The sequence below is a fragment of the Idiomarina seosinensis genome, assembly GCF_003987275.1.
GTDB classification, from domain to species: domain Bacteria; phylum Pseudomonadota; class Gammaproteobacteria; order Enterobacterales; family Alteromonadaceae; genus Idiomarina; species Idiomarina seosinensis.
This window is the reverse complement of sequence record NZ_PIQF01000001.1, coordinates 173015-403700: the sequence shown is the minus strand read 5'-3', so window position 1 is coordinate 403700 and position 230686 is coordinate 173015. Positions and strand designations below refer to the sequence as shown.

Genomic DNA, 230686 nt, shown 5'->3' with positions numbered 1-230686 from the left:
GGTAAACCTTTGTTGGCTCGCTGCGTTCGTCTCTGGCAACTCATGCTGCAACAGTTCCACCGCCGCAGCGCGATCATTGCAGACCAAAATCATGTCGCAACCGGCTGTTAACGCAGCATCAGCACGAGCTTGCATATTGCCAACCACTGTCGCACCATGCATGGATAAGTCGTCACTAAAAATCATTCCATCAAAGCCGAGTTGCTGACGCAACACCGTTTGCAACCAATAGCGTGAAAAACCCGCTGGCTGTTCATCCACCTGCGAATAAATAACGTGTGCAGGCATTACCGCGTCGAGTTTTTTCGCAAAGGCTCTGAACGGTGGTAAATCGCTGGCAAAAATCGACTGTTTATCACGTTCGTCCACCGGGATAGCGACATGCGAGTCTGCCTGCACCGAACCATGCCCTGGAAAATGCTTGCCTGTTGCTGCCATGCCCGCCTCGTGCATACCAGCAATAAACTCAGAAGCCAAAGTCACCACGTCGCTGGCATTATCCGCAAATGCTCTGTCACCGATAACGTCACTCACATCGTTAATATCCAACACCGGCGCAAAACTAATATCAAGACCCGCTGCTTTTACCTCTGCTGCCATTAACCACCCCATATCCCGGGCTAACGTCAATTGTTGCGCGGTATCATCCAGGTAAGCAAAGTCAGCCATTGCAGGGATTAAGGTAAAGCCCTGAAGAAACCTCTGAACTCGTCCGCCTTCATGATCTACCGCTATTAACAGCGGCTTTTTCGCCGCCTCGCGGCTTTGCTGGCAAAGCTCCGATAGCTGAGTCAGTGATTGAAAATTACGGGTGAAAAGAATCAATCCGTTAACATCAGGATGACCAAGAAGCGTTTTGTCTTCTTCGGTTAATTCTGTTCCAGCAATATCGATCATAACCTGGGCCATGGTGTTCCTCTTTTAAGTAATTATTTTCAGCGCTGTCAGTGTGCCAGAGCTAATATTTTTAGCTATCCCTCTGTTGATTTTTTTTCGACTGGTTTACTCTTACCTAAGCACACAAAAAAATAACATTTAGGTAGATTATGAACAGTCAAAAAACGCTTTTAGTTCTTGCTTGCTCCGCCGCACTCAGCGCTTGCGGCGGTTCTTCTGATTCCGGCAGCAACAATAACAACGGCAGTAACTTTGCCAGTTGTTCCGTAGCGGACCAGAATCAGCGCTTTTTCAACTATATGAAAACCGACTATTTTTGGGCTGACCAGCTTCAGGATGAGCTCGATCCTGAAGCATTTGAGGACGTCTACGCAGTACTTGAGGAATTGCGCGTTGCGGAAGACACCTACAGCTATATTTTGACTGAAGAAGAATACGAGTCGCTATTTGTCAGTGCTGAATATGTCGGCTTTGGCTTTTCTCAGCAGCAAGTCAATTCCGACCAAATTAAGCTGCGTTTTGTTTATCAGGATTCTCCAGCCTGGGATGCTGGGATGCGGCGCGGCGATAGCCTGATTGCTATTGATGGTGTAAGCGTCGCTGAGCTTTTAGCTAATGGTGAATATAGTGGTGTTTTTGGCGAATCCGAACCAGGCGTAACCCGCGAAATTAGGTGGCGCAAGCCGAGTGGCGAAGAGTTTACCGAGTTGCTCAGTAAAGCAGTTGTCGAAACTAACACAGTAATGGGTACCCAGGTTTGGACGATTAACCAGCAGCCAGTTGGCTACTTTACCCTCGACAGTTTTATCAATCGCACCGGCAGCGATCTGAACCAGGCGTTTAATCAGTTCAAGCAACAAGATGTACAGCAACTGGTTATTGATGTTCGCTACAACAGTGGCGGCTTAATTCGCTACGCGAATCAGACAGCCACGCAAACAGCCGGCACCAATGTTCAGGGAAAGACTTTCGTCGAGTACCGATTTAATCAACAGAATCAGGATCAGAATCAGACATTGGAGTTTAATTTGGTTGATGGTGTACAACAGCTTGATTTAGATAGCGTGGTTATCCTGACTACCGGTGCCAGTTGCTCTTCTTCAGAACTGATAATTAATTCATTGAAGCCACATATTGACGTAACCGTTATTGGTAATAGAACCTGCGGTAAGCCAGTCGGTCAGATGCCCAATGACTTGTGCGATAAAGTGACTTTTGCGATCAATTTCGAAACCGTTAACTCAGAAGGTGAAGGGCGCTATTTTGACGGTTTAGCCCCGACTTGCCAGGTCGAAGATGAAATTGTGGCTGACTGGGGTAGTTTTCAGGATCCTATCACCGCCGCCGCTCGTGATTACATTGAGACAGGCAGTTGCCCGGCAGTTAGTGCGGAGAACCTGCAACAGGCGGCACAACTTTCACAACAAGATAAAGTCGAGCCGCCGGTTTTTTATAACTTAAAACAAAAACGCGCTTCACTGCAGTAACACTACTGACAGTAAAGCGCGGCGCCGTCGTTTGCGACTAATTAATTAGTCGCGAACTGCGGCTTTTCTTAAGTCGCCTTTGGTCGTGTAAAACTGATTTTTTTCCAAAATACCAGCAGCGAAACTATCAACACCGATAGCGGTTAAGCGTAAACGCTCGGTTTCAGCAAGCTTTTCGGCCGTCTCGTTATCAATCAGACCTTTTTCTAAAGCGACATCAGCCAGCTCTTGACCATTTAGGTTTGAAGACAGTTCACCACGTTTTTGTGCCTTTCTCAGTGTTTTGTAGACGTCTTTCATTTTCAACATCGACAAGAACGCTTTTTCCATGTGTCCTGTCGCATCGCTTTCGTCATCTTTCCAATAGCACAGGAACGTGTGGCGATCTCGCGTGACTCCCGGTTTCATCATATCCGTGCTGATGTCCTGCAATAGCTGATCCGATGGCTCATTAAAGTGATTACCCAGAGGGAATACTAAGGCGCGCATGCTCCAGGCAACAAACCGGTTGGGGAAGTTACGGAAAAAGCCATCAAAAGCACTGCCGATTTCATGCAAGTGATGTTGCACCGCATAATGAACATACGGTAAGTCGGCGGCCTGACGGCCTTCTTCTTCAAAACGCTTAAGCACTGCAGAAGCCATATAAAGGTGGCTCAAGACATCGCCTAAACGGGCCGAAATCATCTCTTTACGCTTTAGATCACCGCCCAACATCAGCATTGATACATCAGAAGTCATTGCCAGGCCCCGACTCATACGCGTCAGATGCTGATAACAACGCGCGGTTTCACCGCTAACCGGGGTTTCATTAAAACGAGAGCCAGTGAGAGCCATCCATAGACTGCTAAATACATTACCAACCGCAAAGCTGACGTGTTTTACCAACAATGAGTCGAAGTCTCTCATACCCTGTTCTTCATCGGGGTTAGCCGCCGCTTTCATTTCTTCCAGAACATATGGATGACAGCGTGTTGCACCTTGTCCGAAAATCATTAGATTGCGGGTTAAGATATTAGCGCCTTCAACAGTAATCGAGACAGGCGTCGCCATATAACTGTGGCCCAAGTAGTTATGCGGACCTAATTGAATGCCTTTGCCCGCATGAATATCCATCGCATGTTCCATCACCTGCCGACCCATTTCGGTCATGTGATATTTCGTCATGGCAGTAACTACTGACGGACTTTTGCCCTGGCATAACGCACTGATGGTTAAGCGACGCATGGATTCGAGGGTATAGTTAGTTCCGCCAATTTTACCCATTGAAGCCTGAACGCCTTCAAAAACACCTATCGGCAGTCCAAACTGCTGGCGTACGTACGCATAGGCCCCAGTCATCCGTTGAGTGACATGTCCCGATGCAGCAGCCAATGCAGGTAAAGAAATACCACGCCCTGCCGACAGGCACTCAACCAGCATCCGCCAGCCTTTACCAGCATAGTCGATGCCGCCAATAATCCAGTCAAGTGGAATAAACACATCTTTGCCAAAAGTAGTCCCGTTTAAAAACGCCTGGTTTAACGGGAAATGGCGGTCACCGGACTCAACCCCTTTATGGGAGGTAGGAATAAGTGCACAAGTGATACCCAGCTCACGTTTATCACCTAATAACGAATCAGGATCATATAATTTAAACGCTAGCCCCAGTACTGTCGCTGACGGGGCCAGGGTAATATAGCGCTTAGACCAGTTCAGTCGAATACCGACAACTTGTTCTCCGTTATGTTCACCCTTACAAATAATCCCTTCATCAGGAATGGCGCCCGCATCAGAGCCCGCTTCCGGGCCGGTCAGAGCAAAACAAGGAATATCTGTGCCATCGGCTAAGCGGGGTAACCAATATTCTTGTTGCTCTTTGGTGCCGTAGTGGGTTAATAGTTCACCTGGACCTAGTGAATTAGGGACCATGACGGTTACTGCAGCGCTGATAGAGCGGCTTGCAATGCGCGATACAATGTAAGAGTTTGCTGCTGGAGAAAAATCCAGACCGCCAAACTCCTTACCAATGATCATGGCAAAGAAGTGTTCTTTGCGCAAAAAGTCCCATACCGGTTTAGGCAGGTCCCGATCTTGCTGCACAATTTTGAAATCATCCAGCATGTCCAGTAACTGTGCCAACTGATTGTCGACAAAGGCTTGCTCGTCTTTAGTCAACGTTGGTTCTGGCATATCCAGCAGCTTCTGCCAATCAGGACGACCACTAAATAATTCGCCATCCCACCAGACATCACCAGCCTCCATTGCCTCACGTTCAGTGTCTGACAGCGGCGGTAAAATGCGCTTAAAAAGAGCAAACACTGGCTTTGTAACCAGACTGCGGCGAATATCGCCAACAGCCAATACAACAACCAGTAGTACAATCAATAAAATGATAATTTCCATGGTTTTCTCCAACGACCACTACCAATACAAAGTGTAGACAACTGACAGGTTATTGCTTAACCAACAGCGCCACTATCCAATCCACCAGCTATAAAATTAATCAGATGTTCAATCACTGTTTGAATATCTGCGTTTTCATCAAACTCAGCTTGCGCAATTTCGATTAACGCCTGTCCTGATACTTGCGCAAACACGGTAGCACCTAACACAAAGTGTAGGCGCCAAAACATATCTTGTTCGGTCAAACGCGGATTTGCGCGGTGCAATAAAGACAGCAAATGTTGTAGCACATCGCCGAACGCGCTTTGGGTATACCTGCGCAGGTGTCCCTGTGTTTCTGAGTAGGCAAACCCCAACAGTCTAAGAAAGTGCTCGGTGCCACGTTTGTGAACCTGGGTCAAACTTAATAGCGGCGCCTTAAAGCTGGCAAAGACACATAAACTGGTTATTGTCGGCTTATCATCAAGTTGTTTTAGTTGGGCTTCTAAAGCTGGCATGAAAACATTCATGTAGCGTGCAACAACTGCCTGGATTAGCGCTTTCTTCGAGCCAAAATGATAGTTAACAGAGGCAAGGTTCACCCCGGCTTCCTGAGTGATTTGGCGGAGCGACGTTTGCTCGAAGCCTTCTCGGGCAAATAGGGTTTCCGCCGCATTAAGAATCTTATTCTGTGTAGTAATTTTACTTTTTCGGGAATGAGTCGCCGTTTCTGACATAGTAATAAACACATATTTAAAACATGCGTTTAATTTAATTCAGTTCGATTCAGCGATCAAGTGTTCGCTGAAACTATTTATTCAGCTTTCGGTTATCCCAGCCATACATCTAAAAATAGCATCACCACAAGCCCCAGCATTAAACCAATACTAGCGCGTGAATGATGCCCTTCCCGGTGTGTCTCGGGAATAATCTCGTGACTGATAACATAGATCATTGCACCGGCAGAAATTAACAATCCCCACGGCAAAAACCATTCGGCAATGCCGACAAACCAACCGCCAACGACACCACCCAGCGGCTCAACCGCGCCAGTCAGCGCAGCCACCATAAAAGAATGCCAGCGGCTATAACCAATAGCTAACAGAGCGAGCCCAACGGCCAAACCCTCAGGTACGTTTTGCAAGCCAATACCGGAAGCGATTGCGACAGTAGCATCATAATCGCCGCCAGCTGCTGTGATACCAACCGCTAAGCCTTCGGGAATATTGTGTATGGTTATTGCAATAATAAACAGCCACAAGCGGCTGATGCGCTCCGCAGCAGGCCCCTCAACACCCTTTACAAAGTGTTCGTGCGGAACCGCACGGTCAATGCCCGCAATCAGCAAAGTACCTAACAAGATTCCGGCAACTGCAATTGCGGGTGGGATAATCCCCTCACCAAACTGAGTTTCTGCAATATCCAGCGCAGGGACAATTAACGAAAAGAAAGCAGCGGCCAGCATTACACCTGCAGCAAACCCAAGCAAAGCATTGGTATTACGGTCGCTGGGACGCCAGCCAATCAATACCGGCGCAGCTCCGACAGCAGTCATACCACCGCTCATTGCGCTCACCGTTAATGCCATCAACCAGCCTTCCATAGTTATCCTCTGGGTTAGTACTAAGTGTTAACGCCGGTACAAACGCGGTCGATTAATGTTGCCAATAGTGCCTATGGAATAAAATCAATACCGTCATAATTTCCAGACGTCCGGCCAACATGGCAAAAATCAGTAAGAACTTGGCACCGTCCGGTAATGACGAAAAGTTTCCGCTGGGGCCTATAATGTCGCCCAAACCAGGGCCAACGTTACTGACTGCTGATGCCGCTCCTGATATTGCAGTGATGAAGTCAAGCTCAAACAGCGACAGGCCAAGTGCGATTGCCGCTACTAATAGAAAATAGGTAAAGCAAAACGCAACCATCGAGCCCAACAGCGAGTCATTAACTCGACGACCCTGGTATGTTTGTACTTGCACCAGGTTGGGATGGATCAGCTGGCTAAACTGACGTCTTAATAAAAGCTGAGATAACTGGAAACGGAATATTTTCATACCGCCTGAGGTTGAGCCCGTACAGCCACCAACAAACATTAAATAGAAGAAAATCATCAATGACCAACTGCCCCACTGGCCATAGTCTTCTGTGGCATAGCCTGTTGTGGTAACAATCGAAACCACGTTAAAAGCCGAATGCAGCAGCGCATCGCCAAATTCACGCCCTTTTAAGGTTTGTACCAACGCAATTAAGGCAATCATCAGCAGCAAAAACGTTAAAAACGCGCGCACCTGTGTATCTTGCCATATAGAGCCTACGTCCCCTTTAAGGGCCCTTATATAAAGTACAAAAGGTAGTGCCCCTGCTACCATAAAGACGGTACCAACAACCACTAAAAAGCTACTATCAGAAAAATGCCCAAATGATGCATCGTAATTAGAAAAGCCTGCTGTACCAATAGTTGTCATACCGTGCACAACAGCATCAAAACCGTCCATACCACCGAGAAAATATAGCAACATCACCAGCGCGGTTAGCAGTAAATACACTTTACCGATAGCGACTACCATTAAACTCGAGCGGGGTAAGAATTTACCCGACATATCTGACGACTCGGCCTGGAACAAACGCATGCCACCAACTTGCAAGAATGGCAGGATGGCCATCGCCATAACGATGATACCGATACCCCCTAACCACTGCAGCATTCCACGCCACAATAAAACCGACCTTGGTAGCTCATCAAGACCGACAATAACCGTTGCACCTGTTGTCGTTATAGCGGACATAGCCTCGAACCAAGCATTAGCGAAGCTCAGATGCGGCTGTGCAAAAATAAATGGTAAGGTGACAAACAAGCTGGCACTTAGCCAGCATAGTGTGGTTAATAAAAAAACTTGCCGTGCTCTAAGTTTAGCTCCCCCGGCATTTTGCGAAAATAATGCCAAGCCAACGACCAACCCCACCATCGATAACGTAAGGTAGGTCCATTGATCTTTTTCGCCATTGACGACTGCCAAAACAAATGGTGCCAACAACGCAACCGATAGCAGAGCAATTAACGCCCCTATAGCTTTCGACAACAGCTTAGCGGCTTGTCTTGGCTGCAGTCTGTTATCGGCAATTGAGGAGGACTGTTGCATATTAATGGCTAAACCGAGGTGTCTAAAACCGGCAAGCTTTTGACCAGGTCATCAACTGCTTTCATTTGCTCTAGGTAAGGCTCCAGCGCGGCCAGCGGCAGTGCACACGGGCCATCGCATTTGGCTTCATTTGGATTCGGGTGTGCCTCAATGAATAAGCCGGCAATACCCAATGCCATGCCTGAACGAGCCAACTGCGCTGCCTGAGCTCTGCGCCCATCGGCAGAGTCAATTCGTCCACCGGGTCGCTGCAATGCGTGGGTGGCATCAAAAATGACCGGAGCCATAGATTTCATATCATCCATACCCAGCATATCAACGACCAGATTGTTATAACCAAAACACGAGCCACGTTCACACAGCATAATGCCCTCGTTACCGGCTTCCTTAAATTTAGTAATAATATGCTGCATCTCTTGTGGCGCCAAAAACTGAGGCTTTTTAACATTAATTAGGGCACCGCTTTTGGCCATTGCCACAACCAAATCAGTTTGTCGCGCAAGAAACGCAGGTAATTGAAGAATATCAGCAACTTCTGCTACCGGCTGAGCTTGATAAGCCTCATGCACATCGGTAATCACCGGCACCTTAAACTGCTCTTTTATTTCTTCAAAAATACGCAGCCCCTGCTCCATTCCCGGCCCGCGGAAAGAATGGATAGACGAGCGATTAGCTTTGTCAAAGGAAGCCTTAAATACATACGGAATACCCAGTCTGTCGGTTACTTCGACATAATGCTCAGCAATCCGGAGCGCCAAATCTCTTGATTCCAACACATTCATTCCGCCAAACAATACGAACGGTTGTTGATTGGCAATGTTAATATTGCCTAACTGCAAAGATTTAATCATAGCTATGTCCTGTTTCCCGCTTTTAACTACCGACAACCCGTAAAATTTGACCCGCTAAGTAAGCCATATAAGTACCTAAAGCGTAGCCCATAACAGCCAGCAATACACCCACTGGCGCTAACGACGGATGAAACGCAGAGGCAACTACTGGCGCGGACGCGGCCCCGCCAACGTTGGCCTGACTGCCGACCGCCATATAAAATACCGGTGCTTTTAACAGTTTTGCGACCAAGAGCATCAGACCCGCATGAATCAACATCCAGATGGCACCAATCAAAAAGTATTTGGGGGAATCAACAATTGCGGTAATGTCCATATGTAAGCCGATACTTGCAACCAGGATATAGACGAATACAGAACCTATTTTAGACGCGCCTGCCGCTTCCAGCGTGCGCGCCCGGGTAAATGACAAGCCAATACCACCGGCGGTAGCAAGTACGATAATCCAGAAAAACAGGCTGTCCAGGCTAAATCGACTGAGGTATGGTAAATGGGTTCCAATTGCCGGAGCTATCCAGTCAGCCAGCAGATGAGCCAGCCCGGCAACACCAAAGCCGACCGCTAAAATGAGTATTAAGTCACGCAGCGTAGGATTACGTACGTGTTCAGCCTGATAGGCTTCCACCTTAGCTTTAATGGCATCGATAGCCGATGTGTCCGCGCCAGTTCGCGCATCAATCCGCTTCGAGTTGGCAGCCATATAAAGTAGCACTGCCATCCATAAATTAGCGACGATAATATCAACCGTCACCATGGCTGAGAAAATATCACCACCAACTTCATAAACTTCCTTCATGGCAGCCTGGTTAGCGCCACCACCGATCCAGCTTCCTGCGACGGTAGTCATGCCACGCCACACCGCATCGGGACCAGCACCACCCAGCATTTCGGGGAAAATAGTCGCTACTAGCAACAACGCAATAGGTCCACCGATGACAATACCCAGCGTACCGGTTAAGAACAAAATCAATGCTTTTGAACCCAGTCCAATGACTGCTTTAAGGTCGAGGCTTAGGGTTAGCAACACCATACATGCCGGCAATAGGTAATCCATCGTAATATCACTGATGGCTGCCGTATTGCCGTTAACAATATTAAAGGTGTTTAGCAGTGACGGTAGGAAGTAGCACAACAGTAACGCGGGAACGAACTTATAAAACTTTTGCAGTGCTGGGTGCTGACTCGATTGAGTATAAAAAACCAACCCTAAAATAGCCAATAACAGTCCGGTGATAACACCATCATTAGTAATTAAAGCGGTTGTTTCAGCAGCAGCGGGGGCGGCAGCTAGCATCTAGTTTCTCCTTAACAATATGCTGTCAGCGGAAAGTTATCGAATCCTCTATACGCTAGTGGAATAGGTGCTGAGGACCGGCGTAACTCTCTAATTGTAATTTTAATAATTCCGCGCTGGGGTCATCCGGGCATTGGTCAACAAAATACTGATAATCATCGACGGCCACATGCTGGCAGTCGAGTTCTTCAAACAAATAACCCCGGTCTCTTATTTCATAAGGATCATCCGGCTGCAAGGTCAATAGCATTTGCACGCATTGCAATGCCTTTTCGTAACGAGCTTCAGCCATAAGACAATGCTTAAGCTCAGTCAGATAGGCTTCGACCAAGTTTTTTTGTGGTGTGGGTTCAGCCCAATCCCAGCAAAACTCCGCGTCGCCTTCCATCACATCTTCAAAGCGTTCCATGACTTCCTGATAACGAACGAATTCACCACTCTGTGGATCGACGAAATAAGTCTTTTGCTCGTCCACCAGCTTTAATAACGGGTAACCTGGAAAGTCCACAACCTGCAAGTCTAGGTTATGGTGTTGAGCACACTCTTGCAGTAGTACAGCCATTACTAAGGGCACCCCGGTGCGGTAGGCCGCCACTTGATCGATCGCGATACGCTGTGCCTTAATCCAACTTTCCGGCGCGTCACTATAGCCCAGCTGACGATAAAAAAACTGACTGATTTGTGCCACTTTCTGCGGCAACTCCAGGTTCTCGCTAAAGCCACCAAACTGTTCTACTTGCTGACGAAAGTCGGCCAGACTTTCGCCCTCTGCTAAGTTCAACCTGCGACTAATTTCCCAGAGGATTTCAACCGTTGGCACCAGCTCCTCTTCACACTGCTGGAGAAATGAATACTGCATAGTCACCTTAAACTTAACCGAATAATAATGGTTGCTTACCGAACGCAACATGGAATAGAGCTGCCAGCCATAAGCACGCGATCACAAAACCGCCCCAGCTTATTAGCTTTGTCTTGCCCTTTATCGCAAACATAGCGAAGAAAATATAACCAATTACACCCAACACTTTTTCAGTGACCCAAGGATCACTAATTGGAGCACGTTGAGTCATTACCAGCATTGCGATGGCACTTGCCAGTAACAGCGTGTCATTAACATGCGGTACAATCTTCACCCAACGCTTATGCAATAAGCCGGAATCTAGCTGCTTCCAGATAAACCGTAAAATGAACAGGCTAACCGAAATAACAACAAATAAAACGTGTAAATGTTTAAACGCAGCGTACACAAAATTCCCCTTAATTAGATGATGTTAGAGTATCAATTCTCGCCATTATGGTATCGAGAAAATCAGGCGAGTAATAGCGCCCTTTTTCATCCTCTAAGCGTGTTTTTATTTCCGAGCCCGACAGTTGTTGCTGGCGAAAGTCTGATAATTGCTCAACCAATAACAACACTTGTGAGCTCAAGGCGATTGCGTTGCCCTGCTTACCCTCCGGTAGACCCATACCATCCCAACGTTCGAGGCGTTCTATTAATGCGCGATGTGCCATTTGAGTAGCAACATGCTGGCCATGAGCTAAAGCGCGCAGAGAACGTGCCACCCGCTGCTGGCAGGTTGTTTCATTAGCGGCGACAGCATCTGTCGCACATTCTAATAACGGCCCCGCTGGCTCATATAAAAACCAGGCCAGAGCAATATTTTTAGCCTCTGGCTCAGTAACAACGTATTGCCCCACCTGGTATGCCAGAGCAGCTTGTTGCGGTAAATCATCGGCACTGAATACCGTTTCCCGAAGTTCCATCAACTGATCGCCGAGGCGTGCCAGAAACTGATCAGAATCTTCCAGGCAAACAACATTGTCCTGAGCTAACTGAACATTTTCCGAGAATAGCTGCAGCACATGATGGTCATCGTCACTCAGCTTTCGCGAAATACCACCAATAAAGAGTACAGAGCCGTAGGGTCGACAATGGCTACGGCAATATAACAAGACAAAGTCATCACCGTAGTAACTACCATGATTGGCAATCACTTGATCAAGTTCGGATAATGCTGTTGCCGGCAGTACTGAACGCAATGTTTGTCCTACTGCGACCGAAGAGTCCTCACCATAAGCGGCAACCACCTGATACGAACGTCCTTCATTGTCGGCTGTAGCATATAAAGTCTGTCGGGCGCCGCCGATGACCCAACTTAATTGTTGCACCAAACCGTCAACAAAACTGTTCATCGGTTGTAGTGCATACAAATTAGAGGATGCGGCAATGATTTTTTCCAAACCATGCCGGCTTTGATCAATCGACATAATATCGCGATACGAGCGCAGCGAGGACATCACCGCGGTAAACAGCTTTTGCGCCGTCAGCTCGGTCTTTGATTTGTAGTCGTTAATGTCATAGTTGACAATTACAGTGCGTTCTGGCGCCTGTCCAGGTTGGCCGGTACGCAAAATAATACGGGTATAATGGTTTTGCGCCTGCTCACGAATATAGCTCGCAACTTTAAGGCCGGCATCGTCGGTTTCCATAACCACATCCAGCAACAAAATGGCGGCATCTGGATGTTGATCAATTAATTGTTCGGCTTCCTTTCCGGAAAACGCGCTATGGAACTCTAAGCCACGCCCCAAGAAGTTAAAGTCACTTAAGGCAAGCTTGGTTACTGCGTGAACTTCAGGCTCGTCATCGACAATAAGGATCTTCCAATTCTCTGTTGGAATTGTCGGTGTCTGTTGTCCTGGTTCATCAGCGAACATAAACTGATTGCTCATAGTATTTCCCCTTTAGCTTGCCTTCTGCCCACCAGTGACTCTGTCTACACTACCATAATCGGCCCAACGGTTAATATTTTTATAACCGTTATCCCGCAGTAGCTCAACAACCGAGTCCGCCTGCTGCCATCCCTGTTCCAGCAGCAACCAACCATTAGCAACCAGATGGTCAGCAGCTCGTTCAATAATCCATTCAATATCGGCCAATCCCTTATTTGCTGCTACTAGAGCGGAACGTGGTTCAAAACGCACATCCCCCTCTTCCAGATGGCTGTCGTTGGCATCGATATAGGGTGGGTTTGACACAATCAAATCAAATCCTGATAAATCTTTTATACTATCAAACCAATAACTTTTACGTGTTTCAATCGGCAACTGTAACTGAGCCGAGTTGTGCGCGGCTAAATCTACCGCGGCTTGCTGGCGATCAACCGCAACCATTTGCCATTGCGGCTTTTCTGACTTTAATGCCAGTGCGATAGCTCCAGTGCCGGTCCCCAAATCTAACACTTTGGCATCCGCTGGCAGCTCCAACGACAGTGCTGCTGCAACCAATGTTTCGGTATCAGGTCGCGGAATCAAGGTACTGTCATTGACCGTCAGCGGCAACGACCAAAACTCTCGCTGGCCGGTTAAATGCGCCACTGGTTTGCCTTGTGTTCGCTGTTCTGCCAGCCATTGAAACTGTTGCCACTGTTGGTCAGACAATAATTTGTCTGGCCAAGTCATTAAATAACTGCGCGGCTTACTTAATACATAGCACAACAAAGCCCTGCTATCGACAGCAGGGCTTTCACTGGTGGACAACTTTTGTTGACACCAGAGCAGTGCTTGATCAATCGATGGAAGTTTCAATTATTGTTCCTGAGCCAACGCAGCCAGCTGATCTGCTTGATGCTCAGTAATAATTGGTTCAAGAATAAGATTCAAGCTACCGGTTAATACTTCGTCTAACCGATACAAGGTTAAATTAATACGGTGATCAGTAACTCGGCTCTGCGGGTAGTTATAGGTGCGGATTCGTTCTGACCGGTCACCGCTGCCGACGAGATTACGTCGTGTGCTTGCTTCTTCCTGAGCACGCTTTTCATCTTCCATTTTTTGCAACCGCGATTGTAAGACAGACATCGCTTTCGCTCGGTTTTTATGCTGCGAGCGCTCTTCCTGACATTCCACCACGACTCCGGTCGGTAAGTGAGTTAGTCGAATGGCTGAGTCGGTACGGTTAACGTGCTGCCCACCGGCACCAGAAGCCCGGTAAGTGTCAACACGTAAATCCGCCGGGTTAATTTCAATGGCTTCGGCTTCAGGGATTTCGGGTAGCACAGCTACCGTACAGGCAGAGGTGTGGATACGACCTTGCGATTCAGTTTCGGGGACTCGCTGGACTCGGTGGCCGCCCGACTCAAACTTCATTTTGCCGTAAACCCCGTCACCGCTCATATGTGCGATCACTTCTTTATAACCACCATGCTCCCCATCGCTGGCACTGACGGTGCTGACTTTCCAGCCCTGCTGCTCTGCGTAACGACTGTACATTCTAAATAAGTCACCAGCAAAAATAGCCGCCTCGTCGCCACCGGCTCCGGCACGAATCTCGAGATAACAGGCACGGTCATCATTGGGATCCTTTGGTAACAACAGTACTTGTAAATGCTGCTCCAAATGTTCTACCCGAACTTCACCCTCGCGCAACTCTTCGGCTGCCATCTCACGCATTTCCGGATCGTCATCGTTGGCCATATCACGCGCTGCTTCCAGGTCTTCTTGCGCTTGTTTATAACGTTCAAAGCCATCAACCACTTCTTCCAGTTGCGAATATTCTTTCGATAACGCCCGAAAGCGGTTCTGATCACTAATGACTCCGGCATCACCAAGTAATGCCTGAACTTCCTGATAGCGTTCTAATAGCCCTTCAAGTTTTCGTTCAATGGATGGGTTCATTAATTTCGTCTAATCCTTTTGCGTTTTGTCGGACGACGCTGGCCATAATTGTTCGAGTAATGCCAATGCCGCTTGATCATTTTGTTCACCGGCCGTTTTTAATATTTGCGTCGGCTGGTGCGTTAGTTGTTGAGTTAACCGGTGGCTAAGCAGCTGCAATACCTGTTCTGGCGACTTGCCCTGCTGTAACATCAACTGTGCTTTTTGCAATTGTTGTTCGGCAATTTTTTGAGAATGTTGCCGATAGCGGCGAATCAGTTCGACGCTATTAAGCGACTTCAACCAGTCGCCAAATTCTTCACTTTGTTGATGAATAATCAACTGCGCCTGCCGCGCCGCCTGCTCTCTATTTTTAATATTTTCGCTAATAATATTCTGTAAGTCATCGACCGTATATAAGTACGCGTCGTCTAATTCATTCACTTGTTCTTCGATATCGCGGGGAACAGCCAGATCAATCAATAACATCGGTTTGTGACGACGTTTTTTTAAAGCCCGCTCAATGCTTCCTTTGCCGACAATAGGTAAAGTGCTGGCAGTTGAACTGACTAAAATATCGGCATTTGGCAACAGCTCACCCAACTCGGCTAGGCTGTGCGCTTTACCACCGATCTTTTCAGCCAGCTCGCTGGCTCTCTGCAACGTACGATTAGCTACCGTAATATCGCTAACACCCTGTTGCCGCAAATGCTGTGCCACTAACTCTGAAGTATCTCCGGCACCAATCAACAGAACGCGGGATTTTTCGAGATTAGCAAAAATGTGCTTCGCCATACTAACTGCTGCATAGGCCACAGAGACCGCATTTTGACCTACCTCGGTCTCGTTGCGCACGGTTTTTGCGACTCGAAAAGTTTGCTGAAACAAGCGCTCTAACACGCCACCAACGGCTGCATGACGCTTCGCGTGTTGATAAGCCTGCTTTACCTGCCCAAGGATCTGTGGCTCGCCCAGCACCAGCGAATCGAGGCCACTGGCAACCGACATCAAATGACTGATAGCTTGTTGGTCCTGATACTGGTAATGATGATGAATTAACGCATCAGCCTGCAATCCGTGAAAACCAGCTAACCAACCTAACAGTAAGTCGGTGGATACCGTTCCCTGACAGTACAATTCGGTGCGGTTACAGGTTGATACAATGACCGCTTCATCGACCCCCTGCAGTTGCCGGATCGCCTGCAACGCGGTATCGAGCTGCTCATTAGAAAAAGCAACTTGTTCGCGCAAATCAACTGGGGCTGTTTTATGGTTTATACCAAGGGCTGAAATGGTCATCCGCTGTAGAAGCTCGTTATCCCAACGTGTGTGCATTCGTGCGCAGATTGTACGTTAAAGCCCAAATTATTGAAAGTCATCACGCTTTCTGTTCCACTAATAAGCTGTCACTTTTTAACGGAAGTACTCTCCTTGTTTGCTAAATCGCGTGCATTTTTGGCTACATTGCGTTGCGCTCTGCTTATTGCCGTCGCGGCAAGCGTATCGGGGTGTTCAATCCCAATGCCTGATACGCAGCGGCACGATAAAACAGTAAGCCAGTCGCTTATTAACGCACATCAGCAACAGTTAGATTCAATTAATCGATGGCAACTATCGGCCCGAATGGCGATTATTCAAAAACACAATAACGAACGAGATGGGCTTTATGTTAACTGGCAATGGCAGCCACTTGACAGTCCGCAGCAACGACTGCGTTTTTCGCACCCGCTAAAAGGTCAGATTGCTGAGCTGACCATCGATCATCAGCAGGCAAGCTTGAACTACGATGGTCAGCGCTACAATGACCGTTCTGCAGAGCGCTTACTAAAACGTTTACTTAACGTCGACGTTCCGGTTACTGCGCTCAGCCAGTGGGCATTAGGTAAAACCACAGCAAGACTCAAACAGTTAAACTATCTTGCCGATGGAAAACTGGCCGCGGCCACGGTGGAAGCTGCAGCTGGTGAGCTTTGGAAAATTGATTGGTACTATCAACAACAACTACTGCCGAGTCAGGTGCATCTGGAATCGAATCAGATCAAATTAAAAATGCAGATTAATGAATGGCAGACATCGTTTCAACCAATGGGCCAGCAATGACGCAGATGTTAGAGCTCCCGGCGCCGGCAAAGTTAAACCTATTCCTACATATTGTAGGGCGTCGGGACGACGGCTATCACAATTTACAGACCGTGTTTCAATTTCTGGATTACGGTGACCAACTAAGCTTTAAACCACGCGATGACGAGCAACTGATACTGGTTGATAAAGACAGTGGCATTGCCAACGCAGACAACCTGGTGATGAAAGCCGCCAAGTTACTTTATCAACAGGCCAAAAAGCGTTGCGCTCACTTACCCGGCGCAGATATCACCCTAACCAAGCGCCTGCCTCAGGGAGCTGGACTTGGCGGTGGTTCATCCGATGCAGCCACCGCGTTAGTCGGTTTAAATTACTTGTGGAACCAGCCTTTGACTCAGTCAGAATTAGAGCACCTCGGATTACAACTCGGTGCCGACGTGCCTATTTTTGTACATGGTCATAGTGCCTTTGCTGAGGGAGTCGGCGAACGTTTTACGGACATAACCATCGACACGCCTTATTATCTGGTGGTCAAACCTAAAGTTAGTATTTCTACGGCTGCGCTATTTCGGCATCCGGCTTTACAAAGAGACTGCCCGCTGCTCAACACAGACAGTTGGCAACAAGCAGATACCTGCAACGTATTTGAGCCGGTGGTCTGCGATCTTTACCCCGAAGTTGCCAAATTGCGTGACCGGTTGCTACAATACGCTCCGACTCGGCTCACTGGCAGCGGCGCGTGTTTATTTGCACGCTTCGATTCACTCGATGCTGCAGCGCAAGTGCAACGACAGTTTAGCGAACTGCAAAGTTTTGTTGCGCAAGGCCAGAACCGTTCACCGCTTATTCGGACATTAACCCAATATTAGTCGAGGTTTGTTGTGCCTGACATGAAACTGTTTGCTGGTAACGCCACACCAGAACTTGCCCAAAAAATTGCTGACCGGCTTTACATTAAGCTAGGTGAAGCATCCGTCGGACGCTTTAGTGACGGTGAAATCAGTGTCTCTATTAATGAAAACGTCCGTGGCTCGGACGTTTTTTTATTGCAGTCTACTTGTGCTCCAACCAACGATAACTTGATGGAGTTGATCGTTATGGTCGATGCCCTACGTCGTGCTTCGGCCGGTCGTATCACAGCTGTGATGCCGTACTTTGGATACGCCAGACAGGATCGGCGAGTACGTTCCGCGCGGGTACCTATTACCGCTAAAGTAGTGGCTGACTTTTTATCCAGCGTTGGCGTCGATAGAGTATTGACCGTTGATCTACACGCAGAGCAAATCCAGGGCTTTTTCGACGTCCCTGTCGATAACGTCTTTGGTACCCCTGTATTACTTGAGCACATGCGCCAGCAACAATTCAGTAATCCAGCGGTAGTATCACCGGATATAGGTGGGGTTGTACGCGCCCGGGCTTTCGCTAAATTAATGGATGATACTGACTTAGCTATCATCGATAAGCGCCGCCCCTCTGCTAACGTATCGCAAGTCATGCATATTATCGGCGACGTGAAAGATCGCGACTGTATTATTGTCGACGACATGATTGATACCGGTGGCACTCTTTGTAAAGCAGCTGAAGCTTTAAAAGCGCATGGTGCTAAGCGCGTTTTTGCGTATGCCACTCACCCGGTTTTCTCGGGCAACGCGGTCAAAAACATACTTGAATCGCAAATTGACGAAGTCATTGTCACCGACAGTATTCCGTTATCGGAAGAGATGAAGGCTACCGGCAAAGTCACGCAGCTAACGCTGTCAGGCATGCTATCGGAGGCTCTTCGCCGGGTTAGTAACGAAGAATCCATTTCGGCGATGTTTGATTACTAAATAAATTGCAATTAACTACCTCTGGTGGTAGTATTGCGCGCCCTTAGAAACCGGCCCTGCGTCGGTTTCTAAGGTTCTGGGTTCGTACTTGGTCGCGAGTGCGGACAAACTAAAACAAATTAACATTGAGAGCCCTAAATTATGGCTAAATTAGATTTTACGATTAAAGCAAGTGTCCGTGGCGACAAGGGGAAAGGTGCGAGCCGCCGCCTACGTCATGCGGATAAAGTACCAGCCATCCTATATGGCGGTAAAGGTGACCCAGTTGCATTAGAACTGGATCATAACAAAGTAAACAACATGGCCGACTACGAAGCCTTTTATTCGCACATTCTGACGCTTGATATCGATGGCAAGAAAGAACAGGCCATCCTGAAAGACATGCAGCGTCACCCGTTCAAGCCTAAGCTAACTCACCTTGATTTCCAACGGGTTGAAAAAGGCCACAAGTTACACACTAACTTGCCATTGCACTTCTTGAACGAGAAAACAGCGAAAGGCGTTAAAGACGAAGGCGGCGTTGTTGTTCACCACGTGAACGACGTTGAAATTCTGGTATTACCTAAAGACTTACCAGAATACCTGGAAGTAGATATCGCAGAACTTAGCATCGGCGACACCATTCACTTGACCGACCTTAACTTGCCTAACGGCGTTGAACTGGTTGAGCTGAGCAAAGGTGAAGATCACGACCAGGCAGTTGTTTCAATCACCGCTCCTCGTGTAGAAAAAGAAGTTGAAGAAGAAGACACAGTAGCTGCGGATGAAGTTCCTGCAGAGAAGAGCAAAGACGACGCTAACGAAGAGTAAGCAATAGTCTTGCTATGGAAACAAGCATCAAGCTATTAGTGGGCCTGGGTAATCCAGGTCCCGAATACGAAAAAACCCGCCATAACGCGGGTTTTTGGTTAGTTGAGGACTTTTGTCGTCGACATGGTGTTAGCCTCTCCCCCGATAGTAAATCGAAAGCTTTGATTGGTCGCTACCAGAGCGGTGCTCAGGATGTGCGAATAGTACTCCCCCAAGGTTTTATGAATCGCAGTGGGTTTTCCGTTGCCAGCATTGCCAACTTTTACAAGATTCCTGCCGAACAGATACTGGTTGCGTACGACGAACTCGATCTGCCTCCAGGGTCAGCAAAATTTAAAAAAGGCGGCGGTGCCGGTGGTCATAACGGCATTAAAGACATTATTGCGCAGACCGGCCAACAGGACTTTTTACGCTTAAGGATTGGCATTGGGCATCCGGGTCACAAGTCAAAAGTAACCGGTTTTGTACTGGGCAAGGCGCCACCGGCAGAACAACAACTGATCGACGATTGCATCGACGAAGCAAGTCGCAGTATTGATACATTAATGGTCGAAGGCTGGGGGCCAGCGCTGCTGCGCTTACACAGCTATCGACCACAACAAAAGGGTTAACCGAACATGGGATTTCGCTGTGGTATTGTCGGCCTACCAAACGTAGGTAAATCGACGCTATTCAACGCATTAACCAAAGCGGGTATCGAAGCCGCAAACTTCCCGTTTTGTACTATAGAGCCAAATACCGGTGTAGTACCTGTGCCAGACACACGTCTGGATAAGCTATCGGCGATAGTTAACCCCCAACGTGTACTACCAACCACGATGGAGTTCGTTGATATCGCCGGACTGGTCAAAGGTGCTTCACAAGGTGAAGGTCTTGGTAATCAGTTTTTAGCAAACATTCGGGAAACCGACGCGATTGGTCACGTTGTTCGTTGTTTCGAGGATGACAATATTGTGCATGTTAGTGGCGGTATTAACCCGGCTGACGACATCGACACGATTAATACCGAATTAGCACTTGCTGACTTAGACTCGGTTGAAAAGTCATTAACTCGTCTGGCGAAAAAAGCAAAAGGTGGCGATGCCGTTGCCAAAGCCGAAATTGCCGTACTGGAAAAACTAAAGCCAGCACTGGATAACGGCGATATGGCACGCTCAGTTGATTTAAGCAAAGACGACCTGACCACCATCCGTTCTTATAATTTACTGACCTTGAAGCCAACGATGTACATTGCCAATGTTAATGAAGATGGCTTTGAGAATAACCCACATTTGGATACTGTTCGCGAGATTGCCAGCAAAGAAAACGCGATTGTAGTGCCCGTCTGTGCGGCTATCGAATCAGAAATTGCCGAACTTGACGATGCCGACAAAGAAGAATTCTTGTCAGAAATCGGCCAGGAAGAACCCGGCCTGAATCGGGTAATTCGTGCCGGTTATGACCTGCTTAACCTGCAAACCTATTTTACCGCTGGACCTAAAGAAGTACGCGCCTGGACGGTTAAGATTGGTTCAACCGCACCGCAGGCAGCCGGACGTATTCATACCGACTTTGAGAAAGGCTTTATTCGGGCTGAAATTGTTGGCTATGGTGACTTTATTGAGTTTAACGGCGAACAAGGTGCCAAAGATGCCGGTAAATGGCGCTTGGAAGGCAAAGAATACATCGTTAAAGACGGCGATGTTATCCACTTCCGCTTTAACGTTTAAGCACTTACCGCATTAAGTAAACAAAAAGGGTCGAATTAATCGACCCTTTTTTAATGGTTATTCTTCGGTAATGTCCCCATACATTGGGGCCAGCCTGGCAAGTAGCCGGTTTTGCGCAGCAACCGGGACGTCATGTTTCTCCATCGCAATAATTAGATGCTCGACCAATGCGTTAAAATCAGCATGCGTAATGCCCATTCCCTGGTGCGCGGCCTGCATTGTTTCCCCCTGATAGTCGCACGGTCCGCCAACAACATCGCACACTTGTTCAGTAATTAGTTCGTGTACCTGTACAATATCGACGCCATCGAAATGATGTACGATACGCTCGTCACCGCCAACCCGATAAAGCATTTCTTCGACAATAGCCGAGATTCCCTGCTTTTCACCAAGCTGCTGGTATAAGTCGTTGGCATGGGCAAGCGGCATTAATAAAAGGCTTGCCAATAGTATTAGTCGTTTCATACGTTCTCCCTTTAAAATGAGGCCTGCAACGACAAATACCAGCCGTGCTGGTCATCGAGTCCGGCAATCGATCCCAAATCAGTATAAGCACCCACTACTGATAACCGTTTAGATGGAAAGTAGCCCACAAACAGGTCACGCCAGTCTTGCTCAACCGCAAAATTTAAATTGTCGGGCTTTTGCCGATACTCAACACCTACCGCCCAGTAACGATTAATGAAAGCCGCCACAGACGCCTCAGCAAGCCATTCTGCAGAATCGCTTTTATCGCCACCAAAACCCAGCAGCCCTAATTGATTAGCTCTTGTTCTTCGGGCCGTAAGGTTAGCTACCCAAGTGCGATGAAAAGGCCCATTGAGCCAGGCTTTAGCGGCACTAATATACCAGTCTGTACCATTATCGTCGGTGGCGCCAACCGCCGACGGCAGTGCGAACGTCTGATTATTTTTATGCTGCAAGCCAACACTGATTTGCGGCAACTCACCATAAATCAGATCGCCGAATAGGCGCGCTTTAACACCCCAAATATTCTGCTCTAATTCACCGCCTATGGTCGATAAATCGAAGATCTGCTTAGCATAAGAAACTTCCAGTCTGTTATTCCAGGAAAGACTGGCCCCCTGCACACTCAAGCGAAAATCATCAACCTGAACTTCAGTTAAGTTAACGGTCGCCCCCCACTCTCCAGTATCGGCATAGCTACTAAGCGTTGCCCACGGAACAATACCACCACCGCCGGCGCCTTCAATGGTTGAGGCTCCGCCGGTAGCCAGTAATTTAGAGCCCTGTGCGGCCGCTACAGCCGGCAATAACAAGCTGGCCACTAAGGCATATTGTAAGCCTCGTTTAAGCATCAGACTCTCCTTGCAGTTTCTGATTAAATTGTTCAAACGGTATTGGCTTGCTGAAGTAAAAGCCTTGCAATACATCGCAATGTTGCTGTTTCAGCCAATTCCAGCTTTGTTCATCTTCAACCCCTTCCGCTACCACGCTCAAGCTTAGTTCGTGGGCCAGTTGAATGGTTGAACGAACAATCGATTGATCCACCGGGCTGGTGGCTAATAACTGTACAAACGCACGATCTATTTTAAGTTCCGTTACCGGTAACTGTCGCATTTGCGCTAACGACGAATAACCGGTTCCATAATCATCAATCGAAACGCCATAGCCACGATTTCTGAACCAGTTCAATCGTTCTATCGCGGTTTCAGGATCTTCTACCAGAACACTTTCAGTTACTTCCAGTACCAAATGTTGGCTAAGCTGCGGATATTGCTGTTCCAGTTCTTCAATCAAACTAATCACTTCGTTACTTAACAAATCCACTGCCGATAAGTTAACACTTAACGTAAAATCCTTCGGTAATGGCTGCAATTGTTCTAACACTTTAACGCTTTGCTCACACACCCAACGAGTTAAACTTTTGATCAGGCCGGACTGCTCTGCCAATGGTATAAATTCATCGGGACCGACAAAGCCCAGCTGCTGATTGTGCCAACGAAGTAACGCTTCTGCACCTTGGATTCGGCCTGTGGCACAATCAATTTTGGGTTGTAATAAGACCGTTAGCTCGTCTTTTTCAACAGCGGTCTGTAACAATTCCAAGATAGTAAGTTTGCGCAAATGTTGTTCATCAAGGCCTGCGCTATAAAAATAAATAAATTTTTGCTCGCGTTTTGCCTGTTGCACACTCACCTGAACTCGCCTTAACAGCGTATCAAATTCTTGTCCATCATTGGGATAACAAACAGCGCCGCAATTAAAGCTCACCGGATAGTCACTCTCACCGACTTTTACCGGCGGCGCCAGACAAGCTTCCAACTCATCGATCAAGCTATCTTCAGGGCCTTCAATGCACTTATCCAACACAATAGCGAACTCATCGCCGCCTACCCGTGCTACCTGACTGCCTTCAGAAAGAGTCAGTAAGCGGCTTCCAATTTGCTTCAACACCTGGTCACCAATGACCTGCCCTAAAGTGTCATTTAGTACCCTGAACTGATAGATATTAACCAGTAGCAGCGTCCATACACCGTCCCTTTTTAATTCATCTGACATTTTTTTTGCAAAAAAACGTCGGTTCGGTAGTCCGGTTAACTGATCATGAGTTGCCTGGAAGGATATTCGCTGTTCGCGTTCGGCAATCGCGTCACGCATCGAATCAAAGGTGGTGACTAGCTGACCGAATTCATCGCCTCGTTGTTGCAATTCCAGCTTACTATAATCACCACGCTGTAATTGTCTGGCAGCTTCAGTTAAGCGGTATAGAGGCTGCGATACGCTACGCGCGACCCACAATGCAATAAGTGCCGCAATAATTAATGCCGCCAACGCGATAAACACCATTTGTGTGCGAAGTTGATCGAAATCAGCCATTGCAGCCGCCAGCGATGCTGACAACAACACATGCACTTTTTGCTCTTCAGCGGTTTCCAGTAACGCTTCCTGACCGACAAAGTTTTGTTGCTGCAACCAACCGTTAAGCGCAACTTCAGACGACTTTAGGTGCTGTTGTAAGCTGGTTTTCTGAGCACTGTTAAGACTAGAGGCGAGCACTTGCTTGGTATCCTCTAACCATAAACTGATATCAGCATTGGCGAGACTCTGTAATTCCTGAGCCAACGCGGAATCGACACGGAACCCCAAGGTGGCCCGGGCAATTAACTGCGGCGCATTAACTGGCACCGTAATTAGCTGAAAAAGCTCACCTTCGACCACCGCTAACTGTTGCTCAGTCGAAGCTTGTGTGGTTTCGATAATATTTTGCGGTAATGGGTGAGTTGCTGCGATTTCGTTCCCTTCCGGACTCCGCAGCACCATTAATTCAGTATCTATACGCTCGCCATGATTAACCAATGCAGAGACTATAGTTTCTCGGTCACCGGTTGCGACAGCACGCTTAAAACCAAAATCGTCAGTCAACACTTGAGCCGCTTGCAACAATAATTGACTGCGACTCGCCAGTAGCTCGCGAAAAACCCTGTCACTAACACTTAATTCTTGTTCTACCGACCGCTCTACCTGCTGCTGAACAGCTACTCCTACGGCACTAAGCGATACACTTAATGCGCCAGCGACGAGCAATAATAGGATAACCAGCAATCGCGTGCGAAAGCTTCGGATCATAAGTTACCCGTACGGTTAAAGCGTTGTTCGAGACGAGACTTAGGCTCGTCGTCTGCCTTTTCGGGCATAACGTCTAGCGCTACTTTTACGGTTTGCTGCTGACTAAGATCGATCTCAACTTGTTTCGCTACCGATAAATTCTCGCCCTGCAAAGGGTGCCAGACAGTGATAGAGAATTGCGGCGGGACACTATCCGAAAGTTCTAACAGTAGTTGCCCCTGGTCGTTACTGGCAGTTGCTGTTTGACCATCGGTCACTAATAAATGAGCGATCATCTGATCGTGAATATTACAGCCCAGAGTCACCACACCAGGCTTATTAAAAAACACACTCGGTCGCTCTTTGTCAGAATACAATTTTAGCTCAAATGGTTTAGGTTCTGAAAAAGAGTATACGTGGTGCCGAATGTTATCACTGTTGGGGAAAACCGCTTCACTGCCCACTCTTAAAGTGGTTAAGAAAGGCACAAACTGGCGATCAACCTGATCTATCGTTACGACTTGCGGTGTTTTATCTACGCTATTTGCCAGATACCGATCGTCAACAATAACAGCGGCATTGGCTAAGCGGTCGCCACGTTTATCGACAATTTCAAGCTGTAGTTTGTTAGCCCAGCTAAGCTGCGGCAACAGCAGTAAAAAAATGACCAGTACCGACTTCAGTTTAATGATCAACGTCAGCTCCTTTTTTAAGTCTAGATTACCGATTATCAACAAAACCGCAAGCACCAACTGAGTGATCTTAGGCGTTATCAAATCGTAATGTGTTATACATAACCTAGGTAACGAGATTAACCAGCAGGAGGTTCAGTTTATGAGTCAGGAATATCGCACTGAACAAGACAGTATGGGCGAAGTAAAAGTCCCCGGAGATGCTTTATACGCCGCCCAGACCCAGCGCGCGGTCGATAATTTTTCAATTAGTGGGCTGACGATGCCAGCAACAATGATAAAAGCCATCGCCCGCATCAAGGCAGCTGCCGCGTCTGCCAATCAACAAGTTGGCAATCTCGATAGTAAAAAGGCAAAAGCCATTCGCGCGGCAGCCCAACAAATTATCGACGGGCAACACAATGAGCACTTCCCGGTTGATATATTTCAAACGGGGTCAGGTACCAGCTCAAACATGAACGTTAACGAAGTTATTGCCAACTTATGCCAACAACAAGGCGTTGACGTTCATCCTAATGATGACGTTAATCAAAGCCAATCTAGTAATGACGTTATACCGACTGCAATTCAGGTGGCAAGTGTACTTGCGGTTGAATCAAACCTGCAACCGGCGCTTAAGCACTTAATTGATGTGATTAGAACTAAAGCAATCGATTTGCGCGATGTGGTTAAAACCGGCCGCACCCACTTGATGGATGCTATGCCGATGACCTTAGCACAGGAGCTGGACGCATGGGCTGGACAACTTGATCAAACTGCAGAGCAATTACCGCAACTACTGGAGCACAGCCGCGTGTTGCCGCAAGGTGGTACTGCGATAGGAACAGGAATTAATGCCCCTAAACCGTTTGCCGGAGAATTTGCTAAGGCTTTATCAGAGCTAACTGGCAGTCACTTCAAAGCATCAGCAAACCCGTTTACCGGCATTGCCGGACAAGAAGTCAATTTACAACTACACAGTCAGTTAAATACGCTCGCGACCACCTTACTTAAAATAAGTAATGACTTGCGTTGGATGAACAGCGGCCCGCTTGCCGGGTTAGGTGAAATACAACTAACAGCCCTGCAACCGGGCAGTAGTATCATGCCGGGTAAAGTGAATCCGGTCATTCCAGAAGCTGTCGCTATGGTCGCCGCACAAGTTAACGGCAATCACACCACCATTACTACCGCGGCACAACAAGGTAATTTTCAGCTTAACGTAATGCTGCCGGTTATTGCCTATAACCTGCTCCAGTCGATCGATATTCTGGGGAATAGCTGTCATTCACTGGCGGACAAGGCAATTAAAGATTTTGAAGTTAATCAACAACGATTAGACGAGGCGTTGGCTAAAAATCCAATTTTGGTTACCGCACTTAACCCTGTTATTGGATATAGCAAGGCTGCCGAAATCGCTAAACAGGCCTATAAAGATGGTCGGGCTATTATTGATGTAGCTGACGAAATGACCGACTTGGGCCGCGATAAGTTAGAACGTTTGCTGGACCCGAAAAAGCTTACCGAAGGTGGAATTAATCAAGGAGACTAACATGAAGCACGTGGTGATTACCGGCGCCAATCGGGGCATAGGCTTCGAATTTGCACGGCAGTACAGCGAGGCTGGATATAAAGTCAGTGCCGTATGCCGCAACAATTCAAAGCAATTAACCGAGCTCGACGTTGATATTATCGAAGGCATTGACGTGACTAAGGCGTCTGATCTGTTGCGTATGCAAGAAACCATTGGTGATAAAGATATCGATATCTTAATCAATAATGCCGGGTTGCTTCACAACGACGAGCTGGGCGACATCGATGGCGGCAGTCTGCGCGCGCAATATGAGGTTAATGCCATTGCGCCGCTGCGAGTCACCGAAGTACTACTGGATAACTTAACAGAAGGCAGTAAAGTTGCCTTAATTACCAGTCGCATGGGTTCAATCGCTGACAATGGCTCGGGCAGCCGCTACGGCTACCGGATGTCGAAAGCCGCTCTCAACGCAGCGGGTAAGTCGCTAGCGCTTGACTTAAAAGATCAGGGTATTGCGGTAGTGCTATTACACCCAGGCTACGTACAAACCGACATGGTTGGAAATCGTGGTGATATTACCGCAGAAGAAGCAGCGCAGCGTTTAATTCAACGAATCGAGGAGTTAACGCTGAAAACAACCGGGCATTTTTATCACAGCAAAGGCGATGAATTACCTTGGTAGCCCTTTTTCGGCCAGTTAACGGTGGATAATTCATCGTTTTTATGGTTTTTTGAGCAGTTGATGCGAAAACCTTGTTTTTTTCGCAAAAAGAGGTTGACGGTAAGCGGAGCGATTTGCATAATACGCGCCGCACTCACAGAGAGATGCACAGAAAACTTTAAGTAAAGAAAAGATGGCTACGTAGCTCAGCTGGTTAGAGCACAGCACTCATAATGCTGGGGTCGCAAGTTCGAATCTCGCCGTAGCCACCAACTTTTCGAAGAGTAATCATTGTGCGGACGTGGTGGAATTGGTAGACACGCTGGATTTAGGTTCCAGTGCCTCACGGCGTGAGAGTTCAAGTCTCTCCGTCCGCACCAATCTCTCTTGAATAGCTAATCAATTGGGGCATAGCCAAGCGGTAAGGCAGCGGGTTTTGATCCCGCGATTCCCAGGTTCGATCCCTGGTGCCCCAGCCATTAGTTATTTAACCTTAGATACTTGTATCTTGTTGGTTCGTGAGTCTGTCCAAAGTTGGATGGGGCATAGCCAAGCGGTAAGGCAGCGGGTTTTGATCCCGCGATTCCCAGGTTCGATCCCTGGTGCCCCAGCCACACTTCCTTATTTGCGGTGGTGGCGGAATTGGTAGACGCGCTAGCTTCAGGTGCTAGTGTCCGAAAGGACGTGAGGGTTCAAGTCCCTCCCTCCGCACCACAGCACTCGTAAGTACCCCTAACTATCTGTATCAGCGCTGCATTGCCGACCCTAACAGCAATGATTTCAGTGCCGTTCGCTCAATAATTGAAAAACCACCTCGCAACAGCCAGTTAATTGGTTTTGACGAACTCCGAAAGCTGACATTGACCAGATCCATCGCTCTCATCATCCGTGCATTTTGTTGTTGCCGCTGCTGTTGATAGCGCTTTACATCCTGACCACAGTCTAACCAGCTTCGTACATCCGCAAAGCCCAGGTTAACACCCTGCCCCGCTAACGGATGAATGGTATGAGCGGCATCACCCATCAAGATCAGCGAATGACCTTTATGATATTCGAGCGCGTGCTTGCGCTGTAACGGAAAACTGGCATAGCGCTGCAGTTGAAAGTCACCAATCGTATCTCCGAACGTCTTGGTAAGTTCGGAGATTAACGTGTCTGCGTCACTACTTATTGAATTAATTTCGGCAGCCGACCGGTAGTCAATTAAACAGGCAGTGTTTGAAGTTAACGGTAACAATGCATAAGGACCCTTGGGACGGAATACTTCCCAGGTTTCAGCCTCAAATGGCTGCTCTAAGGTAACATTAGCCAGTAAACAACGTTGCCCGTAGTCCCAGCCGCGGTAACCGATAGCCGCCGCACGGGCAACTGCCGAATTAGCCCCGTCAGCACCAATCAATACGTCGTAATTAAGTTGCTCACCATCGTCCAAGGTCAGTCGTTGGTTTGGCAAATCAAAGTCCGTAACCTGTGCCGGAGCTTTAAACTCAATAGCGGCGTGCCGCTGGCAACACTTCCACAATGCCGCTTGCAGGTTGTTATTCTCAACCATCACGCCAAGCTGCTCGGCGCCAGCGTCGGCAGCGGTAAAACTCAGTTGGGTACCCGCTATCGTTGTCACCGACAGGCGTTGGTAAGGCAGCTGTTTGTGATTGAGATCATCACCAATACCTAACGACAACAGCCACTGCCAGTGGTTGTCATTAACCGATGAAATGCGTAAATCCCATTCATCAGATGTCTGTGCCTCAGGCTGCGCATCAATTAGGGTGACTCGTTCGCCGTGAGTTGCAAGAGCCAACGCAGCCGACGCACCGACCATGCCGCCACCGTTAATGACATAATGTTTCATCTACCACCTAATTCAAATTCTTTATCGTCATTGTATAACTACTATAAATACCACATTTATGAGCAGATTTCCGGTATCATAAGCACTCATTCACGGTTCAGGACGATGTTTTTAATGGTTGAGCAAACACCGGCCCCAACTGCGGTCGAAACATCCAATAAAGCGGTCATCCTTGCTTCATTGCTGTTGCTCTCTGCGGAAGCATCGTTTGCCGGGGTCAGTGCGTTAGTGAAGCACCTATCTGCGACCCAAAATTTTGAACAGTTGGTGTTTTTCCGTAACGTTTTCGCTTTTTTAGTGTTACTTCCCTGGCTTTGGCGAAAAGGCCCCGGAGCGTTAAAAACGAGTCGTTGGAAACTGCATTTGGTGCGTGGCATCGCTGGTATCACAGCCATGTACCTATTTTTCTACGCTATCTCAACGATACCCTTAGCACAGGCAACTCTGGTGTTGCTGCTGTCGCCGTTCTTAATTCCAGTGATAGGTTGGCTTTGGTTAAAAGACTATGTCTCACGACAAACCTGGCTGGCTATTCTGCTCGGCTTTATCGGCGTATTCATTTTTCTTGATCCACTCGGCAGTTCCATATCGCCGGTGGTGGGTGTTGCCTTTATTGCCGCAGCACTTGCAGCGTTTACTAAAACCGTGATTCGAAAAATGTCGGCCACTGAGTCTACTAGTAAAATAGTATTTTACTTTTCTGGCTTTGCCACTATTGCCTCCGCCATTCCGCTTATTTGGTTATGGCAGTCTATTCCGGCGGAAAACTGGCTTGGTTTAGGCCTTATGGGGCTACTTGCGGTTTACGGCCAACTGGCAATGACCAAAGCCTTTTCCATAGCGCCAGCCGCAAAAATAGGGGTATTTACCTACAGCTCGGTTATTTTCGCGGCGGTCCTTGGCTATTGGTTCTTTGACGAAGCCGTATACTGGCACATGCTATGGGGCACATTAGTCATCATTATTGCCGGTTATTTTGCAATTCGGACACGGCGCAAAAGTTAACCAATCGGCTGTTGGCTTTTACCCCTTATACGCGGTAAAATACGCGCCCTTTTCGTACCAAAGCGTCAGCAAGTGTTGAGAGACCATGAGTAAGAAACTTTACGTAAAAACCTGGGGTTGCCAGATGAACGAGTATGATTCGGCCAAAATGGCGGATCTACTAAACTCCACCCACGGCTATGAACTCACCGACGAGGCAGAGCAAGCAGACTTGATCCTGCTTAATACCTGTTCAATTCGTGAAAAAGCTCAGGAAAAAGTCTTTCACCAGTTGGGCCGCTGGAAAAATTTAAAACAAACCAATCCCGATCTGTTGATTGGTGTTGGCGGCTGCGTCGCTTCTCAGGAAGGTGATGCAATTCGTGCCCGTGCGCCATTTGTAGACCTGGTGTTTGGGCCACAGACATTGCACCGCCTGCCCGAAATGATCAAACAAGTCGGTGATAATCACCAACCAATGATTGATATTTCATTTCCTGAGGTGGAAAAGTTTGACCGCTTACCAGAGCCAAAAGCAGATGGCGCAACCGCCTTTGTTTCAATTATGGAAGGCTGCTCTAAATACTGCTCGTTCTGTGTGGTTCCCTATACCCGAGGCGAAGAAGTCAGTCGCCCGGTCGATGATGTCATTTATGAAATCGCTCAGCTCGCAGAACAAGGCGTTCGTGAAGTAAACCTATTGGGCCAGAACGTTAATGCTTTTCGCGGCGAGAGTTTTGATGGCTCAGTATGTCGCTTTTCTGAATTATTGCATCTGGTAGCCGCTATCGATGGTATTGACCGTATTCGCTATACCACATCGCATCCGGTCGAGTTTACTGACGATATCATTGAAGCTTATAAAACCATTCCGGAACTGGTCAGTCACCTGCATCTACCCGTACAGAGTGGTTCCGATCGTATCTTGACCATGATGAAACGCGGTCACACGGCGATAGAATATAAGTCAAAGATCCGCGCTCTGAAAAGAGCACGTCCCGATATCGCTATGTCGTCTGATTTTATTATCGGTTTTCCGGACGAAACCGACGCTGACTTCGAAGCCACTATGGATCTCATCCAGGCTGTCGACTTTGATATGAGCTTTAGCTTTATTTACAGCGCACGCCCTGGTACACCAGCGGCTGACTTAGCGGATGATATTAGCGAAGCGACTAAAAAGCAGCGCCTGCAGTTACTGCAGCAACGGTTAAATCAGCAATCTATGGCACATGCCCGCCGTATGCTGGATAGTGAACAGAGAATTTTAGTCACTGGACCGTCAAAGAAGAACCCGATGGAGCTTTCCGGACGCACTGAGAACAACAGGGTTGTAAACTTTGTCGGGCAACCCCATATGATTGGTCAGTTCGTCGATGTGAAAATTACAGACGTATTGCCCAACTCATTGCGTGGCGAATTACTGCGCGAAGAAAAAGATATGGGACTGCGTGTCGACACTTCACCAGAAACTATTTTACAGCGCGGTCGGAATAACGAACCTGACGACCTGGGTGTCGCCCGGGTAACACCGAAAGCGTCTTAAAAAACGAGGATTGGATTGAACCAACGTACAGCAGATATTGAATTTACACTAGAGCCGACCGACTTGCGTCGGCTTTCCGATTTATGCGGCCCGTTCGACGAGAACCTTAAGCACATAGAACGTCGGTTGGGCGTCGAAATTACCCACCGTGGTCATCATTTCCGCCTTATCGGTCCAAATCATACCGTCGCTGCGGTGCAGAACATCCTTCGCGATCTATACGTAGAGACTGCGACCGTCAGAGGCGACCAGGGTACTATCGAGCCACAACAAGTGCATTTGGCAATCCAGCAGGCAAAAGTGCTGGAACAGGATGACTCTGATCCTGCGGCAGAAAAGATGACCCACATCAAAACCAAACGCGGTTTGATAAAGCCTCGCAATCACAGTCAAGCAGGTTACGTTAGAGCGATTTTAGCGCACGACGTGAACTTTGGTATCGGTCCGGCAGGTACCGGTAAGACCTACTTAGCCGTCGCTTGTGCCGTAGATGCTCTGGAGCGCCAGGAAGTTCGCCGTATTCTATTAACCCGTCCCGCGGTGGAAGCCGGTGAAAAGCTAGGCTTTTTGCCGGGCGACCTAGCGCAAAAAGTCGATCCGTATTTACGTCCATTATACGATGCTCTGTTCGAAATGCTTGGCTTTGAAAAAGTTGAAAAGTTAATTGAGCGCAACGTGATTGAAGTAGCACCACTTGCTTATATGCGTGGACGAACGCTGAATGACGCGTTTATCATTCTCGACGAAAGCCAAAACACCACGATGGAACAAATGAAAATGTTCCTAACCCGTATCGGCTTTAACTCGCGCGCAGTCATCACCGGCGATATTACCCAAATTGACTTGCCACGCGGACAACGTTCCGGTTTGCGCCACGCCATAGAGGTATTAAGTAAGGTAGACGACATTAGCTTTACCTTCTTCCAGGCGGGAGATGTGGTTCGACATCCTGTTGTACAGCGTATCGTGCAAGCCTATGAAGACTTTGACAGTCAGCAGAAACATGGCGATTGAAGTCGATTATCAGGTTACCATCCCCGACCCTGACAGCCGTTTGCCTGACGCTGACCAAATTCACCGTTGGATAACAGCTGCATTAGCACTGGCACGTCCTGAGCAAGACGATGCTGAAGTTACCGTGCGCGTGGTCAGCAAAGAAGAAGGTCAACAGCTTAACAGTGACTACCGAGATCGCGATTATCCGACCAATGTCCTATCCTTTCCTTTTGAGGCCCCGGTAGAATTACCGCTGCCTCTGCTCGGCGACTTAGTCATCTGTGCAGAGGTCGTCGAGGAAGAAGCCAAACAACAGCACAAAGCCGTTATTGACCACTGGACGCATATGGTGATCCACGGTACGCTTCACTTACTAGGGTATGATCATATACAAGACGATGAAGCTGAGGCAATGGAGCAGCTTGAACGGCAAATATTAGCCAAACTGAATATCGCCGACCCATACCAAGTATTCACTAACACGGAGCATAACGCTTAATGAGCGACGACAACCCCCACTCAGCCAACGGCTCTTCGCAAAAGTCCTGGGCAGCGCGACTGCTACAAGTCTTCGCTGGAGAGCCGAAAAGCAGAGAAGAACTTGTCGATTTAATTCAGGACGCAGAGGAACGTGACCTGATAGATAATGATACCAAGGAAATGATTGAGGGCGTACTCGACGTTGCCGAACTAAAAGTTCGCGACATCATGATTCCCCGCTCGCAAATGGTAACCATTGATATTAATCAAGTTGTCGATGATTTTTTACCTATTGTCATAGAGTCCCAGCACAGTCGCTATCCTGTCGTGACCGACAATAAGGATCACGTCGAAGGAATCCTGCTGGCAAAAGACCTATTAAGCTATGGTTTCAATTTTACCGACGATGAGTTCTCGTTAGCGAAAGTCATGCGCCCTGCGGTCATTGTCCCGGAGAGTAAGCGAGTCGATGTTTTGTTAAAAGACTTCCGTTCAAACCGTTATCATATGGCCATTGTGGTCGATGAATATGGCGGCGTATCCGGGCTGGTCACCATCGAAGATATTTTAGAAGAAATTGTCGGTGAAATTGAAGATGAAACCGACAATAACGACGATGAGAAAACCAATATTAAACGCCTTAGTGCGAGTCGATACTCCATCAAAGCGCTGACAACCATCGAAGATTTCAATGACCATTTCGCTACCCAATTCAGCGATGAAGAGCACGACACAGTCGGTGGACTAGTGGCTCATGGATTTGGTCACTTGCCGCAACCTGGTGAAGAAATAACCTTGGGCGGTTTCGTATTTCGGGTTACCAGCGCTGACAAACGACGTATTCAACAGGTGCAGGTGTCACTGCCTGAACCCAGTAAAGCCTCGCAGGATCCATCTGAGTGATCGCCGCGCTTAGCGATAAGGTGCAGAAAAATGCCTGGCTACGGTATCTACTGCTCATCCTACTAGGCGCTACGCTCTGTTTTGCTTACGCGCCTTTTTCGCTATCTATTATCCCATTCTGGGTGTTACCGCTCGTATTGGTAATACTCTGGCGGCTATCTCCCCGGCAAGCCTTTAAAAGCGGTTTTGCGTTTGGTTTCGGATGGTTTGGCGCCGGCCTTAGCTGGATATACGTCAGTATTGAAAAGTATGGTGGCATGCCCGAAGTCGCTAATATCTTGGTACTGGCACTGCTTATCGCCTACTTATCTTTGTATCCCGCTATTGCTTTTTCCGTTTGGCGCAAGTTATGTCTGCGCTCAACTCTGTGGACTTATAGTCTGCCACTCATATGGTTGGCCAGCGAATGGCTTCGCGGCTGGCTTTTTACCGGCTTCCCCTGGCTGGGACTGGGGTACACACAGACCGATGCATTACTGGGTGGCTTAGGCTCATCAATCGGTCAATATGGTATTACTGTCGTGCTCTGGTTTGTCGCGTTGGCGATCGTCACCGGCTTACGTTATCGCCGTCCAGTCAATGCTCTGTTGCTGGTCGTGGTAATTATCAGCGCTTGGCTTGCTCCTGGTCTACAACCAATACAACGCTCCGGTTCATCGGTTTCAGTATTGTTAGTGCAAGGCAACGTGCAGCAATCACTAAAATGGCAGGCCGATCAACAGTGGCCAAATATACTACGTTACCTTGATTTAACCCGACCTCAGTATCAACACGACATTATCATTTGGCCAGAGTCAGCAATTACCGCCCTTGAACCCTACGCAGACGATATTTTATACAATATTGATCAAGCCGCTCGAGTCAATGGTGCGGCACTGGTCACGGGCATTATTGATTACGATCAAGAAAACGATGCTTTTTTCAACAGTGTTATCGTGCTCGGCCAACAATCATCGGAGCAGCAACTTAACAATTCTTACGAATACGGCCACAGTAACCGCTATCAAAAGCATCAATTACTGCCTATTGGTGAATTTGTTCCGTTTGAGAGTCTGCTACGGCCTTTAGCTCCGCTGTTTAACCTACCTATGTCGTCGTTTAGCCGAGGTGATTACGAACAGTCCAACTTAGTCGCAAACGGACATCAATTGAATACTGCAATCTGCTACGAAATAGCCTTTAGCGAGCAAGTGCGCAGCAATACGCAAGAGCATACTGACTTTTTGCTGACCGTTAGTAACGACACTTGGTTCGGCGATTCTCACGGCCCCTGGCAACACATGCAAATAGCCCAAATGCGGGCCATAGAAATGGGTCGCCCGCTGTTACGCGCAACCAATAATGGCGTGTCCGCAGTCACCAACGAATGGGGTGAAATAATCGCTCAGGCTCCGCAGTTTGAAACAACGACAGTATCTACTCAGGTACCGCTGGTTAGCGGCCAAACCTTATTTGCCCGGGCAGGCCAATGGTTAGCGTTATTTATTGCTGTACTCGGTTTGTTACCATTGTTACGCAATGCCTTTAACAAGCGTGGTCAGGCACGCGAAAAATCAGTACAATAACAGCGGTTTTTACTTTTACAGGAATATACGCCATGGAAAACATCTTAGATGCTTTATTATTTGCTGTCTTAGTCGCTGCAGGTGGCTTGGGTCTCACTAATTTACTTATGTTTTTCATCCCCAGCGGTGCCGAAGACAAAGAAGTTATTCAGCGTCAGCGCTTTGAGAACGTCTTCTTTGCTTTAACCGGCATCATCGTGATGTTGGTTATGTGGTATGCCATTAGTTAATTCGCCCTAACAGTCCACTTCTGCGAACCGGATGTAACAGATATTATGCAAGAACAATACAATCCCTCTGCGATTGAACAAGCTATTCAGCAACGCTGGGAAGAACAAAAGACCTTTGAGGTAACGGAGCAGCCAGGTAAAGAGAAATTCTACTGCCTGTCGATGTTCCCTTATCCAAGCGGTAAGTTGCATATGGGTCATGTACGCAACTATACCTTAGGCGATGTTGTTTCCCGCCACCAGCGCATGCAGGGTAAAAACGTCTTACAGCCAATGGGTTGGGACGCGTTTGGTTTGCCGGCCGAAAATGCGGCGATACAAAATAAGACGGCCCCGGCAAAATGGACTTATCAAAATATTGATTACATGCGCGAGCAGCTGAAAAGCCTTGGCTTTGGTTACGACTGGACGCGTGAGATAGCCACTTGCTCCCCAGACTATTATCGCTGGGAGCAATGGTTCTTCACTAAGCTTTACGAAAAAGGTCTGGTTTATAAAAAGAATGCCACGGTTAACTGGGATCCAGTCGACCAGACTGTATTAGCCAATGAGCAAGTGATTGATGGACGTGGCTGGCGTAGTGGCGCTAAAGTCGAACAAAAAGAAATTCCACAGTGGTTCATCAAAATTACTGAATACGCCGATGAATTGCTGGACGATCTGGACCAACTGGACGGCTGGCCAGAGCAAGTTAAGGCCATGCAACGCAACTGGATTGGTCGCTCCGAAGGAGTGCAAATCGAATTTGAAGTTGCTGATCATAAAGATAAACTTAGCGTCTACACCACTCGTCCTGATACTCTGTATGGTGTTACCTATATGGGGCTTGCGGCACAACACCCGCTAGCCAGACAAGCCGCGAAAAATAATCCAGAATTAGCCGAATTTATTGAGCAGTGCAAAAACAGCAAGGTTGCTGAGGCTGATATAGCCACCATGGAAAAATTAGGCATCGATACCGGCCTTAAAGCGATTCATCCGCTTACCGGCGAGCCGATTCCTATCTGGGTGGCCAACTTTGTGTTAATGGATTACGGTTCTGGTGCGGTTATGTCAGTACCCGGGCATGATCAGCGCGACTGGGAGTTTGCTAGTAAATATAAACTACCGATTATTCAGGTGATTGAGCCATTTAACGGCGAAGGTGACCTGCAGCAGGGTGCCATCACTGAAAAAGGTAAAGTCATTAACTCCGGGCAGTATAATGGCATGACTTCTCAGCAAGCTTTTGATCAAATTGCTGAAGTTCTTCGGTCTCGCGGAATTGGTGAAAAAACCGTTAATTACCGGTTACGCGACTGGGGAGTATCACGCCAGCGCTACTGGGGAACCCCTATCCCAATGCTTAATCTGGAAAATGGCGAATCAGCACCGGTTCCCGCGGACCAGTTACCGGTGCAGCTACCCGAAGACGTTGTTATGGATGGAGTCACCTCCCCTATCAAAGCCGATCCGGAATGGCGCAAAACAACTTACCAAGGACAACCGGCTGAACACGAAACCGATACCTTTGATACCTTTATGGAATCTTCCTGGTACTATGCGCGCTACTGCAGTGCGCAAACCGACGATGCTATGCTGGATCCTGAAAAAGCTAATTACTGGCTACCCGTTGATCAGTATATCGGTGGTATCGAACATGCCATTTTGCACCTATTGTACGCACGCTTTTTTCATAAATTACTGCGTGATACAGGCCTTGTCGAATCGGATGAACCATTTAAACGGTTGCTTTGTCAGGGCATGGTATTAGCAGACAGCTATTATCGGGATACTGAAAACGGCGGTAAACAGTGGATTTCTCCGTTGGATGTTGACTTACAACGCGACGATAAAGGCGCTGTGGTTGCAGCTAATCATAAACAAGACGGACAACCGGTACAGATTGCCGGAATGAGTAAAATGTCCAAATCAAAAAATAACGGCATCGACCCACAAACTATGGTCGAGCGTTATGGCGCTGATACGGTACGCTTGTTTATGATGTTTGCTGCTCCGCCTGAAATGACATTGGAATGGTCAGACTCGGGTGTTGAGGGCGCACAACGCTTCTTGCGCCGCGTCTGGAAGCTTACTTACGACTTTATTGAAGCCGGCGGCTATGCCGATTCTCAGGAACTGAGTAAGTCACATAAGGAAATTCGCCGGGAACTGCATAAAACCATCGCCAAAGTGTCTGATGATATGGGTCGGCGACAGCACTTTAATACCGCCATTGCGGCAATTATGGAGTTGTTAAACCATCTGCAAAAAGCACCGATGGAAAGCGCCGCCGATCGTCAGGTTATAGGTGAGTCTATCGATGCTATGATAAAAATGTTAGCGCCGATTACTCCCCACATCTGCGAGCAACTATGGCAGCAACTGGGACATCAGCAAGAGCTGGCTTTTGCTGACTGGCCAGAAGTTGACGACAGTGCGTTGATTGAAGACGAGAAGCTGATCGTGGTTCAGGTAAATGGTAAAGTTCGCGCTAAATTGACCGTTGCTGCTGACGCCAATGCCGAACAGGTTGAAGAGCAAGCGCTCAACGACGAAGCCGTGCAGAAGTACACCAGTGACAAAACCATTCGGAAGAAGATTTATGTGCCTGGCAAAATCTTCAATATCGTGGTGAGTTAACCATGTCCTTAGGTGCCATCCGCGTGTTAGTGGTTAGTTTAATTGTAGCAATTGGGCTAACCGGCTGTGGATTCCAGTTGCGAGACAATTATCAGCTGCCGCAAACGTTGCAACACATGCAACTAAAGTCGGTAAACTCGCAAGAGCTTGAGAACAGTCTAAAACAACGACTGTTGACTGCAGGAGTTAACCTGAACGAGCCAGCCAATAAGCAGCAGGTAGCCCAGCTGCAGGTGCTTTCGGACAAATTGGAGCGACGCACTTTGTCGTTGTTCGAAAGCGGCCAGGTGGCCGAGTATGAGCTGCTCTACCGGGTCAATTATCGAATAATTCAGGACAACCAGACCGTCTATCAGGACAGCGTTGAAGTTGCTCGCGACTACCAGGACGATCCTAACTTTGCATTGGCAAAAACTCGGGAGCGGGAAATACTTGTGGCTGAAATGCGCGACGACGCAGCACGGCGCATAGTAAGGCAAATTATTACTAAGTTTTCCGATTAGCGTGATGCCAAATTTATACCCTGAGCAACTCACTAAAACTTTAAAGCAGCAGCCGTTGCCGCCTGTGCTGCTGATTTTTGGTGAGGAACCATTGCTTCGCCAGGACACTCTGCTGAGTTTACGTCAGCATTTAAAGCAGCAATTTGGCGAGCAACAAATGGAGCGCCAGCACTGGATTCAGGATAATGATTTCGACTGGCAACAGTTGACCTCTTCCGGCCAGTCAATGAACTTATTCAGTTGCTTTACCTTAGTCGAATTGGAACTGCCGGATAATAAACCCGGGCGCGAGGGTTCTGAAGCTCTTGCCGCCTATTGCAATAATCTCCCTCAGGACCAGTTACTGGTCGTTATTGGTAATCGGCTAAAGAAAGAGCAGCAAAATAGTCGTTGGTTCAAAGCCCTTAGCCAACACGGCTGGTTAGTGCGAACCCCAACCCCCGACCGCGCCAGACTCCCCGGATTTATTCACCAACGAGCACAAAGCTACGGCCTGTCGTTGGAAACCGATGCCGTTGAGCTGCTTGCTACCTGGTTCGAAGGAAGTCTTGCAGCGATGGATCAAGAACTACAAAAATGGGCGTTGCTAAGCAATGACACTGCGGCTGGCAATACGACAATGACGCTTACTGACGTGCGCCAATACATGCAAGACGTCAGTCATTTCGATGCTTTCTCGCTGCAGGAAAGCTTATTGCAAAATGACTTTAGCCAAGCCGCTCACCGATTGCATCGCTTATTTGAAGAGGACGTCGATCTGCATCAACTGTTGTGGGTATTCCAACGAGAGGTTCAGACATTATCTCAGTTACAAATAGCCCAACGAATGCAATTAGAGACCAACTCTATTTTTCGTCAGCAGATGATTTGGAGTTCGCAGCAACGTCAATACTCGCAACGAGCTCAACAACTTTCCGGAACCGCGTTGGAACAAGCACGCGCACTGCTGCAACGGCTTGAACTAGCATTAAAAGACGAATCCGGTGAACACCCCGAAGTATTGTTCTTGCATTGTCTCAGCTTAATTTGTGTCGGTCCTCACGTGCCGGCAATAACCCAACAGCTAGCGTTAATGGCGTCATGATTAGAGCATTATTCGGTGGCACCTTTGATCCCATTCATAATGGTCACCTAAAAGCAGCCAAGGCTCTCATCGAGGAGTTGAAAATTGGCACGCTCCATTTAATGCCTAATGCGGTGCCACCGCATCGTGAGCAACCTGGAGCAACCGGTGAGCAGCGAATGAAAATGGTACAACTGGCCTGCCAACCCCATGCAGATCTGGTTGCTGAGGGCTTCGAATTGAATTCCGATCAGCCCTCTTACACGGTCAACACATTAAAGCACTTCCGCCAACAGTACCCTGCAGATACCTTGCTGTTTGTAATGGGAATGGACTCGCTAGTCTCTTTAGACAGCTGGCATCAATGGCAACAGCTGCTGGACCACTCACACTTATTAGTCATGCCTCGCCCCGGCTATACATTGGATCAGGCCTCCGATTCACTGCGGAGTTATATTGCCCAACATAAAACAGATACAGCAGCTGCCTTGCGCCGCCATCAGCACGGGTTGATTTATATCGCGGATACGCCGTTAGTCAATGTTTCGGCCACTCAGGTTAGACAACAACTAGCCGCAGGGTGCACCGAGGTGCCGGTTCCTGAATCCGTACTCAATTATATCCAGCAGCAACAACTTTACGCCGATACTTGCTAAAGTTTGACTCCCACTGAGACTATATTTTCTGCTAAACTATGGCGCATAACGCGTCAATTTCACGACCGTTTTTAACAGTATGGGAGAAAGCGAGTTTGCAAGCTGAACAATTGCGAGAATTTATTATAGATAAAGCCGACGACATGAAAGCACGTGATGTGCAAGTATTGGATGTGCAGGGTAAGACAGATGTTGCCGACTTTATGGTTATCTGTTCCGGAAATTCAAAAACCCACGTAAGAAGTATCGCCGAACACGTTGCTACCGAGGCTAAACACGCTGGGATTCCGCCAATAGGTATTGAAGGCGGTGAACAGTCAGAGTGGGTATTGGTTGATTTAGGCGACGTGGTGCTGCATGTTATGCAGGAATCAATCCGCGATTTTTACCAACTTGAAAAGCTTTGGAGCCAGTAAGTGCAGATTCAATTACTCGCCGTTGGCAACAAAATGCCAACGTGGGTAACAGAGGGTTTTAACGAGTATCAAAAGCGATTTGCCAATGAGTGTAAACTGGTTTTGCATGAGGTAGCTCCCCTAAAGCGTGGTAAAAAAGCAGACCTTAAACGGTTAACTGAGCTTGAAGGCGAGGCGCTGTTAAACGCAGTGCCGAAGGGCAACCGTGTGGTCACTTTAGAAGTAACCGGAAAGCCCTGGACTACTCCTCAGCTCGCTCAGCAGCTTCAGGGTTGGCAAATGGACGGTCGCGATGTATCGTTACTTATTGGCGGACCTGAGGGGTTATCGGCGGCATGCTTGAACGCAGCCGAACAGCGCTGGTCGCTATCACCATTAACGCTCCCTCACCCGTTCGTCCGGATCATCGTAGCCGAGAGCCTATACCGGGCCTGGAGCTTAAACAACAATCACCCCTATCACAGGGAATAAGCGAGTAACCGAGCCGTAATGCGAACCCGAACGCCGATTCGAGATCACGAAGGTGAGTCTAACTTATTTGCCCGCCGCGTGTTTGTGGCGATAGCCATTATTGCTTCGGTATTTATATTAATCATTGGCAACCTCTACAATTTGCAGGTACAAGAACATACCGAATTGCAGACACGTTCCAACGATAATCGCATTAAGTTACTCCCCGTCGCCCCAAACCGCGGTTTAATATACGACCGTAATGGCGTGTTACTTGCCGAAAACATACCAATTTATAGCTTAGATGTAAGTCCGGAAGAAATTCAAGACATGGATAAAACCATCGCTGAGCTACAAAAAATACTCATTATCGATGATCGCGATCTTGAACAATTCGAACGCAACTTAAAAGGACAGCGACGGTTTAATAACGTCACGTTGCTGGATGAACTGAGTCAGAAACAAGTAGCCACATTCGCCGCGCACCAACATCGTTTTCCCGGTGTTAGTATCGAAGCTCGACTAATTCGCCATTACCCATACGCTGAATTACTCACTCACGTAGTCGGTTATGTCGCGAAAATTAACCGCCGCGACGTTGAGCGACTGAAAAGAGACGAGCAGATCGCAAACTACGCTGCCAGTCGCACCATTGGCAAATTAGGCATCGAAAAATATTACGAAACTCAGTTGCACGGTCAAGTTGGTTATCAAAGAGTCGAGGTTAACAACCGCGGACGCGCCGTTCGCACATTAAGTACCGAAGCTCCCACTCCAGGTCAGGATGTCGTTTTAGAGCTTGATATTGCGCTGCAACGAAAAGCCACCGAGATTCTCGGCGAGAGGCGTGGTTCGATCGTCTTAATGGATGCAAAAACAGGCGGCATCATGGCGATGGCGAGCACCCCCAGTTACAATCCGAACTGGTTTGTAAATGGTATTTCCAATAAACGCTACCAATCACTGCTTAACTCAAGTTCTAGCCCCTTGCTAAACCGCGCAACACAAGGTGGATACCCACCAGCGTCAACCATAAAACCTCAGATAGGGTTACTCGGTCTAGTTGACGGCACAATTACCCCCAGCAGTCGTATTTGGGATCCAGGCTGGTTTGAAATAAAAGGCGTTGACCGCCGCTACCGTGACTGGCTTTCCTGGGGCCACGGATGGGTAAATATTAATACCGCAATTGCTGAAAGCTGCGATGTATTTTATTACGATTTAGCGCTTAAACTCGGTGTCGATAAAATATCAAGCTTTATGACCCAATTTGGCTTTGGTGAGAAAACAGGTATCGATATTCACGAGGAAATACCCGCTCTTATGCCGTCACGTGGCTGGAAACGAGCCCGTTATAATCGCCCCTGGTACGCTGGCGAAACACTCTCAGTAGGCATTGGCCAGAGCTACTGGACAGCAACTCCGATGCAGCTCACAGCAGCAACCGCGATTGTTGCTAACGAAGGCCAGTTCGTCACTCCTCGTTTATTAAAAGGCTTCGGTCAAGCGACACGATTAAACCCAATTGAGCCTATCTATAAACAGCCCGTCACTATCGACAATGAACAGCACTGGACAATCATTAAAGACGCCATGCAAGACGTTAACATGGGTGATCGAGGCTCAGCGCGCATGGCTTTTGCAGATGCCCCCTACTCATCAGCGGGGAAAACCGGTACGGCGCAGGTCGTTAACCTGGGCGAAGACGAAGAATATGTAGCAGAAGATATCGCCGAAAAATATCGTGATAATGCCATGTATGTCGGCTACGCACCCGCCGACGACCCACAAGTCGTGGTTACGGTTGCAATGGAAAACGTGGTTGGCGGTGGCGGTAGCGTTGCGGCTCCGGCTGCTCGTGAAATACTGGACGCTTGGTACCAACAGTATAAACTGGTAACCCCCGAGGAGCTTGCCCGTGCTGACCACTGAAGAACGTCAACGAAACCCGTTGCTAAAAAAGCTACACATTGACGGACCGTTGTTAATGGGCTTACTGGCACTGACTGTAATAAGCCTGTTTGTGGTATACAGCGCAGCGGGAGAAAATCAGGACGTTGTGGTACGACAGGCAATTCGCGTTAGCGCAGCGTTTGTAGGCATGCTGGTGCTGGCCCAATTGCCGCCACGATTTTATGAGAAATTTTCACCAATACTGTATTTAATTGGCCTGGGGTTGCTGGTCGCTGTATTGCTTTTTGGTGAAATGGGTAAAGGTGCCCAACGCTGGTTGGATATAGGCCCAATTACCATCCAACCGTCAGAGTTGATGAAACTCGCGGTACCAATGATGCTCGCCTGGTTTATCAACCGACGCGCTATACCTCCCACTATCGGGCGTCTGGCACTGGCGCTTGGGCTTGTTTTAATACCCACGTTGCTAATTGCCCGCCAACCTGACCTGGGCACATCACTGCTAGTCGCCAGCGCCGGGATTTTTGTCATTTTTCTGGCCGGGCTAAGCTGGCGTTTGATTATGCTTGCAGCGGCTACCGTCGCTGCTTTTACGCCTGTATTGTGGCTGTATTTAATGCACGACTATCAACGCCAACGTGTACTAACGTTTTTAAACCCAGAGAGAGATCCGCTGGGTGCTGGTTACCATATTATTCAGTCAAAAATTGCCATTGGCTCTGGCGGAGTTGATGGGAAAGGCTGGTTAAAAGGCACCCAGTCACAGCTTGAGTTTCTGCCCGAGCGCCACACTGACTTTATCTTTTCAGTATTCAGTGAAGAGTTTGGTCTAACCGGCGTTATAGTGCTTTTGGCAATCTATGGTTTTGTCATACTTCGCGGCCTTATCATCTCGCTGCGAGCTCAGGATATCTTTAGTAAATTATTAGGTGGCGCGCTTACCCTGACCTTTTTTGTCTACGTTTTTGTAAATATTGGTATGGTATCTGGATTACTGCCCGTGGTCGGAGTACCTTTACCACTGATCAGTTATGGTGGAACGTCGATGGTTACAATTTTAGCTGGCTTTGGCATTCTCATGTCGATTGCCACTCACCACAGGCTGATTATTAACCGCTAGTGATGGTCTGTAACTGCCAAAATTCGAATAATAGGGAAAATCATGCGCACTAAGAACTTATTAAAAAACACACTGCTACCACTGAGCTTGCTAGCCACCACATTATCTGCAAATGCCGCACAAACAGTTGAGAACGTTAACCCAAAGGCTGTGGAAAAATTTATTGACGAGCAAGTTAGTGAATACGACTTTGATCGAGAGACTCTGAAAAACTGGCTAGCAGAAGCTAAAAAGAATCAACAAGTTCTTGACGCTATTCAACGCCCTTGGGAAGCCAAACCTTGGTATCAGTACTACCCTATCTTTTTAACCGAAAAGCGATTAGATCGCGGGGTGAAGTTTTGGCAGCAACATCAGGACACCCTTGCAAGCGCTGAAAATGAATTTGGTGTTCCAGCGGAAGTCATTGTTGCTATTATCGGTATCGAGACCTTTTACGGTAGTTATTTAGGCAAATACCCAGTACTTGATTCGCTCTATACATTAGCCTTCCACTATCCTCCCAGATCATCGTTTTTCAGGTCGGAATTAAGTGAATACTTACGTCTGGCACGCGCAGAAAACTGGCAAGTTACAGAGCAAGTTGGTTCTTATGCCGGCGCTATGGGTCTGGGCCAGTTTATCTCGTCCAGCTACCGACATTACGCCGTTGACTTTGATCATGATGGGCAGCGTAATATTCTGGATAATCCCGTTGATGCGATTGGCAGCGTTGCTAACTATTTTGCCGAACACCGCTGGCAGGCAGACGCGCCGATTGCAACCCAACCCGATCAACAACAAGACTGGAGCCAAGTCGCCAGTAGCGGAATGAAACCAGATACTACGGTTGCTGAACTGCGCAAAAAGGGCTTTAACATTGATAACCAATACCCGGGTTCAATGCCGGTAAAAGTACTGCAATTTGAAACCGAGGACGGTCATGAATACTGGCTTGGTTTTGATAATTTTTACGCAATAACGCGCTATAACCACAGTCCTCTCTATGCCATGGTTGCATACCAGCTGAGCCAGCAGCTCAAGCATGAGATGAATAATAGTCAGTAGTCTATGCGAGTAATAGCTTCAACGGTTGCCACGATACTAACGGCACTTATTATTAGCGGCTGCAGCCAAACCAACAGCCGCTATAGTCAGCGTTACGATAGTGCCCCGACCCGTTTGCCAACTGCAGCCGAACTGGAAAACGCTACGCCGGTGCAAGAGCCTTACAGCGATCAGGGTAATAGAGACTATCAGGTATTTGGCAAACGGTATCAAGTACTGGATAGCGCCGAGGGATTTGTGGAAACGGGCCTGGCCTCCTGGTATGGCAATAAGTTTCATGGGCATCTGACCTCAAATGGCGAATACTACGATATGTACAGTATGACGGCTGCACATAAACATTTACCCTTACCGAGTTATGTCCGGGTTACTAACCTGGAAAACAACAAGTCCGTTATCGTGCGCGTTAACGACCGCGGCCCATTTCATCCACGACGAATTATTGATCTCTCTTTTGCCGCTGCTTATAAGCTCGAGATGCTTGATAACGGCACAGCAAAAGTTCAGGTGAAAGCGGTTAATTTTAAAACCCCTCTTGCATCGACTGAGTTTTATATTCAATTATTTGCCTCTTCCAACGCCAATAAAGTGGACTCAGTTAAGCAAGACTTACCCAAAAACTGGCAAATTAATGCAACTACTCAGAAAAATCAGGGTCTATACAAATTACTATTAGGACCGTTCCCTCAGGCACAGGCCAATCGCAAATTAAATACCGTAAGGGCCCAGGGTTTTCCTCGCGCTTTTCGTGTTAAAAACTTGCAAATCAAGGGGCCGGAAACTGACGCTGTAGAGGATAAGTGATATACTCCGCGGCACTGACATTTTGAGCTCGGAACTTATACAAACGATGATAAAAACCATGCAAAAATTAGCTTCTTTTCTAGTATCTTTAGTCATTTTGACGTTTTCGGTCACGGTTCAGTCACAATCTTTTGTTCCCGATCCGCCAGCAGTTAATGCGAAAGCTTATATCTTAATTGACCATACCACCGGTAAAGTGTTGGCAAAGGGCAACCCCGATGAGTCACTGCCACCAGCCAGCCTGACCAAAATGATGACCAGCTACATTATTGGTAAAGAAATTATTGAGGGCCGCATCAGCCCTTCCGACCAAGTTACTATTAGCGAAAATGCATGGGCTAAAAACTTTCCTGAGTCATCTAAAATGTTTATTGAAGTGGGCAAACAAGTAAGCGTTGCTGATTTAAACAAAGGCATTATCATTTCATCGGGCAACGATGCCTGTGTTGCTATGGCCGAACATATTGCCGGCAGTGAAGATGCATTTGCTTCCTTAATGAATACCTATGCTGAGGAACTGGGTATGACTAATAGCCATTTCGCTAATAGTCATGGTTTACCCGATCCGGACCAATACGTATCAGCGCGGGATATGGCGACGTTGGCAAGTGCTTTGATCGATGAGACGCCAGAAGAATATGAGCTATACGCTCAGAAATCTTTTACCTATAACAACATTAAGCAATACAACCGCAATTCGCTGTTATGGGATCGCAGCATGAATGTCGACGGCATTAAAACCGGGCATACCAACGAAGCCGGTTATAGCCTGGTCTCTTCTGCCCACGAAGATGGTACACGCCTTATCGCAGTCGTTATGGGCACAAACAGCGAACAAGCGCGAAAAATTGAAAGCAAAAAGCTGCTTAATTATGGGTTCCGTTATTTTGAAACCGTCACCGCTTATAACGCGGGTGAAAGTTTTGTCTCGCACCGCATTTGGGGTGGCGATATTGATCAAGTTGAGCTAGGTATTAGTGAAGATGTTGTTATCACTCTACCTAAAGGCCAACGCGATAAGTTAAACGCCAATTTTGAATTGAATGAAGAATTACAAGCACCGCTGGCACAAGGTGAAAACGTAGGAACCGTTTATCTACAGTTAGCCGGCGAAGATGTCGCTTCATTTCCTTTGGTAACCTTACAAGCGGTTGAAGAAGGTGGGTTGTTCAAACAAGCGATGGACTATATTAAGCGTAAATTCTCAGAAGAATGAGGTATTGAGAAATGCAAACAACACGCTTTGACGAGTTAGTTGATTTTCCGTGTCATTTTACCTTTAAAGTGATGGGGGTAGCGACCCCCACATTACCGGAACAGGTAGTGGCTGTGCTACAGCAACATGCGCCTGACGACTATAGTCCGTCAGTAAAGCCCAGCAGCAAAGGCAATTATCACTCTGTGTCCGTTTCGGTCAAAGTGGAAAGCCAACAACATATCGAAATTTTATATCGCTCATTATCTGATATAGACGATGTTCGCTATGTCTTATAACGCTAGAGCCTAACTCAGCTCTAGCCGCCTCACCGTTGAATAGGATATACTGTTCCCATGACGGACCAGCTCATTATTCGCCACTTAGGCCGACAAGAATACGAGCCTGTATGGCATGCCATGCAGGACTTTACCGACCGCCGCACAGCGGATTCGGTCGATGAGTTATGGATAGTTGAACATCAACCGGTCTTTACACAAGGTCAGGCGGGTAAACAAGAGCATCTTCTTGCTCCCGGCGATATCCCGGTAGTACCCGTTGATAGGGGTGGTCAGGTTACCTACCACGGACCCGGTCAGCTGGTGATTTATTTTCTCTTGGATATTCGACGTTTAAGCATGGGCGTACGACAACTCGTCAATAGTATTGAAAACACGGTTGTTGATATGTTGGCGGACTATCGAGTTCAGGCCAACGCACGCCGCGATGCGCCCGGTGTATACGTAAACGGCGACAAAGTCTGCTCGCTAGGACTAAGGATTCGCCGGGGCTGCTCATTCCATGGCCTGGCGCTAAACGTCAATATGGATATGGAACCATTTTCGCGTATTAACCCATGTGGGCTAACCGGTATTAAAATGGTGCAAACTTGCGATCTCGGCGGGCCTAACGACCTTGCCGAAGCATCCGAGGTGGTAGTTAATCATTTTGTCAAAAACATTGGCTACCAAAATACTCAATTCCAAACAGGACTCGCAAAAGATTATGTCAAAGCCAGTTAGAGTCGAACCCGGTGTCAAAATGCGTGATGCCGACAAAATGGCATTAATTCCGGTACAAATCGTGCCGACCGAACGTGACCAGATGTTGCGCAAACCATCGTGGCTAAAAGTTAAGTTACCTTCTAACACCCAGCGTATTGATGAAATTAAAGACGCTATGCGCAGTCATGGCTTGCACTCAGTGTGTGAAGAGGCTTCCTGCCCTAACCTGCCGGAATGTTTTAATCACGGCACTGCAAGCTTTATGATTTTGGGTGACATCTGTACTCGTCGTTGCCCATTCTGTGACGTTGCCCACGGGCGTCCTTTAGCACCCGATCCGGAAGAACCCGAAAAACTAGGCAAAACTATTCGCGATATGAAGGTCAAATACGTGGTAATTACCTCTGTTGACCGGGACGATTTGCGCGATGGTGGTGCCCAACACTTCGCCGACTGTGTTCGCGAGATTCGCCATTACAGCGAAAATATTCAAGTCGAAATTTTAGTTCCAGACTTTAGGGGGCGGATGCAGGTTGCCATAGACATTCTTGCTGACGAAGCACCTGATGTCTTTAACCATAACCTGGAAACCGTACCTCGTTTATACAAGGCCGCACGACCAGGAGCGAATTATCAATGGTCGCTCGACTTATTGAAAAAATATAAAGAAGCGCGCCCGGATGTTCGTACCAAGTCAGGCCTGATGGTCGGCTTAGGTGAAACTAAAGAAGAAATTCTGGAAGTTATGCGGGACTTGCGTGCTCACGATTGCGATATGCTGACCATTGGACAATACCTACAGCCCAGCCGTCATCACATTCCAGTTGCACGTTATGTACACCCCGACGAATTTGAAGAGCTGCGCGTGGCAGGTGTAGAAATGGGCTTTAGCCATATAGCCAGCGGACCTTTAGTACGTTCATCTTACCACGCCGACTTACAAGCGGCCGGCGAGACTGTTCGATGAGTATCTTATTGTGGTGTTTATTAATCGCCGGACTTTTGCCTATTTTAGCAAAAGCTCCGGTGGTTTATTTTCAGAACCGAGATAAGGGTTACGATAATAAACACCCAAGGGCGCAACAGCAGCGATTAACCGGAGTTGGTGCAAGAGCTGTGGCTGGCCATTATAACGCCTATGAGGCATTTCCACTGTTCGCGGCGGCAGTTTTAGCCGTTATCGCCACCGGCGAGGTTACTGATAAAGCTATCGGATTAAGCATTGCCTTTATCGTACTGCGCGTTCTCTACCACGTTCTTTATCTACTGAATGTTGATAAGCTGCGTTCACTGATCTGGTTTTTCGCACTGTTGTGTCCGGTGCTGATACTGGCTCAATTGGCGTTAGCCTTATAATTCTGAATTAATTGCTGATAAAGCAACGGCCAAACATTAGTCTTGTGGTTCTCCATAGCAGTTACCTGCGAAACTGGCTTCCAGGCGGTAACACCTGCTACATTATCGCAGGTTTTGGCACGAAACAGTCCAACCTGTTTATCCCGGCTACCCAGTTTCCAACGCCCATCATTCTGCCTCGTGGCTAATGATCGCCAGTCACCTATTTGATCCTTCCAGGGCAAAGTATCAGCTAAATTTTTTAGCTGTTCAGTCGTCATAGTCTTGGTATCGGTTATCACTAAGTTGACTGGCGAAAACGGATAGTGACCATTACAAAAAGCCTGAGCCAACGCCGGTCTCATCGCATATTCGTCAGCAAAGCCCCACCAATGAGCCAGCTCATGAGCAAGTACACTAGCGTCACTATCTCGACTCAAAATAATAGTATTCGGCGTTGACGAAGCTTTACCCCGCTTTGCTAGCAGAATTTGTTGCTGCTGAGACTGGCTAACTGCCGCACCAGTGCAATGAGCTCGCTCCCCGCCTTTACTCTCACATCGCAAATCGGCTTCTACTACAAATTTAAAGCAGCCATTGGCAAGAGGTGTACCTAGCTCCAGACTTTCTTGCAGTAGCGCGATAAAATGACTCTTTTCACTGGCTGCTGCAGCAACAACAGGAATAGTCTGATGACAGGTATCATCAGGCCGAATGAAGGTCTCTATCACCTTAAAATAATTGGCTAATGGTTGTTGGTATTCGGGTTGGTGCCATTTATTAAGCCAGTCTGACCAACTAACGCCGTCATTATCTAACTGGTATTTCGCATACTGGTAGATAGACGGACCGTCACCTAGTGCAGTGCCTAACTTTAACCAACGCAAGCGTTGGGATGGGTACTGTCGTTTAAGTTGCTCTAAAGCTTCAAGCGAGCCGTTAGTTGCTGCTTGTTGTCGCCAATAGAAGCTGGCACTGCGTTGTGGTAACAGATTGGCTATTTGCAACTGCGCTTTAGGGTCTCCCGCAAAGCTCGCAAACCAACGTTGCTGGTTGCTCGTCCAGTTGCTATCACTACCAATTAGCATGGTCAGAATAACAACGAGCCCCCATTTAATCATGGTTGTGTCAGCTGCTCCCGACTATCCTGCAGCTCTAACTGCGCATAACGATGCTCAACAAAATTATAAACGTTAGTGGTTAGCGCTAATTTAAAGTAGTTCACTGCTTGAGCCCACTGACCAGACATTTGTTTGTATTTACCCAGATAAAAATAGGCCTCGCATAGACGTTCCGTCAGTTTTTCATCGTCTCGCAAGTTTTTGGTCATACCGGCTAAAAAATCTTGTTCTGAAAGTTTCCCCGCATACAGATTCACCAAATCAAGCGCCCAGTCATTAGGTTCTATTGCTGCTGCATTATTCAATAAATTCTGGCGAGCCAGCTCTTTATCAGTTCGCTGCTCAGCAAGAAATAGCCATAAAATACGATACGGATCCGAGGGGTCCAATGCCAAATGATGCTGGAAGTCATCGATTGCGTATTTCGTACGATGATCGTAGTACTGTGCAATACCTCTATTTAAAAACGCATAGGGGTGCTCTGGATCTAATTCAATCGCTGAGTCCAGTGCTTCGTAGGCATAATCAAATTCTGCCAATTCGGTATACTGAATACCTAAAAAATTGTAGGCGTCGGCCAACCGAGGTTGATAATCAATAGCACGAGTAAAATCCATCCGTGCCAGGGTCCGTAACCCTAACGCATCGTACAAGGCACCGCGACGATAATAGGCCATACCTTTTTGTTCGGCATCAAGGTCATCTTGCATTAATACTTGATTCAACTTAGCCAGTTCTATTTCATAGCGAAACTCAGCTTGTTCCGGCTCGGCGATAACTAAATGGGTCATCGCTGGTTGTGTTGCCGGCTGCTGTAACGAACAACCCGTTAATAATCCAGCCAACGTTAAAGTGACGACCAACAGATGGCGTGCCTGCATAATTAATCCTTGTTTGAATGAAACTCTATTACACCATAAAAAAACCCCGTTGAGCTAGCACTCAACGGGGTTTGTTGGTAGTAATGAGTGTTTTATTTACTCATCGTTACCATCAGTTTCATTTGAAGCAGTTTCTTCTGCGGCCACTTCTGGCTGCTCTTTTTTCTCTACCGCTTCTTTCATGCTCAGACGTACACGACCCTGACGGTCTATTTCCAGAACCTTAACAGGAACAATATCACCCACTTTCAGGTACTCGTTAACGTCGTTTACACGCTCTTCAGCAATTTGCGAAATATGAACCAGACCATCTTTACCCGGCAATACAGTAACAAACGCACCAAAGTCAACAATACGGGCTACCTTACCCTCGTAGATCTTGCCAACTTCAACATTAGCCGTTAACTCTTTAATACGTTTGATTGCTGCATCCGCATCAGCCTGATCACTAGCCGCTACCTTAATAGTACCGTCATCACCAATTTCAATGTTGGTGTTGGTCGACTCTGTCAATTCGCGAATGACCGCGCCGCCTTTACCGATGACATCTTTGATCTTATCTTGATCAATTTTAATGGTAGTGAAACGAGGAGCATAACTAGAAAGCTCGTCACGATGACTACCGATAGCCTCGTCCATAACTTTCAAGATGTGCAAACGTGCCGCTTTTGCTTGTGATAACGCGCTTTCCATGATGTCACGAGTAATACCGTCTATTTTAATATCCATCTGCAATGCAGTGATACCATCGGTGTTACCCGCTACTTTAAAGTCCATATCACCTAAATGATCTTCGTCACCTAGAATATCAGACAGTACAACGTGCTTATCGCCGTCTTTAACCAAGCCCATAGCGATGCCGGCAACCGATGATTTAATCGGTACACCAGCATCCATCAATGCCAGCGATGAACCACAAACTGACGCCATAGAACTAGAGCCGTTAGACTCGGTAATTTCCGAAACTACGCGGATGGTATATGGAAATTCATCATGGCTAGGCATAACAGCCTGAATACCGCGCTTAGCCAATCGCCCATGACCAATTTCACGACGTTTTGGTGCACCAACCATGCCCGTCTCACCAACACAGTAAGGAGGGAAGTTATAATGCAACATAAAGCGGCTGGTGTTTGTGCCAGTTAACTCGTCAATCATCTGCGCATCGCGGTCAGTACCTAAAGTGGCAGTAACTAGTGCCTGAGTTTCACCGCGCGTAAACAATGCTGAACCGTGAGTACGAGGCAACACACCGGTCGCTACGCTGATTGCGCGAACCATATCCGGGTCACGGCCATCAATGCGTTTTTCGCCCGCTAAAATACGGTTACGGACGATATCTTTTTCTAAGTCGTGGAACAGATCACCAGCTTCTTCCAGATCAACGTCCTGGTTATCTGCTGCTAGCTTCTCAGCCATCGCGTGCTTAACCTGGTCAAGCTTCGCTTTACGTTCCATTTTATCAGTGATGCTGTAAGCCTCACCGATGCCGTCAGCGGCAAATGACTTGACTGTTTCTTGTAGCGACTGATCTTTAGCAGGAGCTTGCCAGTCCCACTTTTCTTTACCCGCTTCGGCAGCAAACTCATTAATAGCAGTGATAACAGACTGCATTTGTTCGTGACCGAACATGACTGCACCAAGCATTTGGTCTTCTGACAGCAGTTCCGCTTCGGACTCGACCATTAATACGGCTTGTTCAGTACCGGCAACGACTAAATCCAATTTAGAGTTTGCCAGCTCATCAGCGGTTGGGTTTAGTACGTATTCGTTATCAACGACACCAACGCGTGCTGCACCGATAGGCCCTGCGAACGGAGCACCAGATATCGCTAATGCAGCCGAAGTACCAATCAAGGCAACAATATCGGGGTTAATTTGTGGGTTAACTGAAACCACAGTCGCCACCACCTGTACTTCGTTCATGAAGCCATCAGGGAATAATGGGCGAATTGGACGGTCAATCAGACGCGACGTTAGTGTTTCGTTTTCGCTGGGGCGACCTTCTCGCTTAAAGAAGCCACCGGGAATTTTACCTGCGGCATAGGTTTTTTCCTGGTAATTAACCGTTAATGGAAAAAATGACTGACCTTCTTTAGCTTCTTTCTTTGCTACCACAGTAACTAATACCGACGTATCGTCGATACTGGCCATAACTGCTGCCGTCGCTTGACGGGCAATAACGCCTGTTTCTAATGTGACTGTATGTTGACCGTACTGAAATTGTTTAGTTGTCGGATTCACGATTTGCTTTCCTTTACCTTACTGAATGTGAGTACCCGGATTGGCACTCGTCTTCTCTCTTTTTTTACTCGCCACATAGTATAAGGCATCAGCCACAAAATTAAGACCCCTTGCCGAAAAAAGGACGGAAAAAAGTCAATAAAAAAGGGCCTAAAGGCCCTTTTCTAAAATTCTGCTGTAAATCCGCTGATTAACGACGGATGCCAAGCTTCTCAACAATAGCGATATAGCGAGACTGGTCTTTCTTCTTCAGGTAGTCCAACAATTTACGACGCTGGCTAACCATGCGCAACAAACCACGACGTGAGTGATGGTCTTTTTTGTGCTCTTTAAAGTGGTCCTGAAGTTCAGCCAGGTTTTTCGTTAATAGTGCTACTTGCACTTCTGGAGAACCGGTGTCGTTCTCGCCACGGCCGAATTCTTTAACGATTTCTGCTTTTTGCTCTACAGTTAGTGACATAATAACTCCTAAGTTTGAATATAGACCCCACCTCCGATCACTAATTCAGCGGTGAGAAGAGCGCGTATTATAAGGCGCACAGCAAGAAAATCAACGTTTAATTCAAATCAGCCAGGCTAAAGTCACAAAATTCCAGTGCCAGCACACGTTTCGGCCAAAACTGGTTATCCGCACGCAATGCACCAACACCGATAAATTCTTTGCTATCGCCATTGCGCGGACAAACCATGCGGCATTGATGCCCTGCCTCTGTCGCTGTCGGCTGACGATTGGGTACCGGCTGTCCATGCAGTAAGTCGCGAGCCTCAGCCACGCTAATTAGCTGTTCTGGCAGACTTTGTAATAAACAGTCGACCGCCTGTAGCTGATCATCCCGCTGCTCGTCCTGCTCTAGTTGCTCAAGGCTTAGCATGTGCTCAGTATTAAGCTCAGCTACGCCATTACGGTGCAACTCTTTAACATGGGCACCACACCCCAATGCTTGCCCTAGATCGTCAATTAATGTGCGAATGTAGGTACCTTTACTACAACTCACCTGCAGCTCAAGCTTATTATCAGTAAAACCGATAAACTCGATGGAGTGAATAGTGATAGAACGAACTTTTCGCGGCACTTCGATGCCTCTCCGGGCATAGTAATAGAGCGGCCGACCTTCGTGCTTTAACGCCGAATATACAGATGGACTCTGCTGCTGGGCACCGATAAAACGGTCAAGTTGTGCAATGATTTGGCTTTCGTCCACCGCCACATTTGCAGTCTCTACCACTTCGCCTTCCGCATCACTAGTCGTGGTGCGTACACCGAGCTCGGCGACAACCCGATAAGCTTTATCAGCGTCTAACAAATATTGAGAAAACTTAGTTGCTTCCCCCAGACAAACCGGTAATAACCCAGTTGCCAGTGGATCCAGTGCTCCGGTGTGACCTGCTTTTTGGGCATTGTACAAGCGCTTAACACGCTGAAGGGCATGATTTGAACTCATGCCCTTCGGTTTATTCAACAATACCACACCATTAACAGGACGCCCTTTGCGGGGTCGAGCTTTGGCCATGGCTTAATCCTCTGATGAATCGTTGCGATCGCGCTTGCGCGCTTCGTCTACCAAGCGGCTCATCCGAATCCCCTCATTCAGCGACTCGTCATGATGAAACTTAAGTTCCGGCACAACTCGTGCTTTAATGCGTTTTCCTAATAACGAGCGGATAAAGCCAGCAGCATCGTTAAGTATTTTAACGGCCTGCTTTACTTGTTCCTGATCATCATTAAAAAAGGTAACAAACACCTTTGCGTAGGCAAGATCACGAGACACTTCAACGTCAGACACAGTCACCATGCTAACGCGAGGATCTTTCACTTCGCGTTGCAAAATAACCGCTATCTCTCGTTGCAGCTGATGTCTTACTCGCTCGGTACGACTAAAATCTTGAGGCATAGAATTCCTGCTTAGTTCAATAAAGTGCCCTATCCGGGATAAGGCACTTTGCTTGATAATCGAGCTTAAAGTGTGCGTTCAACCTGAACCGTTTCAAAGACTTCGATTTGGTCGCCTTCTTTAACGTCGTTATAGTTTTTCACACCGATACCACATTCCATGCCGTTGCGAACTTCTGCGATATCGTCTTTGTAGCGACGCAGAGACTCTAATTCGCCTTCGTAAATAACAACATTATCGCGCAGTACACGTATTGGAGCAGAACGTTTTACGACACCTTCGGTGACCATACAGCCCGCGATTGCACCTAGTTTCGGTGACTTAAACACGTCACGAACTTCGGCTAAACCAATAATCTGTTGTTTAAACTCAGGTCGTAACATACCCGTCATCGCTGCTTTTACTTCATCAATCAGGTCATAAATGACGCTGTAGTAACGAAGATCCACGCTTTCTTGTTCGACCAGCTTCTTAGCGGCCGCTTCGGCGCGGACATTAAAGCCAACAACGATTGCATTGGATGCGCTTGCTAAAGAAATGTCGGTCTCGGTAATACCACCCACACCGCTACCAATGATATTTACTTTAACTTCGTCGGTAGACAATTTGGTTAACGCATCGGAAATAGCTTCCAAAGAGCCTTGTACGTCAGACTTAAGCACGATGTTCAACTCAGAAACATCACCTTCTTCCATGTTCGCAAACATGTTCTCCAGTTTGGCTTTCTGCTGCTTGGCTAATTTCACATCGCGGTATTTACCCTGACGATAATTAGCAACTTCCCGCGCTTTACGTTCGTCTTTAACAACGGTGGCTTCATCACCCGCCTGCGGTACACCGGACAGTCCCAAAATTTCTACCGGGATAGAAGGTCCAGCTTGTTTAATATCCTTGCCATTTTCGTCACGCATCGCACGAATACGACCGTATTCCAGGCCACAGAGAACAATGTCACCCTGTTTCAGCAAGCCGCGCTGAACAAGAATAGTAGCGACAGGGCCGCGACCACGGTCTAGCCGTGATTCGACCACGATACCGGATGCCATGCCAGTCTTTTCTGCTTTTAAATCAAGAACTTCTGACTGAAGCAGGATAGCTTCTAACAATGCATCGATACCCATACCGGAATGTGCCGATACTGGTACAAAGATAACCTCGCCACCCCAATCTTCCGGGATAACATCGTGCTGAGCCAGCTCGTTTTTAACGCGGTCAGGATCAGCGCCTTCTTTATCCATTTTATTAATGGCTACGATAATCGGCACACCGGCAGCCTTCGCGTGTTGAACCGCTTCTTTTGTTTGCGGCATGACACCATCGTCGGCAGCAACCACCAAAATAACCACATCGGTAGCACCGGCGCCACGAGCACGCATCGAGGTAAAGGCTGCGTGTCCAGGCGTATCCAGGAACGTCACCATACCTTGGTCAGTTTCTACGTGGTATGCACCAATATGCTGAGTAATACCACCGGCTTCGCCAGAAGCAACCTTAGCTTTACGAATGTGGTCCAATAACGACGTTTTACCATGGTCAACGTGACCCATAACCGTAACAACCGGTGCACGAGGAGACTCTTCGCCGCCTTCAGAGCGATCCGAAAGAACTTCTTCTTCCAGCGCGTTATCTTTAACGACAACCGCCTTATGTCCTAGCTCTTCAACCACCAGCGATGCTGTTTCTTGATCGAGGATCTGGTTAATAGTAACCATTTCACCCATTTTCATCATCGTCTTAATCAAGTCACTGGCTTTTACCGCCATGCGGCTTGCCAATTCACCGACGCTAATGGTTTCGCCAATTCTGACTTCGCGTTCAACCGGTTGCGCTGGTTTATTAAAGCCCTGTTGCAAGGTCGAAGGACGACGCCCTTTGCGGCGTTTATCACGACGCGGTGTGCGCTCTTCCGCTTCTTCCTCTTTACGGCGACTTTTCTTGCTACGACGCCGACTTTTGCGTTCTTCGTCGAAATCTTGTGCGTCTTCAGCTTCTTGAGCAGTTGAAGAAGTCGTGAAATGAACATCTTCTTTTTCCTGTTCTTTCCGTTTCTTCTCTTCTTCTTCCCAACGCTTGGCATTTTCTTCCGCAAGTTTACGAGCTTCTTCCGCCTGACGTTCAGCTTCTTCTTCGGCCTTTTTACGGGCTTCTTGTTCCTGCTGACGCTTAAGTTTATCGGCTTCTTCCTTGGCTTTATCAGCTTCGGCACGCTCTTCAGGCGTCATTGCTGCGCGCTTTTCAGCTTCAGCTTTCTGACGAGCCTTTTCTTTTTCCTTGCGAGCTTTTTCTTTCTCAGCCTTTTCTTTTTCGGCCTTCTCGCGTTCGAGCTTCGCTTTCGCTTCAGCTTCTTTGCGTTGCTGCTCTTCGCGCTGCTTTTCTTCCTCAAGGCGCTTAGCTTCTGCCGCTTCCTGTTCAGCTTGCAGACGCTCTTCTTCCTGGCGCTGCTCTTCTTCAGCTGCAGAGCGTTTTACGTATGTGCGTTTCTTACGGACCTCGACCTGTACCGACTTACTGCCGCTACCACCAACGTTCAACGTGCTTTTCGTTTTACGTTTTAAGGTCATTTTGCTCGGTCCTGAACCGCCACCGCCGTGCTGTTTGTTCAGGTGCGCCAACAACGACTGCTTTTCATCTTCTGTTACCACGTCACCCGGTTGTTTTTTCATGCCCGCTTCAGCAAACTGCTGAATCAGACGATCAACTGTTGTACCGACATCTTTGGCCAGCTTATCGAGCGTTACTTCTTCCATAGTCTGTTGTACCTCCGCTGATCGTTACTGTTCTTCGCTGAACCAGCAAATATTGCGGGCTTTCATGATCAATTCGCCAGCTTGCTGTTCATCCAGCTGTTCTATATCGGCCAAATCATCAATACCCTGTTCGGCCAAGTTTTCCAGCGTTGCTACGCCCTTACTGGCTAATACATAAGCCAGGTGGCGATCCATACCTTCCAGGTTCAATAATGATTCATCCGGTTCTGCTGACTCGAGTGATTCCTCATCGGCCAGCGCTTTTGTGGTTAAGTAAGCACGAGCTCGGCCGCGCAGTTCTTCCACCATATCTTCATCCATTCCTTCAATTTCAAGGAATTCAGCCACCGGTACGTAAGCCACTTCTTCCATTGATGAAAAGCCTTCATCGACCAGTACACTGGCGAAGTCTTCATCAATATCTAAGTTGGTCATAAATAGGTTTAATAAACGCTGCGCTTCGGCTTCATTTTTTTCATTAAACTCATCAACCGTCATCACGTTAAGTGTCCAACCACTCAACTGACTGGCTAAACGAACGTTTTGGCCACTTTTACCAATTGCCTGAGCCAGGTTATCGGCTTCGACGGCGATATCCATCGTGTGGGCATCTTCGTCGACAACAATTGAGGCGACCTCAGCCGGTGCCATCGCATTAATCACAAACTGTGCTGCGTTATCATCCCATAACACGATATCGACACGTTCGCCGCCAAGCTCTCCAGATACCGCCTGAACCCTTGCTCCCCGCATACCGACACAAGCGCCGACTGGATCGATACGGCGGTCATTACTTTTAACAGCAATTTTTGCGCGTGAACCAGGATCCCGAGCTGCGCCTTTCAGCTCAATCATTTCTTCGCCGATCTCCGGCACTTCGATACGAAACAGTTCAAGCAGAAACTCTGGATGCGTACGGCTAACAAATAACTGTGCACCGCGCGCTTCCGGGCGCACATCATACAACAAACCGCGGACACGATCGCCCGGGCGTACTGATTCACGTGGCAACATTTCTTCACGATAAATTATCGCTTCGGCGTTATTACCAAGGTCGAGAATAACGTGTTCGCGATTCGCCCGCTTGACGATGCCGCTAACCATTTCGCCCACTTGGTCACGGTATTCGTCGACCACTTGCGCGCGTTCGGCTTCGCGTACCTTCTGCACAATAACTTGCTTAGCGGTTTGCGTGGTAATCCGATCAAACTGAATCGATTCAATTTGTTCTTCAACAAAATCGCCTATCTGTTTATTAGCGTCTTCGTATTGAGCCGCCGATAAGCTAATTTCGCGATAAGGATGTTCAAGACCTTCATCCGTATCTGCCACAACTACCCAACGACGGTAGGTATCGAATTCACCAGTTTGGCGGTCGATATCAATGCGTACATCAATATCACCGTCGTATTTCTTTTTGGTTGCATGCGCAAGAGCCGACTCCAACGCTTCAAAAATCTTCTCTCGCGGTACCGCTTTTTCGTTTGACACCGCTTCTGCGACTAACAGTATTTCTTTACTCATGAGTGCTGCCTCGCCACCGCAATCCTTTAATCAAATGTTGGAACCAAGTGAGCTTTTTTTACATCGCGCATGCTCACCTGAAGAATTTCGTTATCAACGCTTAAATGCAATTGATTGTTTTCTACTGCGACCAATTGGCCTTTAAACTTTCTTTTGTTCTGTTGTGCTACCGTTAGTTCCATCGCCAGCGTCTCGCCAACGTATGGGACCGCCTGTTCAGCGGTAAAAAACGGACGCTCCATTCCAGGAGACGATACTTCCAGGTTATATTCGGCGTTAATCGGATCTTCAACATCCAATAGCGCACTGACCTGATAGCTCACATCAGCGCAGTCATCTACACCAATGCCATTAGGGCTGTCTATATAAACTCGTAGCGTTGAGAACTTGCCCGCACGGACAAACTCTACACCCCACAACTCGTAATCTAGCGCCTCAACGGCGGGACGAATAATGTCGGTTAACCGCTCTTGTAAACTTGCCAAACTGCCTCCTGAAACAAAAAAAGGGCGCAAGCGCCCAGTGTTCTGGCTACCCCCGAGGGTAGCTAAGGTCACATAGCAAAAAGCCCCGAGCTGCTGCGGGGCTTTTAAAACACTGGACCCTTTGTCAGTCATTTTAACAAAAGCGCCGCCAATGCTAAACGCTACTGCCAAAATTGGTTGCGGGGGCAGGATTTGAACCTACGACCTTCGGGTTATGAGCCCGACGAGCTACCAGACTGCTCCACCCCGCGTCCGAAACTTGCTAGATATTATAAGGATTTTCTTATCTTTTTCAAGTGCTAAAGCACGAAACTTGGTGCGGATGGCGGGACTTGAACCCGCACGCCCGAAAGCACTACCCCCTCAAGATAGCGTGTCTACCAATTCCACCACATCCGCAATATTTTTTATTATCAACTGACCGCGATTAATTAGTCGGCGGCACTTCAGATTCCGATTTATCTTCTTCTGCCGGAGTCTGAGCCTGTTCTTCTGCAGGAACCGTTAAGTCCGAGAAATCTTCTTCGGAATCAGATACCGAGGTGGATAAGTTACCCAAAATTAAACTCAGGATAAAAAATACCACCGCTAGTGCTGCGGTTGTGCGGCTAAGAAAGTTACCAGAGCCTGAAGAACCAAACACGGTATTCGAAGCGCCCGAGCCAAAAGACGCGCCCATATCGGCACCTTTGCCTTGTTGAATTAAAATAAATCCAATCAATACAATGGAGACAACTAAAAAGGCGACTAATAACACTTCATACATAATTAACTTACCCTTGTGCTGCTTGAACAATAGCGACAAAGTCTTGTTCTTTTAGACTTGCGCCACCGATCAAACCACCATCAATGTCTTGTTGTGCGAATAATTCGGCGGCATTATCCGCTTTTACAGAGCCGCCGTAAAGTATTTCTGTTTCGTCGCCGACTGCATCAAACTGCTGCTTTAACCAGCCACGAATCTTACTGTGAACCTGCTGAGCCTGCTCTGGTGTTGCTGTTTCACCGGTGCCTATCGCCCAAACCGGCTCGTAGGCAACAACGAGCTTACTGGCCTGTTGCCGCGATAATTCATTACAAGCGGCACTCAACTGTTGTTCAATCACTGACCAGGTCTGGTCGTTATTACGTTGTTCTTTGTCTTCGCCAACGCACAGAACAGCTGTCAGTCCTGCTGCTGTAACTGCGGTAACTTTTGCAGCAATAGCCGCGTTGTCTTCTGCGTACATAGCTCGACGCTCAGAATGACCAACGATAACGTATTCAACACCAAGCTCTTGCAACATTGCTAACGAAATTTCGCCGGTGTGCGCACCATTGTTATGGGCATTCACATTCTGTGCACCGACCGCAATATTGTCGTAATAGCAATGACGGGTTAATTCACCAAGCAATGTGAACGGAGGACAGACAACAACCTTAACATTTGCTGTTGGTTCTTGTTGCTCACGTAACGCTGCTGTCATTGAGCGGGTTAACGCGGCATTTCCGTTCATTTTCCAGTTACCAATAACTAGTGATGCATTGGCCATAGCAACTCCTATCGTTAGAGCGGCGGGAATAGTAGCCGAAGCAACGTCAACTTACAAGTTGCAATTACCGGCACCGCTCTTAATTGACTAATTAGTAGCCGCTTCGACTTCGTTAGCAATTTGCTGCGCAAAAGTGCGAACGACCTTCTCATCCTCGCCTTCAACCATCACTCTAATTAATGGCTCGGTACCAGACTTGCGCAATAACACGCGACCTTTGCCCGCCAGCGCTTTCTCGACTTCGCTGACAACACTTTTGACCGTATCGGCAGCCAGTGGGTTTTCGCCCGCGTTAAAACGAACATTGATTAGCACTTGCGGTAGCTTGGTAAACGGACTGATTAATTGATGCAGTGATTTTCCTTCTGACTGCATTGCCGCCAATACTTGCAAGCCTGCAATAATACCATCTCCGGTAGTGTGATACTGACGGTTGATCACATGTCCGGAATTTTCGCCGCCAATAAACCAGTCGCGCTTTTTCAACTCTTCAATCACGTAGCGGTCACCAACTTTCGCGCGGACAAATGGAATATTGCGGCTCTCACATTCTTTTTCCAATGCGAAATTGGTCATTAAGGTTCCCACTAAGCCACCTTGTAATTGCCCTTGTTGCTGTGCTGTAACCGCCAGAATATAAAGAATTTCATCACCATCGATAACACGTCCTTTGCCGGTCACCATCATAATTCGGTCACCATCGCCGTCCAGTGCCAGGCCGCAATCAGCTTTTTCCTGCAACACGGTCTCAGTTAACGCGTCAAGATGTGTAGCACCACACTCTTTATTGATATTTAAACCATCCGGCTTGGTGCCAATTTCAGTGACTCTGGCGCCCAATTCGCGTAATACGTTCGGCGCAATGTGGTAGGTAGCACCGTGAGCGCAGTCGACCACAATATGCAAACCCTGCAGCGATAATTCAGACGGGAACACACTTTTACAAAATTCAATATAGCGCCCTGCTGCATCTTCGATGCGATTCGCGCGACCTAAGTATTCAGAGCTTACGCAATCCATCGGTTGATCAAGCAGCCGCTCTATTTCCAGCTCGGTTGCATCAGGCAGTTTATGCCCGTTGTCGGCAAAAAATTTTATACCGTTATCGTAATAAGGATTGTGCGACGCACTGATGACTATACCGGCGGCCGCTCTAAATGTACGGGTTAAATAGGCAATACCGGGGGTCGGCATGGGCCCCAAAAAATCAACATTGACGCCAGCCGCTGCCAAACCCGCTTCTAAAGCAGATTCCAGCATATAACCACTAATACGGGTGTCTTTTCCGACTAGTACCTTACGTGTTCCTTTAGCGGCTAACACACGACCCGCAGCCCAACCTAGTTTTACTGCAAATTCTGGCGTTATCGGGAAGTCACCAACCCGACCTCTTACCCCATCCGTTCCAAAGTACTTCCTTTCACTCACAAATAATCTCCCTCGAGGGTGGCTGCAACAACGCGCATCGCGTCGACGGTCTGTTTAACATCATGCACCCGAATTATACGCGCTCCTTTTAACGCTGCAATAGTCGCTCCGGCAATACTGCCGGCAACCCTCTCGCCAACCTCGCGGCCCGTCACATGACCAATCATTGACTTGCGCGACAAGCCAATTAGTAACGGTAGTTGTAATTCGTGAAATGCTTGTAACCGTTGCAACATCTGATAATTGTGCCGCATCGACTTGCCAAAGCCGAAGCCAGGATCCAGCCATAGTCGCTGACGATCAATACCCGCTGCCTCACAAGCAGCAACTCGTTGCTGCAAGAACGCTTTTACATCACAGACCACATCGTCATAACGCGGTTCATGCTGCATCGTACGAGGCTCCCCCTGCATATGCATCAGGCACAATTCAACAGAGCTATCAGCGACCGCCTGCAACGCGCCAGGTTGTTGCAACGCACACACGTCATTGATCATATCGGCGCCGGCACTAATGCTGGCTCGCATAACCTCAGCTTTACTGGTGTCTACCGATACCTCAACATCAAATCGTTGCTTGATGGCTTCAACCACCGGCACCACCCGTTCCAATTCCTCTTCCGTCGCTACCGCATCAGCGCCCGGACGAGTAGACTCGCCGCCAATATCCAGCATGTCGGCACCTTCAGCGACCAGTTGAGCCGCTTGCTCCAGCGCTCGCTCCAGCGTATTAAACTGGCCACCATCACTAAATGAATCAGGAGTTACGTTAATAATTCCCATTACTTTTAATGGATGTGTGTTTTTGCTCATTAATCAGCTCCCTTGATAATTATTTTTATCGACTCTCAAAAAAAAACCGCCATCGGCGGTTTTTTTAATCAGTTAATCAGGACGTTGCATCACCCGGATTATCGGTCTTAATCGGACGCTCGGGACGTTCCTCTGTGGTGTCAGCTTTTGCTGAGCCCCCATCGGCATCGCCGCCGTCATCGTTCGACTTATCCCAGTCTTTTGGCTGGCGCACGTCTCTGCGGTTCATCAAGTCGTCGATTTGCTCAGCGTCAATAGTTTCATATTTCATTAACGCATCTTTCATCGAGTGCAAGATATCAACGTTTTCTTCCAAAATTTTCTTAGCTCGCTGATAGTTACCATCAATGACTGACTTCACCTCTTCATCGATTGCACGCGCTGTATCGTCTGACATATGCTTATGCTGCGTTACAGAACGTCCAAGGAAAACTTCGTTTTCGTCTTCTGCATACAGTAACGGCCCCATTTTGTCCGACAAGCCCCATTGAGTGACCATTTTGCGAGCGATCTCCGTCGCTCTCTCGATATCATTCGAAGCTCCTGTGGTCACTTTATCGGCACCGTAGATAATTTGCTCCGCCAAACGACCGCCAAACAAACTTGAAATCATACTTTCCAGCTGCTGTTTGCTATGGCTAACTCGATCTCGCTCCGGTAAGTACATGGTTACCCCCAGCGCACGACCGCGTGGGATAATCGATACTTTGTAAACCGGATCATGCTCTGGCACCAAACGACCAACGATAGCGTGGCCCGCTTCGTGATAGGCGGTCATCGCTTTCTCGTCATCGGTCATTACCATTGACCGGCGTTCAGCACCCATCATGATCTTATCTTTCGCCTTATCAAACTCTTCCATGCTAACGACACGTTTATTCCCACGTGCTGCAAACAAGGCGGCTTCGTTCACCAGGTTGGCCAAATCCGCACCGGAGAATCCTGGAGTACCGCGCGCAATGAGTTCAGGCTTAACATCGTCGGCCAATGGTACTTTACGCATATGAACTTTAAGGATTTGCTCACGACCACGGACATCCGGTAAACCAACAACCACCTGGCGGTCAAATCGACCGGGACGCAGTAACGCTGGGTCTAACACGTCAGGGCGGTTAGTCGCAGCGATGACGATAATACCTTCATTGCCCTCGAAACCGTCCATCTCGACCAGCATTTGGTTCAGTGTTTGCTCACGTTCATCGTGACCACCACCTAGACCAGCACCACGCTGTCGACCAACGGCATCGAGCTCATCGATGAAGATGATGCAAGGAGCCGATTTCTTCGCTTGTTCGAACATGTCGCGCACTCGCGATGCACCCACACCGACAAACATTTCAACAAAGTCAGAACCAGAAATACTAAAGAACGGTACTTTTGCTTCACCCGAAATAGCTTTCGCTAATAACGTCTTACCGGTTCCCGGCGGTCCTACCATTAGCACGCCTTTGGGAATTTTACCGCCCAGACGCTGAAACTTAGAAGGATCTTTTAAGTAATCAACCAACTCGACCACTTCTTCTTTCGCTTCGTCACAGCCAGCCACGTCTTTAAATGTCGTGCTTACCTGCTCGTCGTTTAATAGCTTGGCTTTACTTTTACCGAACGACATAGCGCCACGGCCACCGCCGCCCTGCATTTGACGCATGAAGAAAATCCATACACCAATCAGCAATAGCATTGGGAACCACGAAATGAAGATGGACGTTAAAATGCTGGACTCTTCAGGCGGTGTCCCTTGTGTCTGCACATTATTGCTTAACAGATCATCAAGAATTTTAGGGTCGTACTGGGTTGGAACGACCGTTTTAAAATTTTGACCATTATTGGTCATTCCTGAAATAGTGCGCCCGTCTTCGCCAAAGTCCGCACGTCGAATATTCCCGTCATTCACCTGACTAACAAACTCGCTGTAAGCCATCTGTGAACCGGAAGTTTCGCCCGGACTAAAGCTCTGAAAAACGCTCATCAATACCACGGCTATTACCAGCCACAAGATGAGATTTTTTGCCATATCGCTCAAAGCCTATTACCTCTATGTGTAAAAAATAAATTCTTAAGTCTTCTCGACAGGGTACTATAGTTTATAGTCTGTCGCTACCAGATAGACCTCTCTCGATCGTGCACGGGAAGAATCTGGCTTACGCGTCTTAACCGTTTTAAATGCAGTTCTTAATTCTTTTAAAAACTCTTCAAAACCTTGTCCCTGAAAAACTTTGACCACAAAAGCTCCGCCCGGTTTCAGTACCTGATGGCACATATCCAGCGCCAACTCGACAAGATACATGGTCCGTGGCTGATCAACATTGCCGTTACCGCTCATATTAGGCGCCATATCGGACAATACAACATCTACGTTTTTTCCGCCAATTCGGGTCAGTAGCGCGTCCAAAACAGCTTCTTCGCGAAAGTCGCCCTGTAAAAAATCGACGCCGGCGATTGGGTCCATCGGTAAAATATCACACGCAATAACCTGCCCGTCACCGTTAAAATAATCGGCCACATAATGTGACCAACCGCCCGGAGCGGCACCTAAATCGACCACCGTCTGCCCTTTCTTAATCAAACGGTCGCGCTTCTGAATTTCCTCTAGCTTAAAGACGGCCCGTGATCGGTACCCTTTTTTTTGTGCTTGCTGCACAAAATGGTCACTAAAATGCTCATCCAGCCAACGGCGGCTGCTGGAACTGCGCTTTTTTCCCATGGTTATGGATATCCCTTTGTTTTGCTGGCCTGCTACCGGTAGATGGCGTTACAATAGCTAAAATTCAAGTCAATCGATACGGTATTATCTAATGTCATTAACGAATAAGCAAAAACAGTTCTTAAAAAGCAAAGCGCACCCACTTAAGCCAGTAGTTCTTTTAGGGGCTAATGGCCTGACCGAGGGTGTTATCGCAGAAATAGAACAAGCGCTGAACGATCACGAATTAATTAAGATTAAAGTGCCTGAAGAAGAGCGTGAGCTGCGTCAACAAATTATGGCAACCATCGTCGCCGAGACAAAAGCAGAGCAGGTGCAGGTTATTGGCAAGACACAAATTATCTACCGGCCCGCTGACGAGCCGGCGATCCGTCTACCAAAAGCCTGATTATCCAGTTAGCCGCGGTGTTTCTGCTATCGGCACGATAGCAGTAGCACGGGCAATATAACTGAGTGAGCTGTCTAAACTCATCCAGCCTTCATTGGCGTGGAAGTAGGCACTCACCAGTTCTTTCCGATTATGGTCGATATTTTTTAAATGATTGCTTTGTAGCAGCGGGTCAATTTTTTGCATTGCCTTCATATAAAACCGATATTGCTGCTGTAGTTCATGCACTTGGGCAGGTTGTTTGGGATCAGTCAACAAGGGTTTCGGATAAAATAATTTAATCCCGGGTGCAAATAGCCAATCTATCGAATAGCCAGCAAGCAATAGTTTTGGAACGATCAAATTGAACGGAATAATTTTCCGGTGCTTCCAGTTTTTATAGTGGCAATAACTAACACCTAGCCAATGTACCACTTCTTTAATTGTTCTTGCGTTAATCACTTGCTTTAGGCGGTTCATGCATTCGGTCACATTAAAAGTCACCGAGAGCGCGTTGTACGGGTATTCATTTAAGTCCATGTTATTGGAGTCCTTGCGCTTGGCACAACAGGGACATTCCTGTCGCATCCATAGATTATTTATACGAAATGTATTACTAATTAACAATTCGTAACATCGCAAGTAATTGACTTAACGCAAAAAGCCAGCACGCAGTGCTGGCTTTTTATCGGACAGACGTTGTGCCGTTAATTATTCGTATTTAACAGCAACTATCTCGTATTCAACTTCACCATTAGGCGTTGTGACAATGGCAACGTCGTCGATTTCTTTACCAATAAGTGCCCGTGAGATGGGTGAGTTAACACTGATCAAGTTTGACTTAATATCAGCTTCATCATCGCCCACAATTTTATAAGAAACTTCCTCATCGGTCTTGGTATTATAGACCGTCACTGTAGACCCAAAAATCACTTTTCCATTATTAGGTACTTTAGTCACGTCAATAATTTGCGCGTTGGCAAGCTTAGACTCTATTTCCTGAATCCGTCCCTCGCAAAAGCCTTGTTGCTCTCGCGCGGCATGATACTCTGCATTTTCTTTAAGATCTCCATGCTCACGAGCATCAGCAATAGCCTCAACAATGCGCGGCCTATCTACTGTTTTAAGGCGCTTAAGTTCCTCGCGTAACATCTGCGCGCCACGTTCCGTCATTGGAATCTGGTTCATATTAATTCTACCCTTTTATGTAATTCTTGCACCGAGCTAACACGCGCCCGGTCGTCTGCTGTATTTGCCTTAACCGTAGCGAATGCGGCATTCAAAGTGGTTGTGTATATCACTTTATTAAGCAGTGCTTCACGGCGAATGTAAACTGAGTCCTGAATCGCCTGACGCCCTTCTACCGTGTTAATAATGTAGCAGTACTCACCATTTTTTATCGCATCCACGATATTAGGACGGCCTTCCTGAAGTTTGTTAACGATAGAGCAATCAATTCCCTCCTCAGCCAACATTTTCGCCGTTCCTCGGGTTGCTTCCAGCTGAAAGCCTAATGCTAACAGACCTCGTGCTAGATCCATTAACCGACGCTTGTCACTGTCTTTAACCGAGATAAGTGCTTTGCCTTTTTTGGCAAGCGCTTCACCGGCACCCAAATTAGCTTTAGCGTAGGCCTCTTCAAAACTCTCGCCAACACCCATCACTTCGCCAGTTGAGCGCATTTCAGGGCCACGAATGGGATCCACGCCCTGGAACTTAGCAAAAGGAATAACCACCTCTTTTACCGAGTAGTAAGGCGGAATGATCTCTTTCACATACCCCTGCTGTTTTAGGCTTTGCCCAACCATCACACGGGCCGCTACTTTGGCCAAAGGAACACCGGTTGCCTTCGATACAAAAGGTACGGTACGAGCCGCGCGTGGGTTCACCTCAATCAAATAAATTTCGTCGTCTTTGACTGCAAACTGAGCGTTCATTAAGCCTTTTACGTTTAACTCAAACGCCAATTTACGCATTTGTTCGCGCAATTGCACCTGAATAATATCGCTTAGTGAATAAGGCGGTAACGAGCATGCTGAATCGCCAGAGTGCACCCCTGCTTCTTCAATATGCTGCATAATACCGCCAATCAGGACATCTTCACCATCGCAAATGGCATCAATGTCGACTTCTATTGCGTTATCCAGAAAACGGTCCAGCAACACAGGCGCTTCGTTTGATACTTTTACCGCTTCGGTTAAATAACGATGCAAGTCCTGCTCATCATAGACTATTTCCATTGCCCGGCCACCTAGCACATAGGATGGCCTTACAACTAACGGATAACCAATCCGTTTGGCTTCGGTTAAGGCCTGAGAAATACCAGTTACCGTAGCATTCTCCGGTTGTTTTAAATTAAGTCGACGAACCGCTGCCTGAAACCGCTGGCGATCTTCTGAACGATCAATTGCATCCGGCGAAGTACCAATAATAGGCACCCCGTTAGCTTCCAGCTCGCGGGCCAATTTAAGAGGCGTCTGCCCGCCATACTGTACGATGACGCCAGTGGGCTGCTCAATACGCACAATTTCCAGGACGTCTTCTAAGGTGATTGACTCAAAATAGAGTCGATCCGACGTGTCATAGTCTGTCGACACAGTTTCCGGGTTACAGTTAACCATAATAGTCTCGTAACCGTCTTCGCGCATCGCCAGTGCCGCATGTACACAGCAATAATCAAATTCAATGCCCTGCCCGATGCGGTTAGGACCACCACCAATAACCATAATTTTGTTGCGGTCTGAGACTTGTGCTTCACACTCTTCATCATAGCTCGAATACATATATGCGGTGCTAGAACTAAATTCAGCGGCACAAGTATCGACCCGCTTATAGACGGGGTGAATATTAAGGTCGTAACGCTTTTTACGCACTTCAGACTCGCTAATATGCAGTGCGTCGGCAATGCGTTTATCCGCAAAGCCGCGCCGTTTTAGCGCTGTCATAACATCGTGGTTTAGGCCCGCTAAGCCAATGGCATCGAGCTCACGCTCAAGAATAACCAACTCTTCTAATTGAATTAGGAACCACTCATCAATGCGCGTTAGCTCAAATACTTCCCGGACTGACATACCCAACCGGAAGGCATCACCGATATACCAAATTCGTTCTGCACCCGGTTCTTTTAATTCTCGAATCACTTTAGCGCGAGCATCATCGGCGGTCACATCAATAACCGGATCAAGGCCGTTAGAACCAAGCTCTAGTCCACGTAACGCCTTTTGCATAGATTCCTGGAAGTTACGGCCGATTGCCATTACTTCACCTACCGACTTCATCTGAGTGGTCAAACGGTCATTACAGTTGGCGAATTTTTCAAAGTTAAACCGAGGAATCTTAGTTACAACGTAATCCAACGCAGGCTCGAACGACGCCGGCGTAATGCCACCGGTAATCTCGTTTTCTAATTCATCCAGGGTGTAACCCACAGCCAGCTTAGCGGCGACTTTGGCAATCGGGAATCCGGTTGCTTTTGAAGCTAACGCCGACGAACGAGACACGCGCGGATTCATCTCAATAATGACCATTCGTCCAGTGTCGGGGTTTACGCCGAACTGTACGTTAGAGCCACCAGTTTCAACGCCAATTTCGCGTAACACCGCCATCGATGCGTCGCGCATCAACTGAAATTCTTTATCGGTTAATGTCTGCGCCGGCGCAACAGTGATGGAGTCACCGGTATGAATGCCCATAGGATCAAAGTTTTCAATGGTACAAACAACAATGCAGTTGTCGCTCTTGTCGCGTACCACTTCCATTTCATACTCTTTCCAGCCCAGTAATGACTCGTCAATTAACAGTTCATTAGTAGGCGACAGATCTAATCCACGCCGACAGATCTCTTCAAATTCTTCGCGGTTATAGGCAATGCCACCGCCGCTGCCGCCCATAGTAAATGACGGCCGGATAATGCACGGAAAACCAAGCCGTTCTTGCACTGCAAATGCTTCTTCCATGCTGTGCGCCATTTCTGCGTTTGGTGTTTCCAGGCCAATTGCTTTCATGGCCTTATCAAACCGGTCACGGTTCTCTGCTTTATCGATGGCATCGGCATTAGCGCCAATCATTTCGACCTTGTATTTATCCAACACTCCATAGCGATCAAGTTCCAATGCGCAGTTTAATGCGGTTTGCCCACCCATGGTTGGCAAAATAGCATCGGGTCGCTCGCGCTCGATGATCTTCTCGACCACTTCCCAATGAATCGGCTCAATGTAGGTCGCGTCGGCCATTTCCGGATCGGTCATAATAGTGGCCGGGTTTGAGTTAACCAGAATGACGCGGAAACCTTCTTCGCGCAACGCTTTGCAGGCTTGGGCTCCAGAGTAATCAAACTCACACGCCTGACCGATAACAATCGGTCCCGCGCCAAGAATCAGGATACTTTTAATGTCTGTACGTTTTGGCATAAATTCGCTCTATCCTTTCCTTGCACCAAATCAGGCTGTCGCCTGCTCTCGCTGTTGCATTAGTTGAATAAACTGGTCGAATAATCCTTCGGCGTCATGTGGGCCAGGACTCGCTTCCGGATGCCCCTGAAAACTAAATGCCGGTTTGTCTTTGCGTCTGATACCCTGCAAAGTTCGGTCGAACAGCGACACATGAGTTATTTCAAGGTTATCCGGCAAACTATCGATATCCAGCGCAAAGCCATGGTTTTGACTAGTAATCATCACTTGTTGGTTGCGAGTGTCCTGCACCGGATGGTTTGCACCGTGGTGGCCTAATTTCATTTTTATCGACTTAGCGCCACTAGCAAGTCCAAGTAATTGATGTCCTAAGCAGATACCAAAAATAGGGATATTATTATCCAACAACTGCTGAATTGCTTTTATCGCGTAATCACAGGGCTCTGGATCGCCAGGGCCATTGGACAAGAATACGCCGTCCGGATTTAACGCCATGACCTCGCTCGCCGGTGTTTGTGCCGGAACTAAGGTAATCTTACAGTTGCGGTCCGCAAGCAACCGCAAAATGTTGTGCTTGCATCCATAGTCGTAAGCAACCACATGATATTTGGACTGCTCGGGCTTAGTATGACCTTCGCCCAACTTCCAACTGCCGCCATGCCATTGCTGAACTTCTTTACAGCAAACTTCTTTAGCCAGATCCATGCCTTTTAGACCTGGGAATTTCCGGGCCAATTGCAACGCTTTTTCCTCGTCTAGCTCTCCCGCCATAATGCAGCCGTTCTGTGCACCTTTGTCACGTAAAATACGGGTTAATTTGCGGGTATCGATGTCGGCAATGCCAACCACGTTATGGCGTTGCAAGTACTCATTTAGTGTTTCTTGTTTACGAAAGTTACTCGCTTTTAATGCGTTATCACGAATTATTAAACCTTTTGCCCAAACGCTGTCCGACTCTTCATCTTCGTCGTTGGTGCCGGTATTTCCAATGTGGGGGTAAGTTAAGGTAACGAGTTGTTCGGTATAAGATGGGTCGGTGAGAATTTCCTGGTAGCCGGTCATGGCGGTGTTAAAAACAACTTCGCCGACCGCGGAGCCTTCGGCTCCAATAGCGGTACCGCGGAAAATGGTACCGTCAGCTAAAACCAGTATAGCTCGGTTAGCGGACTGACTCGCTAAAATACTCAAGGGCAACCTCCGTACATAAAAAAACGGGTGAATCAATACTAGTTGACTTCCCCGTTTAAGGTCCTGAACCGCGCAGTCTTTGCCTAAAACTTTAATTAGGCAAATTGCGCTTATTGTACGAATTTTTTCCGATCCCGTCCAGTGCTTTTATTGGCGAGCGTTAGCTATTCAGTAAGCGGTGCAGGCTTTGCTGTAAAGCTAGGATGTCCTTCATATGATAGAGGCCTTTTGGCTGTTCGACTAACCAGTTAGCAGCACGTAACGCCCCTTCGGCAAAAATTTTTCGATCACTCACCCGGTGATTCAGCTCAAGCCGTTCACCTTCTTGCGCCAACATCACTTGGTGTTCGCCGACAATATCCGCCGCTCTAAGCACCGAAAAGCCAATACTGCCCTGTTGTCGTTCACCATCAGAACGGACACCGGCACTAACCTCATCAAAGGACTGCTGACGTCCACTCGCGGCTGCCTCACCTAACGCCAAAGCAGTACCTGAGGGGCCATCTTTTTTGTACTTATGATGAGCTTCAAATATCTCAATATCAGCATCACTCAAAGCAGCCGCACTTAACGCAACCAGTTGCTCCAACAACGCAATTCCGACGCTGGTATTGCGTGCGTATAGTAATGGCACCTGCTTTGCCGCCTGCTGCAGTTGCTGCCGCTGAGAGGCATCAAGTCCGGTGGTACAAACCACCATCGGTGTTTGCTTTTCAATGGCATAATTTAGATTAGCGGTCAGTGCTTGTGGCAGGCTAAAATCAATAAACACATCCGGCGTTTGCTCAAGCTGCGCCAACGTCTGATAATTTACACCAGCGACTGATTTTCCAAGCGAATTGCTTTGTTCACTGACAATTGCTGCGGTTAGCTCCATGGTTGCTGAGTTTTGCAGAGCCGCAATAACTGCCTGCCCCATTCTTCCCGACGCACCAATAACTGCTACTTTCATGCTGTTTCCTTAACCAATAAGTCTTCGCTCTGGGCAACCACCCTGGCCACCATCAGATCACCAGTAACATTCGTTAAGGTGCGCACCATATCGATAATTCGATCGATGGCCGCTATAAAGGCAATACCTTCCAGCGGCAGTCCAACCACATTCAAAGTTACCGTTAGCATCACCAAAGCCGTACCCGGTACACCCGCAGTCCCGACCGATGCCAGGGTGGCCGTCATCATAATGAGAGCGTAATCAAACCACTCTAGCGGAATACCGTAAAGGTTCGCAATAAAAATAGCCGCAACTGCCGGATAAATTCCTCCACAACCATCCATATTAATGGTGGCGCCTAATGGCAACACGAAGGATGCGTAATCTTTCGATACGCCCAAACGTTCCGTTGCTGCACGGTGCGCTGCGGGTAGCGTGCCGAATGAGCTGCAGGTGGTAAACGCCACCACTTGTGCATCAAATACCGATTTGAAAAACTCACGCGGACTGAGCTTGCCGAAAAAGCGCACAAATGAACCGTAAACAAAGATGATATGAATCGCCGCAGCAAGATAAATAACACCGACAAACTTGGCCAATGGCAGCAACGTACCGAAGCCGTACTCACCGATGACCCAAGCCATTAAGCCAAGCACACCGATTGGCGTAAGTTGTAACACCATACGAGTGATTTCATACATCACTTCGGCACCAGACTTGATCGTCTGGCGCAACGACTCCGCTTTACTACCAATCTTTTGAATCGCAATACCAACTACTGCTGCGAACACGACAATTTGTAAAACATTGCCATTACTTAGTGCAGCAAACGGATTTTCCGGAACGAAGTTTAGAAACACCTGAGCAACTGACGGGATTTGTTTTTCATTCTGCTCGGTTGCAGTTAAAGTAGTTGCCGGGCTCATATCGATAAGCGTGGCTAGAGTTAAGCCAATAGCACTGGCTATAACCGCCGTTAACATAAACATGCCGATGGTTTTAGCGCCAAGCCGGCCAAGCTTTTGCCCGTCATTAAGGTCGGTAATCGCACTGACAATGGCGCAAAAGATTAACGGCGCCACCAACATTTTGATTGCACGAATAAAAAGGTCACCCAGAGGTTTTAAGGCAACCCCTGTTTCAGGTGAGAACGCACCTATCAACATGCCGACAACAAAGGCACCTAGCACCCGTTGCCAAAAAGGAATCGCAAACCAAGCTTTCAACATACCGCACCGACATTAGTGGCAAAGCGTGCAATATAATTGTCGGCGCTGACTCGCGAAAGATTATTTTTCTATATGATAGATCCGAAAATATTGATTTATCGCTGGCAATTCGGTGACTTATTAGCCACGGTTAATTGCGGGATATAGCTGTTAATAGCATCAATCCGCGATGAAGGGTTGGGGTGTGTCGATAAAAACTCCGGCGGATTTTGACCACCGCTATTTTCAGCCATGTTACGCCACAATTGAGCAGCTTCTTCGAGCTTGAAACCGGCGTCTGCCATGTATTCAAGTCCTAACCGATCAGACTCTGATTCATGGGTGCGTGAATAGGGTAATAAAATACCTACCTGTGCACCGACCCCCATGGCCGCCATCAATAACGCCGCATTGCCCTTGTCCAGCTGCGTTTCCGCAAGCACAGAGCCAATCTGTAAACCCAGTCCCACCATCATATTGCTGGAAACTCGTTCATTAGAATGCTCAGCAATCACATGACCAATTTCGTGGCCTATGACCGCGGCCAATTGATGTTGGTTTTCTGCAACTTCAAGTAAGCCGTCATAAACACCGATATTATTGCCCGGCAGCGCAAACGCATTGGCAGCCTCGTTAGCAAAAACGGTAATCTCCCAGTCGGCATTACGATAAGGGTCTGGTAAGGTTTCGATCAACGCATCGCTTACGCACTGCACATAAGCGTTAGTTGCAGCATCATTATTGATCTCCAACTCCTGCTTCATTTGCTCATACGACTGTTCACCCATTTGATTCAGCTGTTGTGCTGGCATCAGAGTGAGCTGCGAACGGCCCGTAGGCGATTTAGAGCAGCTTGCCAAAGCTAATACAGCTGCTAATGATGCAGCGACAGTACGTAAACGCATGGTTGATCTCCTTTTACTTAGCTGCGTAAGTCATCGAAAAACTGCTTTACGCCATCAAAAAAGCCTTTCTCTTTGGGCCGAAATTTAGCGGCCTCATCTCCTTCGCCCATTGACTTATCCAGCTCTTCCAACATTTCACGCTGCTTACTTGATAAGTTAACTGGCGTTTCAATCACTATTTTACAGATTAGATCACCAGTAGCGCCAGTGCGAACCGACTTGACCCCTTTGCCACGCAACCGGAAATGTTTACCGGTTTGTGTTTCTTTCGGCACTTTCAGTTTAACTTTGCCTTCCAGGGTCGGCACTTCAATGTCACCACCAAGAGCGGCTTTGGTAAAACTAACCGGAACTTCACAATAAAGGTTGTTTCCGTCACGCGCAAAAATTGGATGCTCGCGAACATGTACCTGTACATAAAGGTCGCCTGCAGGAGCTCCGTGCTCCCCTGCCTCGCCCTCATTCGCTAAGCGAATGCGGTCACCGGTATCAACGCCTGCCGGAATTTTAACGTTAAGCGTTTTGGTTTTCTCGACTCGACCCTGGCCATGACAGCTGCGACAAGGATCTTTAATGATAGTACCTTTACCACGACAATGTGGACAGGCTTGCTGCACCGCAAAGAATCCCTGACGCATTTGAATCTGGCCGGCACCATGACAGTGACTACAGGTTTCTGGTTTGCTGCCTTTCTTGGCACCACTGCCGTCACAATCCTCGCACTCAACCAGTGTCGGAATAGTCAGCTCGACGTCTTTACCGCGCACCGCGTCTTCTAAAGACATCTCCAAATTATAGCGCAAATCGGCACCGCGCTGAGCGCGGGACTGTTGACGCCGTCCGCCGCCAAAAATGTCGCCAAACACATCGCCAAAGATATCAGCAAAATCGGCACCGCCGCCGAATCCGCCTGCGCCCGGGCCACCACCGCCCTGACGTGCCTGTTCGAAGGCTTCGTGTCCATATTGATCATACATCTGGCGCTTTTGCGGATCAGATAAGACCTCATAGGCCTGTTTAATTTCTTTAAATTTTAATTCGAGGTCTTTGTCACCCTTGGTACGGTCCGGGTGGTATTTCATTGCCAGGCGCTTGTACGCCTTTTTAATGTCACGCTCGTTGGCGTCTTTTGATACCTCAAGAATTTTATAAAAATCTTGTGTCGCCATATCTTAAGTCTTCTGCCTTGGTCTGATACGAATACACGGGCATTACCTTGCGGCAACGCCCGTGTCGATTAGCGAAGTTGCCTTATCGCTTACTTTTTATTGTCGTCGTCTTTTACTTCTTCAAACTCAGCATCGACAACATCGTCGTCCGCTTTAGAAGATGATTGCTCACCCTCTGCAGCACCTTCAGCACCTTGTTGGGCTTGCTGTTGCTGTGCCGCTTCCATTAGTTTTTGCGACACTTCCATCAAGGCCTGAGTCTTGCTTTCGATGGCTTCTTTATCACCATCTTTAGCTGCTTGCTCGAGCTCTTCACAAGCTTTTTCAATGGCATCTTTGTCTTCTTGCGATAACGCGTCACCGACTTCTTTTAGCTGGTTACGTGTCGCATGGACTAAGCCATCAGCCTGGTTACGCGCCTGCACCATCTCTTCGAACTTCTTGTCCTCTTCAGCGTGCGCTTCTGCGTCCTTGACCATTTTATCGACTTCAGACTCATCCAGGCCAGAAGACGCCTTGATGGTGATCTTCTGTTCTTTGCCCGTATCTTTGTCTTTCGCGGATACGTGCAAGATACCGTCCGCATCAATATCAAAGGTTACTTCGATTTGCGGCACACCACGCGCTGCTGCGCGGATACCCTCCAGGTTAAATTGACCCAGTGACTTGTTGTCTGCTGAACGTTTACGTTCACCCTGAATTACATGAATCGTTACCGCGGACTGATTGTCTTCAGCCGTTGAGAAAGTTTGCGACTCTTTAGTTGGAATCGTCGTGTTCTTCTCAATCAGCTTAGTCATTACGCCGCCCATGGTTTCAATACCCAGTGATAACGGGCAAACGTCCAGTAGCAGTACGTCTTTTACATCACCTGAGAGTACGCCACCCTGAACTGCTGCACCCATGGCAACTGCTTCATCAGGGTTTACATCGCGGCGTGGTTCCTGACCAAAGAAGTCAGTAACGGCTGCTTGTACTTTCGGCATACGAGTCTGACCACCAACCATGATGATGTCTTTTACATCACTGACGGACATATCAGCATCAGCCAATGCCTGCTTAACCGGTTCAAGAGACTTGGTGATTAAGTCTTCAACCAATGACTCTAGCTTGGCGCGAGTTACTTTTATCGCTAAGTGCTTAGGACCTGTGTTGTCTGCTGTAATATAAGGCAGGTTCACTTCGGTCTGTTGTGCTGAAGACAGCTCAATCTTAGCTTTCTCAGCTGCTTCTTTTAAGCGCTGCATCGCCAGCGGATCTTTACGCAAATCAATGCCCTGGTCTTTTTCAAACTGCTCAACCAAGTAGTTGATCAGGCGGTTATCAAAGTCTTCACCACCTAAGTGCGTATCACCATTAGTCGCCAGTACTTCAAAGGTATGCTCGCCTTCAACTTCGTCGATCTCGATAATTGAGATATCAAAGGTACCGCCACCTAAGTCATACACGGCAATCACGTTGTCACCCTGCTTTTTGTCCATACCGTAAGCAAGTGCTGCTGCCGTTGGTTCATTAATGATACGCTTAACTTCTAAACCAGCGATTTTACCCGCATCTTTAGTCGCCTGACGCTGCGCATCGTTAAAGTATGCAGGCACAGTGATCACTGCATCAGTTACTTTCTCACCTAAATACTCTTCAGCAGTTTTCTTCATCTTTTTCAGCACTTCTGCTGAAATCTGTGGTGGTGCTTTTTTCTCGCCGTCAATTTCAACCCAGGCGTCACCATTATCTGCCTTAACAATTTTGTAAGGCATGATGCCGATATCACGCTGAACTTCTTCGTCTTGGAAACGGCGACCAATCAGGCGCTTAATCGCAAACAATGTTTTGTTTGGGTTAGTTACCGCCTGACGCTTTGCAGGAGAGCCTACCAGCGTTTCACCGTCATCAGTAAATGCAACGACTGATGGTGTCGTGCGATCACCTTCGCCATTTTCAATGACACGTGCTTTACCGCCATCCAGTACAGCCACACAAGAGTTGGTTGTACCTAAATCAATACCAATTGTCTTGCCCATAATTTTTTCTCCAACTTCAAATTCATGAAAACTCTAAGCGATACCCTTTAAGTAGGGGCGTCTTTTAAAAATTCAATGCCTTAAGCAAAAAATTTCTGTCAATTTATGCTTCGGTATCTACCTTTTTCTGGTTGTTGCGAGCAACCATCACCATTGCCGGGCGTAATAACCGACCATTCAACTCATAGCCTTTTTGCATCACAGCAATAATGGTGTTGTTGGCGTGCTCTTCCGACTCTTGCATCGACATCGCCTGATGCACATCGGGATTAAAGGCTTCACCTTCTTCTCCAAGCGCTTTAACGCCAAACTTATCCAAGGTCGAGGTCAGACTTTTATAAGTCAGCTCAACACCTTCCATAAAGTTTTTGTCCACTGACTGCTGTTCCTTCGCGGCAGTTAGTGCCCGCTCCAGGTTGTCAACCGTGGTGAGTAGTTCGTTAGCAAACTTTTCCAGCGCAAACTTATGCGCCTTATCAACATCTTGCGCCGCTCGGCGACGGACATTTTCCATTTCCGCCTGAGTGCGCAGCACCTCTTCTTTTTGCTCATTAACCTTGGCTTCTGCTTTAGCTAACGACAGTTCAAGCTCGGCAACCCGATCCATTTCAGCATCTGCCTCAGCGGCTGTTTGCTGCTGTGTTTCTGGTTGCTGATCGCTTTTTAGCGCTTCTTCTGCGGCCGCTTCCGCAGCCTCATTTAGCGACTTATCTTGCGCTGCGTCATCGGCTTGCTGTTGATATTGCTCAGCGTTTGCTTGTGCTTTTTTATCCTTCATAGTGCCCACTCTCTACCAATATGAATGTACTAAAACGTTGCTGTTGTAGATGGGGACACCAGCAACAGGATTCAAGTCGTTGATTTAGGCTTGATAAAAAAATTCACTCAGCGTAGCGTTAAAGGCAATCAAATCAGAGGTTAATCCATGTCAAAAGAGCCCTTCAAAAAAATCGGTTTACTCGGCAAAGCGGACGACCGCGGTACTCGCTTAACCCTCGAAACATTGTTAAACGCTCTCAATCACCGGGGTTTTAATGTGGCCCTTGAAAAACGATGTGCCGAGCAAATTGGTGAGGGCCATCAGCCTAACACTCTAAGCCTCAGTGAAATTGGGGAATGGGCCGATTTAGCTGTCGTTGTCGGCGGTGATGGCAACATGCTGGGCGCTGCCAGAGCTTTGTGCGAACACGATGTTGGGGTAATTGGAGTTAACCGCGGCAATCTGGGCTTTTTGACTGACCTTGACCCTGATGAAGTAATGACACCGTTACTGGCAGTGCTGGACGGTGACTATGTAGTCGAAGAACGATTTTTATTAAACACCGAAGTGATGAGCAACGGCACAGTGGCCGGACAAGGCTCGGCGATTAATGAGGCGGTGCTGCACTCCGATAAAGTCGCACACATGATCGAGTTTGAAGTCTACGTCGATGATCACTTTGTCTTTAGTCAACGCTCTGACGGGCTTATTATAGCAACGCCAACCGGCTCTACCGCTTATTCACTGTCTGGGGGAGGACCGATCCTGCACCCTAGTCTGGACGCTATTACGTTAGTTCCGATGTTCCCGCATACCTTGAGTAGCCGGCCTATTGTTATCGATGCAAGTTCCGAAGTTCGGTTACGGGCAGCCTACGACAATGACTTATTACAAATTAGCTGTGATGGCCATGTGCGCATGGCGGTCCACCCCGGCGACGATATTGTTATTAGTAAACACCGGAAAACCCTAACCTTAATCCACCCCAAAGAACATAACTACTACCACGTATTGCGGAACAAATTAGGCTGGGGTAGTCGACTGTTTTAGTAACGATAGTTAATTCACTTAAACCACTGTCCGAAAATTCGGTTTGCAATTCTACTTAACTACTGTATAACTACTGTATAAACTGTACAGATACACAGTAGTTAATGGAGGCTCTCGATGTTAACCGAACTGCACATCCGCCACTTTGCTATCGTTAAAAAGTTAGATATTGAATTCACCAACGGCATGACAGCCATTACCGGCGAGACAGGTGCTGGTAAATCAATTGCACTGGACGCCCTAAGTCTATGTCTTGGGAGTCGCGCAGAAGCCAGCCTGGTCCGGCCCGGTTGCGATAAAGCTGAAATCAGTGCCTGTTTTTCTGTGGCTGAGGACAGTGCCGCGGCACAATGGTTACAGCAACAAGAATTAGACGCTGAAAATGAGTGTGTGTTGCGTCGGGTTATCTCGAAGGATGGGCGCTCTAAAGCCTGGATTAACGGCTCTCCGGTGCCATTAGCACAACAAAAGGCACTCGCTCCGTTATTGGTTAATATACATGGTCAGCATGAACATCAACTGTTAACCCGCGACGACCATCAACTACTGTTACTAGATAGTTTCGCCCGCCATCAACAATTAATTGAGCAAACCGCGCACACCTACCGGCAGTGGGCCGCGACCGAAAAGCAGTTCCGTCAGCAGCAACAGGCCAAAGACGACCGTGTTGCACAACAACAGTTGCTTGAGTACCAAGTCCAGGAGCTTGACGAGTTTGCCCTGCAAGAAGGCGAGTTTGAACAACTCGAAGCCGATCACAAACGGTTATCTAACAGCCGAAGTCTTTCAGAGAGTAGCCTGTTCGCACTGAATGCTCTTTACGAAGGTGAACATAACAACGCTAATGGCTTGGTACAAAATGCATTGTCGAGACTGCAGGAAGCAGCTGAAATAGATAAGCAACTAGTACCCGTCACGGAGTTAATGCAACAAGCAATGGTGCATATCGAAGAAGCCGCGCTAGAGTTACGTCATTACCAAGAAGCTATAGACGTTGACGGCAGTGAGCTTGATCAGCTTGAACAGCGAATGACACAAGCGCTTAAGTTGGCTAAAAAACACCAAATGGCACCAGCTCAGTTATATCAATATCACCAGCAATTAAAACAGCAGCTTGCCGATTTGCACGCGGCTGACGAACAGAATGAACAGCTGGCTGAACAACGCCAACAACTGCGCGAAGCATATCGTAAGCAAGCGAAACAGTTATCGCAAAGTCGTCAACAAGCGGCTCAGCAACTGAGTGACAAGATTACTCAAGCCATGCAGCAATTGAATATGCCGCACGGTCGTTTTGCCATAGCGGTTGAACACAGCGACTCTGCACCAGCGACCGCCAAAGGTACCGATCATATCGAATTTCAGGTGACAGCAAACCCCGGTCAGCCTTTACAGCCCTTAAGTAAAGTCGCGTCCGGCGGTGAACTTTCTCGTATCAGCCTTGCCATACAGGTGATGAGCGCAAGTCAGCAAACCGTACCAACCATGATGTTTGACGAAGTTGATGTTGGTGTTAGCGGACCAACCGCCGCAGTGGTAGGTTCGATGCTGAGAGAATTGGGTCAACAATGCCAGATTATTTGCGTCACTCACTTGCCTCAGGTTGCAGCTAAAGCCAATCAGCAGTTACAGGTAAGTAAGCAGACCAATGGTAAAGAAACCGAAACTCAGGTGACGCCGCTAGATAAAAATCAACGGGTTATCGAATTAGCACGTTTACTCGGTGGTGATAAAGTGACCGACTTAACCAAAGCCAATGCGCAAGAACTGCTAGCCAGCTGATAACTTGCGTCCGCTATACTGGTAACTATTGGCTTGTTTGTTTATCATCAGCGGTAAGATAGAACTCACTATTAAAAGTAGGTTGTTAATGAAACATAGGTTATTAAAAGTCTCGGCCATCGCAACGCTAATTTTGGGGCTGAGCAGTTGCTCCACTTTGAACGATTTAGTTTATCGTATTGATATCCCGCAGGGTAATTACCTGGAGCAACGCGACGTCGAAAAGCTTCGTGTCGGTATGACTCAGGAGCAGGTCGCATTTATCTTAGGTCGCCCCGTTGCTGAAAATGCATTCGACAATGACCGCTGGACCTATGTATACGAAATGAATCCTAATCACGGCGATATTTATCGTAGGGAGTTGACCCTAGACTTCAATCAAGGAGTATTAGTGGATATGTTCGGTGATTTTGAAAAATCCGAGGATTTCGATACACCATTAGACTCTTAATATAAGGCCGGTTATGACGAGCTCATCAACGGTTGACGAGGTCGTCCACATTGTCCGCAGTCCCAGGGACAAAAGGGACTACCGTTCGGTCACCTTAGATAACGGGTTACAAGTTTTGTTGGCGCACTGCCCCGATAGTCACAAATCGGCGGCAGCGCTTGCTGTCAATGCTGGCCATTTTAATGACCCTACTCATACCCAGGGACTCGCCCACTTCTTAGAGCACATGTTGTTCTTAGGCAATCATGAATTTCCCTCGCCGACAGCTTTTAGCGATTTTTTAAATGCTTATGGTGGTCAACAAAACGCATGGACCGGCACCGAGTTTTCTAACTTTTACTTCGACTGTCAGGCTAACGCGCTGCCACAGGCGTTGAATTATTTTGCAGCCATGTTTGAACAGCCGTTATTCGCTCAGGAATGGATCGAAAAAGAACGTCAATCCATTGAGTCTGAATTTCGACTAAAGCAGCAAGACGAGTTGCGTCGCTTGTATCAGGTACATAAATCGACAGCAAACCCGAAGCACCCTTTCAGTCAGTTTTCGGTGGGTAATCTAGATACCCTGAATGATGATAAGAACGGGTCTTTGCAAGAAAAACTATTGCAGTTTTTTAAACAACATTATGTGACCCAAAAACTGCGTTTGGTCATAGCGGGTCCCCAGTCTCTGCAAGAGTTAGAAGCGCTTGCCAAAGAGAACTTTTTAAAGCTCCCCCAGGCTCACAATTACGCGCCAACAGCAATTTCTGAGCCGCTTTACCAGACTGATCAGCTAGGCGTATTACTGCAAGTAAAGCCGGTGAAACCGGCCCGGCGACTCATCATCACTCTACCGCTACCTTCAATAGATAGTGACTATGCGCATAAAACCACCAGCTTTATAGCTCATATTCTCGGTTACGAAGGCCCTGATAGCCTGTTCAGTTGCTTACGCGAGCGGGGCTGGATTAATAGCCTCTCCGCTGGCGGAGGAATCAGTGGGAGTAACTTTAAAGACTTTAATATCAATATTCAGCTCACCGAAAACGGTGAACAAAATGTTTACCGCGTTGCCCAGTTGGTATTCAATTATTTAAGACTGATAGCCGACCAGGGCATTGAGTCCTGGCGTTATAATGAACGCCGCATAACAGCAGAGCTAAGCTTTAAATACCAAGAGCCTGCCCCCGTTGGAGAACTGGTTTCGCAGTTATCGATAAATGCTCACCATTACCCCGTTCATGATGTGATTTATGGCGACTTCCGGATGGACTCACTGAATACCCAACGATGCCGCCAGTTGCTCAGCTTAATGGTCCCCGAAAAAGCACGGCTTACCCTGATTTCATCAAATGCTGCAACCGATGCAATTACGCCGATATACGATACCCCATACAGCATGCGCCGCTTAGTTCCAGAAGAGATAGAGGAGCTTGGGCAAGGTGATGAACAATTTGCGGCAAAATTACCCGGCCAGAATCGGTTTGTTACAGAACACTTTGAACCTTATGCGTTAGAGCAGCATAACACCAATCCACAACGCATCATCGACACTCCTGAACAACAGTTATGGCACTTGCAGGACCCTGACTTTCGAGTTCCTAAGGGACATATCTACCTGAACCTACAGGCACCGGCTGTTAATCAGTCTGCCGTTAACTTTTGCTGTTCGCGAGTATGGTCAGAATTAATGATTGATGCGTTGAACGAAGACCTTTATGACGCTGAAGTCGCTGGACTGCATTTTAATATTTATCCAACTCAGTCGGGGATAACTATTCATACCACCGGCTTGTCCGCTGGCCAATTGCCGCTGTTACAGTATTTGATGCGTCGCGCAACCGATGTAAGGTTTAATCGTGACCGCTGGAAGTCAGTTAGCCAGCAACTGATCACTAACTGGCGTTCGGCTCATCAAAGTCAGCCATTGAATCTACTTTTTTCGGAGCTGAACCTGCTGCTGCAAAAAGGCTTATTCCGCCTCACTGATATGGCTGATTCCTTAAATGATATCGGTTACCAGCATTTTAATCGGATTATTGCCGATCTGTTCGAGCCATTAAGTATATGCACGTTTATGCACGGTGACTGGCAGCAACAACATGCTCGCGAGCTGGGTGACTTAGTCGCGGCAAATGTCCGTGGCCGTTCTCACTCAACACCACAAGGCAGCCGTATTAATCTGTTAAGTACCAATAGTGAGCAGCAATTTAGTATTACACACGCACATCCTGATACCGCCGTGTTACATTATTTTCAGGGGCCAACCGATAGCCCCTCCGATCAGATTGCAATCATGCTGCTGCAACAGCTTGTCAATCAGCTGATTTTTGATGAACTGCGTACTCGCCAACAATTAGGTTACATGGTCGGTAGCCAGTATTTTTCGTTACAACGTCAGCCTGGTATCTTATTTTTTGTGCAGTCACCCTCAGCGACCCAAGAGCAACTGCATCAACAGCTGCAACAAGCATTAGTGTTATGCTTTGAGCAACTTGAGCAAATCACGCTAAAATCCTGGGCTCACAGCAAATCAGTGATGCGCAATCAACTGACGGTGACAGACCGGAGCCTTCGAGTTCGTAGTCAGCGTCTATGGGGGGCAATTCAGCTGGGCGACATCGAGTTTAACCGCGCACAAAAGCTCACTGAGGCATTAGATCAGTGGCAGCTTGCTGACTGGTTAGCCACCATTCACCGTATACTCTTTGAACAACCAGCATCTATTCGCCTTCAAAGCACGACAGTAAAGGGCTAGAATAACTTTACATCAACCGTAATATTCGCTAGCTTAACGTTTAATTAACAAATAATAAGAGCTGCTAAGATCAGCCCCCTATCAGGATGTCATCTTGTTTGGAAAAGTAGTTAGAATTCTTTTTAGCCTATTGGTTGTGGGTGGTATTGCAGTTTGCCCTCCGTCGGCAACGGCTAATCCCCCTCAATCTCTCGCACAAACCAAGCATTGGGCGATTAGTCAGGGAATGACAAGCCACACAGTCACCGACTTGTTACAGGATCCATACGGCTTTTTATGGATTGCAACAAGAAACGGACTGCAGTGTTTTGATGGCACTCAATTTAAGCACTTCCTTGCCGGAGGTGGCGACAATCATTTGCCCAGCAACCACATTACCAGCTTATGGTTTGACGACCAGCGCTTGTGGATTTCGACGACTCGCGGCATGGCTTACTACGACTATCAGCAGCAACAAATGGTTAAGTTCAACCTTACCGGGCAATCCGCTGATGACAGCGGTGCTGAAGTCGAGCGTATTATATCAAGCTTTGATGACCACCTACTGGCGTTAAGCGAAGGTCGCGTCTGGCGTTTGCAAAAAGACCACACTAAGCCAGTAGCATTAGCATACAATGGCGAGAAGCTGCACAACATCGACAATATCCATCAGGGTGACCGTTGGATTTGGCTGGCGCAAAGTAATGGTGATATCGCTGTCTGGGACGGCAGTAGCAACGAAGTTTTTAAAGTCACGCAACAAAACCCAATTACAGATACTCTGCCGTCGTATGGCTTTAACCATATTCTCAGTCGCGACAAGCAATTATGGTTTTCTCATGACCAGGGCATGTTTCAACTCGATGAAAATTTACGTCTTAAACAACAGCTCGATAACTCTGATGACTTAGCGACAAATACTGCTATTTATCGGTCGGTGTATGTTGATGACGGTCATTTATTTGTAGGAACAGCTGACGGTATACGTATTCTTGAGACACCTCAGAATCAACCCGCTTATCTGGGTCAACAACACAGCCTTAACTTACCCCCTGGGCTGCAAATCACAGCTTTTACCGTCGACCATCTGCAACGTCTATGGCTAGGCGCTGAAAATGGCGGGTTGTATCAGTTTTCAAGAGCTAATTCAGCACTGGACTTCGAGCGTCTGGTCAATATCGAAATAGCAACCGAACTCAATACTATGGTTCTGCCAGAGGCAGTCAGAAACTTTTCGAGTGTTGAAAAAGGGTTGGATAATTATTGGTGGTTTACTACCTCAGTCGGACTGGTAAAGTATGACCACCAACAGCAGCAAATCATTCAAGTCCACCCTTTACCAACCCGCGAAGATGCAACCGTGCGGCAAATCAAACTATTCGCAGAGCGGCTCTTTATAACCACCAAAACAAGCGGCCTTTTCGTCTTTGATATCCCTGAGCAGAGGTGGTTGCCAGTCGCCGAACAACATGCTTTTTTCTCAGGTCACGAGTTACGGATGGCGGTTCAACCCGATAAAATTTGGATTGCGAATAGCCACTCTGCAGTCGCAGTTAATGAGTTTCTGCAAGTCGTCAGTAAAAAACCGCTGCTACAACAACAAGACCGACAAACGCTCAAGCCATTAGCCGTCAACCTTAGACAACAGCAACAGATGTTAACGCTTGATTTTGTATCGCCACTGGCTCCGCAACCAGAAAATGTTCAATATCGTTACCGACTGTATGATTTAGAAGACGAATGGCAATATACCACTCGCCCATTGCAGCCTATCGCGATTAAACGAATCCCGGCGGATCAGTATCTATTACAAATCCAGGCCTCGACAGACGGTAATGACTGGCAGCTAAGGTATCAACAAGAAATCACAGTAACACCGCCATGGTGGCAAAGTGGTTGGGCTTACGCCTTATATGCAGCATTGATATTAGCCGTCGGATTAATCTCTATTCACTGGCTAAAACTGAATCGCAAGCGCCAGCAATCCATTCAACAACAAAATACAGACCTTGCTAATGTGCTCAACACCAGTGGTACCCAAGTATGGGACTGGTATGTCCAAGAAGGTGAGTTGTACCGTCATAACCTTTGGCCCCATTGTCCACATTTTCCTATTGATGGTATTCGAAATGGTCTTGAAGGTTCATCCAGTAATATTCACCCACAAGACATAAAACGCCTATCTCAGGAGCTTACCAAGCTTCTCGACGGGAGCGCCTCTCACATGGAGTGTAGCTATCGGCTGGATAATAACGGTCATTGGTTGTGGTTATTAGATAGAGCTCAGGTCACTGCCAGCGACAACGATGGTAACCCCTCCCGCATTCAGGGTGCCATGGTCGACATTAGTTCGATGATTAATAGTGAAGAGCGTCTCAATATGCTGGCGTTATCGTTGACCAACATTTCCGATGGTATCTGTATATTTGATCGCTTTTTCCGTAAACGCGAAGTTAATAAAGCGTATGAAACTATTACCGGCTATGGTCGCGACCAAGCGATCAATCAGCCACTGGTTCTGTCTGCCTACGAACCAGAGTTTGCGAATCAGATAAAACGCAGTGTCATGCGGGATGGCTCATGGCGAGGTGAAATCAAGGACATTCGGGCTGATGGCAGCGAATTTCAAATGGAATTAACACTCGATGCGGTTACCAACGATAATGGTGAGCTAGAGCTGGTTGTTGCTAGCTTTTCTGATGTTACCGAGCGGTTACACACAGAGAATGAGTTACGCCGATTATCTAATACTGATAGTTTGACCGGCCTGCCCAACCGTTCCTACTTTCAAGTTAGTCATTCCAACTTAGTGCGTAAAAAAGTTCCTCACACGTTGTTAGTATTTGACCTTGACGACTTTAAAAAAATTAATGACTCGCTTGGTCACGAAATTGGTGATGAATTGCTATGCCGCGTAGCGGAGCGTTTAACGGATATTGGGCGCCGGCAGGATACTCTATATCGCCTCGGCGGCGATGAGTTTGGTCTATTAGTAGAAGACAGCACTAATATAAATACTATCAGTGCACTGGCGAACCAGATTAACCAAGAAATTGCCCACCCCTATCAAATACAAAGTCATGAGGTTGTTATTGGCAGTTCTATTGGCATAGTGCTTTATCCCCACGACGCCAGCACCTCGCAGGAGCTTTTACAAAAAGCCGATACGGCCATGTACCATGCTAAGCAACGGCGGGGGAACTGCTATCAGTTCTTCAGTCAATCGATGAACGAAAATGCAATTCAACGCTTAAAAACTGAAAATGAATTGCGCGGCGCGATTCGCGAAGACCGAGTAGAAGTTCACTACCAACCCAAAATAGAAGTGCCTTCACAGCATATCGCTGGCATTGAAGCGCTTGCTAGAATTCGACGCGAAGATGGCACGCTGGTTAGTCCGGCTGAATTTATTCCGCTAGCCGAAGAAACCGGTTTAATCGTTCCCTTAAGCGAACAGGTATTGCGCATTGCCTGTCGCGACATGCTGCGCTTTTTGAAACTCCAAGGCGCTCCAAGAAATGTTGCGATTAATCTGTCAGCGAGACAGTTTTTAACATCGAGCCTAGCTTTCCAGATAGAAAATATTTTAGCCGAAGAAAAGCTACATCCACGGCATGTTGAGTTTGAAATTACCGAGGGAATGGTAATGGCTGATCCCGAACGCGCAATTACTATGCTTGAAAACCTGGCGGATATGGGCGTCCAACTGGCACTTGATGACTTTGGAACAGGGTACTCGTCATTAGCCTATCTTAAGCGTTTCCCCATCCATACGTTAAAGATCGATAAAGCCTTTGTGGATGACATCACCAGTGACGATAAAGACCGGAATATGGTCGCGTCAATTGTTGCGATGGCTCACAACTTAAACCTGAAGGTGGTCGCTGAAGGGGTCGAATCAAAAGCTCAATTAGAGATTCTAAAAACACTACGTTGTGAATATATCCAAGGTTTCTATTTTGCTAAGCCGATGCAAGCGGATGAGTTCATCCGCTTCATCGAACACCATCAAATTTCAACGACGCTTTAATAAAAGCGGCGCTGCTGCTCTGCCATTTCCACTAATAAAGGCGCAGGCTGAAAACGGTCGCCACGCTTTTCAGCTTGCTTCTCAAGCTTAGCTACCAGCGTGCCGATACCAATTTCGTCCATATAACGGAACGGACCTCCACGGAAAGGCGGGAAACCAATACCATAGACAGAACCAATATCGCCGTCGCGGGCACTTCGAATAATGCCCTCTTGCAGGCAGTATGCCGCTTCATTGAGCATTGGAAGCACACACAATTCAGCGATTGTTTCGCGGTCTAACTGCTGTTTAGGCTCAATGTCCAGCAACGAATATACCGAGCTGTCGACGGGTTTACCTTTAACGCCTTTACCATACTGATAAAACCCTTTTTGATTCTTCTTACCTTTACGATCGTCATCCATCAACTTGTCGAAAGCCGCTGGTGGCTCAAACCGCTCCCCCAGTTCTTTGCGCAAAATCCCGGCAACTTTGGCACCCACATCTATGCCCACTTCATCAAGCAAGGTAACGGGTCCTACCGGGAAACCAAATTTCACTAATGCTTTATCAACGTGCTCTATTGGCTCTCCGGCTAACACCAAGCGCGCTGCTTCGTTCATGTAAGGCGCTAAAATACGGTTAACAAAGAAACCAGCACCATCTTTTACAACAATCGGAGTTTTACCCTGTTTTCTGGCCAAGGCCACAGTGGTCGCGATGGTCTGGTCTGAAGTACCCTGATGAGTGATAATTTCTGCCAGCGGCATTTTATCAACCGGGGAGAAGTAATGAAGACCGATAACATTTTCAGGTCGTTTTGCTTTCTCAGCAATTTGAGTAATAGGCAGCGAGCTGGTGTTGGTTGCAAAAATAGTTTCCGGCTTTGCATGTTGCTCAATATCCGCAACCATCTTTTGTTTCAAATCAAGGTCTTCAAAAACCGCTTCAATCACCACATCTATGCGCTCAAAACCGCTGTAATCAAGCGTTCCACTCAACTTAAGCATGGTATGCTCAAGCTCGGCGCGGCGCATATGTTTACGCTTAACTTTTTTATTCAACCGCTCGTAACTGTAATGTAAGGCATGAGTTATACCGTCGGCTGCAATGTCTTTGATTCGAGCAGGCAGTCCGGCTTTAGCAGCTGTCACATAGGCAATACCACCGCCCATTAAGCCACCTCCTAAAACACCCACGCGATGAGTCTCGGCTGGCTTAACACCATCAGCACCGGTCTCCTTTTTCATCTCCGTAGTGGCGAAGAAAATTTGCCGTAACTGGTAAGATTCATTGGTCATAGCCAACTGACCAAAACTTCTTGCTTCTTGATCAAAACCAGCTTCACGACCTTTTTCGACGCCGGTACGGACCGTTTCAATAATTTTATCAATCGCTGGATAATTCCCCTGCGATTTTTTCTGCGCCTGTTCAGCCGCCTTCTTAAATATGATACCGCGACCATAGCTGGTAGCTTCCAGTAATTTACTGACGCCTTTAAGCGGCGCTTTGGTGCGCTTTGGTTTTGATTTAAGCGCGTGCTTCATTGCCGCTTCAAGTAAAATTGAATTAGGCACAACCTCGTCCACTAAGCCGGCTTTCTTAGCCTGCTTAGCACGCAGTTGTTTTGCGGTAAGCATCATGGTTAAACCTTGCTGTACACCAACCAGTTCTGGTAACCGCTGGGTTCCCCCTGAGCCTGGCAATAAGCCTAACTGCACCTCTGGCAGACCCAGCTGAGTCTTGCTCTCATCGCTAGCCACCCGCACATGACAAGCCATTGCTAACTCCAACCCACCACCTAAACAGGCGCCGTTGATAGCCGCTACAACCGGCACATCCAACTGTTCGATCCGGTCAAACATTGCCTGTCCTTTACGCGCCAGACTTTCTGCGTCAGCGGCAGTTTCGCAATCATTAATCATGTTGATATCGGCACCGGCGATAAACGAACCCGGCTTACCGCTGATGAAAACCACACCTTTAATATCTGATTCACTTTCCAGCCGATTTAACAATGTCCCGACTTCGTCAGCGAAAGTATCTTTTAAGGTGTTCATTGATTCGCCCGGGACATCAATAGTAATCACCGCAATGCCATTATCGCGGATATCCAGCGAGAATGCTTTTTGTTCACTCATTATTCACTCTCCAAAATCATTGCCGCGCCTAAACCACCAGCCGCACAAGCTGTTGTTAGTGCTGTACCGCCACCACGCCGGCGCAGTTCATACAGCATCTGTGTGATCATCCGCGTTCCAGTCGCCGCGAACGGGTGACCATAAGCGATAGAACCACCCAACACATTAAATTTTTCAGGGTCGATATCACCAATCGCTTGCTCGCGGTTTAAGTGTTGCTTGGCAAATTCTTTACTCCCGAACATTTTCATGTTGGTTAACGTTTGCGCCGCAAAGGCTTCGTGCATATCAATCAAATCCAGATCGGCCAGCTTCATGCCCGCTCGCTCTAATGCCAACGGCGTCGCATAGGATGGTCCCATCAGCATATCTTTCTCTACGCCGGTAGCAGTGAAAGCATAGCTGCGAATAAAGCCGAGCGGTTTATAACCAAGCTCTTTGGCGCGACTTTCTGTCATTAACATGACAGCCGAAGCACCATCAGTCAGCGGCGTACTGTTCGCGGCAGTAACCGAGCCATGTTTGCGGTCAAACACCGGTTTTAGTTTTGATAGTTTTTCGATTGAGCTGTCGCCACGAATATTGTTATCGCGGTCGATGTGCTTTTTATAGGGCTCTGGGTAGGCAGTCATTACCTCGTCGTTTAGCCATCCTGCGTCCCACGCCTGTTGCGCTTTTTGGTGAGACTGAGCGGTTAACTGATCCTGGTCTTCGCGCGAAATGTTATGAGTTTTTGCCATTTGCTCGGCGGTTTCACCCATGCTTAGACCGGTACTATACTCGGCAACAGCAGGCGGTACTGGCAATAAATCCTTAAAGCCTAAGCGGCGTAAAATACTCAGGCGCTGACCCAGACTCTTCGCTTTATTTAAGTCGACTAAAGCCCTTGCTAATCGTTTACTAACACCAATTGGTAGCACAGACGACGAGTCGGCGCCGCCAGCGATACCAACCTCAATATTACCCGCCATCATACTTTCTAACACATTAACGGTAGTTTGGAAGCTGGTTGCACAGGCTCGGGTCACACTATAGGCATCGACATCTACCGGCAATTGTGTACCCAGTACAATTTCGCGAGCGATATTTGGCGCCTCAGGCATTTGTACCACTTGCCCGAACACTAATTGTTGCACCACCCCCGGTTCAATACCAGTGCGGTTGATTAACTCCTGCACCACCATTTTCCCAAGATCTAACGCGGGCACACCGTGAAAATCAGTCGCCTGACGTGCAAACGGTGTTCGCAAACCAGCCACAATGGCGATACGATCACCATTTGGGGTACGCAACGCTTGTGTTGCTGCCATATGCTATCTCCCTATTAAATTGGACGGCCAAAACTGGTCTGACCACAATAGATTTTGTTACAAATTCTAGCGGTTTACAGGGCAGATTAAAACCATCGTTTTGATTAAAGTGTTACTATCGGTGTCATAGTCAATAAAACCACTGCTTTAAAAATAGCATAGGTAGTAACAGATAACAGGTACAGGAGTCTCATGGCTGCATCACATTTTAAGCAATTACACGAATTTCTGGATCGACAGGTACTCGGCCAACCCGAGTTTACCCGTAATCTCCTGATTGCCGTACTTGCCGACGGCCACCTTTTGGTCGAAGGCCCCCCAGGACTTGCTAAAACACGTGCAGTTCAGGCCCTGGCTAAGGGTATCGAAGGCGACTTTCATCGGGTCCAGTTTACTCCTGACTTATTGCCGGCTGATTTAACCGGTACCGATATCTATCGCCCCGAAACTGGTACTTTTGAATTTCAGCAGGGTCCTTTATTTCATAATTTAATTCTCGCGGACGAAATCAACCGAGCTCCGGCAAAAGTGCAGTCCGCTCTGCTAGAAGCAATGGCCGAACGACAAATCACTGTTGGTCAGCGCAGTTATCCATTACCCGAATTATTTATGGTGCTGGCGACCCAGAACCCACTCGAACAAGAAGGCACTTATCCGTTACCAGAAGCCCAGCTTGATCGGTTTTTAATGCACTTAAGCCTCGGTTACCCCGACGCTGAAACAGAGCAAAAAATTCTACGCTTAAATCGCGGCGAAGTACTGGAAGGGGAAGCAGCCATGCCAACCCCACTGACTCAACAACAGCTATTTCAGGCGCGCCAACAAGTCATGCAGATATATCTGGACGAAGCCGTTGAAAACTATTTAGTGCAGCTGATTATTGCCAGTCGCCAACCGGCCAACTACGACGCTGAGCTCTCCAGCTGGATAGCTTATGGCGCCAGTCCTCGGGCAACAATTTCGCTTGAACGTTGTGCGCGGGCAAGTGCCTGGCTGGATGGCCGTGACTTCGTCACACCTGACGACATCAACAGCGTGCTGCACAACTGTTTGCGCCACCGCATTATTATTAGTTACCAAGCCGAGGCCGACGGTGTTACTCAAGATCAGGTCATCGACAAAATTGTTTCACTGGTTCCGGCACCTTAATTACTATGCAGTCTGAGCAGTCGCAATTCTGGTTAAACAAATTCCACAGTAACGGGCTTCAGCCGCAAATGCAGGAGCTCATGTATTATCGTGCGAAGTTACCGGCATTTGCTCGTCACAGTCGCAACTTACCAGCGGTAAGCCAGGCCGGACCCTTAGTCAGTAAAACCCGGGGCCGGGGTATGGAATTCGATGAAGTCCGCCATTATCAGGCCGGCGATGACATTCGCTCAATCGATTGGCGGGTGACCGCACGTACGGGTAAACCCCACACCAAACTTTACCGTGAAGAGAAAGAGCGACCGGTTTTCTTAGTCGCAGACCTGGCGCTGACCCAGCTATTCGGTAGCCAGCTGCTGTTTAAATCCGTGCAGACTTGTCATTTGCTTGCTGCGCTAGCCTGGCAAGCACAGCAACGTGGCGACCGGGTCGGCGGTATTATCAGTAACGGTTGGCAACACCGCGAACATAAACCGGCAGCAAGGCAAGCTGGAGTGCTGCACTTACTGCACAGTTTATTGACCGTGCATGAAGACAGCTTTGACCGTTGGCAACGACAGCAGAAACCTCACACGATGCCTTTAAAAGACACCGTAGCGCGGCTGCAGAAACTCGTAAAACCGGGTAGCTTAGTCAATATTATCAGTGACTTTCAGCGCTTTGATGAGGAACTTTTGGAGCACCTGGCGCGTCTTAATAGGCGCAATTCTGTGCGTTGCTTCCAGGTGTACGACCCAATGGAGCGAGAGCTACCGAAAGGCTACTCGGCACAACCACTAGCAGTCTTCGACGGCGAGCAGCAGGCACAATTAAATTTGTCTGACAGACGCCAACGCGAGCGTTATCAACAGCATGCGAAAGCGCGACAACAACATCAGCAGACCGTGTTTGAGCAGCATGGGCTGCCATTAACTTATGTCAATTCGGCCATAGCCCTAGAGCAACAATGGTCTGATTTACGCTAACTGAGTAACTACGGAACCGAGTGAATGCAGCAAGCTTCTTTGCAACAACTAAACGACATAGTCGAGCCCCAGAGCGCCAGTTGGTGGCCTCCTGCCTGGCCGTTAATCATTATTGCTGTCGTCACGCTTATTGCTCTATTACTAACCGCAATAGCAGTTTGGCGGCACTATCGGTCAACACGCCCGCAACGCATCGCACTGAGCTATCTAAACGCGCTACAGCGCCCGTCTGCCAGTGATATTACGTTATTATGCAAACAAGTGGCGTTGGCCTACTATTCGCGACAAACAGTTGCCTCTTTAAATGGCGAGCAATGGCTGCGCTTCCTTGGTGCTGATCAACAACCACAGTTTCAGTCGTTGTTGCAGCACAGTAACGAATTACTTTATAAACCGGTAAACACTGAACTGATCCAGCAATATCAGCAACTTGCAGACAGCTGGATTCGACAAGCTCATAAGCAAGCAAAACAGGAGCAGCGCCATGTTTGAGTTCGCCTGGCCCTGGATGTTCCTGCTCATACCGTTGCCCTGGTTGATACGTTATTTTCTGCCAGCAACAAGCCAACCGCTGAGTGCCATCCGAATTCCGGCTCTTAACGGTTTAGACAATGCTCAGCAAAGCATGCGTGCCAAACCCCTGATGTGGTTGCTCCTCGCACTTTGCTGGCTGGCAGTTATTGGTACCGTTGCCCGGCCACAGTGGCTAGGTGAACCATTGCCCGTGCGCTCAGAAGGACGCGAAATTATGCTGGCCGTCGACTTATCCGGCAGCATGGAAATCGCTGATATGCAGCTTAACGGTAAAAGTGTTGACCGCTTAACCATGGTAAAATCGGTATTAGGTGATTTTATCAGTCGTCGCGAGGGCGACCGGCTCGGTTTGATTCTGTTTGCCGACACCGCCTTTTTACAAACCCCTATGACTTACGACCGCGACACCGTCCAGCAGATGCTTAATGAATCGGTGTTAGGCTTGGTTGGCGAGCGTACAGCTATTGGCGATGCGATCGCACTTGCGGTTAAACGCTTTCGCGGTAAAGAAGAAACTAATCGGGTACTGGTACTGCTCACCGACGGACAAAATACGGCCGGTAATTTAACACCTGATCAAGCACTTGAATTAGCTGACGCCTATGACGTTCGAATTTACCCAATTGCAGTCGGTGCAGAAGAAGTGGTTGTCGATAGCTTTTTTGGTCAGCGACGGGTTAATCCAAGTCGTGATTTAGATGTTCCATTAATGCAGCGTATTGCAGAGACCACTGACGGTCGCTACTTTCGTGCCCGCAGTACTCAGGAATTGGAAGACATTTATCAGCTGCTGGATGAGTTGGAACCTATTGCCGGTTCGCCTCAGCAACTTAGGCCTCGTCAAGCACTCTATTTCTGGCCTCTGTCAGCAGCGTTGCTACTGATGGTGATGATCGCCCTATTCCATTATCGTCCCTGGAGGCAGCGAAATGGCTGATTTTCATTTTCTCCGCCCATGGTGGTTATTAGCGCTACTTCCTTTAGCTTTATTTTATTGGCGACTATTGGTTGTGCAAAAAACTCAGTCGGGTTGGCACCAGTGGTTACCCCAACATTTGTCTCAAGTATTGGTCAACTCAGCAGGCAGCAAAACAAGCTGGTCAGCACATCGGCTTGGCCTTTTTTGGTTGGTCAGTTCGGTTGCCCTGGCTGGACCTACCTGGGAGCGGCTACCTCAGCCGGTCTATCAACTAGAAACCGGACAAGTGGTGATAATGGATATGTCACCATCAATGTTAGCCACTGATATCGAGCCAGACCGGCTTACTCAACAACAGTTTAAAGCGATGGATCTAGTTAAGTCGGGTCTCGACGGCGACACGGGCTTGGTTGCCTATGCCGGCGACGCGTTTACTATTAGTCCGCTCACGGCGGACAATAATAATTTGCTAAACCTGATACCTTCTTTATCTCCTGGCATCATGCCAGTGGCGGGCAGTGAGCCACTGCGAGCACTAAAACTGGCTGACGAACTGCTCTCCAATGCCGGTTATGCCGAGGGTGACATTTACTGGTTAACAGACGGCATTGATAGCAGCGAGCTCAATAGCTTAAGTAATTATCTACGCAAACAGCCCCATCGCGTTTCTGTGCTGGGTATTGGCACTACCGAGGGAGCACCTATTCGCAACGCCGACGGCCAGTTAGTTAAAGACCGGTTCAATCAGGCTGTAATTGCCAAATTAACGCCTTCCCGGCTACAAGATTTGGCTGAGCTAACGGGAGGAGTCTACCAAACCGTGCGTCGCGATAATCAAGATATCAAAGCCTTTATTGCACAACCCCCGCTAACTCGCGAAGGCAAAGACTCAGAGCAACAACAACAGGGTGATCAGTGGCGCGATAACGGTCCTTTCCTGGCCTTATTGTTGGTGCCTTTAATGCTATTCAGTTGGCGTCGGGGTGGTAGTCTCGGGGTATGGCTGCTACTAACTTGGTTACCGCTTTCTTTGTACAGCCCAACCAGCTTCGCTCAGCAGCAGACTAGCAACGACGCTTCTTCATGGTGGTTGAATGTCGAGCAACAAGCTCAACAGTTGTACCAACAAAAGCAGTATCAGACTGCGGCTGAGCTCAGTCAACAGCCATTGAGACGTGGTGCTGCTGAGTATCGCGCTGGTGACTACCAGGCTGCCGCCGATAGTTTTGCGCAAAGTGATAGCCCCGAGGGTTGGTATAACCGCGGCAATGCACTGGCTCAACTCGAGCAATTTGATGCGGCCACAGACGCGTACCAAACTGCGTTGGATAAAAGACCCGATTGGCAGGCAGCTCAGCAAAACCTGGAACTCATGCAGCAGCTACTAGAACAACAAGAACAGCAACAAGGCGAGCAGCAAGAGCAAAACCAAGAGCAGCAGGACGATGGCGAGCAAGGCGAGGACCGTCGTGATCAGTCAGGACAGAGTCAAGGCAATAACCAGGGACAGCAAGACTCTCAGTCCGGTAACTCTGAAGAACAACAGCAGGATGAGTCGCAGGATCAGCAACAAGATAACGAGCAGCAACAACAGGATCAAAAACAGCAGCAAGAAGGCAAGCAACAGCAACCGGAAGCTGGGCAACAACAGCCAGAGTCAGATCAGCGCCGTAATCGACGAGTTCAATTTAATGATGATATTGATCCGGAAAAGGCTCAGCAACTGGAGCAGTGGATGAAGCGGATACCAGACGACCCGAGTATTTTACTGCGTAATAAAATGTTATTAGAGAGCCAACGCCGTAATCAGCGGCGTGCGTCTAAACCGCAAGGAGAAAAGAAAAAATGGTGAGGATAAGCGCCCTGCTCATACTGCTTTTGGGACTCGTGTTTAGTACCTCGGTACGTTCTGAAGTAACAGAAATTGAAGCCACCGTGGACAAAAACCCGGTCATCGCCAACGAGTCCTTTATACTCACTGTTACCTTTAACGATGATGTCGACAATTCGGCATTTGAGCCCCAGCGACTGTTGAATGACTTTATCGTCGGCAGAACATCGGTCAGCCGCCAAACATCTATTCGTAACGGTGAACTGAGCAAATTAACTCGATTCACCACGGTACTCATTGCCGAGCAACCTGGCGACTACGTCATTCCCGCTATCCGCATTAATGATGTCCAATCAAAACCCATCAATATGGAGGTCTTAGCGGCAGGCAGTGATACCAGCGACCGCTCTCAGCAAATTGCGTTTATTGAAACGACCGTCGATAGCAAGCAGGTCTTTTTACAACAGCCTTTAACCTATATTGTTCGCCTCTATTTGGCTGCTGACTTAAATAAGGGCAACCTAATGCCCCCTCAAATGGACAATGCTGATATCCGCCAAATTGGCCAGGACGAAGAGTCCTCAGAAATGATCAATGGTCGGCGCTATAAGGTTTACCAGAGAACATTTCAGATAACACCCAACAAGTCCGGTAATTTTTCTATTGAGGGGGCGCAATTCGAGGGCGAAGTCTACGCCGAGGGCCAGCGTTCTATTTTTTCCTCGTTCTCAAACACGCAACCCGTCAGTACCATTGGTGAAGAAATTCAGTTGCAGGTAAAACCAATACCCAATAACTGGCGTGGTAACTGGCTCCCCAGTGAGCTAGTAACTATCTCCCAAAGCCTAGCGCCTGATCGCGAAAGAATTAAAGTGGGAGAGCCCATAACTGTTACCTACCAACTGACCGCCGTGGGCGTAAAACCAGAGCAGTTACCTGAAATTGAACCTAGTTTCTCTGATTCGATACGAGTTTATCCGGATAATGAAGAAACCAACCAGTTCGTACGCAACGGCGTTACTATTGCGCAAAAAACAACGAGTTTTGCTATCGTTGCCAATAATCCCGGTCAGTTGACTTTGCCTGCCATCGAAATTCCGTGGTTTAACACGAAACGGCAACAACGGGATACGGCGCGCACAGAAGCAGTCACTCTCAACGTTGAGGGGGTGGCTAGCACCCTGGATCAAACAGAGCCTAAACAGCCCAAAGCTGAACCAGCACAACCTGCCAAGGCACCAGAACAGGCAGCAACAGACGAAACTGAAAAAGCGTCGGCATCATCTTTGTCTGAACTTGCCGGTCAACGGGCAATCTGGATATTAGTCGTCCTGCTGCTACTGTCATTAATTGGCAATCTGGCCTTTATCTGGCGCAGAAATAAACCGAAGCCGCTGCACATCGAGCGCCAACAGTCGACACAGCGGTCTTTAACCGGTAGTCAGCAATGGCGTAATTTCCAAAAGGCCTGCGCTGACAATCACGCGCGCAAAGCCGATGAGTTTTTACGCAAGTGGGCACAACAGCACTATGGCAAACGGTTGGTATCGCTAACTGACCTGGCTCGGTGGACCGCAGCCGGTAATCAGCCTGATACCGATTTACAACAGCAATTAAATGGCTTACAGCAAAGCTTATTCAGTGCTTCTAAACCGAAATGGGTGGGTGGTAAAGCCTTATACCAATCGTTGCGAAACGCTCTCGATGACACATCACCTGCAAAGCGTTCGGGCTCACTGCCGAAGCTTTATAAACGCTAGCGAGTGGAAAGCAGCAGTAAAAGTAACCTATAAAAAAAGCGCCTACCCTGGCGCTTTTTTATATCTTTAGCTACTTATTGATGACTAGTTGCTACGAATTATCTCAGCATCTTCTTTTAGTGTATCAATAAAGGCCTGCAGTAACACTTGGGCTTGTCTGTTGTTCAGTTGGTTACGAACCTGCTGCGCTTGCTCACCCAACTCCGCATTACCCTCAGTCACTTTTGTTAAAGCGATAACAGCTGCGTCACCATTCGCTAGTTCGACCGCTTTCAGGTTTGCCTCGTCACTAGCCATTGGTGGCATCTGGAAAAGATTCCTGACAACGCCTCTGGGGTGCTCCTGATTGTTCATCGTTACGCTATCCAGTAGCTTGGCATCGGCCTGACGTTCGGACCACTGTTGTTGCCACTGCTGAGCTTGTTCCAGTGCTAACTGTTGTGCTTTCTCGGTACGCAGCTGCTGTTCAATCTGCGACCGCACCTCAGCTAAATCCTTAGTTCGCTGTGGTTGATGCTCCATTACCCGCACCACTAGTGAGCGGTCATCTGAGGTTTCGATAACATCACTGTTCAAGCGCTCATCGATTAAGCCGTCGGAAAAGATATTATTCAAAATAACATCATCGCTCAATGGCGTAGGCGCCCGGTCACGCGTAAACAGATCGGTTCTACGAACTTGCTCATTAATTGCTTCGGCGGCAGGTTCTAGAGTGTCCGGCTGTTCAAAACTAATCTCTGCTAACTGCTGCTGCAGCTTAAAGTAACGGTCTTCTACCTGCTGCTCGACCAGCTGCTGGCGAACTTCGTCTTTTACCTCGTCAAACGGTGTCACCGTTCCGGCACGCAGATCGGTTAATTTTATGATGTGATAGCCAAAACTGGTTTCAACCAACCCGGTGGTATCACCGACATTTTCGAGTGCAAACGTTGCATCATCGAAAGCTTCATCCATCATCCCCTGCTCTACCCACTCTAAGTCACCGCCTGCTTCAGCGGAGAATGTATCATCAGAGTATTGCTCGGCAACTTCGGCGAAACTCTCGCCGGCTTCAATTTTAGCCAACGCCTCTTGCGCTTTTTGTTCCGCATTTTCAGTTGAATACTCAACCAGTACATGCGAAACGCGTCGCTCTTCTTCGGTTCGATACTGATTCTGACGTTGCTCGTAAAACTCACGAACATCAGCGTCAGTAATATCAACCTCAGACATTAAGTCCGCTTGTGACAACTCCACATACGCCACTTGAATGCGTTCAGGAGATTGAAACGCCTGAGTATTGCTTTGATAGTAGTTTTCGATATCTGCTTCGCTCAGTTCTACTTGATCGACGTAGTCCTGATTGTTAGCGATAAGGTAACCACCTGAACGGGTTTGTTGTTGCAATCGCAGTAGCGCTAATACTTCGGCATCAAGCACAAACTCACTACCCGCTAATGCCTGCAGTAATTGATTGCGAAGCAAATCATCTTGCATCAGATTAGCAAAACTTTCAGGGGTATAGCCTGCGTTACGCAACGCCATTAGGTATGTGTCATTATCGAACTCACCGGCAGTTCGGAACGCCGGAATATCACGGATTTCCTGTTTCACCTGAGCTGACGAAATACGCATGCCGTTATCGCGTGCATATTGCAACAGTAATTGTTGCTCTATTAACTGATTCAGAACATTTCGACGGACCGTTTCCATGTAGCCCGGATCAGAACTAATAGCATCAAACATGTCACCAAACTGTTCCTGCATCCGGCTCCGCTCATTTTCATAAGCCCGGTCATATTCCGTTTGGGTGATTTCCGCACCATTAACTTCTGCTACTGTGGATTCGGCTCCACCAGTTACATAGCTACCGACACCGGCTAACGCAAAGGTCAGTATTATCAGTACCAGAACGGCTTTCGCACCAAAACTCTGCGATCCTTCTCGTATCCGCTCTAACATAATCAGAACTTCCTTCGTGGTTTAATTATCGACGGGACATTATATCTAAACAGGCGTAAAACTCACCCTTTCAACAAAAAAATAACCCGGAGTTTTAAACTCCGGGTTATTAAATGTTCAATATCTAATAAAAAAAGCGCATTAGCGCTCTTATTAGTTTACTGCGTCTTTCAGAGCTTTACCGGCTTTGAATGCAGGTACTTTAGCTGCTGCGATATTAATCGTTTGACCCGTTTGCGGGTTACGACCAGTGCGAGCTGCACGATCACGAACGCTAAAAGTACCAAAACCAACTAGCGCGACTTGGTCGCCTTTCTTCAGTGCTTCGGTTACTGCATCAATCATTGAGTCCAGTGCACGACCAGCAGCAGCTTTTGAAATATCTGCACCCGCCGCGATTTTGTCAATTAGCTGAGACTTATTCACAGTATCATCCCCTTCGATTGTTATTATCAAATTTCCGTGGTTCCATTCGGATTTTTTAAATGGGCCAAAATTGTTATATCAAGCTTAGTTTGAATGTTCAACACCATTCTTTCCGAACTTTTCCTGTCCAGCCGTCTGGCTACAACTAACGCCAGCAATAGCTTTAATTCTTAGGCTACCACAGTGGTTTCGTTTGAAAACCCTTTTTTTTAATTTTTTAACGAAAAAATGCGGCCTACAGGCTAATTTCTTTGCCATAGGCCGCATTGGCTCGTTTTTTGCGGAAAGAGCTATAGCACTTTAGTACTAGTTATCCATAGGGTTCCGTTCTAATGCAACGGCTAGCACTTCATCAATCCACTGTACCGGCTGAATCGTCAGATCCTGCTTAACATTATCAGCAATCTCTTTTAAATCACGTTCATTGTCTTTCGGAATCAAAACATGCTTGATGCCACCGCGATGAGCGGCCAGCAACTTCTCTTTAAGACCACCGATAGCTAATACTTCACCGCGCAAAGTAATTTCGCCAGTCATAGCGACCTCAGACTTAACCGGAATCTTAGTTAACGACGAAACTAACGAGGTCACCATAGCGATACCCGCACTCGGTCCGTCTTTTGGAGTTGCTCCTTCAGGCACATGCACATGAATATCACGTTTTTCATGGAAGTCGTCAGCAATACCTAGTTTATCGGCACGACTGCGAACCACGGTTAAGGCGGTTTGGATAGACTCTTGCATCACGTCGCCCAGGGACCCGGTTGAGGTGATTTTTCCCTTACCAGACACATTCGTCGCTTCTATGGTCAGCAAATCCCCACCGACTTCAGTCCATGCCAGACCAGTAACTTGGCCAATCTGGTTTTCTTCCTCGGCTTTACCATAGTCAAACCGCTGAACGCCCAGGTAGTCGGACAGGTTATCCTGATTCACTTCAACATGCTTTATCGATTTATCCAATAAAATAGTTTTGACTGCTTTACGACATAAGCGAGACAATTCGCGCTCTAAGTTACGTACCCCGGCTTCGCGGGTGTAATAACGGATGATGCCTATAATAGCGTCATCTTTTACAGTAATTTCTTTATTTTTAAGCCCATTACGCTCAATTTGTTTAGGCAATAAATGGCTTTTCGCAATGTTCAGCTTTTCATCTTCTGTGTAACCTGCCAGCCGAATAACTTCCATCCGATCTAATAGTGGTGCTGGAATATTCATGCTGTTAGAGGTTGCTACGAACATCACATCCGACAAATCGTAATCAACTTCTAAGTAGTGATCGTTAAAGTTGATGTTTTGTTCTGGATCCAGCACTTCTAGTAGCGCTGATGCCGGGTCACCACGCATGTCACTGGAGATCTTGTCAATTTCATCCAGCAAAAACAGCGGGTTGCGTACGCCAACTTTTGACATTTTCTGAATCAGCTTACCTGGCATTGAGCCAATGTAGGTACGCCGATGTCCGCGTATCTCAGCTTCGTCACGCACACCACCCAACGCCATGCGTACATATTTACGGCCAGTGGCTCTGGCAATTGATTGCCCTAATGAGGTCTTACCCACACCCGGCGGCCCGACAAGGCATAAAATAGCACCTTTCACTTTGGTCGTACGTTGCTGCACGGCCAGGTATTCAATGATGCGTTCTTTAACTTTTTCCAAACCATAGTGGTCTGCATCAAGAATTTTTTCAGCGTTGGCTAAATCTTTTTTAATCCGTGATTTCTTCTTCCACGGAATTGATACCATCCAGTCGATATAACCACGAACTACCGTAGCTTCGGCCGACATGGGTGACATCATTTTTAATTTCGATAACTCAGCTTCAACCTTTTTACGAGCTTCTGCCGGCATTTGCGCGTCGTCAATTTTGTTCTGTAACTGTTCAAATTCATCGACACCGTCTTCGCCTTCGCCCAGCTCTTTCTGAATCGCCTTCATTTGCTCATTCAGATAATATTCGCGCTGGCTTTTCTCCATTTGCTTCTTAACGCGGCTGCGAATGCGTTTCTCAACTTGCAAAATGTCGATTTCACCTTCCATCAGCGCCATCAAATATTCAACACGCTCACGCACATCGGTGATTTCCAGCACATGCTGCTTGTCAGCCAGCTTTAACGGCATATGCGCGGCCATTGTGTCTGCAAGCCGGTCGCAGTCTTCAATTCCGGACAGCGAGGTTAGTACCTCGGGAGGGATCTTCTTATTTAGCTTTACGTAACCCTCAAACTGATTCATTGCTGAGCGAATCATCACTTCCTGCTCTTTCTCAGGCATTTCTTCAGAGGCTAAATAATGGATCGATGCTTTAAAATAATCGTCATCGTCTTGTAGTTCATCTAACTGTGCACGTTGCTGGCCTTCCACCAACACTTTTACCGTTCCATCCGGCAATTTTAACAGTTGCAATAGCGTTGCTACGGTACCGACCCGATATATGTCATCCTCGTTGGGTTCATCAACCGATGCATCTTTCTGCGCTGCTAGAAATACCTTTTTATCCGCGTCCATTGCCGCTTCTAAACAGCGAATAGACTTTTCGCGCCCGACAAACAGTGGAATCACCATATGCGGGTACACCACGACATCTCGCAACGGCAGAACGGGCATGTGTAATTGTTCTGTTCGTTCTTCGCTCATTAATTTCTCCCGACCTTGGTTATATCTGTTATATGCGGTCTGAACAGCAAAGTTCAATCCTTGGCAGAAAAAAAGGGCCAAAAGGCCCTTTTTTGCATGTTTTTTGGGCTGTTTTGGCGACTTATTCGCCCGAAGCTTGCTTGTCCTTCGCTTGATTGGCATAAATCAAGATAGGGTCTGATTCGCCTGCAATGACAGATTCATCAACAACCACCTTAACCACGCCTTCAATGGACGGCAATTCGTACATCGTGCCCAACAATACGTCTTCAACGATAGAGCGCAGGCCTCTGGCGCCAGTGCGACGCGCCATTGCTTTCTTTGCGATAGCGCGTAGTGCATCTTCACGAAACTCAAGCTCTACGTCTTCCATTTCGAACAATGCTGAATACTGTTTAGTTAACGCATTTTTAGGTGCGCTTAAAATTTCAACCAATGCGTCTTCATCAAGTTCGTCTAATGTTGCCAGGACGGGTAAACGCCCGATGAACTCTGGGATTAAACCATACTTCACCAAATCTTCCGGCTCCACCTTTGATACGATTTTGCCTTCCTCATCCTGGCTTTTGCTCTTAACGTCGGCGCCAAAACCAATACCAGTGCCTGTTGCTAAACGCTGTTCAATAACTTTGCTGAGTCCAGCAAAAGCACCACCACAGACGAACAGGATCTTCGAGGTATCAACCTGCAAAAATTCTTGTTGAGGGTGCTTGCGGCCTCCTTGCGGCGGTACGGATGCAACCGTGCCTTCAATTAGCTTTAGCAACGCTTGCTGAACCCCTTCACCACTAACGTCACGAGTGATCGATGGGTTATCTGATTTACGCGAGATCTTATCTATCTCATCGATATAGACGATACCGCGCTCGGCTTTTTCCACATCGTAATCGCATTTTTGCAACAGTTTTTGAATGATGTTTTCAACATCCTCGCCCACATAACCGGCTTCGGTTAGCGTGGTTGCGTCGGCCATCGTAAAAGGCACATCCAAATAACGGGCCATGGTTTCAGCAAGGAACGTTTTACCAGAGCCGGTTGGGCCTATCAGCAGGATATTACTTTTTCCTAACTCGATGCCGTCGTGGCTTTTGCCTTTATTGCGCAGGCGCTTATAGTGGTTATAAACAGCGACCGAAAGAACCCGTTTTGCACGATCCTGACCAATCACATAGTCATCAAGATTTTCCCGAATCGCTTTAGGAACCGGCAATTTTTCATGGTCGGCTGCCGGCGCGATATCCTGAATTTCTTCTTTCAAAATATCATTACACAGGTCTACGCATTCATCACAGATAAATACAGAAGGACCCGCAATCAGCTTTTTAACCTCATGCTGACTTTTACCGCAAAAGGTGCAATACAACGGCTTCTCGCCTTCACCTTCGGTTTTATCGGTCATGCTTTTCTCCTACTACTCTTCGCCACGCTTATTTAATACACCATCCACCAAACCATATTTAATGGCCTCTTCGGCAGCAAGGAAGTGATCGCGATCGGTATCGCGCGCCACTTTGTCATAATCTTGTCCGGTGTTCTCCGCTAACATACGGTTTAGGCGCTCTTTCAGATCCAAAATCTGTTTCGCATGAATTTCAAAATCCGATGCCTGCCCCTGAAAACCGCCTAACGGCTGATGAATCATCACTCGAGAATTTGGCAAACAATAACGCTTACCTTTAGTGCCCCCGGCTAGCAGGAACGCGCCCATGCTGGCCGCCTGCCCCATACAGACAGTGCTGACGTCGGGCTTAATAAAGCGCATGGTGTCGTAAATAGCCATACCTGCGGTCACAACACCGCCTGGCGAATTGATATAGAGATAAATGTCTTTATCCGGATTGTCCGATTCTAAAAACAGTAACTGGGCGACAATAAGGTTCGCCATGTGGTCTTCTACCTGACCACAACAAAAAATAACCCGCTCTTTCAATAAGCGTGAATAAATATCGTAAGAACGTTCGCCTTTTGAGGTCTGCTCGACCACCATTGGAACGAGTTGTGCCATCGGATCCTGAATATCGCTAGACATTAAATAAATGCTCCTGAAATAAAAATGGCTCGTATGATGTCATACGAGCCATTAAACCAAGCACTGCCGGACTCCGTCAAGGATTCCGTGCGGTTATTACTGCTTAGGGTTCATGATATCGTCAAAGTTCGCTTCTTTATCAATCACCTTGGCTTGCTGCAGAACAAAATCAATTGCCTGTTCTTCAAGAGCCAGGTTACGAACCTGTTGCATCATGTCGTTGTTAGACTTGTAGTAAGTAACAACTTCTTCCGGATCTTCGTATGCTGACGCTGCATTAGCGATGATCTGATCCACTTTTTCGTCGTCAGGTTTCATCTCGTTCTTGCGGATAACTTCGCCCAGCAACAACCCAACTTTTACCCGCTCTTTTGCTTGTTCTTCGAACAGCTCTGCCGGTAAGTCAGGCATTTGCTCAGCATTGCCACCAAAACGCTGCGCCGCTTGTTTACGCAACGCGTCGATTTCTTGATCAACCATTGCTTTTGGCAGGTCAACGTCGTTTTGTTCAACGATGCCTTTCAACACCTGCTCTTTAATTTTACCTTTAACAGCGTTACTCAGTTCGCGTTCCATGTTTTTGCGAACTTCGGTTTTCAACGCTTCAACGCCGCCCTCTTTTACCCCGAACAAGGCAACGAATTCGTCGTCCAGCTCAGGCAGCTCACGTTCTTCTACAGTTTTCGCAGTAACATCAAACTGGGCATCTTTACCCTTAAGGTTCTCTGCGTGGTAATCTTCCGGGAAAGTCACTTCGATAGACTTTTCTTCACCCGCTTTAATGCCTTTGATTTGGTCTTCGAAACCAGGGATCATGCGGCCTTCGCCCAATTCCAGCTGAAAGTCTTCGGCTTTACCGCCTTCGAACTGTTCACCGTCGATAGAACCAACAAAGTCCATAGTAACGCGGTCGCCTTTCTTCGACTTGCGTTTAACTTCTTTCCAGCCCGCGTGTTGCTTACGCAGAGTGTCTAACATGTTGTCGACATCTTCGTCAGTAACTTCAACGGCTGGCTTTTCAATTTCAACTTTATCCAGATTTTTCACTTCGACTTCTGGATAGACTTCGAACGTTGCCGTGAACTCTAAATCTTTGCCCGGTTCATTTACTTTAGGTTCAATCGCCGGAGCGCCTGCTGGGTTTAGGTTTTCCTGCATGACCGCTTCGTAAAACTTGCTCTGCATTACCCCAGAAGCAGCGCGCGAACGAGCTTCACGGCCGAATAGCTTCTGCAGCACGTGTGGAGGAATTTTCCCTTTACGGAAACCATTCACACGGCGGTGGCGGTATTCTTCTTTCAGTAAACGTTTTACTTCGTTATCAATCGTGTCCGCCGGGACCGAAATAGTCACGCGACGTTCTAAACCTTGAGTTGTCTCTACAGAAACCTGCATTGCTTCATTACCTCGGTTTCAATCAATGAATGTCGTTCGCCTTTCGTTTATTTAAAAGTCGGCGTAACAACGGCGTTGACCTTAAAAAATGACGCAGCATTATAGCGAGGTAAGCAACGAGAGTCGAGAGCTAACAGAAGAAATTTCGGAAGTCGGTCGCGTGCCTGACGCGACCTTAATAAAAAACAACGAGGTTTAGCGAAACAGGAGGCTTATGACTCCTGCAGTTTTATAATGAGATTATTGATTTCACCTAATCGATCGGGATGGTCAGCTGCCATGTTTTCCTGATCAGCGACTTCCGTTTCGTATTCGTCGTAACGCCATTGCTTTAGAATGTCTAACTTTTGCTGTTTGCTAAAGTCATCACGGTTAAGCACTTCTTCCGGGGTAGCAAATTTACTTGCTGGGTTACGCATACGGGCTTCAAAATCTGTCATGGCGACCTCCATCTGATTAAACACTATAAATAATAGTCTAGGTTGCTATCAATGGATACGCAAATAAAGGCTTGATTGATCAGTAAGAAATGGTCGGCGATGCAGGATTTGAACCTGCGACCCCTTGGACCCAAACCAAGTGCGCTACCAAACTGCGCTAATCGCCGACAACTATGTTCTTTAACTTGCAGAAAGAGGAAGTGGGGTGGATGATGGGACTTGAACCCACGACAACCGGAATCACAATCCGGGGCTCTACCAACTGAGCTACACCCACCACTGATTGGCTTTCTTTTATGGCGCGTTCTGGCGCACCCGGCAGGATTCGAACCTGCGACCGACGGCTTAGAAGGCCGTTGCTCTATCCAACTGAGCTACGGGCGCATATCGAACATACCTGCAACCGTCCGTTTTGTAAGAATGGTCGGCGATGCAGGATTTGAACCTGCGACCCCTTGGACCCAAACCAAGTGCGCTACCAAACTGCGCTAATCGCCGAAACTCTTATAAAACGTGTGTTGACCCTGAGGGCCGACAACGGGGGCGAATATTACCTGTTGCGGCATAGCTCGTCAAACACTTTTTGCGATTAAACCGCCAACTGGCTACTTTTGCAGCAAGCTGGTGGTTTTTACTGCGGTCAGTGACAAGTCTGGGTAAAAAACGTAAACTAGAGCCCCAAATAAATGCCATATTGCTTGTTAACTCCTCAACTTCTGGGAACCAAAAACAGATGTCCGCACAAATAATTGATGGAAAGGCAATTGCCGCTTCCGTTCGCGAAACTGTTAAGTCACAAATTTCTGAACGCATCAGCAGTGGTCAACGTATGCCCGGGCTGGCAGTCGTGCTAGTCGGTAAAGACCCGGCATCGGAAGTGTATGTTGGTAATAAACGCCGCGCCTGCGAGCAAGTCGGGATTAAATCTTTCGATCATGACTTACCCGCCGATGCCAGCCAGCAGCAATTAGAAACTCTGATCGACCAACTCAATGAAGACCCAACGGTTGACGGCATTTTACTGCAGTTACCATTACCAGCAGGCTTGGATGCAACCCCCATCCTGGAGCGCATCCGCCCGGATAAAGACGTCGATGGTTTCCATCCTTACAATATTGGTCGCCTGGCTCAACGCATTCCAGCACTTCGCCCCTGTACCCCCAAGGGTATCATTACCCTACTGGAGTCGACCAAAGTGGACTTACACGGTTTGAATGCGGTGGTCGTTGGTGCTTCCAATATTGTCGGCCGACCCATGAGTCTGGAATTATTGCTGGCCGGAGCAACCACCACCGTTTGCCACCGTTTTACTAACGATCTGGAAAAACATGTTCGCCGCGCTGATATTCTGGTGGTCGCCGTTGGTAAGCCGGAGTTTATCCCCGGCGACTGGATTAAGCCAGGAGCGATGGTGGTCGATGTTGGTATGAACCGCTTACCCGATGGAAAGTTAACAGGCGATGTCCAGTATCAGCAAGCAGCCGAGCGTGCTGGCTGGATTACCCCCGTGCCTGGCGGCGTGGGCCCAATGACGGTTGCTTCATTGATCGAGAACACCTTACAGGCCTGCGTTGACTATCACGACTAGCGCTGCCGAAAGCCGCTTAACAGCTCATGTTCAGCGGCACTAGTTAGCGCCCACTGCGGTCGCGACGCCAAATTACCGATAAGACATTGCCCGCGGTCGCGGGCAATTAATCCCAAAAATTCAGCAGCGAACGGTATTTGTAAATCAAAACACCATTCCGTGGTGATTTTAAGACGCCGTGCTGCTGCCCACTCCGGATCAGCGTTTTTCGCCAGTCGCGCCTGGTAATGATCAACCGCAATTTCGTTAACAAAGTTGCCAATATCCGGGTCCCACCGGAGTTGCGAAAATTTATCGATATGGACTTGGGTTGGCGTCAGCCGCTTTAATTTTCCGTAATCAGTAAAGTGCAGTCGCTGGCGCGCGATCGCCTGGGATGCCGCAACAACCGGGTTATCCTGACTCAATTGTGGCTTGATACCCGCCATTACCGCGCTTAACGTCATCTCCATTTTTGCTTGCTGGCCGTGATTGATAGCACCTGCCCGCACTGCATATTGCGTCGCAGTATCCAGGGTTTGCTGAGCCCACCACACCAAAAAAAGTTGCAGTACCATACACAGCGCCAGCAGTAACACTGGCCACACAATAATAAATTCGGTTATTGCCTGTGCCCGCTGCCGAGAGATATAACACCAGCCGTTAAGGTTGCTCATAGCCCACCACTTTCACGGTTAACTGTGGGGCTTGCCATAAATAGCCATTAAAATCCTTCATCAGCAATTCAACCGAATTTAGGTTAATGGTGGTATTCATCAACAAAATATTTTGTTGTGCGGTAAATTGCCAGGCGGTCGCGAACGGACTATCGCTGCGCGCGCTGAGCAAGCCATTTGTCACTAATTGCTGCTGTGAATCAGCAAACTGCCCAAACTGTTGGAAATGATTTCGTTGTGCCTGCTGCAGCTGTAAAAGCTGCAGTCGCCAATGCTGAACCTGTTGTAAAAAATGCTGTTGCTGCCAAAGACTCAGCCAGCCACTGGTAAGCGAGGCGGCAATGGCTAGAGCCGCCAGCAGTGACACCCAGCTGTAGCCTTGGTTGGGCATCTTAGCCTTGGAAGGTTATCGTCAAAGACTCAGACGTATAACTAGCAACTACCGCAGTATTCGAATACTCCCTTACTAGACGCTCTCCCTCTGTCGATGAACTCACGCCGCTAAGGGTCACCGTGTATCTAGTTAAGTCACCAACATCTGGCGCAACGCTAACATCACCACCCCAGGGATTTTTCTCAACCCCATCACCCCAGGTTTCCGGCACCGCGCCAATGGTAGTCAGTTCAGTGATACTAATGCCCGTATAAATTCCGGTATTAGGCCGCCACATCTGGGCCCCGGATTGTAAGGTGGTAATCATACTTTTAGCTTCTGATACACGCGCATTCGAGACCGCCCAATCTCTTAGCACCAGTGTCCCTAGTGTGGCTATCGCAATAATGCTTAACACCGCTAGTACTTCAATAAAGGTAAAGCCCTTGGTCAGATATTGTTGTTTCATTTTACAAACACTCCTTGTTGAATAAATTAATTGCAACACCCACTGGATTAACTCATCAGGATAGCCATCATCAGCTGCCCGGAAGCCTGAATAAGAATAACCATAAGAATAATAATCGTGCTGTATAAAGCCGTCAGCATAATCCGTTGCCGCAGCATAAGTCCTCGCTCGATGCTCTCACTACTGCGCAGTGCCGTGCGCCACAAGCCTTCCACAACAGCCTGTTGGCGGCCACTATTGCGCAACCGGAAAAGCAACTGCGGCGTTAACAGTCCGGTACTCATAACTTCGGCCAATTGCTGTTCGCCGCGCGCCAGTCGCTGCGACATACAATGCAAATGGTGTTGTGCGTAGGGTGTCGACAATGGCTGCAAGCGTTGCAACGTTGTCTGCAGACTTAACCGGTGACGTAACATCAGTGCCACCATTTGCGTTATCCATACAGCCGTTAGTGCCCGTTGATAAGCAAATAGACCAAAGCGCTCGAACTTAAAACGCCGGGTCGAAATCCAGTTCTGACCTATCCATTGGTACAATCCAAACACACCAATTACAGTAACAGCAGCTAGCCAACCCCAGCGCAGTAACCATTCCCCCAACTGCACAACGATAGCGACCGCCCAACCAGGCGTGATCTGATCGACATATTTCAGTAGTCTCGGAAAATAAGAGGTACCGGCAACAGTCATGGCGGTTAGCACCGCCAACAATATAAATAATGGATACAATCGCTGCCGCCATAGCTTTAGGATTAACTGTTGCCGCTGCTGCTGAAACTGCTGATATTGAGTCAACAACTCCGTTAAACAGTAGCTTTGTTGACCGAGCGCAAACACTTGCAGCAACTCACGATCGAGCCACCCCTGTAAGCCAGTAACTAACGGCAGCCCACGTCGTAAGCAATGATAAAGCCGTTGTGCCAACTGTTGCTCCCGTTGCAGGTCGTATTCTTCAGCGCTTAGCTGCATCGCTTTAGCCGCTTGCAGCGGACTGCAGCCGTCCTGCAGCCAATGACAGTAGTCTTCTACCCACTGCCACTGCCGGCGGCGTGACCAACGATTAACGTCCAACCGGACCATCCGCATGATAATGATAAACCTGGGCTTGTTCAGCCATCGCGGCGGTGCTAAAACCTCGTTCCCGCCAACGCTGAGCTATCGATAACCAGCCATGATCTAACAGGTGTTGACGCCAGCCGTTATAATCTCCCCGGCGTAAATACCGCCGCGCCGGGTAATCTATCATCACGTACTCAGCGACCAGACAAGTTCGCTCAGGTTGATGTACAAGATGCTGTGCAATAATTCCCTGTAAAACGCCCTCGGCAATCAATTCGTTGAGTTCAATACCAAGGTTTTGCAACCGCTGAATGGCTCCAATACAGTCATGTGCATGCAACGTTGCGGTAACCAGGTGACCGGTTAATGCGGCTGTCACCGCCGCCTGAGCCGTGCCGGTATCGCGGATTTCACTAATTGAAATTACGTCTGGATCCTCGCGTAATGCAATTTTAATATGCTCAGCAAAACTATCAGTTTGAGCATCGACCCACCGTTGTTCAATCAACGGCTGCACAATCTCAATAGGATCCTCCAGCGAGATCACCTTTTTATCGTTTCCAAACAAACCGTTCAAAGCGGCTAACGATGTTGTCTTGCCATGCCCGGTAGCGCCAACAATCAGTACTAACCCATGCCGTTGTTGTAGCAACTGATGAATAGCGGCCTGCACATCTCCCGGCATATTCAGTTGATCAAACTGCAATGACTGATAAGAGCGCTCCGGCAAGATGCGCAAGGTGACCGCAAAACCATTATTTAACGGCGACTTTTGCAGTCGTAAACGAACTTTTTGCGCGTCACTATGATTGCCGTTTCCAGCTGCGGGCAGCAACAGATCGATACTGGCACTGTCAGAGCTTTGTTCATTAAAAACGTCTCGATAATCATCGCTGCAAGTATTAAGTGTTGCCGCAATCGACTCAACCATAGCTTCACGACTACGACGCTGGGCACCAACCAGCCGCCCTTTTACTCGAAAATTAATATGTGCGATGACCGGCGTAAAGCGCAAATGAATATCACTCGCCTGCATTGTTACCGCCTCGCTGACTAAATCAATCAAGGTTTGCTGAGCTCGAGTTTTATCAGCGACACCCACTCCCGGCTCGCGACCGCTTTGCTGATTACCGTCTCGATCCGCCTCGTGCAGTAAGCTACGAATATTGGCAGCGCTTGCGTAAGCAGTCACCACCTCTTTTTGCAAGCGTTCCGACAGCAACTGTTTAACATTATTAAATTCTAAGCTGGCCTGCCTTGGCACTGGAGGTGAACAGACCAACATACCCGCTTCGGTTGCCATAATCGCCAGATCGGACTGCGCATTAGCCCGCCATTTTTCTGAAAGCTCAAGGCAATAATCAAGTAACATCGGCGGTATAATAGAGCCTTGTAATTCGCGAGTGTTTAACAAGTTAGTCGTCATCTTGACTGCTCTCCAGTGTTATTGACTGAGCGCTGCCAACGCCACTGCTGCTGACGCCTGAATAAACTAAGCCGAACTTCATTAAAACGAACCTCGCTAACTAATTGGCTTTGGTTTTCGCTGTCATTAACGACCGCTGATGAGCGCTGCTCAGTGCCGGCAACTTGTGCCTGTTCCCGGCGCAACTTGGCATAATCCAGTTGCAGCTGGGCCAACTCGTTAGCCAGTCGTTGTTGCTGAATCTGTAACTGAACCTGTTGATGCTGATGAGTTAGCTGTTGCCACTGCTGGCTGAGCTTTAATGGCAAGCCGTCTTCGGCTGCCGCATTAGCCGCCATCAACAGGCTCATGCCCACTCCGAAAAAGCGCTTACGTTTCATTGCGTCGATCCTTGTCAGTAACTACTATTGCTTGACCCGGCGCCAGTGTCAGCGAACCATTCCAACCTAAAACAGACGGCTCTAAATGACCTTGCTCAACCGTTAATGACCTATTAGCTAAACGTTCCGCCAGAACGATTAGCTGAGCCGGGCTGACATCAGCCCAGGTTACCTGTAACCGATACCCTTGCTGATGTAATGAAATGCCTGGTTGCGGATTAAGGAGTAGCTGCCGGTGCAACGCCGAAACACTTTGGTTGGCGGAAACGGCCAATGCTGCCGATAGTTTAAGTGTGGGTATACGTGCAACGTGGTCAATTAACAATCGGTTATTATCCGCTAGAGCGTAATCATCTTTTAATTGGTACCAGCCCAACGGCGGCTGCCCTTGATAAGTTGCCTGAGCAGTTGCATAACTGCCGTCGGTGTTTTGTAGCCTAACCTGTTGCAGCCGCCAGGCTCCAAGCACAGACTGTTCGGTATAACGCACAAACGCCAATAACACAGCGGTCGGTTCCAATAAGCGCAATTTATCCGCTGCTGCCCCCGGTAGGGTTGACTGCACTGGCTCCCCTGTTTCCTCATTCTGCCAGTAAAAGTATCCTGCGAGCAGAACTACAGGCAGTAATACCAGCGCAACCAGGCATTTCTGCCGGGAGCTTTTATAAGCAGGCAGTTGCCTTACTTTGCTTAATGGCAATAGCTGTGAAGCTGAGCAATCAACCGTTAGTTCGGTCGCCGAGTCCCAACAATCAGGTAATGCTGGCAGACTTCCCGATTTTAAATAACGTGTCTGCCCCGGCAGACCTGTCATCGTATTTAGCAGCATTGCTAATGGCTGTTGCTGAATACTTTCTAAACGTCCGTTCGACCAAAGGATAAACACCGGCCCATCGATATGTTGTGCGACAATGGCATAGCTGCCATCGCTGGTGATAGTTGCTGATAGAGCCAACACAAAGTCACAACAAGGCTCTGCCGCCAGACTTAACCACCAATTATCTGCAATCTTATGCAGTTGTAAGTGGTCATAACCCATCTGCTTAGCTCGTCGAGTTAAGTTTTTAACCGCCGGACGCTTAGTCCCCCAACACTCTCTGAATAACGCAACATTAGGCTGCATTAGACCCCCTCACCAACAATATGGGGAGTTAACAACAACAGGGTCTCGCTGTTACCTATTGATTGTTGGGTGCTGCCTCCGGCCAGCCAGCTCAATATTCCTTTGCGTTCTGCGGCTTCGCTTCGCGAGTGTTGAAGGCCTGACAACAATAAGGTTTGCTGATGGCCGACCATTGCTTTTAAGAAAAAGGTTTTGCGTGAGGTTCTTGGCGTCTGAATACGTTGTTCGCCGGAGCTTACAGAGTCGATTCCACGCAATGCGCTGAGACTTGAAGATAATTGTAAAATAACCTGCCGTTGCTGTACTTTTGGTAACAAAAACAATTCAAAACCGGTCGTCACTTTGCCCGGTAACAACAACTGCTCAGTTCCAACATTTGGCGTGCTGGTGGTCCCTGAGGAAGCTAAATAACTGGTTTCGTCCTCAACCAGTATCCGGGCAATCTGATTATTTAAGGTCAATACTCGCGGATGATGGCTAACTCGCACCTGTCCTTGTTGTTGCAACGCATCAATAAACAGCTGAGAGCCATTAAAACGGCCACTGGTTTTTTGTAAACCAAATTGTAACGGCGCGCCGAAATTACCAGCCACCGCCGAGGAAAGTTCGGTGATTGGACCCACACCATCTGCATTTCTTAGCAGATTCCAGTCGACTGCGTATTGTTCACTGTCATCAAAATTGACTTCGATAACCTGCACATCGATAGCAACCTGTCGCGTCAGGTTGCTGTTTAATTGATGTATATAATCAGCGACTGCCGCAATCACAGTTGGCGTGTCTTTAACCACGACTGAGGTAGAGCTTTGATTAATGGCTAATTCACCACGGCTGGACAAGAGCAGTTTCAGGGACCGCTCTAAGTCACTCCATAAAGACAATTGTTGTGAGGCGAAGTTAAGGTATTGATTAGAGTCTTGAGTAAAGCTATGGTCGACGTTGGTGCGTTTTGCAACGCTACCGCGAGTGCCATCTTCGCCGAGCATAAAGCGTGTATCCCCGGCCAGAAAGGAAACATCAAACTGGCGCACCGATAGTTGCTTAACTTCTACCCGAGCTTTATAGGGTTCGATGATCAATTGTTGAGCATTAGCTATCCAGTTTAATACACCTCCGACACTGGTATCTTGATCGGTAAACACCAACCTCTCGGTATCCACTTCGTCAGCAATATAGACGCTGACACCAAGCGGACTTAGTAACTGTTGCAATGCTTTTAACAAAGGTACTCCGCGCATATCGGCGGCTACTCGTTGGGAATACCAGGCGGGTTTAGCAATGAGTTCCGGGTCTATCGCCGGCACATAAAAGTTATCACTAAAAACCACCGTATCGACAGCTTTCGGTAATCGCTGATAGGGATGTTGCTGAGCCAGTTGCGCATGCTGCTGTTGCTGTAAAGCATCAGCCTGACGCAACAGTTGCTGCGGATCATTGACACAAGCAGCGCTGAGCATAGCAACCAGTACTATCAGAACTAAGCGGTGCATTAGCTCGTTGATCCATCACGATAGCGAACAACCGCACTTTGATTCGGATGCATTACAAGCTGTAATTGATAAGGCTGCAGCACGCGACGCAGCAGCTCAGCCCAGGTTTGGGCATTGATAATATGTTTCGTCGGCCATTGGTGGTGTGGCGAGGCTTGCCAGTCCAGCACCTTGATCGCCAGGTGCTCTTTCAATAAACGACGAATTTGGGGTTCTAGCTGACCCGGCAACAACTGTAACGATACGGGTTGCGCAACATCAGACGTTGAGCCAATACTGGCGAACGATGGCTTCGCGTGCAACAACGGCTGACAAGAAGAAAGCCCCGCCGCTGATGCGACCGGGGCTGCCAACAAAATGAAACTACAGCAGCCAAGCAACTGCCGGGAATAACTGCGCTGTGACTTCATCGGACCTCCTTGTCCAGTTGACCGTGTCTTCGTGACACTCATCTACTGTAGAAAGGAGCTCCGCTAACCGCTAGCTCATTCCACCGACAGCTGCTGTAAGATATTGGCTACTTACTGTCGATTTGCCATTTTCCGTCTTTATAAAAAGCTTTCCAGCCGGTTTGCTTTTTATTCACTTCGGTAACAACATATTGCTCTTTACTCTTCCGTGAAAAACGGACAATGGCATCGTTACCGTCGTCGTCTTGTTGAGGCGCTTCGGCTAAGTACTTAAACTTATCAGGGAGCCGATCTTTAAAACGCGCCAACTCCTTAACCGTTACCGCGCGCGTCTCACGAGACTTGGGAAAGGTGTTTGCCGATAAGAAAATGCCTGACGCACCATCACGCAGCACAAAGTACGCATTAGAGTCCTCGCAGGGTAACTCTGGTAACGGAACTGGATCTTCTTTGGGTGGCGCAGGTTCGCCGCTACGCAACAATTTTCGGGTATTCTTACAGTCACTATTGGTGCAACCGAAGTATTTACCAAAACGGCCGGACTTTAACTGCATTTCTGAGCCACACTTATCGCACTCAATGGTGGGACCGTCATAGCCTTTAATCCGGAATGTACCCTGTTCAACCAAATGCCCGTCGCAGGTTGGATTATTACCACAGACGTGCAATTTCCGTTGCTCGTCAATCAGGTAACTGTCCATGGCTGTACCGCACTTCGGACACCGCTTTTTAGCTCGCAGCGCCTCGGTTTCAGCCTCTTCTTCGTTGGTTACTTCGACCGCTTCTTCACCCGGCACCAAATTTAGTGTCTTGGTACAGCGTTCCTTAGGCGGCAAGTTGTAGCCTGAACAGCCCAAGAACACGCCGGTAGAAGCCGTTCTAATACCCATTTTACGGCCACATTCGGGACAGTCGATATCGGTCAGTACTGGCGGATTACCGCGCATACCGCCTTCTGTCGGCTCTAGCTCAGCTTTTTCCAGGCGTTCTTTAAAGTCCTCATAGAACTTATCCAGCGTTTGCTTCCAGTTGCGCTCGCCGGCAGCGATATCATCCAGCGCCTGCTCCATTTCCGCAGTAAAGTTGTAATTCATCAATTCGCTGAAGTTTTCAATCAGGCGATCGTTGACAATCTCTCCCATTTTTTCGGCATAAAACCGACGGTTATCAACTTTTACGTAGCCACGGTCCTGAATCGTCGAAATAATCGATGCATAGGTCGATGGTCGGCCAATACCGCGCTTTTCCAGCTCTTTAACAAGAGCGGCTTCGCTGTATCGTGCTGGCGGCTTAGTAAAGTGCTGCTGTGGATCAAGCGTCTGTAAGTCAAGCGAATCGCCTTTACCAACATCCGGTAACAATTGATCACCGTCTTTCTTGCTGCTTGAAGGTGGCATCACTTTGGTCCAGCCGGCAAACTTCATAACCCGACCGCGAGCTTTCAACTCAAATTCACCGGCTTCGGCCGTCAGCGTGGTACTGGTGTATTTTGCCGGCACCATCTGACAAGCGACAAACTGGCGCCAAATCAATTCGTACAAGCGTTGCGCATCACGTTCCATCTGGCTTAACTGCTCGGCTTTTAAATTAACGTCAGACGGTCGAATGGCCTCGTGAGCCTCCTGCGCGCCCTCTTTCGAACCATACTTGTTCGGTTGCTCGGGCAAATAACTTTTTCCAAACTGATCCTCGATCAAACCACGACAAGCTGCCACTGCATCGGCACTTAAATTGGTCGAGTCAGTACGCATATAGGTAATGTGCCCCGCTTCGTAGAGCCGTTGTGCCATGGTCATAGTCTTTTTCACACCAAACCCTAGGCGAGTACTGGCGGCTTGCTGCAGGGTCGATGTAATGAACGGCGCTGACGGACGACTGCTGGTCGGCTTGTCTTCGCGTGAAACCACCCGATACTGAGCTTGCTTGAGAAGTTCTAACGCTTGCTGCGTTTGCTCTTCGTTGACCGGTTTGAAACTTTTACCCGCCTGCTTGGCGACTTGCATGCGCAAGTCGTCTTTTTGTGGCGTGGTCAGATCGGCAAACACATCCCAATATTCTTCCGGAACGAACGCTTTTATTTCTCGCTCTCGTTCTACGATAAGTCGCACGGCTACCGACTGTACCCGACCAGCCGAGAGCCCTCTGGCAATTTTCTTCCACAGCAACGGGGACACCATAAAACCGACCACACGGTCCAGAAAACGCCGTGTTTGTTGAGCGTTAACGCGATCGGTATTAAGTTCCGCTGGGTGTTTAAACGCATCTTGAATTGCCGACTTGGTGATTTCATTAAAAACAACGCGCTGATAGCGGGTATCTTCACCACCAATTAATTCTTTTAAATGCCAGGCTATTGCTTCCCCCTCGCGGTCCAAATCCGTTGCCAGAATAACGGCGTCAGACTTTTTCGCGAGCTGCTTTAATTCTTTCACGACTTTTTCTTTACCGGGCAGTACTTCGTAGTGCGCTTCCCAGTCATGCTCCGGATCAATCCCCATACGAGCAATTAAACGTTTATAGTCGCGTTGTCTTTGGTAGCGTTCCTTTGCTTTCGGCTCCATTTTACGGATTTCCGCGGCCGGTTTGCTCGGTACTTTTTCTACCGCCTTAGTGGGTAAGTCTCGCACATGGCCCACACTGGACTTGACCACAAAGTCCTTGCCCAGATATTTATTAATGGTTTTGGCTTTTGCCGGGGACTCGACAATAACGAGCGATTTCGCCATAAACTTTAGCTTCTCTTAGTGATGTATGACCGACGATATAAGTATTTACGCCTGTGATTGCAAGTGTCACTTGGCCGGTTTTTCTTTTTTTAGGTATATCGGTAATCGACGCGAGAAACAACCGTTGCATGCTAATTTGATAAAAATTCGCACAACTGACATAAACAGTCATTTCTCACTTTTCTCTCCATACCCCGCAAAAATAAAGGCTTACAAGCTGCTTTTAACAACGTATAATAGGTAAAAATCGATCATCAACGACGCACTATCAATAGGAGCGCCCGAACGTGACCATGCAACATTTCGAAGTAAACTACGATGGCCTGGTAGGCCCAACCCACAATTATGCCGGGTTATCTTTTGGTAACGTTGCCTCATTAGCCAACGCAAAGTCATCCTCCAGCCCTAAAGATGCAGCCCTTCAGGGATTGCGGAAAATGAAAGCGTTGCATGACATGGGCATGAAACAGGGCGTGTTAGCTCCGCAAGAACGTCCCGATATTTTTGCCTTACGCCGCGTGGGTTTCTCTGGCACTGACGCCGAAGTGTTGTACAAAGCAGCGACTCAGGCGCCGGCTATATTTCAGGCGGTATGCTCTGCTTCCAGTATGTGGACGGCGAACGCCGCTACTGTATCACCCAGTGCGGATACGGCGAACGGCAAGGTGCACTTTACTCCGGCTAACTTAACCAATAAATACCACCGTTCGTTAGAACCGCAGACCAGCGGTCGTATTTTACAAGCCATGTTCGGCAACGAACGGTATTTTCAGCATCACCAACATTTACCGGACAACGAGCACTTTGGCGACGAAGGAGCAGCCAACCATACTCGTTTATGTCGTGAATACGGTCATGCAGGGGTCGAAGTTTTTGTTTATGGACGCTACGCATTTGACTCTTCAAAGCCGGCGCCGAGCCGCTATCCGGCGCGGCAGACGTATGAGGCCAGTGAAGCAATTGCCCGTTTGCATGGTTTATCAGAAGACAATACGGTTTACCTACAACAGAATCCAAATGTCATCGACCAGGGCGTATTTCATAATGATGTTATCGCAGTTGGCAATCAGAATGTGCTGTTTTATCACGAGCAGGCGTTTTCCGACACCGACGCTAAACTGGCTGAAATCCAACAGAAATTTGGCGACAGCGAGTTACACTTTATAAAAGTTGCGACCGATCAGGTGAGTGTCGAGGATGCGGTCAAAACCTACTTATTTAACACTCAGTTGATCACCCCACCTGATGGCAAAATGACGATTGTCGCACCGACTGATTGCCAGGAGAACGAGCGAGTTAACGCTTATTTACAAGAACTTGTCAGCAGCGGCGGACCGATTCAGCGGGTTGAGTTCTTTGATGTCAAACAAAGTATGCGTAACGGCGGCGGCCCTGCCTGTTTGCGTTTAAGAGTGGCACTAAATGACTCAGAACTGGAGGCGGCGAACCAACATTGTCTAATGTCAGATCAACTGTTTGAGCGGCTTAATCAGTGGGTTAATAAACATTATCGTGATGAATTGGCCGTGGACGACCTGCGTGATCCTGCGCTGTTAGAAGAGTCTCGTAGCGCTTTGGATGAACTGACACAAATCCTTAAGTTAGGTTCAGTCTACGCATTCCAGCGCACCTAAGCGCTGGAATGAGCTCTTGTTGCGATTAATGGGCTGCCACAGCGCCCATTAATCGTTGTCGTTGTGTACTTCCAGGTTAGCGTCTTCGCTGCTATCACGCTCTGCTTTGGCAATATCGTTGCGCGCTGCATCGAGTTGATCGAGATACTCCTGGCTAATATCACCAGTGACATACTCACCATTAAAAACAGATGTTTCAAAGCGTTGAATAGCAGAGTTCTCTTGCCCGACCGCTGCTACCAGGTCTTCTAACTCCTGATAAATGAGGCCGTCCGCTTTAATCATATCGCAAATTTCTAGTGATTCACGGCCATGGCCAATGAGTTCATTGGCGCTCGGCATATCAATACCGTAGACATTGGGGAACCGTATCTCCGGTGCCGCTGAAGCGAAATACACTTTATTGGCGCCTGCTTCACGAGCCATCTCAATAATTTGTTCCGAAGTCGTGCCTCGTACTATTGAGTCGTCCACCAGTAATACGTTCTTGCCCTTGAATTCGGCACTAATCGCGTTCAACTTTCTGCGCACCGATTTACGCCGTTGTGTCTGTCCCGGCATGATAAAGGTACGTCCGATATAGCGGTTCTTAACAAACCCCTGACGGTAAGGTAAGTCCATAACACTGGCTATTTCCAGTGCTATGTCGTTACTAGTTTCTGGAATCGGAATAACCACATCGATATCCAGATCACGATAATCGCGTTTTATCTTTTCACCTAATTTACGACCCATGTTTACCCGTGAGGCGTACACTGAAATGCCATCGATAAACGAGTCAGGGCGAGCAAAATAGACATACTCAAAGATACACGGACAATGTTTAGGTTTATCCGCACACTGGCGTGAGTAAAGCTTGCCTTCATTGGTGATGTAAATTGCTTCACCCGGTTCAACATCGCGCACGTATTTAAATCCCGTACCGTCAATGGCAACGCTTTCTGAAGCAACCATGTACTCGTCGCCATCGGCGGTTTCACGTTTACCTAATGCTAAGGGACGAATGCCCCAGGGGTCGCGAAACGCTACCAGACCATGTCCTAAAATCATCGCAACTACCGCATAAGCACCACGCACTTTGCGATGTACAGCGGTAATCGTGCGGAAAATATCATCATCGTTTAACCCCAGACTGTCGTTTTTATCCAGTTCATTGGCAAAAACATTCAGCAATATTTCGGAATCCGAGGTCGTATTTATATGCCGACGAGCCGTTTTGAACAGATGATTATTAACATCGCTGGCGTTGGTCAAGTTACCATTATGCGCCATCGCAATGCCGAATGGAGAGTTAACGTAAAACGGCTGAGCTTCAGCAGAGCTAGAGCTGCCAGCGGTTGGATAACGAACATGACCGATACCCACTTTACCCGCAAGCCGATGCATATGACGAGTATGAAAAACATCACGAACCAGTCCATTGGCTTTACGCAAAAACAAAGTGTTGTGTTCATCTACGGTCATAATGCCCGCCGCATCCTGACCACGATGCTGGAGCATGGTCAAACCATCGTATAACGCTTGATTGACCGGCTGCTTGCCTACGATACCAACAATACCACACATAAAACGCTGACCCTCTTAAACTGGTTTCGGGACTAAAAAACTTGAGCTTGTTTCGAGATATTCAAAAAACCACTGAATAAATACACCAAAGTGCGGTATTAACAGTGAATCTTGCCACCAAGGGCTATCTGACAAGCCGGTAAACGAATCAATAAAGAATAATAAGGCACTAATAATAAGGACCCCGCGTAAGGCGCCAAAGACCAGCCCAAGCACGCGATCGGTGCCTGATAAGCCGGTGTGTTGCACTAATCGGGATAAAATATAATTAACGATGGCACCAAGCACCAAAGTAACTACAAACAGCGCGCCAATCGCAGCAGCATTGCGCACCATCGTGTCTTGAATTTGCGTGAAGTAAACGGCCAGGTCCTGATAAAACTGACTGGCAATAATAAAGGCGGCAACCCATACCGCTAAAGAGACAGCTTCTTTAACAAAACCACGCACCAAACTGACTAAGGTGGAAACCGCGATAATGATAATAATGGCGTAGTCTATCCAGAGCATAAGCACTCGTTAGCCCAATTAAAAGTGGGCAAATTTTAACAGAAACAGCGGTGAATTGTGTTTTTTTTTACATCTCTTTAGTATCGACGGGTTAAGGCTTGTAAGTCACCACTTTGCCTTGCAATCCGGTCAATTCGTTTAAGCGGGTCAACTGTTTTTCTAATTCATTGCGCGACGTATCTGGCCCGATCATTAGTTTTGTCAAATCACCCGCCTGCTCACTATAAGCAGCAAAGCCTTTCTGTCGCAGTTGCGTGACCAACTTTTCAACGCTTTGGCGATTACTAAAGGCGCCCAGTTGAATCACAAATGCGTCCATATCCGCGGCAAACTCTTGGGGTTCACGCGGTGGCGCTTTCAAAGCCGTTTCCGCTAACGCTTCTTCATCAAGCGGCTCAGCCGTGTCTGCAGTGGCTTCGGGCTCCGACTCATCAACCTGACTAGTGCGTTCAGCCAGCTTTTTGCTCACGTCATCAGGGATCGGTTGCGGCTCTTGTAGTTTGGTATTTTGTTGCGGCTGCAGAGGAATACTTTCGAACTCTTCTAAGGTTTCCGCTTTTTCACCATCCAGCACATCCGGCAAAATAATAACGGCCAATGCGACTAAAATTAATGTACCGACAAGCCTGTTCTGTAGCGGACTAGCCAAACTCAGCTCCTTAGATAGTGATTTACGCTGCCGACAGTGTAAAACGAGCCAAATACGAACACCAGCGGCTTTTCATCGTCTGAGCTATTTTGCGCTGCTGTCAGCGCCGACTCAAACGCGCTTTCTATCGTATCATAGCAATCAACCAACTGCTGCTTGTCATTCAGTGCAGGTGCTGCTGCCAACACTGTGGCAGTATTGCCCCGACTCTCGGTTAATGTTCCTAAGTACCAATGGTCAATAACGCCGTTTAATGTCTCAAATACGGCGTTATGATCTTTATCTTTCAACATTCCGACGACAGCATAAACGGGGCGCTGCTTAGCTAACTTCTTTAACACCTTAACAAGATAGCCTGCAGCATGAGCATTGTGGGCCACATCTAACAAAATGTCACAGCCCTGGTGATGCCGTTGCTGCATTCGTCCTGCTAATTCTGCGTTACGCAAACCCAGCTTAATTGCATCCGCACTAACCGCCAGCGGCAGGCATTCTAGCGCCGCCAGCGCCGTCGCCGCGTTCATTAACGGCAGTCGCGGCAGTGGTAGCTGCAACAAATTGGACTCGATGCCACGATAGTGCCATTCCTTTGGTTGCTCGTTAAAACTAAAACCATTTCCAACCTGATGCAGTATCGCGTTTATATCAGTCGCATACTGACGGATACTTTTAGGGGGGTTCGAGTCACCACATATCAACGGTGTGTCAGACCTTGCGATACCCGCCTTTTCACGGCCGATGAGCTCGCGGTTATCGCCCAAAAACTGTGTATGATCAATACCGATGCTGGTGATTACCGCGATATCCGGATCAACCACATTAACGGCATCTAAGCGCCCGCCTAAACCGACTTCGAGAATAGCCACATCCAATGGCTGCTGCTTCATTAACCAAAACGCTGCCAGGGTTCCGAACTCAAAGTAAGTCAGCGAAGTTTGCTGACGATACTGTTCGATCGCTGCAAATGCCTGCACATGGTCTGCGTCGGATAGCCATTCACCATTAATGCTAACCCGCTCATTATAGTGGACTAAATGGGGAGAGGTATAAACACCAACCTTATAACCGGATGCACGCAAAATAGTATCTAGGTAGGCAACTGTTGAGCCCTTGCCATTTGTTCCCGCGACGGTAATCACGAAGCGTGCAGGACGCTGTAAACCAGCGCGCTGCAACACCTGATCGACACGTTCTAAACCAAGCTCTATCTCGTTCGGGTGGGTTTGTTCAAGATACGCAAGCCACTCATTGAGCGGCGACTTGTTATCCGGCACGATACAAGACACCAAATCAGTTTCTCCGGTCATTTCACTGGCTTAAGCTTCTGACTCTTCTATACGATCCATCACCGGGCTTGGTAAGTTCATCATTTTCGCCAATAACCCAGCAACTTTATTGCGCATTTCACGACGATCAACGATCATGTCAATGGCACCGTGTTCAACCAAGAACTCGGCGCGCTGAAAGCCTTCAGGCAGAGTCTGACGTACCGTTTGCTCAATAACCCGCGGACCGGCAAAACCAATTAATGCTTTGGGTTCAGCAATATGAATATCGCCCAGCATCGCTAAACTGGCAGATACACCGCCCATGGTTGGATCGGTTAATACCGAAATATAGGGCAAGCCCTCTTCGCTCATACGGGCTAATGCCGCAGAAGTCTTTGCCATTTGCATCAACGACATAAGCGCTTCTTGCATGCGCGCGCCACCGGAGGCCGAGAAGCAAATCAACGGCAATCTATGCTCCAGACATTGCTCTACCGCTTTTACAAACTTAGCGCCAACCACGGATGCCATCGAGCCACCCATGAAGTTAAAGTCAAAAGCAACAGCGACGACTGGAACGCCTTGCACTGTGCCGCGTTGAGCCACCAGCGCGTCTTTTTCACCACTGCTTTTTTGCGCAGCGGCGATACGGTCTTTATACTTTTTCGAGTCACGAAACTTAAGAATATCTTTTGGCTCAAGCTCGGCAGCTATTTCCGTAACCCCTTGTTCGTCCAGGAACAAGCTTAGCCGCTCTCGTCCGGTCAAACGCATGTGATGGTCACACTTCGGGCAAACGCTCAAATTACGATCTAAATCGTTGCGATAGATAATTGCGTCGCAGGATGTACATTTGCTCCACACCCCTTCCGGGACGTTTTTACGTTTGTTTGATTTTGGCTTTGCAAGAATTCTTTCAATCCAGCTCATAAATGTTCGCTTTCAGGCTCTGTGAAAATTCATCGATTAGCTTACATGGTAGCACAACTCGGTCAAGCAAAGAGGTCATAACAGTCAGCTTTCGTCAATAAACCAAAGTGGACCCGGCTCTGGTTGTGGAATAGAGAACTGTTCAGGGTAATCCACAGCAACTAAATACAAGCCACCTGGTTTAGCCGTTGCCGCAGCCTTGGTTCGGTCTCGTCCCTCTAATAATTCTGCTAACCAATCCGTCGATTGTTCGTGATAGCCGATAAACAAAAGGCTGCCGACGATATTACGTACCATATGATGTAAAAACGCATTCGCTTTTATGTCGATAATAACAAAATCACCACGCCGCGATACCGACAAATGGGTCACCTTACGCCGCGGTGAATGTGACTGGCAATGCGATGCCCGGAACGCCGTAAAGTCGTGTTCACCGATCAACGCGGGCGCTGCTGCCTGCATCGCTTTTTCATCTAAAGGCTGGTGATAATGACTAACACCCTGACCGTGAATGCCAGGACGCAAACGGGTGTTGGCAATAATATATCGATAACGACGCGCGGTCGCGCTAAAACGCGCACTAAAGTCATCGCTAACCGGTTGTGCCCAGCGTACCGCAATGTCACTGGGTAGGTTACTGTTAACCCCCAGAGTCCAGGCCGGTGGAGCGCGCTCAGTGTTTACGTCAAAATGCACGACTTGATGGGTCGCATGCACACCAGCATCAGTACGGCCAGCGCACACCGCTTCGACCGGTTCATTGGCAATTTTACTTAACGCACGTTCAAGCCGTCGCTGAATACTGTCGACTTCTCGTTGGCGTTGCCAGCCATAATAGCGGCTACCATCATATTCCAGACCTAGCGCAATTCGCATACTTCTTCCTTACGAATGTCGTTAGCTATCTAATCGTGTAAACAACGACTTAGCTTCCTCAGCCACCTTGTCGTCATTACCGTCAATCAGTTGTTGTAAAATTTCTTTTGCTTCATCCGCTTCACCCATGTCTATGTAGGCACGGGCTAAGTCGAGTTGACCTGACGCTTCTTCATCAACCGAGCTTTCGTCAGAATCGCTAATATTTTCCAATTCTTCATCATTCAACAAGTCACCGACCGCAGAAGACTGGTAGTTATCCTGCTCTTCTTCACCTTCTTCGGCATCTTCCATCAAACTATCGATGTCGAGGTACCCACCTTCATCGCCATCTTCTTTTTCTTCTGTCGATGTTTGCTCAGGCTCAGAGAACATTTGATCAAGTTCACTATCGGCTTGTTGTTCTGCCTGCTCCAGCGCTTCATCGTCTTCTGGCAGTTCTTCTTCAATATCGTCCAGGTCTGATAATTCCGATTCTAATTGCTCAGATTCCTGCAGCATCCGGTCCAGTTCATTACTGTCCGTTGCTTCGCTGTCATCTTCTTCATCAACAGCATCTTCTTCAATACCCAATTGTGCCAGCGTTTCTTCGGCGGCATCGGGATCTTCAAATTGCGCTTTCTCGGGTTCGGGCTCGGGCTCTTTCTCCGGCTCTGGCTCTGGCTCTGGCTCTGGCTCTGGCTCTGGCTCTGGCTCTGGCTCTGACTCCGGCTCTGGTTCTGACTCCGGCTCTGACTCGGGTTCGGGTTCGGGTTCGGGTTCGGGTTCGGGTTCTGGCTCCGGTTCTTGTTCTGGCTCCGATTCCGTTTGTGGTTCCGATGCTGCTTCGTCATCGTCATCTAAAGACAAATCCAGCGCGGGCTCATCGTCATCGTCGGTTTCTGAAAATAACCTGTCCAACTCTTCTTGAGACAGTTCCGAATCACCTTCTTGTTCATCATCAGAAGCATCTGTATCAGTCAGTTTATCGTCTTCCGGGAGAAGCTCTTCATCAACCGGTTCGGACTCAGAAGTCTCTTGTTCTGATGCAGCCGGCTCTGATGATTGCGCTTCGTTACTATCGTCACCCTCTTCTTCTTCATCATCAAGACGAATGCTAAAGTCGTCATCATCTTGTTGACTCTGACCAGTCTGAGTCAGTTCCGCTTCTAACGCACTCAGATCATCGCCTAAATCTTCATCATCGTCGTTATCGCCGTCCAGATCGAACAAGCCATCATCAGCATTATCCGCTCCTCCTTCCATAAGCTCACGGTCTAGCGCTTTAGAGGCCTCTTCATCATCCAGCTCATCGACTTTCTTTTCAGCGGCAGGTTCATCATCAGATTCTGGCTTACGCCGGATAAACAGCCAATAAAGGACAAATATCACTATCAGAGCCGGTAAAATGGCTAATAATGTGAGGTTTAATGGATTTTTTAACCAGTCCATAAAGCCAGAGGATTTTTCTTGCACTTGTTCCTGCTGCTGCATTTCCATCAACTGTTGCTGCTGTTGCAACAGTTGATCAAACTCTTGCTCTAACTGGCTGCTTTTCTGCAGTCCTGTAGCAAGCTCTTCGATCCGCTCGGCAAGCAGGTCCAGCCGTTGCTGAATTGCTTCGTTTTCATCGTACACGCGCTGCACAGCTTGCATTGACTCGTTAACTTCACCGCGCAATTGACTAAAGCTCTGTTGCTGTTGTTGTTCAACGTCCTTAATCACTTGCTCAGCGCGCTGGCGAGCTTCCTTCAGCAGCTGTTGCTGTTGTTCGCGAGTTTGTTGTGTTTGCTGTTCTGCCTCGGACAGCTGTTGCTCACTTTGTTTTAACTGCTCATCGGCAAGCACCCGGCGACGTGCTGTCTCGGGGTTAATCATGTCGATTTCTTGTAAGCTGGGGATGCGCAAGTAAAAGCCGTCCAGCATACGGTTAATATTACCGTTCACAAACGCTCGCGGATTCGCCTGAGCAATAGCCACCATCGTCTGGTACTGAGTAACACTGGAATGCGGGCGGTATTGCTTGGCAATGGCCCAGAGCGTATCGGAGGAGGTAATCGGCCCATAGCGCTCTTGCCCTTCGCGGACATCTGTAGCCTCGGAGCCTTTTTCGCCCTTAATAATCACGCCGTCGTCTTGCAGCGGGTTATAAGCAAAAGCAAGCAAAGGTAATGACAACAAAGCGGCCATCAAGCTGTTGATGGTCCGTCGCCGGATAGACTGTTTCAAACTGGATCCTGTGTTATCTCGTATCATCCTTTATCTCTGCCCGCACTTTGCTTTTCTTATTAACGGCGTCCGTCATAAAAACTTTATGACATAAGCGGTTTGCTTTTACCACTTCTTTTACGGTTTTACCGATTACCAGTAATCTTTAATTAGGTGTTCAGCAATTTGAATCGAGTTCGTCGCCGCACCTTTACGGATATTATCGGCTACAACCCACAAGTTAAGACCATTTGGATGACTGATATCTTCTCGTATACGCCCAACAAATACTTCATCATGGCCAGCTGCGGTACTTACTTGGGTAGGAAACTCTTCGCGATTCTCAAACAAAGTAACGCCCGGTGCGTCTTTTAACAACTGTTGCGCATGCTCCGCTGTAATCGGTTGACGGGTTTCAATGTGAATTGCTTCAGCATGACCAAAAAACACCGGGACCCGAACAGCGGTCGGATTAACACGCAGAGTAGGATCGTTAAAAATCTTCTGGGTCTCCCACACCATTTTCATTTCTTCCTTGGTGTAGTCATTGTCCATAAAGACATCAATCTGAGGGATGCAGTTAAAGGCAATTTGACGGCTGAAGTTAGCTATTGTTGGTTCCTTCGCGTTCAGTAATTCAGCGGTTTGTTTCGCGAGCTCTTCCATCGACTCTTTACCCGCCCCCGATACAGACTGGTAGGTGGCTACATTGATGCGTTCAATGCCAACGGCATCATGGATTGGCTTAAGCGCCACCAACATTTGAATGGTCGAACAATTGGGGTTAGCAATAATATTACGGTTGCGAAAGTCGGCCAACGCATAAGCGTTAACTTCCGGTACGACCAACGGAATATCAGCTTCGTAGCGATACTCTGAGGTATTATCAATGACCACACAGCCAGCCTCTGCGGCTTTTGGCGCAAACTCTCGCGAGATGCTACCACCGGCAGAGAAAAAGCCGATGTCGGCTTCCGACCAGTCGAACTCCTCGGCATTTAGCACTTCGATATCTTCACCCTTAAAAGAAATGCTATCACCAGCTGAACGTGCGCTGGCCAGTGGGATAAGCTGGCTGACAGGAAATTTTCGTTGCGCCAGGATATCGATCATTTGTTGCCCCACCAATCCTGTGGCACCTAATACCGCAACGCGAAAACCTTCTGACATAGTGACTCCTGTAGCAAGCTAAAGTTAAGCACGAAAGGCGTTAAAGCCCAACGCTGAAAATTGTGCAATCTGCTGTGTATTATGACATGCAATTGGTTGATTGTTGAGTTGTCTGCGCGGATTATCTTTACGGTAATTTTTGCGTAACTGATCAAAACCGCTGGCGGTAATACCATAAGCACGCATGGCTGCATCGTCCGCCCAAATATCGTAGCGCCGCAGTACCAGCTCGGCCAGTTGCGACCATTCAGCAATACCGTCCGCTGGCAAGCTGGGCCAGCCGCAGTCCGGCAACAAAGAGCTCAGCTCATGTTTAAACGTAAGCCCAAAGAAGTCGTGCAATTCGCGCGCAACCATAATAGCACCACCAATTTTACCCTCGGCGCTATGTCCTGCAATATGCGGAGTCGCTATAGTAACCAGAGGCAGCAATTCGCTATCGATTTGTGGCTCTCCTTCCCAGACATCAAGCACCAGCTCCGGACAGTCGCCCTGGGCACAGCACGCTATCAAGGCTTGGTTATCCACCACCGCGCCACGACTGGCATTAATCAGTAACTGCTCAGAGTGCAGTGACTGCAATGCCTCAATATCGAATAAATGTTGAGTCGGGTGAGCACCGCCGTTAATCAAGGGGACATGACAGCTGATAACGTCGGAGTTAAGGACTCGTTGCCAGTGGTCATGAATATCGTCGCTTCGTTGCTCAGCAGCGCCGCTATTAAGCAAAGGCGGATCATAATAATGAACCGTCAGGCCTAATGCCTGCAAACGTCGACCAGCTGCCATACCGGTATTTCCAGCACCAATAATAGCAACTTCTAAATCACTCAATTTTTGCAGCTGTTGGCGCTTAGCAAAGCAAGCAAGCACGGCCGCTAACACGTACTCGCCGACAGAATCAGCATTGCCACCGGGCGCACTGGCTACGGTTATCCCGCGCTTGCTCAGTGCGTTCAGGTCAAGATGTTCAGTGCCGATGGTTGCCGTTGCCACAAACTTTAACTGCGGCGCCTGTTGCAACAAATGCTCATCGACTCTGGTCACTGAGCGCACTAGTAACGCATCGGCGTGTGCCAATAATGCTTGCGGCGGTTGACGATCGGAGTATAAAGACAAAGAACCCGCATTCGTCACTAAGGAGGATAATGCGGGTATGTTTTGATCAGCAACAATATGCACGCTAAAAGCAGTCTTTTAGTCGATTATTCGCTGTATTCACGCAGTACCAATGAGGCATTAGTGCCACCAAAACCAAAGCTGTTGGACATCACTGTTTTCAATGCAGCTTTGGTCGGTTCTCGCACAATATTCATGCCTTCGGCAGCTTCATCAATGTTTTCGATATTGATACTTGGGGTCACAAACCCATGCTTCATCATTAACAACGAATAGATGGCTTCATGCACGCCCGCTGCACCTAGCGCGTGACCTGTCATCGCCTTAGTTGCACTAATCAATGGTGTTTTCTCAGGGAATACGGCACGGATTGCTTCAAGCTCTTTAACATCACCAACCGGTGTACTGGTACCGTGAGTGTTCAAGTAGTCAATTGGCGTATCGACGGTTTCCATTGCCATCTGCATGCAACGAATAGCGCCTTCACCCGACGGCGCCACCATGTCGTAACCGTCTGAAGTAGCTCCATAACCGACGATCTCGGCGTAGATTTTAGCGCCACGTGCTTTTGCTGCTTCCAGTTCTTCGACAACCAGAATACCGCCGCCGCCTGCAGGTACAAAACCGTCTCTGCCCTGATCATAGGTACGTGAAGCTTTCTCCGGCTCGTCATTGTATTTGGTACTGAGCGCGCCCATCGCGTCAAATTCCATCCCCAGTGTCCAGTGCAGTTCTTCACCACCACCAGCAAACACGCGGTCTTGCTTACCAAACTGAATCAGTTCCAACGCATGCCCAATACAATGCGCAGAAGTAGCACAAGCTGAACTAATGGAATAGTTCATGCCTTTAATTTTGTAAGGGGTTGCCAGACAAGCTGACGTAGTAGATGCCATGCAACGAGGAACCATATAAGGTCCTACGCGCTTAACACCTTTTTCGCGCAACGTGTCTGCGGCCGCTACCTGGTGCTCACCAGAAGCACCACCGGAGCCAACCACTAATCCGGTACGCGGGTTGGAGACTTCTTCGTCAGTAAGGCCTGCGTCTTCGATGGCCTGTTTCATGGCTATGTACGCGTAGGCCGCAGAATCGCCCATAAAACGCAATGCTTTGCGATCAATGTGGTCTTTTACATCTAATCGAACCGGTCCCCAAACCTGGCATCGAAGCCCCATTTCGGCAAACGACTCTGAGCGCTCAATACCTGACTTGCCGGTCCGTAATGATTCCAGCACTTCTTCTTGATTGGTTCCGATACTCGACACGACACCGAGTCCGGTAATCACTGCTCTTCTCATTCTTTAGTCCTGTCTTGCGCTATTGCGCTTTTAATTTAAATGTAAATTGAAACTTTATTGGTCATTACCTATATGGTAACTAAGCTTACGTCAATATGTGGTCTGCTCTGTCAAGCAATTTGTATCCAGTTATGTCTATAATTGCACAACCATTCGCTGTTATTATAGCGCTCATTATCTCAGAAATCATGAACTCGCCGAAATGAAATTATCTGCCGACATTCGTTTTAATGAAGACGGGGTCCCCGTTTCTAACCAATTTGACGATATTTATTTTTCGGTAGATAGCGGTATCGATGAATCACGATACGTGTTCCTTGAGCAGAACGGATTACCCGAGCGCTTTAAAAATTTACCGCAACACTATGAATTTGTTGTGACAGAAACTGGGTTTGGTACCGGTTTAAACTTTTTGATCTGTTGGCAATTATTTTTACAACAAGCACCAGTCGATTGTCGTTTGCTATTTGTTAGCTTTGAAAAATTTCCACTAACTCGAGATCAATTACAGCAGGCTTATCAGACTTTACCCAGTTTGGCGCCATTATGCGAACAATTACTGGCCGTTTATCCGGCCACAGACACTGGATGCCATCGCTTATTGTTGGCTAATGGACGGATTACTCTAGACCTATGGGTTGGCGATCTCGAGCAACAGCTCAATTATTTTCTGCCACAAGCAACGGGACAAATCGACTGTTGGTTCCTGGACGGCTTTGCGCCCGCTAAAAACCCTGATATGTGGCAGCCAGGGCTGTTTCGGTCGATGGCGGAAAGCGCCCATGCTAACACTAGCTATGCTACCTTCACCGCCGCTGGTGTGGTTAAACGGGGGTTAAGCGAAGCTGGCTTTAAGGTAGAAAAAATAAAAGGTTTTGGCCGTAAACGAGAAATGTTACGTGGCCAACTGGCCGAGCCCAAACTCGCTCAGAAAAAACCGTCCCTTAATACAACCCCTGTCACTATTGTTGGTGGCGGCATAGCCGCAGCGACATTAGCGCTGGCATTAACCCACCGCAGCGTGCCGGTTCAGGTGATTAGCAGTGGCATTGCTGATGCCGCATCGGGAAATCCGCAGGGCGCAGTATATCCGTTACTGCATGCGGAAATAACGCCACTCAGTCAATTTTATTTACAGGCTTTCAGTACTGCTGTTAGCTGCTATTTACCCTGGCAACAGCAACATTGGTTCCCTACCGGCGTCATGCAGCCGGCCTTTAATCAACAACGACAGCTGCGCGCGGAAAAAATTGCAAATAATTTGTATCATCCTGATAGCGTTTCATTCACTACTAAAGAACACAGTAATGCGGCGGCTCAAATACCACTGAATCAAGACAGTTTGCACTACCCGCGAGCCGGCTGGCTGCGTCCGGAACGAATGGTTAATGAGTTATTCGCGGCAGCAGGTTGTCAACCGCAACAAGCCAGCTTCTCAGCAGAGATGGACTCGCCAGCAACGCCGCTGGTTATTGCCGCAGGACATAACAGCGCTTACTTAGTCGAGCAGCTTAGCGGTCAATCCCTACCGATTAATCCAGTACGTGGCCAAATCAGTCTAGTCAAAGCCAGTCCACTGACTCGGTCATTGAACAAAGTGTTATGCTACAAAGGCTATATGATCCCGGCAGATAACGGTGTTCATTGTATTGGCGCTACCTTCAATCGGGCCGATGCTAGCGACGAGCAGCGTGCCAATGATGACCTTGAGAACCAGACTAGCCTGAAAAGCTGTGCAAACCAGCTCTGGGCTGACGATTTATCAGTGGTTGGTTCCCGAGCCAGTGTTCGTGCCACAACACCTGACCATCAGCCCGTGATAGGTCGGGTGATAGACAACCTCTATCTATTGAGCGGTTTAGGCTCACGAGGTTTAACCGCAGCGCCATTGCTGGCTGAAATATTGGCCGCCCAATTAACCGGAGGGCTGCAACCGCTGTCCGACGACGCGCTAAGGCGACTATCCGTCGACCGATTCGGCGACCGCCGTTAGCTTATCCATTAGATTTTGTACGTGCGCCTGATCAGCAGGCGCCAACTCATGTTTCGCCTGGTCAACCGCAGCCCGTAGGTTAGGCATTACCTGAGTCGGATCGGTCTCACCATTAAGTTCCATCTTCGCAACCACTAAATCAAAATGACCACGCAAGTAGCCGCTGGCAAATAATTCATCATCACTACCATCTACATAAGCTTGATCAAAAACAGTTTCTAGCTGCTCTACTACGGGATTAAGCGACATACGGTGTCCTTTTCATGATAAGTTAGCGGCCATTTTACCGATGTTTTTGCTACAATGCATCCGAACTAAAACGTTGCATACTCGATCAGTCGACAGGAGACGCTTTAAGCTATGTCTTTAAAAATCGGTTTGTTTTATGGCTCAACCACATGCTACACCGAAATTGCCGCCGAGAAGATACAGCAGGCCATCGGTGAAGACATTGTCTCTATTTATGACATCAAAGATACGCCTCTAGCCGAGGCAGAGAAGTTTGATATTCTTATCTTTGGTATCTCCACCTGGGATTTTGGTGAGCTACAGGAAGACTGGGAGAGCCAGTGGGATGATATTGTCCCGCTGGAGTTGGACGGTAAGGTGGTTGCGCTATACGGAATGGGCGATCAGGAAGGCTATACCGACTGGTTTCAAGACGCGCTAGGTATGCTGCACGATGCCATTGCTGACAAAAATTGTAAGCGCATTGGTTTTTGGCCGAACCAGGGTTACGAATTTGCTGCCTCCAAGGCGCTAACTGAAGACCAGCAACAATTTGTTGGACTATCACTGGACGAAGATTCACAGTACGATTTATCCGATGAAAGAATCGAACAGTGGACCACCCAAATCCTTGAAGAAATAGCACAACAACTTAACGAATAATAATTTAGGACAAGACCATGCGGCACTTTCTGTTTCTGATATTGATAACCTCAGCCGTCTTCGTCAATTTTGACGCCAACGCAAACAAAGACACGCCGGCGATTTCAGAATTCACTAAAGACATGACCTCACAACAAGGATTCTTTGATTTTTACCACGACCAGCAGAGTGGTAAAATCTATCTACAAGTTCCTCTTGAGGCCACCGCTTTTATCTTTCAGACCAGTCTGCCATGGGGGCTTGGTTCCAATGATATTGGTTTAGATCGCGGCCAACTTGGGCAGACCCAGCTCGCTTCTTTTCATGTTGAAGGCGATAAAGCCTTACTCATGGCTCACAACACTCAGTTCCGCGCCAGCAGTCGTAACCAAGCCGAACGGGACAGTGTTAACGAAGCTTTTGCCGACAGTGCATTGCATGGCTTTGAAATCATTGCCCGGGATCAACAAGCGGTACTGATCGATTATACGCCGTATTTGTTATCCGATGTACACGGCGTCAGCGAACGCCTAAAAGCGACAGAACAAGGCGACTTTAAAAGTGTTGCCGAGCGCTCAGTAATTTATCCCAAGCGCAGTAAAGCGTTTGTTGATAATACCGAGTTAGAGGCGAAAGTGACCTTTGTCGGTAGTGGCACCGGCCGCTTCGTACGCCAGGTTGCCGCCGATAGCGATGCTTTGACCTTACATCTGCATCACTCATTTATCCGCTTACCAGATAACGGCTACCAAACTCGCGAATTTCATCCCAACAGCGGCTTTTGGGCACAAACCTTTATTGATTATTCCGCGCCTCTAGGTAGCGACATCAAAACTAAGGTAATTCCCCGTCATCGGTTGAGTAAGAAAGACCCTATCGCTTCCAGAAGTGAACCACGTGAACCGATTGTTTATTATCTGGATCCAGGCGCACCGGAACCGGTGAAAACAGCACTGTTAGAAGGTGCTCGCTGGTGGTCCGAAGCTTTTGAAGCAATTGGTTACGACAACGCATTTCAGGTAAAAACACTGCCTGACGATGCTGACCCCATGGACATCCGCTATAACGTTATTCAATGGGTTCATCGCGCTACCCGGGGTTGGTCTTATGGGTCTTCAGTTATTGACCCACGTACCGGCGAAATTATCAAAGGCCATGTAACCCTAGGCTCTCTACGTGTTCGCCAGGATATGAAAATTGCAGAGGGCTTGCTGGGGCCTTTCGACGAGCCTAATCAGGCAGAACTAAAGCAAACCATCGAAGCTATGGCATTAGCGCGTATTCGACAGTTAAGCGCCCATGAAATTGGTCACACCCTCGGCATTGCTCATAACTTTGCAGCATCAACGCAGGATCGCGCATCGGTTATGGACTACCCTCACCCACTCGTCACTTTAACGACTGATGGAAAGCTGTCATTGCAGGATGCGTACGACATCGGTCTAGGGCCCTGGGACCAACAGGTTATTGCCTATGGCTATAGCGACTATGCCGGTATGCCTTCTCAGTCAGAACAACTGGCGCGTATTCTACAGCAAAATAAAGAGCTGGGGCTTGAGTTCATTTCCGATCGTGATGCCCGACCGGCAGCCGGTGCGCACCCAACAGCGCATCTGTGGGATAACGGCAGCGACCCGGTAACCGAACTACAACGCGTTTTAACAGTGCGCCAGCACGTATTGGATAGTTTTAATCAGGGCCAGCTAAAGGCTAACCAACCATTAAGTGATTTGCAGGAAGTGTTAGTGCCAATGTACCTGCTGCACCGTTATCAGACTGAAGCCGCGGTCAAATGGTTAGGCGGAGTTCATTATCGGTATTACATGAACGACAGTGCTCCCAACGATTACCAGATGGTTAGCAGTAGTGATCAACAAAGAGCCTTAAAACAGCTGCTTAAGACTTTGCAGCCAGAAGTATTACAGCTTCCTCAATCGGTTCAGCAGTTAATGGTGCCGCTGGCTTACGGTTCAAACGACAATAGAGAAAGATTTAAAGGTCGTACCGGGCTGATACCAGATCCGGTAAGTTGGGCAGCTAGTGCCGCTGATTTTAGCCTACAGCTGATGTTTAATAGTGCACGCCTGAACCGCTTGCAACAGCAACATAATGCCGACAGCAATGTACCGTCGGCAGCGGCTTTATATAATCAGGTTGCAGCAACTGTGCTTGAAAGCTGGCAACAGGCGCCAACTGATAGTTTACGACAACGCATAGTAACCACCGCCTTTAATGCCATGGTGACGGCAACATCAGCCGAGCAACTTGCGCCCGAAGTACACCTGGCTTTGCGTAGTTCATTACAAACTCAACAAACCAAGCTGGCTGACCACAACAGCAGCTTTGCGAAGCAGTTAGCAGTCCAGCTAAAGCACTTTTTAAACGAAGACCAGTGGCCGGCCAGCTATCAGCCGCAACCACTGCCCCCAGGCTCGCCTATCTAAGGCGAGCTTAGTACCTGTTAGATTTCGAAGTTTGTATCGTCCAGCTGATCTTTGGTTTTCCCGTGCGGGGTCGGCTGGCGAGTTTCCGGATCGATGTGAACAAAGACAATATCATCTGCCACACAAATGTTTTGTTTGGTGTGTTTGTTACGCACCACACAGGTGATTGCCAGTGAACTTCGGCCCGCTTTTTTTACCTGCAAACCAAACTCCACCACATCTCCCTGAAATGCTGATGTTTCAAACGTAATCGCACCAATGTGCTTGGTCACCAGGCTCTTAGCATCTAACTGGCAACTGGCGAAAATATAAGCTTCTTCGTCAATCCACTCGAGAATACGGCCGCCAAATAATGACCCGGCAAAGTTAAGGTCATTGGGCATAACCAGTCGGCGAGATAGAAAGCGCATAGCGACTCCTTAGATTTTTAGAGGTATCAGAGTCGCTAAGTATAACGCATTATTTTTTAAGCGTTTGTTGAAAAAAGTCAGCAATCAGCTGATGCCGATGAATTTTCGTTGCTGTCCCGTTCAGTGAGTGCTTTTTGCCAGGATAATTCATCATCTGAAAAGATTGTTTATTGTCCTGTAGCTGCTTATAAAGCTTAGTACTGTGGGTAAATAAAACATTATCGTCCGCCATCCCATGATACATCAGTAGTTCGCCCTGCAATTCCTGCGCATAGGGAAACACGGAAGATTGTTGATAAGCATCGCCATTCTGCGGCATACCCATGTAGCGTTCAGTATAGTGCGTATCGTACAAGCGCCAATCAGTAACTGGCGCGCCTGACACACCGGCAGCAAAATATTCGGGCGCTTTAAACATCGCCATTAATGTCATATAGCCGCCATAGCTGTGGCCATATATGCCAATACGGCTGGCGTCAACAAAGTCCAGTGTACGCAAAAACTCAACACCACGAACCTGATCGGCAACTTCCGGTTCGCCCATATTACGGTATATCGGTGACTCAAACGCTTTACCGCGATTTGCCGAGCCACGGTTATCCAGACTGAACACCACGTAACCTTGCTGCGCCATGTACTGTAAAAACAAGCTTGACCAACCTTTATCGACAACCTGCACTCCGGGACCGCCATAGACATAGACCAATACGGGGTATTCTTTATTAGGGTCAAACTCAGCCGGTTTTGTCAGTTGATAATGCAGGGTTTGACCATCCTCAGCTTCTAATGTGCCGTAATCAGCATAAAGCCAGTCTCGCCAGTAGGGTTTCAACGGGTGCTGTTGATCAATTTCATTCTGCTTTAACCACGCTATGCGGTTCCCGGTAGGGCCGTGCAAACTAATCTGTGGAGGCTGTTGCGGAGACTCAAATTGATCAAGGTACGACTGGTTATTATCAGCAAAGGTAATATGATGCAGCCCTTCGCGTTCAGTAATACGGCTAGGCGAACCTGGCGCACTGGTATTTAACTGATTACGGTACAAATGCAGCTCAAGTGGCGACTGCTGACGCGCGGTAAAGTAGATAACTCCCGTTTGTTCATCAATGGCCTGTAACTGTTCAACCGCCCAGTTGCCGGAAGTAAGTTGGCGAATTAACCCCCCGTCAACCCGATACAAATACAGATGTTTGTAGCCGCTACGCTCCGATGCCCAAATAAAATGTTTATTGTCCTGTAAAAAGTGAAGGTCATCATGAATATTAATCCAGCTATCACTGGTTTCCGTGATTAGCACCTGCTGTTGACCAGCATCACGGTCCACCAGCCGCAACTGCAATTGCTGCTGATCCCGCGACTGCCATTGGTAGGTCAAACGTTGGCCGTCCTTCATCCAGTCAACCCGGGCAAGGTAACCATCTCCTAACTGCTGCTCTAAGTCGAGCCAATTAATGTCTTGTTGCAGGCTTTGCGGCTTGTTAGAGAGCTCTACAATACCCAAATCGATATCGACATTTGCGGTTCCTGCAAACGGGTACCTTTGTTCTATGGTATCAATACGATCCGCATATATTTCACTGCGAACCGCTATTTCTACCGGACTTTCGTCTACCATGGTTAAGGCTATTGCCGACTCATCCGGAGCCCACCAATAACCCGTCATTCGATCCATTTCTTCCTGCGCCACAAATTCAGCCATGCCGTACTTAATGACTCCACCGCCGCCATCAGTCACTGCTTGTTCTCGCCCTGTTTCGAGCGACACTGTGTACAAGTTTTGTTCGCGAATAAACGACACATAGTTGCCTTTTGGCGATAACCGGGCATCGGTTTCAAAAGCCTCAGTATCGGTTATCTGGCGGGCTTTATCCTGCTCCAGGTTATAGTAATAAACGTCGCCATTTAATGGGAACAATAGTGCATCAGATTGGGCCGACCACTGGTAGCTAACGATGCCGGAACCACTTAAGCGCAAGCGCTCGCGCCGCGCCTTTTCCTCATCCGACAGATTTTCTTCACCTGAGAACAAACTGTCTGAATCAACCAGCAACCGGTGCTCGCCAGAATCAATTTGATACTGCCATAAATCATAGCGGTTAGCGTCGTCGGCACGACCCTTTAAATAAGTCAGTGACTCACCGTCCGGAGCAAAGCGCAGAGCGCGAATTGATTCACCGGATAAAGCCGGGGCAGAAAAGATCCGTTCGATAGTTAACGGTTCGCTGAGAGCTGAAGGTGAAACCGTTAATGATGTGAGGGTAGCAGCCGCGGCGGCCACCAACGAAAAACGCAGCATAATGCTTTCCTTGTAGAAACTGTCATCAGAACAATAACAACAAGAATAACAAATTATACTGCGTTCCGTGTACGCCTGCGATTAATCGCCTGAATCAGAAGTTCACTGACACGCCCAACTGTAAACTACGACCCGACATCGGAGCATCGTCTTTCAAAAACGAACTGTGCACGTAGCCCAGCTGGTCGGTTAGGTTTTCACCTTTAAAGTAAACAGTGACACCATGTGCCGCTAACGCCTCCGGATAAAAATTAAGTCGCGCATTGACGCGTCCAAAGGCTGGTGTAATACTTTCCGAATCAGTGATCTGGTCTTGCTCCAGATAGCGAGTATAACCGATCGCGGCATCCCAGTTGTTAGCCTGATAGCGGGTTTCAATACCGATACGTTGCGCCGGAATACGTGGCAAATCGCTACCATCAGTTTGTTTGGCTCGGGTATAATCGCTAAAACCCTGAATTGACCAGTTACGGTTAAAGGTCCAGCCTAAATCGAGTTCGTAGCCGTAAAGTTCAGCATCGGTTTGGGCAAACTGAACAACCTCGAGACCCTCTTCACTGCCATGACCGTGCTCTTCGCCAGCATGTTCGTCATGCCCCTCATCGCCATGAATACGATCACTGGTAATACCGGTAAAACGTTCGTAAATGAAGTCATCGATTCGGTTGTAAAACACGTTGAGCTGAGCGTGCAACTGATTATTTTCATAATGAAATCCAAGATCAATATTATTTGACGTTTCGGTTTGCATTTCCTGCTCAGCAGTCTCTACGTGGTACTCGTTGTTGTCTTCTAAATGCAGTTCATACAAGGTTCCCAACTCATAGGTACGAGTGGCAAAATGCTCGCCATTGGCAAACACTTCAGTAGCACTGGGAGCGCGTTCAGCGTGACTTAAATTAACCGATACGGAACTATTTTCATCAAAATGATACAAGTAACCGGCTGAGGCAGAGGTGCTGGTAAAGGTATCTAAACGCACACTGTCACTGGATAGCGAAGTTCGCTCGTAGCGAGCGCCCAAATCTATGTGATGATCGCCAAATTCCTGCTCGACAACCCAGAACAATCCTTGCGAGCGCCGTGAGGTATCTGGTGTAAACGCTTCTTCTCCAAATGCCTGTTTATCACTGATGTCCCACTGATAACCGATAGCACCGGACCAGCCGGCAAGTGGCTGATGTTTAGCAACAGCCCGCAACTCGCGTTGCTCGTTGCTAAACTGTGTGCCTAAACGATCACCTTCAATTTCCCGGTGCTGGTAGTCGGTTAGCGCAGCGCGCACTTCCAGTGCCTCGAACCCTTGCCACGGATTACTAAGTTGGCCGGCTAGTTGCCAGCGTTGCTGTTCAAGATCAGCGTATGGCAGAGCTTCGCTGTGCTGTGCATGCTCTTCTTCAGTCTCACCGGCATGGTCATCGTGCTCATCTTCCTCACCATGGGCATGGCCCGGAATTCCATAGTCCTGATAGAGCCCTTGGTAAGATAAGCCAAAATAGCCACGCTCGCCATGATAAGCAGCGCCGAAAGTGGCACCCTGCGAATCAACAAAGCTGTTCTCTACATGATCAACAGCTTCACCTTCATCATTAAGAAATGTCGGCGTATCGTAGTCGTCAGAACGACGATAATGAGCATCGGTATACAAAGCCCACTGGCCGTTGCCGGCAGTCATGTTGTAAGACGCTTCTTTATTGTTATTGACGCTGCTACCGCGTAAATTTGCACTCCCCTCAAGACCCACTACCGGCTGTGGTGGAATACGTTTATCAACGACATTGATAACGCCACCGATAGCGCCGCTACCATAAAGTAAGGTTGCCGGACCGCGTAACACCTCAATTTGTTCAGCGCTGCTGGTTTCGGTAGTCACTGCATGATCCGGGCTTCCCCGTGAGACATCACCAGTATCCAGACCATTTTGCGTGATCTTTACGCGAGGACCATCGAGTCCGCGAATAATGGGACTACCCGCACCTGCGGTGTAGTGCGTATTGTTAATACCAGGCTCTAATGACAAGGTTTCACCCAGTGACTGTGAGTGTTTTTGCTGTAACTCGTCACCGCTAATAATGTTGACCGGTTGAGTCGATTCTAGCGCTGTTTTATTCAACGGGTTAGCACTAATAACAATGGTTTCATCAACCGGCAGCGTCGCTTCTTCTGCTTGCTGCGCCAGGGCACTCGCTGGTAATACAGCGATCCCCATCATCATGGTTATACGGTTTAGCCTCATCACGGACTCCTACTGACTAATGTAATAATATAACATTACACTTCCAGTTTACTTTTTGCAACACTCTGTTGAGGAATCTTGGCTAGTGATCAAAAAGGCTCTGGGGTAAACTGTTGTCTAATCATCCTCATTTAATAACAAGAACTCGTAGGAACATTATGAATAAACTAACTCATTTGCTCTTGCCAGCGGCTATGACGGCAGCGTTAGCAGCGTGCGGAGCAGCCGAAACTACCTCTCAGGAAACTTCAGTTTCTGCTCAACAGAAAAATATTCGCGCTCATTTGGAATTTTTAGCCAGTGACGACTTAAAAGGTCGCGAAACAGGCAGCGAAGGCCACGAAATCGCCGCCAAATACATCGCCAGCGAATTTAAACAACTTGGGTTAAAACCGGCCGGTGATGACGGCAGCTTTTTTCAGCGCATTCCTTTCCGTACCAGCCTGTTAGTTCCTAATAGCGCCGAGATGGTCTATACACGCGACGGTGAGGAGCTTGAGTTTACCTTTGGTAAAGAGTTTATCACTAGCCCAAGCCATTATAGTGAGCGCACTGAGGTTACGGCCCCGCTGGTGTTCGTCGGTTATGGCATGGAAGCACCCGAGTTCGGCCTTAACGACTATCAGGGGCTGGACGTAGAAGGCAAAATCGTTGTCATGCTGCAAGGCCGTCCACAAAACCTACCGAGTGAAGAAGGTGCGCACCTTGCCAACATCAAAGGGGATATCGCTCGCGAAAAAGGCGCTGTTGGCATCATTACTCTGCACACACCGGTGCGCGAAAAAGTCCGCAAATTTGAGACCAGCGTTTATTACACCAAAACGCCAAGCATGACCTGGATGGGTCCCAACGGCTTACCGCAAGGCGAAGAACAACAGCTGATGGGCTCAGCCTATATTGATGATGAACCCGCCAAGCAATTATTTGCCGAGGCAGAGACATCATTAGAGTCAATCTTTGAACAGATTCAAAATGATCCTGACTTTTCACCGCAAGGTTTTGAACTGGGCGGAGCGGTAACCCTGGTTAAGGAATCAACTCACGAAGAAACGACCAGCCCTAACGTTGCTGGAGTCTTACCAGGCACCGACCCTGAGCTAAAAGATGAATATGTGGTCTATACGGCTCACTCTGACCACATTGGTCTGGTCGAAGACATGAGCAGTGATGACAAGATTAACAACGGCGCAATGGATAACGCCTCTGGCGTCTCCGTAATGCTGGAGACAGCACGCATGTTTGTTGAGTCTGGGGTCGAAAATAAACGTTCGATTATGTTCCTGTCGGTGACTGCTGAAGAGCGCGGATTGCTGGGCGCAGACTACTTTGCGAATAACCCGACAGTTCCACTAAATAGTATCGTCGCTAACGTGAATTTGGATATGCCAGTACTGCTCTATGATTTTGCCGACGTCGTTGCGTTTGGTGCAACTCATTCGACTCTGGGTGACACCGTCAGCAAAGCTGCAGAAAAATATGATACTCAGCAAAGTCCTGATCCAATGCCTGAGCAAGCCATATTTACCCGCTCAGACCACTATACGTTAGTTAAAAAAGGGATTCCGGCGGTCTTCTTAATGACTGGGTTTACCTCTCGTACCGAGGGTGAAGACGGTGGTGAAGTTTGGGGTGAATTCTTTGCTGAGCATTACCATCGCCCAAGCGATGATTTAAAAGTACATGACATTAATTATGAAGCTGGTGCGCGGTTTACTAATATCAACTTTGAAATTGGTCAACAAATCGCCAACGCTGAACAGCGTCCGCAGTGGCTCGAAGACTCCTACTTCGGTAAGCAGTTTCAGGAGTAAATCTGCCGCTCGCTGATAACTCAGCGAGTGTTCATTTTATTGTCATAAAATAATTCTATGCTGACCTCATCCTAGCGATGAGGTCAGCACTATGTTGAACGTTGAAGATGTTGTAAAAGAAAACCTGCCCCGGGTTCACCGCAAACCCTGGTTAGCCAAACCCACCACTTGGCTATTACGTAATTTACTGCACGAAAACGATATTCGCGATTTCAGCCAGCGCTACCCAGACTTGCAAGGCATTGATTTTGTTGAGCAAGTACTCGATTATTTTAATTTTGCTTATCAATACCGCAGTAACGAACTCGACAACATTCCTACCCATGGCAGGCTCGTTATCGTCGCCAATCACCCCATTGGTTCACTGGATGGTCTCGCTTTATTAAAGCTGGTCAGTGAGGTTCGTAGCGACGTGAAGATCGTCGCCAATGATCTATTACTGAAGCTCAAGCCACTGCAAAGTATGTTGTTGCCCGTAACAGTATTCGACGGACAGACTGCCAGACAAGAGATTCGGGCAATACATCAACATCTGCATAGTGAAGGCGTGGTTATTATCTTCCCGGCCGGCGAAGTTTCTCGCCTTAGCCCCCAAGGTATTCGTGACAGTTACTGGCAAGGCGGCTTTCTGAAGATTGCCCAACGCACCCAAAGCCCGCTTTTGCCAATTCGGCTGACAGCGCATAATTCAGCACTTTTTTACACCGCATCAATGGTTTACAAGCCACTGGCGACCTTATTGCTGGTTAAAGAAATGTTTCGCCAACAGCGTAAACATGTTTGTTGCCGAATTGGCGAGATAATACCGAATCAAGCCCTGCAAAAAGTTCAGGGGCTGGCCAGCAAGCAGCAGCTTAAGTTATTGCGCAAACATTTATACCGTATTGGCACGGCTAAGGAATTAATTTTCCCGACACAAACAGCTATCGCCCGGCCGGAAGCCCGGCAGGCATTAAAACAAGCGATTGAGCAATGCCAGCACCTAGGTTCGACCGCCTGCGGAAAACAAATTTACTTGTACCAATTCAACGGTAGCTCACCGATTCTTCGCGAAATTGGTCGGCTGCGTGAAGTTGCTTTCCGCTCCGTCGGCGAGGGAACCTGGCAACGGCGCGATATTGATGACCATGATTTAATTTATATGCACTTAATTTTGTGGGATCCCGATGACCTTGAAATTGCGGGCGCCTATCGTCTCGGCGATTGTGCTGAGATCATTCAAAAAGTGGGGCCGCGAGGTCTTTACACCGAAAACTTTTACCAGTTCGACCGCGCCATGTCCGATATTCACGCACAAGGGTTAGAACTGGGCCGTTCGTTCGTACAACCGCGCTACTGGGGCAAGCGAAGTCTGGACTTTTTATGGTCCGGTATCGGCGCACTACTCAATTCGCGTCCCCAATACCGTTATTTATTTGGCTCTGTCAGTATTAGCGGTGCACTACCCGAACCAGCCAAAGAAGCGCTAGTGGCTTTTTACCGGTTTTATTTTCCTGCTAAAACGCAGCTGGCAACGGCTTATACCCCTTATAATCCGGAGGCCAGGCACTTTCGAATTAGCGGCTGCTATAACCAGGACTTCACCGATCTTAAAAGTTATCTGGCATCCATGGGCTGCAATATTCCAACTCTATATAAACAGTACACCGACCTCTGCGAGGCCGGTGGTGTTCAGTTTTTAGAATTTGGTGTCGACCCTGACTTTTGTAACGCAATCGACGGTTTGGTATTGGTTGATATTACCCAATTAAAACCGAAAAAACGTCAAAGGTACTTTTCGACACTATCTGCGGATTAACGCAGATAGTGCCCTGCCAGGCAGGTTACCGGTGCTGCGGTTGGTTTACCATGTTGCCAGTCGCCGCCCTCGATGCCACTGCCGGCAATATCGACATGCACGTAGTTAATTGGTTTGTCACTATCAATGCCATGTGCATCCAGACCTGACACACCGACTAAAAACGCCATCGGGAACTGATGTCCGCGAGGCGTAGTCGCTGACGGGCCATTATTTGACGATAGTAAGTCGTCGCACAAGGTGTGACCTTTGACAAAATCAAAATCTTCGCGCCGTGACCACGAAATTTCGGCAGGATCACCATAGCTTTCGCCACTGTCAAATAACTGCTGAGCAAGCTGCTGACGGCGGGCATAGCCATTCGGAACAAGGGCTGTATAAGGTCCTTTCGACAATGCAGCGTGGCCAGTAAGTGTTGCTACCGTATAAAGGTCGCTCGGCAAGTCACTGGCTGCCGCCTCTTCACGTAGGTGTGATAATAGATCAGCCATCACCAGACGCCCTTCGGCATCGGTATTACCAATACGCACTCGCTTGCCGCTATGGCCGGTAATAATTTCGTCGGCCACAAATGCGTCTGAACCAATACTGTTACGGACCGCGCCAATTTCTGCTATGACATTTAAATGCGACGGTTGTACTTCCGCAACGGTTTTCAAGAAACCAGCCACCGCTGCTGCGCCGCCTTTATCACGGCTCATGCCGGCCATGTGGCCACCCACTTTAAGATCGGCACCACCGGTATCGTAAACAATACCTTTACCGGCGAACATGACCGTACGCTCTGGTTTGGAGCCTTTGTACTCCAGTCGGATCACGCAGGGACGATGTCGTTCAACCGATATTGATGCCCGGCCTACGGCAGCCGCTAACGGGTATTCATGTTGCAGCTGCTGAAAATCATCAATCACCGACACTTTAACCGGAGTATGCGCAAACGCCTGTCGGCAATACTCAGCAAAGCGCGGTGGGGCCATGCGTTCCGGTTCAGTACCGGCTAAATCCCGCGCTACCCGTTTACCTGCCTCAATGGCCATCGCCCAGTCCGCATCCAAAGCACCGACCAGAGTAACATCTGTGGTCGGTTCTATTGCTTCTTCACCGTGAGCTTCACGTGCCTCAAGTGGCTGATAAAGCGCCTGGCAAAAGCCTAAGTAGGCAGCCAGGTGCGCCTGTTGATAACGGGGATCGTTAATATCAACCGCATTCAACATCAGTACCGGATGCCGGGCGCCAGCGTCTTGCGCTATTTTCGCGGCCCGAGCGGCGGCATCAAACACCTGCCGAACATCGTCAAAGTCACGATTTAGTGGGCCAGTAGGAGATACAATTAAGCGCTTACCGGGTACTTCTGCCTGCGTTACCAATAACGTTTCTTTACCAACTCGATGGTCGCTTTGTTGCGCCACATTAATTGCCTTGGCCAGCTTTTCATCTTCGACCGCAGCAAAGTGCCCGATAACAATCAACGCATCGGTTTGCTGGTTTTCCTGTGCTTGTTGTAACGATTGAACACAGTGTAATTTTGCAAATGCCATAAATCCCTCTTCATTATTTTATTCAAAATAACGTCATTAATTGCGGCGCCATTGAGTGCCATTTGCACCATCTTCAAGCACAATCCCCATGGCAGTTAACTCGTCTCGTGCCGAGTCAGCGGCAGCCCAGTCTTTCTCTGCTCTGGCTGTATTACGTTTTTCAATCAGTTGTTCGATCAGCGCAACATCGTCATCGTCACCTTGTAAAAACTGCTCCGGCTGCTGTTGCAGCAGTCCTAAAACGTCCGCTAGCTCTTTCAATACAGAGGCTAGTTGCGCCGCTTTTTCGGCGGAATCAGCGCGCAATCGGTTAATTTCACGGGCAATATCAAATAACACACTCATTGCTTCTGGCGCGTTAAAGTCGTCGTTCATCGCCTGCTGAAACTTGTCCCAATAAGGGGTACGCAGCTCATCGCTGGCGGCCACCGGCTCAATACCTCGCAGCGCCGTATACAACCGTTCCAGAGCGGCATGTGCCTGCTCTAAGTTATCCTGCGTATAATTTAATTGGGACCGGTAATGGCTCGATAACAGAAAATAACGAACGGTCTCGGCGTCGTAAGCGTTAAGCACATCTCGAATAGTAAAAAAGTTGCCCAGAGATTTGGACATTTTAATATCATCAACTTGCACCATACCGCTGTGCATCCAGTAATTTACGTAATCTGAATGGTTGGCGCAGCAACTCTGAGCAATTTCATTTTCATGGTGTGGAAAGGTGAGATCCGAGCCTCCGCCATGAATATCAAAAGTTTCACCTAAATGTTCTTTATTCATTGCTGAACACTCAATATGCCAGCCCGGTCGACCTGCACCCCATGGCGACTCCCAGCTCGGTTCTCCCTGTTTTGCCTTTTTCCACAAAACAAAGTCAAGCGGATCAGATTTCGCCTGATCAACATCAACTCGTGCTCCCGCCTGTAACTGCTCTAAATTCTGTCGACTTAAATGCCCGTACTTTGCAAAGGTCGAGACATCAAACAGCACATCGCCATTGCTCGCCTGATACGCATTGCCATGCTCAATAAGCTGCTCAATCATAGCGATAATCTGATCCATGTGACCAGTTACCCGAGGTTCAATGTCAGGTCGCAACAAGTTCAACGCGTCAAAGTCCTGGTGCATTTCGCCAATAAAGCGCTCAGTTACTGCCGCAAAATCTTGTCCGGTTTCTGCCGCGCGGCGAATAATTTTATCGTCCAGGTCGGTAATATTACGTACGTAACTAACTTTGTAACCCAGCTTCCGCAGATAACGCACGACAATATCGAACGCCACATAGGTTCTGGCATGTCCGATATGACAGAAGTCGTAAGTGGTAACACCACACACATAGATACCCACTTTGCCGGGTTCAAGCGGCTTAAATGTCTGCTTTTCGCGAGCCAGGGTATTAAATAGTGTCAGTGCCATAGTCGTTCTCTATCCTTAGTTAAATGTCTGCGGTAAAACACTAATGATACCACTGAACGCCCTGCTCTGGTACACTAGCGGCTGGTTTAGTCAAAGTTACAGGATACCAAGATGCAGGTTGTTTTACACACAAATCACGGCGATATTACGCTGGAAATGCACCATGACACGGCACCGAATACCGTAGAAAACTTTTTACAGTATGCACGTGACGGATTTTATGAAAACACCATTTTTCACCGTGTTATCGATGGTTTTATGGTTCAGGGCGGTGGCTTTGAGCCCGGCATGAAGCAAAAAGAAACTCGTGGCAATATAGAAAACGAAGCGAAGACAGCGAAGCCGAATACGATTGGCGCCGTGGCTATGGCACGCACCCCCGATCCTCACTCTGCGTCTTCACAATTTTTTATTAATGTTGGCGATAACAGCTTTTTAAACTTCCAGAACGAAACCCCGAACGGTTACGGCTACTGTGTGTTTGCCGAAGTAATCGACGGTATGGATGTGGTTAATCAAATTAAAGGGGTTAAGACTGGCTCTAGCGGTTTCCACCAAGATGTTCCGGTAGAAGACGTAGTGCTGGAAAAAGTCACTGTTAACGAATAAAAGCTACCTTATGTCGACTGCGTTTATCGCTGATCTACATTTGTCGCCAGCGTGGCCGGATATCACGGCCGCGTTTCGGCAGTTTTGTCAGTCTCATACCCACCTTAAAGCACTTTATATCCTGGGCGATTTATTCGATGCCTGGCTAGGTGATGATGACCCCAGTGAGTTCGCCACTGAAATAAAAGACATACTTAAAGAGATTTCTCAGCAAGGCGTGGCGCTGTATTTTATTCCGGGCAACCGGGATTTTATGTTGGGCCAACGCTTTGCAAAAGAAGTGGGTCTGACGTTGCTGCCGGATGAAACCGTGATCGATTTAAACGGTGACTCAGTGCTGTTAATGCACGGCGATACCTTATGTACCGAAGACAAGGACTATCTGCGTTACCGCGCCATTATCCAACATCCGGTCACTCTGTTTATTCTGCGGCACCTGCCGTTGTCGCTGCGCATGCGTATTGCGCGTAAACTGCGTGCGGGCTCTGCTTCAAAGCGCCCAAACTTAAGCCAGGCGCGCCTGCGACAAATGGATGCTCAGCATCCGGCTGTTATTGATGTGATGAAACGCCACCAGGTACAACAGCTAATTCATGGACACACGCATCGTGCCGCGGTTCATACGTTTTGTGTTAACGGAAAGAAAGCTGAACGCATTGTACTAGGCGACTGGTACGACGCGCAGAAAGTCTTGAACAGCAAAGTTTACTCGGGGATTTATAAGAAGTAACTTGCGCCTGGACGCAAGTTACTTTAGTTCAGTTAGCGGGTAACCCACCTGCATTAGGACATAAACTGCGGACCGAAGCCATTGGTCCATAATATGGCGGTGCTCACCATTAAAATAACCATCAGAATAAGACCTGCCGTAACCACGGAACTTGCGTATAAAAAGCCGCGTTCTTCAGGAATGTGCATAATCACCGGGATCCCTGCATACAGCAAATAGACGGAATAGCCTACGCCCGCTAAAAAGATCAAGGCAATAAACCAAAGCTCTGGATACAAAGCAGCGACGCCGGACATAATTACCGGAGTTGCAGTATAAGCCGCTAATTCAAGCGACTGAGTAAAGCTTGGATCGGCGCCAAAGGTTTTCGCCATCCAGTAGACCAAATAAGCCAGCGCAAAGGTTGCAGCAATAATACCCAGATACATAGCAATTCCGAGCATCACCGCACTGTTGTGCGTTAAAAATATCGATTCTCGTGCGCCAACACCCCAGCCAAGGTGGGCCGATGCATAATAAGCGGCAACACAAGGCAAAATGGCAATAAACAAGATATGCGTTAATGAATTAACGATACTTTCCCGTTTTGCGTCAATGGTTTTCCACTCTTCCATTGGATGAGCGTATAAACCCCAAATGTGATTCAAGATCATAATTCACTTCCCCATTCAACGCGGCAACGCCGCAGTCTTGTTGTTCCCTTAATACTTCCGTCCGCTCAAGCGGCTTCTTATGCTTCTACTATTGAGGACATTTTTTATACTGTCAAGCGATTTTTATTAACAAAACTAACACCTTATTAACAATAACGTTTTTTTGAAAGCTCTTGAGCAACACGTTCAAATTGACTACTAGATCAAGTAAACTAGCCTGCCTTGTGGCTTAATGGCGCATCAAACTGAGTATGAATACAACGCTGTCAAAATCCGAGATCGAGACGCTGCTTACCCCTATCAATGGTTTTCTGCACTGCACTACCCCAGACAGTTGGCTACAACGTGCAAAACAGCCGGAAAGCCTACCGATTTTGTTACGGGATCACATGGTTTGTGAATTAAAAGCGGCGCAAAGCGCGATGCTGCTTATTCGCCGCTATGCCGTTGATGAAGCGAGTGGCAATGCTTTGTTGCAGTGGTTGAAGCCTTACGAGGATTTTACTTACCGGTTAGTCGGTGACTGGCAGCAACTGGCTCAGAACAATAAATTAAACAAACGCATGGTGCCAAAGTCCGATAAGCCGTATAGCCAGGAATTAATCGATAAAATGGTATTACTGATAAAAGAGGAGCTGCACCACTTTTATCAGGTGCTGGAAATCTCTCATGAACTGGGCATCGAATACGACAAGTTGACATCAAGTCGCTACGCTCGTGGCTTACTAACTCATGTGCGCACTTACGAGCCTGCTGCACTAGTCGACAAGCTGATTTGCGGCGCTTATATCGAAGCGCGTTCCTGCGAGCGGTTTGCAGCGATTGCGCCTTATGTTGATAGCCGGCTGGGCAACTTCTATATTTCGTTATTACGTTCCGAAGCACGACACTACCAGGATTACCTAACTCTGGCGGCGCAGATTTCAGACACCGGTATTAGCGACCGCGTCGCCTTTTTCGGGGACATCGAGCGCAAGCTTATCGAATCACCCGATGACGACTTCAAGTTCCATTCTGGTGCGCCTGCGGCGTAACATAAATATGTTTAGCCGCATCGGGATGAGAACGCACACGGCCTTTTAAAACATTTTCGCCGACATGCGATAGCAGCTGGTTGTTGGGATCGGTCGACACCCCTTTTGATTTTTCTTTCATCTCTGCAGGCAAATCTAACACCGGCACGGTGGAATCTAATTGTGCTGCCATAAAGTAGGCAACCGAGTAGCGTTCAACACCTGGCTCAGGTGCCAATACACGGTGATTAGTGGCTTGTAGAAAACCATCCGAGGCAAGCTCCAGCAGTTCGCCAATGTTGACCACGAACGAGCCAGCACGGGGCTCAACATCAAGCCAATGACCGTCATACTCTACTTGTAAGCCACTCTGTTGGTCTTGCAGTACGAAGGTCAGGTAGCCTGGGTCTTTATGGGCTCCGACGCCCTGAGTGGACGCTGTGGTTCCCGGGTATTTAATAATTTTTGAATGCGTATAGGGAGCGTCGCTAAAAGTACCGTCCAACGCATCAGCTGCCATTCCTAACGATTCACATAACGCACGCAATAAGGTAACGGCAATACGAGTCTGCTGTTCGGTCAATGACAACAGCTTACTGCGTAACTCTGATAAATTCGTTGGCCATAAGTTTGGACCAATCAGCGTTTGCCAGGAAGCCTGCAATGCGACCACTGCCGACTCCTCATTCATCCAGTCAAATTGCTCGCGTACATCAACAGCACCGCCGGTACGCTCGCCGCCAACGGCATTGTAGCCACGGAAGTGCGCCGAGCGGTTCATCGCAACGGCTTTTTTCTCAAACTCAGACAAATCAAAAAACTGCTTACTGACGGTCATAACAGCATCAAGCTGTTGTGTTGTCAGTCCATGATCAACCAGATAGAAAAAGCCTACCTCGCTCGCCGCAACGCGCAATTTTTCGCGCTCTTCGGGGGTATCGAGTCGTTTAAAAGAAATTGTTGGTAACTGCGATAACGTCATAATGCATCACTGCTTTAAAATTAACTGGCAATGATAATAATTCCGATACATGCATAAGCAAACGAACGATTTAATCTATCATAGGCTGGAAAGATATATGCAATATCGGGCGCATCGCGGAGGCCCGGAGAGGTGCCACAGATCCATCTACCGAGGGTGCCGACGACCACCTGCCCCTTCGGCGAGCCGAAGGCTACCCACGATATGAAGAGGTTTCCGGAAATCGTCAGCATCAGAGCATTTAACACCGATGGTGTTCAAAAACCGATATTTCGGGTTGTCGGGATATTATTCATATCGTGGGTACCCGTTGGCTTGCCGACGGTCGATATGAAGAGGTTTCCGGAAATCATCAGCATCGAGGTTTTAACACCGATGGTGTTCAAAAATCGATATTTCCGGCATCGCGGAGGCCCGGAGGGGTGCCACGGATCCATCTACCGAGGGTGGCGACGAACACCTGCCCCTTCGGCGAGCCGAAGGCTACCCATGACCTGAATATATCCCTCTGAATCATCGGCATCAGAGAATTTAATACCGATGGTGTTCAAAAACCGATATTTCGGGTTGTCGGGATATTATTCATATCGTGGGTACCCGTTGGCTTGCCGACGGTCGATATCGGGGGGGAATTGCCGACGGCGGTGCCGTCGGCATTGGGGGTTTATAGCTCTTCGAGCTTTTTGCCGGCTTCGCGGTCGTAGTATTTTTCTGTGTCGAAGTCGCCCTCGGATTTCGCAACGACGCAACTAACCATGGCGTCGCCGGTTACATTGACGGCTGTGCGGGTCATATCGAGTAGTCGATCGACACCGATGATTAAGCCAATCCCTTCAACAGGTAACCCTACCTGCTGCAATACCATTGCCAGCATAATAAGGCCAACGCCCGGCACACCAGCGGTACCCACAGACGCAAGCGTTGCTGTCAAAATCACCATTAGGTAATCGGCGATGGATAAATCCAGACCGTACACCTGAGCGATAAAGACAGTAGCAATACCCTGCATGATTGAGGTGCCATCCATATTGATGGTTGCACCTAGCGGCACCGTAAACGAACCAACACTATTACTTACACCGAGCCGCTTAGTGACGGTTTCTAGTGTAATCGGCATAGTTGCATTACTGGATGCCGTACTAAAACCAAATAACTGAGCATCGCGCATCTTGCGCAAAAAGATGCCTGGCTTAACCCGCGCTAACGTACTTAGCAGGAATGGGTGAACGATAAAGCCGTGTATAATCAGCACAATCAGCACCAGGAAGAAGTATTTGGCCAAGCTGCCAATCATTCCCAGCCCGGTCTCGGTAAATAACTTCGCCATCAACGCGAATACGCCGTATGGTGCCAGGTTCATCAAAATAACAACCAGCTTCATGATGACTTCATTCAAGTCATCAAAGAAGCCTTTTAAACGCTCACCTGGCTTGCCAACTAGCGCCATTGCAATACCGAACAACAGTGCAAACACAATAATTTGCAGCATATTGCCTTCGGCCATGGCATTAATCGGGTTATCCGGGAACAAGTCGATAATAACTTGTGACAACGACGGCGCTTCCGAAGGTTCGAACGTCGCATCAGAGCTACGCTCTACGCCGGAGCCCGGCTGTACTAATACAGCAGAAAAAATGGCAATTGAAATGGCAATAGCAGTGGTGATCAAATACATACCCACCGCTTTTCCGCCTAAGCGCCCGAGTTTACTGGGATCACTGAGTGAACAAGTACCTACCACCAGCGAGATAAATACCAGCGGCACCACCAGCATCTTCAACGATGTAATAAATATCTGACCAACGATATTGAACAAACCGTTCGTCAGATAACTATCAACCCACGCACTGTCGCCAGCAAAATAGCGCAACGCCATACCTAAAATAATACCGGCCACCATACCGATAACGATACGTGAGGTCAGACTGAGTTTGTTTTTATCACTCATACGAGTCCTTTGTTATAACGTCTACCAATGTAAATGACCGGCATAGACTAGCAAAAAGCCCTGCAGCTAGCTATAACTCATACGTCAGAACGGGCAAATGATGCTTTCAATGTATGAATAATCGTTGCTGTCCCTTTTGCAAAGCGTTCGCTCAATGGTTTTTTTACCGAGTATTCTAGTTTAAGAATCTCACGCTCTCCTAGCTGTTTTAACAGCCAGGCATCACTGGTAATCAGCTCATCCACCAGACCCAGCTGCTTCGCTTCCTGACCTGACCACACTTCACCAGTGGCAATTTTATCGATATCCAGTGCTGGCCTATTATCTTGCACAAAACTCTTAAACTGAGTATGAATGGCTTCCAGGTCCTTTTTAAACTTACGACGACCTTCATCAGTATTTTCACCGAAAATAGTCAAGGTTCGCTTAAACTCACCGGCAGTAATCTGTTCAAAATCAATATCGTGATTCTTTAACCAACGATGAACGTTAGGCACTTGTGCGACCACTCCTATCGAACCAATAAAAGCAAAAGGCGCGGCATAAATTTTATGACCGACACAGGCCATCATATAACCACCGCTTGCAGCCACCTTATCAACAGCCACATGCAATGTCAGACCCTGCTCACGCAAACGCTGCAATTGAGCCGCCGCAAGACCATAACCGTTAACAACACCGCCACCGCTTTCTAATCGCACCAGTACTTCGTCCTTGTCGGTAGCTAAGCTCAGCACCGCATTGACTTCACGACGCAAGTTATCGACTTCTTTTGCGTCCATAGAGCCTTTAAAGTCGATAACAAACAGCCGCTGATCAGAGTCTTTTTTTTGTTTCCGCGTTTTCTTCAGCTTTTTTAACGCAACCTTGCGCGCTTTCTTATCCATTAGCTCCATTTTCAGAGCGTCTTGCATTTCCTGCATTTCTTTTGATAAATGGGTAACTTCTAACTCACCCTTTTGCTTCTTCTGTTTTTGCGCAGCCTGAGCGATTACCCCGCTAATCAACACAAAGGCCATCACAATAATCGCCGCTTTGATTAAAAAGCTTCCAACATCCGCAATAAATTCCATCAATCCCCCGATTATTATAAAAAAAGGTCAGCAAATGCTGACCTTTTTTACGCATCCAAATAACGTTTGGACTTAGTCAACAACTTCTTCGTTTGTGACCGGTAATGCTAACATATCGGAACCAAACCAGCTGAAGATTTGAGTTTGCATCTCCGTGGTTGCTGCCGCAGATGCACTTGGGTCAACCAGTGAACTATGGCCGCCAGCACTAAAGCGGACTGCCCCAGAAACTGGTGAACCGTCACTAGACTGAACCGTTGACGAAACCGACGGTAACTCCATCAAGCGAATGAGTGGCTCAGTACCCGCTAACGGCTTGCCTTGAACCGCGTTTGGAATAACTGAGTCGCCTAACGCTTCAATTAAGTGAATCGGAGTTTCAGTTGCAACCACGCCAGCTGAATAGTTAACCGGGTCTGCCGAATCGACTACCGCTTGCGCAGCGAACGCGAACTGTTCAAAGGTTGCGTTGATCTGTGCTTGCTGTGCTGCCGACGCATTTGCAATAAATTGCGTATACACCTCAGCTAACAACTCACTAAAGCCTTCGCCGCCCGGGTTAATGCCAGCAGCTTCAGCCTGTTGATTTACGGCCGCAGCAAACTCTTCACTGGCCGAATACAACAGTTGGCTCTTAATTGGAACTTCAAACGAACCAGACGCTAACAAGAAGTTTCCGACACTGCCGCCAGGCATACCCAGTGATGACGCCTGAACCTGGAACATTGGGTTAAACGGCGCTAAGTCAGTATTTTCGAATGGCGTGTTTGACAGTGCGGTAAAACCGACCCCTGCGATTGCGCCCAACGAATGACCAACAAAGTGAACGTCTTGTCCATTTAACTGCGCACCATCGCTTGCAACAAAGTTATTCAAGCCCATACGCAAACCAACCAGGTCGGCAATAGACTGACGAAGATTATCGCGCGCACCCAACAGGTTTTGCAGATTCATATACGCAGTTGCTGTCTCCGGGCTTGATGCGTTAATTGCGCCAAAGCCACGATCACCGTGTAATGGGTGGTCAATCGCTACGGTAGCGAAACCGGCCGCGGCCAGCGACCCAGCGATACCCGCTGCGTTGGTTTTTTCACCCGTAATACCGTGCTGAAAAATCACAACCGGCCAGCCATTTTCCGGCATTGCCATAGGCGCCATGCCTTGTTGCTGACGCAGTCCGTTAACTACTGCAAGGTCTGGAATCGTGATAAAGGCCGGTACATCCAAAGTATCCTGAACCTGCGGAATCGGATTGTACTTGGTCAGGTGACGCTCGTTATCTACGCCCGGAAAATCAAAACAGTTATAAGGTGGTAGTAACTGCATTGGGTCTTCCATGGCTGCCGGTGGAATACCTGCGCCGGCCGGATCAATCAGGCCTTGCTGTACAGCTCCAAGGATCGATGCCGGGCTATCACAGGCAGCCATCCAGCGACCGTCCAGCGGGGCTGTTGGGTTTTCTGCGCTGGGTAATGGAGAGTAATAAGGCAGATTTACCTTACCGCTATAGACCGTTGCAGCTTTCGCGATGGCTAAAGTTTGCGGATCTTCGACATCAAAAGGGTCCGATTCTAATACCACATCCAAGCTGTAACCTGCTGGCTTCGCCGTAACTTCTGGCACTTCCGGTGCTGTATAGTTTGGAGTTTGCGCAAATATACCTGCCGCGCTACCCGCTAATGTTTGCTTCGCCGCGCCTAGAGCATCACCAACTGATTGAGTCGTGAAGTTCGAGGTGTAAACAAGCTGTTCTGCATCAACACCTGCCTGTGCAAGAGCACCTTCGTAGCTATTAATTAAGCGCTGCAAACTGACGGCGGATTCATCACCAGAGACTGGGTCAGTATCGGCTGGACGTTTCATTAGCGTGTAGGTTTGTGACGGTTTTACATCACGCCCTAATGAATCCTGAATATTGGATGTCAATGCAACGATATAACCCGTCGCAGGTTTTAATGGTTTTAATGGCACGACAGCGACGGTATCAGCGTCTACCGCGGATACGGTAAAGTCCTGACCATGCACCAGTTCGCCAGTTACCGCACAGGCCGCAGCAGGACTTGCCGCTGCACAGGTCGCATTGACGTCACTGCCACCCTGAATCGTTTCGAAAACTCGAATCGAGCCTTGCGCCTCTAAACTAGAAGCGCTGACCTGCACCACGTCACCATTTTCGTCGCGCGGTAGTGAAAAGTTAAAGGTCATGGTTGGGTGAGTTCCCCAGCCGTCGAGACCATTTAGTGCTACTTGAGGGTCGCTCGTATCAGAGGCATCCGCCACTGGAATGTTAAGTGTTCCATCGACGGTACCGCTTAACAGTATATTGGTTGGAATTGGAATAACGCTATTTGAAGGATCAAACTGCACGCGAGTTGCGGCAACACTGACTTCCGTTTCCGTTAACGGTGCTTCTTCACCGCTACCACAGCCGACCAGACTTAATGCTGATCCAATCGCCAATGGGAGTAATAGTTTTTTCATGTGGATTCCCCAGTCCTTTTTACATTTTTATTATTAAGCCTTTGCTTAAAGATTTTTATACACCTGTATGAATTAAGATTAAAGGCTTTTTCCGGAATTTCTATTCGTTTGCTGAGAAGTTATCCGAATATCAGTACAATAGCTTACACTGACGCTAACAGTCCAATGGAAAAAGACAATTATGCAAATCAAAACTGTTCATGATTATCAGGCTAGCCCTGAACTTTTAAAAAACAAAGTTATTTTAGTCACCGGCGCCGGTGATGGGATTGGTCGCCAAGCCGCGTTAACCTTCGCGGAATATGGTGCCACCGTCATTTTACTGGGTCGGACCGTGGCCAAATTAGAAGCCGTCTACGATGAAATCGAGAACGCCGGCGGTGCGACTCCAGCAATTATTCCACTCGATCTAAAAGGTGCCACCGCACAGAACTATCAAGATATGGCTGCAACCATCAAGGATCAGTTTGGACGTCTTGATGGGTTGTTGCACAACGCGGGAATCCTAAGCATTCTGTCGCCATTCAATCACATCGAAGAAGATGATTTTCGTGATTCGATGCAAATTAATGTCACCGGACCAATGCTGATGACCCAGGCCTTGTTACCCATTATGCAATTAGCCGATAGCGCGTCGTTAGTGTTCACCTCTTCGGGAGTCGGTCGCAAAGGCCGGGCTTATTGGGGCAGCTACTCGGTGTCGAAGTTTGCAACCGAGGGAATGGCTCAGGTTATTGCCGATGAATACTCGACCACAACTATTCGCACTAACGTCATCAACCCGGGTGCTACCCGCACTTCTATGCGCTCAAAAGCTTACCCGGGCGAAGATCCAAAAGCACTAAAAACTCCGTTAGAACTTATGCCGACTTATTTGTATCTAATGGGAGATGAGAGTACAAAGGACAACAACATTTGTTTTGATGCTCAATAGTTTTTTTCAAAGAAGGCCTTAATATGCGAACTAAGCGTTGCCTGAGTAGTGCACTAATCAGTCTGGTTGCGACTATTGCTGCCAGCAGTTCTGTCATAGCGGCAGAACCACCAAAGCTGCAACTCGTCGAGAGTGTGCGCAACCAACACTGGATAGGGATAGCCCCCGTTAGTCGCTCGACTGTCTGGCTGGCCGGTAACAATGGCGCCGTGGCACATACAGAGGACGGCGGTGAGACGTGGAACTACAGTCAGCCGGGCCAAAATGATTTGGAATTTCGCGATATAGAAGCCATCGACAACCGACAGTCTTATGCGATGAGTATTGGCGATGATGGCCAGTCAAAAATCTATTTTTCTGACAACAGCGGTGAAAGCTGGCAGATGAGCTATCGCGGCGAAAACGATAGCTTTTTCAACTGCATGGCAACCTCACCTAACGGCGAAGCCTGGGTGCTGGCGGATAGTGTTGGTGATCAGTGGCGCCTTGCCCGCAGCCCTAGCGGTCGCAACTGGATGAAAGGTGCAGGTGCCATCGGTACTAAACCATTGTCTAACGAATCGGGGTTCGCGGCTAGTGGTAGTTGTGTTCGTTTTAACAATGACACCTGGCTAATGGGAACCGGCAATGCAGATACAGCACGAGTGTTGCGTAAAGGGAGCTTTGGTATTCGCTTTGAGGTTATCGATTCGCCAATGCAGGCTGGTCCTAACGCGGGTATTTTCGCGGTATGGCCAGTTAATGATAAAGAATTCTATATCGCCGGTGGTCATTTAGAGCCCGACGAGAATGACACCGAGCGGCTTTGGTATTATGACGGTCAGCAATTTAATGCGTTGCCTGAGCCACCTTTGCAAGGTGCGCTTTATAGCCTCAGTGTGATTGAGCATCAGGGCCGCTGGCTACTAACTTCAAACCCAACTGGAGCTGCAGCGTTTCATAAGCCAAGCCAACAGTGGTACAAGCTGACTGATGCTAATGTTTGGAATGTTCAATGCCATAGTGACATTAGCTGTTGGCTGGCCGGTAAAGAAGGTTTCGTTGCCAAACTGATTTGGAAACCAGAGCAAGACCGACCAACAAACAAAGAGTTTTAAGCCATCAGTGAATTTGGTTTTGTTTCCACTGCTGCTCTTTTTCCATTCGTGCTTTTCTTTTATCACACGGGTCATCGCAGTCGCAGGCTTTATCCATGCCCAGCGCACCGATGCCCCCGCAACTACCTGAAATGGTCTTGCGCTGCAGCATATAACCAATAGCCATGATAAAGACTACAATTAAGAATAGCGCTAGAGCCAATAAGAAGGTTTGCATCAGAACTCCTGTTACTCCCGAACTTCTAACAGCGGTTTAAAATCAACGCTGGCCCACTCCTGAAAACCATCGTCGGTATTAAACACTAAAAAAGCCGCAATTTGATGTTTCTCTACAAATGCTTTTGCTTTTTCAGTTCCCATCACCAATAACGCTGTTGCGTATGCGTCCGCCGACATTGCGCTATCCGCGTATACACTCACGGAGACCAATTGGTGTTGAATGGGTTCGCCTGTTAACGGGTTAATTATATGTGAATAACGGCGTCCGTTTTCTTGATAGAAATTACGGTAATCGCCTGAGGTCGCTAACGCGCCCTCATTTAATGAGACAATTTCTTGAATCGATCGTTCCGTAGACACTGGCTTTTCAATCGCTAAACGCCATGGTTTACCATCAGGTTTTCCGCCACGAGTACGAATTTCACCACCAATCTCTACTAAATATTGAGTAATATCTAAATCTTCTAATAAGTAAGCTACGCGATCGACACCATAGCCTTTAGCAATGGTCGACAAATCAACGTAGACCTTAGGGTGGGCCTTACTCAATTGATGATTTTCGATGGTCAATTTGTCATAGCCAACATAGGCTTCCAGTGACTCTAATTGCTCTTCTGTCGGCACTTGTTCAGGCTGTCCCTGAGGACCGAAGCCCCACAAATTAACCAATGGTCCTACTGTAACGTCTAGCTGACCGTCAGTTTCCTCTGATATCTCTAACGCTCTCCCGATCACCTTCTCTAACGCTCGGCTAATAACCACCGGTTGCGTCGAGTCATGCTGATTGAAACGCGACAGCTCTGACTCAGGGTCATAAGTTGACATTTGCGCGTTAACTTGTGCCAGCACCGTCTCAACTTTTTTCTGTATTTCTTGCCGGTTATGCCGAGGATCTTTGGTAAACACAGTGACACTGTATGTCGTGCCCATGGTATTACCACTAAACTGGATATTGTTCGGAGCATCCGAGCAAGAGACTAAAAAGGCTAGTCCCAAAAGGACTAGCCAGTATTTAGCCATCACTGAATATTTCAGTATGCGATCAATCATGGATTAACCACCAAAGTCATCCAGCATGATGTTTTCTTCTTCAACACCCAGATCTTTTAGCAAGTTAATGCATGCGGCGTTCATCACCGGTGGACCACACATATAATATTCACAGTCTTCCGGCGCATCATGGTCTTTCAGATAGCGTTCGTATAAGACGTTGTGAATAAAGCCTGTATCGCCGTCCCAGTCATCTTCCGGCTGCGGATCTGACAGTGCAACGTGCCAGTCGAAATTATCATTTTCTTCCGCCAGCATATCGAAATCTTCAATGTAGAACATTTCGCGAACAGAGCGGGCACCATACCAGAAACTGATCTTACGGTCGGTATTTAGGCGGCGCAGTTGGTCAAAGATATGTGACCGCATTGGCGCCATACCGGCACCACCACCAATAAAGATCATCTCAGCTTCCGTTTCTTTGGCAAAGAACTCACCAAACGGACCAGAGATAGTTACTTTATCGCCTGGCTTAAGGCTAAAGATATAAGATGACATTTTACCAGCCGGCAAGCTTAAGTCGTTCGGTGGCGGAGTCGCGCAACGAACGTTCAGCATAATAATGCCTTTTTCCTCTGGGTAGTTAGCCATTGAATAAGCACGGACAACTTCTTCATCAACTTTAGACTCTACGTCTAAGAAGCCAAAGCGTTCCCAGTCACCACGATACTCTGGTGCAATATCAAAATCTTTGTACTTCACATGGTGCGGTGGCGCTTCGATCTGAATATAACCACCGGCACGGAATGGTACGTCTTCGCCCTCTGGCAACTGTACAACGAACTCTTTAATAAAGGTCGCTACGTTGTCATTAGACTTAACCGTACAATCCCATTTACGAATACCGAAGACTTCTTCCGGCAATTCGATTTTCATATCTTGCTTGACGTTTACCTGGCAAGACAAGCGAACACCTTCGCGTGCTTCCCGTTTGGTAATATGATCAAGTTCGGTCGGCAGAATATCACCACCACCTTCTTTTATCGTCACCCGGCATTGGCCACATGAGCCACCACCACCACAAGCAGAAGAAACAAAGATACCCGCGTTGGCCAAAGCTCCTAATAATTTAGTGCCTGGCTGCGTGATAATCTTTTTCTCTTCGTCCTCGTTAATCAGGATTTCTACATCGCCCTGAGGTACCAACTTTGATTTAGCGAACATAATGATCGCCACCAAAATTAATACGATGATGGTAAACATCCCTACACCGAGCGCAATCAGAGTAATATCCATCGATTCGTACCTTTAACTTTTACTGATTCAACACACTGGTTAAAGAGATACGCCGGCGAACGACATAAAGCCCAAACCAATAAGACCTACCGACATAAAGGTTGCGCCTAAACCGCGCAAGCCATCGGGTACATCAGCGTATTTTAATTTCTCGCGAACGGCTGCCAGGGCAACGATTGCCAGACACCAACCAACACCACTACCGATACCGTAAACAACGGACTCACCAAAGTTATAATCACGTTCAACCATGAACGCAACACCACCAAAGATGGCGCAGTTAACAGTAATCAGCGGTAAGAAAATACCCAGCGCGTTGTAAAGTGCCGGAACGTATTTATCCAGTGTCATTTCCAAAATCTGAACTAATGCCGCAATCACACCGATAAAGGTTAAAAAGCGTAAAAAGTTAAGATCGGCGTCAGGGAATCCGGCCCAAGCCAAAGCGCCCGGTGCCAGTATGTTGTGATAAATCAGGTTATTAACCGGTACCGAAATGCCAAGTACCACGATAACCGCAACACCCAAACCAAAGGCGGTTTTTACTTTCTTAGACACGGCCAGGAAAGTACACATACCCAGGAAGAAAGACAACGCCAGGTTCTCTATAAAAATCGCCCGAATAAACAGGTTAATATATTGTTCCATGGCCATTACTCCTTAGGTTCTACTTGTTCTGGACGATAGGTACGCAGTACCCAGATAAAGCCGCCAATAATGAAGAACGCACTTGGTGGCATTAGCAGCAAGCCAACCGGCTCGTACCAACCACCTTCTGAGGCCAATTGGAAAATCTGCACGTCGAACAGGCTACCAGAACCAAATAACTCACGAACAAAGCCTACCACCAGTAGTACGATAGAATAGCCAAGGCCGTTACCAATACCGTCCAACAGTGACATGAATGGTGTGCTTTTTGAGGCATAAGCTTCGGCACGACCCATGACAATACAGTTGGTAATGATCAGGCCAACGAACACCGAGAGTTCTCGGGAGATTTCGTAAGCATAAGCTCTTAATACTTCGTCAACCACAATAACCAAGCTGGCAATGATGGTCATCATTACAATAATTCGTACGCTTGATGGAATATGGTTTCGGATAATCGAAATAAATAAGTTTGAAAAAGCAACAACCACAGTTAGTGCAATACACATAACCAATGTGTTACTCATTTTCGACGTTACCGCCAATGCTGAACAGATACCGAGGATCTGCAAAGCAATGGGGTTGTTAGCAAAGATCGGTCCGAATAATACGGACTTCATTTCTTTTACACTAGCCATTGGTCAGCTCTCCTTTGCGAAGTTTATCAAGTAATGGCGCATAGGCTTTATCACCCATCCAAAAGCTGATTAAAGCGTCAACGCCATTACTGGTCAGTGTCGCGCCTGATAAAGCGTCCACTTCGTGTTCGCTGTCTGCACCACCTTTGACCAAGTCAAACTTCACTTTACCGTCGTCACCGTAGATCTCTTTACCAACCCAGGATTTCACCCAGGAAGGGTTAGTGATTTCACCACCAAGACCCGGTGTTTCAGAGTGTTCGTAGAAATTAACACCGCGCACCGTGTTAAAGTCATCTTCCAGTGAGATTAAACCGTACATGGTTCCCCAAAGTCCCTGACCACGGATATGTAGCACCGCACCATTGCGGTTACCATTTTCATCCGTCACCAAGTAAACTTCGGTCATGTTTTCCATACTACCCAGACCTGCAATATCGTTTGCTTTTTCAAGCTGGGTGCTGGTGTCCGGATCGTTGGCTGCTTTACGGTTATCAAATTCCGCCGGATTTTTATCCTGCATTACCTGATAATCCTGCAAACTAATGACCAACGGTTTAATCCGATCATTATAAACTGCTGGAACATCCATGCCTGTTTCTAGAACGCCGGCTGCATCAAGAATGTTTTGCTGCATTGCCAAAGCTGCATTTTTTTCCTGGAGCGGTTTTAAGCCAACCGCCGCACCAGCAACAACAATAGAGCAAACCAGGCAAAGGGCCAGCACGACTCCAACTGTTTTGCCTAAACCTTCATTATTCTTAGACATTGCGTGCTAACCTCCGTTTGATGTTCGCCTGTATCACAAAATAGTCAAACAACGGTGCAAACACGTTCGCAAATAGAATTGCCAACATAATGCCTTCCGGGAATGCCGGGTTAATGACACGAATCATCACCGTCATAAAACCAATTAACAGACCGTATGCAAATTTGCCGCGATTGGTGAACGACGCAGACACTGGGTCGGTCGCCATAAACATCATAGCGAACGCAAAACCACCGGTTACTAAGTGCCAGTACCATGGCATCGCGAACATTGGGTTCGAGTCGCTACCAATTAGGTTCAACAAGCCGGAGAATGCGACCATGCCGATAAACACCCCGGAAACAATACGCCAGGAAGCAATGCGGAAATAAATAAGCGCCAGACCACCGATCAAAATCATCAGTGTCGACACTTCACCGACCGAACCTTGAATATTACCCAGGAATGAATCCCACCAAAGTTGCGTGTTGTCGTAGCTCAGATTACCAAGTGCCGCCTTACCAAGGTTGGTAGCGCCGGAAAAGCCATCAACTGCAGTCCAGATAGAGTCACCAGACATACTTGCCGGGTAGGCAAAGTACAGGAATGCTCGACCGGTTAGCGCCGGGTTAAGGAAGTTACGGCCAGTACCGCCGAAAATTTCCTTACCGATAACCACACCAAAGGTAATACCTAAAGCAACTTGCCACAGTGGGGTTGTCGCCGGCAGGATTAGTGAGAACAAAACTGAAGTAACAAAGAAACCTTCGTTGACTTCGTGCTTGCGAATTGACGCAAACAATACTTCCCAGAAACCACCGACGATAAAGGTTACTGCGTAAATCGGTAAGTACCAGCAGGCCCCGTACCACATTTTGGCACCCCAGCCAGCGTTAGCACCCAGCTCACCACCAAGTAAGTGGAACAAGCCAACCTGCCAGACATCAGCAAGCTGATAGCCGTCAGCTAATGCTAGTGCGGCTTGGTTACCAACGTTATACATACCCCAGAACATCGCCGGGAAAGTCATCATCCAAACCAGGATCATAATGCGCTTCAAGTCGATGCGATCACGAACGTGAGTGCTGGACTTGGTCACCGTACCTGGCGTGTAAAGAACTGTGGCTACCGCTTCATACAAGGGGTACCACTTTTCGTATTTGCCGCCTTTTTCAAACTGCGGCTCAATACGCTCGAGTGTATCTTTCAAGCTCATGGTTAGCCTTCTTTCTCAATCTTGGTGAGACAATCGCGCAGCACCGGGCCGTATTCGTACTTCCCAGGGCACACATAGGTACACAATGCCAAATCTTCCTCATCCAGCTCTAAACAACCAAGTTGCTGAGCTTCATCGGTATCGCCTGACAACAAGTCACGAAGTAACTGGGTTGGCAGGATATCGAGCGGCATAATACGTTCGTAGTTACCAATAGGCACCATTGAACGCGAGGAACCGTGTAACGAGGTGGTCATGCTAAACAGCTTTTTCGGGTTAAAGTGACCTGCGTATGCCCGAGTAATCGAGTGCAAATCAGAACCTGGGCGAATCCAACCTAAAAACTCTTTGTTGTCGCCTTCTGGAATCACGCTAACCTGAGTATGGAAGCGGCCTAACCACTGATGTTCATCATCAACTTTGTGACCATTAAGCACCGAGCCGGAAATAATCCGGTAGTGATCGCCTTGCAGCTCGCCATCGGTTAACTCACGGATATTGGCACCCATACGAGTACGCAACACACGGGGCTCTTTAACACACTCACCAGCCACGGCCACCATACGGTCTGTGAAAATTTCACCGGTCGTGAATAGCTTGCCGTAAGCCACCACATCCTGGTAACCAATATGCCAGGCGGGACGTTTTAGGCTGACTGGATGGAGGAAGTGCATGTGAGTGCCCACCAAACCAGCAGGGTGTACGCCAGCAAAAGATTCTAGTTGAACCTCAGCGTCACCTGTATCGACCTCTGCATCACCGGCCTTAACGACGAACACTTTGCCGTCAGTCAGGTTGTTGAGTACCTTAAGACCATCAATAAACGCCTGCTTATTTTCATTAATAAACAACGTTGGGTCCATAGTGAGCGGATTGGTGTCCATTGCATTAACGAAGATAGCCGTTGCTTCTGTGTCTAATGCCGGAGCTTTACTGTAGGGGCGAGTTTTAAGTGCTGGCCATTGACCAGACTCAACCAAAATTTCCTGAACTTTGTCGCGACCTAAGGAGTCGAGTTTATCGCTGTCGAATTTATCGAACGTAACTTGTTCATCACCGTCACATTCAATAACAACCGCTTGCAGTACGCGGCGTTCGCCACGCGGAATGTCTTTTACAACACCGGCTGCAGGAGCGGTATATTTTACGCCTGGATTTTTTTTGTCTTCAAAAATCACTTGACCTTTTTTCACACGCTCGTCAACTTTCACGTGCATAGTCGGGCGCATACCAACGTACTCTTCTCCCAGGGTAGCGACCGTCGTCACGGCCTTACCGTCGGATACTTGCTGCTGGGGGGCTCCCTTAATTGGGATATCCAGCCCTTTCTTGATAGTAATCATATGCGTTTGCACTACTCGTTAGGGAAGATTCATCACAACCAGTCACCAGTGACTGGAAACCTGAAAAATCAATAAGTCACCGAACGTGGCAAGGCCTTGGCACTTGCCAACAATCAGTCACTTAAAAACATATTCCACAGTTATCTAGCGGATTTTAACACTTTTTCAGCTGCGCTTACCAGTTAACTTTTGGATTAACATCGGCATCGTAATCAACATTTTCGAAGCCAAAACCAAATAACCGCAAGAAATCCTGATGATAACCTTCGTAGTCCGCCAACTCATGAAAGTTGTCCTGTGTCACTCGATCCCACAGCGCTTCTATTTTCGCCTGAGTGGCTTCATTAGTTTCGTAACCGTCCATATGTAACCGGCCAGCGTCGTCTAGCTCCGGACTATCAGCGTATAAGCCTTCAGTAAATAAGCGATAGATTTGTTCAATACAGCCTTCATGAGTGCCCTCTTCCTTCATCACTTTATAAATTAAGGAAATATAAAGAGGCATTACCGGAATTGCTGAGCTGGCCTGAGTAACCAGAGCTTTTAGTGATGACACATAGGCCTTTAGGTTAATATCCTGATAGGTGTCATCTAAGGCTGAAGACGCTCGATCCAAATCTTCTTTGGCCCGGCCAATTGTCGCATGACCATAGATTGGCCAAGTCAGCTTTTTACCAATGTAGGTATAAGCAGTCGTTTGACAATTCTTTGCCAATACACCGGCATCATGTAACTGCTTGATCCACCGCTCCCAATCTTCACCACCCATAACTTTTATGGTGTTCTCAATGTCTTCGTCAGTTGCTGGATCTAACGTAACTTCGTGCACTTCGTCACGATCGGTATGATAAGTTTTAGTGGTATATTGCTTGCCCACGGGTTTTAGCACAGAACTAAACAGCTCGCCTGTTTCCGGGTCTTTGCGTTTAGGTGACGCTAAGCTATACACGACCAGGTCGATTTTACCCATGTGCTGCTTAATGTAATCAATCGACTGCTGTTTAATTTCGTCGGAAAATGCATCACCATTTATTGAGTGATAGTTAAGGTCGGCTTCTTCCGCTTGTTGATGGAAAGCAGCAGTGTTGTACCAGCCCGCTGTTCCAGTGCGTTTTTCGGTAGGTTCTTTTTCAAAGCAAACACCCAACGTATCAGCTCCACTACCAAACGCGGCAGTTATGCGCGATGCCAGACCATAGCCGGTTGAACAGCCTATTACTAAGACATTTTTAGGACCGTTCTCAATTTTTGGCTGTTGTTTTACCCAGTCCACCTGGCGCTTTACATTTTCTGCGCAACCCACTGGGTGAGAGTTAGTGCAAATAAAACCACGAATCTTCGGTTTGATAACCATATTTACCTTCCCTATCTGAAATTTGTCTCGATTCTACGGGGATTATAGCACTGCAACAAATCCTACCATCGTTACCGACGGCAGTTTAGCCGCCACCCATGCAATTAGGTGAGTCTGGAGCGCCGCATTTTTCGGCCCATTCGTCCGGAGTGTAGGTATGTAATGCTAGCGCATGGATTCGCTGAAGTTCGTCCGCTAATGTTTTATTAACCGCCCGATGTCGCTGTAAAGAGCGTTTACCTTCAAATTGTTCCGTCACCAGGGTTACTTTGTAGTGCGACTGTGCATCGGGTCCATTGGCATGCATATAGCTTTCGTCGTCAACTTGTAAAAAAGCCGGATCAAAAGCCTGCTGTAGCTTGGATTCAATCTGCTCTCGCATCATTCCTCCTGTTACTCGTTGATTACTGCAGTATGACAAATCTCCGGCGCCGCGGCTAATCTCGCCACCGCCGGAAAAAGCTGTTCTGAGACGTCACCTTTAGACTGTTCCGCCGGCAACACCAGATAATAGCGCTGAGCACTGACATTCCCGTCTCGTTGCCATAATAAATAGGATTCACCCGCTAATATCTGCTGAAGCGCCACCAAGCCCTCTTTTCGGTAAGGAGGAAAAGCTGACTGTTCACCGGTCAGGCGCCAGCCATTGAGCTCCATTTCCGAAGCCAGTAACGCCTCATTGGTACGGTTGCGGCAAAAACTAAGTTCAATTACCTGCTGACTTAGCTGCCATTCTTCATTCGGTAAGAGTTGCCTGTCCAGCTTTTGCATGGAAGTATCCAGCCCACTTTCTGCGGGAGCTGACGCTGGCTGGCAGGCTGTCGCAAGCAATGTGGCTGCAATCAATAGCCCGCTGAGTTTTAACGGTAAACGCACGTTTGTGCACCTTGCACTCGCAAAATTTGCAATGAGTATATCAGACCATACTGACCCTGGTCATTCGGAAAGCTGTTGTTTTATATCAGTTAACGCCTTAAGCCAAGCGCTATTCAGCGCTTCAACTAAAGCATCATAACCGTCTTCGGACAGTTCCTGCTTATAATAAAATGACTGTTCTATCGCTGATTGCTGTTCGTATTGATACTCCCAATGCCCGCTAACCACCGCGTTACCGTCGTTGTCACCATAAAAATCCATGACAGTAACCCGCAGCTGACCGGCACAGTCATTCGTCGTTACGTGTCGTTGCAAGCTCTGTTGTAATTGCTGTTCAAGCGAGCCGCCCCAACGATGGTAACGAGCCGCGTGAATTTGGGTATTGCTGCGCTGTAGCAGGATGCCATCGCTAAGCATGAGATCGCTGACCCTAACCTGCCGCGAGTTAATCGAACAAAACCGTTCGGCTTGTTGGTTTAAGAGCGGCAAACGGTAATCGTTAGTTTGCTGCGCTGCTGTGTTTGAACAACCGACAAGCGCTGTGCAACTAATAGCGACTAATGCAACATATTTATTGATCATTGGCTTTCGGCTCCGGATCGGCAATTTTTTCAGATTCAAAGATGAGCGAATTCGGTTGCTCTCGCAACTGTTCCACTAACGGCTTTATATCTCTCGATAACTGCTCAATATTGGACAGCGTACGATGCAATTGACGGCGGGTCTGCGATGATTCATCCACGCTATTCAGCAACTGCTGCAACTGCTCTAAGTTTTTTTGTAGTAACTCTGGTAGCTTTTGTAAACCAGGTTGCTCAACAATATCCGCAACCGAATTGGCCAGCGTCTCTATACGTTCCGCTGTCACTTCTGTGGCCTCCATTGCATCCGTAAAGTCAGTTAAAGATTGTTCTAACGGTAACTGATTAAATTTATCCATTAACTGATTAAGTTTTTCTTCCAGCCGACTAAAGTCACTAACCATTGAAGGCATCACCGGATAACCTGCAAACTTATTGACTCGCAAAGGCGCAGTCGCATCAGGATAAAAACGTAAGTCTACATATAGGGTATTGGTCAATAAATTCGACGCACGAATATTAGCTCGTAACCCCTGCTCAAATAATTCCGGTAACCGCTGTTGCCAATGGTTGATGTCAGTATTCGGCACCAGTCCTTCCAAACGCTCGGGTTCGTATCGTATCAACACCGGTATTTGTTTTAACGGAGCCTTGTCCTCGTCGGTTGGGTTCCAACGTAAAGGTACCTTTAATACGGTCCCGACCCGCACACCTTTAAACTGGACCGCAGCACCCTCTTCCAGACCCGCCACAGATTCGTCTAGCAATAGTGCATAATCAATGCCATTAACAAAGCCCTGCTGACGGGCCGCTTCTTTACTGGAAAACAATTCAAAGCCGCGGTTATCAGCGATCTTGTCTCCACTTGGCTGCCCCTCTGGAACGCCAAAGCTAATACCCGCTCCCAATAAAGATTCAAATGAACCCAGCGACACATCCAGTCCTGAGGAGCTCCAGCGCAGCGAAAGCCCACTTTGTAGCCAAAAACGGGTGTTAGTCGTTAGCAACTCATCATAAGGCGCTTCGACAAAAACCTGATACTGCATAGTTCTGTCATCGACTGAGAACGATACCTTTTCGACCTGGCCAACAGGCACACCTTGGTACTGCACCGTGTCGCCAACGACCACCGAAGAGTTGGCACCACTGGTTAGGGTAATTCTTTGTCCGGGGGTTTGTTGCGGCGTTACCGGTGGTTGTTCCAGTGCCTCAAAAGTGCGTGAGGTTTGCTCAGCAGAGCCTGGCTGCAGCCTAACATAAGAGCCCGACAACAAGGTTGATAAGCCACTCACCCCTTGCCGACCTATACGTGGTTTAACCACCCAAAATTGACTGTCCTCAACCAGCATTCGCTCGGAGTTTTTGTTCATATCAATGGTTAATACCGCCGAGCTTAAATCATCGGTCAGGCTTATTTCGCTGACCAGACCAACATCAACATTACGCACTCTTACCGGTGTTTTGCCAGCTTCGAGCCCCTCAGCATCGTCTAGCAGCACTTTAATTTGTGGGCCCGCACCAGCACTTTCCTGCCAAACCATCCATAGCGCTACCAACAGGGCTAATACAGGAATTAGCCAGATAGGTGATAGCAGATTCTTCATTGCTGATCGGCTCATAAATTCTCTTTGTCCTTAAAAAAACGACGAGTATCAAAGGTCATTGCTGCCAACATCGTTAAAATAACGGTCAAGGCAAATGCCAGTGCCGCATTACCGGGATATACTGACATTAGCTGGCCGCTACGCACCAACGCGACCAATACGGCAACCACAAAAATATCAATCATTGACCAACGGCCAATCCAGTCGGTTACTTTATACAACCACAACCGTTGTTTTAACTGGCGTTTATCTGCCCCTGAAGATGCCCAGAGTAATACCAGTAACACTAAAATTTTTGCGACCGGTATTACTAAGCTAGCAACAAAAACAATAATCGCAATAGGCACATCGCCGCTGCGCCATAGGTCTAACACTCCTGCAATAATAGTCGATGGATAGGTACGCCCCAAATTAGTGGTTTCCATGACCGGTAGCAGGTGTGCGGGAATTAACATTAAAGCTGCTGCAATTAATAGTGCTATGGTCAATTTGCTACCGCGCCAGCGGCTTAACATTAAGCTCTCGCCGCAACGCCAGCAGTGCTCAGCCTGCTTTGAGTTGGGAGCATGACAACAAATACAACCAATTAATCCTTGCGAACTGGCCGTTTGCCCACTGGTTGCCGCCGGTGCCTGTTGCTGCGGCAACAGATGCCAGAGCTGATAACGACTGACTTTATCAGCAACAATTAACAGCATAATCACAAAGGCAATAAAGCTATAAAAACCCGTGTCTAAGGTCACAGACGCCAATCCAGAGATCTTAATCAAAGACACCAGCGCGCCCAGTAAAAAGACATCGGCCATCATCCACACGCGCAGTTGCACCAGCGTTCTGATTAGATAGAGGGTTATTGGGCCTGGCGGCTTAGAGCCAGCCACCAACTGACGTAAAAAGACCCAGCTGACAGCAAGCAGGTACAGCAACGGAATAACAGCGATGGTAAACAATACCAGGATAGCTAACAGTCGTTCATGAAAGTGCATTAATTCACGACTGGTATCCAGTAAGCTCATAGACTGTGTTACGCCGTTTGCAGAATACCCGACAAACGGCAGCCACAAGCTAACCAGCCCCAGCAGCAGTGCCGTTAGTGCTAAAGCTAAAATTGAATTAGCGCTAACCGCCTTACCGCCCGCTAACCGGTGTCCACAGCGCGGGCAGCGAACTGACTTTCTGGTGGTCGCCGATATGTCTACCAACCAGTCACAGTCAGGACAAACTACCCGATTAATTGCTGGAGTTTTGCGGTTCACCATCTTTTTCCGGCGAGATCATTGCAATGATCAACCAACCTGGCATTGGTTTCAAATCTCGCTCCGTAGTAAAGATATGCACTTTCTTTTGCTCATCCAGCGCGAACATTGGCACTGTCCGAGCACCGTATTGCTGCTGATAATCTTCAAAGCTGAAGTTCTCAGTGATTGGCGTCGACTTCATTTTTGCTCCCTGAAAGTGCAAGCTCGCCAACTTCGAGTAAGTAATACTCTCACCAAATAAATTCAGCGTCGTCTTGTAGGATTCGGATAACTGATGACTCGCCCGAAAATCGGACTCTCCGCTATTCAGTCCATGTACCTTATGACTTCCGAACCAATCCTGATAATAAACTGATACTAACGGGTTTAATTGCTTATAGGGCGACATCACCAATAAGCGACCAATGCCGGTTAGATCAATGTTGTTCGATGCATGCTCCGACGCTGGGTTACCGAAGTACACCGGCAAGTTGTCCATTCGCGCCATACGAATGTTTTCCCAGTTGGTATCCGCCAGGCGGACTGCTATATCATGCTCCTTTAAGCTTTTTGCAACAGCTCGTGCCATTTGGTTGGCACCAAAAATTAGAAACCCGCGAGCCGGAGGTTCAATCAGGCCGAGTAATCTGGCCAATGGCTTCGCGGTTAAGCTTTGCAATACCACGGTCGTCATAATGACCACGAACACCAACGGCACTATCGAGTCCGCTCCTTCCCAACCCGATTGTTCCATTTTTAACGCAAAGAGTGCAGAAACAGCAGCTGCAACAATACCGCGAGGAGCTATCCAGGACAGTAGCAGTTTGTCTTTAAAACGCAGCTCAGTACCTATGGCTGAAAGCCACACGGCCAGGGGCCGTACAATAAATAAAATAAACGCCAACAAAATAATCGACGGAACGCCCAAAGCATCGAACTGCACAAAGTCCAGTCGAGCTGCCAGAATAATGAACAGCGCTGAAATCAGCAGGACACTCAAGGTCTCTTTAAACTCGAGGATTTCATCCAGGTTGAGGTTTTTGGTATTGGCCATTGCCATACCCATCACCGTAACCGTCAGCAAGCCAGATTCATGCTGAATGGCGTTGGATAACGCAAATACGCCCAATACAATGGTTAGCGTGGCCACGTTTTGCAGATAGTGCGGAAACCAGCCACGGCCTAATGCCAGACCCAGCAGTTTTGCTGCCGCCCAGCCGAAGAAGAAACCAATACCGATGGTTTTAGCAAACGCTTGCATAGCATGTAAAAAGGCTACGTCCTGGCTAGCAATAATAAATTCGTACACCAATACCGCCAGTAACGCTCCCAGCGGATCGATAATAATGCCTTCCCAGCGTAAAATATTGGCTAACTTATTGATCGGCCTGATAGACCGGATCATCGGTTGAATTACCGTCGGCCCGGTTACCACTACCAGGGCACCGAACAGAGCTGACAGCTCCCATTCCCAGCCCATTAAAAAATGGGTAGCAACGCCAATGGTAACCCAGGTGACTAGCATACCAACACTGACTAAGTTGGTTACCATCCGCCCGTGACCGCGGATTTCGTCAAACTTTAGCGTTAAGCTACCTTCAAATAAGATGACGGCAACCGCTAACGAAACCAGCGGGAACAACAACTGATCAAAAACTTCATCGGGATTTAACCACCCCAGTGTCGGGCCAATTAACAAACCACAAACTAGCAATGGCAAAATCGCTGGTAGCTTTATCCGCCAGGCCAGCCACTGACAGCTGATAGACAACACCCCAATCAATGCCAGTAGGGACAAATCAGACATAACCGCTCCGTGTTAAAGGTACTTGAGCTAAGCATCTTGACTTTAGTCAAAATACAAATGAGAATAGCTATCATTAGTGACTATTTATGATAGTCTACTCCACTATAAACTCGTTACATACGCAAATTATTATAAAGAGGTTTCTTTATGGCAATAAAATTCAATAAGTTAACCACAGTAATAGCGCTAGCCAGCGTTGTCACCAGTTTATTGCCGATCGCGGCTAACGCAGCAGAGGTTAATGTCTATTCTTCTCGCAAAGAAGCGTTAATTAAACCACTACTAGACCAGTTTAGTGAAAAAACCGGGATTGAGGTGAATTTATTAACCGGTAATTCGGATGCGTTGCTAGCGCGGCTCAAATCAGAAGGCGAAAATACACCCGCTGATTTGTTCTTAACCGTTGATGCCGGCGCCCTGCACCGAGCCGTAACCGCTGGCGTTTTTCAGCCGGTTGCTTCGCAAACTATTAATCAGGTTGTACCTGAAGAGTTCCGCTCTGGCGACGATCAATGGGTCGGTTTAAGCTTGCGAGCGCGTCCAATTTTTTACTCGCCGGAACGCGTTGACCCCGAGCAACTCGAAGACTACATGTCACTTGCTGATGAACAGTGGAATGACCGTGTTTGCATTCGCTCATCCAATAATCTGTACAACCAGTCCTTGGTGGCCTCATTGATTGACCATCACGGTGCCGAAAAAACAGAACAGTGGGCAGAAGAGTTTGTCGAAAACTTTGCTCGCAAACCGGTCGGTGGCGACCGCGACCAAATTAAAGGCGTTGCCTTTGGTATCTGCGATATCGCAGTAGCAAACACTTACTACTTTGGCCATATGCTGAATTCTGACGACGCGGAAGAAAAAGCAGCCGCCGAAAAAGTGAAAATATTTTGGCCAGCACAAGACGCCCAGGGCGCTCACGTCAATGTGTCAGGTATTGGCATTACCGAGCATGCCAACAATGTGACCGAAGCAAAGCAACTGATCGAGTTTTTGCTCTCCGAAGAGTCGCAAAAATGGTATGCTGAAGCTAATTATGAATACCCCGTTAGGGAAGGTGTCGCCTGGAGCGAAACTTTGCAACAATGGGGCGACTTCAAAAAAGACGATATTTCCATGGACATCCTGGGCGAAAATAACGCCGATGCAGTACGTTTGATGAACCGTGCTGGCTGGAGATAAATTCAAGGAGAGCAGCACATGACCCGCGGCCCGTTATTGTTGTTCGGAGTTGCGGCATTGATAGGGCTACCACTTATTGTGGTCGCCCTATCTTTGTTAAATCCCCAATGGGATATCCTTGCCCACCTGTGGCAAACGGTTATCCCAGAATATATCAACCATTCACTGATCCTGTTGGTTTCGGTGGGGATTGGTGTAACCATTTTAGGGGTAAGCACTGCCTGGTGTGTCAGTCAATTTGACTTTCCGGGCTGGCGTTGGGTCAGCTGGGGCTTATTGCTACCGCTGGCGATGCCAGCTTATATTACCGCTTATACCTACACCGGATTACTCGACTACGCCGGCCCTGTGCAACAGGCCCTACGGTCTATTTTTGATTTACAAATCGGTGGCTACTGGTTTCCTCAGATTCGCAGCTTAGGCGGCGCTGTCTTTGTGCTGTGCGTGGTGCTCTACCCCTATGTGTACCTGATCACCAGAGCGGCCTTTATGCAACAATCCACCGCCGCATTTGAAAGTGCCCGAACTATGGGTGCCGGACCCTGGAAGAGTTTTTGGCGGGTCGCGATGCCACTCGCGCGCCCGGCCATCGCCACCGGTGTTACGTTAGCATTAATGGAGACGCTGGCCGATTACGGTACCATGGAATATTTTGGTGTTACCGTCTTTACTACCGGTATTTTCCGCACCTGGTACGGCATTGGTGATACTCAGGGCGCTTTGCAACTAGCCGCTATCCTACTGCTATTTGTGATTGTTTTGATTTTAGTCGAACGCTACTCGCGCAGACGAGCCAAGTTTTATCAGCGTCGCAGCGACGGACAGCAAATGCGTAAGCCGTTAAAAGGTCGGCAAGCAGCGGCCGCAGCGCTGGTATGCTGGTTACCCATTTTACTCGGCTTTTTAATTCCAGCCTCACAATTACTGATTTGGTCTATTGAACGAGCCGAAACCTGGACCCAACCCGAGTTCTGGGAGTTAACTTTTAATACTCTATGGTTGGGCTTATTGGCAGCCTCGATCACCGTATTGTTAGCGCTTTGGTTGGCCTATGGCCGCCGCCGTCACCCAACCAAACCATTGCGCGCTGCCATCAGTTTGGCTGGTTTGGGTTATGCTATCCCGGGCATTGTTATTGCCGTCGGCTTGTTGTCACCATTGGCGTGGATGGATCATCGCATCATCGACTTTAGCCGCTGGGCGTTTGATATTAACCCAGGGTTGCTTCTATCCGGCACCGTAGTCGCACTATTATTTGCCTACAGCGTCCGCTTTTTGTCAGTATCGCTACAAACCGTTAGCTCCGGCCTTGAACAGATTACGCCACAGATGGATGATACCGCCCGAACCCTGGGTGCATCCCCCAGACGTATCTTGTGGCGAGTACACCTACCGTTACTGCGTAGCTCTTTATTAGCAGCGTTAATTCTGGTGTTGGTCGACGTAATGAAAGAATTGCCAGCCACGCTAGTATTAAGGCCATTTGATTTTAATACACTGGCAGTACGAGCATTCGAAATGGCTTCCGATGAGCGTCTGGCAGATGCCGGTCCACCGGCGTTAATGATTGTCGCAGTCGGTTTAATTCCGGTGATGATGTTGTCACGTGCCCTAAAAACGCAAAGTATAAAGACAGGAGACTAAATGAGCGCGCTATTAAGCCTTAAAAAGGTCGCCATTCAATTAGCCGGACACCGGATTGTCGACGAGCTAAGTTTTGACCTTGAACCAGGCGACATTGGTTGTTTAATGGGCCCCTCGGGATGTGGCAAAACCACATTATTGCGTGCGATAGCCGGATTTACTCCTATTTCTAACGGGAGCATTGAGCTACATGGTCAGTTAGTTTCTGACAGTGGTAAATCTGTGCCAACAGAGCAACGTCAAGTTGGCATGATGTTTCAGGATTTTTCGTTGTTTCCGCATCTTAATGTTGCCGACAACATTCGATTTGGTATTGAACATTTACCCTCAACTGAGCAAGAGCAGCGTATTAAAGAACTATTACAACGGATTGGTTTAAACGGCTATCAAAAGCGCTTTCCACATGAGCTTTCCGGCGGCCAGCAGCAACGCATAGCGCTTGCCCGCGCATTGGCGCCAAAACCTCAATTAATGTTACTCGATGAACCCTTTTCCAGTCTGGATGCTGAACTGCGTGAGTTATTGGCACAAGACGTGCGCTTTTTGTTAAAAGAAGAAGGCATTACCGCGTTGCTGGTTACGCATGATCAGCAAGAGGCATTCGCCATGGCGGATAAAGCCGGGGTTATGTATTCGGGCCAGTTATTGCAATGGAATACACCTTACGAACTGTATCACGAGCCTCAACACCAACTCGTTGCAGACTTTATCGGCCGCGGTGTGTTGTTGCAGGGACAGATTCGAGAACACCAACTGCATTGTGCTCTGGGTGTTATTGATCACGAGATATTGTGTGAGCAAGGCAACCACGATGTGACCTTTTTAGTGCGTCCTGATGATGTCATTATTACCGATCGTGCTGATAGCAAGCTCACAGCCGTTGTCACCGGTCGCGGTTTTCGGGGATCGCATTATCTGTACACATTAGAGCTGCCCGACACCTCTCAAGTGCTTGCCGTGGGTGCTTCGCACCAACCATTAAACGAAGGCACCCAAGTCGGCATCGACATCGACTTCGACCACCTCGTCGTATTTGACTCCGACGTCTGCGAACTGCCGGATTAGGGGCAATATTCCGGCATCGCGGAGGCCCGGAGGTTTTTTGCGGGCATCGCGCAAGCCCCGATTGATGGTATTTCGGGCATCACGGCGTCCCGATTGATGGTATTTCGGGCATCGCGGAGTCCCGATTGATGGTATTTCGGGCATCGCGGAGTCCCGGAGAGGTGCCACAGATCCATCTACCGAGGGTAGCAACAACCACCTGCCCCTTCGGCAAGCCGAAGGCTACCCGCGATATGAACGGATTTCCGGAAATCATCGGTATAGAGCATTTAAAACCAATCGTGGTTCAAAAAGAAAAATCCCGGAGGTTCCGGAATATAATTCAGATCGTGGGTAACCGTCGGCTTGCCGACGGGGCGATGCCCCACCACCCCGGATATAAATTCAGATCGTGGGTAGCCGTCGGCTCGCCGACGGGGCGATGCCGGGGTCTCCCGGAAGCCATCGGCATTGAGCATTTAACACCGATAGTGTTCAAAAAGCGATATCCCCACCACCCCGGATATAATTCAGATCGTAAGTACCCGTTGGCTCGCCGACGGGGGGATATCCCCGCCATCCGGGATGTAAATTCATATCGTAGGTAGCCGTTGGCTTGCCGAAGGCATTACCAAAACCGCAAACGCCGTAGCAGCAGGAATTCGACGATGGCAATGCCAACCAGCGCCCAGGCGAAAATCTCGAAGGCATTTTCGTTTTCAACACCAGGCATCCCACCTATATTAATGCCGAACACACCGGTCAAGAAACTAAGTGGTAAAAATACGCCAGCGATAACGGACAACCAATAGGTGTTACGATTCATCTTTTCGGCGACCGCCTGCTGCAACAGCTCACGCTGCATCCACAATTGCTCCAGCATCAAATCAATCTGCTCGAGCAGTCGCTGCGTCGTGTCTCGCTCATTCAGCAACCACTGATGCAGCTCGTTATCGGTCCAACGCTCACTTTCCGTGGTAAATTTATCCAGCGCCGCTAACTGGGGCCGAACAAACCGGTTTAATCGCAATAGGCGACGATGCAAGGTACTTAAAACACTTTGCTGTTCCGCCGTTTTATTAAAGCCTTCCAGTTCCATCTGTTCGATTTTTATTTCAACCGAATCAATCACATCCTCAATTCGAAGGTTTAACTGCTCAACCAGATGCACCAAGAAATCGTTCAAATTATCCGGGCCATCCTGTTTTTCCAGGGACTGTCGAATATGAGAAATCGCCTTAAAAGGCCGTTTGCGGAAGGTAAAAATAGTGCCTTTGTAAGAGAGGATACGCAAACTCAGCATATCCTCCGGCGCAGCACCTTCATTTAAATTAACTCCGCGCAACAACAATACAAAGCCATCTTTCAAACGCTGAAAACGAGGTCTGGTATCTTCCTCAATCATCGCATCAATCAGTGGTTCCGGAATTTCCGCTTGTTTTAACCAGTCATCCAGACCCTCAGTATCGCGTTGCAGATGATACCAGCATCCCGCCTGAGGTTTACCCTCGAGCGACTGTACCCGAGTTGCAGGCTGCTGGCTAAAGTCCCAGGCATCAATAATAAAATCCATTATTTCATGCTCTGTAGGTAAAGCTCCTCGCCTAGCTTGTCCATTAAACCAAGCTGGATTCGCAACCAGTAAGCGTGATCTTCCTCAGTATCCCGCAGAATAGTAATTAGCATGTCACGCGTTACATAGTCCCGCTCTTGTTCACAATACTGAATCACCTCGCGCAAGGTTTTTGCGTTGTTGTACTCAAGTTGAAGATCATTTTCCAACATTTCGCGGACGTTCGACGCAATTGTGTGTTTCTCTCGATTGGCCATATCAGGCTCACCCTCAAGAAACAGAATACGCCGGATTAATAAATCAGCATGGCGTCTTTCATCATCAATTTCATGATTAATACGCTCATAGAGTTTCATCAACCCCATATCTTCGTATTGGCGCGAATGCGAGGTATATTGGTCGATAGAAGTAAGCTCGAAAGCCAGCAAACGATTTAACTGCTCAACAACCTTGTTATCTGCTTTCATACTACTCCCCTTTCTCTACTTGAGTTTGCAGGTAGTTTTCATTACCTAAGCGCGACATTAAGTCGATCTGTGTTTCTAACCAATCAAGATGTTCTTCCTGACTATCAAGAATCTTATTCAGCATATCCCGACTCACATAGTCCTGGAACTCTTCACAGCAGCGGACCGCGTCGCGAATTGCGCTGATATCCTGAAACTGAACCTGATGATCCAGTTCAATCATCTCCCGCGGATCTTCACCGATATACAGCTTGCCAAGCTCTTGCAGATTAGGCATGCCTTCCAGAAATAAAACCCGCTCAATAATGTCATCGGCGTGTTTCATTTCGTTAATCGATGCCCGGTAAACCATTGAGTTTAGATTATCAAAACCCCAGTTTTGATACATGCGGGCGTGCAGGAAGTATTGATTAATTGCGGTTAATTTTAGCGTCAGCACTTTATTCAGTTGCTGAATGACTTTAGCGTCACCTTTCATATGCGGTGTACTCCTTAGGCTATTTCTTATAAGAAATTAACTTAAGTGTAGCACACCGATGCAGGAATTTTAGCGGGGTTATTCGAGTTAGAGTTTTGGTTATTGTCGCGGGCCGATAAAGCTTCTTGCAGTGTCTCTTTTGCACACTGCTTACAACATCCGCACTGAGACGCCACGCCGTACTGCTGACGCAGATCGCGCATAGATTCAACGTCCCCACAGGCCACTGCCTTATGGATTGTCTTATCATTTACACCTTTGCACAAACAGACATACATTCGCGTCTCTCCTCTATTAATACGTAGATTAGCGCAAATGCGAATTGTTTGCAATACCTTCGGCAAGCCGAAGGCTACCCACGATCTGAATAGATTCCTCTGAACCACCGACATTGAGATTTTAACACCGGTAGCGGTTTGAAAAGCAATACCCCAGGCCATCCCGGATATAAATTCAAATCGTGGGTACCCGTTGGCTTGCCGACGGTGGGATGCCGGGGCCATCGCGGAAGCCCCAGAGATGGCATTTCGGGCATCCCGGAGACCCGGAGAGTGCCAATTTTAAGCATCACGGAAGCCCCTAGGGGTGCGACGGATCCAGCCATCGAGGGTGGCGACGACCACCTGCCCCTTCGGCGAGCCGAAGGCTACCCACGATATGAAGACGTTCCTCTGAACCATCGGCATAGAGCATTTAACACCGGTAGCGGTTTGAAAAGCAATACCCCAGGCCATCCCGGATATAAATTCAAATCGTGGGTACCCGTTGGCTTGCCGACGGGGCAATGCCAGGGCCTCCTCGATCCCATTTCATATCGCGGGTACCCGTTGGCTTGCCGACGGGGCTATTCCCATTGGCTTTGCAAATATTTCCATTCCAGGGGGTATTTACCTTGCTTAATGAACTCGCGCAGGGTCGAATATGGCCAATCCCAGGCCGTTGGGGCGTAGCCGTGTTTTACCGGATTATATAAACAATACTTAACGCAGCGTTCATAGTCGGCATTTTCGCGTATCCGGTGTTCGAAAAATCCGTTGTGCCAAAGTTGCCCCATTTCCCGTCGACGACGCCATTTGAATTTATCGTTTAAGCAATAGTTTTTAGCGGATAGCTCTGGTAATTGCCGTGTCATTTCACTCTTTAATCGGCCAATAAAACGACCCAGCTCAATATGTTTAGTGCGAATCACAAAGTGCATATGGTCCGGCATAATAACCCAGGCATGGTTTTCGAAGGGGTAGCGATATTTAGTCTTAGCCAGCGCATGACGAAAAGCCTTGAGAGTATGTTCCTCAAGTAATAGCGGCTCGCGTTGATAGGTATTGATTGTGACAAAATACAAATCCGGCGGATAAAATTTTCTAAGCTTCCATTTTTTCATTCTTCCATTGAAGAACGAAATCAGAGCCCCTGCCCGCGAATATCGTGGCAAATTTTATGCGATATTGACGGTTTTTAATTGCGCGTGGGATTCTATTTGTATCGCGGGAGCCCGCGAGAGGTGCGACGGATCCCGCCATCGAGGGTGGCGACGACCACCTGCCCCTTCGGCAAGCCGAAGGCTACCTGCGATCTGAAGGGATTTTCGGAAGCCATCAGAATCAGAGCTCTTAACACCGATCGTCGTTTGAAAAGCGATATGTCCACCATCGCGGGAGCCCCGAGGGGTGCCTCGGATCCAGCCATCGAAGGTGGCGACGACCTCCTGCTCCTTCGGCGAGCCGAAGGGTACCTGCGATCTGAAGGGATTTTCGGAAGCCATCAGAATCAGAGCTCTTAACACCGATCGTCGTTTGAAAAGCGATATCCCCGGCCATCACGGATATAAATTCAAATCGTGGGTAACCGTTGGCTTGCCGACGGGGGATACCCCAGGCCATCCCGGATATAAATTCATATCGTGGGTAGCCGTTGGCTTGCCGACGGTGGGATACCCCGGCCATCCCGAATATCATTCATATCGTGGGTACCCGTCGGCTTGCCGACGGGCGATGCCGACGGGGGTTTCCGGGGGCACCCCGGAAGCCCGGAGGGGCCGCTATAGCGCCGGGGCGAAGCCGGTGGTGGCGAGATAAATACAATAGGCGACGTACATAATCAAAAAGGAGATACCATGTATTCGGTTTATACGCCCGACGCGCTTAATCCGTAGGGAGAACAGCAATAGCAGCAGCGTCAGTGCGGCCATGGTGACCCAGTCGCGGTATAGTACTAGTGGCTCCAGAGAAATCGGGTGAATTGCGCCGGCAATACCAACCACGGCCATGGTATTGAACATATTCGAACCAATCACATTGCCCAATGCAAGGTCATGCTCATTCTTACGCACCGCTGCAATCGCCGAAGCTAGCTCAGGCAATGAAGTACCTATTGCAACCACGGTTAAGCCAATCACCAAGTCGCTGACACCCAGTGCCTGCGAAATATTTACCGCGCCCCAAACCAGTGCGCGTGAACTTAGCACCAATAACACTAAGCCGACGATCAGCCAAATAATCGCGGGCTTCAACGAAATCGGGTGCGAATCCAGCTCTTGGGTAAATTCGGTAGCTAAGCTGTCATCGCTACTTTTACTGCCAATATAAACCGACCAGCCCATATACGCCAAAAACAAGGCAAGCAACACCCAGGCTTCTACCTCGGTAATATTAAAGTCCCACAAGAACGCCGCACTTAGCAGTGTAATTGCGATTAATACCGGCATTTCGCGTCTTATCACGCCCGACTGTACGGTAATTGGCGCTAATACTGCTGTTAGACCCAACACTAAAGCAATGTTGGTAATATTAGACCCATACGCATTACCCAGGGCTAACGCAGGGCTGCCTTCCAGTGAAGCAAGTGCAGACACCACCATTTCAGGAGCCGAGGTGCCGAAACCAATAATTACCATACCGATAATGAGAGGCGGCATCCCTAAATGACGAGCCACGGCTGCGGAGCCTTCAACAAAACGGTCGGCACTCCAAACTAAAACAGCCAGACCGGTAATTATTGCAACAATGGATAACGTCATTAATAACCCTTTGAAAGTGATTTAATTAATGGCGTATTTTAGCCTGTTGTAACCACTATTGGCTAGCCTTGCTTTGCTCCTCAATACACGCCTGAATCGCCTCAATACTATTGGAGTCATCAATCGTAGACGGGATAGCGACATCTTCTCGCTGTAACAATTGCCGAATCAACCGACGTAAAATCTTGCCGGATCGGGTTTTTGGAAGCTTAGGCACAACATATAATGTCTTCAGGCAAGCGATAGCACCAATCTCTCCACGAATGCGCTGTACCAGCTCGTCCTGTAGCTGCTGCGGGTCAATATCGACTTCATTTTTGAGAATCACCAGTCCAATCGGCAATTCCCCTTTTAAATCATCCGGAGTACCGACCACTGCGCACTCTGCCACCGCTGGATGTGCGGCCAGAATTTCTTCCATTTCACCGGTCGATAAACGATGCCCTGCCACATTAATCACGTCATCGGTACGGCCCATAATAAAGACATAACCTTCGTCATCAATATAACCACCATCGCCACTGCAATAATAGCCAGGGAATGCTTTTAAATAACTATCCTGCAGGCGTTGCTCGTCGCCCCATACAGTCGGCAGGCATCCGGGGGGCAGCGGCAGTCGTACGCAAATCGAACCTTCTTCGTTAGCTCCTAACTGCTTGCCAGTGGTATCCAGTACCGTTACCTCATAACCAGGCACCGGCAAACTCGAGGAACCTGGTTTAACGGGGGTTGCCCCAACACCCACTGGGTTTGCACACATTGGCCAACCCGACTCTGTCTGCCACCAATGGTCGTAAACGGGTAATCCGGTCACTTCTGTGGTCCATTCGTACGTGGCGGGATCCAGACGTTCGCCCGCCATATAGACCCGCTGCAGCGAACTAATGTCGTAACGTTTTAAATGCTCAGCCTGAGGGTCTTCTTTTTTAATAGCCCGGAATGCAGTGGGAGCTGAAAAAATTGCCGTAACCTTGTGCTGTTCAACCACGCGCCAGAAAGCGCCAGCATCAGGTGTGTTAATCGGTTTGCCTTCGTACAGAATAGAACTACAACCAAAAATTAACGGCCCGTACACAATGTACGAATGGCCAACCACCCAGCCGACGTCCGAAGCGGTAAAAAACACGTCGCCCGGTTGTAGCCCGTAGACATAATTCATTGAAAAATTAAGTGCCACTGCGTAACCGCCATGGTCGCGCACCACACCTTTGGGCCGTCCAGTCGTGCCAGAGGTATATAAAATATAAAGCGGATGTGTCGCTGCCACCGGTACTGCATCAACCGGCTCAGCGCCTTCCATCAGTTGCTGCCAGTCATGATCACGGCCTTGCTGCAGCTCAGCAAGCTGTTGTTCACGTTGGAATACAATCACGTTTTGAGGTGGCTTTTCAGCTTCAGCTAAAGCCCTGTCAACAATCGGCTTATAAGCCAGTGTTTTGTTGCCTTCGATACCGCAGGACGCGGTCAGCAACATAGCAGGTTCAGCATCGTCAATTCGAATCGCCAGTTCGTGGGCAGCAAAACCGCCGAACACCACCGAGTGAATCGCGCCAATCCGAGCGCAGGCAAGCATAGCAATTGCCGCCTGCGGGATCATCGGCATATAAATAATCACCCGGTCGCCTTTTTCGACGCCCATCGACTGAATAACCCCGGCAAATTTTGCAACTTCGTCCTTAAGTTGCTGGTAGCTATATTTTTCGACGCGATCGGTAACCGGCGAATCATAAATCAACGCATCCTGGTCACCACGACCCGCGTTAACCTGAGCATCCAATGCCAGATAACTGACATTGATTTGACCATCCGGAAACCAGTCCGCCAGCCCATTCTTTTTCACTGCTGCGGCGGTCGTTGGCGGCGTAAACCAATCCAGTCGTTTCGCCTGCTCCAGCCAAAATCCCTCAGGATCTTGTTGTGCTTCGCTGTAAATTTCGTGATATGCCTGCATACTGCTACCTCAAGTCCTTTTAACAACTAGATAACAGCATAGACCTTCACCCGTAATATGGAATTCGACCTTGGTCGAAACCCACATTTGCAATAGTCCAAACAAAAAAAGCCCGCCATAACAGCGAGCTTTCTCTTAAAATCTGGCGGAGAGAGAGGGATTCGAACCCTCGATACGTTGCCGTATACACACTTTCCAGGCGTGCGCCTTCAGCCACTCGGCCACCTCTCCAGAACGGCCGCTATGGTAGGGGTTTTAGCCAGTCTTATCAAGTGCTTTTGCGCTAAATGGCTAAAACTTCGGCTCTCCCTTACTAAACCCGGAAGCGACGCACACGTTCACTCAAGTGTTTCGCCAAATCATTTAACTCGCGACTGGCTTCACTAACCTGTTCAGAGCCAGCAGCTGACTGCTCGGTCGCTTCGGTAATACCATGAAAGTTCTGATTAATTTCGTCGGCAACAGAGCTTTGCTCTTCGGCAGCCGTTGCTATTTGCGCATTCATATCAGTCATTCGTTTAACGGCATCGTTAACTGTCTGCAGTGAATGACCCGCTCGGCGCGCCTGTTCAACACTGGTAGACGCCTGGGTTTTACCGCGTTCCATCACAGACACCGCTTCGCCGGCGCTGCCTTTCATGGTTTCAATGAGCGACTGAATACTCTTGGTCGATTCCTGAGTACGGTTTGCTAATGCTCGAACTTCGTCAGCAACAACAGAGAAACCGCGCCCATGTTCACCGGCCCGCGCTGCCTCAATGGCGGCGTTTAGTGCCAACAGGTTGGTTTGGTCAGCAATACCTTCAATGACTTCCAGTACTTTAGTAATCTCTTCGGTATTGTCACTTAAGTGTCCAATAACCGTTGCCGCATTTTCTACTTCGTGTGCTAAAGACTCTATCGAGCGAATGGTTGACTCAACTTCTTCACCACCGGACTGGGTTTCACGATCTGTTTCATCCGCCAGTTCCGCCGCTTCGTTGGTGTGGCGAGCGACTTCAGACACTGTCTGCGACATCTGATTAATAGCGGCAGCACCCTGGGTGGTTTCGTCTTGTTGCCTGATCACTAATTGCGAATTATTACCGGCGGTTTCTGAGAGCTCATTAGACGAATTCAACAGCTGCTCCGATGAATCCGACACTTCTTTAACCAACCGCTGTAACTGGCGAACCATGCGGTTAACCTGAGCCATCATCGAATCTTGGTACTTGGAGTTGGTCTCTACCGTCAAATCACCATCGGCAATACGCTCTAACATCGTTACCGCGTCTTCCGGCTCACCACCAATGGTGTGCGTTAAGCGACGCACGATCAAATAACTGACAACCGCACCGGCGCCGATCGCTAATACCGTGACTAGCCACATGACCATAGTAAAGCCGTTACTGCGCTCCAGTACGTCATCAACACCCGCCGCTATATTTTTTTCCTCGTAGTCAATAAAGTCATTGATGCGATTCAACCATTCGGCGTAGGCAGGTGATAATTCTCTCAGCACGTAATCCTGGGCCCGTTGGCGCTGGTCTGACGCTAACAACTGCTCCACCTCCACAGAAGTTGCCAGTGCTTGCTGTTGAATATCTTCTATCCGTTCTAATAGTTGCTTTTCTTTACTGGTGACCAAATCGGGGTTGGAAGTAATTTGCGCCATTCCCCGCTCCGCATCCGCATAATTCTTTTTTAACTCAGCGACTAGCGCTCTAAATTCATCGCGCTCAGCAGGGCTTTCTGTCAATACTAAATCACGTAGAGCAATCGCTCTATCATGCACACTACCGCGGAAATTTATCGCATAACGTTGTTTTTCACTACCAACTTCATTAACGCGGGTTAATGTCTTGTTGATTTCATCAACTTGCCAAGTTCCGATAATGGTCGTAGCAATTAATAGTAATATTATAAAAGCAAATCCCGCATATAAGCGGTTGGCAATGGTCATGCAAACTCCAGTCTTGATTGATTATTCTAATATACGAGTATGGTTTACCAATTTAACCGATACTTAGATCAATCAGAACTGGAAAATACCGCTTCACTTAATCGGTTTAGTGATTAAAACTTTTGGTTTCACCCACCGCCATTATCTGAAATTCTTCCGCGGACAGGTCAGCCGCTTCTCGTGCTGCTGTTATGTCATCCAGGGTTTGCTGAATGCCTTCGGCAGCCAACTGAAATGCCCCCCAGTGCATAGTAACACTTTTGGCAGCACCAATCTCTTGATGAATTGTGGTCGCTTCGAGCGGATTAACGTGCGCGACCTGCATGAACCAACGGGGTAAATAAGCGCCTACTGGGTTTAATGCCAGGTCGACTGGCCCAAAGCGCTCGCCAATTTGCTTAAACTGTACCTCGTTGTAGCCAGTATCCCCTCCGAACCAAATGCGCCAGTCATCAATATCAATAACATAACTTGCCCACAGTGTTTCAGAGCGGTCCCATAAGCCGCGTCCTGACCAATGCTGGCTCGGAGTGGCATTAACGGTTAGCGACCCAGCGCTTGCCCCTTGCCACCAATCCAGCTCAGTCACTTTATCTTCAGCAATACCGAGATCCAGAAACCAGGATTTTAATTTTAGCGGAACATAGTAATGAACATCAGGCCCTAATGCCTGAATTGACTCGACATCTAAATGGTCATAATGATCGTGTGAGATAATCACCGCATCAATGGATGGCAACTGCTCTATCTTTATGGGCAAATCTGTTAACCGCTTAGGGCCGGCAAAGCTGACCGGTGACGCCCGCTCACTAAAAATAGGATCAGTTAATACATTTAAACCCTGATACTGTAGTAGAAAGGTCGAATGCCCAATCCAGGTGACCTGTCGTTCTTCGCGTTCCGGGTTTTGAATCGTTTCTATGTCGGCTTCGACAGCCGGTATTAAGTGCGCTTGTTCAGCTTGATCATGCCACTCAACATCACTGAACCAACGCATGTACAAGAACTCGAAAAAGCCCCTGTCCTGAGCAGAACTGTGAGTATTGGTAAAGCCCTCTTCAGTATGCCACGGCTTAGTCGGCTGGTAGGATGGCGACGAACAACTAGCCAGCAGTAGACTGACTACAACCCAACAACCAACGAAAAAGCCGTAACTGACTCGGGACATAAAATAAATACTCCGGGTGCCACTGCACACCAACAATGTGGTACTCCTGATGTTCAGAAGCCTGAATAAAACCATCCAAATCCCAGCCAACGGCTCGCATGCCGTCACCAGTTTTACGGACAATCTGGGAATGCAAGCTATTAACCCGCAGCCGCGGCTTTCGACAAATTGCAGCAACCCGAGAGTCGTCTGCTAATCGCACCTGCTTAGTGGGTAGTAAGCCAGGACGGTTGTAGGTTAATTTACGCAGCTCCCGGATGTTTTGGTTCAACTCGCCACCCAACACCACGTTAATCAGCTGTGAGCCGCGGCAAATCCCTAACAACGGCACCTTTTCTTTAAGTGCCCAATGAATCCACTCAATTTCTAAATCATCACGTTTGCGATCGTATTCGGCATCCGGAGCCGCTTCTTGCTGGTAATGCGACGGGCTTATGTCGTCACCACCACCGATGATCACCGCATCAATACTTGAGTCTGCTGTTACCGCATGGCGAACACTGGCACGTATCGGCCGCGCTCCTAATATTCTTAGCGCGATCCAGGTACACCACCACGACGGCGACCACTTTCTGGCATTGCCGGTTACCACCACCCGCGGTCTATCAGCCATTCATTAATCCTACGTTTCCAATCTGTTTCAGCCACTCCGATAAGTGGCCGGCTTTGTTCTAAAAACTGGCTTCGCCAGTATTCCAATGCTCTCTCATCATTAGCCAGCTTTTCGATCACCCACCAGCCTTTCCAGGGCACGGTTAAGTTCCAGTCCGGTTGTTCAATATGGCAGTTAGGCAATCGATAATGAAAAGTGGGTCGTGACTTTATTTTATCGTCGCCGACCACTTCATAAACACGCTCCGGATCGATATGTGCAAACAGCGGCAGCATATCCAATGCCCTATTCCGCGACGCGTTATGTTCCAGGTAATCGTTGATCAATAGCGGCATAGTGACCGACTCTTGAGCCAGTAACAACCGTAGGTAACTTTCGGGGTATTTATCAATGTAGGGACTGACTTTACGCGTGGTATTAACCTGATGTGCATCGAACAACCACCACTGCAACAATCCGTAAGCCTGTAAGTACCGGTGCAACGCTTCCGATTCTATCTCATCGTCGTCATTAGTGGGCACTTCCGCATTAATATGAACACCGTAAGCCGCTAACCACGACTCATCAGTGCCCCTTGCCCCGGCACTCCGCAATGCATCGGTTAACGGCAGTAATTGTTCGCATTGTTCCAGCGTTAAAGGCGGGCATACAACTTCCAGTGGTACCACTTTTTCGGCTAAATTGCCCACCTCTTTCAACCAGGTTTTTTCACCACTTTGAGATTGCGACTGGCGTTTAGCCACTTTCTTCAAATAGCTCCAATCCAGCTCTATCTGAAACTTACCCAGTTCGGCGTGGGTGATTGTGCGTTCCGCCAGTGAGATATTCTCGATATCACCCTGCAGATGATGCTGCAGGGTATCTAGCGTTTGTTGCACCGAAAGGCCCGAAAACTCTAATTCGAAGCCAACGGTGCACTCACGATCTATCGGTAAAAACGCAGCTTTACTAATCGCTTTCTCCTTCAAACTCTATGGCAAATTCTCCGGCGGGGCCGGGGAATACGACCGGGCTTTCAAAGCCGTCGGTACTAACACTGGCCACACCAAAGACATAGTTATCGATAACAATATTTTCTAAGGTAAACTGGTTCACATCACCCACATAACGGCTCCACTGCCACTGCGGCTCAGAGGTCAAACGCCAGTATATTTTATAGCCGGCAACGTTATCCTGCCCTTTAGCATCATCCCAACTCAGTGTTGTCGATGGCTGCACCGCACCTTCTATGTCAACATTTTGCGGTGGCTCCGGCGCCCAACTCATGCCCGCTAACGATACCGCGTTAAGCGCGGTTAACTTAGCTGCATAGTCAAAATCAACCCCATCAATGGTGTCACCGTATTCAATACCGTCTTCGGTTCTTAAGTCCTGGTGCTGACGGTTGTAATTTTCATTTGTCTCCATGATACGCACACCGGGATATCCCAGATCATTGAAGGGCCGGTGATGACCGCCACGGCCGAAACGGTCCAGTCGATAAACGATCATAGTATCCAGATTTGGAATATAGCGATCCGCCATTAAGTCGACATAACGGGCGACATTTCTAGATGGGGAGTCATTTTCACCGCCATAAAAACGGCGCATGGTTGCCTCGCGGTCGGTCTCATCCATACGTGTACCTTCGGCAAAAATTCGAGCTGTGGTATTATTTATCACACCGTTCACCCCTTCAATGTTGCCGATCATGTCGTTATTCAGCACGGCCATAATGCGCCATTGCTGTTGCTTGGCCTTTTCAGCCAAAATTTTGCCGCCGAACAAGCCCTGCTCTTCGCCAGCAAGCGCCGCGTAAACAACAGAGCCATCAAATTCATATTGAGATAAAACGCGTGCCGCCTCTAAAGTCCCGGCAACACCAGATGCGTTATCGTTGGCCCCTGGCGCGTCCGAGGTGGCATCCATAACATCGCTCACTCGCGAGTCAATGTCACCAGACATGATGGCATAACGGCCCGGATCAGTGTTTCCACGCTGGATAGCAATCACACTTTTCACTTCGGTGGCTTCAGGAATGCGGGTCTCGCCTTCAATGATGTCACTGACATACATGACTTCCAGGCAACCACCGCAGTCAGCGGAAATCCGCTTAAATTCTTCGTAGATCCAACGGCGGGCGGCGCCAATACCTCGACTGTCAGACTCTGTTTCTGACAGTGTGTGACGGGTACCAAATGACACCAGTTTACGAATATCCTGCTCAATCCTATCCGCCTGCACCGCATCTGCAATATCGTGCAATTTCTCTTGGTCTTTGTAGGTTAACGCATCCTGCGCCAACACAGATAACGGCAACAATGCCACTACCATTAGCGTTTTTATTATCTTCATTGCAACACCTAATCAGTTATACAAGTGATAACGATTATGCGGAGCTTATAGTCAGGACGCAAGTTGCCCATCGCAAGGTCCCGGTTCTTGAACGCATAACCGAGACATGCAAACGCAACTTCTATAATGCTTTTTTAACAATTATCTATTATTTTAGGTTTGACCCCGTATGATTGAAGCATTACTATGCAACTTTAAATAATGAGAAACTTGTCTATGTGCAAATACTATGTCATTGCAGGGATTGCTGATAATGGCATACAAACCCGGTTTATCCATGTTGACGGGTGCGACAAACTAAAGTCGTCAGCAATGCCAATGAGCTTAGGTGAATTACATTCCAAGCTGCACGCTCTTGAGTTGGCTCGCTGCACCTTTCACGATGCTAAGCTGTGCCCGCACTGTTGCATTGATAACCAGTTTCAAAATGCGCACAACTAATTGCCTAAGCAACACCCTTTATTCTCTCATTAAGCAAGCGTCTCGAAACAGCACCTCAAATTTATCCAGAGCCTCATCAAGAATTCTGTTCTCAATAGTTAATGCTGGCAAAAAGCGAATCACATTGCCGTAATAGCCGCATGCCAGCACAATTGATTGGAGGCAATTGGGACAGAATTATCTGGACAAATTACCCAGACAGCCGTTTGTGATTGACAAATTACCCCTTAACTACCTGAATATTGGCTTTATTCGAATGGCGCTGCCACAATCCCAGATACTTTATTTGCAACGCGATGCAGCCGATCACGAGCTGGCACTGATGAAACATTTATTCAATCAGGCCTACCCATGGTCGTACGATGTCGACGAAATAAAATGCTACCGACAAGCAGTAGAAAGCCTGTGTGACACAGTAATAGCAGAGCCCGATAGTAATATTCAGCGCCTGAGTTATGAACAGCTGATAAACAGCCCCGAGGCAACATTGGCGAAAATAGCTGACTACTGCGGACTAAACTGGAGCGAAAGAGACATTCACCAAGCTCTGCAGTTTGCCGATAACAACCAGCAACCCAGCACCACCGGCAGCGCTAGCCAAGTCCGCAACCCACTACATAACCGTTCTATTGGATTAGCCAAGCGCTATGGTTGGGCTTAGCCATCAATTTAAGCTAACAACCCATTTTTAGACGTTCGGTAACATTTCCTTGTAACCGTCTTTAAACGTCGGGTATTGCAGCTGAAAGCCGACACTTTTCAGTTTACTGTTATTGCAGCGCTTACTGCCGCGCGGGCCTGGTCCGGGTTCAATGTCGGAGGAGATTTCGACGCCTAATTGATGCGCCAGCCACTGGTAAACTTCGTATTGTTTGGTGGGGGCGTCGTCGTTTAACAAGTAGAGCGAATCGCGTTTTTCCGGGTTTTCGACAATAAATTCAATAAACCGGGCAACATCGTGCTGATGAATTCGATTACTCCAGCTATCGCGTAAGGTGACTTTTTGTTGTTTAAGTTGACGCAGCATGAAGTCACGGCCGGGACCATAAATGCCGCTACAGCGAAGAATGGTGGTCCGGACCGGTAAATCGTGGATAAGCCGTTCGGCTTGCAATAACATGCGGCCGGAATCCGAGTCGGGCTCGGTAGCAGAATCCTCGTCGATCCATTCGCCCTCGCGCTGACCATAAACGCCGGTGCTGGATACATATATAACATAAGGCGAATAATCCAGCCCGTTGATGACCTGTTGCAGATGGCGACAGGGCACAACATAACCGTTGCGATAGCCTTCCTTATTATACTCGCTTGGGGTTAGGGTAACGATAATGGCCCCGTATTCGTGGCCATGCAGCACCGATTTTAGATCCTGCTCGTTACTGGCGTCGGCGGCAATAAGCTCCACGCCCTGCGCCGCAGGCTTGTTCTCGGGGTGACGGCAAAGCCCGCTCAGCCGATGACCTTTCGCCACCAGCAACCGCGCCGCTCGCTGCGCAATATCCCCATAACCAATCGATAAAATGTCCATCCAAAGAATTTATCGCAATTGCGGGCAATCGGCAAGCCAATCTAGGATGCCGTCGGCGGCGGTGCGGCCTTCGGCGATGGCGGTGACCACAAGATCGGCGCCGCGAACCATATCTCCGCCGGCAAAGATTTTCGGATTACTGGTCTGCATGGCGAACTCGCTGTCACCGGTAGCCAGTATCGTGCCCCAATCACTTAATTTTACCTCATGCTCTGCCAACCATTGAGGCGGGTTCGGCTGGTAGCCAAACGCAATGATAACCGCAGTGGCGGGCATCACAAATTCAGAACCCTCCACGACCTGCGGCCGCCGCCGGCCATCTTTATCGGCCGGACCCAGCTCTGTTTTTGCCATCCGCACACCGCGCACCCGGCCATCGTCACCGGCTACGACCTGCAGCGGCTGCAGGTTAAATTCAAACTGCACACCCTCTTCACGGGCATTTTGTACCTCGCGGCGCGAGCCCGGCATGTTTTGTTCATCCCGGCGATAAGCGCATACGACCGATTCAGCGCCCTGTCGAATCGAGGTGCGAACACAATCCATGGCGGTATCCCCGCCACCGAGTACCACAACCTTCTCGCCGTTCATATCTATCATCGGATAGTCCGGCATTTTATCTTCCATCAACCGCTGTGTATTACCAATCAAAAACGGTAACGCCGGATAAACTCCTTTGGTATCAAGCCCCTCTAGGCGTCCATCCAGAGCTTTATAAGTTCCCAACGCCAGAAAAACCGCATCGTGACTTTGCAGCAACTGCTCGAAGGGTAAGTCCTTGCCAATTTCTACCCCAAGCTTAAACTCGATCCCCATCTCGCTGAATATTTCACGACGCAGCGTCATCACTGACTTATCCAGTTTAAACGGCGGAATACCGTAGGTCAGCAGACCGCCAATTTCCAGATAACGATCGTACACCACCGGCTTGATACCATTGCGAGCCAATACATCTGCACAGGCAAGACCCGCCGGGCCGGCGCCAATAATCGCGACTTTTTCCGGGCGCTGTTCAACGTTGGATAAATCGGGTCGCCAGCCTTGTTTAAAGGCTTCATCCACCATTTGCTTTTCGATACTGCCAATAGTGACTGCACCAAAGCCGTCATTTAGCGTGCACGCCCCTTCGCACAACCTATCCTGAGGACACACACGGCCACATACTTCCGGTAGGGAGTTGGTTTTATGCATTAGCTCAGCGGCTTCAAACACCCGTCCCTCGTTGGACAACTGTAACCATTGCGGTATGTAATTATGCACTGGGCACTTCCACTCACAGTATGGATTGCCACAATCCAGGCAACGGTCCGCCTGCCCTTGTAACTGGCGTTCGGGCATTGGCTCGTAAATTTCTTTAAAATCGATGCGTCGCTCTTCAACCGGATGCTTAGGCGGGTCGATACGTTGTACATCCAAAAACTGATAAACATTCTTATTCATTACATCACCTCGACCCGTAATTCTGCAGTAGACCGCGCCCGATGGCCCAGTAGCTGGTTGATGTCAGCGGCTTTGGGTTTGATGATATAAAACTCACTGATGACCCGCTCAAAGTCAGCCAGCAGCTGCTGCGAATATTGACTACCTGTAGCTTCATGATGTTCATGAATCAAGCCGCGCAAGTGCTCTTTTATGATCGGTTTATCAACACTCACCGCTTCGACCAATTCATGGTTCAAACGCCGGTGCAGACTACCGTCAGTATCGCGTAAATAGGCAAAACCGCCAGTCATACCGGCACCAAAGTTGATGCCACTTTGCCCTAATACCACGACGATTCCGCCGGTCATATATTCACAACCATGATCACCAATACCCTCGACCACCGCTGTCGCACCGGAGTTACGGACAGCGAAGCGTTCACCGGCGCACCCGGCCGCATAAAGTTTGCCCCCAGTAGCACCATACAAACAGGTGTTGCCCATAATCGTCGACTGTTGGCTGGCGTAGCTAACGCCGTCTTTAAGTTTTAATATCAGCTCGCCACCGGCCATACCTTTGCCGACATAATCATTAGCGTCGCCGGTTAAGTGAAGTTTTAAACCGCCGGCATTAAAGGCACCGAAGCTTTGTCCTGCGGTACCGATAAAGTCCAACTTGATAGGGGCAACTGCCATCCCCTGGTTACCATGCTTAGACGCAATGTAGCCTGAGACCATAGCACCAACAGAGCGGTCGTCATTGCGAATAGCTAACGACCAATTCCCGCCACTGCGTTCGTCTACAGCTTGTTTAGTCAACTCCAGCAACTGCTGATTCAGCTTACCAGTATCGTGCGGTTGGTTCGCTTCACTGCAATAAAGCGTATGCGTCGATGGGCTGGCGGCAGCCTCGAGCAGTGGTGTTAAATCGAGCTGCTGCTGTCGTTGTGTATCGCCAGGCAAGCGCTTGAGCAAATCAGTACGACCAATCGCATCGGTCAGATTTTCTAAGCCCAATGACGCTAGTATTTGCCGAACTTCTTCGGCTACAAACTCGAACAATTTAACCACCCGCTCAGGCAATCCGCTAAAGTGCTGTTTGCGCAGAGTTTCGTCCTGGGTGGCAACGCCGGTCGCGCAATTATTAAGGTGACAGATACGTAAATACTTACAGCCAAGGGCGATCATCGGTGCCGTACCAAAGCCAAAGCTTTCTGCACCTAGAATTGCCGCTTTGACAATATCTGCTCCGGTTTTTAAGCCGCCATCGACCTGTAGCCGGATTTTATGACGTAAGTTATTACTCACCAACGCCTGATGAACTTCGGCCAAACCCAGTTCCCATGGTGAGCCAGCATACTTAACCGAGGTTAACGGACTGGCACCGGTGCCACCGTCGTAGCCCGACACCGTAATTAAGTCCGCATAGGCTTTGGCAACGCCGGTCGCAATGGTGCCAATGCCAGGCGTTGAGACTAACTTAACGCTGACTAAAGCGTTTGGATTCACCTGCTTTAAATCAAAAATCAGCTGGGCTAAGTCTTCTATTGAATAAATATCATGGTGCGGTGGTGGCGAAATTAGAGTTGTGCCGGGCACCGCAAACCGCAGATGAGCTATCTCTGCCGTGACCTTTTCACCGGGCAGTTGACCGCCTTCACCCGGCTTTGCCCCCTGCGCGACTTTAATCTGGATAACATCGGCATTAATTAGATAATGAGGGGTTACCCCAAAGCGCCCCGAAGCGACCTGCTTAATGCGTGAATTTTTCGGGCTGTTAAAGCGCTTTGGATCTTCGCCCCCTTCACCAGAATTGGAGTGACCACCAATTTGGTTCATCGCGATCGCCAGTGCTTCGTGAGCCTCCGCACTCAGCGCTCCAATCGACATGGCTGCGGTGTCAAAACGTTGAAAAAGCTGCTCTTTCGATTCGACACGTTCCAACTTAATTGCTTCGGTCTTGCTGCTATCAATACCCAGAAGATCGCGCAAATGAGTGACCGGCCGCTCATTGACCAGCTTTGCATAAGTGTCATAGTCCTGCTGCTCGCCGGTTTTTACCGCCTGCTGCAATGACATCACCACGTCTGGATTATAAGCGTGATACTCACCGTTATGCACGTATTTAAGTAAGCCACCCTGCGGCAACGGTTTACGATGCAGCCAGGCCCGTTTAAACACTTGCTGTAAATCCTGCTGAATATCAGCGAAACCCGCACCGCCAATACGAGCCGGAGCGTTGGCGAAGCACAGCTCACGCACCTCGCTATCCAGACCCACCACTTCAAATAAAGACGAACCACGGTACCCAGCAATAGTTGAGATCCCCATTTTTGAGAGAATTTTCAGCAGTCCCTTATTTAGACCTTTGCGATAATGGGTTAACGCTGTCTTCACCTCTAAATCGACCCGGCCCTGTTGCACTAACTGTTCAACCGTTTCATAGGCTAGATAAGGATAAACAGCCGTCGCACCTAACCCGAGTAAAACGGCAATATGATGTGGATCGCGAGCGCTGGCGGTTTCAATCACAAGGTTCGAGTCGCAACGTAAATTATTGTTGATCAGCGCTTGCTGAACCGCTCCGGCGGCCATCGCGGCGGGTATCATTACTTGTCCCTGTTGCAAGTCGCGGTCGCTTAAAATAACGATAACGACGTGCTGCTCTTTGACCGCTTCAATTGTCTTCTCAAGCAACGCTTCAATCGCTTGCTTTAAGCTTTGTTGGGTCGGATCAAACGCCAAAGAAAAGCTTTGATGCCGATAATGGGTTGGATCCATTTCGCGCAGTTGCTTCAAATCGGTATACATTAAAATCGGCGATTCGAACGCCACGCGATCGGCATCCCCAGAGGCCTCGCTAAACACATTATGCTCACGTCCGATGATGGTCGCCAGTGACATCACATGCTGCTCGCGGATCGGGTCAATGGCAGGGTTGGTCACTTGCGCAAACTGTTGGCGAAAGAAATCATAGAGTAACCGCGGTTGTTTGGACAACACGGCGGTAGGCGTATCATCGCCCATCGAGCCGACCGCCTCTTGTCCGTCCTTAGCCAACACCGCAATCACTTGTTGCAGCTCTTCTTCGTTGTATAAATTGGCTTTGTGCAGCACTTCCATGGTTTTGTCGTCGTACAACCTATCACCAATTTTATCAGCGCTACATTGCTCAAACGGCAACAGTGTTCGACGGTGTTGGTCCAGCCATTGCCGATACGGATGACGGCCTTTAAGTTCATCTTCGATTTCCTGGTTATACCAAATTCGGCCGGTGTATGTATCAACCGCCATCATCTGCCCAGGTCCCAGCCTTCCTTTTTCCTTTACATCCTTTTCATCGTAATCCCAAATACCCACTTCAGACGCGATGGTCAGCATTCCCTGCTCAGTTAGTATGTAGCGCGCCGGGCGCAGGCCATTGCGATCAAGGCTACAGGCGACGTGTCGGCCATTACTCATGACCACGCCTGCAGGTCCGTCCCACGGCTCCATGTGCAAGGCATTAAACTGATAGAAAGCACGCATTTCTTCGCTCATGGTGCTGTCGCCTTGCCACGCCGGCGGAATCAGCAGGCGCATTGCACGGAATAGATCCATACCACCGGCCAACAATAATTCGAGCATGTTATCCAATGACGCCGAATCGGATCCGGTCATGCCGACAATAGGTACAGCGTCCTGTAGGTCCGGTAACAACGGGGTTTGCAGTTTGTAGGCACGCGCCTGTGCCCACTGACGATTACCGCGAATAGTGTTTATCTCGCCATTATGGGCCAGAAAACGAAAAGGTTGGGCCAGGTGCCAACGAGGCTGGGTATTGGTTGAAAACCGCTGGTGAAATAAACAAATCGTAGTTTTCATCTCACCACTGGCCAGGTCCGGATAATAACGCGGTAAATCACCAGCCATCATCAGACCCTTATAGACCAGCAGCAAACTTGAAAGTGAGGCAATATAGAGTTTGTCGGGATCCGGGATTTGCTTTTCGATGCGTCGACGCGCCATATAGAGACGGCGTTCAATGTCCTTCTTGCGCCAGCCCGGAGGAGCCGAGACCAACACCTGTTCAATCACTGGCTCTGATTGTGTTGCGCCTTCACCTAACACCTGGTTTTGTGTTGGGACAGGTCGCCAACCCGTAACCTCCAAGGTTTCTTTTTTTAATTCTTGTTCTATCAGACTACGAGCAGACTCGCGTTGGTCGCTGTTGTGCGTGAAAAACACGCTGCCGACAGCAAACTTCTTACTCAGTGGCCAACCTTGTTGTTTTGCATAGTCGCGAAAGAACTGCTCGGGTATTTGTAACAACAAACCACAACCGTCACCGGTTTTGCCGTCCGCACCAATGCCGCCGCGATGTTGCATCCGGTCCAGTGCTTTAACGGCAGTACTTATTATGTCATGGCGTGCTTCACCGTGGATATTGGCGATTAAACCAAAGCCACAGTTATCGCGCACATCGTCATGTTGGTATAAACCCATACCGGCCTCGCTGCATGAATATTCAATTATTTAAGATTATCATGCGATGAGGCCAAAATGTAATAGATTTGTTGAATATTGGGGATGGCAGCGCTGCTGCCCTTTGATTATTTCTTTAGGTTAGCACTGAACGCCAGCATTTTATCCAGCGGCACCATGGCTTGTTTAGCCAGCTCTGGCTCTACGTGGATTTCATGTTGTTCGCCGCCATGCTCCAAAGCTTCGGCAATAGCGACCAGACCGTTCATCGCCATCCACGGACAATGAGCGCAGCTGCGACAGGTAGCCCCTTCTCCGGCTGTAGGTGCTTCCAGGAACGTCTTATTAGGCTGTAGCTGCTGCATCTTGTAAAAGATGCCGCGGTCTGTCGCCACAATAAATGTCTCGTTAGGAAGCTCTTGGCTGGCTTTTATCAGCTGTGAGGTTGAGCCGACCGCATCTGCCATCGCGATAATGCTCTCCGGTGATTCTGGGTGTACCAAAACTGCAGCTTCCGGGTGTACTTTTTTCAGATCCAGCAATGCCTGCGATTTAAATTCATCGTGCACCACACAAGCGCCTTGCCACATAACCATGTCAGCACCGGTTTGCTTTTGGATATAGTTACCCAAATGACGATCCGGTCCCCACAGAATTTTTTCGCCTTTGCTGTCTAAATCTTCAACCAGCTCCAGCGCCATGCTTGAGGTAACGACCCAGTCTGCCCGCGCCTTTACGGCAGCTGAGGTATTGGCATAAACCACAACGGTTCGATCAGGGTGCTGATCACAAAATGCGGAAAAGTCTTCAGGCGGGCAGCCTAAGTCCAGCGAGCATTCTGCTTTTAGCGTGGGCATCAGTACCGTTTTATTCGGTGTCAGGATTTTTGCGGTTTCGCCCATAAAGCGAACGCCGGCTACAATCAGCGTGTCAGCTTCGTGGTCACGACCGAACCGTGCCATCTCCAGCGAGTCAGCAACGCAGCCACCGGTTTCTTCGGCCAGCGCCTGAATTTCCGGATCGGTATAATAGTGCGCCACCAGAACCGCATTGTTTTGCTGTAATAGTTCTTTAATCCGCGCCCGGTAATCTGCTCTCTGTTGGTCTGACAATGGCTTCGGCTTTGGGGGAAACGCATAATCCAACGAATCAACGGTTTGAATGGCTGACATACTTACTACTTCCGTTTGCATAATGTCCAATTAATATATGGGCAGTATACCTAATTTCAATGGGATTTAATATGTTGGGGTGCCGACGGAATTGGAAATGGTGGGTTGTGCAGGATTCGAACCTGCGACCAATTGATTAAAAGTCAACTGCTCTACCAACTGAGCTAACAACCCGTTTATTCGGTGGTGGTTTGCAAGTGGTGGGTTGTGCAGGATTCGAACCTGCGACCAATTGATTAAAAGTCAACTGCTCTACCAACTGAGCTAACAACCCACATTTTATGCACCGCTGCTAAGGCGCTTTTGTCCTTGGCAACGGCGGCATAGTTTACTTAAATAACGCTGTGATGCAACTGATAATTTAAGTTTTTTGCACGACTGCTTAATATCCAAGCAGTTGTTGTCATGCTGTTATAACTATCGGTTGTTAAAGACGTTGTTTGGCTAGATTTGCTTCGGTACTATCCGGGTACTCTTCGATAACCTGTTGATAGTATGTCTCAGCATCTGCCGTCTTACCTTGCTCGGACGCAATAACACCCAACTTGAGAATACAATCTGCTCGCTTATTACTTTCCGGGAAATTATCTACAACAGTCTCAAAGTGCTGACGAGCGGCACTGTACTCCTGTTCGGCAAACTGTAATTGTCCCAGCCAATAATGAGCATTGGGCAAATAGCTGGAGTTTGGAAATTGCTCAATAAACTGTTCAAATGCAGGAATAGCTGCATCATAACGTTTATCTTCCAGTACCAAGGCGATCGCGCGATCGTAAGCGTCATTTTCACTCAGGTTGCTGGAATAAGCAGATCCAGAGTCCGAACTACCAGAATCGACCGTTGATGTTGGTACTTCCTGCATACCCGATAAGGAAGAACCCCCACCTTGCTGCTTGAGCTGACTAAAGCGGCGATCGATCTCCTGATAAATTTCACGCTGACGCTGCAGTACCTGCTCCAACCTATATTCATGCTCTTCGGTGATACCACGAAGCTCAGAAACATCTTGTTGCAACGAGTTTAGCTGGTTCATCATGTCCAGCTGCGCTCCTTGACGAGCTTCCATCATTCGTTCAATGGTAGCCAGACGTTGCTCAAGAGAATCAGACGAATCAGACAGACTCGAGACAGGTGCCTGTGCCAGAGCGGCACCAGGCACCAACAAGGTTATCGCTAAAAGCGTTTTTCTCATAAGAATGCTATTAGTAAACCAGTACCGCGCGACGGTTCTTCGCGTACGCACTTGGAGTTGATTCATTCACCATTGGCTTTTCTTCACCGTAAGATACGGTTGAGATTTGCGAATCCTGAACACCTAAGTTTTCCAGGTAACCTTCTACAGCCTTAGCACGACGCTCACCCAGTGCGATGTTGTATTCCGGGGTTCCACGCTCATCGGCATGACCTTCAATAACAACACTTACATTTGGGTTCTTAACCAGATAGTCCGCGTGCGCAGCTAGTAATTCTGCGTATTCAGACTGAATGTTTGATTTATCAAAAGCAAAGTAAATGATGTGCTCTTTACGAAGCGCTTCCATTTGCTCTTCACGAATTTCTTCAGGCGTTTTTGCGCGTTCTGCGGCGCCGACTTCTACACCAGAGCTTGCTTCTTCAGTTGCTTGATTGGTTTGTTGACCAGCACCTTCGCCCGAGTCAGTTGATTGATTTGAGCTACACGCGGCCAAAGTTGCCATTGGTACAGCAATTGCCAGAGCCTTAAAGAGTTTGTTCAGCTGCATCCTTTTGATCCTTATTTTACGAGTCAATAAACTTCTGTCTTACATAAATGGCGACCAAGACGGCGATTTAACTTCGCCACTTGCCGCTGGTAATCGAGCTTTAAAACGGCCGTCGGTCGACACTAAAGCTAAAACCTGTTTGTTATTATGAGTCGTACTGTAAATAACCATACTGCCATTCGGCGCGATACTTGGCGACTCATCAAGTTGTGTTTTTGTCAGCACTTGCATGGCACCTCGCGGAAACTCCTGACGAGCGATATGGTAGTTACCCCGTGTGCGGTTGACCAATACTAAAGAGTCTCCCGACGGCGAAACGGTACCACCTAAATTCTGCTCACCTTCAAAGGTTAAACGACGTACCTGGCCTGACCCTAAATCTACGCTATAAAGTTGTGGTCTGCCACCCCTTTCTGAGGTAAATACTAACGATCCACTATCAGGCGTCCAGCTAGGTTCTGTATCAATCGTACGATTCCGAGTGATTCGTTGCAAGTCTTTGCTTTGCAAATCCATTACATACAGTTCCGGGTTACCGTCTTTCGACAATACCATTGCCATCTTTTTACCATCTGGAGAAAACACCGGGCTACCGTTAATGCCTGGATATGACGTTAGCTTTTCACGTCGTGTGGTGTAAATATCCTGAATAAATATTTCAGCCGTTTCGTTTTCAAAGCTAACGTAAGCAAGCTTGTTGCCGTCCGGCGACCACGAAGGCGACATTAAAGGCTCAGGACTACGCAGCAATACTTTCTCGTTTGCACCGTCATAATCAGCCACCATTAACTTATATGGGTAACGATCATCATGGTTAACCGTAACGTAAGCAATTCGGGTCATAAAGGCACCACGTTCGCCGGTGAGCGCCTCGTATACTACGTCGGAAATTCGATGAGAATATTGACGGAATTGATCGCCATCAATGACTGAACTGCGGGCATCCAAAATATGGTCATTACTTTGTACCAGCTGCCCATCTTTTAGCATTTGTGCATTGCCGCCGGTAATCTGACCCCGCAACACATCCACTAACTGGAATTTAACCATATAGCGGTCAACAGAATAAGGTTCAATCGTCCCCATTAATACCGCTTCCACGCCTAACTTTGCCCACGCAGAATAATCTAACTCACCATCATTTTTAGGCTGTTGCGGCATTGCCGAAACTGGAATTGGATTAAATTTACCGCTGCGGGTTAAGTCGGCGGCAATAACCTCTGTTAATTCTCCTGGCGCTGGTCCCTCACCTAACCATTTAAAAGGAACAACCGCAATTGGTCTGGCTGTGTCCATTCCTTCGGTGATGACAATCTCAAGTACGCCCGCTGCACGAGTGGTTGAGGTCAGCACAAAGAACAACAGCAACGTGTTTAGTAACAGCTTTTTCATGGTTCACCTTAGTTTACAACTGCGGTTTGACAGTTAGTTTTATAGTACTCATTTGTTCGAAAATTTCCGGATCTTCAGAAACCGGTAACGTGGTCGCTTTTAATACCGCATTTTCGGCAGAACGGCAGACCGCAGGATCGCCCGCTCCTGTGCTTACATTCTTAACAAAACCACTTGGCGCCAGGCTAATAGTCAACTCACAAGATTTTCCGCTCATCGATTCATCGACGTTCCAGTTGCGTTGAATGGTTTGCTGGATCAGCGCCTGATATTTTTCAATCTCACTTAACATTTGCTGACGTCGAGCCGCCTGCCGTCGCTCTCGCTCGGCTTCCATTTCTTTTTGCAGCTGAGCTTCCCTTTCGGCTGCCTTACGGCGTTCTTCCTCTAACCGTTTGCGTTCAGCTTCACGGCGCTTACGCTCTTCCTCGGCTCTGCGCTCCGCTTCCTCTGCCGCCTTACGTCGCTGTTCGGCTTCTCGCGCTGCTTGTTCTGCTTTACGCCGCTGTTCCGCTAATTTTTCAGCTTCGCGCTTAGCCTCTTCAGCTGCTTGCCGCGCTTTAGTGGCTTCCTGCTGCTGTTGTTGCTGCTGCCGTTGGATCTCCTCACGGCGTTGCTCTTCTCGCTCACGCGCTTTTCGGGCAGCTTCGGCTTTCCGCTCCAGCTCAGCTATGCGTTGCTGTTCCGCTTGTCGTTCCGCTTCTTGCTGGGCTTTAATCCGGTCAACCTGCTGTTGCACCGCGGCTTTATCGACCGATACTGCCTGCACCACTTCATCGGGCTGCTCGTTAAATTCCGACTCACTCAAACTTACTTCCATCGATTCCGGTTCATTTGGCGTGAATTCGAAACTGATCAGTAATACCCCGGCGATCGCCAAGTGAATGCCCACCGAATATATCAGCGGTAACGTTAAGCTTTCTGTACCAGTTACTTTTTTAGCCACAACTACTGTTCCGAAGAGTCTGTCATTAAGCCCACCGATGGCACCCCTGCTTTTTGCAATAATGCCATCAACTGCACAATGTGGTTATAGGACACTGCGCCATCACCGTTGACCATAACCGGTGTATCCGGTTCTACCTGCAACTGCGCTGCTACCAGGGTTGCAACTTCTTGCGCACTGATAGGCTGATCCGGATTGGTGTTTTGATTTAAATAATAATTACCTTCGGCATCAACCGAAGCGACTAACGGCGGCTTCGAGTCTTCTGATAGCGCCTCGGCAGAAGCTTTTGGTAAATCCACTTTTACACCTTGGGTAATCAGTGGTGCAGTTACCATAAAGATAATCAACAAGACCAACATAACGTCGATATACGGTACCACGTTAATCTCCGCGACCGGCTTGCGACGTTTGCGGGGCATCACCATCATAGCGCGCTACCCTCAGCATCTTTTTTCGATGACATCGCCTGCCGTTGTAGGATAGAGACAAATTCATCAATAAAGTTCATGTACTGATTGTCTACTTTCTCTACCAGGGTGGTGTAGCGGTTGTAGGCAACCACCGCCGGAATCGCGGCAAACAGACCTAAAGCCGTTGCAATCAGTGCTTCGGCGATACCTGGCGCCACCATTGCTAACGTTGCTTGCTGCACAGCACCCAACGCGATAAATGCGTTCATGATTCCCCAGACCGTCCCGAACAAACCGATATAAGGGCTGATAGAACCAATCGTTGCCAGAATTCCTAAATTATTATCGAGTTTTTCAACCTCACGAGCATGAGCCACCCGCATGGCACGAAAGGCGCCCTCAACTGTGGTTTGTGGATCACTGTTCGGGTGGTTGCGTAATCGCGCAAATTCTTTAAAGCCTGCGTGAAACAATAGCTCCATACCACGGCTATTCTTAGCGCGAGCCGAAATTTCTTGATATAGCCGCGCTAAATCTACGCCTGACCAAAACCTTTCTTCGAATTTCAGCGCATCGTGCGTGGCGGTTTTTAATACTTTTTTGCGTTGGAAAATAAGCACCCAACCCCATACTGACATGGCCAACAGCATAATCATGACCAACTTAACCAGCAGACTCGCCTGCCAGAACAAATCAATAAAGGATAATTCAGTTTCCACGCTAGTTTACCTCTGTTTTTATAATGCCTGTTTCATGGCCGTTAAAATAGGTTCAGGTATTGCCACTGCTCGCACCGCTTGCTTGTCCACGCAAGCTGCCTTCACCACAGCTTCACAATGTACTGTGCCATCTTTGCCCAACACCTGCTGCCGACACACCAATGTCGCCCGCTTCAGCTGTTCGACCGTCACTGTTACCGTCAGTTCAGCATTAAATCGGGCGGCAACGCGCAAATCTAAATCGACATGCCGGACAACAAAGGCCCTATTGTGATCTAACCAGCTGTCCTGTTCAATCCCCAGAGAGCGTAACCATTCGGTGCGGGCTCGTTCAAGAAATTTGAGATAATTGGCATAATAAACGATACCACCCGCATCCGTGTCTTCGTAATAAACTCGGATGGGCCATTCGAAATGGTTTTTTTTCATTAATAAAACCCTTGAAAAATGACTGTTCTGTCACAATATAAATTAGAGCTGTTAAAAGTCGCCCTGATTATTTTATCAACAGACTTTTATTTATGACAAAACTGAAACATTTTAATTTCATCTTTTTGTTTTAAAAGAGATTTTTACTTATGTTACAAATTTGTTGTTGTTTTTTTGCACAATTGAAAACAAGTTAACATTAGTTTTTCTTATCTGAATATGTAATTTTTCTTGTTTGATACGGCCATTTTTAACCGTATAATAGCTAACAAATCAGAGACACAGAGTTTGGTTGTCACTATTTCTGAATATTTGATTTGGTTCCCTGGATTTTTGATTAATTTCCTTCTTGTTGTTCTGTTTGCCCGTACTTTGTACGGGCTTTTTTTTGCACTTTTTTTACTTTTCTTCCGGTTTCAGACCAAAGTGTTGGTAAGCTCTTGGCGTTGCTATACGCCCCCGCGGAGTTCGCTGTAAAAAACCTTGCTGAATAAGGTATGGCTCAAGCACATCTTCAATCGTGTCTTTCTCTTCGCCAATAGCCGCGGCAAGATTATCCAGCCCAACCGGACCACCTAAAAATTTCTCCATAATCGCCAACAGCAGTTTGCGATCCATATAATCAAACCCGGCCTGGTCAACGTCTACCATGGTCAGTGCCGCATTAGCGGTGGTTTCATCCACTTCGCCATTGCCCTTAACTTCGGCATAGTCCCTTACTCGGCGCAGTAACCGGTTGGCAATACGCGGAGTACCGCGCGAGCGACGCGCAATCTCACGTGCGCCGCCCTGTTTCATGGTGACATTCATAAAATGTGCCGAGCGTTCGATAATGTCAGTTAGCTCATCCACTTGATAAAACTCGAGCCGTTGCACAATACCGAAGCGGTCCCGTAGCGGCGAGGTTAATGCGCCTGCTCGGGTCGTTGCGCCAATTAAGGTAAACGGCGGTATATCCAATTTAATGGAGCGCGCTGCCGGCCCTTCACCGATCATAATATCCAGCTGATAGTCTTCCATCGCCGGATAAAGAATCTCTTCGACAACCGGGCTAAGACGGTGAATTTCATCAATAAACAAGACATCGTGTGGATCAAGGTTAGTCAGCAAAGCGGCCAAATCACCGGCTTTTTCCAGTACCGGCCCTGATGTGGTTTTAATGCTTACATTAAGCTCATTAGCAACAATGTTTGCAAGCGTCGTTTTACCTAATCCTGGCGGTCCGAATATCAACAAATGGTCGAGCGCTTCATCGCGTTTGCGGGCCGCCTCGATAAAAATTTCCATTTGCTCCACGACATGCTTTTGCCCTGTGTAGTCAGCAAGAACCTTTGGTCGAATGGCACGATCAATGGCTTCATCGTCGCCCTGAACCTCGGCTTCGATAATTCGGTGGCTGGATATTTGGTCTGCTTCTATCATTAGGTTCTCTTTATCTTACCTTTATGCGAGCTGTTTGAGTGATGCTTTTATCAACTCTTCGCTGCTCAATTCTTGTTGGTATACGGCTGTTAAGGCCTTATCCGCCTGATTCTGTTTATAGCCTAACGACAATAGCGCACTCAACGCGTCAGCCCGCGCATCGGCCGGGTGCACAAAGGTCGAATCGCTGGTCACCGCATCAATATTTGCCGCGTCTGTAGCTGGGGTGCTGCTACCCTGCCAGTCTTTAAGTCGATCGCGCATTTCAATAACCAACCGCTCCGCCGTCTTTTTGCCAACGCCAGGTAGTTTTACCAGGCGGCTAACATCGTTTTGGTTCACCGCCCAGACAAACTCATCAGCGTTCATTCCCGATAAAATAGCTAACGCCAACTTTGGCCCTACGCCCTGAGTCTTTATCAACAACCGAAACAAACTACGCTCAGCCTGGTTGTTAAAGCCATACAATAACTGGGCATCTTCCCGCACCACAAAATGTGTCACCAAAGTCACCGGTTCGCCAAGCGGCGGCAACGCGTAAAAACAAGTCATCGGTAATTGCAGCTCGTAGCCAACCCCATTCACATCGACCAATACTTCGGGTGGCTGCTTGCCAATTAATTTGCCAGAAATCTGTCCTATCATTTTGTTGTCCGTTTTATCGCCGGCGGCCGGCCATTTTTATGAGGTTTTCATTTGAGTGAGCATGACATAATGCGACGGCTAATGCATCTGCGGCGTCGGCTTGCGGGGTTCGTGATAATTTTAACAGAGCGACGACCATATGTTGCACCTGAGCTTTGTCGGCAGCACCGGTGCCGACGACTGCTTGCTTTATTTGCCGGGCGCTATACTCAGCCACTGGCAGCTCGTGACAGGCAGCTGCGACCATTGCTGCTCCGCGAGCCTGCCCCAGCTTTAAAGCTGAGTCCGGATTACGCGCCATAAATACTTGCTCGATTGCAAACTGGTCAGGCTGGAATTGAGTGATTAGCTCCACCACACTGTTATGAATGCGCTTGAGCTTTTCTGCCAATGACAAAGGCGCCGCCACCGTGCCAGTCACCCGAATGCAGCCACTTGCTACATAATGCAGATGCCGCCCCTGCTGCTGAATAATCCCGTAACCGGTTAGCCGCGAACCTGGGTCAATGCCCAGAATAACGCTCATTCGTCGTCCAGCTTCGCCAACACCTCATCAGAAATATCGGCGTTATGATACGCGTTTTGCACGTCGTCCAGATCCTCCAATGCATCCAGCAGCTTGAGAAAACTGCGGGCACTGTCTTCGTCCAAATCGACCTTCGTATCCGGTACCATCGTTACTTCCGCGTTGATTGCGTTTAACTGTTTGCCGTCCAACGCATCTTTAACCGTGCCAAAATTGTCTGGCGAGGTCATAACATCCAAACCGCCGTCACTATGTTTAACGATATCTTCGGCTCCTGCTTCCAGCGCCGGCTCCATCAACTGCTCTTCGGTGGTCTCGTTGGAGTAACTGATCACGCCCATTTTATTAAACAGGTATGCCACTGAGCCATCCGTGCCAAGGTTACCGCCATGTTTGCTGAACGCATGCCGTACGTCTGACACAGTACGGTTTTTATTATCGGTCATGCATTCCAGTAAAATCGCGACACCGTTTGGGCCATAGCCCTCATAGGTCAGCTCTTCTACATTGTCACCGTCGGTATCACCGGTACCGCGCTTTATCGCCGTATCGATGGTATCGCGCTTCATATTATTGGACAGCGCTTTATCGATAGCAGCACGCAATCTTGGGTTAGTTTCGGGGTCGCCGCCGCCCTCGCGGGCGGAGACGTTAATTTCCCGAATAAGTTTGGTGAAGATTTTGCCGCGCTTAGCGTCCTGCGCGGCTTTTCGGTGCTTAATATTGGACCATTTAGAATGACCTGCCATTTTCCACCCTATGTTTGCTTATTTGTCGTCGTTCTCGTCAACCGTACTCTTAACACCCAGCTCTTGCAACGCTTCTGGGTTCGCCAGCCCCGGCGCATCGGTCAATACACAGGCCGCCGTGGTGGTCTTCGGAAACGCGATAACGTCGCGGATTGAATTAGCACCAACCATTAACATGACCAAACGATCGAGGCCAAACGCCAAACCAGCGTGCGGCGGCGTGCCATATTTTAACGCTTCCAGCAGAAAGCCAAATTTTTCTTCCGCTTCGGCTTTTCCAATACCCAGTACTTCCAGCACTGTCTGTTGCATTTCGTTATCGAAAATACGGGTTGAGCCACCGCCCACTTCGACACCATTCAGAACCATATCGTAGGCATTCGACAATGCCTGCGCCGGGTCCGCTTTTAACTGCTCAGGCGTAACATTGACCGGCGCGGTAAACGGATGGTGTAGGGCTGCCAATGAGCCGTCGTCGTTTTCCTCAAACATTGGGAAGTCGACGACCCAAAGCGGCCTCCATTCATCGCTGACCAGGTTAAATTCCTCTCCCAGCTTCAGGCGTAACGCACCCATCGATTCAGCAACCACATTGGCTTTGTCCGAACCAAAGAATAAAACATCACCGGTTGCCGCTTCAGTGCGTTCTAAAATAGCGTTTAGTGCGTCGTCAGGTAAAAATTTAAGGATTGGCGACTGCAGTCCTTCACGCCCCTGCGACAGGTCATTGACCTTGATCCATGCCAGACCCTTAGCGCCATAAATACCGACGAACTTGGTATACTCATCAATCATCTTGCGTGACACATTATCCGCTTGCCCAGGCAGGCGAATAACAGCAACACGACCTTTCTCGTCATTGGCCGGCCCAGAAAATACTTTAAACTCAACGTCTGTTAGCAAGTCCGCAACATCGACCAACTGCAACGGGTTACGCAAGTCTGGCTTGTCAGAGCCGTATAACCGCATCGCTTCGTGCCAGGTCATGGTCGGGAATGGACCTAAGTCTATACCCAGCAATTGCTGGAACAGCCCACTGGTCATCTGTTCCGTAACCTGCATAACCTGCTCGGCGGTCATGAATGAGGTTTCAATATCAATCTGGGTGAATTCAGGCTGACGATCAGCTCGCAAATCTTCGTCGCGGAAGCATTTAACAATTTGATAGTAGCGATCAAAGCCAGACATCATCAGCAGCTGCTTAAATAACTGCGGACTTTGTGGCAATGCAAAAAAACGTCCTTTGTGAGTTCGGCTAGGAACCAGGTAATCACGCGCACCTTCAGGCGTTGCCCGAGTCAACATCGGTGTTTCAATATCCAAAAAACCGTTGTCATCTAAGAAGCGGCGCACCGCGCTAGTTACTTTTGCTCGAAACTGTAGCTTTTCGTTCATCTGCGGACGACGTAGATCCAGATAACGATAACGCAGGCGAGCTTCTTCACTCACCTGGCTGTTAAAATCTATTGGCAGGGGTTCGGAACGGCTTAGAATGTTCAGTTCCGACGCCAACAGTTCAACTTCACCAGTTTTCATCGTTTTGTTGACTTGACTATCGGGGCGCCGATTAACGGTGCCTTTAATCTGAACGCAGAATTCCTGACGCAGTTTATTGGCTTTATCAAACAAGTCTTGCTGATCGGGATCAAACACGACCTGAATAAGCCCTTCACGGTCGCGTAAATCAATAAAAATAAGACCACCGAGATCTCGGCGTTTGTTTACCCAGCCACATAAAGTGACTTGTTGTTCGGCTAATTCAGCGTTTACTTGTCCACAATAATGCGTTCGCATGTGCCTTTTTCCTACTGCCAGCGTTGGTTTTAAAATTTGAGCCAGCCATTATAGCGGAATGGCGCCGAATGTCATCCGTCCACTGTCGCTATGCGGACGTCATTTTTACCCGCCGCTTTAGCCGCATACATTGCCTTATCGGCCGCTCGCAGTATGCTCTGCTCATCATGACCATGCTCCGGAAACATAGCGACGCCAATACTAACGCTCACTTCCAGTTGTTCATTCTTTATGGCATAAGGGCGGGCTAAGTGGACGACCAATTTACGCGCCACGGCCAGCGCGGCATTAGCGTTATTAGTGCTGGGCAAAACGACCACAAATTCGTCGCCACCATACCGGCAAACCGTATCTGAGCGTCGCAATAACCCCGTCAGACGCTGTGCCGCATGGACTAGAATTTGATCACCGTAGTCATGTCCGAAGTCGTCATTAATGGCTTTAAACCCGTCCAGATCCATGAACATTAATGCAAACGATTTATCGCCACGCTGATGTTGTAAAATGGTCTGTTGCAACCGATCAGACATCAGGTTTCTATTCGGTAATCCGGTTAACTCATCATGCGTAGCCACATAGCGAATTTGCCGTTCGGCCGCTTTACGACGTTTAATCTCTTTGCGCAGGCGACTATTACGGAATACCACGATGAAAATCACCAGCGCCGCGACCGAACCAACCTTTAATGCCAGGTCAAGCAACTCCTCATCACTCCAGCCCCGTTGTAACTTATAGCCATACCATTTGCGTCGTAGCTGCTGTCGCTCAGTCTGAGTCAGACTATCGATGCCTTGATTAAATAGCACCACCAACGGCTGATAATCGTTACGCACGCCAATAAATAGATCTTCGCCCGGTGCGCCATTTAATACACTAAGGTCTGCATTAATTGCAGTGCGTCGCTGCAGCTCGTCGACCAGAATGGGCAAACTATCAATGTAGGCATCGATGTGACCACTGTTTAAGCGAGCAAGGCCCTCATCAATCGAGTCAAACTCCAATACTTCTGTTTGCTCAAGATGTTTAAGCATGGGTACCACGGTGTAGCCGTCAATAACTCCGAGTCGTTGCCCACGCAACTGACTGATGTGGCGGTCGGCATTATCTTCATCTAACTGTTCGGACAATGTTAAAACTGCCCAGGGCATGGTCCAGTATCGCTGCGTATAGCTAGTAAATTTAGCCCGCTCGGGTGAGTAAGAAAGACTGGTCAGTACATCAATTTCTTTATCGGCCAATGACTGCACACACTCGGACCAGGTTCCACAAGGGGTCCAGATCAGATCGACCGGTACGCCCTCAGTTATTTTTTCCAACATATCAACATCAAATCCTTGTGCCTTACCATCTTCGATGCTGATTAAAGGTTGTAAGTTGGTGGGCACACCGACTTTTATTTCAGGGTGTTGTACTAACCATTCGTCAGTGGCATAGGCTGATCCGCTCAAGGCAAGGTTTATAAAACCGACTAAGCCCACCACTATGATCGTCTTTAACAGCCACTGATGTGTCATTCGGTGTATTATCTCCAACAGGTTAGGTAAACTATAACTAAGTTATCGACCTACATTACTTAATATATAGCAGCACTTTTATGAATCAGCGCGATACTATTTTTTCTAAACCGTTGCCGAGCATATCGGACTTCTGCTTTGACCAAAATGTGGTCGAAGTATTTCCCGACATGATAAATCGCTCGGTGCCGGGTTATTCCAGCATTTTGCAGACGTTACCACAGTTAACCCAGCGTTTTGTACAACCCGACACTCGTCTTTATGACTTAGGCTGCTCATTAGGCTCTGCCACCCTTGCCTTACGTAAAGGGTGTGAACAGGCTGAAGGCAGCGAAATCATTGCTGTGGATAATTCACAGGCGATGATTGAGCGTGCTCAATTACATCTACAAGGTTTTAAAAGTCAGGTGCCGGTACACCTGCGCTGCGAAGACATTCGGGAGACAGCAATCGAGAATGCCTCGGTTGTGGTGCTGAATTTTACGTTGCAATTCGTCCCGCGTGAAGAGCGTATGGCGATAATTAACACTATTTTTTCCGGACTGGTTAAAGGCGGCGCGCTGATTATTGCCGAGAAAGTATTAGCCGACGATGATGCTATCAATGACGTTTTGGTGGATTTGCACCATGACTTTAAACGCGCCAACGGCTATAGCGAACTGGAGATCAGTCAAAAACGCGCCGCGATCGAAAATGTCATGAAAATTGATAGTCTCGCGGCTCATCACCAACGTTTTAAAGAAGCCGGTTTTGCGCACAGCGGAACCTGGTTCCAGTGTTTTAATTTTGCCGCAATGTTGGCCATTAAAGGAGACCGTTGATGGATTGGTTTGAGCAATCATTAGTGCGGTTAGTAAAGAGCCCGCATAAAGCATGGCTGGAGACATTACCGCGCCAACTACATGATTTTTTGAGTAAACCACATGGCGATTTTCGTAAGTGGCAGCGTGTGCTAAAACAACTACCCGATATCAATACCGAGCAGCAACCCACCGCGTCGCTGGGCGATACGGTCGGTATCGGTCCAGCCGAATTGGCTTCGGATTCTGATCGGGCCCGCATGCGCGGGTTGTTAAAGCAGTTGCAACCGTGGCGCAAAGGTCCTTTTGAATTATTCGGTTTGAACATAGATACTGAGTGGCGTTCAGACTGGAAGTGGCAGCGGGTGGCACCGCATTTGGATTCCTTGAGTGGCCAACAAGTTTTGGATGTCGGCTGTGGCAGCGGTTACCATTTGTGGCGAATGCTGGAAGCCGGAGCCGAAGATGTATGGGGAGTCGATCCTGGTGAACTGTTTTTAACTCAATTTCAGGCAATTAAACAATATATGCCTGCATCGATTGCCGATCGAGCTCACTTTTTTCCGGTTGGAATAGAGGCAATGCCCGAGCTAAAAAGTTTCGATACGGTATTCAGCATGGGTGTGCTGTATCATCGCCGCTCACCGTTGGAATTTTTGCAACAACTCAAAGGCTTATTAAAAGCTGGCGGTCAATTGGTATTAGAGACCATTGTCGTCGCAGGTGACGAGACGACTGTAATGATGCCGGGTGAACGCTATGCGCAAATGCGTAATGTTTGGTTTTTACCAAGCGCCAAAGCCCTGGCAGTTTGGATGCAACGGCTCGGTTTTAAAGATATAAAGGTTGTTGATCACAATGTCACTTCGCTTGACGAGCAACGCTCAACAGATTGGATGCAAGGAGAGTCGTTAAAAGACTTTTTAGATGCAGACGACCCAAGCTTGACGGTCGAGGGCTATCAAGCCCCCATCCGTGCAATTCTAACCGCCCGGGTTTAAAGCGTTTTTAAAAACGCTTTCATATCGTCGGCGAGTTGCGGGTGACGCATTGCATGCTCAACAAACGCCTTGGCGTAGCCAAATTTATTACCACAATCATGGCTGCGCCCTTTCATGTAATAAGCGTTCACCGACTTGTCTTTCAGTAACATCGCCATCGCATCGGTTAACTGAATTTCGTTACCGGCGCCGACTGGAGTGCGCTCCAACAGTGGCCACAACTGTTTCGGGAACACATAACGTCCGACGACAGCGAGATCCGACGGTGCCTGGTCAACTTCGGGTTTTTCAACCAGTTGTTTAATAGCTGCTTGTTGACCTGGCTCTAAGTCTTTACCGTTAATGTCGGCGATACCATAATTACTAACACTCTGGTGTGGTACTTTCTCAACCATCACCTGAGCGGCACCATTTTCTTCAAAATTACGCTTCATTTCGGCCAGGTTATCTTGTTTTAGGTCACAACTGGCCTCGTCCACTAATACATCCGGCAATACTACTGCAAAGGGCTCGTCACCAATCAGCGGCCGCGCGCACAGAACCGCATGACCCAAACCTTTGGCCTCGCCTTGACGCACATGCATAATAGTCGTGCCTTTGGGGCATATCGCTTGCACTTCTTCCAGTAATTGACGTTTAACCCGACGTTCAAGTGTCGTCTCAAGCTCAAAACTGGTATCAAAGTGGTTTTCGATCGAGTTTTTACTCGAATGGGTAACCAAAATAACGTCGGTTAAGCCGGCAGCGGCGCACTCTTCAACAATGTATTGGATGAGTGGTTTATCAACCAACGGTAGCATTTCTTTTGGAATCGCTTTGGTCGCTGGCAACATCCGTGTACCTAACCCCGCTACCGGGATTACCACTTTTTTGACGGCTTGTTTTTCCATGTCTTTATCCTGTTCTTGAAAATCTTAAATTCGGCCACGTTTATACCGCGATTAGCTGTTATAATGCAACTGAGAAACAGCTAAACATGTTGAATTTACAGGCAGTCAGACGATTATGGCGTTTTATTTTTCTTCCCGACGGGTACCACAACTGCAACCCTATTCTTTTACTGAACGTGCTGTGATTTTGGGCATCGCTCAAGAAGCTATGCCAGTACCACGGCGGTTAATTTGCAACTTAGCGAAGTTAGTGCCAATTTGTATCGTTTTTTATGCGATTGTGGACGTGCCGGGGTGGTGGAAGGTGCCAGCGTTACTCGCTGCAGGTATCGGCTATCCGCTGTTTACCCAGCCAATCAATATTAATATGAGTCTGCCTTATCTGGATAAGGCGGTACGTCAGTTTGAGGCAAATCGCGCTGAATCATAACATCAGCGATATTAGCCAGGCGCCCAGTTATTTTGTGCGGACCTATTATCGTACTTTGGTGATAACTCGCGTGTTGCCAAATGCCTAACGCCAAATCCGGGCGGCTTTGCGGTTCTGATCGAATACGGTCACCGGCCTGCCCCCAGCGCCATTCACCACTACGGGTATCGACTACCCCCACCAGCACATCAAAGGCCGTGCGGATGCGCGAGTGACATAATTCATCATTTAAGTGGGTCAATAACTTAGCCGGCTCAATAATGCTCTCATCATGGCCCGATAAATGCTGCCGTAACAAGGGATCCAACAGCGTTTTAAAAACCAGTAGTGGAATTAACCGCTGTTCCGTCGCATTCTGCGGGCTTGCCAATAACACTAATACCTTACCTTGCAACAACGGTCGAAAATCCAGCCACACAGAGGGTTCGTCGGTGGTCAAATCAAACTGAAAACGATAGCCATTCAGTTCCATCGGGCCGGTGGGTAACAATTCATGGGTTAGCCGCCGGACCAAGGCGTCATCCTGATACAACACTTGTATGTGGTCATCTAATTCATAACGATCGTGTAAATAGGTTTCTTCTAATTGGTAACGGTTTAAACAATGTTGAATCGCTTCATTCAGTACCGTCAAACTCTCTATGGGTTTCACTAAATAATCCCAAGCGCCAAGCCCGACGGCTTCGCGAATATCCGTCATCGACTCACTGGCAGAAACCACAATGATGGGCAAGTCAGCGTGGCTACTGAGCAGCTGCTCGATAACCTGCAAACCGCTAATATCAGGAAGTTTAAGATCGCAAAGAATAATATCCGGGGTCAGCTGCCGGCACAGGCGCACGCCCTCATGCCCACTGTCAGTGCAGCGTACATCGTAATCTAACTGAGTTAAGTAATTTTTTACGATGCTTTGAAAAACGGCATCGTCCTCAATAACTAATACAGAGGCCTGTGACATCATTGCTCGACTTCGCTGCTGAAACCTAACTTAAGCATTGTTCAGGATCAGCAGCTCGTCAATGTTGTTGCTTAGCTATCTACGTTTAAAAAGCATTTTCCAGGTTTTCGTCAAATGCGTCTTCTGAGTATTGTTCGCTATAGTCGTCTTCGAACTCATCTGGCTGTTCAGGTGGGTTGCCGTCGTATACTTTGTAAAGCCAGTTTTGATAGTAGGCTTCTTTAACAAAAGTATAGGGATCCAATGCATTTTCTAAGACTTGCTCCTGATCACGCAACCGTAGCCGCATTTCCAGTCCCTTGACCACATAGCGTGGAATATCCCAGTCTGAATCAATTTCTGTATAAGGGAAAAACTGGCCATCAACCCAGTCGGTGCCGCGGTCTATCAGAACCGTCGGGCCTATCACTGGCAGCATAATGTAGGGACCATTGGGAACGCCCCAAAGTGCCAGGGTTTCTCCTAATGATTCTTCGCTCTTCTCCAGCCCTATACTACTGGCCGGATCAAACAATCCAAGAATACCAATGGTGGAGTTTACCGCAAATCGGCCAACACTGTATCCAGCACCGGAAGGCTTAGCCTGCAGAACGTTATTAACAGCACTCCAGGGCTCCTGCAAGTTTTCGAATGCCCGATACAACGAGCGGCGAATCGGCTCCGGAATATTTTCATAAGCTTCCGCAGTCGGTTTGATCACCGCTTCGTCCAGCTCCTGGTTAAAATCCCAAACTACGCGGTTCATGTCCTCCAACGGGTCACGCTCATCGGCATAAGGATCTTCTGGTGTTGACGAGCACGCGCTCAGCATAAAAACAGCACTTAAGCCGGTCAAAACTTTTATTAAATACGGTTTGCTCATGGTTAATCCGCTACTACTTTAATCCGTTAATTGTTACGGCTGTCGTTCAGACAACTGCAGTTCGACGTTTACAGCATCTACAGCCTTAATAACCCTTGGCTCGGCATTAAGATCACCCGGCTGCAGTTCAATTTTATCATCTTGCGACACCCGTGCCTGTACTTTCCATTGTTCGAGCGAGCTTAATTGCAATTCTGGCAACATCGAATCCTGATTGCTTAGCGTTACTGTTATTGGAAAATCCGTCGCCGGAACCCGTTTAACAGCAGCCGGCATGGGGACACCATCGACCGCAGTGACGTAAACAAATAAAGTACCATTTTGCGGCAACTGCTGACGCAATGTGTCATTAATATCTACAGTAACCGTAAGTTGCTGCAGATCTCGTTGTTGCTGCTGTTTTGCATCAGCAATAGCCTGTTCTACCGCAGTCCGCCGGGGACTACTTTCTGGTGTCAGACGCAGCAGTTGTTGCCATGCATTAATGGCTTGCTCATAGTTGCCGGTTTCATAAGCAACAAACCCACTCAGGGAAATCGCTTCGACGTTATCCGGTTCAATTTTCAAGGTACGCGCTAATAGCTGGCCGGCTTTTTGTAAATTACTCTCGTTACCGTTTTGTAATAAAAACCGCGCATAGCTAACTAAGGTTCCTGTTCGATCAGGATCCAACGTCAGTGATTTCTCGAACGCACTATTTGCCTGGTCAAACTGATTGAGGTCTGTCATTAACCCTGCGTATATCCACCATGCAACCGGATCGTCGCCTTGCCGTTGCAGTTTCTGCCGCAAGCCAAGGGCAAAGGTACTCAGGGTATCAGTGTCGACCTCTTGCTGCTGCTGCAATACTCGTTTGCCAAGTTCTGGTAATTGTTGCAAAGCGTCATCGGCCTGGCGTTGCAAATTCCAGCTACCATAGCCCGCATAGAAACCCAGCGAAATGATGATTAACAGTGCCATGGGTAACCACGGTTTAATCGGTTGCCAATTAATACCTTGTTCAATATCTTTGTTATCGGTGACGAAGGTCTTGTCCAGCTCAAGTCTGGCTTGATGATAGTCTTCATCATCGACACGTCCAGCGGCCCTGTCCTCATCTAATTCTTGCAGCCGTTGCTGATACCAACGTTGGTTTTCGCTGGTCCGTTGTAATGATTCACGCCGCTGAACTCTGCGCGCCAGCAACACAACAATAACGGCAACAAGCAACAGTACCGCTAATACCAGCAGCAACTTAATCATCTTTTGACCTCTCTTTTAACTGCTGCAACTGCTCACGCTCCTGGTCGCTCAAAGCCACTGTCTGACGACGTCGGCGAGACATACGAATAGCAATAGCAATACCCACCAGAGCAATAAACAATGGCGCCAACCAAAGCACGGCGGTAAATAGATTAAACGGCGGCCGATAATGGGCAAAATTACCATAGCGGGCCACCATGTGATCAATAACTTCTTGTTTGGAGTGACCCTGCATGACCATATTATAAGCTCGCTCGCGCATATCCCCTGCTAAAGGTGCATTAGAGTCAGCAATGTTTTGATTTTGACATTTGGGGCAGCGTAGCTCTTGGGTAAGTTGCTGATAGGTTTGACGCTGTTCAGCCGTCTTAAACTCATAGCCATCATAGGTAACCTGCTGCGCCAGAAGAGCCATTGAAAAAACCAGTGTTACCATGCCCAACAGGCCTTTTAGTAAACTCATGAGCTACTCTCCTGCTGCAACTGCTGATAAATTTTCTGCAGTTTGTTTTCCCAGTTACGCTGGTTCACGTCACCCACATGGCGGTACCGGATTTTTCCGTTAGCATCAATAAAATAGGTCTCGGGAGCACCGTACACGCCAAATTCAAAGGCAACATCACCTTCAGGATCAAAGATATTGACGGTATAAGGGTCACCAAGGGTATTAAGCCAGTCAATGGCTTTTGCCCGCGAATCGTCTTGATAATTCAACCCGACAATGGGAACGCCCTGAGCCGCCAGTTTATTCAAAAACTCGTGCTCAGCCCGGCAGGTCGGGCACCAGGTTGCCCACACGTTCATTAACAGTGGTCCGTCGTACAGCACTTTTTCAGTGTGCTGAATGTTGTCGTTAAATAAATCCACTGCCGAGAATTCAGGTACCGGCTTATCAATCAACACAGATTCCAGTTTGGTGGGATCGCTGCCCAGCCCTTTTAATAAGAAAACGACCAAACCGATAAACACGACCAGCGGTAAAAATAATACCCACCAGTTCTTGTTACTTTTTGTTTGAGCGTCACTCATACGAGTTGCTCCTTTGACTTGCTTTTACGGTAGCGCTTATCTGCCATCGCAAACACACCACCAACAGCCATTATAATAGCGCCTAACCAAATCCAGCGTACAAACGGCTTAATATAGAACCGGACAGCCCATGACTTATCAGCACTGTTTACGTCATCTAGCGGCTCACCCATGGCAATATATAAATCACGCAACAGACTGCCATCCAGGCCTACTTCGGTCATACTCATACGCTGCACCCGATAAAAGCGTTTTTCACTAACCACTTCAGTCACCAACTCACCGTTTTTGTGCAGCTGGAACACGCCTTCATCCGAGTCAAAATTAGGACCTTCAACATGACGTAATTCTTTAAAGGTTAAGTCATAACCGCTTACTTCGACGGTTTGTCCAGGCGCAATAGCAACATCTTGTTCGGTCTCGTAATGCGAGACCAGAGCCACGCCAATCAAGGTTACCGCGAAACCAATGTGGCCAAGCACCATTCCCCAATGACTGCCCGGTATACGTGTGATGCCCGCTAACCCTTGTTTGCGCTGTTTTAGTGTTTGCTGGACTTCGGTAATAGTACTAAGCACAACCCAAAACGCTAAAAACAAGCCGATTGCAGCCCACATTGGTAATTCGTCGGCCCAAATTTGCGGTAACAGAAAGCTTAACGACAACGCCAGAACCAGACACAGTGCCAACGGTTTTAGCAATGGCTGCAACGGCTGCCGACGCCAGCGCATCAGCGGCCCAATGCCAAGCAGCAGCGCAAACGGCACAACCAGATAGCTGTATAGATCGTTAAAGAAAGGCTCGCCGATAGAGATACTTCCCATGCCCAGCTCTTTGTGCACTAACGGCAATAAGGTACCTAACAGCACCACCACCATCGCGGCCATTAACAGCACGTTATTACCCAGCAGCATCACTTCTCGCGAAGCTAACTGATAACGACTGTAACCTTGCATTTGGCCAGCCCTGAGGCCGTATAATATCAAGGAACCACCGATGACCAGCGCCAGCAGCACCAGAATAAACAGGCCCCGGGTTGGATCAGAAGCAAACGCATGCACTGACACCAGTACGCCCGATCGCACTAGGAACGTACCCAGTAGACTTAAGCTAAAGGCGGCAATCGCCAATAGCACGGTCCAGGACTTAAAGCTGCCGCGTTTTTCGGTCACTGCCAATGAGTGCAGTAACGCAGTACCGACAAGCCATGGCATAAATGACGCATTTTCGACCGGATCCCAGAACCACCAGCCGCCCCAGCCAAGCTCGTAGTAAGCCCACCAGCTACCAATCGCAATGCCTAGCGTTAGAAAGATCCAGGCTGCTAATGTCCAGGGGCGCGACCAACGTGCCCAGGCAGCATCCAGCTTACCCGACAGTAATGCCGCAATTGCGAATGCAAACGCTACCGAAAAGCCCACATACCCCATATACAATAATGGCGGATGAATAATCATGCCCGGATCTTGTAACAGCGGGTTCAAGTCGCGGCCATCGACCGGAATCATTGGTAAACTGCGGTCAAATGGATTAGAGACGGTCAGCATGAACAGATAAAAACCAATGCTGATAAGCCCTAAAATACCTAATACTCGGGCGACCATCGGTAATGGAATTGAGCGTGACAATAGTGCTACTGCCGCAATCCAGCCGGACTGCATCAGCATCCACAGTAAAAACGAGCCTTCGTGAGAGCCCCACACCGCAGTAACACGATATTGTACCGGCAACTGGGTATTCGAATTAGCAGCCACATAGGCAATGGAAAAATCGTTAACGACAAAGGCGGTAACCAATAATGCAAATGCAATTGCCGTAAACAAAAACTGCCCAATCGCCAGCGGCCGTGCATAGGCCATAACGCCGCCATGCCCGCGCCAGGAGCCGTATAACGCATATCCCGCCAGCAACACTGAAAAAGCCAGCGCAATGGCAATACTTAGATGGCCTGCTTCTGCAATCATTGGCCGTCTCCGCTTGAGTTATAAGAATCATCCACCGGGTTGTTCGGGTTGACGTGCTTTATACCTTTCATTTTTTCGGCGAGCTCAGGCGGCATATATTCTTCGTCGTGTTTAGCCAGTACTTCGCTAGCTTTTAATACCCGTGGTTCTATCAATTCACCCTGTGCCACAATACCCTGCCCTTCACGGAACAAGTCAGGCAAGATGCCCTGATACAAAACGGTAATTTCCGGACCTGTATCGGTAATGTTGAACTTAACTTCCAACGTATCACGGTTGCGCTCAACAGAGCCGTCTACCACCATTCCACCAACACGCATGCGCTGGCCAACAACCGGCGTCTTTTCCCCTTGTTCCATCTCGACAAAGTCACTGGGGGTATAAAATAAGTTAATACTTTGGCTCATTGCATAAAGCATTAAACCAATGGCAGTAGACACCCCGACCACTAACACCAGGATCCAGGTTAACCGCTGTTTTCGACGAGGGTTCATCGCGTTGACTCCTTAACCGGCGACTGTTGCCGTTTTGCCAAGCGCCGCTTGCGGCGCTGCAAAGTTTGACTTTGACGTTGCAACCGACGGCGGCCTAAAGCCGCGTCCAGGGCTACCCCGGCAATCACTAAAAAGCTTAAAAAGAAGGACAACCAGACATAAAAACCGTAGCCGCCCATTTGTAAAAACTCACCAAAACTCTCAAACGCCATCGCTGAGCTCCTTATCGGCGCTAAGCTCTTTTTGAGCCCAGGGCCGATGCAATTCATGACGCAACAACTCATTTTTAAAACGCATCATAACCAGGCTAATAGTCAGTAACTTGAATCCTAGTAAGCTAACCAACAGTGGCCAAAGCATGCTGGTTGCAATAGAGGGTCGCTCAAATTTAGTGATTGTGGCGCCCTGATGCAGGGTGTTCCACCACTCCACAGAGTAATGAATAATCGGCAAATTCACGACCCCGACAATAGCCAGAATAGAAGCGGCTTTGGCACCGGTACGAACGTCGTCAAAGGCATAATACAAAGCCATCACACCGACGTACAAAAATAATAAAATAAGTTCTGAGGTTAAACGCGCGTCCCAGACCCACCAGGTGCCCCACATAGGCTTACCCCAGATGGCGCCAGTTAATAGTGCGACCACTGTCATGGCTGCCCCTACCGGCGCTATTGCCGGTATCGCCCACTCAGCGGTTTTTATTTGCCAGATCAGCGCAATTGCCCCCATCACGGCCATCGCGAAATAAGCAGCCATGGAAAAGATCGCCGATGGCACATGAATATAGATAATACGGTAGCTGTCTCCTTGCTGATAATCAGCAGGAGCGTACGCCAGTCCCCAGATCATACCTACCGCTAAACTGACTACGGTAAAAGCAGCAAACCAGGGTAGTAATTTATCGACTAAGCGATATGTTGCTTCGGGCTTCGCGTAAGGGTGTAACCATCGCCACATATTAATTCATACTCATTCTGACAGCGGCCGCAATTGCCAGCGGCGCCAGGGTTACCGTTAATACGGAGATTGCGGCCAAAATAGCCAATTGTGCGTGAACATCTAGTCCCATGCCGGCATTTTCGACAGCGGAAGTTGCAAATATTAGCAGTGGAATAAACAGCGGTAATAATATCAAGCTAACCAACGAACCGCCACGTTGTAACTGCAGCGTTAATGCCGCGCCAATGGCTCCCAGTGCACTTAATGCCGGAGTGCCCAGCAACAAGCTTAATGCCAGCGCCCACCAAGCGTCGACCGGCAAGTTGAGCAGGAGAGCCAGTAGCGGCGACAACAGAACCAACGGTAAGCCACTTAACAGCCAGTGCGCGGCAACTTTTGCGGTTAGCGTATAAGCTAATGGTTCAGGTAATAAGCACAGCTGCTCCAGACTTCCGTCGTTGTAATCGTCTTTAAACAAACGATCCAAGCCCAGCAAAGTTGCTAATAACGCTGCCACCCAAATAATTCCCGGTGCAATACGCTCCAGAATATCTGGCCCCGGGCCAATCCCCAACGGGAACAATGTCACCACCATTAACAAAAACATTAACGGATTCAGTGCATCGGAGCGGCGGCGCGCAGCAATCCGTAAATCTTTCGCCAATACTGACCGCCAAAGTTGCCAGGAGTTCATTCGCTCATCGCCTCTTGTTGCAACGGAGCTAAGGTCAATTGTTGTAGCGGTAAGTCGGCTAGCCCTAATGGTTGATGCGACGTCATGATAATACTACCGCCATTGTCTAAGTGTTGCTTAAAACGCTGTTGTAACAGCGCGATACCATCCACATCCAGCGCCGTAAAGGGCTCGTCCAGAATCCACAGTTCGGCCGTTGAGCTCCATAACCGGGTCAACGCCACTCGTCGCTGTTGCCCAGCCGACAACCTACCGGTGAGTTCTTCCTCTAAGCCGAGCAATCCCAATTGCTCCAGTACATCCCAGTCGCGCTCATCGTTTAGCTGAGCGCTTTTGTCGCCGCCTAAACGGCGCTGCCAAAACACATTTTCTAACGCACTGAGCTCAGGCTTTACGGCAGCTTTGTGGCCGATATAGAGTAATTGCTGGTGAAATTCGTTACGATAGGCTGCAAGCTTATGGCCGTTGAAGAAAACACCTCCGCTACTGGGCTGTAGCAGCCCTGCCAGCATTCTTAATAAGGTAGACTTGCCGGCACCGTTGGCACCACTGATCTGCCACAGCTCACCGCTATAAAGGGCAAACTGCAACTGCGCAAATAAAACTCGGCCACCGCGAATTGAGCTAACACCGTCGGCGTGTAATAGTGGGGTGTCAGTGTTCACTCGCTGCGTCGTAACGGGCTTTGTCATTAACGGTGTCCAACAGCCTAAAATAGAAACGTAAATTGACTGAAGTTTACCACAATTACGGCCGAAAAAACCATGTATAGACGCGGCAAATCCGCACAGGCTGTACTACTTTGAATCGAGGCTAAATGGAACTCAATCAGCTGCTACAACAACTGTTAGCGCAAACTGGTGGTAAACCCGGCGCGGGCTCTAATGCACCATTAACCGATCTGTCTAAAGTGGTTAATGCAGAGTCCGCGAAAACTCTGATGCAGGTTCTTACCCGGGCCGCCGGTTTACCCGCAAGTTCAGTCCAGCAGGCACCACCGGCGCAGCTACCGACGCTGCCGGTACAACTGAGTATTACGCCAGCCAAACCTGCGACCCAAACACCGGCACAACTAACCTTAACGGTAGTGCCACCCAAAGCACCCACGGCTACCGCCGCTAAAACAAATACTCAACCAGTGAGTATACAAATACCAGTAACCAAACAACAGCTCTCGCAACTGCAGACGCTATTGCCAGCGACGTCTGGCCCGACAACAATTAGCCCCAAAACGACTCAGCAACCTATGGTTTTGGTGGTCCAGCCCAGCCCGAAGCAAAGCCCGCAACAGTCGATAACACTGCAACTGATTAATCCAAAAGCGCCGCAAAAACCAGTAACGATTGAGTTACCAACCAGTCAGTTGAGTAAGCCCCTGGCACAAGCTGCAATTGCATCAACCAAACCGACCGTGCCACCACTTGCGACCCCAACTGAAACCCGTCAGCGGCCAGCACCGCCGCAGTCCAGTTCACAACCCATAGCCGCAGGCGTCATTCAAAAACAGGCGCAACAAATAACACCCCAGCAGTTTCGGCAGGTGATCCAGCAGGTAGTCCGCGGTGAACTCCAGTTAACATCGCCAACAGCACCATCCCAACCGCAGAATCCACAACAGGCAATCTCCCGAGTTTTGCAGGCCGTGATGCAACAACTGCCCGCGGCTGAATCAATGCAACAGCCGCAGGCCCTTAAGCAATGGGTTAACGACTGGTTTGCGGCTAAGCCGGTAACCAGTACCTCGGCGCAACAAATGGGTAACCTCGGCAAAATGCTGATGATGTTGCTTGGCTTTGCTATGCAACAACCTAAGGCTAACGCAGCAGCGACAACCACCACTCCGCTGTCGGCACAGCAACAAAACACTGTGGGTCAGTTAACGCAGGCGTTATTAGATCAGGTATTAAGACCCGCGCCAAGGTTAGCTGGAGAACAAGCCTTTAGCGGTGAGGTGCGCGAGCGTATTAACCAGCTATTGCAACAGCTGCCGGCAACTCAGCTACAACGTTTAATGCAATTGTTCACAGCTTCGGTTAATAGCGCCCAGACCAGTCAGGCGCGGCTGGCAGACTCAGCCGGCACTCAACCCGAATACTTTGTGTTGCTTCCGGGATCACAACAAAACCCGAACCAACAGCACGAATTATTAATTCGGCGCGAGCATGAGCGCAGCAAAGATGATGAGTCGTCCCGCACCGTGTGGTTATTTACCTTACGCTTTGAGTTACAGGAGCACGGTCCGTTATTAGTTAAAGGACGTTATCACCCTGCTGGCACGCGAGTAGATTTTTACACAGAGTCCGATAGCGCCGAACGAGCGGTACAACAGCAAATGGAAAAACTAGAGACGCGTTTTGCCGAACTGGAAGTCAACGGGCTGAATTTAACCGTTCAAAAAGGTAAAGTACCCGATACGTTGGCCAAGCAACAGAGCGGTATTATTCGGGTGACGGTATGACAGACCAACAAAAACAGGCCATCGGACTCTCCTACGACGGCGTTAATGCGCCACAAGTGATCGCCAAAGGTTTTGATGAATTGGCCGAGGAAATTATTGCGGTGGCCAAAGAACACGGAGTATTAGTGCACGAAGATCCACTACTCTCAGATTCTCTCGCAAAGCTAAACGTTGGTGAAGAAATTCCCCGAGATCTGTATATCATTATCGCTGAGCTCATCGCATTCGCTTATTTGCTGGAAGGCAAATTCCCGGAGTCGTGGGGGGGATAAGAATAGCTATTTGCACCTTCGTTGCGGCTGTTTTTGGGCTTTGCCCAAGGCTGT

General features: G+C 48.3%; 203 protein-coding genes and 14 tRNA genes (1 of these 217 only partly in view). 69 read left to right on the top strand and 148 right to left on the bottom strand.

Annotated features, from left to right (window positions below):
• Positions 1-909, bottom strand: partial view of a beta-N-acetylhexosaminidase gene (gene nagZ / locus CWI81_RS01830; RefSeq protein WP_126783528.1) — the 5' portion only. Its footprint begins 111 nt before the window's first position; the window shows 909 of its 1020 coding nt (coding positions 1-909); it begins with the start codon at positions 907-909; its stop codon lies off the left edge, out of view.
• 137 nt (positions 910-1046) lie between these two features.
• On the opposite strand from nagZ, the gene CWI81_RS01825 reads away from it, so the two are divergent.
• Positions 1047-2384, top strand: coding sequence for a S41 family peptidase (locus tag CWI81_RS01825; RefSeq protein WP_126783527.1), 1338 nt, complete (start codon positions 1047-1049; stop codon positions 2382-2384).
• Between the two features lie 45 nt (positions 2385-2429).
• Here the strand turns inward: CWI81_RS01825 and CWI81_RS01820 are convergent, their stop codons facing one another.
• The 12 genes from CWI81_RS01820 to hemA form a co-directional block, all read right to left on the bottom strand.
• Positions 2430-4769 carry an acyl-CoA dehydrogenase gene (locus tag CWI81_RS01820; protein ID WP_126783526.1) on the bottom strand — a complete coding sequence of 780 codons (2340 nt, stop codon included), beginning with the start codon at positions 4767-4769 and terminating at the stop codon, positions 2430-2432.
• 56 nt (positions 4770-4825) lie between these two features.
• On the bottom strand, positions 4826-5485 hold the full coding sequence (locus CWI81_RS01815) for a TetR/AcrR family transcriptional regulator (protein ID WP_126783525.1): 660 nt from the start codon (positions 5483-5485) through the stop codon (positions 4826-4828).
• A 92-nt stretch (positions 5486-5577) separates the two neighbouring features.
• A complete protein-coding gene (locus CWI81_RS01810; protein WP_126783524.1) occupies positions 5578-6351 on the bottom strand; it encodes a ZIP family metal transporter in 774 nt (257 codons plus the stop codon).
• Positions 6352-6403: 52 nt separating this feature from the next.
• The gene (locus CWI81_RS01805) at positions 6404-7891 is read right to left on the bottom strand and encodes a TrkH family potassium uptake protein (protein ID WP_126783523.1); all 1488 of its coding nucleotides are present in this window, start codon (positions 7889-7891) and stop codon (positions 6404-6406) included.
• Positions 7892-7899: 8 nt separating this feature from the next.
• On the bottom strand, positions 7900-8742 hold the full coding sequence (kdsA, locus tag CWI81_RS01800; protein WP_126783522.1) for a 3-deoxy-8-phosphooctulonate synthase: 843 nt from the start codon (positions 8740-8742) through the stop codon (positions 7900-7902).
• Between the two features lie 22 nt (positions 8743-8764).
• Positions 8765-10036: a DUF819 family protein gene (locus CWI81_RS01795; RefSeq protein WP_126783521.1), complete on the bottom strand. Its 1272-nt coding sequence runs from the start codon at positions 10034-10036 to the stop codon at positions 8765-8767.
• A gap of 55 nt (positions 10037-10091) precedes the next feature.
• On the bottom strand, positions 10092-10895 hold the full coding sequence (locus tag CWI81_RS01790; RefSeq protein ID WP_198678634.1) for a SirB1 family protein: 804 nt from the start codon (positions 10893-10895) through the stop codon (positions 10092-10094).
• 13 nt (positions 10896-10908) lie between these two features.
• Positions 10909-11283, bottom strand: coding sequence for a SirB2 family protein (locus CWI81_RS01785; protein ID WP_126783519.1), 375 nt, complete (start codon positions 11281-11283; stop codon positions 10909-10911).
• A gap of 10 nt (positions 11284-11293) precedes the next feature.
• Positions 11294-12769: a DUF3369 domain-containing protein gene (locus CWI81_RS01780; RefSeq protein ID WP_126783518.1), complete on the bottom strand. Its 1476-nt coding sequence runs from the start codon at positions 12767-12769 to the stop codon at positions 11294-11296.
• A 12-nt stretch (positions 12770-12781) separates the two neighbouring features.
• Positions 12782-13624: a peptide chain release factor N(5)-glutamine methyltransferase gene (prmC, locus tag CWI81_RS01775; protein WP_126783517.1), complete on the bottom strand. Its 843-nt coding sequence runs from the start codon at positions 13622-13624 to the stop codon at positions 12782-12784.
• Positions 13625-14713, bottom strand: coding sequence for a peptide chain release factor 1 (gene prfA, locus CWI81_RS01770; protein ID WP_126783516.1), 1089 nt, complete (start codon positions 14711-14713; stop codon positions 13625-13627).
• A 9-nt stretch (positions 14714-14722) separates the two neighbouring features.
• Positions 14723-15991 carry a glutamyl-tRNA reductase gene (hemA, locus tag CWI81_RS01765; RefSeq protein WP_126783515.1) on the bottom strand — a complete coding sequence of 423 codons (1269 nt, stop codon included), beginning with the start codon at positions 15989-15991 and terminating at the stop codon, positions 14723-14725.
• A 222-nt stretch (positions 15992-16213) separates the two neighbouring features.
• On the opposite strand from hemA, the gene lolB reads away from it, so the two are divergent.
• The 6 genes from lolB (at position 16214) to ychF (ending at position 21122) form a co-directional block, all read left to right on the top strand.
• The gene (gene lolB, locus CWI81_RS01760; RefSeq protein ID WP_241970315.1) at positions 16214-16792 is read left to right on the top strand and encodes a lipoprotein insertase outer membrane protein LolB; all 579 of its coding nucleotides are present in this window, start codon (positions 16214-16216) and stop codon (positions 16790-16792) included.
• Positions 16789-17643, top strand: a complete 855-nt coding sequence (ispE, locus tag CWI81_RS01755; RefSeq protein ID WP_198678648.1) for a 4-(cytidine 5'-diphospho)-2-C-methyl-D-erythritol kinase — start codon at positions 16789-16791, stop codon at positions 17641-17643. The genes lolB and ispE overlap by 4 nt, the downstream gene beginning before the upstream one ends.
• Before the next feature lie 12 nt (positions 17644-17655).
• The gene (locus CWI81_RS01750) at positions 17656-18603 is read left to right on the top strand and encodes a ribose-phosphate pyrophosphokinase (RefSeq protein ID WP_126783513.1); all 948 of its coding nucleotides are present in this window, start codon (positions 17656-17658) and stop codon (positions 18601-18603) included.
• 141 nt (positions 18604-18744) lie between these two features.
• The gene (locus CWI81_RS01745; RefSeq protein ID WP_126783512.1) at positions 18745-19413 is read left to right on the top strand and encodes a 50S ribosomal protein L25/general stress protein Ctc; all 669 of its coding nucleotides are present in this window, start codon (positions 18745-18747) and stop codon (positions 19411-19413) included.
• A gap of 14 nt (positions 19414-19427) precedes the next feature.
• The gene (gene pth, locus CWI81_RS01740; protein ID WP_126783511.1) at positions 19428-20024 is read left to right on the top strand and encodes an aminoacyl-tRNA hydrolase; all 597 of its coding nucleotides are present in this window, start codon (positions 19428-19430) and stop codon (positions 20022-20024) included.
• A gap of 6 nt (positions 20025-20030) precedes the next feature.
• Entirely contained in the window at positions 20031-21122 is a 1092-nt protein-coding gene (ychF, locus tag CWI81_RS01735) for a redox-regulated ATPase YchF (protein ID WP_126783510.1), read from the top strand.
• 57 nt (positions 21123-21179) lie between these two features.
• On the opposite strand, the gene CWI81_RS01730 is transcribed toward ychF, so the two are convergent.
• From CWI81_RS01730 to CWI81_RS01715, 4 genes are read right to left on the bottom strand one after another with little or no spacing between them, the layout of a single operon-like run.
• On the bottom strand, positions 21180-21587 hold the full coding sequence (locus CWI81_RS01730) for a group I truncated hemoglobin (protein ID WP_126783509.1): 408 nt from the start codon (positions 21585-21587) through the stop codon (positions 21180-21182).
• 11 nt (positions 21588-21598) lie between these two features.
• The gene (locus tag CWI81_RS01725) at positions 21599-22441 is read right to left on the bottom strand and encodes a DUF3034 family protein (RefSeq protein ID WP_126783508.1); all 843 of its coding nucleotides are present in this window, start codon (positions 22439-22441) and stop codon (positions 21599-21601) included.
• Entirely contained in the window at positions 22434-24713 is a 2280-nt protein-coding gene (locus tag CWI81_RS01720; RefSeq protein WP_126783507.1) for a putative bifunctional diguanylate cyclase/phosphodiesterase, read from the bottom strand. The genes CWI81_RS01725 and CWI81_RS01720 overlap by 8 nt, the downstream gene beginning before the upstream one ends.
• Positions 24710-25387 (bottom strand): cupredoxin domain-containing protein, encoded by a 678-nt coding sequence (locus CWI81_RS01715; RefSeq protein ID WP_241970314.1) that lies wholly within the window; start codon positions 25385-25387, stop codon positions 24710-24712. Before CWI81_RS01715 ends, CWI81_RS01720 begins: the two co-directional genes overlap by 4 nt.
• 139 nt (positions 25388-25526) lie before the next feature.
• Between CWI81_RS01715 and CWI81_RS01710 the strand changes: the two genes are divergently transcribed.
• The 7 genes from CWI81_RS01710 to CWI81_RS01680 all read left to right on the top strand — a co-directional run bounded on the left by CWI81_RS01710 (position 25527) and on the right by CWI81_RS01680 (position 28272).
• Positions 25527-26915, top strand: coding sequence for a class II fumarate hydratase (locus tag CWI81_RS01710; RefSeq protein WP_126783506.1), 1389 nt, complete (start codon positions 25527-25529; stop codon positions 26913-26915).
• Between the two features lies 1 nt (position 26916).
• Positions 26917-27579: an SDR family oxidoreductase gene (locus CWI81_RS01705; RefSeq protein ID WP_126783505.1), complete on the top strand. Its 663-nt coding sequence runs from the start codon at positions 26917-26919 to the stop codon at positions 27577-27579.
• Positions 27580-27753: 174 nt separating this feature from the next.
• Positions 27754-27830 (top strand) — tRNA-Met (locus CWI81_RS01700).
• A 23-nt stretch (positions 27831-27853) separates the two neighbouring features.
• Positions 27854-27938: transfer RNA gene (locus CWI81_RS01695), tRNA-Leu, on the top strand.
• A 24-nt stretch (positions 27939-27962) separates the two neighbouring features.
• Positions 27963-28037: transfer RNA gene (locus CWI81_RS01690), tRNA-Gln, on the top strand.
• A gap of 60 nt (positions 28038-28097) precedes the next feature.
• Positions 28098-28172, top strand: a tRNA-Gln gene (locus tag CWI81_RS01685).
• 13 nt (positions 28173-28185) lie between these two features.
• Positions 28186-28272: transfer RNA gene (locus tag CWI81_RS01680), tRNA-Leu, on the top strand.
• Positions 28273-28303: 31 nt separating this feature from the next.
• Here CWI81_RS01680 and CWI81_RS01675 read toward each other — a convergent pair.
• Complete coding sequence (locus tag CWI81_RS01675; protein ID WP_126783504.1) at positions 28304-29410, bottom strand: FAD-dependent oxidoreductase; 1107 nt, start codon at positions 29408-29410, stop codon at positions 28304-28306.
• 114 nt (positions 29411-29524) lie between these two features.
• On the opposite strand from CWI81_RS01675, the gene CWI81_RS01670 reads away from it, so the two are divergent.
• The 22 genes from CWI81_RS01670 (at position 29525) to CWI81_RS01565 (ending at position 50264) form a co-directional block, all read left to right on the top strand.
• The gene (locus tag CWI81_RS01670; RefSeq protein ID WP_126783503.1) at positions 29525-30415 is read left to right on the top strand and encodes a DMT family transporter; all 891 of its coding nucleotides are present in this window, start codon (positions 29525-29527) and stop codon (positions 30413-30415) included.
• A gap of 85 nt (positions 30416-30500) precedes the next feature.
• Positions 30501-31940 carry a tRNA (N6-isopentenyl adenosine(37)-C2)-methylthiotransferase MiaB gene (miaB, locus tag CWI81_RS01665; RefSeq protein ID WP_126783502.1) on the top strand — a complete coding sequence of 480 codons (1440 nt, stop codon included), beginning with the start codon at positions 30501-30503 and terminating at the stop codon, positions 31938-31940.
• A 15-nt stretch (positions 31941-31955) separates the two neighbouring features.
• On the top strand, positions 31956-32954 hold the full coding sequence (locus CWI81_RS01660; RefSeq protein WP_126783501.1) for a PhoH family protein: 999 nt from the start codon (positions 31956-31958) through the stop codon (positions 32952-32954).
• Entirely contained in the window at positions 32944-33435 is a 492-nt protein-coding gene (ybeY, locus tag CWI81_RS01655) for an rRNA maturation RNase YbeY (protein WP_126783500.1), read from the top strand. Before CWI81_RS01660 ends, ybeY begins: the two co-directional genes overlap by 11 nt.
• Positions 33435-34319 (top strand): CNNM family magnesium/cobalt transport protein CorC, encoded by an 885-nt coding sequence (gene corC, locus CWI81_RS01650; protein ID WP_126783499.1) that lies wholly within the window; start codon positions 33435-33437, stop codon positions 34317-34319. The genes ybeY and corC overlap by 1 nt, the downstream gene beginning before the upstream one ends.
• Positions 34316-35884 (top strand): apolipoprotein N-acyltransferase, encoded by a 1569-nt coding sequence (lnt, locus tag CWI81_RS01645; protein WP_198678633.1) that lies wholly within the window; start codon positions 34316-34318, stop codon positions 35882-35884. Before corC ends, lnt begins: the two co-directional genes overlap by 4 nt.
• A 32-nt stretch (positions 35885-35916) precedes the next feature.
• On the top strand, positions 35917-36114 hold the full coding sequence (locus tag CWI81_RS01640) for a hypothetical protein (protein ID WP_126783498.1): 198 nt from the start codon (positions 35917-35919) through the stop codon (positions 36112-36114).
• 45 nt (positions 36115-36159) lie between these two features.
• A complete protein-coding gene (gene leuS, locus CWI81_RS01635) occupies positions 36160-38736 on the top strand; it encodes a leucine--tRNA ligase (RefSeq protein WP_126783497.1) in 2577 nt (858 codons plus the stop codon).
• A gap of 2 nt (positions 38737-38738) precedes the next feature.
• Entirely contained in the window at positions 38739-39239 is a 501-nt protein-coding gene (locus tag CWI81_RS01630) for an LPS-assembly lipoprotein LptE (protein WP_198678632.1), read from the top strand.
• A gap of 4 nt (positions 39240-39243) precedes the next feature.
• Entirely contained in the window at positions 39244-40323 is a 1080-nt protein-coding gene (gene holA, locus CWI81_RS01625) for a DNA polymerase III subunit delta (protein WP_126783496.1), read from the top strand.
• On the top strand, positions 40320-40958 hold the full coding sequence (gene nadD, locus CWI81_RS01620; protein ID WP_126783495.1) for a nicotinate-nucleotide adenylyltransferase: 639 nt from the start codon (positions 40320-40322) through the stop codon (positions 40956-40958). The genes holA and nadD overlap by 4 nt, the downstream gene beginning before the upstream one ends.
• Positions 40959-41053: 95 nt before the next feature.
• A complete protein-coding gene (gene rsfS / locus CWI81_RS01615) occupies positions 41054-41374 on the top strand; it encodes a ribosome silencing factor (RefSeq protein WP_126783494.1) in 321 nt (106 codons plus the stop codon).
• Complete coding sequence (rlmH, locus tag CWI81_RS01610; RefSeq protein WP_126783493.1) at positions 41375-41845, top strand: 23S rRNA (pseudouridine(1915)-N(3))-methyltransferase RlmH; 471 nt, start codon at positions 41375-41377, stop codon at positions 41843-41845. It begins immediately after the preceding gene.
• A gap of 18 nt (positions 41846-41863) precedes the next feature.
• Positions 41864-43756: a penicillin-binding protein 2 gene (mrdA, locus tag CWI81_RS01605; protein ID WP_126783492.1), complete on the top strand. Its 1893-nt coding sequence runs from the start codon at positions 41864-41866 to the stop codon at positions 43754-43756.
• Positions 43743-44858: a rod shape-determining protein RodA gene (gene rodA, locus CWI81_RS01600; protein ID WP_126783491.1), complete on the top strand. Its 1116-nt coding sequence runs from the start codon at positions 43743-43745 to the stop codon at positions 44856-44858. Before mrdA ends, rodA begins: the two co-directional genes overlap by 14 nt.
• Positions 44859-44900: 42 nt before the next feature.
• Positions 44901-45905 (top strand): lytic murein transglycosylase B, encoded by a 1005-nt coding sequence (mltB, locus tag CWI81_RS01595; protein WP_126783490.1) that lies wholly within the window; start codon positions 44901-44903, stop codon positions 45903-45905.
• 3 nt (positions 45906-45908) lie between these two features.
• Positions 45909-46709, top strand: a complete 801-nt coding sequence (locus CWI81_RS01590; RefSeq protein WP_126783489.1) for a septal ring lytic transglycosylase RlpA family protein — start codon at positions 45909-45911, stop codon at positions 46707-46709.
• 58 nt (positions 46710-46767) lie between these two features.
• Complete coding sequence (locus CWI81_RS01585) at positions 46768-47925, top strand: D-alanyl-D-alanine carboxypeptidase family protein (RefSeq protein ID WP_126783488.1); 1158 nt, start codon at positions 46768-46770, stop codon at positions 47923-47925.
• Positions 47926-47936: 11 nt separating this feature from the next.
• Entirely contained in the window at positions 47937-48203 is a 267-nt protein-coding gene (gene ybeD / locus CWI81_RS01580) for a DUF493 family protein YbeD (protein ID WP_126783487.1), read from the top strand.
• A gap of 57 nt (positions 48204-48260) precedes the next feature.
• On the top strand, positions 48261-48926 hold the full coding sequence (lipB, locus tag CWI81_RS01575) for a lipoyl(octanoyl) transferase LipB (protein WP_126783486.1): 666 nt from the start codon (positions 48261-48263) through the stop codon (positions 48924-48926).
• The gene (gene lipA, locus CWI81_RS01570; protein WP_126783485.1) at positions 48910-49875 is read left to right on the top strand and encodes a lipoyl synthase; all 966 of its coding nucleotides are present in this window, start codon (positions 48910-48912) and stop codon (positions 49873-49875) included. Before lipB ends, lipA begins: the two co-directional genes overlap by 17 nt.
• Positions 49872-50264, top strand: a complete 393-nt coding sequence (locus tag CWI81_RS01565; RefSeq protein WP_126783484.1) for an MAPEG family protein — start codon at positions 49872-49874, stop codon at positions 50262-50264. Before lipA ends, CWI81_RS01565 begins: the two co-directional genes overlap by 4 nt.
• Here the strand turns inward: CWI81_RS01565 and CWI81_RS01560 are convergent.
• The 17 genes from CWI81_RS01560 to rlmE all read right to left on the bottom strand — a co-directional run bounded on the left by CWI81_RS01560 (position 50243) and on the right by rlmE (position 67613).
• Positions 50243-51364 carry a hypothetical protein gene (locus CWI81_RS01560; protein WP_126783483.1) on the bottom strand — a complete coding sequence of 374 codons (1122 nt, stop codon included), beginning with the start codon at positions 51362-51364 and terminating at the stop codon, positions 50243-50245. The genes CWI81_RS01565 and CWI81_RS01560 overlap by 22 nt on opposite strands.
• A complete protein-coding gene (nlpI, locus tag CWI81_RS01555; RefSeq protein WP_126783482.1) occupies positions 51361-52245 on the bottom strand; it encodes a lipoprotein NlpI in 885 nt (294 codons plus the stop codon). Before nlpI ends, CWI81_RS01560 begins: the two co-directional genes overlap by 4 nt.
• 96 nt (positions 52246-52341) lie before the next feature.
• Positions 52342-54489, bottom strand: coding sequence for a polyribonucleotide nucleotidyltransferase (pnp, locus tag CWI81_RS01550; protein WP_126783481.1), 2148 nt, complete (start codon positions 54487-54489; stop codon positions 52342-52344).
• Between the two features lie 190 nt (positions 54490-54679).
• The gene (gene rpsO, locus CWI81_RS01545) at positions 54680-54949 is read right to left on the bottom strand and encodes a 30S ribosomal protein S15 (protein WP_126783480.1); all 270 of its coding nucleotides are present in this window, start codon (positions 54947-54949) and stop codon (positions 54680-54682) included.
• A gap of 97 nt (positions 54950-55046) precedes the next feature.
• Entirely contained in the window at positions 55047-56000 is a 954-nt protein-coding gene (truB, locus tag CWI81_RS01540; RefSeq protein ID WP_126783479.1) for a tRNA pseudouridine(55) synthase TruB, read from the bottom strand.
• A gap of 3 nt (positions 56001-56003) precedes the next feature.
• Positions 56004-56381, bottom strand: a complete 378-nt coding sequence (gene rbfA / locus CWI81_RS01535; RefSeq protein WP_126783478.1) for a 30S ribosome-binding factor RbfA — start codon at positions 56379-56381, stop codon at positions 56004-56006.
• Between the two features lie 65 nt (positions 56382-56446).
• Positions 56447-59128: a translation initiation factor IF-2 gene (infB, locus tag CWI81_RS01530; RefSeq protein WP_126783477.1), complete on the bottom strand. Its 2682-nt coding sequence runs from the start codon at positions 59126-59128 to the stop codon at positions 56447-56449.
• Positions 59129-59152: 24 nt separating this feature from the next.
• Positions 59153-60652, bottom strand: coding sequence for a transcription termination factor NusA (nusA, locus tag CWI81_RS01525; protein ID WP_126783476.1), 1500 nt, complete (start codon positions 60650-60652; stop codon positions 59153-59155).
• A gap of 26 nt (positions 60653-60678) precedes the next feature.
• Positions 60679-61137, bottom strand: coding sequence for a ribosome maturation factor RimP (rimP, locus tag CWI81_RS01520; RefSeq protein ID WP_126783475.1), 459 nt, complete (start codon positions 61135-61137; stop codon positions 60679-60681).
• A 174-nt stretch (positions 61138-61311) separates the two neighbouring features.
• Positions 61312-61388 (bottom strand) — tRNA-Met (locus CWI81_RS01515).
• 63 nt (positions 61389-61451) lie between these two features.
• Positions 61452-61536 (bottom strand) — tRNA-Leu (locus tag CWI81_RS01510).
• Positions 61537-61564: 28 nt separating this feature from the next.
• A complete protein-coding gene (secG, locus tag CWI81_RS01505; RefSeq protein ID WP_126783474.1) occupies positions 61565-61903 on the bottom strand; it encodes a preprotein translocase subunit SecG in 339 nt (112 codons plus the stop codon).
• Positions 61904-61910: 7 nt separating this feature from the next.
• Positions 61911-62669, bottom strand: a complete 759-nt coding sequence (gene tpiA, locus CWI81_RS01500; protein WP_126783473.1) for a triose-phosphate isomerase — start codon at positions 62667-62669, stop codon at positions 61911-61913.
• An 87-nt stretch (positions 62670-62756) separates the two neighbouring features.
• Positions 62757-64097 carry a phosphoglucosamine mutase gene (gene glmM, locus CWI81_RS01495; RefSeq protein ID WP_126783472.1) on the bottom strand — a complete coding sequence of 447 codons (1341 nt, stop codon included), beginning with the start codon at positions 64095-64097 and terminating at the stop codon, positions 62757-62759.
• Positions 64094-64909: a dihydropteroate synthase gene (gene folP, locus CWI81_RS01490; protein ID WP_126783471.1), complete on the bottom strand. Its 816-nt coding sequence runs from the start codon at positions 64907-64909 to the stop codon at positions 64094-64096. Before folP ends, glmM begins: the two co-directional genes overlap by 4 nt.
• A 76-nt stretch (positions 64910-64985) precedes the next feature.
• Complete coding sequence (gene ftsH, locus CWI81_RS01485; protein ID WP_126783470.1) at positions 64986-66932, bottom strand: ATP-dependent zinc metalloprotease FtsH; 1947 nt, start codon at positions 66930-66932, stop codon at positions 64986-64988.
• A gap of 54 nt (positions 66933-66986) precedes the next feature.
• On the bottom strand, positions 66987-67613 hold the full coding sequence (gene rlmE / locus CWI81_RS01480; protein ID WP_126783469.1) for a 23S rRNA (uridine(2552)-2'-O)-methyltransferase RlmE: 627 nt from the start codon (positions 67611-67613) through the stop codon (positions 66987-66989).
• A gap of 91 nt (positions 67614-67704) precedes the next feature.
• Here rlmE and yhbY point away from each other — a divergent pair, with 91 nt between their 5' ends.
• A complete protein-coding gene (yhbY, locus tag CWI81_RS01475) occupies positions 67705-68001 on the top strand; it encodes a ribosome assembly RNA-binding protein YhbY (RefSeq protein ID WP_126783468.1) in 297 nt (98 codons plus the stop codon).
• Here yhbY and CWI81_RS01470 read toward each other — a convergent pair whose 3' ends face one another.
• The 10 genes from CWI81_RS01470 to grpE form a co-directional block, all read right to left on the bottom strand.
• The gene (locus tag CWI81_RS01470) at positions 68002-68520 is read right to left on the bottom strand and encodes a hypothetical protein (RefSeq protein ID WP_126783467.1); all 519 of its coding nucleotides are present in this window, start codon (positions 68518-68520) and stop codon (positions 68002-68004) included.
• 171 nt (positions 68521-68691) lie between these two features.
• Positions 68692-69168 (bottom strand): transcription elongation factor GreA, encoded by a 477-nt coding sequence (gene greA, locus CWI81_RS01465; RefSeq protein WP_126783466.1) that lies wholly within the window; start codon positions 69166-69168, stop codon positions 68692-68694.
• Positions 69165-72389 (bottom strand): carbamoyl-phosphate synthase large subunit, encoded by a 3225-nt coding sequence (gene carB / locus CWI81_RS01460; protein WP_126783465.1) that lies wholly within the window; start codon positions 72387-72389, stop codon positions 69165-69167. Before carB ends, greA begins: the two co-directional genes overlap by 4 nt.
• A 30-nt stretch (positions 72390-72419) precedes the next feature.
• Complete coding sequence (gene carA, locus CWI81_RS01455; RefSeq protein WP_126783464.1) at positions 72420-73577, bottom strand: glutamine-hydrolyzing carbamoyl-phosphate synthase small subunit; 1158 nt, start codon at positions 73575-73577, stop codon at positions 72420-72422.
• Between the two features lie 160 nt (positions 73578-73737).
• On the bottom strand, positions 73738-74529 hold the full coding sequence (dapB, locus tag CWI81_RS01450) for a 4-hydroxy-tetrahydrodipicolinate reductase (RefSeq protein ID WP_126783463.1): 792 nt from the start codon (positions 74527-74529) through the stop codon (positions 73738-73740).
• Entirely contained in the window at positions 74526-75740 is a 1215-nt protein-coding gene (locus tag CWI81_RS01445) for a dicarboxylate/amino acid:cation symporter (protein WP_126783462.1), read from the bottom strand. The genes dapB and CWI81_RS01445 overlap by 4 nt, the downstream gene beginning before the upstream one ends.
• A 95-nt stretch (positions 75741-75835) precedes the next feature.
• Positions 75836-76624 (bottom strand): M48 family metallopeptidase, encoded by a 789-nt coding sequence (locus CWI81_RS01440; protein ID WP_126783461.1) that lies wholly within the window; start codon positions 76622-76624, stop codon positions 75836-75838.
• A 17-nt stretch (positions 76625-76641) separates the two neighbouring features.
• Positions 76642-77793 carry a molecular chaperone DnaJ gene (gene dnaJ / locus CWI81_RS01435; protein ID WP_126783460.1) on the bottom strand — a complete coding sequence of 384 codons (1152 nt, stop codon included), beginning with the start codon at positions 77791-77793 and terminating at the stop codon, positions 76642-76644.
• Between the two features lie 89 nt (positions 77794-77882).
• The gene (gene dnaK / locus CWI81_RS01430) at positions 77883-79814 is read right to left on the bottom strand and encodes a molecular chaperone DnaK (RefSeq protein WP_126783459.1); all 1932 of its coding nucleotides are present in this window, start codon (positions 79812-79814) and stop codon (positions 77883-77885) included.
• A 103-nt stretch (positions 79815-79917) separates the two neighbouring features.
• Positions 79918-80592 (bottom strand): nucleotide exchange factor GrpE, encoded by a 675-nt coding sequence (grpE, locus tag CWI81_RS01425; RefSeq protein WP_126783458.1) that lies wholly within the window; start codon positions 80590-80592, stop codon positions 79918-79920.
• A gap of 147 nt (positions 80593-80739) precedes the next feature.
• Between grpE and nadK the strand changes: the two genes are divergently transcribed.
• The 5 genes from nadK to CWI81_RS01400 all read left to right on the top strand — a co-directional run bounded on the left by nadK (position 80740) and on the right by CWI81_RS01400 (position 90606).
• A complete protein-coding gene (gene nadK / locus CWI81_RS01420) occupies positions 80740-81624 on the top strand; it encodes an NAD(+) kinase (protein ID WP_126783457.1) in 885 nt (294 codons plus the stop codon).
• A gap of 117 nt (positions 81625-81741) precedes the next feature.
• Positions 81742-83406 carry a DNA repair protein RecN gene (gene recN, locus CWI81_RS01415; protein WP_126783456.1) on the top strand — a complete coding sequence of 555 codons (1665 nt, stop codon included), beginning with the start codon at positions 81742-81744 and terminating at the stop codon, positions 83404-83406.
• 88 nt (positions 83407-83494) lie between these two features.
• Complete coding sequence (bamE, locus tag CWI81_RS01410; protein WP_126783455.1) at positions 83495-83857, top strand: outer membrane protein assembly factor BamE; 363 nt, start codon at positions 83495-83497, stop codon at positions 83855-83857.
• A gap of 13 nt (positions 83858-83870) precedes the next feature.
• Positions 83871-86597 carry an insulinase family protein gene (locus CWI81_RS01405; protein WP_126783454.1) on the top strand — a complete coding sequence of 909 codons (2727 nt, stop codon included), beginning with the start codon at positions 83871-83873 and terminating at the stop codon, positions 86595-86597.
• A gap of 94 nt (positions 86598-86691) precedes the next feature.
• Positions 86692-90606: an EAL domain-containing protein gene (locus tag CWI81_RS01400; protein WP_126783453.1), complete on the top strand. Its 3915-nt coding sequence runs from the start codon at positions 86692-86694 to the stop codon at positions 90604-90606.
• Here the strand turns inward: CWI81_RS01400 and fadJ are convergent.
• Together fadJ and fadI are read right to left on the bottom strand one after the other, a co-directional pair.
• Complete coding sequence (gene fadJ / locus CWI81_RS01395) at positions 90603-92726, bottom strand: fatty acid oxidation complex subunit alpha FadJ (RefSeq protein ID WP_126783452.1); 2124 nt, start codon at positions 92724-92726, stop codon at positions 90603-90605. The genes CWI81_RS01400 and fadJ overlap by 4 nt on opposite strands.
• Complete coding sequence (gene fadI, locus CWI81_RS01390; protein WP_126783451.1) at positions 92726-94036, bottom strand: acetyl-CoA C-acyltransferase FadI; 1311 nt, start codon at positions 94034-94036, stop codon at positions 92726-92728. Before fadI ends, fadJ begins: the two co-directional genes overlap by 1 nt.
• 192 nt (positions 94037-94228) lie before the next feature.
• On the opposite strand from fadI, the gene CWI81_RS01385 reads away from it, so the two are divergent.
• From CWI81_RS01385 to CWI81_RS01360, 6 genes are read left to right on the top strand one after another with little or no spacing between them, the layout of a single operon-like run.
• A complete protein-coding gene (locus CWI81_RS01385) occupies positions 94229-95185 on the top strand; it encodes an AAA family ATPase (protein WP_126783450.1) in 957 nt (318 codons plus the stop codon).
• Between the two features lie 5 nt (positions 95186-95190).
• On the top strand, positions 95191-96150 hold the full coding sequence (locus CWI81_RS01380; protein ID WP_126783449.1) for a DUF58 domain-containing protein: 960 nt from the start codon (positions 95191-95193) through the stop codon (positions 96148-96150).
• Between the two features lie 24 nt (positions 96151-96174).
• The gene (locus CWI81_RS01375; protein ID WP_126783448.1) at positions 96175-96642 is read left to right on the top strand and encodes a DUF4381 domain-containing protein; all 468 of its coding nucleotides are present in this window, start codon (positions 96175-96177) and stop codon (positions 96640-96642) included.
• Complete coding sequence (locus tag CWI81_RS01370; RefSeq protein ID WP_126783447.1) at positions 96635-97621, top strand: vWA domain-containing protein; 987 nt, start codon at positions 96635-96637, stop codon at positions 97619-97621. Before CWI81_RS01375 ends, CWI81_RS01370 begins: the two co-directional genes overlap by 8 nt.
• Positions 97614-99455, top strand: a complete 1842-nt coding sequence (locus tag CWI81_RS01365; protein ID WP_126783446.1) for a VWA domain-containing protein — start codon at positions 97614-97616, stop codon at positions 99453-99455. Before CWI81_RS01370 ends, CWI81_RS01365 begins: the two co-directional genes overlap by 8 nt.
• Positions 99449-101194: a BatD family protein gene (locus tag CWI81_RS01360; RefSeq protein WP_126783445.1), complete on the top strand. Its 1746-nt coding sequence runs from the start codon at positions 99449-99451 to the stop codon at positions 101192-101194. Before CWI81_RS01365 ends, CWI81_RS01360 begins: the two co-directional genes overlap by 7 nt.
• Before the next feature lie 84 nt (positions 101195-101278).
• Here CWI81_RS01360 and CWI81_RS01355 read toward each other — a convergent pair whose 3' ends face one another.
• The 11 genes from CWI81_RS01355 to CWI81_RS01305 form a co-directional block, all read right to left on the bottom strand.
• Positions 101279-103135 (bottom strand): SurA N-terminal domain-containing protein, encoded by a 1857-nt coding sequence (locus CWI81_RS01355; protein ID WP_126783444.1) that lies wholly within the window; start codon positions 103133-103135, stop codon positions 101279-101281.
• Between the two features lie 153 nt (positions 103136-103288).
• Entirely contained in the window at positions 103289-103585 is a 297-nt protein-coding gene (gene hupB, locus CWI81_RS01350) for a nucleoid-associated protein HU-beta (protein ID WP_276567839.1), read from the bottom strand.
• Positions 103586-103867: 282 nt separating this feature from the next.
• Complete coding sequence (gene lon, locus CWI81_RS01345; RefSeq protein ID WP_126783442.1) at positions 103868-106204, bottom strand: endopeptidase La; 2337 nt, start codon at positions 106202-106204, stop codon at positions 103868-103870.
• 121 nt (positions 106205-106325) lie between these two features.
• The gene (clpX, locus tag CWI81_RS01340; protein ID WP_126783441.1) at positions 106326-107603 is read right to left on the bottom strand and encodes an ATP-dependent protease ATP-binding subunit ClpX; all 1278 of its coding nucleotides are present in this window, start codon (positions 107601-107603) and stop codon (positions 106326-106328) included.
• A gap of 12 nt (positions 107604-107615) precedes the next feature.
• On the bottom strand, positions 107616-108233 hold the full coding sequence (gene clpP, locus CWI81_RS01335) for an ATP-dependent Clp endopeptidase proteolytic subunit ClpP (RefSeq protein ID WP_126783440.1): 618 nt from the start codon (positions 108231-108233) through the stop codon (positions 107616-107618).
• A 96-nt stretch (positions 108234-108329) separates the two neighbouring features.
• Positions 108330-109628 carry a trigger factor gene (tig, locus tag CWI81_RS01330; RefSeq protein WP_126783439.1) on the bottom strand — a complete coding sequence of 433 codons (1299 nt, stop codon included), beginning with the start codon at positions 109626-109628 and terminating at the stop codon, positions 108330-108332.
• Between the two features lie 212 nt (positions 109629-109840).
• On the bottom strand, positions 109841-110068 hold the full coding sequence (locus CWI81_RS01325) for a hypothetical protein (RefSeq protein WP_126783438.1): 228 nt from the start codon (positions 110066-110068) through the stop codon (positions 109841-109843).
• Positions 110069-110158: 90 nt separating this feature from the next.
• A tRNA-Pro gene (locus CWI81_RS01320) sits at positions 110159-110235 on the bottom strand.
• A 34-nt stretch (positions 110236-110269) separates the two neighbouring features.
• Positions 110270-110345 (bottom strand) — tRNA-His (locus CWI81_RS01315).
• Positions 110346-110375: 30 nt separating this feature from the next.
• Positions 110376-110452: transfer RNA gene (locus CWI81_RS01310), tRNA-Arg, on the bottom strand.
• 37 nt (positions 110453-110489) lie between these two features.
• Positions 110490-110566: transfer RNA gene (locus CWI81_RS01305), tRNA-Pro, on the bottom strand.
• A 235-nt stretch (positions 110567-110801) separates the two neighbouring features.
• Here CWI81_RS01305 and folD point away from each other — a divergent pair.
• Entirely contained in the window at positions 110802-111656 is an 855-nt protein-coding gene (gene folD, locus CWI81_RS01300; protein ID WP_126783437.1) for a bifunctional methylenetetrahydrofolate dehydrogenase/methenyltetrahydrofolate cyclohydrolase FolD, read from the top strand.
• Here the strand turns inward: folD and CWI81_RS01295 are convergent.
• From CWI81_RS01295 to topA, 10 genes are all read right to left on the bottom strand, one after another.
• The gene (locus CWI81_RS01295; RefSeq protein ID WP_126783436.1) at positions 111653-112312 is read right to left on the bottom strand and encodes a TadE/TadG family type IV pilus assembly protein; all 660 of its coding nucleotides are present in this window, start codon (positions 112310-112312) and stop codon (positions 111653-111655) included. The two genes, folD and CWI81_RS01295, sit on opposite strands and share 4 nt — an antisense overlap.
• Complete coding sequence (locus tag CWI81_RS01290; RefSeq protein ID WP_126783435.1) at positions 112299-112703, bottom strand: hypothetical protein; 405 nt, start codon at positions 112701-112703, stop codon at positions 112299-112301. The genes CWI81_RS01295 and CWI81_RS01290 overlap by 14 nt, the downstream gene beginning before the upstream one ends.
• 1 nt (position 112704) lies before the next feature.
• Complete coding sequence (locus CWI81_RS01285; protein WP_126783434.1) at positions 112705-113154, bottom strand: type II secretion system protein; 450 nt, start codon at positions 113152-113154, stop codon at positions 112705-112707.
• A 47-nt stretch (positions 113155-113201) separates the two neighbouring features.
• Complete coding sequence (locus CWI81_RS01280; protein WP_157983286.1) at positions 113202-114224, bottom strand: type II secretion system F family protein; 1023 nt, start codon at positions 114222-114224, stop codon at positions 113202-113204.
• Positions 114214-115638: an ATPase, T2SS/T4P/T4SS family gene (locus tag CWI81_RS01275; protein WP_126783432.1), complete on the bottom strand. Its 1425-nt coding sequence runs from the start codon at positions 115636-115638 to the stop codon at positions 114214-114216. Before CWI81_RS01275 ends, CWI81_RS01280 begins: the two co-directional genes overlap by 11 nt.
• Positions 115635-116018 (bottom strand): hypothetical protein, encoded by a 384-nt coding sequence (locus CWI81_RS01270; protein ID WP_126783431.1) that lies wholly within the window; start codon positions 116016-116018, stop codon positions 115635-115637. The genes CWI81_RS01275 and CWI81_RS01270 overlap by 4 nt, the downstream gene beginning before the upstream one ends.
• On the bottom strand, positions 116008-117141 hold the full coding sequence (locus CWI81_RS01265; RefSeq protein ID WP_126783430.1) for a hypothetical protein: 1134 nt from the start codon (positions 117139-117141) through the stop codon (positions 116008-116010). Before CWI81_RS01265 ends, CWI81_RS01270 begins: the two co-directional genes overlap by 11 nt.
• Complete coding sequence (locus tag CWI81_RS01260) at positions 117141-118631, bottom strand: hypothetical protein (protein WP_126783429.1); 1491 nt, start codon at positions 118629-118631, stop codon at positions 117141-117143. The genes CWI81_RS01265 and CWI81_RS01260 overlap by 1 nt, the downstream gene beginning before the upstream one ends.
• The gene (locus CWI81_RS01255; RefSeq protein ID WP_126783428.1) at positions 118631-119041 is read right to left on the bottom strand and encodes a hypothetical protein; all 411 of its coding nucleotides are present in this window, start codon (positions 119039-119041) and stop codon (positions 118631-118633) included. Before CWI81_RS01255 ends, CWI81_RS01260 begins: the two co-directional genes overlap by 1 nt.
• Before the next feature lie 107 nt (positions 119042-119148).
• On the bottom strand, positions 119149-121767 hold the full coding sequence (gene topA / locus CWI81_RS01250; protein WP_126783427.1) for a type I DNA topoisomerase: 2619 nt from the start codon (positions 121765-121767) through the stop codon (positions 119149-119151).
• Between the two features lie 293 nt (positions 121768-122060).
• Here topA and astB point away from each other — a divergent pair, with 293 nt between their 5' ends.
• Positions 122061-123401, top strand: a complete 1341-nt coding sequence (gene astB, locus CWI81_RS01245) for an N-succinylarginine dihydrolase (RefSeq protein ID WP_126784434.1) — start codon at positions 122061-122063, stop codon at positions 123399-123401.
• Positions 123402-123449: 48 nt separating this feature from the next.
• Here astB and purF read toward each other — a convergent pair whose 3' ends face one another.
• The 10 genes from purF to fabB form a co-directional block, all read right to left on the bottom strand.
• Entirely contained in the window at positions 123450-124967 is a 1518-nt protein-coding gene (gene purF / locus CWI81_RS01240; protein WP_126783426.1) for an amidophosphoribosyltransferase, read from the bottom strand.
• Positions 124968-124982: 15 nt separating this feature from the next.
• Positions 124983-125477, bottom strand: coding sequence for a CvpA family protein (locus CWI81_RS01235; protein ID WP_126783425.1), 495 nt, complete (start codon positions 125475-125477; stop codon positions 124983-124985).
• Between the two features lie 91 nt (positions 125478-125568).
• Positions 125569-126126 (bottom strand): SPOR domain-containing protein, encoded by a 558-nt coding sequence (locus CWI81_RS01230; protein ID WP_126783424.1) that lies wholly within the window; start codon positions 126124-126126, stop codon positions 125569-125571.
• Positions 126127-126128: 2 nt separating this feature from the next.
• Positions 126129-127433 (bottom strand): bifunctional tetrahydrofolate synthase/dihydrofolate synthase, encoded by a 1305-nt coding sequence (gene folC, locus CWI81_RS01225; RefSeq protein WP_126783423.1) that lies wholly within the window; start codon positions 127431-127433, stop codon positions 126129-126131.
• Positions 127434-127442: 9 nt separating this feature from the next.
• The gene (gene accD, locus CWI81_RS01220; protein ID WP_126783422.1) at positions 127443-128324 is read right to left on the bottom strand and encodes an acetyl-CoA carboxylase, carboxyltransferase subunit beta; all 882 of its coding nucleotides are present in this window, start codon (positions 128322-128324) and stop codon (positions 127443-127445) included.
• Positions 128325-128408: 84 nt separating this feature from the next.
• Positions 128409-129200: a tRNA pseudouridine(38-40) synthase TruA gene (gene truA, locus CWI81_RS01215; RefSeq protein WP_126783421.1), complete on the bottom strand. Its 792-nt coding sequence runs from the start codon at positions 129198-129200 to the stop codon at positions 128409-128411.
• A 21-nt stretch (positions 129201-129221) separates the two neighbouring features.
• Positions 129222-131408: a FimV/HubP family polar landmark protein gene (locus tag CWI81_RS01210; protein WP_198678631.1), complete on the bottom strand. Its 2187-nt coding sequence runs from the start codon at positions 131406-131408 to the stop codon at positions 129222-129224.
• A gap of 132 nt (positions 131409-131540) precedes the next feature.
• A complete protein-coding gene (locus tag CWI81_RS01205; RefSeq protein ID WP_126783419.1) occupies positions 131541-132557 on the bottom strand; it encodes an aspartate-semialdehyde dehydrogenase in 1017 nt (338 codons plus the stop codon).
• Between the two features lie 24 nt (positions 132558-132581).
• Positions 132582-133739, bottom strand: a complete 1158-nt coding sequence (locus tag CWI81_RS01200) for a 4-phosphoerythronate dehydrogenase (RefSeq protein WP_126783418.1) — start codon at positions 133737-133739, stop codon at positions 132582-132584.
• Between the two features lie 23 nt (positions 133740-133762).
• A complete protein-coding gene (fabB, locus tag CWI81_RS01195; protein WP_126783417.1) occupies positions 133763-134977 on the bottom strand; it encodes a beta-ketoacyl-ACP synthase I in 1215 nt (404 codons plus the stop codon).
• 202 nt (positions 134978-135179) lie between these two features.
• On the opposite strand from fabB, the gene mnmC reads away from it, so the two are divergent.
• Positions 135180-136970, top strand: coding sequence for a bifunctional tRNA (5-methylaminomethyl-2-thiouridine)(34)-methyltransferase MnmC2/FAD-dependent 5-carboxymethylaminomethyl-2-thiouridine(34) oxidoreductase MnmC1 (gene mnmC, locus CWI81_RS01190; RefSeq protein ID WP_126783416.1), 1791 nt, complete (start codon positions 135180-135182; stop codon positions 136968-136970).
• On the opposite strand, the gene CWI81_RS01185 is transcribed toward mnmC, so the two are convergent.
• Positions 136938-137219: a YfcL family protein gene (locus tag CWI81_RS01185; RefSeq protein WP_126783415.1), complete on the bottom strand. Its 282-nt coding sequence runs from the start codon at positions 137217-137219 to the stop codon at positions 136938-136940. The genes mnmC and CWI81_RS01185 overlap by 33 nt on opposite strands.
• Positions 137220-137330: 111 nt before the next feature.
• On the opposite strand from CWI81_RS01185, the gene fldB reads away from it, so the two are divergent.
• Positions 137331-137861 (top strand): flavodoxin FldB, encoded by a 531-nt coding sequence (gene fldB, locus CWI81_RS01180; RefSeq protein WP_126783414.1) that lies wholly within the window; start codon positions 137331-137333, stop codon positions 137859-137861.
• A 17-nt stretch (positions 137862-137878) separates the two neighbouring features.
• Positions 137879-140284 (top strand): zinc-dependent metalloprotease, encoded by a 2406-nt coding sequence (locus CWI81_RS01175; protein ID WP_126783413.1) that lies wholly within the window; start codon positions 137879-137881, stop codon positions 140282-140284.
• Between the two features lie 17 nt (positions 140285-140301).
• Here the strand turns inward: CWI81_RS01175 and CWI81_RS01170 are convergent, their stop codons facing one another.
• From CWI81_RS01170 to CWI81_RS01160, 3 genes are all read right to left on the bottom strand, one after another.
• Entirely contained in the window at positions 140302-140694 is a 393-nt protein-coding gene (locus CWI81_RS01170) for an acyl-CoA thioesterase (RefSeq protein WP_126783412.1), read from the bottom strand.
• 49 nt (positions 140695-140743) lie between these two features.
• Positions 140744-142990 carry a S9 family peptidase gene (locus CWI81_RS01165; RefSeq protein WP_126783411.1) on the bottom strand — a complete coding sequence of 749 codons (2247 nt, stop codon included), beginning with the start codon at positions 142988-142990 and terminating at the stop codon, positions 140744-140746.
• A gap of 94 nt (positions 142991-143084) precedes the next feature.
• Positions 143085-145226, bottom strand: coding sequence for a TonB-dependent receptor (locus CWI81_RS01160; protein WP_126783410.1), 2142 nt, complete (start codon positions 145224-145226; stop codon positions 143085-143087).
• Positions 145227-145384: 158 nt separating this feature from the next.
• On the opposite strand from CWI81_RS01160, the gene CWI81_RS01155 reads away from it, so the two are divergent.
• Entirely contained in the window at positions 145385-147037 is a 1653-nt protein-coding gene (locus tag CWI81_RS01155; RefSeq protein WP_126783409.1) for a M28 family metallopeptidase, read from the top strand.
• Positions 147038-147128: 91 nt separating this feature from the next.
• On the top strand, positions 147129-148835 hold the full coding sequence (gene olsF / locus CWI81_RS01150; RefSeq protein WP_126783408.1) for a bifunctional ornithine lipid synthase OlsF: 1707 nt from the start codon (positions 147129-147131) through the stop codon (positions 148833-148835).
• On the opposite strand, the gene CWI81_RS01145 is transcribed toward olsF, so the two are convergent.
• Positions 148832-150373: a M17 family metallopeptidase gene (locus tag CWI81_RS01145; protein WP_126783407.1), complete on the bottom strand. Its 1542-nt coding sequence runs from the start codon at positions 150371-150373 to the stop codon at positions 148832-148834. The two genes, olsF and CWI81_RS01145, sit on opposite strands and share 4 nt — an antisense overlap.
• A gap of 36 nt (positions 150374-150409) precedes the next feature.
• A complete protein-coding gene (gene cysS, locus CWI81_RS01140; RefSeq protein ID WP_126783406.1) occupies positions 150410-151789 on the bottom strand; it encodes a cysteine--tRNA ligase in 1380 nt (459 codons plus the stop codon).
• Between the two features lie 111 nt (positions 151790-151900).
• Here cysS and CWI81_RS01135 point away from each other — a divergent pair, with 111 nt between their 5' ends.
• Both CWI81_RS01135 and CWI81_RS01130 read left to right on the top strand, forming a co-directional pair.
• Positions 151901-152398 carry a peptidylprolyl isomerase gene (locus CWI81_RS01135; protein WP_126783405.1) on the top strand — a complete coding sequence of 166 codons (498 nt, stop codon included), beginning with the start codon at positions 151901-151903 and terminating at the stop codon, positions 152396-152398.
• Between the two features lie 10 nt (positions 152399-152408).
• The gene (locus CWI81_RS01130) at positions 152409-153128 is read left to right on the top strand and encodes a UDP-2,3-diacylglucosamine diphosphatase (RefSeq protein ID WP_126783404.1); all 720 of its coding nucleotides are present in this window, start codon (positions 152409-152411) and stop codon (positions 153126-153128) included.
• Between the two features lie 53 nt (positions 153129-153181).
• Here CWI81_RS01130 and CWI81_RS01125 read toward each other — a convergent pair whose 3' ends face one another.
• Complete coding sequence (locus CWI81_RS01125; protein WP_126783403.1) at positions 153182-153781, bottom strand: Yip1 family protein; 600 nt, start codon at positions 153779-153781, stop codon at positions 153182-153184.
• Positions 153782-154032: 251 nt separating this feature from the next.
• Here CWI81_RS01125 and miaE point away from each other — a divergent pair, with 251 nt between their 5' ends.
• Entirely contained in the window at positions 154033-154815 is a 783-nt protein-coding gene (gene miaE, locus CWI81_RS01120) for a tRNA isopentenyl-2-thiomethyl-A-37 hydroxylase MiaE (protein WP_198678630.1), read from the top strand.
• On the opposite strand, the gene CWI81_RS01115 is transcribed toward miaE, so the two are convergent.
• From CWI81_RS01115 to CWI81_RS01100, 4 genes are all read right to left on the bottom strand, one after another.
• Entirely contained in the window at positions 154784-155776 is a 993-nt protein-coding gene (locus CWI81_RS01115; protein ID WP_126783402.1) for an isopenicillin N synthase family dioxygenase, read from the bottom strand. The genes miaE and CWI81_RS01115 overlap by 32 nt on opposite strands.
• 664 nt (positions 155777-156440) lie before the next feature.
• Positions 156441-157724 carry a dicarboxylate/amino acid:cation symporter gene (locus tag CWI81_RS01110; RefSeq protein ID WP_126783401.1) on the bottom strand — a complete coding sequence of 428 codons (1284 nt, stop codon included), beginning with the start codon at positions 157722-157724 and terminating at the stop codon, positions 156441-156443.
• 77 nt (positions 157725-157801) lie between these two features.
• Complete coding sequence (gene sohB / locus CWI81_RS01105; RefSeq protein ID WP_126783400.1) at positions 157802-158797, bottom strand: protease SohB; 996 nt, start codon at positions 158795-158797, stop codon at positions 157802-157804.
• A 72-nt stretch (positions 158798-158869) separates the two neighbouring features.
• The gene (locus tag CWI81_RS01100; RefSeq protein WP_126783399.1) at positions 158870-161278 is read right to left on the bottom strand and encodes a VolA/Pla-1 family phospholipase; all 2409 of its coding nucleotides are present in this window, start codon (positions 161276-161278) and stop codon (positions 158870-158872) included.
• A gap of 181 nt (positions 161279-161459) precedes the next feature.
• On the opposite strand from CWI81_RS01100, the gene CWI81_RS01095 reads away from it, so the two are divergent.
• Positions 161460-162212: a YciK family oxidoreductase gene (locus tag CWI81_RS01095; RefSeq protein WP_126783398.1), complete on the top strand. Its 753-nt coding sequence runs from the start codon at positions 161460-161462 to the stop codon at positions 162210-162212.
• Between the two features lie 23 nt (positions 162213-162235).
• Positions 162236-163309, top strand: coding sequence for a WD40/YVTN/BNR-like repeat-containing protein (locus CWI81_RS01090; RefSeq protein ID WP_126783397.1), 1074 nt, complete (start codon positions 162236-162238; stop codon positions 163307-163309).
• 4 nt (positions 163310-163313) lie between these two features.
• Here CWI81_RS01090 and nqrM read toward each other — a convergent pair whose 3' ends face one another.
• The 15 genes from nqrM to CWI81_RS01015 form a co-directional block, all read right to left on the bottom strand.
• Positions 163314-163526, bottom strand: a complete 213-nt coding sequence (gene nqrM, locus CWI81_RS01085) for a (Na+)-NQR maturation NqrM (protein ID WP_126783396.1) — start codon at positions 163524-163526, stop codon at positions 163314-163316.
• Positions 163527-163537: 11 nt separating this feature from the next.
• Positions 163538-164578, bottom strand: a complete 1041-nt coding sequence (locus CWI81_RS01080) for an FAD:protein FMN transferase (RefSeq protein ID WP_198678629.1) — start codon at positions 164576-164578, stop codon at positions 163538-163540.
• A gap of 3 nt (positions 164579-164581) precedes the next feature.
• Complete coding sequence (nqrF, locus tag CWI81_RS01075) at positions 164582-165808, bottom strand: NADH:ubiquinone reductase (Na(+)-transporting) subunit F (RefSeq protein ID WP_126784431.1); 1227 nt, start codon at positions 165806-165808, stop codon at positions 164582-164584.
• Positions 165809-165853: 45 nt separating this feature from the next.
• A complete protein-coding gene (nqrE, locus tag CWI81_RS01070; RefSeq protein ID WP_126783395.1) occupies positions 165854-166462 on the bottom strand; it encodes an NADH:ubiquinone reductase (Na(+)-transporting) subunit E in 609 nt (202 codons plus the stop codon).
• A 5-nt stretch (positions 166463-166467) separates the two neighbouring features.
• Positions 166468-167100 carry an NADH:ubiquinone reductase (Na(+)-transporting) subunit D gene (locus tag CWI81_RS01065; RefSeq protein WP_126783394.1) on the bottom strand — a complete coding sequence of 211 codons (633 nt, stop codon included), beginning with the start codon at positions 167098-167100 and terminating at the stop codon, positions 166468-166470.
• The gene (locus tag CWI81_RS01060; protein WP_126783393.1) at positions 167093-167869 is read right to left on the bottom strand and encodes a Na(+)-translocating NADH-quinone reductase subunit C; all 777 of its coding nucleotides are present in this window, start codon (positions 167867-167869) and stop codon (positions 167093-167095) included. Before CWI81_RS01060 ends, CWI81_RS01065 begins: the two co-directional genes overlap by 8 nt.
• Positions 167862-169064, bottom strand: a complete 1203-nt coding sequence (locus CWI81_RS01055; RefSeq protein WP_126783392.1) for an NADH:ubiquinone reductase (Na(+)-transporting) subunit B — start codon at positions 169062-169064, stop codon at positions 167862-167864. Before CWI81_RS01055 ends, CWI81_RS01060 begins: the two co-directional genes overlap by 8 nt.
• A 2-nt stretch (positions 169065-169066) precedes the next feature.
• Complete coding sequence (locus tag CWI81_RS01050) at positions 169067-170407, bottom strand: Na(+)-translocating NADH-quinone reductase subunit A (RefSeq protein ID WP_126783391.1); 1341 nt, start codon at positions 170405-170407, stop codon at positions 169067-169069.
• 175 nt (positions 170408-170582) lie between these two features.
• Complete coding sequence (fabV, locus tag CWI81_RS01045) at positions 170583-171761, bottom strand: enoyl-ACP reductase FabV (RefSeq protein WP_126783390.1); 1179 nt, start codon at positions 171759-171761, stop codon at positions 170583-170585.
• Positions 171762-171846: 85 nt separating this feature from the next.
• Positions 171847-172143: a BolA family protein gene (locus CWI81_RS01040; protein ID WP_198678646.1), complete on the bottom strand. Its 297-nt coding sequence runs from the start codon at positions 172141-172143 to the stop codon at positions 171847-171849.
• Between the two features lie 11 nt (positions 172144-172154).
• On the bottom strand, positions 172155-172637 hold the full coding sequence (locus CWI81_RS01035; protein WP_126783388.1) for a hypothetical protein: 483 nt from the start codon (positions 172635-172637) through the stop codon (positions 172155-172157).
• A gap of 60 nt (positions 172638-172697) precedes the next feature.
• Positions 172698-173219: a PqiC family protein gene (locus CWI81_RS01030; protein ID WP_126783387.1), complete on the bottom strand. Its 522-nt coding sequence runs from the start codon at positions 173217-173219 to the stop codon at positions 172698-172700.
• Positions 173209-174837, bottom strand: coding sequence for an intermembrane transport protein PqiB (gene pqiB, locus CWI81_RS01025; protein WP_126783386.1), 1629 nt, complete (start codon positions 174835-174837; stop codon positions 173209-173211). Before pqiB ends, CWI81_RS01030 begins: the two co-directional genes overlap by 11 nt.
• Positions 174834-176081, bottom strand: coding sequence for a PqiA/YebS family transporter subunit (locus tag CWI81_RS01020; RefSeq protein WP_126783385.1), 1248 nt, complete (start codon positions 176079-176081; stop codon positions 174834-174836). The genes pqiB and CWI81_RS01020 overlap by 4 nt, the downstream gene beginning before the upstream one ends.
• The gene (locus CWI81_RS01015; protein ID WP_126783384.1) at positions 176053-177867 is read right to left on the bottom strand and encodes a cation:proton antiporter; all 1815 of its coding nucleotides are present in this window, start codon (positions 177865-177867) and stop codon (positions 176053-176055) included. The genes CWI81_RS01020 and CWI81_RS01015 overlap by 29 nt, the downstream gene beginning before the upstream one ends.
• A gap of 147 nt (positions 177868-178014) precedes the next feature.
• On the opposite strand from CWI81_RS01015, the gene CWI81_RS01010 reads away from it, so the two are divergent.
• From CWI81_RS01010 to CWI81_RS01000, 3 genes are read left to right on the top strand one after another with little or no spacing between them, the layout of a single operon-like run.
• Positions 178015-179049, top strand: a complete 1035-nt coding sequence (locus CWI81_RS01010) for a Fe(3+) ABC transporter substrate-binding protein (protein WP_126783383.1) — start codon at positions 178015-178017, stop codon at positions 179047-179049.
• An 18-nt stretch (positions 179050-179067) separates the two neighbouring features.
• Positions 179068-180693, top strand: coding sequence for an ABC transporter permease (locus CWI81_RS01005; RefSeq protein WP_126783382.1), 1626 nt, complete (start codon positions 179068-179070; stop codon positions 180691-180693).
• Positions 180694-181758, top strand: coding sequence for an ABC transporter ATP-binding protein (locus tag CWI81_RS01000; protein WP_126783381.1), 1065 nt, complete (start codon positions 180694-180696; stop codon positions 181756-181758).
• A 607-nt stretch (positions 181759-182365) separates the two neighbouring features.
• On the opposite strand, the gene CWI81_RS00995 is transcribed toward CWI81_RS01000, so the two are convergent.
• The 13 genes from CWI81_RS00995 to CWI81_RS00935 all read right to left on the bottom strand — a co-directional run bounded on the left by CWI81_RS00995 (position 182366) and on the right by CWI81_RS00935 (position 195258).
• Positions 182366-183310: a CorA family divalent cation transporter gene (locus CWI81_RS00995; protein ID WP_126783380.1), complete on the bottom strand. Its 945-nt coding sequence runs from the start codon at positions 183308-183310 to the stop codon at positions 182366-182368.
• Positions 183310-183777, bottom strand: a complete 468-nt coding sequence (gene bfr, locus CWI81_RS00990; protein WP_126783379.1) for a bacterioferritin — start codon at positions 183775-183777, stop codon at positions 183310-183312. Before bfr (CWI81_RS00990) ends, CWI81_RS00995 begins: the two co-directional genes overlap by 1 nt.
• A 1-nt stretch (position 183778) precedes the next feature.
• Positions 183779-184255, bottom strand: coding sequence for a bacterioferritin (gene bfr, locus CWI81_RS00985; protein WP_126783378.1), 477 nt, complete (start codon positions 184253-184255; stop codon positions 183779-183781).
• A 41-nt stretch (positions 184256-184296) separates the two neighbouring features.
• Complete coding sequence (locus tag CWI81_RS12900; protein WP_338067603.1) at positions 184297-184758, bottom strand: bacterioferritin-associated ferredoxin; 462 nt, start codon at positions 184756-184758, stop codon at positions 184297-184299.
• Between the two features lie 341 nt (positions 184759-185099).
• On the bottom strand, positions 185100-185636 hold the full coding sequence (locus CWI81_RS00975; RefSeq protein ID WP_126783377.1) for an REP-associated tyrosine transposase: 537 nt from the start codon (positions 185634-185636) through the stop codon (positions 185100-185102).
• 657 nt (positions 185637-186293) lie between these two features.
• Positions 186294-187271: a calcium/sodium antiporter gene (locus tag CWI81_RS00970; RefSeq protein WP_126783376.1), complete on the bottom strand. Its 978-nt coding sequence runs from the start codon at positions 187269-187271 to the stop codon at positions 186294-186296.
• A 55-nt stretch (positions 187272-187326) separates the two neighbouring features.
• On the bottom strand, positions 187327-189222 hold the full coding sequence (locus CWI81_RS00965) for an acetate--CoA ligase (protein WP_126783375.1): 1896 nt from the start codon (positions 189220-189222) through the stop codon (positions 187327-187329).
• 143 nt (positions 189223-189365) lie between these two features.
• A tRNA-Ser gene (locus CWI81_RS00960) sits at positions 189366-189453 on the bottom strand.
• A gap of 82 nt (positions 189454-189535) precedes the next feature.
• Positions 189536-191164 carry a methyl-accepting chemotaxis protein gene (locus CWI81_RS00955; protein ID WP_126783374.1) on the bottom strand — a complete coding sequence of 543 codons (1629 nt, stop codon included), beginning with the start codon at positions 191162-191164 and terminating at the stop codon, positions 189536-189538.
• A 106-nt stretch (positions 191165-191270) separates the two neighbouring features.
• Entirely contained in the window at positions 191271-192332 is a 1062-nt protein-coding gene (locus CWI81_RS00950) for an MBL fold metallo-hydrolase (protein WP_126783373.1), read from the bottom strand.
• A complete protein-coding gene (locus tag CWI81_RS00945; RefSeq protein ID WP_126783372.1) occupies positions 192268-192945 on the bottom strand; it encodes a gamma-glutamyl-gamma-aminobutyrate hydrolase family protein in 678 nt (225 codons plus the stop codon). The genes CWI81_RS00950 and CWI81_RS00945 overlap by 65 nt, the downstream gene beginning before the upstream one ends.
• A complete protein-coding gene (locus CWI81_RS00940; RefSeq protein WP_126783371.1) occupies positions 192918-193913 on the bottom strand; it encodes an amidoligase family protein in 996 nt (331 codons plus the stop codon). The genes CWI81_RS00945 and CWI81_RS00940 overlap by 28 nt, the downstream gene beginning before the upstream one ends.
• Positions 193894-195258 carry a M28 family metallopeptidase gene (locus tag CWI81_RS00935; RefSeq protein ID WP_241970361.1) on the bottom strand — a complete coding sequence of 455 codons (1365 nt, stop codon included), beginning with the start codon at positions 195256-195258 and terminating at the stop codon, positions 193894-193896. The genes CWI81_RS00940 and CWI81_RS00935 overlap by 20 nt, the downstream gene beginning before the upstream one ends.
• Positions 195259-195886: 628 nt before the next feature.
• On the opposite strand from CWI81_RS00935, the gene CWI81_RS00930 reads away from it, so the two are divergent.
• Positions 195887-196381, top strand: a complete 495-nt coding sequence (locus CWI81_RS00930; protein ID WP_157983285.1) for a sulfotransferase family protein — start codon at positions 195887-195889, stop codon at positions 196379-196381.
• 27 nt (positions 196382-196408) lie between these two features.
• Here the strand turns inward: CWI81_RS00930 and CWI81_RS00925 are convergent, their stop codons facing one another.
• The 19 genes from CWI81_RS00925 to CWI81_RS00835 all read right to left on the bottom strand — a co-directional run bounded on the left by CWI81_RS00925 (position 196409) and on the right by CWI81_RS00835 (position 216596).
• Positions 196409-197248: an SDR family oxidoreductase gene (locus CWI81_RS00925; protein ID WP_126783368.1), complete on the bottom strand. Its 840-nt coding sequence runs from the start codon at positions 197246-197248 to the stop codon at positions 196409-196411.
• Positions 197249-197257: 9 nt separating this feature from the next.
• The gene (locus tag CWI81_RS00920; RefSeq protein ID WP_126783367.1) at positions 197258-198688 is read right to left on the bottom strand and encodes an FAD-dependent oxidoreductase; all 1431 of its coding nucleotides are present in this window, start codon (positions 198686-198688) and stop codon (positions 197258-197260) included.
• Entirely contained in the window at positions 198688-203154 is a 4467-nt protein-coding gene (gltB, locus tag CWI81_RS00915) for a glutamate synthase large subunit (protein WP_126783366.1), read from the bottom strand. Before gltB ends, CWI81_RS00920 begins: the two co-directional genes overlap by 1 nt.
• A 107-nt stretch (positions 203155-203261) precedes the next feature.
• Positions 203262-204305, bottom strand: coding sequence for a quinolinate synthase NadA (gene nadA, locus CWI81_RS00910; RefSeq protein ID WP_126783365.1), 1044 nt, complete (start codon positions 204303-204305; stop codon positions 203262-203264).
• A 98-nt stretch (positions 204306-204403) separates the two neighbouring features.
• Positions 204404-204479 (bottom strand) — tRNA-Lys (locus tag CWI81_RS00905).
• 24 nt (positions 204480-204503) lie between these two features.
• Positions 204504-204579: transfer RNA gene (locus CWI81_RS00900), tRNA-Lys, on the bottom strand.
• A gap of 153 nt (positions 204580-204732) precedes the next feature.
• Positions 204733-205497 carry a tol-pal system protein YbgF gene (gene ybgF, locus CWI81_RS00895; RefSeq protein WP_126783364.1) on the bottom strand — a complete coding sequence of 255 codons (765 nt, stop codon included), beginning with the start codon at positions 205495-205497 and terminating at the stop codon, positions 204733-204735.
• Positions 205498-205507: 10 nt separating this feature from the next.
• The gene (gene pal / locus CWI81_RS00890; protein ID WP_126783363.1) at positions 205508-206047 is read right to left on the bottom strand and encodes a peptidoglycan-associated lipoprotein Pal; all 540 of its coding nucleotides are present in this window, start codon (positions 206045-206047) and stop codon (positions 205508-205510) included.
• 39 nt (positions 206048-206086) lie between these two features.
• Complete coding sequence (gene tolB / locus CWI81_RS00885; RefSeq protein ID WP_126783362.1) at positions 206087-207439, bottom strand: Tol-Pal system beta propeller repeat protein TolB; 1353 nt, start codon at positions 207437-207439, stop codon at positions 206087-206089.
• Positions 207440-207452: 13 nt separating this feature from the next.
• Positions 207453-208385: a cell envelope integrity protein TolA gene (tolA, locus tag CWI81_RS00880; RefSeq protein WP_241970313.1), complete on the bottom strand. Its 933-nt coding sequence runs from the start codon at positions 208383-208385 to the stop codon at positions 207453-207455.
• A 2-nt stretch (positions 208386-208387) separates the two neighbouring features.
• Entirely contained in the window at positions 208388-208816 is a 429-nt protein-coding gene (gene tolR / locus CWI81_RS00875) for a protein TolR (RefSeq protein WP_126783361.1), read from the bottom strand.
• The gene (gene tolQ / locus CWI81_RS00870) at positions 208813-209517 is read right to left on the bottom strand and encodes a protein TolQ (protein ID WP_126783360.1); all 705 of its coding nucleotides are present in this window, start codon (positions 209515-209517) and stop codon (positions 208813-208815) included. Before tolQ ends, tolR begins: the two co-directional genes overlap by 4 nt.
• Before the next feature lie 18 nt (positions 209518-209535).
• Positions 209536-209946 (bottom strand): tol-pal system-associated acyl-CoA thioesterase, encoded by a 411-nt coding sequence (gene ybgC, locus CWI81_RS00865; RefSeq protein WP_126783359.1) that lies wholly within the window; start codon positions 209944-209946, stop codon positions 209536-209538.
• Positions 209947-210345: 399 nt separating this feature from the next.
• Positions 210346-211368: a Holliday junction branch migration DNA helicase RuvB gene (gene ruvB, locus CWI81_RS00860; protein WP_126783358.1), complete on the bottom strand. Its 1023-nt coding sequence runs from the start codon at positions 211366-211368 to the stop codon at positions 210346-210348.
• A gap of 21 nt (positions 211369-211389) precedes the next feature.
• Positions 211390-212013 carry a Holliday junction branch migration protein RuvA gene (gene ruvA / locus CWI81_RS00855; protein WP_126783357.1) on the bottom strand — a complete coding sequence of 208 codons (624 nt, stop codon included), beginning with the start codon at positions 212011-212013 and terminating at the stop codon, positions 211390-211392.
• A gap of 13 nt (positions 212014-212026) precedes the next feature.
• Positions 212027-212539 (bottom strand): crossover junction endodeoxyribonuclease RuvC, encoded by a 513-nt coding sequence (ruvC, locus tag CWI81_RS00850; protein ID WP_126783356.1) that lies wholly within the window; start codon positions 212537-212539, stop codon positions 212027-212029.
• Positions 212536-213288 (bottom strand): YebC/PmpR family DNA-binding transcriptional regulator, encoded by a 753-nt coding sequence (locus CWI81_RS00845; protein WP_126783355.1) that lies wholly within the window; start codon positions 213286-213288, stop codon positions 212536-212538. Before CWI81_RS00845 ends, ruvC begins: the two co-directional genes overlap by 4 nt.
• 18 nt (positions 213289-213306) lie before the next feature.
• Positions 213307-215082, bottom strand: a complete 1776-nt coding sequence (aspS, locus tag CWI81_RS00840) for an aspartate--tRNA ligase (RefSeq protein ID WP_126783354.1) — start codon at positions 215080-215082, stop codon at positions 213307-213309.
• A gap of 71 nt (positions 215083-215153) precedes the next feature.
• On the bottom strand, positions 215154-216596 hold the full coding sequence (locus CWI81_RS00835; protein ID WP_126783353.1) for a diguanylate cyclase domain-containing protein: 1443 nt from the start codon (positions 216594-216596) through the stop codon (positions 215154-215156).
• A gap of 80 nt (positions 216597-216676) precedes the next feature.
• Between CWI81_RS00835 and cmoA the strand changes: the two genes are divergently transcribed.
• Positions 216677-217417: a carboxy-S-adenosyl-L-methionine synthase CmoA gene (cmoA, locus tag CWI81_RS00830; RefSeq protein WP_126783352.1), complete on the top strand. Its 741-nt coding sequence runs from the start codon at positions 216677-216679 to the stop codon at positions 217415-217417.
• A complete protein-coding gene (gene cmoB / locus CWI81_RS00825) occupies positions 217417-218397 on the top strand; it encodes a tRNA 5-methoxyuridine(34)/uridine 5-oxyacetic acid(34) synthase CmoB (protein WP_126783351.1) in 981 nt (326 codons plus the stop codon). The genes cmoA and cmoB overlap by 1 nt, the downstream gene beginning before the upstream one ends.
• Here the strand turns inward: cmoB and galU are convergent.
• The gene (galU, locus tag CWI81_RS00820; RefSeq protein ID WP_126783350.1) at positions 218394-219287 is read right to left on the bottom strand and encodes a UTP--glucose-1-phosphate uridylyltransferase GalU; all 894 of its coding nucleotides are present in this window, start codon (positions 219285-219287) and stop codon (positions 218394-218396) included. The genes cmoB and galU overlap by 4 nt on opposite strands.
• A 115-nt stretch (positions 219288-219402) precedes the next feature.
• Here galU and CWI81_RS00815 point away from each other — a divergent pair, with 115 nt between their 5' ends.
• The gene (locus CWI81_RS00815; protein ID WP_126783349.1) at positions 219403-219717 is read left to right on the top strand and encodes a DUF6170 family protein; all 315 of its coding nucleotides are present in this window, start codon (positions 219403-219405) and stop codon (positions 219715-219717) included.
• Here the strand turns inward: CWI81_RS00815 and CWI81_RS00810 are convergent.
• The 11 genes from CWI81_RS00810 to ccmA form a co-directional block, all read right to left on the bottom strand.
• Positions 219650-220678 (bottom strand): response regulator, encoded by a 1029-nt coding sequence (locus tag CWI81_RS00810; protein WP_241970312.1) that lies wholly within the window; start codon positions 220676-220678, stop codon positions 219650-219652. The genes CWI81_RS00815 and CWI81_RS00810 overlap by 68 nt on opposite strands.
• Before the next feature lie 82 nt (positions 220679-220760).
• Positions 220761-221537 carry an MlaA family lipoprotein gene (locus tag CWI81_RS00805; protein WP_126783348.1) on the bottom strand — a complete coding sequence of 259 codons (777 nt, stop codon included), beginning with the start codon at positions 221535-221537 and terminating at the stop codon, positions 220761-220763.
• A gap of 33 nt (positions 221538-221570) precedes the next feature.
• A complete protein-coding gene (gene ccmI, locus CWI81_RS00800; RefSeq protein ID WP_126783347.1) occupies positions 221571-222779 on the bottom strand; it encodes a c-type cytochrome biogenesis protein CcmI in 1209 nt (402 codons plus the stop codon).
• On the bottom strand, positions 222772-223242 hold the full coding sequence (locus CWI81_RS00795; protein WP_198678628.1) for a cytochrome c-type biogenesis protein: 471 nt from the start codon (positions 223240-223242) through the stop codon (positions 222772-222774). Before CWI81_RS00795 ends, ccmI begins: the two co-directional genes overlap by 8 nt.
• A complete protein-coding gene (locus CWI81_RS00790) occupies positions 223239-223808 on the bottom strand; it encodes a DsbE family thiol:disulfide interchange protein (RefSeq protein WP_126783346.1) in 570 nt (189 codons plus the stop codon). The genes CWI81_RS00795 and CWI81_RS00790 overlap by 4 nt, the downstream gene beginning before the upstream one ends.
• On the bottom strand, positions 223805-225772 hold the full coding sequence (locus tag CWI81_RS00785; RefSeq protein ID WP_126783345.1) for a heme lyase CcmF/NrfE family subunit: 1968 nt from the start codon (positions 225770-225772) through the stop codon (positions 223805-223807). The genes CWI81_RS00790 and CWI81_RS00785 overlap by 4 nt, the downstream gene beginning before the upstream one ends.
• Entirely contained in the window at positions 225769-226266 is a 498-nt protein-coding gene (gene ccmE / locus CWI81_RS00780) for a cytochrome c maturation protein CcmE (protein ID WP_126783344.1), read from the bottom strand. Before ccmE ends, CWI81_RS00785 begins: the two co-directional genes overlap by 4 nt.
• The gene (ccmD, locus tag CWI81_RS00775) at positions 226263-226478 is read right to left on the bottom strand and encodes a heme exporter protein CcmD (RefSeq protein ID WP_126783343.1); all 216 of its coding nucleotides are present in this window, start codon (positions 226476-226478) and stop codon (positions 226263-226265) included. The genes ccmE and ccmD overlap by 4 nt, the downstream gene beginning before the upstream one ends.
• Positions 226468-227226, bottom strand: coding sequence for a heme ABC transporter permease (locus CWI81_RS00770; protein ID WP_126783342.1), 759 nt, complete (start codon positions 227224-227226; stop codon positions 226468-226470). The genes ccmD and CWI81_RS00770 overlap by 11 nt, the downstream gene beginning before the upstream one ends.
• A 1-nt stretch (position 227227) precedes the next feature.
• Positions 227228-227902: a heme exporter protein CcmB gene (ccmB, locus tag CWI81_RS00765; RefSeq protein ID WP_126783341.1), complete on the bottom strand. Its 675-nt coding sequence runs from the start codon at positions 227900-227902 to the stop codon at positions 227228-227230.
• On the bottom strand, positions 227899-228594 hold the full coding sequence (gene ccmA / locus CWI81_RS00760) for a cytochrome c biogenesis heme-transporting ATPase CcmA (protein WP_126783340.1): 696 nt from the start codon (positions 228592-228594) through the stop codon (positions 227899-227901). The genes ccmB and ccmA overlap by 4 nt, the downstream gene beginning before the upstream one ends.
• Before the next feature lie 125 nt (positions 228595-228719).
• On the opposite strand from ccmA, the gene CWI81_RS00755 reads away from it, so the two are divergent.
• Together CWI81_RS00755 and CWI81_RS00750 are read left to right on the top strand one after the other, a co-directional pair.
• Positions 228720-230360, top strand: coding sequence for a flagellar hook-length control protein FliK (locus tag CWI81_RS00755; protein WP_157983284.1), 1641 nt, complete (start codon positions 228720-228722; stop codon positions 230358-230360).
• Positions 230357-230632 (top strand): EscU/YscU/HrcU family type III secretion system export apparatus switch protein, encoded by a 276-nt coding sequence (locus tag CWI81_RS00750; RefSeq protein ID WP_126783339.1) that lies wholly within the window; start codon positions 230357-230359, stop codon positions 230630-230632. Before CWI81_RS00755 ends, CWI81_RS00750 begins: the two co-directional genes overlap by 4 nt.
• The last annotated feature ends 54 nt before the right edge of the window (positions 230633-230686 follow it).

What these genes read in the sequence shown, in the direction of transcription:
- CWI81_RS01825 (WP_126783527.1), top strand. Translation starts at nt 1,047, where the DNA reads ATGAACAGTCAAAAAACGCTTTTAGTTCTTGCTTGCTCCGCCGCACTC.
- CWI81_RS01820 (WP_126783526.1), bottom strand. Translation starts at nt 4,769, where the DNA reads ATGGAAATTATCATTTTATTGATTGTACTACTGGTTGTTGTATTGGCT.
- CWI81_RS01815 (WP_126783525.1), bottom strand. Translation starts at nt 5,485, where the DNA reads ATGTCAGAAACGGCGACTCATTCCCGAAAAAGTAAAATTACTACACAG.
- CWI81_RS01810 (WP_126783524.1), bottom strand. Translation starts at nt 6,351, where the DNA reads ATGGAAGGCTGGTTGATGGCATTAACGGTGAGCGCAATGAGCGGTGGT.
- CWI81_RS01805 (WP_126783523.1), bottom strand. Translation starts at nt 7,891, where the DNA reads ATGCAACAGTCCTCCTCAATTGCCGATAACAGACTGCAGCCAAGACAA.
- kdsA (WP_126783522.1), bottom strand. Translation starts at nt 8,742, where the DNA reads ATGATTAAATCTTTGCAGTTAGGCAATATTAACATTGCCAATCAACAA.
- CWI81_RS01795 (WP_126783521.1), bottom strand. Translation starts at nt 10,036, where the DNA reads ATGCTAGCTGCCGCCCCCGCTGCTGCTGAAACAACCGCTTTAATTACT.
- CWI81_RS01790 (WP_198678634.1), bottom strand. Translation starts at nt 10,895, where the DNA reads ATGCAGTATTCATTTCTCCAGCAGTGTGAAGAGGAGCTGGTGCCAACG.
- CWI81_RS01780 (WP_126783518.1), bottom strand. Translation starts at nt 12,769, where the DNA reads ATGAGCAATCAGTTTATGTTCGCTGATGAACCAGGACAACAGACACCG.
- prfA (WP_126783516.1), bottom strand. Translation starts at nt 14,713, where the DNA reads ATGAACCCATCCATTGAACGAAAACTTGAAGGGCTATTAGAACGCTAT.
- hemA (WP_126783515.1), bottom strand. Translation starts at nt 15,991, where the DNA reads ATGACCATTTCAGCCCTTGGTATAAACCATAAAACAGCCCCAGTTGAT.
- lolB (WP_241970315.1), top strand. Translation starts at nt 16,214, where the DNA reads ATGCCTGATACGCAGCGGCACGATAAAACAGTAAGCCAGTCGCTTATT.
- ispE (WP_198678648.1), top strand. Translation starts at nt 16,789, where the DNA reads ATGACGCAGATGTTAGAGCTCCCGGCGCCGGCAAAGTTAAACCTATTC.
- CWI81_RS01745 (WP_126783512.1), top strand. Translation starts at nt 18,745, where the DNA reads ATGGCTAAATTAGATTTTACGATTAAAGCAAGTGTCCGTGGCGACAAG.
- pth (WP_126783511.1), top strand. Translation starts at nt 19,428, where the DNA reads ATGGAAACAAGCATCAAGCTATTAGTGGGCCTGGGTAATCCAGGTCCC.
- ychF (WP_126783510.1), top strand. Translation starts at nt 20,031, where the DNA reads ATGGGATTTCGCTGTGGTATTGTCGGCCTACCAAACGTAGGTAAATCG.
- CWI81_RS01730 (WP_126783509.1), bottom strand. Translation starts at nt 21,587, where the DNA reads ATGAAACGACTAATACTATTGGCAAGCCTTTTATTAATGCCGCTTGCC.
- CWI81_RS01725 (WP_126783508.1), bottom strand. Translation starts at nt 22,441, where the DNA reads ATGCTTAAACGAGGCTTACAATATGCCTTAGTGGCCAGCTTGTTATTG.
- CWI81_RS01720 (WP_126783507.1), bottom strand. Translation starts at nt 24,713, where the DNA reads ATGATCCGAAGCTTTCGCACGCGATTGCTGGTTATCCTATTATTGCTC.
- CWI81_RS01710 (WP_126783506.1), top strand. Translation starts at nt 25,527, where the DNA reads ATGAGTCAGGAATATCGCACTGAACAAGACAGTATGGGCGAAGTAAAA.
- CWI81_RS01705 (WP_126783505.1), top strand. Translation starts at nt 26,917, where the DNA reads ATGAAGCACGTGGTGATTACCGGCGCCAATCGGGGCATAGGCTTCGAA.
- CWI81_RS01675 (WP_126783504.1), bottom strand. Translation starts at nt 29,410, where the DNA reads ATGAAACATTATGTCATTAACGGTGGCGGCATGGTCGGTGCGTCGGCT.
- CWI81_RS01670 (WP_126783503.1), top strand. Translation starts at nt 29,525, where the DNA reads ATGGTTGAGCAAACACCGGCCCCAACTGCGGTCGAAACATCCAATAAA.
- miaB (WP_126783502.1), top strand. Translation starts at nt 30,501, where the DNA reads ATGAGTAAGAAACTTTACGTAAAAACCTGGGGTTGCCAGATGAACGAG.
- ybeY (WP_126783500.1), top strand. Translation starts at nt 32,944, where the DNA reads ATGGCGATTGAAGTCGATTATCAGGTTACCATCCCCGACCCTGACAGC.
- corC (WP_126783499.1), top strand. Translation starts at nt 33,435, where the DNA reads ATGAGCGACGACAACCCCCACTCAGCCAACGGCTCTTCGCAAAAGTCC.
- CWI81_RS01640 (WP_126783498.1), top strand. Translation starts at nt 35,917, where the DNA reads ATGGAAAACATCTTAGATGCTTTATTATTTGCTGTCTTAGTCGCTGCA.
- leuS (WP_126783497.1), top strand. Translation starts at nt 36,160, where the DNA reads ATGCAAGAACAATACAATCCCTCTGCGATTGAACAAGCTATTCAGCAA.
- CWI81_RS01630 (WP_198678632.1), top strand. Translation starts at nt 38,739, where the DNA reads ATGTCCTTAGGTGCCATCCGCGTGTTAGTGGTTAGTTTAATTGTAGCA.
- holA (WP_126783496.1), top strand. Translation starts at nt 39,244, where the DNA reads ATGCCAAATTTATACCCTGAGCAACTCACTAAAACTTTAAAGCAGCAG.
- nadD (WP_126783495.1), top strand. Translation starts at nt 40,320, where the DNA reads ATGATTAGAGCATTATTCGGTGGCACCTTTGATCCCATTCATAATGGT.
- mrdA (WP_126783492.1), top strand. Translation starts at nt 41,864, where the DNA reads ATGCGAACCCGAACGCCGATTCGAGATCACGAAGGTGAGTCTAACTTA.
- mltB (WP_126783490.1), top strand. Translation starts at nt 44,901, where the DNA reads ATGCGCACTAAGAACTTATTAAAAAACACACTGCTACCACTGAGCTTG.
- CWI81_RS01590 (WP_126783489.1), top strand. Translation starts at nt 45,909, where the DNA reads ATGCGAGTAATAGCTTCAACGGTTGCCACGATACTAACGGCACTTATT.
- CWI81_RS01585 (WP_126783488.1), top strand. Translation starts at nt 46,768, where the DNA reads ATGCAAAAATTAGCTTCTTTTCTAGTATCTTTAGTCATTTTGACGTTT.
- ybeD (WP_126783487.1), top strand. Translation starts at nt 47,937, where the DNA reads ATGCAAACAACACGCTTTGACGAGTTAGTTGATTTTCCGTGTCATTTT.
- lipB (WP_126783486.1), top strand. Translation starts at nt 48,261, where the DNA reads ATGACGGACCAGCTCATTATTCGCCACTTAGGCCGACAAGAATACGAG.
- lipA (WP_126783485.1), top strand. Translation starts at nt 48,910, where the DNA reads ATGTCAAAGCCAGTTAGAGTCGAACCCGGTGTCAAAATGCGTGATGCC.
- CWI81_RS01565 (WP_126783484.1), top strand. Translation starts at nt 49,872, where the DNA reads ATGAGTATCTTATTGTGGTGTTTATTAATCGCCGGACTTTTGCCTATT.
- CWI81_RS01560 (WP_126783483.1), bottom strand. Translation starts at nt 51,364, where the DNA reads ATGATTAAATGGGGGCTCGTTGTTATTCTGACCATGCTAATTGGTAGT.
- nlpI (WP_126783482.1), bottom strand. Translation starts at nt 52,245, where the DNA reads ATGCAGGCACGCCATCTGTTGGTCGTCACTTTAACGTTGGCTGGATTA.
- rpsO (WP_126783480.1), bottom strand. Translation starts at nt 54,949, where the DNA reads ATGTCACTAACTGTAGAGCAAAAAGCAGAAATCGTTAAAGAATTCGGC.
- truB (WP_126783479.1), bottom strand. Translation starts at nt 56,000, where the DNA reads ATGGCCAAAGCTCGACCCCGCAAAGGGCGTCCTGTTAATGGTGTGGTA.
- rbfA (WP_126783478.1), bottom strand. Translation starts at nt 56,381, where the DNA reads ATGCCTCAAGATTTTAGTCGTACCGAGCGAGTAAGACATCAGCTGCAA.
- infB (WP_126783477.1), bottom strand. Translation starts at nt 59,128, where the DNA reads ATGGAAGAAGTAACGCTCGATAAGCTGGCCAAAGATGTCGGTACAACA.
- nusA (WP_126783476.1), bottom strand. Translation starts at nt 60,652, where the DNA reads ATGAGTAAAGAAATACTGTTAGTCGCAGAAGCGGTGTCAAACGAAAAA.
- secG (WP_126783474.1), bottom strand. Translation starts at nt 61,903, where the DNA reads ATGTATGAAGTGTTATTAGTCGCCTTTTTAGTTGTCTCCATTGTATTG.
- tpiA (WP_126783473.1), bottom strand. Translation starts at nt 62,669, where the DNA reads ATGGCCAATGCATCACTAGTTATTGGTAACTGGAAAATGAACGGAAAT.
- folP (WP_126783471.1), bottom strand. Translation starts at nt 64,909, where the DNA reads ATGAGCAAAAACACACATCCATTAAAAGTAATGGGAATTATTAACGTA.
- rlmE (WP_126783469.1), bottom strand. Translation starts at nt 67,613, where the DNA reads ATGGGAAAAAAGCGCAGTTCCAGCAGCCGCCGTTGGCTGGATGAGCAT.
- yhbY (WP_126783468.1), top strand. Translation starts at nt 67,705, where the DNA reads ATGTCATTAACGAATAAGCAAAAACAGTTCTTAAAAAGCAAAGCGCAC.
- CWI81_RS01470 (WP_126783467.1), bottom strand. Translation starts at nt 68,520, where the DNA reads ATGGACTTAAATGAATACCCGTACAACGCGCTCTCGGTGACTTTTAAT.
- greA (WP_126783466.1), bottom strand. Translation starts at nt 69,168, where the DNA reads ATGAACCAGATTCCAATGACGGAACGTGGCGCGCAGATGTTACGCGAG.
- carB (WP_126783465.1), bottom strand. Translation starts at nt 72,389, where the DNA reads ATGCCAAAACGTACAGACATTAAAAGTATCCTGATTCTTGGCGCGGGA.
- dapB (WP_126783463.1), bottom strand. Translation starts at nt 74,529, where the DNA reads ATGAAAGTAGCAGTTATTGGTGCGTCGGGAAGAATGGGGCAGGCAGTT.
- CWI81_RS01445 (WP_126783462.1), bottom strand. Translation starts at nt 75,740, where the DNA reads ATGTTGAAAGCTTGGTTTGCGATTCCTTTTTGGCAACGGGTGCTAGGT.
- CWI81_RS01440 (WP_126783461.1), bottom strand. Translation starts at nt 76,624, where the DNA reads ATGCGTTTACGTACTGTCGCTGCATCATTAGCAGCTGTATTAGCTTTG.
- dnaJ (WP_126783460.1), bottom strand. Translation starts at nt 77,793, where the DNA reads ATGGCGACACAAGATTTTTATAAAATTCTTGAGGTATCAAAAGACGCC.
- dnaK (WP_126783459.1), bottom strand. Translation starts at nt 79,814, where the DNA reads ATGGGCAAGACAATTGGTATTGATTTAGGTACAACCAACTCTTGTGTG.
- grpE (WP_126783458.1), bottom strand. Translation starts at nt 80,592, where the DNA reads ATGAAGGATAAAAAAGCACAAGCAAACGCTGAGCAATATCAACAGCAA.
- nadK (WP_126783457.1), top strand. Translation starts at nt 80,740, where the DNA reads ATGTCAAAAGAGCCCTTCAAAAAAATCGGTTTACTCGGCAAAGCGGAC.
- recN (WP_126783456.1), top strand. Translation starts at nt 81,742, where the DNA reads ATGTTAACCGAACTGCACATCCGCCACTTTGCTATCGTTAAAAAGTTA.
- bamE (WP_126783455.1), top strand. Translation starts at nt 83,495, where the DNA reads ATGAAACATAGGTTATTAAAAGTCTCGGCCATCGCAACGCTAATTTTG.
- CWI81_RS01405 (WP_126783454.1), top strand. Translation starts at nt 83,871, where the DNA reads ATGACGAGCTCATCAACGGTTGACGAGGTCGTCCACATTGTCCGCAGT.
- fadJ (WP_126783452.1), bottom strand. Translation starts at nt 92,726, where the DNA reads ATGAGTGAACAAAAAGCATTCTCGCTGGATATCCGCGATAATGGCATT.
- fadI (WP_126783451.1), bottom strand. Translation starts at nt 94,036, where the DNA reads ATGGCAGCAACACAAGCGTTGCGTACCCCAAATGGTGATCGTATCGCC.
- CWI81_RS01385 (WP_126783450.1), top strand. Translation starts at nt 94,229, where the DNA reads ATGGCTGCATCACATTTTAAGCAATTACACGAATTTCTGGATCGACAG.
- CWI81_RS01380 (WP_126783449.1), top strand. Translation starts at nt 95,191, where the DNA reads ATGCAGTCTGAGCAGTCGCAATTCTGGTTAAACAAATTCCACAGTAAC.
- CWI81_RS01375 (WP_126783448.1), top strand. Translation starts at nt 96,175, where the DNA reads ATGCAGCAAGCTTCTTTGCAACAACTAAACGACATAGTCGAGCCCCAG.
- CWI81_RS01370 (WP_126783447.1), top strand. Translation starts at nt 96,635, where the DNA reads ATGTTTGAGTTCGCCTGGCCCTGGATGTTCCTGCTCATACCGTTGCCC.
- CWI81_RS01365 (WP_126783446.1), top strand. Translation starts at nt 97,614, where the DNA reads ATGGCTGATTTTCATTTTCTCCGCCCATGGTGGTTATTAGCGCTACTT.
- CWI81_RS01360 (WP_126783445.1), top strand. Translation starts at nt 99,449, where the DNA reads ATGGTGAGGATAAGCGCCCTGCTCATACTGCTTTTGGGACTCGTGTTT.
- CWI81_RS01355 (WP_126783444.1), bottom strand. Translation starts at nt 103,135, where the DNA reads ATGTTAGAGCGGATACGAGAAGGATCGCAGAGTTTTGGTGCGAAAGCC.
- lon (WP_126783442.1), bottom strand. Translation starts at nt 106,204, where the DNA reads ATGAGCGAAGAACGAACAGAACAATTACACATGCCCGTTCTGCCGTTG.
- clpX (WP_126783441.1), bottom strand. Translation starts at nt 107,603, where the DNA reads ATGACCGATAAAACCGAAGGTGAAGGCGAGAAGCCGTTGTATTGCACC.
- clpP (WP_126783440.1), bottom strand. Translation starts at nt 108,233, where the DNA reads ATGTCTAGCGATATTCAGGATCCGATGGCACAACTCGTTCCAATGGTG.
- tig (WP_126783439.1), bottom strand. Translation starts at nt 109,628, where the DNA reads ATGCAGGTTTCTGTAGAGACAACTCAAGGTTTAGAACGTCGCGTGACT.
- CWI81_RS01325 (WP_126783438.1), bottom strand. Translation starts at nt 110,068, where the DNA reads ATGACAGATTTTGAAGCCCGTATGCGTAACCCAGCAAGTAAATTTGCT.
- folD (WP_126783437.1), top strand. Translation starts at nt 110,802, where the DNA reads ATGTCCGCACAAATAATTGATGGAAAGGCAATTGCCGCTTCCGTTCGC.
- CWI81_RS01295 (WP_126783436.1), bottom strand. Translation starts at nt 112,312, where the DNA reads ATGAGCAACCTTAACGGCTGGTGTTATATCTCTCGGCAGCGGGCACAG.
- CWI81_RS01290 (WP_126783435.1), bottom strand. Translation starts at nt 112,703, where the DNA reads ATGCCCAACCAAGGCTACAGCTGGGTGTCACTGCTGGCGGCTCTAGCC.
- CWI81_RS01285 (WP_126783434.1), bottom strand. Translation starts at nt 113,154, where the DNA reads ATGAAACAACAATATCTGACCAAGGGCTTTACCTTTATTGAAGTACTA.
- CWI81_RS01275 (WP_126783432.1), bottom strand. Translation starts at nt 115,638, where the DNA reads ATGACGACTAACTTGTTAAACACTCGCGAATTACAAGGCTCTATTATA.
- CWI81_RS01270 (WP_126783431.1), bottom strand. Translation starts at nt 116,018, where the DNA reads ATGAAACGTAAGCGCTTTTTCGGAGTGGGCATGAGCCTGTTGATGGCG.
- CWI81_RS01265 (WP_126783430.1), bottom strand. Translation starts at nt 117,141, where the DNA reads ATGCAGCCTAATGTTGCGTTATTCAGAGAGTGTTGGGGGACTAAGCGT.
- CWI81_RS01260 (WP_126783429.1), bottom strand. Translation starts at nt 118,631, where the DNA reads ATGCACCGCTTAGTTCTGATAGTACTGGTTGCTATGCTCAGCGCTGCT.
- CWI81_RS01255 (WP_126783428.1), bottom strand. Translation starts at nt 119,041, where the DNA reads ATGAAGTCACAGCGCAGTTATTCCCGGCAGTTGCTTGGCTGCTGTAGT.
- topA (WP_126783427.1), bottom strand. Translation starts at nt 121,767, where the DNA reads ATGGCGAAATCGCTCGTTATTGTCGAGTCCCCGGCAAAAGCCAAAACC.
- astB (WP_126784434.1), top strand. Translation starts at nt 122,061, where the DNA reads ATGCAACATTTCGAAGTAAACTACGATGGCCTGGTAGGCCCAACCCAC.
- purF (WP_126783426.1), bottom strand. Translation starts at nt 124,967, where the DNA reads ATGTGTGGTATTGTTGGTATCGTAGGCAAGCAGCCGGTCAATCAAGCG.
- CWI81_RS01235 (WP_126783425.1), bottom strand. Translation starts at nt 125,477, where the DNA reads ATGCTCTGGATAGACTACGCCATTATTATCATTATCGCGGTTTCCACC.
- folC (WP_126783423.1), bottom strand. Translation starts at nt 127,433, where the DNA reads ATGACCGGAGAAACTGATTTGGTGTCTTGTATCGTGCCGGATAACAAG.
- accD (WP_126783422.1), bottom strand. Translation starts at nt 128,324, where the DNA reads ATGAGCTGGATTGAAAGAATTCTTGCAAAGCCAAAATCAAACAAACGT.
- truA (WP_126783421.1), bottom strand. Translation starts at nt 129,200, where the DNA reads ATGCGAATTGCGCTAGGTCTGGAATATGATGGTAGCCGCTATTATGGC.
- CWI81_RS01205 (WP_126783419.1), bottom strand. Translation starts at nt 132,557, where the DNA reads ATGTCAGAAGGTTTTCGCGTTGCGGTATTAGGTGCCACAGGATTGGTG.
- fabB (WP_126783417.1), bottom strand. Translation starts at nt 134,977, where the DNA reads ATGAGAAGAGCAGTGATTACCGGACTCGGTGTCGTGTCGAGTATCGGA.
- mnmC (WP_126783416.1), top strand. Translation starts at nt 135,180, where the DNA reads ATGAAATTATCTGCCGACATTCGTTTTAATGAAGACGGGGTCCCCGTT.
- CWI81_RS01185 (WP_126783415.1), bottom strand. Translation starts at nt 137,219, where the DNA reads ATGTCGCTTAATCCCGTAGTAGAGCAGCTAGAAACTGTTTTTGATCAA.
- fldB (WP_126783414.1), top strand. Translation starts at nt 137,331, where the DNA reads ATGTCTTTAAAAATCGGTTTGTTTTATGGCTCAACCACATGCTACACC.
- CWI81_RS01175 (WP_126783413.1), top strand. Translation starts at nt 137,879, where the DNA reads ATGCGGCACTTTCTGTTTCTGATATTGATAACCTCAGCCGTCTTCGTC.
- CWI81_RS01170 (WP_126783412.1), bottom strand. Translation starts at nt 140,694, where the DNA reads ATGCGCTTTCTATCTCGCCGACTGGTTATGCCCAATGACCTTAACTTT.
- CWI81_RS01165 (WP_126783411.1), bottom strand. Translation starts at nt 142,990, where the DNA reads ATGCTGCGTTTTTCGTTGGTGGCCGCCGCGGCTGCTACCCTCACATCA.
- CWI81_RS01160 (WP_126783410.1), bottom strand. Translation starts at nt 145,226, where the DNA reads ATGAGGCTAAACCGTATAACCATGATGATGGGGATCGCTGTATTACCA.
- CWI81_RS01155 (WP_126783409.1), top strand. Translation starts at nt 145,385, where the DNA reads ATGAATAAACTAACTCATTTGCTCTTGCCAGCGGCTATGACGGCAGCG.
- olsF (WP_126783408.1), top strand. Translation starts at nt 147,129, where the DNA reads ATGTTGAACGTTGAAGATGTTGTAAAAGAAAACCTGCCCCGGGTTCAC.
- CWI81_RS01145 (WP_126783407.1), bottom strand. Translation starts at nt 150,373, where the DNA reads ATGGCATTTGCAAAATTACACTGTGTTCAATCGTTACAACAAGCACAG.
- cysS (WP_126783406.1), bottom strand. Translation starts at nt 151,789, where the DNA reads ATGGCACTGACACTATTTAATACCCTGGCTCGCGAAAAGCAGACATTT.
- CWI81_RS01135 (WP_126783405.1), top strand. Translation starts at nt 151,901, where the DNA reads ATGCAGGTTGTTTTACACACAAATCACGGCGATATTACGCTGGAAATG.
- CWI81_RS01130 (WP_126783404.1), top strand. Translation starts at nt 152,409, where the DNA reads ATGTCGACTGCGTTTATCGCTGATCTACATTTGTCGCCAGCGTGGCCG.
- CWI81_RS01125 (WP_126783403.1), bottom strand. Translation starts at nt 153,781, where the DNA reads ATGATCTTGAATCACATTTGGGGTTTATACGCTCATCCAATGGAAGAG.
- miaE (WP_198678630.1), top strand. Translation starts at nt 154,033, where the DNA reads ATGAATACAACGCTGTCAAAATCCGAGATCGAGACGCTGCTTACCCCT.
- CWI81_RS01115 (WP_126783402.1), bottom strand. Translation starts at nt 155,776, where the DNA reads ATGACGTTATCGCAGTTACCAACAATTTCTTTTAAACGACTCGATACC.
- CWI81_RS01110 (WP_126783401.1), bottom strand. Translation starts at nt 157,724, where the DNA reads ATGAGTGATAAAAACAAACTCAGTCTGACCTCACGTATCGTTATCGGT.
- sohB (WP_126783400.1), bottom strand. Translation starts at nt 158,797, where the DNA reads ATGGAATTTATTGCGGATGTTGGAAGCTTTTTAATCAAAGCGGCGATT.
- CWI81_RS01100 (WP_126783399.1), bottom strand. Translation starts at nt 161,278, where the DNA reads ATGAAAAAACTATTACTCCCATTGGCGATTGGATCAGCATTAAGTCTG.
- CWI81_RS01095 (WP_126783398.1), top strand. Translation starts at nt 161,460, where the DNA reads ATGCAAATCAAAACTGTTCATGATTATCAGGCTAGCCCTGAACTTTTA.
- CWI81_RS01090 (WP_126783397.1), top strand. Translation starts at nt 162,236, where the DNA reads ATGCGAACTAAGCGTTGCCTGAGTAGTGCACTAATCAGTCTGGTTGCG.
- nqrM (WP_126783396.1), bottom strand. Translation starts at nt 163,526, where the DNA reads ATGCAAACCTTCTTATTGGCTCTAGCGCTATTCTTAATTGTAGTCTTT.
- CWI81_RS01080 (WP_198678629.1), bottom strand. Translation starts at nt 164,578, where the DNA reads ATGATTGATCGCATACTGAAATATTCAGTGATGGCTAAATACTGGCTA.
- nqrE (WP_126783395.1), bottom strand. Translation starts at nt 166,462, where the DNA reads ATGGAACAATATATTAACCTGTTTATTCGGGCGATTTTTATAGAGAAC.
- CWI81_RS01065 (WP_126783394.1), bottom strand. Translation starts at nt 167,100, where the DNA reads ATGGCTAGTGTAAAAGAAATGAAGTCCGTATTATTCGGACCGATCTTT.
- CWI81_RS01060 (WP_126783393.1), bottom strand. Translation starts at nt 167,869, where the DNA reads ATGTCTAAGAATAATGAAGGTTTAGGCAAAACAGTTGGAGTCGTGCTG.
- CWI81_RS01055 (WP_126783392.1), bottom strand. Translation starts at nt 169,064, where the DNA reads ATGAGCTTGAAAGATACACTCGAGCGTATTGAGCCGCAGTTTGAAAAA.
- CWI81_RS01050 (WP_126783391.1), bottom strand. Translation starts at nt 170,407, where the DNA reads ATGATTACTATCAAGAAAGGGCTGGATATCCCAATTAAGGGAGCCCCC.
- fabV (WP_126783390.1), bottom strand. Translation starts at nt 171,761, where the DNA reads ATGGTTATCAAACCGAAGATTCGTGGTTTTATTTGCACTAACTCTCAC.
- CWI81_RS01040 (WP_198678646.1), bottom strand. Translation starts at nt 172,143, where the DNA reads ATGCGAGAGCAGATTGAATCCAAGCTACAGCAGGCTTTTGATCCGGCT.
- CWI81_RS01030 (WP_126783387.1), bottom strand. Translation starts at nt 173,219, where the DNA reads ATGATCAATAAATATGTTGCATTAGTCGCTATTAGTTGCACAGCGCTT.
- pqiB (WP_126783386.1), bottom strand. Translation starts at nt 174,837, where the DNA reads ATGAGCCGATCAGCAATGAAGAATCTGCTATCACCTATCTGGCTAATT.
- CWI81_RS01020 (WP_126783385.1), bottom strand. Translation starts at nt 176,081, where the DNA reads ATGGTGAACCGCAAAACTCCAGCAATTAATCGGGTAGTTTGTCCTGAC.
- CWI81_RS01015 (WP_126783384.1), bottom strand. Translation starts at nt 177,867, where the DNA reads ATGTCTGATTTGTCCCTACTGGCATTGATTGGGGTGTTGTCTATCAGC.
- CWI81_RS01010 (WP_126783383.1), top strand. Translation starts at nt 178,015, where the DNA reads ATGGCAATAAAATTCAATAAGTTAACCACAGTAATAGCGCTAGCCAGC.
- CWI81_RS01005 (WP_126783382.1), top strand. Translation starts at nt 179,068, where the DNA reads ATGACCCGCGGCCCGTTATTGTTGTTCGGAGTTGCGGCATTGATAGGG.
- CWI81_RS01000 (WP_126783381.1), top strand. Translation starts at nt 180,694, where the DNA reads ATGAGCGCGCTATTAAGCCTTAAAAAGGTCGCCATTCAATTAGCCGGA.
- CWI81_RS00995 (WP_126783380.1), bottom strand. Translation starts at nt 183,310, where the DNA reads ATGGATTTTATTATTGATGCCTGGGACTTTAGCCAGCAGCCTGCAACT.
- bfr (WP_126783379.1), bottom strand. Translation starts at nt 183,777, where the DNA reads ATGAAAGCAGATAACAAGGTTGTTGAGCAGTTAAATCGTTTGCTGGCT.
- bfr (WP_126783378.1), bottom strand. Translation starts at nt 184,255, where the DNA reads ATGAAAGGTGACGCTAAAGTCATTCAGCAACTGAATAAAGTGCTGACG.
- CWI81_RS12900 (WP_338067603.1), bottom strand. Translation starts at nt 184,758, where the DNA reads ATGGCCCCGGCATCCCACCGTCGGCAAGCCAACGGGTACCCACGATTT.
- CWI81_RS00975 (WP_126783377.1), bottom strand. Translation starts at nt 185,636, where the DNA reads ATGAAAAAATGGAAGCTTAGAAAATTTTATCCGCCGGATTTGTATTTT.
- CWI81_RS00970 (WP_126783376.1), bottom strand. Translation starts at nt 187,271, where the DNA reads ATGACGTTATCCATTGTTGCAATAATTACCGGTCTGGCTGTTTTAGTT.
- CWI81_RS00965 (WP_126783375.1), bottom strand. Translation starts at nt 189,222, where the DNA reads ATGCAGGCATATCACGAAATTTACAGCGAAGCACAACAAGATCCTGAG.
- CWI81_RS00955 (WP_126783374.1), bottom strand. Translation starts at nt 191,164, where the DNA reads ATGACCATTGCCAACCGCTTATATGCGGGATTTGCTTTTATAATATTA.
- CWI81_RS00950 (WP_126783373.1), bottom strand. Translation starts at nt 192,332, where the DNA reads ATGTCCCGAGTCAGTTACGGCTTTTTCGTTGGTTGTTGGGTTGTAGTC.
- CWI81_RS00945 (WP_126783372.1), bottom strand. Translation starts at nt 192,945, where the DNA reads ATGGCTGATAGACCGCGGGTGGTGGTAACCGGCAATGCCAGAAAGTGG.
- CWI81_RS00935 (WP_241970361.1), bottom strand. Translation starts at nt 195,258, where the DNA reads ATGGTAGTGGCATTGTTGCCGTTATCTGTGTTGGCGCAGGATGCGTTA.
- CWI81_RS00925 (WP_126783368.1), bottom strand. Translation starts at nt 197,248, where the DNA reads ATGGACATTTTATCGATTGGTTATGGGGATATTGCGCAGCGAGCGGCG.
- CWI81_RS00920 (WP_126783367.1), bottom strand. Translation starts at nt 198,688, where the DNA reads ATGAATAAGAATGTTTATCAGTTTTTGGATGTACAACGTATCGACCCG.
- gltB (WP_126783366.1), bottom strand. Translation starts at nt 203,154, where the DNA reads ATGGGTTTATACCAACATGACGATGTGCGCGATAACTGTGGCTTTGGT.
- nadA (WP_126783365.1), bottom strand. Translation starts at nt 204,305, where the DNA reads ATGTCAGCCATTCAAACCGTTGATTCGTTGGATTATGCGTTTCCCCCA.
- ybgF (WP_126783364.1), bottom strand. Translation starts at nt 205,497, where the DNA reads ATGAGAAAAACGCTTTTAGCGATAACCTTGTTGGTGCCTGGTGCCGCT.
- pal (WP_126783363.1), bottom strand. Translation starts at nt 206,047, where the DNA reads ATGCAGCTGAACAAACTCTTTAAGGCTCTGGCAATTGCTGTACCAATG.
- tolB (WP_126783362.1), bottom strand. Translation starts at nt 207,439, where the DNA reads ATGAAAAAGCTGTTACTAAACACGTTGCTGTTGTTCTTTGTGCTGACC.
- tolR (WP_126783361.1), bottom strand. Translation starts at nt 208,816, where the DNA reads ATGATGGTGATGCCCCGCAAACGTCGCAAGCCGGTCGCGGAGATTAAC.
- ybgC (WP_126783359.1), bottom strand. Translation starts at nt 209,946, where the DNA reads ATGAAAAAAAACCATTTCGAATGGCCCATCCGAGTTTATTACGAAGAC.
- ruvB (WP_126783358.1), bottom strand. Translation starts at nt 211,368, where the DNA reads ATGATAGAAGCAGACCAAATATCCAGCCACCGAATTATCGAAGCCGAG.
- ruvA (WP_126783357.1), bottom strand. Translation starts at nt 212,013, where the DNA reads ATGATAGGACAGATTTCTGGCAAATTAATTGGCAAGCAGCCACCCGAA.
- ruvC (WP_126783356.1), bottom strand. Translation starts at nt 212,539, where the DNA reads ATGAGCGTTATTCTGGGCATTGACCCAGGTTCGCGGCTAACCGGTTAC.
- CWI81_RS00845 (WP_126783355.1), bottom strand. Translation starts at nt 213,288, where the DNA reads ATGGCAGGTCATTCTAAATGGTCCAATATTAAGCACCGAAAAGCCGCG.
- aspS (WP_126783354.1), bottom strand. Translation starts at nt 215,082, where the DNA reads ATGCGAACGCATTATTGTGGACAAGTAAACGCTGAATTAGCCGAACAA.
- CWI81_RS00835 (WP_126783353.1), bottom strand. Translation starts at nt 216,596, where the DNA reads ATGACACATCAGTGGCTGTTAAAGACGATCATAGTGGTGGGCTTAGTC.
- cmoA (WP_126783352.1), top strand. Translation starts at nt 216,677, where the DNA reads ATGAATCAGCGCGATACTATTTTTTCTAAACCGTTGCCGAGCATATCG.
- cmoB (WP_126783351.1), top strand. Translation starts at nt 217,417, where the DNA reads ATGGATTGGTTTGAGCAATCATTAGTGCGGTTAGTAAAGAGCCCGCAT.
- galU (WP_126783350.1), bottom strand. Translation starts at nt 219,287, where the DNA reads ATGGAAAAACAAGCCGTCAAAAAAGTGGTAATCCCGGTAGCGGGGTTA.
- CWI81_RS00815 (WP_126783349.1), top strand. Translation starts at nt 219,403, where the DNA reads ATGGCGTTTTATTTTTCTTCCCGACGGGTACCACAACTGCAACCCTAT.
- CWI81_RS00810 (WP_241970312.1), bottom strand. Translation starts at nt 220,678, where the DNA reads ATGATGTCACAGGCCTCTGTATTAGTTATTGAGGACGATGCCGTTTTT.
- CWI81_RS00805 (WP_126783348.1), bottom strand. Translation starts at nt 221,537, where the DNA reads ATGAGCAAACCGTATTTAATAAAAGTTTTGACCGGCTTAAGTGCTGTT.
- ccmI (WP_126783347.1), bottom strand. Translation starts at nt 222,779, where the DNA reads ATGATTAAGTTGCTGCTGGTATTAGCGGTACTGTTGCTTGTTGCCGTT.
- CWI81_RS00795 (WP_198678628.1), bottom strand. Translation starts at nt 223,242, where the DNA reads ATGAGTTTACTAAAAGGCCTGTTGGGCATGGTAACACTGGTTTTTTCA.
- CWI81_RS00790 (WP_126783346.1), bottom strand. Translation starts at nt 223,808, where the DNA reads ATGAGTGACGCTCAAACAAAAAGTAACAAGAACTGGTGGGTATTATTT.
- CWI81_RS00785 (WP_126783345.1), bottom strand. Translation starts at nt 225,772, where the DNA reads ATGATTGCAGAAGCAGGCCATCTAAGTATTGCCATTGCGCTGGCTTTT.
- ccmE (WP_126783344.1), bottom strand. Translation starts at nt 226,266, where the DNA reads ATGAACCCTCGTCGAAAACAGCGGTTAACCTGGATCCTGGTGTTAGTG.
- ccmD (WP_126783343.1), bottom strand. Translation starts at nt 226,478, where the DNA reads ATGGCGTTTGAGAGTTTTGGTGAGTTTTTACAAATGGGCGGCTACGGT.
- CWI81_RS00770 (WP_126783342.1), bottom strand. Translation starts at nt 227,226, where the DNA reads ATGTGGCGATGGTTACACCCTTACGCGAAGCCCGAAGCAACATATCGC.
- ccmB (WP_126783341.1), bottom strand. Translation starts at nt 227,902, where the DNA reads ATGAACTCCTGGCAACTTTGGCGGTCAGTATTGGCGAAAGATTTACGG.
- ccmA (WP_126783340.1), bottom strand. Translation starts at nt 228,594, where the DNA reads ATGACAAAGCCCGTTACGACGCAGCGAGTGAACACTGACACCCCACTA.
- CWI81_RS00755 (WP_157983284.1), top strand. Translation starts at nt 228,720, where the DNA reads ATGGAACTCAATCAGCTGCTACAACAACTGTTAGCGCAAACTGGTGGT.
- CWI81_RS00750 (WP_126783339.1), top strand. Translation starts at nt 230,357, where the DNA reads ATGACAGACCAACAAAAACAGGCCATCGGACTCTCCTACGACGGCGTT.